Origin of the sequence: Rhizobacter terrae, assembly GCF_003852895.1 — a bacterium.
GTDB lineage: Bacteria > Pseudomonadota > Gammaproteobacteria > Burkholderiales > Burkholderiaceae_C > Albitalea > Albitalea terrae.
In genome coordinates this window covers 842,149-1,068,752 of record NZ_QUSW01000001.1, presented here as the reverse complement: position 1 = coordinate 1,068,752, position 226,604 = coordinate 842,149, and the positions used below count along the sequence as shown (strand labels likewise).

Annotated in this window: 209 protein-coding genes, 2 tRNA genes and 2 pseudogenes (2 of these 213 only partly in view); 115 read left to right on the top strand and 98 right to left on the bottom strand. The window is 67.0% G+C overall.

Annotated features, from left to right (window positions below; translation table 11 throughout):
* The 3 genes in view from DZC73_RS04920 to DZC73_RS04910 are tightly spaced (at most 14 nt apart) and all read left to right on the top strand, a layout consistent with a single transcriptional unit that may run on beyond the window.
* Nucleotides 1–333, top strand: partial view of a molybdopterin-containing oxidoreductase family protein gene (locus tag DZC73_RS04920; protein WP_124539047.1) — the final stretch only. Its footprint begins 1,716 nt before the window's first position; only the last 333 of its 2,049 coding nucleotides appear in the window; its start codon lies off the left edge, out of view; it ends in the stop codon at nt 331–333.
* Nucleotides 334–347: 14 nt separating this feature from the next.
* A complete protein-coding gene (locus tag DZC73_RS04915) occupies nt 348–1,418 on the top strand; it encodes an aminopeptidase (RefSeq protein ID WP_124539046.1) in 1,071 nt (356 codons plus the stop codon).
* Nucleotides 1,419–1,421: 3 nt separating this feature from the next.
* Nucleotides 1,422–1,754 (top strand): polyhydroxyalkanoic acid system family protein, encoded by a 333-nt coding sequence (locus DZC73_RS04910; RefSeq protein WP_124539045.1) that lies wholly within the window; start codon nt 1,422–1,424, stop codon nt 1,752–1,754.
* Nucleotides 1,755–1,870: 116 nt separating this feature from the next.
* Here the strand turns inward: DZC73_RS04910 and DZC73_RS04905 are convergent, their stop codons facing one another.
* Nucleotides 1,871–2,125, bottom strand: a complete 255-nt coding sequence (locus DZC73_RS04905) for an acyl-CoA-binding protein (RefSeq protein WP_124539044.1) — start codon at nt 2,123–2,125, stop codon at nt 1,871–1,873.
* 97 nt (nt 2,126–2,222) lie between these two features.
* On the opposite strand from DZC73_RS04905, the gene DZC73_RS04900 reads away from it, so the two are divergent.
* Nucleotides 2,223–3,656: a wax ester/triacylglycerol synthase family O-acyltransferase gene (locus tag DZC73_RS04900; protein ID WP_235834983.1), complete on the top strand. Its 1,434-nt coding sequence runs from the start codon at nt 2,223–2,225 to the stop codon at nt 3,654–3,656.
* 651 nt (nt 3,657–4,307) lie between these two features.
* Here DZC73_RS04900 and DZC73_RS04895 read toward each other — a convergent pair.
* Both DZC73_RS04895 and DZC73_RS04890 read right to left on the bottom strand, forming a co-directional pair.
* Nucleotides 4,308–5,081 (bottom strand): tetratricopeptide repeat protein, encoded by a 774-nt coding sequence (locus tag DZC73_RS04895; protein ID WP_124539043.1) that lies wholly within the window; start codon nt 5,079–5,081, stop codon nt 4,308–4,310.
* Between the two features lie 17 nt (nt 5,082–5,098).
* Nucleotides 5,099–5,761 (bottom strand): TetR/AcrR family transcriptional regulator, encoded by a 663-nt coding sequence (locus DZC73_RS04890; RefSeq protein WP_124539042.1) that lies wholly within the window; start codon nt 5,759–5,761, stop codon nt 5,099–5,101.
* Nucleotides 5,762–5,883: 122 nt separating this feature from the next.
* Between DZC73_RS04890 and DZC73_RS04885 the strand changes: the two genes are divergently transcribed.
* Nucleotides 5,884–6,849: an ABC transporter ATP-binding protein gene (locus DZC73_RS04885; RefSeq protein WP_124539041.1), complete on the top strand. Its 966-nt coding sequence runs from the start codon at nt 5,884–5,886 to the stop codon at nt 6,847–6,849.
* A gap of 40 nt (nt 6,850–6,889) precedes the next feature.
* Nucleotides 6,890–7,669 carry an ABC transporter permease gene (locus tag DZC73_RS04880; protein WP_124539040.1) on the top strand — a complete coding sequence of 260 codons (780 nt, stop codon included), beginning with the start codon at nt 6,890–6,892 and terminating at the stop codon, nt 7,667–7,669.
* Between the two features lie 15 nt (nt 7,670–7,684).
* Here DZC73_RS04880 and DZC73_RS04875 read toward each other — a convergent pair whose 3' ends face one another.
* Complete coding sequence (locus DZC73_RS04875; RefSeq protein ID WP_124539039.1) at nt 7,685–8,668, bottom strand: Bug family tripartite tricarboxylate transporter substrate binding protein; 984 nt, start codon at nt 8,666–8,668, stop codon at nt 7,685–7,687.
* Nucleotides 8,669–8,778: 110 nt separating this feature from the next.
* Between DZC73_RS04875 and DZC73_RS04870 the strand changes: the two genes are divergently transcribed.
* From DZC73_RS04870 to DZC73_RS04785, 18 genes are all read left to right on the top strand, one after another.
* Nucleotides 8,779–9,243, top strand: coding sequence for an HIT family protein (locus tag DZC73_RS04870; RefSeq protein ID WP_235834982.1), 465 nt, complete (start codon nt 8,779–8,781; stop codon nt 9,241–9,243).
* 64 nt (nt 9,244–9,307) lie between these two features.
* A complete protein-coding gene (locus tag DZC73_RS04865; RefSeq protein WP_124539038.1) occupies nt 9,308–9,724 on the top strand; it encodes a gamma-butyrobetaine hydroxylase-like domain-containing protein in 417 nt (138 codons plus the stop codon).
* A gap of 13 nt (nt 9,725–9,737) precedes the next feature.
* Nucleotides 9,738–10,469, top strand: a complete 732-nt coding sequence (ubiE, locus tag DZC73_RS04860; RefSeq protein ID WP_124539037.1) for a bifunctional demethylmenaquinone methyltransferase/2-methoxy-6-polyprenyl-1,4-benzoquinol methylase UbiE — start codon at nt 9,738–9,740, stop codon at nt 10,467–10,469.
* A gap of 328 nt (nt 10,470–10,797) precedes the next feature.
* Nucleotides 10,798–11,823 (top strand): EpsD family peptidyl-prolyl cis-trans isomerase, encoded by a 1,026-nt coding sequence (locus tag DZC73_RS04855; protein ID WP_124539036.1) that lies wholly within the window; start codon nt 10,798–10,800, stop codon nt 11,821–11,823.
* A gap of 76 nt (nt 11,824–11,899) precedes the next feature.
* On the top strand, nt 11,900–12,712 hold the full coding sequence (gene epsE / locus DZC73_RS04850) for a polysaccharide export protein EpsE (RefSeq protein ID WP_124539035.1): 813 nt from the start codon (nt 11,900–11,902) through the stop codon (nt 12,710–12,712).
* Between the two features lie 8 nt (nt 12,713–12,720).
* Nucleotides 12,721–14,136 (top strand): chain length determinant protein EpsF, encoded by a 1,416-nt coding sequence (epsF, locus tag DZC73_RS04845; RefSeq protein ID WP_124539034.1) that lies wholly within the window; start codon nt 12,721–12,723, stop codon nt 14,134–14,136.
* Between the two features lies 1 nt (nt 14,137).
* Complete coding sequence (epsG, locus tag DZC73_RS04840) at nt 14,138–15,043, top strand: chain length determinant protein tyrosine kinase EpsG (RefSeq protein WP_124539033.1); 906 nt, start codon at nt 14,138–14,140, stop codon at nt 15,041–15,043.
* Nucleotides 15,044–15,050: 7 nt separating this feature from the next.
* On the top strand, nt 15,051–15,950 hold the full coding sequence (gene xrtB, locus DZC73_RS04835; RefSeq protein ID WP_198414779.1) for an exosortase B: 900 nt from the start codon (nt 15,051–15,053) through the stop codon (nt 15,948–15,950).
* Nucleotides 15,951–15,980: 30 nt separating this feature from the next.
* On the top strand, nt 15,981–17,552 hold the full coding sequence (locus DZC73_RS04830) for an O-antigen ligase family protein (protein WP_124539032.1): 1,572 nt from the start codon (nt 15,981–15,983) through the stop codon (nt 17,550–17,552).
* Nucleotides 17,534–19,546 carry a glycoside hydrolase 5 family protein gene (locus tag DZC73_RS04825; protein WP_124539031.1) on the top strand — a complete coding sequence of 671 codons (2,013 nt, stop codon included), beginning with the start codon at nt 17,534–17,536 and terminating at the stop codon, nt 19,544–19,546. Before DZC73_RS04830 ends, DZC73_RS04825 begins: the two co-directional genes overlap by 19 nt.
* Nucleotides 19,507–20,889, top strand: coding sequence for an oligosaccharide flippase family protein (locus DZC73_RS04820; protein WP_124539030.1), 1,383 nt, complete (start codon nt 19,507–19,509; stop codon nt 20,887–20,889). The genes DZC73_RS04825 and DZC73_RS04820 overlap by 40 nt, the downstream gene beginning before the upstream one ends.
* Entirely contained in the window at nt 20,886–21,857 is a 972-nt protein-coding gene (locus DZC73_RS04815) for a glycosyltransferase family 2 protein (RefSeq protein ID WP_124539029.1), read from the top strand. Before DZC73_RS04820 ends, DZC73_RS04815 begins: the two co-directional genes overlap by 4 nt.
* A 23-nt stretch (nt 21,858–21,880) precedes the next feature.
* A complete protein-coding gene (locus DZC73_RS04810) occupies nt 21,881–22,972 on the top strand; it encodes a glycosyltransferase family 4 protein (RefSeq protein ID WP_124539028.1) in 1,092 nt (363 codons plus the stop codon).
* A gap of 2 nt (nt 22,973–22,974) precedes the next feature.
* Nucleotides 22,975–23,943, top strand: a complete 969-nt coding sequence (locus tag DZC73_RS04805) for a VirK/YbjX family protein (RefSeq protein WP_161974455.1) — start codon at nt 22,975–22,977, stop codon at nt 23,941–23,943.
* A complete protein-coding gene (locus tag DZC73_RS04800; RefSeq protein ID WP_124539026.1) occupies nt 23,940–24,908 on the top strand; it encodes a glycosyltransferase family 2 protein in 969 nt (322 codons plus the stop codon). The genes DZC73_RS04805 and DZC73_RS04800 overlap by 4 nt, the downstream gene beginning before the upstream one ends.
* Before the next feature lie 25 nt (nt 24,909–24,933).
* Complete coding sequence (locus DZC73_RS04795) at nt 24,934–25,968, top strand: polysaccharide deacetylase family protein (RefSeq protein WP_161974454.1); 1,035 nt, start codon at nt 24,934–24,936, stop codon at nt 25,966–25,968.
* Nucleotides 25,965–26,942: a glycosyltransferase family 2 protein gene (locus tag DZC73_RS04790; protein ID WP_124539024.1), complete on the top strand. Its 978-nt coding sequence runs from the start codon at nt 25,965–25,967 to the stop codon at nt 26,940–26,942. Before DZC73_RS04795 ends, DZC73_RS04790 begins: the two co-directional genes overlap by 4 nt.
* An 18-nt stretch (nt 26,943–26,960) precedes the next feature.
* Nucleotides 26,961–28,160: a glycosyltransferase gene (locus DZC73_RS04785; RefSeq protein WP_124539023.1), complete on the top strand. Its 1,200-nt coding sequence runs from the start codon at nt 26,961–26,963 to the stop codon at nt 28,158–28,160.
* Here DZC73_RS04785 and DZC73_RS04780 read toward each other — a convergent pair whose 3' ends face one another.
* From DZC73_RS04780 to DZC73_RS04770, 3 genes are all read right to left on the bottom strand, one after another.
* A complete protein-coding gene (locus DZC73_RS04780) occupies nt 28,161–29,297 on the bottom strand; it encodes a hypothetical protein (protein WP_124539022.1) in 1,137 nt (378 codons plus the stop codon).
* A 71-nt stretch (nt 29,298–29,368) separates the two neighbouring features.
* Complete coding sequence (locus tag DZC73_RS04775; RefSeq protein WP_124539021.1) at nt 29,369–29,887, bottom strand: serine O-acetyltransferase; 519 nt, start codon at nt 29,885–29,887, stop codon at nt 29,369–29,371.
* 2 nt (nt 29,888–29,889) lie between these two features.
* Nucleotides 29,890–30,081, bottom strand: coding sequence for a hypothetical protein (locus DZC73_RS04770; protein WP_124539020.1), 192 nt, complete (start codon nt 30,079–30,081; stop codon nt 29,890–29,892).
* 304 nt (nt 30,082–30,385) lie between these two features.
* Here DZC73_RS04770 and DZC73_RS04765 point away from each other — a divergent pair, with 304 nt between their 5' ends.
* The 3 genes from DZC73_RS04765 to DZC73_RS04755 are packed head-to-tail and all read left to right on the top strand — an operon-like array spanning nt 30,386 to nt 35,333.
* Nucleotides 30,386–33,952, top strand: coding sequence for an amino acid adenylation domain-containing protein (locus tag DZC73_RS04765; RefSeq protein WP_124539019.1), 3,567 nt, complete (start codon nt 30,386–30,388; stop codon nt 33,950–33,952).
* On the top strand, nt 33,949–34,674 hold the full coding sequence (gene cuyB / locus DZC73_RS04760; protein WP_124539018.1) for a cysteate racemase: 726 nt from the start codon (nt 33,949–33,951) through the stop codon (nt 34,672–34,674). The genes DZC73_RS04765 and cuyB overlap by 4 nt, the downstream gene beginning before the upstream one ends.
* Complete coding sequence (locus DZC73_RS04755) at nt 34,671–35,333, top strand: 4'-phosphopantetheinyl transferase family protein (protein WP_124539017.1); 663 nt, start codon at nt 34,671–34,673, stop codon at nt 35,331–35,333. The genes cuyB and DZC73_RS04755 overlap by 4 nt, the downstream gene beginning before the upstream one ends.
* A 49-nt stretch (nt 35,334–35,382) precedes the next feature.
* Here the strand turns inward: DZC73_RS04755 and DZC73_RS04750 are convergent, their stop codons facing one another.
* The gene (locus tag DZC73_RS04750) at nt 35,383–36,984 is read right to left on the bottom strand and encodes a right-handed parallel beta-helix repeat-containing protein (protein ID WP_161974453.1); all 1,602 of its coding nucleotides are present in this window, start codon (nt 36,982–36,984) and stop codon (nt 35,383–35,385) included.
* Nucleotides 36,985–37,128: 144 nt separating this feature from the next.
* The gene (locus DZC73_RS04745; RefSeq protein ID WP_161974452.1) at nt 37,129–37,653 is read right to left on the bottom strand and encodes a fibronectin type III domain-containing protein; all 525 of its coding nucleotides are present in this window, start codon (nt 37,651–37,653) and stop codon (nt 37,129–37,131) included.
* Nucleotides 37,654–38,221: 568 nt separating this feature from the next.
* Between DZC73_RS04745 and DZC73_RS04740 the strand changes: the two genes are divergently transcribed.
* The 7 genes from DZC73_RS04740 to DZC73_RS04710 all read left to right on the top strand — a co-directional run bounded on the left by DZC73_RS04740 (nt 38,222) and on the right by DZC73_RS04710 (nt 45,618).
* Complete coding sequence (locus DZC73_RS04740) at nt 38,222–39,229, top strand: glycosyltransferase (protein ID WP_124539014.1); 1,008 nt, start codon at nt 38,222–38,224, stop codon at nt 39,227–39,229.
* Between the two features lie 76 nt (nt 39,230–39,305).
* On the top strand, nt 39,306–39,992 hold the full coding sequence (epsI, locus tag DZC73_RS04735; RefSeq protein WP_124539013.1) for an exosortase-associated protein EpsI, B-type: 687 nt from the start codon (nt 39,306–39,308) through the stop codon (nt 39,990–39,992).
* A 78-nt stretch (nt 39,993–40,070) separates the two neighbouring features.
* Nucleotides 40,071–40,991 carry a glycosyltransferase family 2 protein gene (locus DZC73_RS04730; RefSeq protein WP_235834981.1) on the top strand — a complete coding sequence of 307 codons (921 nt, stop codon included), beginning with the start codon at nt 40,071–40,073 and terminating at the stop codon, nt 40,989–40,991.
* Nucleotides 40,969–42,117, top strand: coding sequence for a WecB/TagA/CpsF family glycosyltransferase (locus tag DZC73_RS04725; RefSeq protein WP_124539012.1), 1,149 nt, complete (start codon nt 40,969–40,971; stop codon nt 42,115–42,117). Before DZC73_RS04730 ends, DZC73_RS04725 begins: the two co-directional genes overlap by 23 nt.
* Complete coding sequence (gene gmd / locus DZC73_RS04720) at nt 42,114–43,154, top strand: GDP-mannose 4,6-dehydratase (RefSeq protein ID WP_124539011.1); 1,041 nt, start codon at nt 42,114–42,116, stop codon at nt 43,152–43,154. Before DZC73_RS04725 ends, gmd begins: the two co-directional genes overlap by 4 nt.
* A gap of 1 nt (nt 43,155) precedes the next feature.
* A complete protein-coding gene (locus DZC73_RS04715) occupies nt 43,156–44,052 on the top strand; it encodes an NAD-dependent epimerase/dehydratase family protein (RefSeq protein ID WP_124539010.1) in 897 nt (298 codons plus the stop codon).
* 285 nt (nt 44,053–44,337) lie between these two features.
* The gene (locus DZC73_RS04710; protein ID WP_124539009.1) at nt 44,338–45,618 is read left to right on the top strand and encodes a nucleotide sugar dehydrogenase; all 1,281 of its coding nucleotides are present in this window, start codon (nt 44,338–44,340) and stop codon (nt 45,616–45,618) included.
* Nucleotides 45,619–45,632: 14 nt separating this feature from the next.
* Here DZC73_RS04710 and DZC73_RS04705 read toward each other — a convergent pair whose 3' ends face one another.
* The 7 genes from DZC73_RS04705 to DZC73_RS04675 form a co-directional block, all read right to left on the bottom strand.
* Nucleotides 45,633–47,246, bottom strand: coding sequence for a right-handed parallel beta-helix repeat-containing protein (locus tag DZC73_RS04705; RefSeq protein WP_124539008.1), 1,614 nt, complete (start codon nt 47,244–47,246; stop codon nt 45,633–45,635).
* Entirely contained in the window at nt 47,243–47,653 is a 411-nt protein-coding gene (locus DZC73_RS04700) for a fibronectin type III domain-containing protein (protein WP_161974451.1), read from the bottom strand. The genes DZC73_RS04705 and DZC73_RS04700 overlap by 4 nt, the downstream gene beginning before the upstream one ends.
* A 387-nt stretch (nt 47,654–48,040) precedes the next feature.
* Entirely contained in the window at nt 48,041–49,378 is a 1,338-nt protein-coding gene (locus tag DZC73_RS04695) for a UDP-glucose dehydrogenase family protein (RefSeq protein WP_124539006.1), read from the bottom strand.
* A gap of 38 nt (nt 49,379–49,416) precedes the next feature.
* Nucleotides 49,417–50,868, bottom strand: coding sequence for a mannose-1-phosphate guanylyltransferase/mannose-6-phosphate isomerase (locus DZC73_RS04690; RefSeq protein WP_198414778.1), 1,452 nt, complete (start codon nt 50,866–50,868; stop codon nt 49,417–49,419).
* A gap of 20 nt (nt 50,869–50,888) precedes the next feature.
* Nucleotides 50,889–51,920: a UDP-glucose 4-epimerase GalE gene (gene galE, locus DZC73_RS04685; protein ID WP_124539005.1), complete on the bottom strand. Its 1,032-nt coding sequence runs from the start codon at nt 51,918–51,920 to the stop codon at nt 50,889–50,891.
* Nucleotides 51,917–53,158 carry a porin family protein gene (locus DZC73_RS04680; protein ID WP_124539004.1) on the bottom strand — a complete coding sequence of 414 codons (1,242 nt, stop codon included), beginning with the start codon at nt 53,156–53,158 and terminating at the stop codon, nt 51,917–51,919. Before DZC73_RS04680 ends, galE begins: the two co-directional genes overlap by 4 nt.
* 76 nt (nt 53,159–53,234) lie before the next feature.
* Nucleotides 53,235–54,629, bottom strand: coding sequence for an undecaprenyl-phosphate glucose phosphotransferase (locus DZC73_RS04675; RefSeq protein WP_161974450.1), 1,395 nt, complete (start codon nt 54,627–54,629; stop codon nt 53,235–53,237).
* A gap of 228 nt (nt 54,630–54,857) precedes the next feature.
* On the opposite strand from DZC73_RS04675, the gene DZC73_RS04670 reads away from it, so the two are divergent.
* The 12 genes from DZC73_RS04670 (at nt 54,858) to DZC73_RS04615 (ending at nt 69,740) form a co-directional block, all read left to right on the top strand.
* Nucleotides 54,858–55,385, top strand: a complete 528-nt coding sequence (locus DZC73_RS04670; RefSeq protein WP_124539003.1) for a hypothetical protein — start codon at nt 54,858–54,860, stop codon at nt 55,383–55,385.
* Nucleotides 55,385–56,935 (top strand): ubiquinone biosynthesis regulatory protein kinase UbiB, encoded by a 1,551-nt coding sequence (gene ubiB / locus DZC73_RS04665; RefSeq protein WP_124539002.1) that lies wholly within the window; start codon nt 55,385–55,387, stop codon nt 56,933–56,935. Before DZC73_RS04670 ends, ubiB begins: the two co-directional genes overlap by 1 nt.
* A gap of 78 nt (nt 56,936–57,013) precedes the next feature.
* Nucleotides 57,014–58,480, top strand: coding sequence for a sodium:solute symporter family protein (locus tag DZC73_RS04660; RefSeq protein WP_124539001.1), 1,467 nt, complete (start codon nt 57,014–57,016; stop codon nt 58,478–58,480).
* Between the two features lie 85 nt (nt 58,481–58,565).
* On the top strand, nt 58,566–58,916 hold the full coding sequence (locus DZC73_RS04655; protein WP_124539000.1) for an FmdB family zinc ribbon protein: 351 nt from the start codon (nt 58,566–58,568) through the stop codon (nt 58,914–58,916).
* Nucleotides 58,917–58,926: 10 nt separating this feature from the next.
* On the top strand, nt 58,927–59,595 hold the full coding sequence (locus DZC73_RS04650) for a DUF502 domain-containing protein (protein ID WP_124538999.1): 669 nt from the start codon (nt 58,927–58,929) through the stop codon (nt 59,593–59,595).
* 125 nt (nt 59,596–59,720) lie between these two features.
* On the top strand, nt 59,721–61,511 hold the full coding sequence (gene aspS / locus DZC73_RS04645; RefSeq protein ID WP_124538998.1) for an aspartate--tRNA ligase: 1,791 nt from the start codon (nt 59,721–59,723) through the stop codon (nt 61,509–61,511).
* A 515-nt stretch (nt 61,512–62,026) separates the two neighbouring features.
* Nucleotides 62,027–62,491 (top strand): dihydroneopterin triphosphate diphosphatase, encoded by a 465-nt coding sequence (gene nudB, locus DZC73_RS04640; protein WP_124538997.1) that lies wholly within the window; start codon nt 62,027–62,029, stop codon nt 62,489–62,491.
* Nucleotides 62,488–63,294, top strand: coding sequence for an endonuclease/exonuclease/phosphatase family protein (locus tag DZC73_RS04635; RefSeq protein WP_407924086.1), 807 nt, complete (start codon nt 62,488–62,490; stop codon nt 63,292–63,294). The genes nudB and DZC73_RS04635 overlap by 4 nt, the downstream gene beginning before the upstream one ends.
* On the top strand, nt 63,291–64,634 hold the full coding sequence (gene clsB, locus DZC73_RS04630) for a cardiolipin synthase ClsB (RefSeq protein ID WP_235834980.1): 1,344 nt from the start codon (nt 63,291–63,293) through the stop codon (nt 64,632–64,634). Before DZC73_RS04635 ends, clsB begins: the two co-directional genes overlap by 4 nt.
* A gap of 103 nt (nt 64,635–64,737) precedes the next feature.
* Nucleotides 64,738–65,808: a ligase-associated DNA damage response exonuclease gene (locus DZC73_RS04625; protein ID WP_124538995.1), complete on the top strand. Its 1,071-nt coding sequence runs from the start codon at nt 64,738–64,740 to the stop codon at nt 65,806–65,808.
* Nucleotides 65,805–67,502, top strand: a complete 1,698-nt coding sequence (locus tag DZC73_RS04620; protein WP_124538994.1) for an ATP-dependent DNA ligase — start codon at nt 65,805–65,807, stop codon at nt 67,500–67,502. The genes DZC73_RS04625 and DZC73_RS04620 overlap by 4 nt, the downstream gene beginning before the upstream one ends.
* 45 nt (nt 67,503–67,547) lie before the next feature.
* A complete protein-coding gene (locus DZC73_RS04615; RefSeq protein ID WP_124538993.1) occupies nt 67,548–69,740 on the top strand; it encodes a patatin-like phospholipase family protein in 2,193 nt (730 codons plus the stop codon).
* Here DZC73_RS04615 and DZC73_RS04610 read toward each other — a convergent pair.
* A complete protein-coding gene (locus tag DZC73_RS04610; RefSeq protein WP_124538992.1) occupies nt 69,713–70,495 on the bottom strand; it encodes a helix-turn-helix domain-containing protein in 783 nt (260 codons plus the stop codon). The genes DZC73_RS04615 and DZC73_RS04610 overlap by 28 nt on opposite strands.
* Nucleotides 70,496–70,647: 152 nt before the next feature.
* Here DZC73_RS04610 and DZC73_RS04605 point away from each other — a divergent pair, with 152 nt between their 5' ends.
* The 3 genes from DZC73_RS04605 (at nt 70,648) to DZC73_RS04595 (ending at nt 72,807) form a co-directional block, all read left to right on the top strand.
* Nucleotides 70,648–71,223 carry an outer membrane beta-barrel protein gene (locus tag DZC73_RS04605; protein WP_124538991.1) on the top strand — a complete coding sequence of 192 codons (576 nt, stop codon included), beginning with the start codon at nt 70,648–70,650 and terminating at the stop codon, nt 71,221–71,223.
* An 80-nt stretch (nt 71,224–71,303) separates the two neighbouring features.
* Nucleotides 71,304–72,113: an alpha/beta fold hydrolase gene (locus tag DZC73_RS04600; RefSeq protein WP_124538990.1), complete on the top strand. Its 810-nt coding sequence runs from the start codon at nt 71,304–71,306 to the stop codon at nt 72,111–72,113.
* A gap of 184 nt (nt 72,114–72,297) precedes the next feature.
* A complete protein-coding gene (locus DZC73_RS04595; RefSeq protein ID WP_124538989.1) occupies nt 72,298–72,807 on the top strand; it encodes a hypothetical protein in 510 nt (169 codons plus the stop codon).
* 3 nt (nt 72,808–72,810) lie between these two features.
* On the opposite strand, the gene DZC73_RS04590 is transcribed toward DZC73_RS04595, so the two are convergent.
* Nucleotides 72,811–73,860, bottom strand: coding sequence for an asparaginase (locus DZC73_RS04590; RefSeq protein WP_124538988.1), 1,050 nt, complete (start codon nt 73,858–73,860; stop codon nt 72,811–72,813).
* Between the two features lie 77 nt (nt 73,861–73,937).
* Here DZC73_RS04590 and DZC73_RS04585 point away from each other — a divergent pair, with 77 nt between their 5' ends.
* The gene (locus DZC73_RS04585) at nt 73,938–74,822 is read left to right on the top strand and encodes an EamA family transporter (protein ID WP_124538987.1); all 885 of its coding nucleotides are present in this window, start codon (nt 73,938–73,940) and stop codon (nt 74,820–74,822) included.
* Nucleotides 74,823–74,826: 4 nt separating this feature from the next.
* Here DZC73_RS04585 and DZC73_RS04580 read toward each other — a convergent pair whose 3' ends face one another.
* Complete coding sequence (locus tag DZC73_RS04580; protein ID WP_124538986.1) at nt 74,827–75,348, bottom strand: GNAT family N-acetyltransferase; 522 nt, start codon at nt 75,346–75,348, stop codon at nt 74,827–74,829.
* A gap of 169 nt (nt 75,349–75,517) precedes the next feature.
* Between DZC73_RS04580 and DZC73_RS04575 the strand changes: the two genes are divergently transcribed.
* Nucleotides 75,518–75,850 carry a TM2 domain-containing protein gene (locus DZC73_RS04575; protein WP_124538985.1) on the top strand — a complete coding sequence of 111 codons (333 nt, stop codon included), beginning with the start codon at nt 75,518–75,520 and terminating at the stop codon, nt 75,848–75,850.
* On the opposite strand, the gene DZC73_RS04570 is transcribed toward DZC73_RS04575, so the two are convergent.
* Nucleotides 75,834–77,318, bottom strand: a complete 1,485-nt coding sequence (locus tag DZC73_RS04570; RefSeq protein WP_124538984.1) for a S10 family peptidase — start codon at nt 77,316–77,318, stop codon at nt 75,834–75,836. The genes DZC73_RS04575 and DZC73_RS04570 overlap by 17 nt on opposite strands.
* A 45-nt stretch (nt 77,319–77,363) precedes the next feature.
* On the opposite strand from DZC73_RS04570, the gene DZC73_RS04565 reads away from it, so the two are divergent.
* The 9 genes from DZC73_RS04565 (at nt 77,364) to DZC73_RS04525 (ending at nt 86,651) form a co-directional block, all read left to right on the top strand.
* The gene (locus DZC73_RS04565; protein WP_124538983.1) at nt 77,364–78,209 is read left to right on the top strand and encodes a DUF429 domain-containing protein; all 846 of its coding nucleotides are present in this window, start codon (nt 77,364–77,366) and stop codon (nt 78,207–78,209) included.
* A gap of 43 nt (nt 78,210–78,252) precedes the next feature.
* Nucleotides 78,253–78,837 carry a GbsR/MarR family transcriptional regulator gene (locus DZC73_RS04560; protein WP_124538982.1) on the top strand — a complete coding sequence of 195 codons (585 nt, stop codon included), beginning with the start codon at nt 78,253–78,255 and terminating at the stop codon, nt 78,835–78,837.
* 58 nt (nt 78,838–78,895) lie between these two features.
* The gene (locus DZC73_RS04555) at nt 78,896–79,369 is read left to right on the top strand and encodes a thiol-disulfide oxidoreductase DCC family protein (RefSeq protein ID WP_161974449.1); all 474 of its coding nucleotides are present in this window, start codon (nt 78,896–78,898) and stop codon (nt 79,367–79,369) included.
* Nucleotides 79,366–80,730, top strand: a complete 1,365-nt coding sequence (locus tag DZC73_RS04550; protein WP_124538980.1) for an SDR family oxidoreductase — start codon at nt 79,366–79,368, stop codon at nt 80,728–80,730. The genes DZC73_RS04555 and DZC73_RS04550 overlap by 4 nt, the downstream gene beginning before the upstream one ends.
* Complete coding sequence (locus tag DZC73_RS04545) at nt 80,727–81,758, top strand: SRPBCC family protein (protein WP_124538979.1); 1,032 nt, start codon at nt 80,727–80,729, stop codon at nt 81,756–81,758. The genes DZC73_RS04550 and DZC73_RS04545 overlap by 4 nt, the downstream gene beginning before the upstream one ends.
* A gap of 56 nt (nt 81,759–81,814) precedes the next feature.
* Entirely contained in the window at nt 81,815–83,260 is a 1,446-nt protein-coding gene (locus DZC73_RS04540; RefSeq protein ID WP_161974448.1) for a potassium/proton antiporter, read from the top strand.
* Nucleotides 83,257–85,725 carry a ligase-associated DNA damage response DEXH box helicase gene (locus DZC73_RS04535; RefSeq protein WP_124538977.1) on the top strand — a complete coding sequence of 823 codons (2,469 nt, stop codon included), beginning with the start codon at nt 83,257–83,259 and terminating at the stop codon, nt 85,723–85,725. The genes DZC73_RS04540 and DZC73_RS04535 overlap by 4 nt, the downstream gene beginning before the upstream one ends.
* Nucleotides 85,722–86,099, top strand: coding sequence for a YkvA family protein (locus tag DZC73_RS04530; RefSeq protein WP_124538976.1), 378 nt, complete (start codon nt 85,722–85,724; stop codon nt 86,097–86,099). Before DZC73_RS04535 ends, DZC73_RS04530 begins: the two co-directional genes overlap by 4 nt.
* A gap of 192 nt (nt 86,100–86,291) precedes the next feature.
* Nucleotides 86,292–86,651, top strand: a complete 360-nt coding sequence (locus tag DZC73_RS04525; RefSeq protein WP_124538975.1) for a hypothetical protein — start codon at nt 86,292–86,294, stop codon at nt 86,649–86,651.
* Between the two features lie 277 nt (nt 86,652–86,928).
* Here the strand turns inward: DZC73_RS04525 and rocF are convergent, their stop codons facing one another.
* The 3 genes from rocF to DZC73_RS04510 are packed head-to-tail and all read right to left on the bottom strand — an operon-like array spanning nt 86,929 to nt 89,580.
* Entirely contained in the window at nt 86,929–87,843 is a 915-nt protein-coding gene (rocF, locus tag DZC73_RS04520; RefSeq protein WP_124538974.1) for an arginase, read from the bottom strand.
* Between the two features lie 24 nt (nt 87,844–87,867).
* On the bottom strand, nt 87,868–88,794 hold the full coding sequence (locus DZC73_RS04515) for an LOG family protein (RefSeq protein ID WP_124538973.1): 927 nt from the start codon (nt 88,792–88,794) through the stop codon (nt 87,868–87,870).
* Nucleotides 88,795–88,803: 9 nt separating this feature from the next.
* The gene (locus DZC73_RS04510; RefSeq protein WP_124538972.1) at nt 88,804–89,580 is read right to left on the bottom strand and encodes a HesA/MoeB/ThiF family protein; all 777 of its coding nucleotides are present in this window, start codon (nt 89,578–89,580) and stop codon (nt 88,804–88,806) included.
* Between the two features lie 99 nt (nt 89,581–89,679).
* On the opposite strand from DZC73_RS04510, the gene DZC73_RS04505 reads away from it, so the two are divergent.
* A complete protein-coding gene (locus DZC73_RS04505; protein ID WP_235834979.1) occupies nt 89,680–90,006 on the top strand; it encodes a hypothetical protein in 327 nt (108 codons plus the stop codon).
* A gap of 85 nt (nt 90,007–90,091) precedes the next feature.
* On the opposite strand, the gene DZC73_RS04500 is transcribed toward DZC73_RS04505, so the two are convergent.
* Nucleotides 90,092–91,564 carry a S41 family peptidase gene (locus DZC73_RS04500; RefSeq protein WP_124538971.1) on the bottom strand — a complete coding sequence of 491 codons (1,473 nt, stop codon included), beginning with the start codon at nt 91,562–91,564 and terminating at the stop codon, nt 90,092–90,094.
* Nucleotides 91,565–91,902: 338 nt separating this feature from the next.
* On the opposite strand from DZC73_RS04500, the gene DZC73_RS04495 reads away from it, so the two are divergent.
* The 3 genes from DZC73_RS04495 (at nt 91,903) to DZC73_RS04485 (ending at nt 93,866) form a co-directional block, all read left to right on the top strand.
* Complete coding sequence (locus DZC73_RS04495) at nt 91,903–92,538, top strand: PEP-CTERM sorting domain-containing protein (protein WP_198414777.1); 636 nt, start codon at nt 91,903–91,905, stop codon at nt 92,536–92,538.
* 12 nt (nt 92,539–92,550) lie between these two features.
* Nucleotides 92,551–93,063 (top strand): hypothetical protein, encoded by a 513-nt coding sequence (locus DZC73_RS04490; protein WP_124538970.1) that lies wholly within the window; start codon nt 92,551–92,553, stop codon nt 93,061–93,063.
* Nucleotides 93,064–93,338: 275 nt separating this feature from the next.
* Complete coding sequence (locus tag DZC73_RS04485; protein WP_124538969.1) at nt 93,339–93,866, top strand: porin family protein; 528 nt, start codon at nt 93,339–93,341, stop codon at nt 93,864–93,866.
* Between the two features lie 76 nt (nt 93,867–93,942).
* Here the strand turns inward: DZC73_RS04485 and DZC73_RS04480 are convergent, their stop codons facing one another.
* The gene (locus tag DZC73_RS04480; RefSeq protein ID WP_161974447.1) at nt 93,943–94,587 is read right to left on the bottom strand and encodes a response regulator transcription factor; all 645 of its coding nucleotides are present in this window, start codon (nt 94,585–94,587) and stop codon (nt 93,943–93,945) included.
* Between the two features lie 368 nt (nt 94,588–94,955).
* Nucleotides 94,956–95,918: a porin gene (locus tag DZC73_RS04475; protein ID WP_161974446.1), complete on the bottom strand. Its 963-nt coding sequence runs from the start codon at nt 95,916–95,918 to the stop codon at nt 94,956–94,958.
* Nucleotides 95,919–96,130: 212 nt separating this feature from the next.
* Here DZC73_RS04475 and DZC73_RS04470 point away from each other — a divergent pair, with 212 nt between their 5' ends.
* A complete protein-coding gene (locus tag DZC73_RS04470) occupies nt 96,131–98,068 on the top strand; it encodes a methyl-accepting chemotaxis protein (RefSeq protein ID WP_124538966.1) in 1,938 nt (645 codons plus the stop codon).
* 9 nt (nt 98,069–98,077) lie between these two features.
* Here DZC73_RS04470 and dhaK (DZC73_RS04465) read toward each other — a convergent pair whose 3' ends face one another.
* Both dhaK (DZC73_RS04465) and DZC73_RS04460 read right to left on the bottom strand, forming a co-directional pair.
* Nucleotides 98,078–99,061, bottom strand: a complete 984-nt coding sequence (gene dhaK / locus DZC73_RS04465) for a dihydroxyacetone kinase subunit DhaK (RefSeq protein WP_124538965.1) — start codon at nt 99,059–99,061, stop codon at nt 98,078–98,080.
* 49 nt (nt 99,062–99,110) lie between these two features.
* A complete protein-coding gene (locus DZC73_RS04460) occupies nt 99,111–100,145 on the bottom strand; it encodes a LacI family DNA-binding transcriptional regulator (RefSeq protein WP_124538964.1) in 1,035 nt (344 codons plus the stop codon).
* 241 nt (nt 100,146–100,386) lie between these two features.
* Here DZC73_RS04460 and DZC73_RS04455 point away from each other — a divergent pair, with 241 nt between their 5' ends.
* From DZC73_RS04455 to DZC73_RS04410, 11 genes are all read left to right on the top strand, one after another.
* Nucleotides 100,387–101,709: an ABC transporter substrate-binding protein gene (locus DZC73_RS04455; protein ID WP_407924089.1), complete on the top strand. Its 1,323-nt coding sequence runs from the start codon at nt 100,387–100,389 to the stop codon at nt 101,707–101,709.
* A 49-nt stretch (nt 101,710–101,758) separates the two neighbouring features.
* On the top strand, nt 101,759–102,718 hold the full coding sequence (locus DZC73_RS04450; RefSeq protein ID WP_235834978.1) for a carbohydrate ABC transporter permease: 960 nt from the start codon (nt 101,759–101,761) through the stop codon (nt 102,716–102,718).
* Nucleotides 102,715–103,662: a carbohydrate ABC transporter permease gene (locus DZC73_RS04445; RefSeq protein WP_124538961.1), complete on the top strand. Its 948-nt coding sequence runs from the start codon at nt 102,715–102,717 to the stop codon at nt 103,660–103,662. Before DZC73_RS04450 ends, DZC73_RS04445 begins: the two co-directional genes overlap by 4 nt.
* Nucleotides 103,659–103,826, top strand: a complete 168-nt coding sequence (locus DZC73_RS29955) for a hypothetical protein (RefSeq protein WP_198414776.1) — start codon at nt 103,659–103,661, stop codon at nt 103,824–103,826. The genes DZC73_RS04445 and DZC73_RS29955 overlap by 4 nt, the downstream gene beginning before the upstream one ends.
* A gap of 325 nt (nt 103,827–104,151) precedes the next feature.
* Nucleotides 104,152–105,258: an ABC transporter ATP-binding protein gene (locus DZC73_RS04440; protein WP_124538960.1), complete on the top strand. Its 1,107-nt coding sequence runs from the start codon at nt 104,152–104,154 to the stop codon at nt 105,256–105,258.
* Nucleotides 105,251–106,261: an ABC transporter ATP-binding protein gene (locus DZC73_RS04435; protein ID WP_124538959.1), complete on the top strand. Its 1,011-nt coding sequence runs from the start codon at nt 105,251–105,253 to the stop codon at nt 106,259–106,261. The genes DZC73_RS04440 and DZC73_RS04435 overlap by 8 nt, the downstream gene beginning before the upstream one ends.
* Before the next feature lie 13 nt (nt 106,262–106,274).
* Complete coding sequence (dhaL, locus tag DZC73_RS04430; protein WP_124538958.1) at nt 106,275–106,913, top strand: dihydroxyacetone kinase subunit DhaL; 639 nt, start codon at nt 106,275–106,277, stop codon at nt 106,911–106,913.
* On the top strand, nt 106,910–107,893 hold the full coding sequence (dhaK, locus tag DZC73_RS04425) for a dihydroxyacetone kinase subunit DhaK (RefSeq protein WP_124538957.1): 984 nt from the start codon (nt 106,910–106,912) through the stop codon (nt 107,891–107,893). The genes dhaL and dhaK (DZC73_RS04425) overlap by 4 nt, the downstream gene beginning before the upstream one ends.
* 10 nt (nt 107,894–107,903) lie before the next feature.
* Nucleotides 107,904–109,052 (top strand): ABC transporter substrate-binding protein, encoded by a 1,149-nt coding sequence (locus DZC73_RS04420; protein ID WP_124538956.1) that lies wholly within the window; start codon nt 107,904–107,906, stop codon nt 109,050–109,052.
* 2 nt (nt 109,053–109,054) lie between these two features.
* On the top strand, nt 109,055–109,834 hold the full coding sequence (gene tpiA, locus DZC73_RS04415) for a triose-phosphate isomerase (protein WP_124538955.1): 780 nt from the start codon (nt 109,055–109,057) through the stop codon (nt 109,832–109,834).
* A 46-nt stretch (nt 109,835–109,880) separates the two neighbouring features.
* A complete protein-coding gene (locus DZC73_RS04410; protein WP_124538954.1) occupies nt 109,881–111,518 on the top strand; it encodes a sensor histidine kinase in 1,638 nt (545 codons plus the stop codon).
* 16 nt (nt 111,519–111,534) lie between these two features.
* Here DZC73_RS04410 and DZC73_RS04405 read toward each other — a convergent pair.
* Nucleotides 111,535–111,609, bottom strand: a tRNA-Arg gene (locus tag DZC73_RS04405).
* Nucleotides 111,610–112,101: 492 nt separating this feature from the next.
* On the opposite strand from DZC73_RS04405, the gene tcmP reads away from it, so the two are divergent.
* From tcmP to DZC73_RS04390, 3 genes are all read left to right on the top strand, one after another.
* A complete protein-coding gene (tcmP, locus tag DZC73_RS04400; RefSeq protein WP_198414775.1) occupies nt 112,102–112,950 on the top strand; it encodes a three-Cys-motif partner protein TcmP in 849 nt (282 codons plus the stop codon).
* Nucleotides 112,951–113,121: 171 nt separating this feature from the next.
* Entirely contained in the window at nt 113,122–113,880 is a 759-nt protein-coding gene (locus tag DZC73_RS04395; RefSeq protein ID WP_124538953.1) for a DUF5131 family protein, read from the top strand.
* A gap of 87 nt (nt 113,881–113,967) precedes the next feature.
* Nucleotides 113,968–115,227, top strand: coding sequence for a three-Cys-motif partner protein TcmP (locus tag DZC73_RS04390; protein ID WP_124538952.1), 1,260 nt, complete (start codon nt 113,968–113,970; stop codon nt 115,225–115,227).
* Between the two features lie 54 nt (nt 115,228–115,281).
* Here DZC73_RS04390 and DZC73_RS04385 read toward each other — a convergent pair whose 3' ends face one another.
* From DZC73_RS04385 to DZC73_RS04355, 7 genes are all read right to left on the bottom strand, one after another.
* The gene (locus DZC73_RS04385) at nt 115,282–116,148 is read right to left on the bottom strand and encodes a hypothetical protein (protein WP_124538951.1); all 867 of its coding nucleotides are present in this window, start codon (nt 116,146–116,148) and stop codon (nt 115,282–115,284) included.
* Nucleotides 116,149–116,281: 133 nt separating this feature from the next.
* Nucleotides 116,282–116,815, bottom strand: coding sequence for an ATP-binding protein (locus tag DZC73_RS04380; RefSeq protein WP_161974444.1), 534 nt, complete (start codon nt 116,813–116,815; stop codon nt 116,282–116,284).
* Complete coding sequence (locus tag DZC73_RS04375; RefSeq protein ID WP_124538949.1) at nt 116,812–117,279, bottom strand: ASCH domain-containing protein; 468 nt, start codon at nt 117,277–117,279, stop codon at nt 116,812–116,814. The genes DZC73_RS04380 and DZC73_RS04375 overlap by 4 nt, the downstream gene beginning before the upstream one ends.
* On the bottom strand, nt 117,239–118,732 hold the full coding sequence (locus DZC73_RS04370; protein ID WP_198414774.1) for a PIN domain-containing protein: 1,494 nt from the start codon (nt 118,730–118,732) through the stop codon (nt 117,239–117,241). Before DZC73_RS04370 ends, DZC73_RS04375 begins: the two co-directional genes overlap by 41 nt.
* Before the next feature lie 224 nt (nt 118,733–118,956).
* Nucleotides 118,957–123,216, bottom strand: coding sequence for a translocation/assembly module TamB domain-containing protein (locus DZC73_RS04365; protein ID WP_124538948.1), 4,260 nt, complete (start codon nt 123,214–123,216; stop codon nt 118,957–118,959).
* Nucleotides 123,217–123,223: 7 nt separating this feature from the next.
* A complete protein-coding gene (locus tag DZC73_RS04360; protein ID WP_124538947.1) occupies nt 123,224–125,089 on the bottom strand; it encodes an autotransporter assembly complex protein TamA in 1,866 nt (621 codons plus the stop codon).
* Nucleotides 125,086–126,270: a vWA domain-containing protein gene (locus DZC73_RS04355; RefSeq protein WP_124538946.1), complete on the bottom strand. Its 1,185-nt coding sequence runs from the start codon at nt 126,268–126,270 to the stop codon at nt 125,086–125,088. The genes DZC73_RS04360 and DZC73_RS04355 overlap by 4 nt, the downstream gene beginning before the upstream one ends.
* A 79-nt stretch (nt 126,271–126,349) precedes the next feature.
* Here DZC73_RS04355 and DZC73_RS04350 point away from each other — a divergent pair, with 79 nt between their 5' ends.
* A complete protein-coding gene (locus tag DZC73_RS04350) occupies nt 126,350–127,540 on the top strand; it encodes a GGDEF domain-containing protein (RefSeq protein WP_161974443.1) in 1,191 nt (396 codons plus the stop codon).
* Between the two features lie 13 nt (nt 127,541–127,553).
* Here the strand turns inward: DZC73_RS04350 and DZC73_RS04345 are convergent, their stop codons facing one another.
* The 4 genes from DZC73_RS04345 to DZC73_RS04330 are packed head-to-tail and all read right to left on the bottom strand — an operon-like array spanning nt 127,554 to nt 131,951.
* Nucleotides 127,554–129,536 carry a dipeptidyl-peptidase 5 gene (locus DZC73_RS04345; protein WP_124538944.1) on the bottom strand — a complete coding sequence of 661 codons (1,983 nt, stop codon included), beginning with the start codon at nt 129,534–129,536 and terminating at the stop codon, nt 127,554–127,556.
* Nucleotides 129,537–129,582: 46 nt separating this feature from the next.
* On the bottom strand, nt 129,583–130,176 hold the full coding sequence (locus tag DZC73_RS04340) for a GNAT family N-acetyltransferase (protein ID WP_124538943.1): 594 nt from the start codon (nt 130,174–130,176) through the stop codon (nt 129,583–129,585).
* Nucleotides 130,163–131,101, bottom strand: coding sequence for a hypothetical protein (locus DZC73_RS04335; protein ID WP_124538942.1), 939 nt, complete (start codon nt 131,099–131,101; stop codon nt 130,163–130,165). The genes DZC73_RS04340 and DZC73_RS04335 overlap by 14 nt, the downstream gene beginning before the upstream one ends.
* A 7-nt stretch (nt 131,102–131,108) precedes the next feature.
* Complete coding sequence (locus DZC73_RS04330) at nt 131,109–131,951, bottom strand: AAA family ATPase (RefSeq protein WP_124538941.1); 843 nt, start codon at nt 131,949–131,951, stop codon at nt 131,109–131,111.
* An 87-nt stretch (nt 131,952–132,038) separates the two neighbouring features.
* Between DZC73_RS04330 and DZC73_RS04325 the strand changes: the two genes are divergently transcribed.
* From DZC73_RS04325 to DZC73_RS04315, 3 genes are all read left to right on the top strand, one after another.
* On the top strand, nt 132,039–132,728 hold the full coding sequence (locus DZC73_RS04325) for a c-type cytochrome (RefSeq protein WP_124538940.1): 690 nt from the start codon (nt 132,039–132,041) through the stop codon (nt 132,726–132,728).
* Between the two features lie 127 nt (nt 132,729–132,855).
* Nucleotides 132,856–133,047, top strand: a complete 192-nt coding sequence (locus DZC73_RS04320; protein WP_124538939.1) for a heavy-metal-associated domain-containing protein — start codon at nt 132,856–132,858, stop codon at nt 133,045–133,047.
* A gap of 122 nt (nt 133,048–133,169) precedes the next feature.
* The gene (locus DZC73_RS04315) at nt 133,170–134,738 is read left to right on the top strand and encodes an ABC transporter substrate-binding protein (protein ID WP_161974489.1); all 1,569 of its coding nucleotides are present in this window, start codon (nt 133,170–133,172) and stop codon (nt 134,736–134,738) included.
* A 626-nt stretch (nt 134,739–135,364) separates the two neighbouring features.
* On the opposite strand, the gene DZC73_RS04310 is transcribed toward DZC73_RS04315, so the two are convergent.
* The 4 genes from DZC73_RS04310 to DZC73_RS04295 form a co-directional block, all read right to left on the bottom strand.
* Nucleotides 135,365–137,194, bottom strand: a complete 1,830-nt coding sequence (locus DZC73_RS04310) for an ATP-binding response regulator (protein WP_124538937.1) — start codon at nt 137,192–137,194, stop codon at nt 135,365–135,367.
* Entirely contained in the window at nt 137,191–137,916 is a 726-nt protein-coding gene (locus tag DZC73_RS04305; RefSeq protein WP_124538936.1) for a response regulator, read from the bottom strand. The genes DZC73_RS04310 and DZC73_RS04305 overlap by 4 nt, the downstream gene beginning before the upstream one ends.
* A gap of 73 nt (nt 137,917–137,989) precedes the next feature.
* Nucleotides 137,990–138,442 (bottom strand): MaoC family dehydratase, encoded by a 453-nt coding sequence (locus DZC73_RS04300; protein WP_124538935.1) that lies wholly within the window; start codon nt 138,440–138,442, stop codon nt 137,990–137,992.
* 86 nt (nt 138,443–138,528) lie between these two features.
* Complete coding sequence (locus tag DZC73_RS04295) at nt 138,529–139,143, bottom strand: ParA family protein (RefSeq protein WP_124538934.1); 615 nt, start codon at nt 139,141–139,143, stop codon at nt 138,529–138,531.
* A gap of 75 nt (nt 139,144–139,218) precedes the next feature.
* Between DZC73_RS04295 and kefF the strand changes: the two genes are divergently transcribed.
* The 4 genes from kefF (at nt 139,219) to DZC73_RS04275 (ending at nt 143,265) form a co-directional block, all read left to right on the top strand.
* On the top strand, nt 139,219–139,902 hold the full coding sequence (kefF, locus tag DZC73_RS04290; RefSeq protein ID WP_124538933.1) for a glutathione-regulated potassium-efflux system oxidoreductase KefF: 684 nt from the start codon (nt 139,219–139,221) through the stop codon (nt 139,900–139,902).
* 3 nt (nt 139,903–139,905) lie between these two features.
* Entirely contained in the window at nt 139,906–141,741 is a 1,836-nt protein-coding gene (gene kefC / locus DZC73_RS04285; RefSeq protein ID WP_124538932.1) for a glutathione-regulated potassium-efflux system protein KefC, read from the top strand.
* Between the two features lie 277 nt (nt 141,742–142,018).
* The gene (locus DZC73_RS04280) at nt 142,019–142,954 is read left to right on the top strand and encodes a hypothetical protein (protein WP_124538931.1); all 936 of its coding nucleotides are present in this window, start codon (nt 142,019–142,021) and stop codon (nt 142,952–142,954) included.
* On the top strand, nt 142,954–143,265 hold the full coding sequence (locus tag DZC73_RS04275) for a hypothetical protein (protein WP_124538930.1): 312 nt from the start codon (nt 142,954–142,956) through the stop codon (nt 143,263–143,265). Before DZC73_RS04280 ends, DZC73_RS04275 begins: the two co-directional genes overlap by 1 nt.
* Before the next feature lie 49 nt (nt 143,266–143,314).
* Here DZC73_RS04275 and DZC73_RS04270 read toward each other — a convergent pair whose 3' ends face one another.
* A complete protein-coding gene (locus tag DZC73_RS04270; RefSeq protein WP_124538929.1) occupies nt 143,315–144,070 on the bottom strand; it encodes a sulfite exporter TauE/SafE family protein in 756 nt (251 codons plus the stop codon).
* A gap of 10 nt (nt 144,071–144,080) precedes the next feature.
* The gene (locus DZC73_RS04265; RefSeq protein ID WP_124538928.1) at nt 144,081–144,656 is read right to left on the bottom strand and encodes a malonic semialdehyde reductase; all 576 of its coding nucleotides are present in this window, start codon (nt 144,654–144,656) and stop codon (nt 144,081–144,083) included.
* Nucleotides 144,657–144,709: 53 nt separating this feature from the next.
* On the opposite strand from DZC73_RS04265, the gene DZC73_RS04260 reads away from it, so the two are divergent.
* A complete protein-coding gene (locus tag DZC73_RS04260; RefSeq protein WP_124538927.1) occupies nt 144,710–145,141 on the top strand; it encodes a DUF1841 family protein in 432 nt (143 codons plus the stop codon).
* 11 nt (nt 145,142–145,152) lie between these two features.
* Here DZC73_RS04260 and DZC73_RS04255 read toward each other — a convergent pair whose 3' ends face one another.
* From DZC73_RS04255 to DZC73_RS04230, 6 genes are all read right to left on the bottom strand, one after another.
* On the bottom strand, nt 145,153–145,980 hold the full coding sequence (locus DZC73_RS04255) for a BKACE family enzyme (protein WP_124538926.1): 828 nt from the start codon (nt 145,978–145,980) through the stop codon (nt 145,153–145,155).
* Nucleotides 145,981–145,991: 11 nt separating this feature from the next.
* Nucleotides 145,992–146,426, bottom strand: a complete 435-nt coding sequence (aroQ, locus tag DZC73_RS04250) for a type II 3-dehydroquinate dehydratase (protein WP_124538925.1) — start codon at nt 146,424–146,426, stop codon at nt 145,992–145,994.
* Nucleotides 146,423–147,313, bottom strand: a complete 891-nt coding sequence (locus tag DZC73_RS04245; RefSeq protein ID WP_124538924.1) for a sugar phosphate isomerase/epimerase family protein — start codon at nt 147,311–147,313, stop codon at nt 146,423–146,425. Before DZC73_RS04245 ends, aroQ begins: the two co-directional genes overlap by 4 nt.
* Nucleotides 147,310–148,155: a VOC family protein gene (locus tag DZC73_RS04240; protein ID WP_124538923.1), complete on the bottom strand. Its 846-nt coding sequence runs from the start codon at nt 148,153–148,155 to the stop codon at nt 147,310–147,312. The genes DZC73_RS04245 and DZC73_RS04240 overlap by 4 nt, the downstream gene beginning before the upstream one ends.
* A 17-nt stretch (nt 148,156–148,172) precedes the next feature.
* Entirely contained in the window at nt 148,173–149,051 is an 879-nt protein-coding gene (locus tag DZC73_RS04235; RefSeq protein WP_124538922.1) for a shikimate dehydrogenase, read from the bottom strand.
* 103 nt (nt 149,052–149,154) lie between these two features.
* Nucleotides 149,155–149,835, bottom strand: coding sequence for a TetR/AcrR family transcriptional regulator (locus DZC73_RS04230; protein ID WP_198414773.1), 681 nt, complete (start codon nt 149,833–149,835; stop codon nt 149,155–149,157).
* 144 nt (nt 149,836–149,979) lie between these two features.
* Here DZC73_RS04230 and DZC73_RS04225 point away from each other — a divergent pair, with 144 nt between their 5' ends.
* A complete protein-coding gene (locus tag DZC73_RS04225; protein ID WP_124538921.1) occupies nt 149,980–151,341 on the top strand; it encodes an MFS transporter in 1,362 nt (453 codons plus the stop codon).
* 230 nt (nt 151,342–151,571) lie between these two features.
* Nucleotides 151,572–151,937: a VOC family protein gene (locus tag DZC73_RS04220; RefSeq protein WP_124538920.1), complete on the top strand. Its 366-nt coding sequence runs from the start codon at nt 151,572–151,574 to the stop codon at nt 151,935–151,937.
* 12 nt (nt 151,938–151,949) lie between these two features.
* Here the strand turns inward: DZC73_RS04220 and DZC73_RS04215 are convergent, their stop codons facing one another.
* The 8 genes from DZC73_RS04215 to DZC73_RS04180 form a co-directional block, all read right to left on the bottom strand.
* Nucleotides 151,950–152,753, bottom strand: coding sequence for a hypothetical protein (locus DZC73_RS04215; RefSeq protein WP_124538919.1), 804 nt, complete (start codon nt 152,751–152,753; stop codon nt 151,950–151,952).
* A 25-nt stretch (nt 152,754–152,778) separates the two neighbouring features.
* Nucleotides 152,779–153,606 carry a pantoate--beta-alanine ligase gene (gene panC, locus DZC73_RS04210; RefSeq protein ID WP_124538918.1) on the bottom strand — a complete coding sequence of 276 codons (828 nt, stop codon included), beginning with the start codon at nt 153,604–153,606 and terminating at the stop codon, nt 152,779–152,781.
* A gap of 12 nt (nt 153,607–153,618) precedes the next feature.
* On the bottom strand, nt 153,619–154,467 hold the full coding sequence (gene panB / locus DZC73_RS04205) for a 3-methyl-2-oxobutanoate hydroxymethyltransferase (protein WP_124538917.1): 849 nt from the start codon (nt 154,465–154,467) through the stop codon (nt 153,619–153,621).
* A gap of 10 nt (nt 154,468–154,477) precedes the next feature.
* A complete protein-coding gene (gene bioB / locus DZC73_RS04200) occupies nt 154,478–155,458 on the bottom strand; it encodes a biotin synthase BioB (RefSeq protein ID WP_124538916.1) in 981 nt (326 codons plus the stop codon).
* A 100-nt stretch (nt 155,459–155,558) separates the two neighbouring features.
* Nucleotides 155,559–156,380, bottom strand: coding sequence for a segregation and condensation protein A (locus tag DZC73_RS04195; protein ID WP_124539501.1), 822 nt, complete (start codon nt 156,378–156,380; stop codon nt 155,559–155,561).
* A 91-nt stretch (nt 156,381–156,471) separates the two neighbouring features.
* On the bottom strand, nt 156,472–156,672 hold the full coding sequence (locus DZC73_RS04190; protein ID WP_124538915.1) for a DUF3460 family protein: 201 nt from the start codon (nt 156,670–156,672) through the stop codon (nt 156,472–156,474).
* 71 nt (nt 156,673–156,743) lie between these two features.
* Nucleotides 156,744–157,400 (bottom strand): CPBP family intramembrane glutamic endopeptidase, encoded by a 657-nt coding sequence (locus DZC73_RS04185; protein WP_124538914.1) that lies wholly within the window; start codon nt 157,398–157,400, stop codon nt 156,744–156,746.
* A 16-nt stretch (nt 157,401–157,416) separates the two neighbouring features.
* Nucleotides 157,417–158,088 carry a hypothetical protein gene (locus tag DZC73_RS04180; protein WP_124538913.1) on the bottom strand — a complete coding sequence of 224 codons (672 nt, stop codon included), beginning with the start codon at nt 158,086–158,088 and terminating at the stop codon, nt 157,417–157,419.
* 106 nt (nt 158,089–158,194) lie between these two features.
* Between DZC73_RS04180 and DZC73_RS04175 the strand changes: the two genes are divergently transcribed.
* Entirely contained in the window at nt 158,195–159,652 is a 1,458-nt protein-coding gene (locus DZC73_RS04175; protein WP_124538912.1) for a CYTH and CHAD domain-containing protein, read from the top strand.
* Here the strand turns inward: DZC73_RS04175 and DZC73_RS04170 are convergent.
* A complete protein-coding gene (locus DZC73_RS04170; RefSeq protein ID WP_124538911.1) occupies nt 159,649–161,310 on the bottom strand; it encodes a SulP family inorganic anion transporter in 1,662 nt (553 codons plus the stop codon). The genes DZC73_RS04175 and DZC73_RS04170 overlap by 4 nt on opposite strands.
* A gap of 133 nt (nt 161,311–161,443) precedes the next feature.
* Nucleotides 161,444–161,623: pseudogene (locus DZC73_RS30560) on the bottom strand (ribbon-helix-helix protein, CopG family); the annotation flags it as partial.
* A 143-nt stretch (nt 161,624–161,766) separates the two neighbouring features.
* Here DZC73_RS30560 and DZC73_RS04160 point away from each other — a divergent pair.
* Both DZC73_RS04160 and DZC73_RS04155 read left to right on the top strand, forming a co-directional pair.
* Entirely contained in the window at nt 161,767–162,534 is a 768-nt protein-coding gene (locus DZC73_RS04160; RefSeq protein WP_124538909.1) for a YoaK family protein, read from the top strand.
* Between the two features lie 153 nt (nt 162,535–162,687).
* Nucleotides 162,688–163,371 (top strand): fused MFS/spermidine synthase, encoded by a 684-nt coding sequence (locus DZC73_RS04155; protein WP_124538908.1) that lies wholly within the window; start codon nt 162,688–162,690, stop codon nt 163,369–163,371.
* 22 nt (nt 163,372–163,393) lie between these two features.
* On the opposite strand, the gene DZC73_RS04150 is transcribed toward DZC73_RS04155, so the two are convergent.
* Nucleotides 163,394–164,281, bottom strand: coding sequence for a Kdo hydroxylase family protein (locus DZC73_RS04150; RefSeq protein ID WP_124538907.1), 888 nt, complete (start codon nt 164,279–164,281; stop codon nt 163,394–163,396).
* 18 nt (nt 164,282–164,299) lie between these two features.
* On the bottom strand, nt 164,300–166,390 hold the full coding sequence (gene metG / locus DZC73_RS04145; RefSeq protein ID WP_124538906.1) for a methionine--tRNA ligase: 2,091 nt from the start codon (nt 166,388–166,390) through the stop codon (nt 164,300–164,302).
* 160 nt (nt 166,391–166,550) lie between these two features.
* Here metG and apbC point away from each other — a divergent pair, with 160 nt between their 5' ends.
* A complete protein-coding gene (gene apbC, locus DZC73_RS04140; protein ID WP_124538905.1) occupies nt 166,551–167,642 on the top strand; it encodes an iron-sulfur cluster carrier protein ApbC in 1,092 nt (363 codons plus the stop codon).
* Nucleotides 167,643–167,678: 36 nt separating this feature from the next.
* Here the strand turns inward: apbC and DZC73_RS04135 are convergent, their stop codons facing one another.
* Nucleotides 167,679–168,506, bottom strand: a complete 828-nt coding sequence (locus tag DZC73_RS04135) for a hypothetical protein (protein ID WP_124538904.1) — start codon at nt 168,504–168,506, stop codon at nt 167,679–167,681.
* Between the two features lie 159 nt (nt 168,507–168,665).
* Here DZC73_RS04135 and DZC73_RS04130 point away from each other — a divergent pair, with 159 nt between their 5' ends.
* Nucleotides 168,666–171,707, top strand: a complete 3,042-nt coding sequence (locus DZC73_RS04130; RefSeq protein ID WP_124538903.1) for a VIT domain-containing protein — start codon at nt 168,666–168,668, stop codon at nt 171,705–171,707.
* Between the two features lie 130 nt (nt 171,708–171,837).
* Nucleotides 171,838–174,843 carry a PAS domain-containing protein gene (locus DZC73_RS04125; RefSeq protein ID WP_161974442.1) on the top strand — a complete coding sequence of 1,002 codons (3,006 nt, stop codon included), beginning with the start codon at nt 171,838–171,840 and terminating at the stop codon, nt 174,841–174,843.
* Here DZC73_RS04125 and DZC73_RS04120 read toward each other — a convergent pair.
* A complete protein-coding gene (locus tag DZC73_RS04120) occupies nt 174,813–175,721 on the bottom strand; it encodes a LysR family transcriptional regulator (protein ID WP_124538901.1) in 909 nt (302 codons plus the stop codon). The genes DZC73_RS04125 and DZC73_RS04120 overlap by 31 nt on opposite strands.
* 97 nt (nt 175,722–175,818) lie before the next feature.
* Between DZC73_RS04120 and DZC73_RS04115 the strand changes: the two genes are divergently transcribed.
* Nucleotides 175,819–176,784 (top strand): NAD-dependent epimerase/dehydratase family protein, encoded by a 966-nt coding sequence (locus DZC73_RS04115; protein ID WP_124538900.1) that lies wholly within the window; start codon nt 175,819–175,821, stop codon nt 176,782–176,784.
* A 7-nt stretch (nt 176,785–176,791) separates the two neighbouring features.
* Here the strand turns inward: DZC73_RS04115 and DZC73_RS04110 are convergent, their stop codons facing one another.
* On the bottom strand, nt 176,792–177,568 hold the full coding sequence (locus DZC73_RS04110; RefSeq protein ID WP_124538899.1) for a maleate cis-trans isomerase family protein: 777 nt from the start codon (nt 177,566–177,568) through the stop codon (nt 176,792–176,794).
* A gap of 64 nt (nt 177,569–177,632) precedes the next feature.
* On the bottom strand, nt 177,633–179,030 hold the full coding sequence (locus DZC73_RS04105) for an RtcB family protein (protein ID WP_124538898.1): 1,398 nt from the start codon (nt 179,028–179,030) through the stop codon (nt 177,633–177,635).
* A gap of 200 nt (nt 179,031–179,230) precedes the next feature.
* Here DZC73_RS04105 and DZC73_RS04100 point away from each other — a divergent pair, with 200 nt between their 5' ends.
* Nucleotides 179,231–182,596 carry a transporter substrate-binding domain-containing protein gene (locus DZC73_RS04100; protein ID WP_161974441.1) on the top strand — a complete coding sequence of 1,122 codons (3,366 nt, stop codon included), beginning with the start codon at nt 179,231–179,233 and terminating at the stop codon, nt 182,594–182,596.
* Nucleotides 182,597–182,603: 7 nt separating this feature from the next.
* Here DZC73_RS04100 and DZC73_RS04095 read toward each other — a convergent pair whose 3' ends face one another.
* The 6 genes from DZC73_RS04095 to DZC73_RS04070 form a co-directional block, all read right to left on the bottom strand.
* Nucleotides 182,604–184,532, bottom strand: coding sequence for a methyl-accepting chemotaxis protein (locus DZC73_RS04095; RefSeq protein ID WP_124538896.1), 1,929 nt, complete (start codon nt 184,530–184,532; stop codon nt 182,604–182,606).
* A gap of 140 nt (nt 184,533–184,672) precedes the next feature.
* Nucleotides 184,673–186,601, bottom strand: a complete 1,929-nt coding sequence (locus DZC73_RS04090) for a methyl-accepting chemotaxis protein (protein WP_124538895.1) — start codon at nt 186,599–186,601, stop codon at nt 184,673–184,675.
* A 144-nt stretch (nt 186,602–186,745) separates the two neighbouring features.
* Complete coding sequence (locus tag DZC73_RS04085) at nt 186,746–187,348, bottom strand: response regulator (protein ID WP_124538894.1); 603 nt, start codon at nt 187,346–187,348, stop codon at nt 186,746–186,748.
* 47 nt (nt 187,349–187,395) lie between these two features.
* Complete coding sequence (locus tag DZC73_RS04080) at nt 187,396–190,539, bottom strand: hybrid sensor histidine kinase/response regulator (protein WP_124538893.1); 3,144 nt, start codon at nt 190,537–190,539, stop codon at nt 187,396–187,398.
* Nucleotides 190,540–190,694: 155 nt separating this feature from the next.
* Complete coding sequence (locus DZC73_RS04075) at nt 190,695–191,693, bottom strand: MBL fold metallo-hydrolase (protein WP_124538892.1); 999 nt, start codon at nt 191,691–191,693, stop codon at nt 190,695–190,697.
* Nucleotides 191,693–192,223, bottom strand: a complete 531-nt coding sequence (locus tag DZC73_RS04070) for an Mpo1 family 2-hydroxy fatty acid dioxygenase (RefSeq protein WP_124538891.1) — start codon at nt 192,221–192,223, stop codon at nt 191,693–191,695. The genes DZC73_RS04075 and DZC73_RS04070 overlap by 1 nt, the downstream gene beginning before the upstream one ends.
* Before the next feature lie 98 nt (nt 192,224–192,321).
* Here DZC73_RS04070 and DZC73_RS04065 point away from each other — a divergent pair, with 98 nt between their 5' ends.
* The 4 genes from DZC73_RS04065 (at nt 192,322) to DZC73_RS04050 (ending at nt 195,008) form a co-directional block, all read left to right on the top strand.
* Nucleotides 192,322–193,029 carry a Crp/Fnr family transcriptional regulator gene (locus DZC73_RS04065; protein ID WP_124538890.1) on the top strand — a complete coding sequence of 236 codons (708 nt, stop codon included), beginning with the start codon at nt 192,322–192,324 and terminating at the stop codon, nt 193,027–193,029.
* Nucleotides 193,030–193,057: 28 nt separating this feature from the next.
* Nucleotides 193,058–193,627, top strand: coding sequence for a dCTP deaminase (gene dcd, locus DZC73_RS04060; RefSeq protein WP_124538889.1), 570 nt, complete (start codon nt 193,058–193,060; stop codon nt 193,625–193,627).
* 88 nt (nt 193,628–193,715) lie between these two features.
* Nucleotides 193,716–194,588, top strand: coding sequence for a KPN_02809 family neutral zinc metallopeptidase (gene ypfJ / locus DZC73_RS04055; RefSeq protein ID WP_124538888.1), 873 nt, complete (start codon nt 193,716–193,718; stop codon nt 194,586–194,588).
* Between the two features lie 15 nt (nt 194,589–194,603).
* The gene (locus tag DZC73_RS04050) at nt 194,604–195,008 is read left to right on the top strand and encodes a DUF1801 domain-containing protein (RefSeq protein WP_124538887.1); all 405 of its coding nucleotides are present in this window, start codon (nt 194,604–194,606) and stop codon (nt 195,006–195,008) included.
* Here DZC73_RS04050 and DZC73_RS04045 read toward each other — a convergent pair.
* The gene (locus DZC73_RS04045) at nt 194,992–195,258 is read right to left on the bottom strand and encodes a hypothetical protein (protein WP_124538886.1); all 267 of its coding nucleotides are present in this window, start codon (nt 195,256–195,258) and stop codon (nt 194,992–194,994) included. The two genes, DZC73_RS04050 and DZC73_RS04045, sit on opposite strands and share 17 nt — an antisense overlap.
* Before the next feature lie 103 nt (nt 195,259–195,361).
* Nucleotides 195,362–196,003, bottom strand: coding sequence for an NAD(P)-dependent oxidoreductase (locus tag DZC73_RS04040; protein ID WP_124538885.1), 642 nt, complete (start codon nt 196,001–196,003; stop codon nt 195,362–195,364).
* Between the two features lie 120 nt (nt 196,004–196,123).
* Here DZC73_RS04040 and DZC73_RS04035 point away from each other — a divergent pair, with 120 nt between their 5' ends.
* Nucleotides 196,124–197,026, top strand: a complete 903-nt coding sequence (locus DZC73_RS04035; protein WP_124538884.1) for a LysR family transcriptional regulator — start codon at nt 196,124–196,126, stop codon at nt 197,024–197,026.
* A 36-nt stretch (nt 197,027–197,062) separates the two neighbouring features.
* Nucleotides 197,063–198,190, top strand: coding sequence for a hypothetical protein (locus tag DZC73_RS04030; RefSeq protein WP_124538883.1), 1,128 nt, complete (start codon nt 197,063–197,065; stop codon nt 198,188–198,190).
* Nucleotides 198,191–198,193: 3 nt separating this feature from the next.
* On the opposite strand, the gene DZC73_RS04025 is transcribed toward DZC73_RS04030, so the two are convergent.
* The 8 genes from DZC73_RS04025 to radC form a co-directional block, all read right to left on the bottom strand.
* Nucleotides 198,194–199,345: an alpha-hydroxy acid oxidase gene (locus tag DZC73_RS04025; RefSeq protein ID WP_124538882.1), complete on the bottom strand. Its 1,152-nt coding sequence runs from the start codon at nt 199,343–199,345 to the stop codon at nt 198,194–198,196.
* A 66-nt stretch (nt 199,346–199,411) separates the two neighbouring features.
* Entirely contained in the window at nt 199,412–200,314 is a 903-nt protein-coding gene (locus DZC73_RS04020; protein ID WP_124538881.1) for a LysR family transcriptional regulator, read from the bottom strand.
* A gap of 30 nt (nt 200,315–200,344) precedes the next feature.
* The gene (locus tag DZC73_RS04015) at nt 200,345–201,061 is read right to left on the bottom strand and encodes a cupredoxin domain-containing protein (protein ID WP_124538880.1); all 717 of its coding nucleotides are present in this window, start codon (nt 201,059–201,061) and stop codon (nt 200,345–200,347) included.
* 72 nt (nt 201,062–201,133) lie between these two features.
* Entirely contained in the window at nt 201,134–201,592 is a 459-nt protein-coding gene (locus DZC73_RS04010) for a group I truncated hemoglobin (protein WP_124538879.1), read from the bottom strand.
* Between the two features lie 15 nt (nt 201,593–201,607).
* The gene (locus tag DZC73_RS04005; protein WP_124538878.1) at nt 201,608–202,531 is read right to left on the bottom strand and encodes a DUF3034 family protein; all 924 of its coding nucleotides are present in this window, start codon (nt 202,529–202,531) and stop codon (nt 201,608–201,610) included.
* A 104-nt stretch (nt 202,532–202,635) separates the two neighbouring features.
* Nucleotides 202,636–203,865: a DNA polymerase IV gene (dinB, locus tag DZC73_RS04000; RefSeq protein ID WP_124538877.1), complete on the bottom strand. Its 1,230-nt coding sequence runs from the start codon at nt 203,863–203,865 to the stop codon at nt 202,636–202,638.
* Between the two features lie 42 nt (nt 203,866–203,907).
* Nucleotides 203,908–204,549, bottom strand: a complete 642-nt coding sequence (locus tag DZC73_RS03995; protein ID WP_124538876.1) for a Smr/MutS family protein — start codon at nt 204,547–204,549, stop codon at nt 203,908–203,910.
* Nucleotides 204,546–205,220, bottom strand: coding sequence for a RadC family protein (gene radC, locus DZC73_RS03990; RefSeq protein WP_124538875.1), 675 nt, complete (start codon nt 205,218–205,220; stop codon nt 204,546–204,548). The genes DZC73_RS03995 and radC overlap by 4 nt, the downstream gene beginning before the upstream one ends.
* A 71-nt stretch (nt 205,221–205,291) precedes the next feature.
* Between radC and DZC73_RS03985 the strand changes: the two genes are divergently transcribed.
* Together DZC73_RS03985 and ispH are read left to right on the top strand one after the other, a co-directional pair.
* Nucleotides 205,292–205,735: an FKBP-type peptidyl-prolyl cis-trans isomerase gene (locus DZC73_RS03985; protein ID WP_124538874.1), complete on the top strand. Its 444-nt coding sequence runs from the start codon at nt 205,292–205,294 to the stop codon at nt 205,733–205,735.
* Nucleotides 205,735–206,670 carry a 4-hydroxy-3-methylbut-2-enyl diphosphate reductase gene (ispH, locus tag DZC73_RS03980; protein ID WP_124538873.1) on the top strand — a complete coding sequence of 312 codons (936 nt, stop codon included), beginning with the start codon at nt 205,735–205,737 and terminating at the stop codon, nt 206,668–206,670. Before DZC73_RS03985 ends, ispH begins: the two co-directional genes overlap by 1 nt.
* Here the strand turns inward: ispH and DZC73_RS03975 are convergent, their stop codons facing one another.
* The 8 genes from DZC73_RS03975 to DZC73_RS03940 form a co-directional block, all read right to left on the bottom strand.
* The gene (locus DZC73_RS03975) at nt 206,671–206,931 is read right to left on the bottom strand and encodes a DUF6587 family protein (RefSeq protein WP_124538872.1); all 261 of its coding nucleotides are present in this window, start codon (nt 206,929–206,931) and stop codon (nt 206,671–206,673) included.
* 1 nt (nt 206,932) lies between these two features.
* Nucleotides 206,933–208,822, bottom strand: coding sequence for a ferrous iron transporter B (feoB, locus tag DZC73_RS03970; protein ID WP_124538871.1), 1,890 nt, complete (start codon nt 208,820–208,822; stop codon nt 206,933–206,935).
* 4 nt (nt 208,823–208,826) lie between these two features.
* On the bottom strand, nt 208,827–209,114 hold the full coding sequence (locus DZC73_RS03965) for a FeoA family protein (protein WP_235834977.1): 288 nt from the start codon (nt 209,112–209,114) through the stop codon (nt 208,827–208,829).
* Nucleotides 209,115–209,202: 88 nt separating this feature from the next.
* Nucleotides 209,203–209,676, bottom strand: a complete 474-nt coding sequence (locus tag DZC73_RS03960; protein ID WP_124538870.1) for a DUF4405 domain-containing protein — start codon at nt 209,674–209,676, stop codon at nt 209,203–209,205.
* 9 nt (nt 209,677–209,685) lie between these two features.
* Entirely contained in the window at nt 209,686–210,420 is a 735-nt protein-coding gene (locus tag DZC73_RS03955) for an FAD:protein FMN transferase (RefSeq protein ID WP_124538869.1), read from the bottom strand.
* Nucleotides 210,417–210,959, bottom strand: a complete 543-nt coding sequence (locus DZC73_RS03950; RefSeq protein ID WP_124538868.1) for an FMN-binding protein — start codon at nt 210,957–210,959, stop codon at nt 210,417–210,419. Before DZC73_RS03950 ends, DZC73_RS03955 begins: the two co-directional genes overlap by 4 nt.
* Nucleotides 210,959–212,278, bottom strand: coding sequence for a hypothetical protein (locus tag DZC73_RS03945; RefSeq protein ID WP_235834976.1), 1,320 nt, complete (start codon nt 212,276–212,278; stop codon nt 210,959–210,961). Before DZC73_RS03945 ends, DZC73_RS03950 begins: the two co-directional genes overlap by 1 nt.
* A gap of 39 nt (nt 212,279–212,317) precedes the next feature.
* Nucleotides 212,318–213,532, bottom strand: coding sequence for a cytochrome-c peroxidase (locus tag DZC73_RS03940; protein WP_235834975.1), 1,215 nt, complete (start codon nt 213,530–213,532; stop codon nt 212,318–212,320).
* Between the two features lie 193 nt (nt 213,533–213,725).
* On the opposite strand from DZC73_RS03940, the gene bfr reads away from it, so the two are divergent.
* From bfr to DZC73_RS03920, 4 genes are all read left to right on the top strand, one after another.
* The gene (gene bfr / locus DZC73_RS03935; protein WP_124538867.1) at nt 213,726–214,202 is read left to right on the top strand and encodes a bacterioferritin; all 477 of its coding nucleotides are present in this window, start codon (nt 213,726–213,728) and stop codon (nt 214,200–214,202) included.
* Between the two features lie 33 nt (nt 214,203–214,235).
* Complete coding sequence (locus DZC73_RS03930; protein WP_124539497.1) at nt 214,236–214,457, top strand: (2Fe-2S)-binding protein; 222 nt, start codon at nt 214,236–214,238, stop codon at nt 214,455–214,457.
* An 85-nt stretch (nt 214,458–214,542) separates the two neighbouring features.
* Nucleotides 214,543–215,859, top strand: coding sequence for a serine--tRNA ligase (serS, locus tag DZC73_RS03925; protein ID WP_124538866.1), 1,317 nt, complete (start codon nt 214,543–214,545; stop codon nt 215,857–215,859).
* Nucleotides 215,860–215,929: 70 nt separating this feature from the next.
* A tRNA-Ser gene (locus DZC73_RS03920) sits at nt 215,930–216,020 on the top strand.
* Between the two features lie 119 nt (nt 216,021–216,139).
* Here the strand turns inward: DZC73_RS03920 and DZC73_RS30650 are convergent.
* Nucleotides 216,140–216,232, bottom strand: a pseudogene (locus DZC73_RS30650) (PEP-CTERM sorting domain-containing protein); the annotation flags it as partial.
* A 1,111-nt stretch (nt 216,233–217,343) separates the two neighbouring features.
* Between DZC73_RS30650 and DZC73_RS03910 the strand changes: the two are divergent.
* The 4 genes from DZC73_RS03910 (at nt 217,344) to DZC73_RS03895 (ending at nt 221,470) form a co-directional block, all read left to right on the top strand.
* Nucleotides 217,344–217,889 carry a Spy/CpxP family protein refolding chaperone gene (locus tag DZC73_RS03910; RefSeq protein WP_124538865.1) on the top strand — a complete coding sequence of 182 codons (546 nt, stop codon included), beginning with the start codon at nt 217,344–217,346 and terminating at the stop codon, nt 217,887–217,889.
* A gap of 83 nt (nt 217,890–217,972) precedes the next feature.
* Nucleotides 217,973–218,686 (top strand): response regulator, encoded by a 714-nt coding sequence (locus DZC73_RS03905; protein ID WP_124538864.1) that lies wholly within the window; start codon nt 217,973–217,975, stop codon nt 218,684–218,686.
* Nucleotides 218,687–218,692: 6 nt separating this feature from the next.
* Nucleotides 218,693–220,075: a sensor histidine kinase gene (locus DZC73_RS03900; RefSeq protein WP_124538863.1), complete on the top strand. Its 1,383-nt coding sequence runs from the start codon at nt 218,693–218,695 to the stop codon at nt 220,073–220,075.
* Between the two features lie 87 nt (nt 220,076–220,162).
* The gene (locus tag DZC73_RS03895; RefSeq protein WP_124538862.1) at nt 220,163–221,470 is read left to right on the top strand and encodes a saccharopine dehydrogenase family protein; all 1,308 of its coding nucleotides are present in this window, start codon (nt 220,163–220,165) and stop codon (nt 221,468–221,470) included.
* On the opposite strand, the gene DZC73_RS03890 is transcribed toward DZC73_RS03895, so the two are convergent.
* The 4 genes from DZC73_RS03890 to DZC73_RS03875 form a co-directional block, all read right to left on the bottom strand.
* Nucleotides 221,467–222,870, bottom strand: coding sequence for an MATE family efflux transporter (locus DZC73_RS03890; protein ID WP_235834973.1), 1,404 nt, complete (start codon nt 222,868–222,870; stop codon nt 221,467–221,469). The genes DZC73_RS03895 and DZC73_RS03890 overlap by 4 nt on opposite strands.
* Entirely contained in the window at nt 222,867–223,340 is a 474-nt protein-coding gene (locus tag DZC73_RS03885; protein ID WP_124538860.1) for a DUF3717 domain-containing protein, read from the bottom strand. Before DZC73_RS03885 ends, DZC73_RS03890 begins: the two co-directional genes overlap by 4 nt.
* Nucleotides 223,341–223,420: 80 nt before the next feature.
* Entirely contained in the window at nt 223,421–224,296 is an 876-nt protein-coding gene (locus DZC73_RS03880; protein ID WP_124538859.1) for a pirin family protein, read from the bottom strand.
* 47 nt (nt 224,297–224,343) lie between these two features.
* Nucleotides 224,344–224,946 carry an FMN-dependent NADH-azoreductase gene (locus DZC73_RS03875; protein ID WP_124538858.1) on the bottom strand — a complete coding sequence of 201 codons (603 nt, stop codon included), beginning with the start codon at nt 224,944–224,946 and terminating at the stop codon, nt 224,344–224,346.
* A 97-nt stretch (nt 224,947–225,043) separates the two neighbouring features.
* Between DZC73_RS03875 and DZC73_RS03870 the strand changes: the two genes are divergently transcribed.
* Entirely contained in the window at nt 225,044–226,024 is a 981-nt protein-coding gene (locus tag DZC73_RS03870) for a LysR family transcriptional regulator (protein WP_328589473.1), read from the top strand.
* A 17-nt stretch (nt 226,025–226,041) separates the two neighbouring features.
* Here DZC73_RS03870 and DZC73_RS03865 read toward each other — a convergent pair whose 3' ends face one another.
* Nucleotides 226,042–226,604, bottom strand: partial view of a tryptophan--tRNA ligase gene (locus DZC73_RS03865; RefSeq protein WP_124538857.1) — the end only. The gene runs 646 nt beyond the window's last position; the window shows 563 of its 1,209 coding nt (coding positions 647–1,209); its start codon lies beyond the right edge, outside the window; the stop codon is at nt 226,042–226,044.

Below are 226,604 nucleotides of genomic sequence, written 5' to 3'. Positions count from 1 at the left end.
AACTCCAGTTTCGTCAACGTGCAGAGCCTGCGCGACATCGAAGGCGAGCCGGTGCTGGAGATGCACGAGGCGGACGCGCGTGCGCGCGGCATCGCCGATGGCCAGCAGGTGCGCGTGTTCAACGACCGCGGCGAGTATGTCTGCAAGGCGGTGCACAGCAAGCGCGCACGGCCGGGCGTGGTCAACGGGCTGGGCATCTGGTGGCGCAAGCTGGGCGCGCGAGGCACCAACGTGAACGAGGTGACGCACCAGCGCCTGACCGACATCGGCCGTGCGCCGTCCTTCTACGACTGCCTGGTCGAGGTCCGGCCGGCAGCTGCTGCTGCAACGTGAGACGCTGGCTGCTGATGGCAGGACTCGGAATCGTCGGCACGCTGGCCCTGGCTGCGGGCACGGTGTGCCTCACGGCAGGCTGCAGCACGCTGGGCTACTACGCGCATTCGGTCGGCGGCCACCTCGACCTGCTGCGCAGCGCCAAGCCGGTGCCGGAATGGCTGAGCGACGAGGAGGCCAAGCCTGAGCTCAAGGAACGGCTGGCGCTGACGCAACGCATCCGCGACTACGCCGTGACCGAGCTGAAGCTGCCCGACAACGCGAGCTACCGCCGCTATGCCGACCTGCACCGGCCTGCAGCGGTTTGGAACGTGGTGGCCGCGCGGGAGCTGAGCCTCACGCTGAAGACCTGGTGCTTCCCCGTCGTGGGTTGCGTCGGCTACCGGGGCTACTTCGATCGGCAGAGGGCCGATGCCTTTGCCGAGGAACTGCGGGCCGAGAAGCTGGAAGTCAGCGTCTATGGCGTGCCTGCTTATTCGACGCTGGGCACCTTGCCCGGCGACTTCTTCTCCGACCCGCTGCTCAGCACCTTCATCCACTACCCCGAAGGCGAGCTGGCGCGGCTGATCTTCCATGAACTCGCGCACCAGGTGGCGTATGCCGCGGGCGACACCGAGTTCAATGAATCGTTCGCCACCGCGGTGGAGCGCATCGGCGGCACGCGCTGGCTGGAGCAGAAGTCCACCGCGCAGGCCCGGCAGGAGTACGCCGAGTACGACGCCCGGCGGCAGGACTTCCGCGTCATCACGCAGAAGTACCGTGACAAGCTCGACGCGCTCTACAAGAGCTCCACCACCGACGACGAGAAGCGTGCCCGCAAGGCGGCCATCATGGTCGAGCTGCGTGACGAATACGCTGCCATGAAGGCCCAGCGCTGGGGCGGGTTTTCAGGGTATGACGGCTGGTTCTCGCGCGCCAACAATGCGGCCTTCGGCGTGCTGGCCGCCTACAACGAACTGGTGCCCGACTTCGAGCGTCTGTTCGAGCGCGAGGGGCGCGACTTTCCCCGCTTCTATGCGGAGGTCAAGCGCCTGGCCAAGCTGCCCAAGAACGAACGCCGCGCCGCGCTGCGCCAAGGAGACTGATCCATGCCCGACATCCGCATCCACCGCAACCACAAGCTGGGCCTGGCCAAGGCACGCGAAGTCGCCTGGCAGTGGGCCGAGGAGGTGGAGAAGAAGTTCGACATGGAATGCACCGTCATCGAGGGCGATGAGACGGACACGGTCGAATTCACCCGACCCGGGGTAAAGGGCCAGCTGCTGGTGGCCGCCGACCGCTTCGAACTCGACGCGAAGCTGGGCTTCCTGCTCGGGGCCTTCAGCAAGACCATCGAGTCGGAGATCGAACGCAACCTGGACGAGCTGCTGGTGAGCAACAAGCCCAAGAAGGCGCCGGCGAAAAAGGCCGCAAAAAAGTAGGGCAAAGCAAAAGCGAGCGCAGCGACGCGCTCATCCAGCAACGCCCGCGGGACTGGCTTTGCCAGCCCGCTGGGTGGCGCCCCTCGGGGGCAGGAGCGCCAGCGACTGGGGGGCCGTTATTTCAGGGATTCGATGAGGTCGACGTATTCCTGCATGGCTTCGTCGCCAGTCTTGCCTTTGAGCTCCGCCCAGGCGTCGAACTTGGCGCGGCCCACCATGTCGGTGAACCCGGGACGCTTGCCTTCCACGTCGCCTGCGCTGGCTTGCTTGTAGAGGGCGTAGATTTTCAGAAGCGTCATGTTGTCGGGCTTTTCCGACAGCTTCTTCGAATCAGCCACTGCTTGTTCGAATTGGGCCTTCAAGTCAGCCATGCTGCGTCTCCAGTAGGTAAAAATCGGCGATAGACCGGGCCGGATGTTACCCAGCAACGCGGCCCGCCACACACCAATGCCTTAGAGGAGACTCCCCATGCCTGCAGCCGCCACCGAGCGCATGTCACGTGTGGACACCGCCTGGTTGCGGATGGACAACGACGTCAACCTGATGATGATCGTGGGCGTGTGGCTGCTTCAGCCGGGCATCACCTACGAGGCGCTGGCCGAGCGCGTGAGCGACAAGCTGCTCAAGTACGGCCGCTTCAAGCAGAAGGTGGTTGAGGATTCCATGGGTGCGAGCTGGGTCGATGACGAGGACTTCGACGTCGGCCACCACATCGTGAAGCACACCCTCAAGCGCCGCCGCGGGCAGAGCGAGCGTGCCGCCTTGCAGGAGTTCGTGGGCGACTTGTCGATGCAGCCGCTGGACCCGGCACGGCCGTTGTGGCAGTTCCACCTCATCGACGGCTACGAGGGCGGCAGCGCGCTCATCGCCCGTGTGCATCACTGCATCGCCGACGGCATCGCGCTGATCTCGGTGATGCTTTCGATCACTGACGGCGGCATGGACCCGCCCGAGCGTCGCGCCCGCAAGGCCGACGAAGACACCGACCGCGACTGGCTCACCGATGCCGTGGTCAAACCCTTCACCGACCTCACGACCAAGGCCATTGGCATGTATGGCAGCGGCGTGGCCAAGTCCATGGAGGTGCTGGCCAATCCGTACCAGCCGCTCTTCGGCTCGATGGACATGGCGCGCACCGGCTACCAGGTGGTGAGCGACGTGGCCTCCATGGCGCTGATGCCCGACGACTCGGCCACGCAGCTCAAGGGAAAGCCCATCGGCAAGAAGACCGTGGCCTGGGGCGAGCCCCTCGCGCTGGACCATGTGAAGGCCGTGGGCAAGGCGCTGAACTGCTCCGTCAACGACGTGCTGCTGGCCTGCGTGGCCGGTGCCATCGGCGAGTACCTGCGTGACCGGGGCGAGGACCCCGACGGCAAGGAAATCCGCGCGATGGTGCCGGTGAACCTTCGGCCGCTGGAGAAGGCCTACCAGCTCGGCAACCGCTTCGGCCTGGTGCCGCTGGTGCTGCCCATCGGCATCAGCAACCCCATCGAGCGCGTCTACGCCGTCCGGGCCCGCATGAACGAACTCAAGGGCAGCTACCAGCCGGTGCTGGCCTTCGCCGTTCTGTCAGTGGCAGGGCTGCTGATCAAGCCGGTGCAGGATGCGCTGCTCAACATGTTCGCCAAGAAGGCCACGGCGGTGATGACCAACGTGCCGGGTCCGGCCAAGCCGCTGAAGTTCTGCGGCTCGACCCTTCGCCAGACGATGTTCTGGGTGCCGCAATCGGGCGACATCGGCATGGGTGTGAGCATCCTCTCGTACGGCGGCGGCGTGCAGTTCGGGTTGATCACCGACGAAAAGCTGTGCCCGAAGCCTCAGCAGATCATCGACCGGTTCGAACCGGAGTTCGAGAAGCTGCTGATGGTCACGCTGATGCTGCCTTGGGGCGAGGCGGCTTAGCGCTGCTTTTCTTTCGCCTCTGTTGGGTGGGGCCGCGGCAGGCGGCATGGGCCAGGGGCTGCGGCTGTGGCGGTCGGCCTGCGGCCGACTGCGCTGTGCTGCTCGCACCGAGGGGTGTGCCTCGGAACTCCCTACGCGCCCCTGCGGTGCGCTGCGGTCAAACAGCCGAGGCAAGTATGAGGACGAAGCGTGCTGCGCACGCCACCCCTCGGTGCTGCGCTGCTCGCCGCCACAGACGCAGCCCCTGGCCCATGCCGCCTGCCGCTCAACAACCGGTGGGGGTGCTCGACGAGAAAACCAAGTGCTGCAACAGCAAAGGCGTGGGTGGGCTGGCTGGGGCGCGCATCAGGAAGCGGCGAGGAGGTGAGCACGGACACAAGAGGTCCAGTGGACCTCTTGTGCCTTGCGAACGGCCGGGCCTTGGCCCGGCGCGGCCTGCAAGGCCAGGGCTTGTGGTCGCGCGCGAAGCGCGCTTCGTCCTCATGCTCGGCGAGACTGTTTGAGCGCAAGGCACCGCAGGGGCCTGAAGCGAGTTTCTCGCCGGACCACAAGCCCGAGCACCGCAGCGGAGTCGGCCAACGGCCGACCGCTTCCGCCGCGCGCCCCAGCCAGCCCACCCACGCCTTTGCACCACCCGATCGAGGCGTCAGCTCATTCCTCGAGTTCAGCCTTCGCCATCTCCACATCGAGCCGCTCCATGGCATCCTTGGCCTCGCATTCAGCAGCCTGTGCGTAGAGCTTCTCAGCTTCCTTCATCTTCTTGTCGCCTTCAAGCATGACAAGCCCATTCGCGTACTCGACCATCGCGATGGCCGATGAAGGATTCAGCTTCAAGGCCTGCTTGTACATCGACAGGCCCGTGTCCTTGCTGGCGCCCTGGGTGCGTCCCAGCAGCGAGCCGACCTTGTCGATCACCTCTGCATGGAAGGCGCCCAGCGCGATGTGCGCATCCGCATGCTTAGGCTGCAGCTTGATGGCGGTTTCCAGCGCGCCCTTGACCTTGCCGCCGAGTCCCTGGGCCAGTGCCTTGGCCACGCTGATGCCCTGGCTGTAGCGGCCCAGCGCATAGGCCATGAAGTAGTGCGCGTTGGCGTTCTTGGGGTCTTCCGCAGCCTGCGCTTCAGCACGCTCGGCGACTTCCATGAACATCGCGAGCTTGGTCTTCTCGCTCTTTTCCAGGTAGTTGGCGTAGATGGACTGGGCCTTGTTCGCGACCGTGATGCCTGCGCCACCCGCCTTCAGGCCTGCCTCGGTCGCCTTCTGGAAGTCGCCCGCATGGAACAGCGCCCAGGCGGCCAGCACCTTCTCGTCCTTGGGCAGGGGCTCGGCGTCACCGGCGTGCAGCCGCGCCCAGTTCTTCTTCAGCGCGGCGGCGTCATAGGTGTAGTCGTCCGCGTCGTAGGGGAAGGCAGTCCATTTGGCCATGACAGGTTCTCCGGGGTTCAGGTTCTGTTGTAGTTGCCGACCAAGCCGAGCAGGTGCTCCTTCTGGGCCGGTTCAAGGTAAGGCATGAGCAGGCTCAGCACGTGGAAGGCACCGCGCAGCAAGGCGGCGCCGGCGCTCTCGGGTTCCAGCGCCTTGCGCGGATCTCGCACGTATTCGTAGCTCAGCCAGTAGGTCAGCACCACCACCATCGAGGTGGCCACCGGTTCGGCCTCGCGCGAATCCATGCGCATCGCGCTGCCTCGGGCCAGGCCGTCGAGCACGCTTTGCACTGCGCGCGACTTGTTCTTCAGCACGAACTGGAAGTGCGTCTCCAGGCGACGGTTCTTCGACAGCAGGTCGTTCAGGTCGCGGTACAGGAAGCGGTATTGCCAGATCAGCTCGAACATCATGTGGAAGAACAGCCACGCGTCCTCCACGTTGCGCACGTTGTCCGCCGCGTGCAGCAGCTCGTTGAGCGAGCGCTCGTAGCGGTCGAACAGGCTGTTGATCAGCTCGTCCTTGGCCGGGTAGTGGTAGTACAGGTTGCCCGGGCTGATGTTGAGCTCGGCGGAAATCAGGGTCGTGGAGACGTTGGGCTCGCCGAACCGGTTGAAGAGGTCCAGCGTGACCTCGAGGATGCGCTCAGCGGTACGCCGCGGTTTCTTGGCCTGCGTTGCCATGGATTTGTCTCGGGAGCCCTTTATGGTTTGCCGGGCAATCTAGCACCATCCGCCGGCCAGACCAATGCGAAGCGCCCCTTGCGCTGCACGATTCGATACGGCTGCCTACAATTCGCGCCCTCATGTCGAGCATTTCCACCGGCGCCTCCACGCCTGCCATTTCCTTCCAGGACGTCAGCAAGACCTACGTCGGGGCCCGTGGCAGCGTCCACGCTCTGGACAACGTGGCCTTCGACATCCAGCCCGGCGAGTTCTTCGGGCTGCTGGGTCCCAATGGGGCGGGCAAGACCACGTTGATCAGCATCCTGGCCGGCCTGGCGCGGGCCTCGGGCGGCGCGGTCAAGGTCCACGGCCACGACGTGGTCGCCGACTATGCCGCCGCCCGCCGCAGCCTGGGCATCGTGCCGCAGGAACTGGTCTTCGACCCGTTCTTCAGCGTGCGCGAGGCGCTGCGCATCCAGAGCGGCTACTTCGGCGTCTACGACAACGACGCCTGGATCGACGAATTGCTGGAGAACCTGGGACTGTCCGACAAGGCCAACGCCAACATGCGCCAGCTCTCGGGCGGCATGAAGCGCCGGGTGCTGGTGGCCCAGGCGCTGGTGCACCGGCCACCTGTGATCGTGCTGGACGAGCCCACCGCCGGTGTGGACGTGGAGCTGCGCCAGACCCTGTGGCAGTTCGTCGCGCGGCTCAACAAGCAGGGGCACACGGTGCTGCTGACCACGCACTACCTCGAGGAAGCCGAGGCGCTGTGCGGGCGCATCGCCATGCTCAAGCAGGGCAAGGTGGTGGCGCTGGATCGCACCTCGGCGCTGCTGGCCGGCACCGCCAGCACGATGATGCGGTTCAAGCTCGACGCCGTGCTGCCGCCTGACCTGGCCTCCAAGGCGCGGGTGACGGGGCGCATCGTGCAGATCAAGGCCCATGACGCCAAGGAGGTCGAGGCGGTGCTCGCCCGGTTGCACGCGGCCGGCTGCCAACCCGAAGACCTGGAGATCGGCCGTGCGGATCTCGAAAATGTGTTCCTCGAAATCATGCAGGGCGAATCCAAACCCTTGCCATTGAAGGTGGAGGCTGCGGCATGAGCGCCGCTCGCACCGCAGCGCGCAGCGCGGAGGTTTCCGAATGACCCAGGTGTCCACCAGCCGCCTCGCCGGCACGCAGACGCTGCTCTACAAGGAAGTGCTGCGCTTCTGGAAGGTGGCCTTCCAGACCGTGGCCGCGCCCGTGCTCACCGCGGTGCTGTACCTGCTCATCTTCGGCCACGTGCTGTCCAACCGGGTCCAGGTGTTCGAGGGCGTGGGCTACACGAGCTTCCTCATTCCTGGCCTGGTGATGATGAGCGTGCTGCAGAACGCCTTCGCCAACAGCAGCTCTTCGCTCATCCAGAGCAAGATCACCGGCAACCTGGTGTTCCTGCTCGTGGCGCCGTTGTCGCACTGGGCCTGGTTCATCGCCTACGTGGGCGCGGCTGTGGTGCGCGGGCTGGCGGTGGGCCTGGGCGTGATGCTGGTGACGCTGTGGTTCGCGCCGCTGCGTGCCGCCGAGCCCTGGTGGATCGTCGTCTTCGCCCTGCTGGGCGCGGGCATGCTGGGGTCGCTGGGCTTGATTGCCGGGCTGTGGGCCGAGAAGTTCGACCAGATGGCCGCCTTCCAGAACTTCATCATCATGCCCATGACCTTCCTGTCAGGGGTCTTCTACTCGGTGCATTCGCTGCCGGCGTTCTGGCTGGGCGTGAGCCACCTGAACCCGTTCTTCTACATGATCGATGGCTTTCGCCGTGGCTTCTTCGGCGTGAGCGACGTCTCGCCCTGGGTCAGCCTGGGCGTGGTGGGCGTGAGCTTCGCGGTGGTGGCGGGCATCGCGCTGAACCTGCTGCGCATCGGCTACAAGATCAGGCACTGAGCCCGCCGGGCCGGATCATTCGGCAGAGAGTCCGCGCTCCTTGATGAGCGCATGCCAGAAGGCCGTTTCCTTCTGCAGGAAGGCTGCCAGCGCCGGACCATCGGAAGGCGTCACTTCCAGGCCGAAGTCCTCCAGCCGCGCCTTCACCTCGGGATTGGTGATGGCCTTGTTCATCTCCATGCTCAGCTTGGAGACGATGTCGGCCGGCGTCCCCTTGGGCACGAACAGCGCCTGCCACGCGGTCACGTCGAAATCCTTGATGCCCAGCTCGTCCAGCGTGGGCACGTCGGGCAGCGAGGGGATGCGCTTCTTCGACATCACCGCCAGCGCCTTGACCTTGCCGGTGCGGATCTGCGGCAGTCCGGCCGCGGTGTCCAGCACCATCATCGGCACCTGGCCGCCGATCACGTCCTGCACCGCCGGTGCCGTGCCGCGGTAGGGCACGTGCACGATGAATGCCTTGGCGCGATCCTTCAGCAGCTCCATCGCCAGGTGGTGCGGGCTGCCCACGCCGGGCGAGGCGTAGCTGTACTTGCCGGGGTTCTTCTTCACCTCTTCGAGCAACTGCTTGCCGCTGGTGAAGCCGGCGTTCGGGTTCACCGCGAGGATCAGCGGGAAGCGTGCCATGAAGCCCACCGGCGTCAGGTCCTTCGGGTCGTAGGGCAGCTTCTTGTACATCGCGCTGTGGAACACCATCGCGCCGTTGTCGCCGGTGACGATGGTGTAGCCGTCGGGCGGCGACTTCGCGGCATTGTCGGTGCCGATGATGCCGGCCGCGCCCGGCTTGTTCTCGATGACCAAGGTCTGGCCCAGCTGCTTGCCCAGCTGCGGTGCGAGCTGGCGGGCGAGGAAGTCCGAGCCGCCGCCGGCCGGGTAGGCCACCACCCAGCGGACGGGCCGGGCGGGCCAGGCCTGCGCCAGGGCGTGCAGGGGTGAGGAGAGGGCGGCGGATGCCGCGGCGAAAGCGAGCGCGCCGCGGCGCGTGATGATCTGCGTCATTGGAGGCTTTCCGCGTGGAAGGGTGGGCGGCATCTTAGGGGCTGTTCCGGGGCCGCGCTCGCGCCGTGGTTCATCCAGGGGCGTTTGTCCGCGGCGACCATAATCGGCCGATGAGCATGTCCCCCGTCTTCACGCCACCTGCCCAGCCCCAGGCGGGCTGCGACCTCTGCACCAACCCCGGCGGCCTCCTGCTGTGGTCCGAGGGCGATTGGCGGGCGGTGCGGGTGGAGGATGCAGCCCATCCGGCCTTCTACCGGGTGATCTGCAACCGGCACGTGCGCGAGTTCTCGGACCTGTCCGGCGTGCAGCGCTCACGCTGCATGGACCTGGTGTGCGCCATCGAGCAGGTGCTGATCGCGCAACTCAACCCGACCAAGATCAACCTGGCGGCGTTCGGCAACATGGTGCCCCACCTGCATTGGCACGTGATGGCCCGGTTCGACTGGGATGACCACTTTCCCAACCCGATCTGGGGTGCCCGGACCCGCGAACCGGCCCAGCCTGCGGCTGAGCGGCTGGCGGTCGGCCTCGATGTGCTGGACGCCGCCGTGCTGCAGGCGCTGGCAAACGCCTGACGGCCGCGGGCCTCCGATAAACTGCGGCACGACTACTCCTCCTCCCAGCAGCACCCCGCAAGCCATGGCCGGCCTGACCGCGAACACCCCGCAACCCACCTCCATCACCGTGCACCAGCAGTCACGCGTGCTGGAGATCGGCTTTTCCGATGGCCGCGAGTTCCGCATTCCCTTCGAGCTGATGCGCGTGTACTCGCCCTCCGCCGAGGTGCAGGGCCATGGCCCGGGGCAGGAGGTGCTGCAGACGGGCAAGCGCGAGATCGGCATCAGCGCCATCGCGCCGGTGGGCAACTACGCCGTGCAGCCTACGTTCTCCGATGGCCACGACACCGGCATCTTCTCGTGGGACTACCTCTACCACCTGGGCGCCGACCAGGAGACGCTGTGGCGCCAGTACGAGGAGCGCCTGGCCCAGGCCGGCATGTCGCGCGACGAACCCATGCCGGAAAAGTCCGGCGCGGCCTGCGGCCATCACCACTGAATCGAGCGCCACCATGAGCGAAACCCACTTCGGCTTCGAAAAAGTCGACGACTCCCAGAAGGCCGGCCGCGTGCGCGGCGTGTTCGATTCCGTCGCGTCCAACTACGACGTGATGAACGACCTCATGTCCATGGGCCTGCACCGGGCCTGGAAGGCGTACACCGTGGCCGTGGCCAACCTGCGCCCCGGCGACAAGGTGCTGGACATCGCCGGCGGCACGGGCGACCTGTCGCGCGCCTTTGCCAAGAAGGTGGGCGCCCAGGGCCTGGTCGTGCACACCGACATCAACGAGGCCATGCTGCGCCAGGGCCGCAACCGCCTGCTCGACGAAGGGCTGGCCCTGCCGACGTCCATCTGCGATGCGGAGTCGCTGCCCTTTCCGACGGCCAGCTTCGACCTCGTGAGCGTGGCCTTCGGCCTGCGCAACATGACGCACAAGGACCGTGCGCTGGCCGAGATGAACCGCGTGCTGCGCGTGGGTGGCCGGCTGCTGGTGCTGGAGTTCTCCAAGGTGGCGGCGCCCCTGCAGAAACCGTACGACTGGTACTCGTTCAAGATCCTCCCGCGCCTGGGCCAGCTCGTGGCTGGCGACGCCGACAGCTACCGCTACCTGGCGGAGTCCATCCGCATGCATCCCGGCCAGGCCGAGCTGAAGGAGATGATGAAGACCGCCGGCTTCGGGCACGTGGACGTGCACAACCTCAGTGCCGGCGTCGTCGCCCTGCACGTGGGCATCAAGTGCTGAGCTGTTACAGGTCCCGTTGAACCCGTTGAAAGCGGGCCGACCCCCCGAATCCGATGCCCGGGTTCCCCCTTACTCACGGGGGGATGAGGCCTGAACTTGGGGTACAGGTCACGTTCTAATCGGCCTCGCGTGAGCGTGGGGCTGGGAGGTCCGTCTTGTAGCCATCTATCGCCGGTACACTCGGCGATTGCCCGGAACTGGGCGGGGTTTCCCATTGTTTTATGCCTCGATGCGGCGTGAATGCTGCATCCCATGCCCGCCGTTCGCCACCGTTCAGCCATTCGCCACCAGCAAAGCCTGACAAAAAAGCCCTGGAGACCGAACCACAATGACTTCCACGTTCACCTTGTCCCGTTCGATCACGACCTCGGTCCGGGTCGCAGCCGTAGCCGTTGCAGCCGTGTCGGTGCTCCTCGCGGGTTGCGGCAAGAAGGACGAGAAGAAGGCCGCTTCGCAGACCGCGGCGCGCGTCAACAAGGAAGAGATCACCGTCCACCAGATCAACCACGTGCTGGCTTCACAGCGCGGCCTGGCGCCTGAGCAGGCTGCTTCCGCCAGCCGCCAGGTGCTGGAAAAGCTGATCGACCAGGAGTTGGCCGTGCAGAAGGCCGGCGAACAGAAGATCGACCGCGATCCGCGCGTGGTGGCGCAGGTCGATGCGGCCCGCCGTGAAATCATCGCACGGGCCTACATCGAGAAGATCGGCGCCGGCGCACCCAAGCCTTCGCCGGAAGAAATCAAGAAGTACTACGACGAGAACCCCGCGCTGTTCCGCGAGCGTCGCGTCTACAACCTGCAGGAAATCGTCATCGAGGCCAAGCCCGAGCAACTCGACGATCTGCGCACCCGGCTGCAGAGCTCCAAGGACATCAATGACTTCGTGGCCTACCTGAAGGCCAACAGCGTCAAGTTCGGTGCCAACCAGGCCGTTCGCGCTGCCGAGCAGCTGCCCCTGGCCCGCCTGGAAAGCATCGCCCAGATGAAGGATGGCCAGGCCCAGTTCGTGCCGACCTCGCGCGGCGCCCAAGTGCTGGTACTGGTCAGTTCCCGCAGCCAGCCGGTCGACGAAGACCGCGCCAAGGGCCCGATCGAGACCTACCTCATCAACGAACGCAAGCGCAAGGTGATCGAAGACGACCTGAAGTCGCTGCGCTCGGCCGCCAAGATCGAATACGTGGGCGACTTCGTCCCGACCGCCAAGCCGGCCACCGCGGCGTCGGCCACCGAGGTCAAGCTCACCAAGTCGCCGCTGACGTCCACTCCGGCGTCAGCGCCCGAGCCGATTCTGCCCGTGCAGCCCGCGTCCATGCCCACCGGCACGACGCTGGAGCAGGGCATCAAGGGATTGAAATAACGAGAACTCTGGCAACGGGAGTGCCGATGCAGTGCCGGGGGCACGCTTGACACCCACCTTCAACCGAGGAACCAAGATGCGATTTTTCCTGAAGACCCTGCTGATGTTCTGGTTCGGCATCAGCGCTGCGTTCGCGCAGAACGCGCCAGCCGCCGCACCCAAGCCCGAGCACCTGCTCGGCCCGGGCGACGTGATCCGGATTTCGGTCTACCAGAACCCTGACCTGGGCGTCGAGACCCGCCTGTCGGAGAACGGCCAGATCACCATGCCTTTGGTGGGCGCCGTTTCGCTGGACGGCCTGTCCAGTGCCGCCGCCGAGCAGAAGATCGCCAAGGCGCTGAAGGACGGCAACTTCGTGCTCAAGCCCCAGGTGGCCGTGACGCTGATGCAGGTGCGCAGCGCCCAGATCTCCATCCTGGGCCAGGTGGCCAAGCCGGGCCGCTACCCGATCGAGCAGGTCAACATGAAGGTGTCCGAGATGATCGCGGCCGCCGGCGGCGTGATCCAGGGCGGCTCGGACGTGATCACGCTCGTGGGCACGCGCAACGGCAAGCCGGTCCGGCTGGACATCGACCTGCCCGCCATCCTGCAGGCCGGCAAGAGCGAGCTGGACATCTCGGTGGCCAACAACGACATCATCTATGTCGACCGTGCGCCGCTCCTGTACATCTACGGCGAGGTGCAGCACCCCGGCGTGGCGCGCCTGGAGCGCGGCATGACGGTGCTTCAGGCGCTGGCCCAGGCCGGCGGCCTCACCCAGCGCGGCACCGACCGCGGCCTGCGCATCCATCGCCGTGACGCCAGCGGCCAGACCCGCGTCATCCAGCCGAACATGAATGACCTCGTCGAGCGCGACGACGTCATTTACGTGCGCGAGTCGATTTTCTAAGGTAGCCCATGAGTCCCCTGCAGTTGTTCCGGGCCATCTGGTCCAAGAAGTGGCTGGTGCTGGTGATCGCCGTCATCGTGGCGTGCGCCGGTACCGCGGTCACGCTGACGCTTCCCAAGCAGTTCATCGCTGAAGCGTCCATGATCGTGGACGTGCGCAACGACCCGATCCTCGGCGCCCTGGCGCCGGGCCTGGCCTCGCCCGCCTACATGGCAACGCAGGTGGAAGTGCTCAAGAGCGACCGCGTGGCATCCCGCGTGGTGAAGATGCTGGGCGTGGAACGCTCGCCGGAGGCGGTTCGCCAGTGGCGTGAATCCACCGAGGCCAAGGTGCCGCTGGAGCGCTACTTCGCCGGGCTGCTGCAGCGCGGCCTGACGGTGGAGCCCGCACACGGCAGCAACGTCATCAGCATCAGCTTCGCCTCGCAGGATGCCGCCTTCGCGTCCAGCGCGGCCAACGCCTTTGCGCAGGCCTACATGGACGTGTCGGTGGAGCTGCGCATCGAGCCGGCCCGCCAGTCGGCCACCTTCCTCGACGAGCAGGTGAAGCTGCTGCGCAGCAACCTGGAAGCGGCGCAGGCCAAGCTGTCCAAGTTCCAGCAGGACAAGGGCATCGTCGTTTCCGACGAACGCCTGGACCAGGAGAACTCCCGCCTGGGCGCGCTGCTGGCCCAGCTGGGCACGGCCGAGGCCGAGTCCGTCGATGCGCAGACCCGCCAGCGCATCACCGGCACTGACACCTCGCCCGACGTGCTGAACAACGCAGCTGTGCAGAGCCTGAAGAGCCAGCTGGCCACGGCCCAGCAGCGCTTGAGCGAGATCAGCAGCGTGGTGGGCAAGAGCCATCCGCAGCGTTTGGCCCTGGAAGCCCAGATCGCTGAACTCAACCAGCAGATCGCCAGTGAGATTCGCCGGGTTTCCGGCGGCAGCTCGGTGATCGTGCGCGGCACAGGCCAGAAGATTGCCGAACTGCGAGCACTGGTCGAGGCGCAGAAGAAGACGGTGCTGTCGCTGCGTTCGCAGAAGGACCAGATCTCGGTGCTGCTGCGCGACGTGGAAACTGCCCAGCGGGCCTACGAAGGCGTGAGCCAGAAGGTGAGCATGCTCAACCTGGAAGGCCAGAACACGCAGGCCAACACCCGGCTGCTGAGCCCCGCAGTAGAACCCATCTTCCCGGCGCGTCCGCGCGTGCTGGTGAACATCATCGGCTCCATCGTCGGCGGCCTGCTGCTGGGCGTGGGTGCCGCCTTGCTGTGGGAAGTGCTGGACCGCCGCGTGCGCGGCCCGCAGGACCTGCTCGCGACGCCTGGAGTGCCGGTCATCGGCGTCCTGCGTCCTGCTGATTCCAAGCGGCCGATCTTCCGCCAGCTGACCTCCGGCCAGCGGCCTGCACGGCCCATGCTGAACGCCCCGGGAGCGCGCTGACATGAAGATGACCGTTTCAGTGGCCACCGGCGCGCCGAGGGCCAACCGCTCGATCGGCGCGATCCTGATGGACAGCGGCGTGCTCACGCCGGAAGACGCAGAGCGCATCATCCAGTTCCAGAAGGAACACGACATCCGCTTTGGCGAGGCGGCCATCCGCCTGGGCCTGCTGACCGAAGCCGACATCCAGTACGCGCTGTCGCGGCAGTTCTCCTATGCCTACCTGCGCGCCAGCGCCGAGAAGAAGACGCTGTCGGACGAGCTGGTCGCGGCCTACCAGCCCTTCAGCCCGCGCGTGGAGCAGCTTCGCGCCATCCGCTCGCAGCTGATGCTGCGCTGGTTCGACAAGACCGAGCAGCGCCAGGTGCTGACCGTCGTGGGCACGGACCCCGGCGTGGGCCGCACCTACCTGGCGGCCAACCTCGCGATCATCTTCTCGCAGCTGGGCGAGCGCACGCTGCTGATCGACGCCGACATGCGCAACCCGCGCCAGCACGAGCTCTTCCTGCTGCAGAACAAGGTGGGCCTGTCCACCGTGCTCGCAGGCCGCTCGCGCGACGAGGCCATCATCCGCATCACCGACCTGGCCGGCCTGTACGTGCTGCCCTCGGGCCCCATCCCGCCCAACCCGCTCGAACTGCTGAGCAAGATGAACCTGGACGAGTTCCTGATTCATGCGCGCGCCAGCTTCGACGTCGTCATCATCGACACGCCCTCGCTGTCGGTGGGCGAGGATGCCGCCATGATCGCCGCGCGCACGGGCTCCGTGCTGGCCGTGGCCCGCACCGGCGCCACCCGCGTCCATGCCTTCAACGACATGGTGCAGGGCTTGACCGAATCCGGCGTGGCGGTGGTGGGCTCGGTGCTCAACGACGTGCCGCCGCCCAAGAAGGCCAAGAAGAAGTGAGCCTGACGTGAGCAGTACCGCCCCCGTTCCAAATGGCACCAACCGCTGGCTGGCCGATTCCGATCGCGTCACGCCGTGGCTCATCGTGCTGGCCGGCTTCGCGGTCATGTACGTGCCGGTGTACTGGTGGGCGGCTCACGTCATCTGGCAGTCCGACGACCATGCGCACGGCCCCATCATCCTGGCGGTGATCGGCTGGCTGTTCTGGACGCTGCACAAGGACCTGCTCGAGTCGCCGACGGAACCTTCTCCGGCACTGGGTTGGCCGATCTTCGTGTTCGGCCTGCTGGTGTACTTCGCCGGGCGGATGTTCAACGTGTCCATCCTGGAGTTCGGTTCGCAGATGCCGGTCAGCGCCGGCCTGCTGCTGCTGCTCAAGGGCCGGCGGGCGCTGCGCCTGGCCTGGTTCCCGGTCATCTACTTCGTCTTCATGATCCCGTTGCCGGGCGTGCTGGTGGACGCCATCACCGGCCCGCTCAAGCAGTGGATCTCCAGCATCGTCGAGACCGTCCTGTACGCGGTGGGCTACCCGATCGCGCGCTCGGGCGTGATCATCAGCATCGGGCAGTACCAGCTCCAGGTGGCCGACGCCTGCTCCGGGCTGCATTCGATGTTCAGCCTGTCCGCACTGGGAACGCTGTTCATGTACATCATGGACCGCAAGAGCCGCGTGCACAACGCGATCATGCTGCTGTCGCTGCTGCCCATCGCGTTCTGCGCCAACATCGTGCGCGTGATGGTGCTGGTGCTCATCACCTACTACCTCGGCGACGAGGCGGGCCAGGGCTTCCTGCACGGCACGGCCGGCATGGTGCTGATGGTGATCGCGCTCTTGATCTGCTTCCTGCTGGATGCCGTCCTGGTGCGCGTTCTTGGCGAGCGCAAGCCGCCGGCCGCGGCCGCCTGATTCCACAGACGCAGCCGCCTCGCTTCGGTCATGCCGGTCCATCTTCGTGCCCTGATCGTCCTGCTGGCATTCGCCGGCATCGTGTTCGCGCTGTCCAAGCGCGCGGCCACGGAATGGTGCATCGACGAGGCTGACTTCAACCGGCGGCGCAACCTGTGGTTCATCATCACCTGCATCGCCTTCATCGCGCACAACTTCTGGCTGTTCATCATCCTCAGCGCGATGGTGATCCTGATGGTGCGGCGCGAGGAGCACAACCCGCTGGCGATGTTCGCGGTGGTGATGTTCGCCGTGCCGCCCATCTCGTCGAAGGTGCCGGGCTTCGGCCTGTTCAACCAGCTGCTGGACTTCGACTACACCCGGCTGACCTCGCTGACGCTGCTGCTGCCGGCCTACTTCCTCTTCCGCCGCGACGCCAAGGCGCATGGCGAGGGCTGGAACTACGCCGACCTGTGCCTGCTCGTCTACATCCTCGTGCAGCTGGGCATCCGGCTGTCGGTGGACACGGTCACCAACACGCTGCGCTACACGCTGTACGCCATCGTGGACGTGGGCTTGCCGTACTACGTGGCCAGCCGCTCGCTGCGCAGCGCCAAGTCGTACCGCGACGTGTTCATGAGCTTCACGCTGTCGGCGCTGCTGCTGGGCCTGGTGGCGATCTTCGAGGCAGTGAAGTACTGGCTGCTGTACGGTGACGTGATCCATGCGCTGGGCCTGAAGTGGGGCTACAGCAACTACCTCGCACGCAGTGCCTTGCTGCGTGCGCAGGGCCCCACCGGCCAGCCGCTCGTGCTGGGCTGCATCTTCGTCGTGGCGATCGGCCTGTACCTGGGCGTGCAACGCTACGTGGTCGAGAACAGGCGCATCTGGTGGCTGGGCCTGCTGCTGCTGGTCGGCGGCCTGATCGCCACCGTTTCGCGCGGCCCCTGGGTCGGCGCCTTCCTCGCGCTCATCGTGTTCCGCCTGTCCGGCCCCAAGGCGCTGGGCGGCCTGTTCAAATCGGCCATCGTGCTCGGGCTGATCGCCGGCCTGGTGATGGTGTCGCCCCTGCGCGATTCGGTGGTGGAACTCCTGCCGTTCGTGGGCACGGTGGAGGCCGAGAACGTGGTGTACCGCCAGCGCATGCTGGAGTCGTCCATCCAGATCATCCTGCAGAACCCCTGGTTCGGTTCCAGCGACTACGTCTACCAGCTGGTGGACATGGACCTGGTGATCGGCGGCATGGTGGACATCGTGAACTCCTACGTCGCCATCGGCCTGGCCAACGGGCTGGTGGGCCTGGGCGCCTTCATGGGCGTCTTCCTGCTGGCAGGCCTGTCGATCTTCTGGTCCATGCGCAAGCTGCCCAACCCGGACTGCGAGGAACGCACCATCGGCCAGGCGCTGCTCGCGGCCCTGGTGGGCATCGCCTTCACCATCGGCACGGTGAGCAGCATCTCGTTCATTCCGCTGCTGTACTGGTTCCTCGCAGGGTTGTGCGTGGGCTATTCGAACATGGTCAAGCGCACGCTCGAGAGCGCGCCGGCGCCCGAGCCCGTGTCCGAGCCGTTCCGCGGGCCACGCGCCTTCCGCGGCGCCGCGTCGTGGTCGCGCACGACATGATGGCCTCGGGCGCCATCGGTCGTTCCTTCCTCCCCCGCATCGCTAGCTTCATCGTCGGCTGCTGCGCGGCTGGATGGGCGCTGTCGGCGCCGCTGCCTGACACCATCGACTGGACGGCCGCCCAGCCTGACCTCTCCTTCCTCAACCAGCCCGAGCGCCCGGCCGGCAAGCGCGGCTTCGTGCACGCCAAGGGCGATGCGCTGGTGTTCGACGACGGCAGCACGGCCCGCTTCTGGGGCGCGAACATCACCGCCGCCAGCCTGTTCCAGACGGACCGCGAGGCCGTGAAGGAGCAGGCCCGGCGCCTGTCGCGCCTGGGCTTCAACCTCGTGCGGCTGCACCACCACGACTCCTACTGGGTGCAGCCCAACATCTTCGGCACCCGTTCGCCGAGCACGCGCCGCATCGACCCCGCCATGCTCGACAAGCTCGACTGGTGGGTGCATTGCCTGAAGGAAGAGGGCATCTACGTGTGGGTGGACCTGCACGTGCAGCGAAAGCTCACCGCCGATGACGGCATCCCCGGCTTCGCCGACATGGCCAAGGGCCAGTCTGCCGTGGACCTCAAGGGCTTCAACTACATCGATGCGGACATCGAGCGGGCGATGCAGGCCTTCAACGAGGCCTACCTCACCCACACCAACCCCTACACCCACCTGGCGCTCAAGGACGACCCGGCGGTCGCCGCCGTCCTCATCACCAATGAGAACGACCTGACGCACCACTACGGCAATGCGCTGCTGCCCAACCAGAAGGTCGGGCGGCACGGGCAGCGCTACATGGACGAGGCGAAGGCCTTCGCCAAGGCGCACGACCTGCCCGAGGACAAGGTGTGGAAGGCCTGGGAGTACGGCCCGTCCAAGCTGTTCCTGAACGACCTCGAGCAGCGCTTCAACGCCCGCATGATCAGCCACCTGCATGCGATCGGCGTGAAGGTGCCCATCGCCACCACCAGCCTGTGGGGCTGGCAGGCGGTGTCGCTGCCGGCGCTGACCGTGGGCGATGTGGTCGACGTGCATGCCTACGAGGAGCCAGGGTTCCTCGGGCGCGACCCCCGCAAGCAGGGCAACGCCATGCACATGGCCGCCACCGCGCAGGTGGTGGGCAAGCCGGTGACGGTCACCGAATGGAACATGGGCAAGCTGGACGTGCCCGACCGGCATGAGCTGCCGCTGTACGTCGCCGCCACGGCCAGCCACCAGGGCTGGGACGCGCTGATGCACTACGCCTATGCGCAGACGCCGTTGCAGTCCGCCGGCTTCGCTTCCATCTGGCATGCGTTCAACGATCCATCGCGCCTGGCCGTGCTGCCCGCCGCGGCGCTGCTGTACCGCCGGCACGACGTGCGCGAAGCCACCACGGACTATGAATGGTCGCCCACCGCCGCTGAACTGTTCGACGCGCCCATCGCTCCTGCGACCTCCATGCCCTTGCGCCTGGCGGCCGAGCATGGCCGGCTCGTGACCCGCATGCCCGCCATCGTGGCGCTGCCGTGGCTGAAGAGCGCTTCGGCGCCGCAGGCCCTGTCACCCGCCAAGGCCGCCAGCGCAGCGAACGACGCACTGGCCTCCGACACCGCAGAACTCAAGCGCGACTGGAAGCGCGCCACTTTCACCGTCGACACCGCCCGCACCCAGCTGGCCTCCGGCGCCATCGGCGGGCGCGAGATCAAGCTGGGCGACATCAGCGTCCGCCTGCAGACGCCGCGCGCGAGCGTGGTGGTGCAGTCGCTGGACGACAAGCCCATCCGCGAGTCCGGCCGCCTGCTGGTGTCCATCGCCACCGACGCGTCGCCCGCCGGCGAGAAGGACCTGCCTTATTCGAGCGAGCCGGTCCGCGGCGACATCGAGATCGCTGCGACGGGCCTCGCGGTCGACGCCCAGCAACCCGGCGTCCAGGTCCGCGAGCAGCAGGGCCGCACGCTCATCGTTCTCAACGGAAAGGAAGTGGTGCATTGGCTGAGCTTGCAGCGAAAGACGGCGGTGAAACGATGAGCGAGGGCGCACCCAAGGAAAGCCTGCGCCAGCGCGTCATCCGTGCCGGCGGCTGGACCATCTTCGGCCTTGCCACGAGCCAGGTGCTGCGCTTCGGCAGCAACCTCATCCTCACGCGGCTGCTGTTCCCCGAAGCCTTCGGACTGATGGCGCTGGTGCAGTCGGTGCTGGCCGGCGTGGCGCTGCTGTCGGACGTGGGCATCAGCCAGAGCATCGTCATCAGCGCCAAGGGCGCGGACCAGCGCTACGTGCACACCGCCTGGACCGTCCAGATCTGCAAGGGTGCGCTCATCGCGCTGGTGCTGCTGGGGCTGGCGCACCCGGTGGCCGCCTACTACAAGCAGCCCCTGCTGGCCCAGCTGCTGCCGATGGTCGCCCTGGTCGCGTTCTTCGACGGCTTCGTGTCCATCAAGGTGGCGCTGTCCAACCGCAACGTGGACGCCAAGCGTGTCACGCTGATCGAGGTGGGGGCGCTGTTCATCAACATCGTCGTGGCGACCCTGCTGGCCCTGCGCGACCCGACCCCCTGGGCGCTGGCCTGGGGCTACATGACGGGCGAGCTGGTGAAGATGCTGTCCAGCCACCTCATCCTGAAGGGCCCGCGCGACCGCTTCGCCTGGGACCCGGCCGTGGTGCGCGGCATTTTCTCCTTCGGCATGTGGGTGATGCTCAGCTCCAGCCTGACCTTCCTGGGCGGCGAAGGCAACCGCCTCATCTGGGGCTCGGTGCTCGACATCCGTTTGCTGGGCCTGCTGGGCCTGGCCACGACCATCAACATCGTGGTGTGGAACCTGCTCAAGCAGGTGGCCGGGCGCGTGTTGCTGCCGGCGTATTCCGAGGTGCTGCGCACCAGCCCCGAACGCTTCTCACGGGCGGTCGAGCGTGCCCGCTTCGTGCAAGTGGCGCCGGCATGGTGCTTCGCCTTCGTGCTCGTCTTCGGGGGGCCGAGCCTGTTCCACTTCCTCTACGACGCGCGCTACCAGCAGGCGGGGACCATCGTGCAGATCCTGGCCATGGGCCTGATGGTGGACATGCTCAACGGCTCCTTCTCCGGCGTGCTGTGGGCGATGAAACGCATCGGCATCAGCACCGTGATGCAAGTCGCACTTTTGGCCTGCCAGATCGGCGGCATGCTGCTGGGCTACTGGCTGCACGGGAAGCCGGGTGCCATCATCGGCTTTGCCGCGGCCGGCTGGGTGCTCTACCCCCTGCACGCCACCGTCTACGCCAGGCTGGGCCTGTGGCACCCGCGCATCGACATCCCGGTGCTGGTGGCATCGACGGCCGTGGTGGTCACTGTCGCGCTGACCAATGACTGGAGCGCCCTCGAGGCCATCAAATGAGTGCCGCCGCCGACCCGTCCGCCATTGCCGTGAGCATCATCGTGCCGATGCTCAACGCGCAGGACTACGTCGAGGCAGCCCTGCACTCCATCCTGCGCGAGACCGTGGTGGCGCTGGAAACCATCGTCGTGGACGACGGCTCCACCGACCGCTCCCGCGAGATCGTCGAATCCATCGGCGACCCGCGCATCCGCGTGGTCGAAGGCCCCCGCCGCGGCATCTCGGCGTCGCTGAACACCGGTCTCTCGCATGTCCGCGGCGAGATCGTCATGCGCTGCGACGCGGACGACCTCTACCCCGAGGGGCGCATCCGCCGCCAGGTGGCCTGGCTGGAGGCGCACCCTGACCAGGACGCGGTGTGCGGCGCATTCAGCACCATCGACACCGAGGGCCGGCTGGTCGCCGAGGTGGGCAAGCGCGGCGGCCCCGTGTTCGAGCGCATCGAGGCCGAGCTCTGCAAGGGCGTGACCCGCACGCACCTGTGCACATTCGCCATCCGCCGGCGCGTGTTCGACCGCATCGGCGGCTTCCGCGAATACTTCGAGACCGCCGAGGACCTGGATTTCCAGCTGCGCATGGGCGAAGCCTGCCGCGTGGGCTACGTGCCGGTGGACGAGTACTTCTACCGCCTGCACGGCGCGTCCATCACGCACTCGCGCAGCAGCGGCCGCCGGCAGTTCTTCGACCGCGTGGCCGTGCAGTTCCAGCAGCAGCGCCTGCTGGCCGGCGACGATGCGCTGACGCTGGGCCAGGCGCCGGCAGCGCCCGCGGCCTCGGAATCGCCCAGCGGCAGCGTCAACATGCACATGCACGGCCTGCTGGTGGGCCAGTCCTGGCGCGACCTCGGTGAGGGCCGCGTGCGCTCGGGCGTGTCGCGCGCATGGCGCGCGGTGACCAGCCATCCCCTCTATCTCAGGGGGTGGATCAACTTCGCCAAGATTCTGTATCGTGCGGCCTTCCCGAAATGACGATGCCGCGTCCGACGAGTCCCATGAAGATCACCTTCCTCCTGCCGCCGGTGAACATGAGCGGTGGCATCCGGGTCATCACGATCCATGCGAAGAGGCTCGCCGAGCGCGGGCATGAGGTGACGCTCGTCTCCACGCCCAAGCCCAAGACGCGCAAGCTTCATCACATCAAGGCGGCGCTGGGCCTGTGGCCGACGCCCAAGTCGCACCTGGACGGGCTGGGCCTGGACCATCGCGTGCTGGAGACGGCGCGCCCCATCGTCGATGCCGACGTGCCCGATGCCGACGTGGTGGTGGCAACCTGGTGGGAGACCGCCGAGTGGGCCGCGAAGCTGTCGCCGCGCAAGGGCCGCAAGGTCTACTTCGTGCAGGGCTACGAGATCTTCCACAAGGCCGGCGCCGACCGCTGCCGCGCCACCTACCGCATGCCGTTCAAGAAGATCGTCGTCGCGCGCTGGCTGGCCCGCGTGATGGCCGAGGAATACGGCGACCCGGATTCGACCATCGTCCACAACAGCGTGGACCATGCCCAGTTCCATGCGCCCGTGCGCGGCAAGCAGCTGCGGCCGACGGTGGGCTTCCTGTACTCCGACGCCGAGGTGAAGGGCGTGGACGTGGCCATCCGCGCCATCGACATGCTGCGCGAGCGCATCCCCGGCCTGCGCGTCGTCAGCTTCGGTTCATCGCAGCCGGAGTCGGGTGCCGACAAGCTCGGCGAGTTCCATTTCGATCCGCCTCAGCACACACTCAAGGATCTGTACGCCGCCTGCGACGTGTGGATCGCCGCCAGCCGCAGCGAGGGCTTCAACCTCACCGCGATGGAGGCCATGGCCTGCCGCACGCCGGTGGTCTCCACCAAGACCGGCTGGCCTGAAGAGGCGATCACCGACGGCATCAACGGCGCGCTCGTGGAGATCGACGATGCCCAAGGCCTGGCCGACCATGCCCAGGCGATTCTTTCCCTGCCCGACGAGCGCTGGCGCGCGATGTCGCAGGCAGCCTTCGACACCGTGCGCGACAGCTCCTGGGAGCGTTGCGCGGACCAATTCGAGTCGGCGCTTGAAGACGCCGTCCGCCAACACCATGGCAGCAGTGCTGCCGTGCCAAGAGGATGACAGTGAGCAAGACCGCCAGTGAGGCAGCACCGAACGACACCACGAACACGGGCCAGGGATTGATGGCGGCTGTCCGCCGCTTCTGGGCCTGGTCCGGCAAGGTGTGCGAGCAGACCGGCCTGCGCCGGCTGCGCGCACGCGTGGGCTTCGTCGTGAAGGCGCTGGCCTTGCGCGAAGACCTGGACGCATTCGCCGGCGCGCGGCCCGGCAGTCCGCTGGCGCGTGCCTTCGAGCAGCGCCCCGAGATGGTGGGGGCCGCTGTGTGGCCGTACATCTGCGCGCGCTGGGACGGCCAGCGCCGCCTCGCGCAGATCCGATCCCACTACGACGCAGTCGATGCGATCGGCGGCGTTGTCGACTTTCCCATCGACCAGTCGCGGCAGCTCCTGGACCTGGCCGCAGAGCATGAAGGCCTGAAGGTGGTGCTGGACCAGCCGCGCTGGTTCATGCGCGAAGGCCAGCTCGTGCTCAACCTCTTCGCCGGCGACGTGCGCATCTATTCCATCGCCTTCTCGCTGGGCCGCGAGAACGGCGCCACCGTGGCCTGGATCGGCGCGATCCAGGGCGGCAACAGCGAAGGCGTGATGGCCGACTACAAGGACCTCACCAAGGCCCTGCACGGCATGCGCCCGCGCGACTTCCTGGTGGAGCTCGTGCGCAGCCTGTGCCGCTCGCTGGGCGTGAGCAAGATCATGGCCGTGGCCGACGCCAGCCGGCAGCATCGCGCGGCCTACTTCGGTGCCGCCAAGTCCGAGACGCTCTCGCTGAACTACGACGAGATCTGGACCGAGCGCGGTGCGCAGAAGGTCACCGACGACTTCTTCTCGCTGGCCATCGAGGCGCCGCTGAAGTCGCTCGATGACGTGCCCTCGAAGAAGCGCGCCATGTACCGCCGCCGCTATGAACTGCTCGAATCGCTGGATTCGCGCATCGCCGAGGCGGTGGCCGCGGGCAAGGAAAGCGCTGCATGATCCAGCTCGCCAGCCCTGGTCCGGTGGACGTGTCGGTGATCGTGGTGAACTACAACACCGCGCACCTGCTGCACGAGATGCGCGATGCGCTCATGCGCTCCGCGCGCGGGCTGGCGATCGAGCTCATCATCATCGACAACGCCTCGCGCGACGACTCCGCCGAGGTGCTGCGCCGCGACTTCGCCGACGCCACGCTCATCTTCAACAACAAGAACGTGGGCTTCGGCCGGGCCAACAACCAGGGCCTGGCGCATGCGCGGGGCCGGCACATCCTGCTGCTCAACACCGATGCCTTCGTGGCCGAGGACACGCTGCGCAAGACGGTGAAGTACATGGACGAGCACCCTGATTGCGGCGTGCTGGGCGTGCGCCTGGAAGGCCGCGACGGCGTGCTGCAGCCGTGCTGCCGCTACTTCCCGACGCCCTGGAACGTGTTCCTCAAGCGCACCGGCTGGCATTCCATCTTCCGCGGCACGCGGCTGGTGGACGACATGGGCTGGGACCACGCCTCCATCCGCGAATGCGACTGGGTCATCGGCTGCTACTTCCTGATCCGCCGCGAGGTGGTGCAGAAGGTGGGCCTGTTCGACGACCGCTTCTTCCTCTACAGCGAAGAGGTGGACCTGTGCTGGTCCACCAAGGCCGCCGGCTGGAAGGTGGTGTTCTTCCCCGAGACGACGGTGGTCCACCTGGGCGGCGAGAGCGCCAAGTCGGACGCGCAGCTCACCGCGGGACGGCAGATCTCGGCCTTGCAGGTCGAGAGCGAGCTGCTGTTCTTCCGCAAGCGCTTCGGCCTGGGCGGCGCGCTGGCGGCCCTGTTCCTCTCCACCATTGCGGACGTGCTGGACGTCCTCAAGAGCAGCATCAGGCGGCGTTGGCCGCGGGTGGCTGAAGCACGCAAGCACCTGGGCTTGTACTGGACCAGCGTTGGGCAGACGCGGCTGGGCTCACGGGCCACACGCTGAAGAGAAGAAGCAGAAAGCAGGCACCTTGAAGTTAAGACGAATCGCCCGCGTGAGTTTCGACCGGATGGCTGCGGCCACCGGCCTGCTCGCGCTCGCCGAGTCCCGCATGCGAGGCCGGATGACCATCCTGACCTTCCATCGCGTGCTGCCCGACGAACTCTTCAAGGACTACCTGTTCCCCTCGCTGGCCGTGTCCGAGTCCATGTTCCGCGGGCAGATGGAATCCATCGCCCGCCGCTGCCAGGTGGTGACGCTGGAGGAGGGGCTGCAGGCGCTGAAATCCGGCCAGGCCGAGGGCGACAAACCCATGGTCGCCGTGACCTTCGACGACGGCTACGCCGACAATGTGCGGGTGGCCGCGCCCATCATGAATGCCCATGGCGTGCGGGCCACGTTTTTTGTCGTGACCGGTTTCATCGGGACGGACGCAGAACTCTGGTATGACGTCGCCGCGCGGCGCTGGCAGATCGCGACGCTGGAACAACTGGCGGCGGCCTGCCGTGCCTGCGGCATCGATGCCTCGTGGATGAAGAAGGCCAAGCCCGACATTGGACATTGGATGAGCTTTCTCAAGAGACTTGAACCGGCCCAGCGCGCCAACGTGGTGGCGGAGCTGGCCGACCCCGGCCCGCTGGAGTCGCGCCGGCACCTGGACCGCCTGATGACGGCCGAGGAGCTGCGCGAGCTCGTGGACGCGGGTCACGTGATCGGCTCGCACACCATGAGCCACCCGCTGCTGCCCCAGCTGGATGCCGCCTCGCTCAAGGCGGAGCTGGAGACCTCGCTCAGCCAGCTGCAGAAGTGGCTCGGCCAGCCGGTGCGCGGCTTCTCCTATCCGAACGGCGACCATGACGACCGCGTGCGCCAGGCGGTGGCCGATGCCGGCTGCACCCATGCCTGCACCACCCGCACCGGCCGCAACGGGCCTGAGGCCGACCCGATGCGGCTGAGCCGCATCGACATGCATCCGTCGCGCGCCAGCGGCCTGCACGGCGAATTCGACGAGCCGTCGTTCCGCGCGTCCATCTCCTTGATCCACCCCTACCCCTGGTCCAGATGAAGCAGCTTGGCGTGGTGGTCATCGGACGCAACGAAGGCGAACGCCTGCGTCGCTGCCTCGAATCGATGAGCGGCATGGGGCCGGTCGTCGTCTACGTGGACTCCGGCTCGACGGATGGCTCGGTCGAGATGGCGCGCTCGCGCGGCGTCGAGGTGGTGGCGCTGGACATGTCGGTCCCGTTCACCGCGGCGCGTGCGCGCAATGCCGGCTTTGCCCGGCTGCGGCAGGTCTCGCCCGACATCGAGTTCGTGCAGTTCGTCGACGGCGACTGCGAGGTCATCGACGGCTGGCTCCAGGACGCCATGTCCTTCCTGCAGGACCGCGCCGACGTCTCCTGCGTGTGCGGCCGCCTGCGCGAGCGCTTCCCCGAACGCTCGGTCTACAACCGCCTGTGCGACTTCGAATGGGACCGCGCTCCCGGCGAGACCGAGGCCTGCGGTGGCATCGCGATGATGCGAGCCGCGGTGTTCCAGGAGATGGGCGCCTTCCGCGAGGACATGGTGGCCGGCGAAGAGCCCGAGCTGTGCCAGCGCATGCGTGCCAAGGGTTGGAAGATCTGGCGCCTGCCTTCGGCCATGGCCTGGCACGACGCGGCCATGCTGCGCTTCGGCCAGTGGTGGAAGCGCTCCAAGCGCACCGGCTTCGGCAACGCGCAACGCCTGTGGCTCACGGGGCGCGACACCGATGCGAGCATCGTCAAGCAGAGCCTGCGCACCTGGCTGTGGGCGGTGCTGCTGCCGCTGGTGTCGCTGGCAGGCGTGATCCGATTCGGCCGGCTGGGCCTGCTCCTGCTGCTGCTGTACCCCTTGCAGGTGCTGCGCATCGCCGTCGCGATGGACCGCGGCTGGCGTTTCAACCTGGAACGCGGCTTCTTCCTCGTGCTGGGCAAGTTCCCCGAGCTGGTGGGACAGATCCAGTTCTGGATGGGCCACAAGAAGCGCCAGGGCTCCACCACCTTCGACTACAAGTCCTGATCTCTGGAGCACGCCTTCGTGCGAGTCGCCTACCTCGTCAACCAGTATCCCGCCGTCAGCCACACCTTCATCCGCCGCGAGATCCACGCGCTGGAACGGTTGGGTGTGCAGGTGGACCGCATTGCCCTGCGAGGCTGGGAGCTGACGCTGGTCGATCCGCTGGACATCGAGGAGCGCGGCAAGACGCGCTACGTGCTGCAAGGTGGTCCGCTGAGGCTGCTGGGCACGATGTTCAAGGCGGCGGTGAGCACGCCGGGCGCGTTCCTGCGCGGCTGGAAGCTGGCCTGGGCCATGTCGCGCGGGGCGGAGAAGTCCTGGCCCGTGCACCTGGCCTACCTGGCCGAAGCCTGCGTGATCCGGCAGTGGCTCGCGCACAGCGGCGCCACCCACCTGCACGCGCACTTCGCGACCAATCCTGCCGAGGTGGCCATGCTGGTCCGCGCGATCGGCGGGCCGGCCTACAGCTTCACCGCGCACGGCTCGGACATCATGGACCGCCCGGCGCAGGTCGGCCTCCAGCAGACGGTGGGCCGTGCTGCCTTCGCCATCGCGGTCTGCTCCTATGGACGCAGCCAGATCTTCAAGTGGATCGCCCAGCCGCTGTGGGACCGGGTGCACGTGGTGCGCTGCGGCCTGGAGCGCGGCTATGGCGACGCGGCGGCTGCCGTGCAGGGCGCCACGCGGCGGCTGGTGTGCGTGGGCCGGCTGTCCAAGGAGAAGGGCCAGTTGCTGCTGCTGAAGGCGGCTGCGCAGGCGCGATCCTTGTCGACACAGCCGTTCGAGATCGTCCTGGCCGGCGACGGTCCGCAGCGTGCGGAGGTGGAGGCACTCGTGGAGTCGCTGGACCTGCGCGACTGCGTGCGCATCACCGGCTGGCTCGACGCCGCCGGTGTGCAGAAGGAGCTCGCCCAGGCGTCGGCGCTGGTCGTGCCCAGCCTGTCGGAGGGCCTGCCGGTGGTGATCATGGAAGCCATGGCCAGCAGCCGGCCGGTCATCGCGCCCTATCTGGCGGGCATCCCTGAGCTCGTGCTGCACGAACGCACCGGCTGGCTGTTCCCGGCCAGCGACGTGCAGGCGCTCGCGCAGGCGATCGCCTCATGCCTGGCCACTGACGTGAGCACCCTGGCCGATCTGGGCCGGGCCGGACGCGAGCGCGTCTGGCAGATGCACGACGTGGACACGGAGGCCCGCCGCCTCAAGGACCTGATGGCCGCCTGATCAGGCGGCGTGCAGCTTCTGGACGATGCGCGGGGCAGGGCCGGCCTGGCCGAGGAGCTGGCCGAGGCCGGCGAGCAGCTCGGCCGACAGCGGCTTGTTGGCGTGCACGACCACCTTGTGCAGCCCGCCGAAGCTCATCTCGCGGTAGCGCGCCAGCACGTCCTCGTCTGACCGTTCTGCCGGCACCCCCAGGTGCAAGGTGAGGCGGCGCCCGCGCAGGCCGGCGCTGAACAGCGGGGTGTTCCACAGGAACTGAGTCGTACCACGCCGGGGCAGGCGCACGTAGAACCATTCCTGGCACTGCGATGCGTCGAGTTCGCCGCCGCGGCGGCGCTTCCAGTGCAGCAGGCCGTCATCCGGCCGTGCGACGCAGTCGCCCAGGCCGTAGTAGTCGAAGCCGTTCTCCTTGGCGAAGCGTGTCGCGATGAACACGTTCACCGAGTTGATCTCGTGCAGCCGCTTGGTGTTGCCGAACACCGACTCTGCGAAACCGAAGCGGATGGCGTTCCAGTAGCGCTTGCCGCGGCGCACGCGCTCGAAGCCGAGGTGGCAGGCCACGGGGGTCTCGCCGGCGTAGACGATGTCCAGCCGCCCGTCGTGCCGCGAGGCGATGTCGTTCACGATGTCGCTGGAGAGCTGGTCGGCCCCGCCGCCGTGGCGGGCGAGGGCGTACGGGCGCAGCATGGTGTCGTCGGCGAAGCGGATCATCTCGGCGCTCTCGGCGCGGCGCACCGTGACCTTGGCGAGCTGCTGGCGCACGATGCGGCGCAGCTTGTCGCCGTAGCCTTCGAGCACCTTGTCGATGGAGCCGTCCAGCGGCACCACCGGCTGGATGTAGCGCGGCACGCGCAACGCGCCGGGCAGCATCAGCTCACTCACTGCCACCGGGTCCCAGCCGGCAGCCGGCGGGCCGCCATTGCCCGACAGGTGCAGGTCCACGGCTTCGCGGTGCGCGGCGGTGCCCGAGTAGATGACGCGGTGCGTGCAGCCCGGTGGCGTGGTCTCGATGCGGACCCAGTTCCAGATGCGGGCCTTGCGCGCGAGCTCGCGCAAGGCGGCGAGGGTCCATTTGAGCTCGGCGCGCAGCGACGGCGAAAGCGGCTGGTACAGCCGATAGAGCACGTCGCGAAATGCCATGGAGCCCGATGTTTCCCTGAGTACTGCACGCATCATCGCCCGATGTTCGGGCCAAACCGATGACGTGCAGCTTACTTGGGCTCAGGCGACGGCGCTTCGTGTGACTTACGGACGATGATTCGTGCCGGAATTCCGACGGCGGTGGCACCGGCCGGCACGTCCGAGAGCACGACCGCGTTGGCGCCGATGCGGGCATCGTCGCCGATGGACACGTGGCCCAGCACCTTGGCGCCCGTGCCGATGTACACGCGCGAGCCGATGGTGGGCACGCGGTGGTCGGCCAGGATGCCGATGGTGACCTGCTGCATGAACATGCAGTCGTCGCCGATGACGGCGCGTTCATGCACGACCACGCCCACGGGGTGCGGCAGTCGGAAGTTGGTGCCGAACTTCGCGGTGATGCCCACGTCCGAGCCCGTGAGAACGCTCAGGACCTCGTAGCGCAGGCGCGCCAGCTTGCGCATCACCAGGGCGATCGCGCCGCGCCGGGTCTTGTGGTGCTGGTAGCTGCGGATGCTGTTGAGCAGCGCACGGACGAGCCTGCGCTGGGGATTGCTGTCTTCCGCACTGGGCTGTCTGGGCGGCGTCATGGTCAGCGCGCGAGGGCGGCCGCCGTCACGCCGCCAACGGCCAGGGCGGACAGCACGACGGCCATCACGGGGACGCCGGCACGAACGGCCAGCCAGCCCAGCACGAGGCTGAATGCGGCCACGCCGGCCGCAGCAAAGTAGGGGAACCGGGGCCGGGTGTCGGCCGGGGCGTCAAGGGTGGTGGGATGCTGCATGGAAGCGATCGGGGAGCGGGCGGACCCGGTGACTGCAGGAAAAAACGCCGGGTCAGGCAAGGGTCAGAAGCATACCGCCGCCAGCGCGCCGAGACTTTGCCAAGGTGTAAAGCGTGATGGATTCGACCTAGGGGGATGTCCCCCGTGGACAAGGGGATCGGGCGATGCTTGAAGCGCAAAGGCGCCGTTTCCAGGGGGTGATGCGACAGAATAAGCGTCCTGCGTGGGCCCGGGTTGTCCGGGGAGGCGGCGTCCGGGGCAACCCGGCCGCGCACGGGCAGGCGACGGCATCCCGGAGACAGAATTGCAAAGCCCCAACCAGGGCCGCGGCGCGCAAGCCCGCGACGCCCATCCATCCCATCCTTCGACGTCCGAGATTGCCTGGTTCGAGCTGCCGGCCGACCTTGGCCGCTGCGACGACCAGGCCGCACGCATCGAGGCTGAGACTCGCCTGAATGCGGGGCCGCAGGGCTGGAAGCATGGGGTCGTGGCCTGCTTCGCCACGCTGCTGCATCGGCACACCAACCAGTCATCGCTGGCGCTGGCGGTGGTCGATGCACAAGAGCCGCTGCGCGTGGTTGGCATCGAGTTCGAGGACGGCACCTTGTTGTCACAGGTGATCGGTGCCTGCCAGGCCGCCGCTCCCGCACCCGCCGCGGCAACGCCCAGCACCGTCTGCCTGCTGGATGCCGAGGCGAATCCCCTGGCCGGTTCGGCCCCCTTGGCCCTGGCGTGCTCGGCCGATGGCGACGCGCTGCGCGTGCGCCTGTCCTTCGATGGCCGGCTCTTCAGGGCCGAGCGCATGTCCGAGCTGCTGGCGCAGCTGGGGGTGTTGTGGGACCAGGCCTGTCGGGACGCGAACCGGCCCGTGCTCACGTATTCGCTGATGACCGACCTGGGCCGCCGCCTGCTGCCCGATCCGTCGCAGCCCATCGAGGTGCCACGCTATCCGCTGATGCCCGAGGCCTTCGCCGCGATGGCGGCATCGCGTCCGGATGACGTCGCGATACGCAAGGCCGGACGCACCTGGTCCTACCGGGAGGTCGACCGCAGCTCTTCGGCGCTGGCGGCCACGCTGTGCGGCCTGGGCGTCACGCCGTCGGACGTGGTGGTGGTCACCGGCCCGCGCAGCTTCGGTACGGTCAGTTCGGTGCTGGGCACCTTCCGCAGCGGTGCCACCTTGCTGACCATCGATCCGAAGCTGCCGCTGGACCGGCAGCGGGTGATGGTGCAGCAGGCCTCGGCGCGGTTCATGGTGCGCATCGGGCCATCGAGCGCGCTCGATGGCGACGGGCTGCAGGTGATCGAGATCGATCCGGACAGCGGTCTCGTCAAAGGCGCGGCGCCGGGTGCCGTGTCGCAGTCGGCATTGCCCGACCTCGTGCCCTCGGCACCCGCCTACATCTTCTTCACCTCCGGCAGCACCGGCGTGCCCAAGGGCGTGGTGGGCTGCCACCAGGGCCTCGCGCACTTCCTCGACTGGCAGCGCAAGACCTTCGAGATCGGCCCGGGCGACCGTGCGGCGCAGATCACGACGCTGTCCTTCGACATGGTGCTGCGCGACATGTTCCTCGCGCTCACCAGCGGGGCCACGCTGAGCATCCCCGAAGAGGCCGACGTGCTCGACCCCGGCGCCATCCTGTCGTGGATGGCCTCCGAACGCATCAGCGTGCTGCACGTGGTGCCCTCGCTGCTGCGCGCCTGGATCAACAACGCGCCCGAAGGCCTGAAGCTGCCGGCGCTGCGGCGCGTGTTCCTGGCTGGCGAGCCGCTGACCGATTCGCTCATCAAGAGTTTCCGCGCGAGCTTCGGCGAGAAGGATGCGCTGGTCACCAACTTCTACGGGCCGACCGAGACGACGCTCATCAAGTGCTTCCACCCGGTGCTGCAGCCCGAGCCGGGCGTGCAGCCGGTGGGGCGGCCACAGCCGCAGACGCAGATCGTCATCCTCAACCGCGCGAAGCAGGTCTGCGGTGTGCACGAGCTGGGCGAGATCGCGATCCGCACGCCCTTCCGCACGCTGGGCTACCTGAACGCGCCGGAGACGACGGCCAAGGTCTTCGTGCCCAATCCGTTCAGCGACCAGGCCGGTGACCTGCTCTACATGACGGGCGACAGCGGCTGCTACCGCGCGGACGGGCTCATCGTCATGCGCGGCCGCATGGACAACCAAGTCAAGATCCGCGGCGTGCGCGTCGAGCCGGGAGAGATCGAGGCGGCCATCGGCCACTGCCCCGGCGTGAAGGAGGCCGCGGTCGTGGCGCACGAGGGCGAGCAGGGCAAGTACCTGGTGGCCTATGTGGTGTTCAGCGCCAGCCAGCCGACTTCCTCGGTGCGCGACTTCCTGCGCGCGCGGCTGCCGGAGAACATGGTGCCGTCGGCCTTCGTCGTCCTCGATGCCTTGCCGCTGCTGCCCAACGGGAAGGTGAACCGCAAGGCGCTGACGCCGCCGGCTGCGTCGCCGGAACCCGCAACTGCACCGCTGGATGCGGCCGATGCGCCGCGCAATGCCCGCGAGGCCGAGCTCATCGCGATCTGGCAAAGCGTGCTGGGCCATGGCCGCGTTGGCGTGAACGACAGCTTCGTCGAACTGGGCGGCGATTCGCTCACCGCCATCACGGCGCTCGTGCGCATGCAGCGGCTTGGCATCCCGGACGGGTATGCACGGGGCATCTTCCAGGGCTGGTCCATCCGCCAGATCGTGCAGATGGCCGAAGGCAAGGCGCCCGTCGAAGACATGGGCATGCCGCCCAAAGTGCGCACCAACCTCTTCGTGAACGTGATGCGCGGCGTCCTCGTGGCCATCCTCGTGGCGGGGCACTGGTTCGAAGGGCTGCTCAACCGGCTGCCGGATGCGTGGCATGGCGTGGGCAGCACGTTGATGCCGCTGTTCAACGCGGCCACGCCGGGCTTTGCACTGATGTTCGGCCTGAGCCTGGGGTACATCTTCCTGCCGCGCTATGCCAGCGAGCCGCAGGCTGCCACCAAGACCTTGCGACAGGCGATGTGGCTGGTGATCGGCGGCGTGTTCGTGCGTGCGGCCTTCGACATCGGCATGCTCGTGAGCAACGGCGTCGCGCTGGACTCGACGCTCTTCTTCACGAGTTTCTACAGCGCGCTGCTGTACTACGCCATCGCGCTGGCCACGGCGCCGTGGTGGTTCAGGCTCATCACCCGCAGCTCCAACGTGTACCGCACGGTGTTCCTGATGGCGGTGGCGGCGCACTTCATCTACCAGGGCTTCCAGTGGCTGTTCCTGGAGCAGCAGCGAACCGGCTTCGTGGAGCTGATGCGACTGATGGTGGTGGCCAAGTTCAACTACTTCAACATGTCGGCGGGCGCCCTGTGCGGGCTGGCCGGCGGCTACTACCTGCATGAGTGGTCGCAAGGCAAGCATGCGCTGTCGGACCTGTCGCAGCGCCTGGGCCTCGCGGGCCTGGCGGCCACGGTGTTCGGACTGGGGCTGCTGTACCAGTCCACCGGCAGTTTCGAGCAGATCCAGAACGCGGCCATCATGCCTTTGTGGAAGTGGATCTTCTACGGCGGCACCGTGCTGCTGATGGCCTCGCTGCTGTCGGTCGCGCTCAATGCCCATGAGCGCCTGCCTGCGCCGGCACGGGTTGGCTTCAATCTGCTGGGCGTGCTGGGCCAGCTGTCGCTGCCCATCTTCGTGTGCCACAACCTCGTGCTTCGCATCAAGGGATTGCTGGTGCATTGGGGCATGCCCGGCGGCCCGGCGCTCATCATTCCGCTGGCGATGTTCTTCGGCGGCTTCGGGTGGGTGATGGCCAAGCTGTACGCGCTGTACTACGGCTCGGTGAGCGGTGCCGCTTCCAAGGCGCAGGAACAACCGGCGGGCGCTTCCGCATGAGCACGGCTGCGCACGGGTTTCTCGGCGTGCTGGGCGGCATGGGGCCGCTCGCGACGGCGGACTTCATGAGCAAGCTCGCGCGCAACTGCACCGCACGTTGCGACCAGGAGCACATCCCCGTGCTGCTGTACGGCGACTGCACCACGCCCGACCGCACCGCCAGCATCGTCGGCCATGGGCCATCGCCGTTGCCGCAGCTGCTGTCGGGCATTGAGTTCCTCAACCGCGCCGGCGTGTCGGCCATCTGCATTCCCTGCAACAGCGCGCACCACTGGTATGCGCAGATGGCGCAGGCCTCAGCGGTGCCCATCCTGCACATCGCCGAGGCCAGCGTGTCGCAGGTGCGTGTGCACAACCCGAAGGCCCAGGTGGTGGGCGTGATGTCCACGCTGGGCACCCACAGCACCGGCATCTACGAACAGGCGCTGCGCGACCGCGGCTTCGATGTGCTGTCGGCGACGCCCCTGCAATTCGAGACGCTGGTGTCGCCGGGCATCGCCCACGTGAAGGCCAACGAGATCGACCAGGCACAGGCGGCCTTCGAGCAGGTGGCACTCAGCCTGTTCGACCGCGGCGCGGACGTCATCATCCTCGGCTGCACCGAGATTCCCATCGGGCTGCAGCGGGAGTGCGCGGCGCATCCGGCGCGGTACGTGGATTCGACCGATGCGCTGACGCTCGCGGCCATCGATCACTTCCGGCGTGCCACTGCCGTTCGATGAGCGAAGGCCTGCCGTTCAAGCTCGGTGCGGCGGTCCTGCAGCGCATCGAACCGCTGGTGCCGGCCAACGAGCCTGGCGGCGGTGACGCCCAGATCCTTGCGTCACGGCGCCTGGCGCGCCAGCGGCAGTTCCAGACGGGCCGGCGCTGTGCTGCCGAGCTGCTGTCGGCGCTGGGCAGCAGCGTCACGGAAGTCGGCGTGGCAGCCGATCGCTCGCCGGTGTGGCCGCCCGGTTTCGTCGGCTCGATCACCCACAAGGACACGATCCTCGGCGTGGCCGTCGCGAAGGCGAGCGCGGTCGGGGCGGTGGGCATCGACATCGAGCGGGTGCTGTCGCCGAAGCTTGCCGACGATGTGGAGAGCGTCTGCCTGATCGCCAGGGAGCGTGAACTCGGGCGGCGCCTGGGCATCGAGCGCTGCCTGTTCGCGACCTTGTGCTTCTCCGCCAAGGAGAGCCTGTACAAGTGCCTGTACCCGTCGGTGCGGCGCTTCTTCGATCACTTCGCTGCGGAAGTGATCGAACTCGACGTTGCCGAAGGCACGATGCGGCTGCGGCTGAACGAGCACCTGTCTTCGGCAGCCCCGCTGGGTCGGGTGCTGGCCGGCAGCTTCAGGCTCAGGGACGATCACGCCTTCACGTCCTTCGAGCTGCCGCCATGAAAAAAGCGCGGCGCCCGAAGGCGCCGCGCTTGTCTTCAAGTGGGCTGACTTACTTGATGCTCACCGTCGGCGGGGGCGACGGCGGGGTGCGGTCATAGGCGCCGATGTTCGACGTACCGGAGATGACGCTGTACAGCGTGTTGCCCGTATTCAGCAGGGGCGAGGTGGCCGTTGCCTTCATCGAGTAGCCGTTGGCCGCCGAGGGCACCGCCACCAGCAGCGGATCCTTGAACTGGCCGTTGCGGTCGAAGCCGGCGGCTTGTGCATCGGCCAGCTTGCTGTAGGTGGCGCTGTAGGCGACGCCGCCGGTGGAGTAGCACAGGTTGTTGTCGAAGGCCGTGAAGCTGGCCAGCGTCAGGCCCTTGGTGCTGAAGCACGAGGTGCCCGAGGCTGCGGAGCCGAAGACCACCATGTTCGACACCACCTTGTGCCCGGTGCCGTAGGTCTCCGTGCGGATGCCCTGGCTGCCATAAGTCGGCGAGGTGACGTAGATCGAGTTGTTGCGCACCGTCAGGTTGGTGTCCGCGGCGTCGACGCCGACCTCGATGTTCTCCGATGGCATGGCGATGCCGACGAACAGGCCCGAGGTTTCCTTGACGATGAAGTTGTTCTCGATCACGCAGCTCGGGCAGGAGCCGACGGCGATGCCGATGGTGCCCGGGTTGATGACCTTGTTGCCGCGGATGATCGCGCCGGTGAACGACTCGGCGATGCTGCCGTAGCCGGGGTTCACCTGGATGCCATAGCAGCCGGGGCCGGCGCCGGTGGTCTCGTCGATGACGTTGTTCTCGATCACCAGGCCCACTTGCTTGCCGTGCGCCACGATGGGCACGCCGCCGCAGACGCCGCCGCTCACCGCGCTGCGCGTCAGCGTGTTGCCGCGCACGACGACGTTGGTGCCCTCGGTGCTGATGTAGATGTTGTGGTTGCGGTTGATCATCGTGCCGCCGCCGAAACCGTTGTTGTCGAAACGGTTGTTCTCCACCAGCACGTTGGCGCAGCCACCGAGGTAGCCGATGTCCTTGTTGTCGTGGATGTTGGAGTTGCGCAGCGTGATGTAGTCGTTGCGGGCGTTGCTGCCGGCATTGGCCGCGTTGGACTCCGAGCAGTTCACACCGATGGCGAAGCCGCTGATGTCCAGGTTCTCGAGGGTGATGTAGTCGGCATCGTTGTAGATGAACACGCCGATGCTGGAGCCCGAACCACGCAGGTCCAGGTTGCGCACCACGTAGCCTTCGTCGTGGTCGGCGTTGCCGGAGTCCTCGAACTGCACGGCCTGAGCGCCGGTGGGGGCCATCAGGATGGGCTTTTGCGTGCCCGTGCCCCAGCTGGGCTTGTAGCTGTCGAAGACCAGCGGCGTCGCGGCGCGGCTGCGGGTGTTGTAGATCTGCAGGCGGGCGGCGCTGAACGATGCGCCGCGGGCGAAGCGGACTTCGTCGCCGGCCAGCAGGCTGCCGATCATCGACGAGGCCTTGCTGACCGTCTTCCAGGGGGTGGCGGGGCTGGTGCCGTTGTTGGCGTCATTGCCAGCCACGCAGCCGGCCGCTGCGCCAGCTTGGCAGTCCGACACGTAGTAGACCGTGGCCGACGCGGATGCGCTCATCAGCGCGATGGCGGCGGCGGACAAACCGGCTTTCAAAATCGAATTCATCTTCATTGCTCCAATCGGACCCCGCTTGAACCCGACCTCCCGGGCCTTGCGGAATCTAACCTCAAATCGTCACGTCAACCTGACGCAGATTCCTCATTTCGCCGATCCGCGCAATGCTCATGGTGCGGACCGGTGCGGTGCTCATCAGCGGACGGCCAAGCTGGCTTCGGAGGAAGCGCTGCTTTCGTTGTTGGACGAGTCGTAGGCCTTGACCACGACGAAGTACGTGGCGGTGGGCAGGCCGTTGATCGTGGCGCTCAGGGTCGTGGCGCTGGGCACGTCGACCGCCGCGGTGTAGCTGCCGCTGGTGGTGCCGTAGTAGACGCGGTAGCCCGTCAGGTCGCCCAGGCGCAGGCCGTCCGCGCTGGTGGTGGGCGCTGCCCAGGACACGGTCATGGTGCCGGTGGCGACCGGCTGCTGGTTGACGGGTTGCTGCGTGATCGGCTGCTGGCCGATGGCCTGCCCCGGTTGCTGCTGCTTGGGCAGCGCAGTGGGAATCGTGCGTTGGGCCAGCGCCTGGGCGTTGGCCGTGCCGTCCTCGGCCTGCGCGGCGGAGGTGTCGGAGGAAGCGTCGGTACCGCCGCCGCAGGCCGTCAGCGCGGCTGCGAAGCAAACAGACAGGGACATCAAGACGCGGGCACGAACAGCGCGGCCCAGATTGGTTCTCATGAATCGCTCCATCAATCACAACGGTGCAAGCGATGGCGGTCGAGCCAGCCACTTGCGGTACGGAGAGCGAAGGAACCGACTGGGGTCGGTGTGACGCTGGGCGTGGAAGTCGCTCGAACAGTGCTCCTGACGTTGTCCAACTGGGGGTTGAAGCGTGGGTCGCCGGGTGCTTACGTTTTTTCGGTGGGTGGCTGCCGCGGTTGATCACCGACCTGTAAGCGGGGTCAATGATTTGTAACCTTCTGCAAGCCTGATGGGCGCCGGACTGGCAAACGCGGACTGCCTTCGCAGTGGTGCGGTGTCGATCCAGTGAACCCATCACGATTCAGCTTTCACTTGTGCGTGTCCCCCACCGGGGACGCCAACCCATTCGCAGCTTCCGGACCAGGGGGTTTCCCGGGGACTTGCCAAGGTCCAGGTGCCGGTTTTTTTCCCTTTGCGCCGCGTTCGGACGAGTCGGAGTTGCCCGTCGTTACAAAGCCGACGCGTGCCGGCTTGCGTGTTTGTGAATGTTCGTTTCGATCATTCGTGGCCAGGTTGCCAGGGGCCGCTGTGGTCTACTGCCCGCATGTCGGACAGACCGTTACGAATCAACATCATTGGCCTGGACAACGGCGCCGGGCTGAGCGTGGATGCGCGGCTGCTGCAGTCGCTGCTGGCGGATGCGGGCTTCGAGGTGAGCTGGTTCAAGGGCGTGCGGCCCGCCAAATGGAAGATGCGGCTGGGCAGGCTGGCGCCACTGCGCTGGCTGGTGGGGCGCTACGACCTCAACCTGTTCCTTGAGCGCATGCACCCGGGCTGGTATCCGTTCGCCAGGCTGAACGTGCTGGTTCCCAATCCCGAATGGTTCCGCGAGGACCTGCATGCGCACCTGCCAGGCCTGGACGTGGTGCTGTGCAAGACGCAGGACGCGCAGCGTGCCTTCCAGGCCCTGGGCTGCCGCACGCAGTGGATCGGCTTCACCGCGGAAGACCGCGGGAACGGGCAGCTGGCCGCCGAGTCGGGGCGGCTGGAGGCGCTTCACGTGGCCGGCCGCAGCGAACACAAGGGCACGCGGGCCGTCATCGACGCCTGGGCGCGCCACCCCGAATGGCCGCGGCTGACGGTGGTGCAGCGCGTGCTGGACGAAGGCACGCCGCTGTACGCGCCGCCGCTGCCCAACGTGCGCTACTTCAGCGAGCGGCTGTCCGACGAGGCCTTGCTGGCACTCCAGCGCGAGCATGCGATCTACATCCTGCCCAGCGAGGTGGAAGGCTACGGCCAGGCGCTGGTGGAAGGCCTGGCGCTCGCAGCGGTGGTGGTCACGACCGATGCGCCGCCGATGAACGAACTCGTGGACGGCCAGCGCGGCGTGCTGGTGCCTTCGGTGTCGGCCGAACCGTTTCGGCTCGGCCACCGCTACAAGGTGTCTGCGCAAGGCGTCGAGGCGGCGGTGGCCGCCATCCTGGCCGATTCACCCGCACAGCGGGTGGCCAGGGGGCAGGCGGCGCGGGCGTGGTTCCTCGCCAACGACCGCCGTTTCCGCAGCGAATTTCCCCGGGTGATTGAGACTTTGCTCACAAGTTCCAGCCGCTGAGCCCCCCGAAACCGTGGGGCGTCCGCCGGGTGGGTGCCACATACAATCGCCTCTCTCAGCAGGGGTTCACAAACACATGGGCATGGTTCGCAGGGCGATCGTCCTCACCGGATTGATGGCAGTGACGGCGGTCGGCGGCATCGCGGCACGTCCATCGTCCAAGTCCGGGCCGGGCCAGCCGCGCTACGTGCTGGAAAACGTGGTCCCCCGGCAATTCGGCGACTGGAAGGAACTGCCGGCCGAGACCGCCCAGGTCGTGAACCCGCAGACCAAGGAGCTGCTCGACAAGCTCTACAGCCAGATCCTGTCGCGCACCTATGTCAATTCCCAGGGCTACCGCATCATGCTGTCCATCGCCTACGGCGACGACCAGCGCGGTGACCTGCAGGCCCACAAGCCGGAGGTGTGCTACCCGGCCCAGGGCTTCACCCTGAACAGCAAGGTCGACACGCTGCTGTCCACGCCCTTCGGTCCCATCGACGCACGCCGGCTGGACACGAACATGGGGCGCCGCCGCGAGCCGGTGACCTATTGGTTCACCATGGGCGACCAGGCGGTGAAAAGCACCTGGCAACGCCGCCTGGTGGAAGTCCGCCTGGGCCTGACCGGCCAGGTGCCCGATGGCCTGCTGTTCCGCGTGTCGTCCATCGATCCTGAAGTACCGCGTGCCTTCACGCAGCATGACGCATTCGTCGCCGACCTGCTGAAGGCCTTGCCCCCCGTCGACCGCAAACGCCTGAGCGGGCTGGAATCTCCAGCCTGACGCCTGTTCTGACAACTGGAGGCGACCCAGCGTCGCTCGGGCCGAGTTCTCGGCCTTTGCTTTTTTGGTGAGTTCTTCTTGAGCCAACGATACGTCCTGATTTCGCCGTGCCGCAACGAGTCCGAGTACATGCGCCAGACGCTGGACACGGTCGTGGCGCAGTCGGTGCGGCCCGCCAAGTGGGTCATCGTCGACGATGGTTCGACCGATGACACGCCGCGCATCCTGGCCGAGTACGCGGCCAGGCACGACTGGATCACCATCGTCACCCGAAAGGACCGCGGCAAGCGCGCAGTCGGCCCCGGCGTGATCGAGGCCTTCTACGAGGGCTACGCCGCCATCGAGCCGAAGGACTATGAGTTCCTGTGCAAGCTCGACCTGGACCTGAACCTGCCGCCGCGCTACTTCGAGATCCTCATCCAGCGCATGCAGGCGAACCCGCTGATCGCCACCTGCAGCGGCAAGGCCTACGTGCACCGCGACGGCCAGCTCGTGGCCGAGAACCATGGCGACGAGACCTCGCTGGGCATGACCAAGTTCTACCGCGTGACCTGCTTCCAGGGCATCGGCGGCTTCGTGCGCGAGGTGATGTGGGACGGCATCGACAACCACAAGTGCCGCATGATGGGCTGGGTGGCCTGCAGCTGGGACGAACCCGAGCTGCGCTTCGTGCACCTGCGGCCCATGGGCTCCAGCCAGACGGGCATCCTCACCGGCCGCATGCGCCACGGCTTCGGCCAGTACTTCATGGGCACGGGCTTCTGGTACATGCTGGCCAGCGCCATCTTCCGCATCGGCGACAAGCCGGCGGTCATCGGCAGCGCGGCGATGATGTGGGGCTGGATCAAGAGCGCGCTGCAGCGCCAGCCGCGCTACGGCGACGACGAGTTCCGCCGCTTCCTGCGCCGCTACCAGTGGCGCTCGCTGTTCGTCGGCAAGAAGCGCGCGACCGAAGAGATCGACCGAAGGAATCGTGTTGAAGCCCGACTTCCATCGTAAGGTCCACTGCGTTCTCGGCCTGCCCTTCGACCTGCTTGACGAGGAGGAGGCGATCGAGCGCGTACGCGAGTCGGCGCGCTCGGGCCGGCCGTGCTTCTTCTCCACGCCCAACCTGAGCTTCGCGACCGCGGTGCAACGCGACGCCGCGCTGCGCGACTCCGTCATCCGCAGCGACATGAGCGTGCCCGACGGCATGCCGCTGATCTGGGCGGCGCGCATCATGGGTGTGCCCACCAAGGGCCGCGTGGCCGGATCCAGCATGTTCGAGCGGCTGTGGCATCGGCCGAAGCCGGCGACACAGCCGCTGAAGGTCTTCTTCTTCGGCGGGGCGGATGGCGTGGCGGCGCGCGCCAGCGAGGCCATCAACGGCAACCTCAAGGGCGTGCGTTGCGTGGGCTTCGAGTCGCCGGGCTTCGGCAGCGTCGAGGCCATGAGCGGCGACGACCTCATCGGTCGCATCAACGCCAGCGGCGCGGACTTCATCGTCGTGTCCATCGGTGTGGCCAAGGGGCAGGCCTGGATCGAACGCAACCGTGAACGCCTGGGTGCGCCGGTCATCAGCTACCTCGGCGCGGTGGTGAACTTCGTGGCCGGCAACGTGCAGCGGGCGCCTCGCGCCTTCCAGCGCCTGGGCCTGGAATGGCTGTGGCGCATCAAGGAAGAGCCCACGCTGTGGCGCCGCTATGCCAATGACGGCCGCAGCTACCTCGGTCTCCTGGCTGGCAGCGTGATCCCCTACCGATGGAACGCCATGTGGCATACACCGGCGCAGTCGCAACTGGCGTCGGCCTCGGTGCAACTGGTGCAGGAGGGCAGCCGCTGGACCCTTCGCATCGGCGGCTGCTGGGATGCACGCAACGTCGACAAGCTCAGGCCTTGGCTGGGCCAGGCCGCCGACGTGCAAGGCCCGCTGCACATCGATCTTTCCGAATGCCGCTGGGCCGACAGCGAGGTGATCGCACTGATCAGCCTGCTGTGGGCCTTCCGCCAGACCCTGTCGTGGGAGTGCCGCGTGAGTGCGGTACAACCCCGGCTGTTGCGCATGATCCGCTGCTGCCGCGCCGACTATCTTCTGAATCCCGTGCCGCCCACTGCGGCCCACACCTTGGTGCTCGAGAAAAAATGACCCAACCTACCGCACTCATCACCGGCGTGACCGGCCAGGACGGCGCCTACCTCACCGAACTCCTGCTCTCCAAGGGCTACAAGGTCTATGGCACCTACCGGCGCACCAGCTCCGTCAACTTCTGGCGCCTGCAGGAGCTGGGCGTGGCAGAGCATCCGAACCTGCACCTGGTTGAATACGACCTGACCGACCTGGGCTCCAGCATCCGCCTGCTCATCAAGTCGGGTGCCACCGAGGTGTACAACCTTGCGGCGCAAAGCTTCGTGGGCGTGTCCTTCGACCAGCCCATGACCACGGCCGACATCACCGGCATGGGCTGCCTGCACCTGCTCGAAGCCATCCGCACGGTCAACACCGACATCCGCTTCTACCAGGCGAGCACATCCGAGATGTTTGGCCACGTGCAGGCGGTGCCGCAGGTGGAGACGACGCCGTTCTATCCGCGCAGCCCCTACGGCGTGGCCAAGCTCTTCGCGCACTGGCTGACGGTGAACTACCGCGAGAGCTACGGCATCTTCGGCTGCAGCGGCATCCTCTTCAATCACGAGTCGCCGCTGCGCGGCCGCGAGTTCGTCACGCGCAAGATCACCGACAGCTTCGCCAAGATCCTGCTGGGCAAGCTGGACGTGCTGGAGCTGGGTAACCTTGACGCGCGCCGCGACTGGGGCTTTGCCCGCGAGTACGTGGACGGCATGTGGCGCATGCTCAAGGCCGACGTGGCCGACACCTATGTGCTGGCCACCAACCGGACGGTGCCGGTGCGTGAGTTCGTCGCCATGGCTGCCAAGGGCGCGGGCTTCGACCTCGTGTTCGAAGGCAGCGGCGAGAACGAGGTGGGCATCGACCGCAAGAGCGGCAAGACCATCGTGCGCGTGAACCCGAAGTTCTACCGGCCGGCGGAAGTTGACCTGCTCATCGGCGATGCGTCCAAGGCCAAGCGCGACCTGGGCTGGGAAGCCACCACGACACTGGAGCAGTTGTGCCAGATGATGGTCGAGGCCGACATCCGTCGCAACCAGAGCGGGTTCTCGTTCTGACATGGCGCGTGCGCTGATCACGGGCATTGCCGGATTCACCGGGCGGCACCTGCAGCACGAGCTGGAACGCGCCGGGCACGAGGTCTTCGGCCTCACGCATGCAGGTGGCGCGGCATCAGACCGCGTCGTGGCCTGCGACCTGCTGGATGCCGCCGGCCTGCGCGCTGCGATCGAGCGTGTGCAGCCGGACTGGGTGGCCCACCTCGCGGCAGTGGCCTTCGTCGGGCATGGCGACGTGGATGCGATCTACCGCACCAATGTCGTCGGCACGCGCAACCTGCTCGCCGCACTGGCGGCTCAGCAGCGCAAGCCGCAGGCGGTGCTGCTGGCCAGCAGCGCAAACATCTACGGCAATGCCACGGCGGGTGTCATCGACGAGTCGGTTCCGCCGGCCCCGGCCAATGACTACGCGGTGAGCAAGCTGGCGATGGAACACATGGCCCGGCTGTGGACTGCGCAGCTGCCCATCACCTTCGTGCGGCCGTTCAACTACACCGGCGTGGGGCAGACCACGGACTTCCTGCTGCCCAAGATCGTGGATCACCTGCGCCGGCGTGCGCCGGTGATCGAACTCGGCAACCTCGATGTCGAGCGCGACTTCTCGGACGTGCGCATGGTGGTAAGTGCCTATCGGCGTCTGCTCGATCGGCAGGCGGGGCTGCAAGCCGGTGGTGAGGTTTTCAATGTCTGCTCCGGCCGTGGCTATACCCTGCGGCAGGTGTTGGCCATGAGTTCGGCCATCGCCGGATTCGCTCCGCAGGTCCAGGTCAATCCAAAATTCGTTCGGGCCAATGAAGTGAAGATGCTCGTCGGCAATGGTGGCGCACTGGAACAGGCCATCGGCCCGTTGGCACACATCGACTTGACTGACACCCTCCGGTGGATGATTCAATCGTGAACTTGCTCTTTCGCCCCGCTTCATGTGCGGGCGGTTGCCAGCATTTGCTACGATATTGAGTTATCGCGCGGCTGCCGGCTCCTCGAAATCGACAACAGGCCAATCAAGTACGCGATGTCTCCGTTTTGCGGGGAACGACGTTCTGCGATGAATGGCCCGTTGAATGCTGAAACGGGCGACCAATCGGCAGTGCGTGAGTGCCTCTACGGCTTTGCGCATAGCGAACCTCTCGACCCTTTCGCCAGGTCTTTTCCCTAGCCCAATTCGCAATCACAGGTTATTCATATGTCAGTCATCGCAGTCGTCGGTCTAGGATATGTGGGCCTGCCCCTGGTGGTGGAGTTCGGAAAGAAGAGCCGCACGATCGGCTTCGACATCGCGTCGGAGAAGGTGGCGAAATGCCGTGCGGGTACCGATCCCTCCCGGGAAATTCCTGACGCCGACATGGTCCAGGCGGTGTACGCCGAATACAGCGATGACGCTGCATCGCTCAAAGAAGCAGACTTCATCATCGTGGCTGTGCCGACCCCGGTCGACGAAGCCCGCATCCCCGACTTTGGCCCCTTGATCGGTGCGAGCAAGGCCATCGGCGCGAACATGAAGCCAGGCGCGACCGTCATTTATGAATCAACGGTTTACCCCGGAGCGACGGAAGAGGTCTGCATTCCCGTTCTGGAGTCCGTTTCAGGCGGCATCTGGAAGAAGGACTTCTTTGTCGGCTACAGCCCCGAGCGAATCAACCCCGGCGATCGCGAGCATATGCTCACGAATGTGGTGAAAGTTGTCTCCGGCGATACGCCCGAGACCCTGGAGAAGGTCGCCGCGCTGTACGAGTCCATCGTGCGTCCCGGAGTCCATCGGGCCAGCTCCATCAAGGCCGCGGAGGCTTGCAAGGTCATCGAGAACACGCAGCGCGACCTGAACATCGCTCTCATGAATGAGCTGGCCATCATCTTCGACAAGGTGGGCATCGACACTATGGAAGTGCTGGAGGCTGCTGGCACGAAGTGGAATTTCCTCAAGTTCCGTCCTGGCCTTGTCGGTGGGCATTGCATCGGTGTGGATCCGTACTACCTCACGCACAAGGCTGAGACGCTGGGATACCACCCGCAGGTGATCCTCGCCGGCCGCCGCATCAACGACGGCATGGGCAAGTTCATCGCCGAGCAGACGATCAAACAGATGATTGCGGCGGGCAGCTACATCAAAGGAGCGAAGGTCAATATTTTGGGCCTGACCTTCAAGGAAGACTGCGCTGACCTGCGCAACAGCAAGGTCGTCGACATCATCCATGAGCTGCAATCATTTGGCGTGGAAGTGTTTGTGCACGACCCCGATGCCGACCCCGAAGAAGCGATGCATGAATATGGTGTGCGTCTGCTTTCTTGGTCGGATCTGCCGCGTGCGGAGGCGGTGGTTGCTGCGGTGGCTCATCGGAGCTACAAGAAGCTGGGCACAGAGGACATCTGCCGCAAGCTGACCAAAGGCGGATGCTTCATCGATGTCAAGTCTGCATTCGATGCCAATGATCTGCGTGGTTCAGGCGTGCGGGTATGGCGTCTTTGATTGGATGATTTGCGTCAGCGCCTGGCGCCCGACGGATCGAAGGCGCCGATGTCGATGCGGATGCTCGACCGAGGATGCGCTGCCTTGTGAGCCGGCGATTGGGCGCTGATGCCGATCCACCAGTCGTTGGCTGCCGAAGGCGCCGCGAGGAGTTGCGGATCGACCGCCAGGCTGCCCAGGTCCCAGCCCTCGGACTGCGCCGCCGACAGGCTCTTGTACCTGTCGCTCCAGCGGCCCGCGCCGCCTTCTCGGAAACACAGGTTGTGCCCGAAAGCCGCGTAGCGCGACAGCGCATGCTTGTCGGTCACGAAGCAGGTGGCCTTGTCTGAGGACGCTGCGTCGAACACGATGAGGTTGGACACCACGCTGTGCCCGTTGCCGTCGTCGTTGGACTTGATGCCGCTGGTGTGCGCCGTGGCCGATGCGATGTAGATCGAGTTGTTGCGGATGGCGATCTGGTCGCTCTTCAAGTCCTTGTCCGCAGGCGCTGCCGCGTTCGGCCTGTTGGGCACGGCGATGGCCACGCGGTCCATCTTGGACTTCATGGTCCACATGATGTGGTTGTTCTCGATCGCACAGCGCTGGCAGCCCACCATGCCGATGCCCAGACCGCCCACGTTGACGATGCGGTTGCCGCGGATCACCACGTCCTCGAAGCCATCGGTGGAATCGTTGTCGTTCACCACATCGACCGTCAGCCCCCAGCATCCGTCCGTGGCGTTGGATTCACCGATGAAGTTGTTCTCGATCAGCAGGTCGCGAACGCGGCCATGCACCACCAGCGGCACCGACTGGCACTTCAGCGCGACGCGGTCGTGCCGGCCGTTGTTGATGATTGCGTTGCCGCGGAACACCACATGCTCCCCGCCCTCGATGTAGACGTTGTGGTCCAGCATCGCCCGCTCGAAGCCGTTGTCGTCGAACACGTTGTTCTCGACGGTGACGTGGTGGCACAGCGTCAGGATGCCCTGCGCCCCGTTGCCGGCGATGCGTGAATTGCGCAGGGTGATGAAGTCGTTCCAGCCCTTGGCGCCCGGTTCGGGTGTGTTGGCAGCGCTGCATTGCACTCCCAGCGCGAAGCCGGTGATGGACAGGTCCTCCAGGGTGATGTAGTCCACATCGTTGAAGATGAAGATGCCCGTGCCGCTGGCGGCCGTGCCGCGCAAGTCCAGTCCTCGCACGACATAGCCTTCGTCGTGGTCGGCATTGCCGCTGTCGGCGAAGGAGAACACGCCGTTGTCCTTGGTGGCCATGAGGATGGGCTTGGCCGCGGCAGGCCCCCAGGCGGGCGCATAGCTTTCGAAGACCACCGGCTTGTGGCGATTGCTCTTCGGAACGAACACCGCAATCGTGGCGTCCTTGAACGACGCGCCGCGGGCGAAGTAGACGTGGTCGCCTGCGCCCATGCCCTCGACCCGCGTGTTCAGCTTGGCGATGCTGCGCCACGGCGATGCCGGCGAGGTTCCTGGGTTGTCGTCGTCGCCCGGCACGCAGCCGCTGGCCGCGCCGGCTTGGCAGTCGGAGAGGTAGTAGTTCGCTGCCGGCGAGAGAAGGGGAAAGGCCAGGCCAAAAACGAAAAGGCTGGCATGCAGCCAGCCTGTCCATCGGCGCGCTCGGCCGCCGGTCACTTGATGGTCTTGCTCACTTCGACGGACGCCAGGCTCTCGGAGTTCACGCTGTTGAAGGCGCGAACGATCACGTAGTACGTGTCGGCCGGCAGGTTCGAGATGGTGGCGGTCAACGTCGACGGGTTGTCGATGGTCACGTTGTCCGTGTAGAAGCCGCTGGCGGTGCCGTAGTACACGCGGTAGCCGGCGAGGTCCGAAATGGCGCTGCCATCGGAATTGGTGGTGGGCGCCGTCCAGCTGAGCGTGATGCTGCCGGTCGTGGGGGCGGGCGTGGGCGGCGTCGGGGTCGAAGGCGTGGGCGTCGAGGGGGTGGGGACTTCAGACGGCGTCGAGGTGCTGTCCGAAGCGCCGTTGCCGCCACCGCAGGCGGACAGCATCGCGGCAACCAGCACGGCTGTCAGAGACATCCTGGCTCGGGTGGCACGCTCGAACAGAACTCGCATTCATCACTCCCAACGACTGCTTGCAGCCAACCGGCGTGAAGAACACAAGCGCACCCATGCACGAACATCGCACAACGCTTGAAAACCGACTCAACAGCCGACGGCTTTGTTTTCTTCAGCCGGCCAGCAGTGCTGACCAACTTGTCGTCCCTAGTGCAGGGACCGGGCCAAGGGTTTTTCTGGGCCCGTTCGACCAATTCCTGTCGCTTCTTACGAGTTTCAGGCCGCCGCCGATGCGTCGCGGATGCAATCTGTTGCAACCTTGACCAGCCTCGGCCGAAATGCATCGGCGCCAGGTGACCGGTTACCACGCCGGTCGGGCGGCAGTCTAGCCGCCCGACCGGCGGGCGCTCAGCTCTTGGGCTTGGCGGAGCGGCCGATGCCGGTGTACTCGATGCCCAGTGTGCTCATGAGCTGCGGGTCATAGAGATTGCGGCCATCGATCACCACCGGCTGCTTGAGCGAGGACTTGATGAGGTCGAAGTCCGGGCTCTTGAACTCCTTCCATTCGGTGATGACCACCAGCGCATCCGCGCCTTCCAGGGCCTGCGCCTGGCCATCGACGAACGTGAGATTCTTCACGTCGGACATCACGCGCTGTGCCTCGGGCATGGCCACCGGGTCGTAGGCACGCAGCTTCGCGCCGCGGCGGACCAGCTCGCCGATGATCACGCGGCTCGGGGCCTCGCGCATGTCGTCGGTGTTGGGCTTGAAGGCCAGGCCCCAGATGGCGAAGGTGCGACCGGTGAGGTCCTCGCCGAAGCGGGCCACGACCTTGTCCACCAGCACGTGCTTCTGGCGCTCGTTGGCGGCTTCCACCGCCTGCAGCACCTGCAGCTCGACGCCGTTCTGGCTGGCGGTCTTGACCAGGGCCTTCACGTCCTTGGGGAAGCAGGAGCCGCCGTAGCCGGCACCGGCATAGAGGAAGTGGTAGCCGATGCGCGGATCGCTGCCGATGCCCTTGCGCACGAGCTCGATGTCGGCACCGACCTTCTCCGACAGCAGTGCCAGCTCGTTCATGAAGCTGATCCGCGTGGCGAGCATCGAGTTCGCCGCGTACTTGGTGAACTCGGCGCTCTTGATGTCCATGACCAGCAGGCGGTCGTGGTTGCGGATGAAGGGCGAGTACAGGGCACGCATGAGCAGGATCGCGCGCTCGTCGTCGCCGCCCACCACGATGCGGTCGGGACGCATGAAGTCCTCGACGGCCGCGCCTTCCTTCAGGAATTCAGGGTTGGAGACGACCGCGAACTCGACGTCGGAGCCGCGCTTCTTCAGCTCTTCGGCCACGGCGGCGCGCACCTTGTCGCCCGTGCCCACCGGCACCGTGCTCTTGTTGATGACGACCTTGTAGTCGGTCATGTGCTTGCCCACGTTGCGGGCTGCGGCCAGCACGTACTGGAGGTCAGCGGAGCCGTCCTCGTCGGGCGGCGTGCCCACGCCGATGAACTGCAGCGTGCCGTGGTTGACGGCCTTGATCACGTCGGTGGTGAACTGCAGGCGGCCAGCCGCGCGGTTGCGCGTCACCATCTCCAGCAGGCCGGGCTCATGGATGGGAATGCCGCCCTCTTCGAGGATGCGGATCTTCTTCTCGTCCACGTCCAGGCACATGACGTGGTTGCCCATTTCCGCGAGGCAGGTGCCGGTGACCAGGCCCACGTAGCCGGTGCCGATGACGGTGATCTTCATTCGTAGCTTGCTTTCACTTCAGGTCTTGGGGGCCGGGCTCACTTCGGAGCGCGGCCGTAGGTGTCTTCGTAGCGGACGATGTCATCTTCGCCCAGGTAGCTGCCGGACTGCACCTCGATGATTTCCAGCGGCACCTTGCCCGGGTTGGCCAGGCGGTGCACCGTGCCCAGCGGGATGTAGGTGCTCTGGTTCTCGGTGAGCAGGATCACCTGGTCGCCGTTGGTGACCTCGGCCGTGCCGCTCACCACGATCCAGTGTTCGGCACGGTGGTGGTGCTTTTGCAGGCTGAGCGATGCACCCGGCTTGACCATGATGCGCTTGACCTGGAAGCGCGCACCGGCATCGATGCTGTCATACCAGCCCCAGGGGCGGTGCACCTGCCGGTGCAGGTTCTGCTCGGTGCGGCCCGAGCCGCTCAGGTGGCCGACGATGTGCTTGACCTCCTGGCTGCGGCTGCGCTCGGTGACGAGCACCGCGTCGGGCGTTTCCACCACCACCACGTTGTCCAGCCCCACCACGCCCACCAGGCGGCTGGTGGCGTGCACCAGCGTGCCGTGGCTGTCGCGAACGAAGGTGTCGCCCACGGCGGCATTGCCGTCGCCGTCCTTGGCGCTCACCTGCCACACCGCATCCCAGGCGCCGAGGTCGGACCAGCCGGCGTTCAGCGGCACCATGCGGATGTCGAAGTCTTTTCCTCCAGGGCACTTCTCCATCACGGCGTAGTCGATGGATTCGCTCGGGATGGCCTGGAACTCCGCCTTGCCGGGGCGGATGAAGGTGGCATCGGTGGACTTGGCGGCCCAGGCGGTGCGGGTGGCGCCGGCGATGTCGGGCCGGAACAGGTCCAGCGCCTTCAGCCATACGGAGGCGCGCACGACGAAGATGCCGCTGTTCCAGTAGTAGCCGCCTTCGGCCAGGTAACGCTCCGCCGTTTCCAGCTTGGGCTTCTCGACGAACTGCGCGACCGACAGCACGGAACCTTCACCCTTGCCCGAACGGATGTAGCCGAAGCCCGTTTCCGGACGATCGGGCGTCACGCCCAGGATGACGATCGCACCAGTCGCGGCCGTGCGCACGGCATCCTGCAGCGCGGCCTTGAATGCCGGCTCATCGGTCACCGTCTGGTCCGCGGGGGTCACGATCAGCACCGGATCGGCGCCTGATTCGGCGCTGTGCAGGGCGGCGATGGTCATGGCCGGTGCAGTGTTGCGGCCCATGGGCTCCAGCAGCACGCTGGACTTTTCCAGGCCCAGCTCGCGCAGCTGGTCCACCACCAGGAAGCGATGGTCCTCGTTGCCCACGACCTGCGGTGCGCTCACCTCGATGTCGGCCGTGGCCAGTCCCTGCAGGCGCGTCACCGCCTGCTGGAACAGGCTGCGGTTGCCCTGCAGCACCAGGAACTGCTTGGGGTACTGCGCACGCGACAGCGGCCACAGCCGCGTGCCGCTGCCGCCGGCCATGATGACGGGGTGAACGACGATGTTGGACATGGAAGACTCGAAGTCGGAAATCAGGAAGAGGCTGAGCCGAACCCCTGTGGGTTCTTGCTCTGCCAGCGCCAGCTGTCGGCGCACATGGCGTCGATATCGCGAGTTGCGTGCCAGCTCAGTGCTGAATGGGCGAGTGTCGGATCGGCGTAGCAGGCGTCGATGTCACCGGGCCGGCGCGGTGCGATCTCATACGGAATCGGGCGGCCGCTGGCCTTCTCGAAGGCGCGCACCAGTTCGAGCACGCTGTACCCGCGTCCGGTACCCAGGTTCGCCGTGATGGAGCGCTTCTCGTTGAGCAGGTAGCGCAAGGCGGCCACGTGGCCTTCGGCGAGGTCGACCACGTGGATGTAGTCGCGCACGCCGGTGCCGTCGGGGGTGTCGTAGTCGTTGCCGAACACGTTGAGCTTGGGACGCTTTCCCACAGCCACCTGCGTGATGAACGGCATCACGTTGTTGGGAATGCCACGCGGGTCCTCGCCGATCAGGCCGCTTTCATGGGCGCCCACCGGGTTGAAGTAGCGCAGCAGTGCGATGTTCCAGCGCGGGTCGGCCTTCTCCAGGTCGCGCAGGATGTTCTCGCCGATGACCTTGGTGGCACCGTAGGGGTTGGTGCTGCCCAGCGGCGCGCTTTCGGGAATGGGCAGAGTCTCGGGCTTGCCGTAGACGGTCGCGCTGGAGCTGAAGACCAGGGCGCGGCAACCATGCCGGTCCATGGCCTGCGCCAGCGTGATGAGGCCGCCGATGTTGTTGCCGTAGTAGCGCAGCGGCTGCTGCGTGCTTTCGCCCACGGCCTTGTGTGCGGCGAAGTGCACGGCGGCATCGATGCGGTGCTTGCTGAACAGCTCTTCCATGGCCTGCGCATCGCAGACGTTCACCTGCTCGAAAACCGGTGCCTTTCCGCTGAGCGTGGCCAGGCGCTTGAGCACCTCGGGCGAGCTGTTGGAGAAGTCGTCCAGGCCCACCACGTCGTAGCCCGCGGCCAGCAGCGCCAGCCAGGTGTGCGAGCCGATGTAGCCGGTGGCGCCGGTGAGCAGGATGCAGGGATTGCTCATTGGAAGGTCAGTTGGGCATTGCAGCCGTAGGTGTTGTCGGAGTAGACACCCGAGCGGGTCTCGCGGTTGGTGCTGCAGCCCAGCTTCAGCGTGCGCGTGGGCTGGTAGCTCACGCCGAAGCCGTAGGCGGTGAGCGTGTCGTCGCCCGAACTGCCCGTGGACGAGCTCAGGCGGCGCAGGTTGGCGGTCAGGCCGATCTTGCTGGTGACTTCATAGCCGGCGTCCAGCATGGCGGTGGTACTCAGGCGGTTGGCATCGATGCGCAGCGTTTCCGGCGACCCGAGGACCGGCCCCACCGGCGTGATCACGATGGGCGTGTACTGCAGGAAGGTGGTGGCCGTGCCGGTGTCGCGGTTGAGCGCGGCGCGCAGATTGATCTTGCCGGTGAGGTGGTAGTCCCAGGTCACGGCACCGGTGAACCCGCTGAAGTTCTGGCGGCCGGCCAGCGAGTGGGTTTCGTGCGTCCCGCGCAGGGTGGCGGTGAGCACGCTCAGGCCGGTGGGCGCGTAGGTGACCGTGGCATCGATGTCGCGGCGGTCGACCGTGTCGGAATCGAAGGTGGTGGCCGAGGTCGCGACCGTGGGGTACTTGGCCTGGCTGGTGCGCACGCCCACCAGCACGCTCAGGGCGCGTCCGCCGCCCCAACGCACGCCGACGTTGGCGCCGTTCTGGCGCACGGTGCGCAGGTCGTCGGCCAGGGAGTAGTCGATGGCGTTGTGGTTCACCCCGCCCTCGATGCCCAGCGACGACTCCACGCCGTAGCGCACCGTGGCTGCGACGTCGCGCGACTTCTGAAGGTTCTTCTCGGTGGTGGAGGTGGCGTTCACGTCGCCGTAGTTGGCCAGGCTTTGCCGGGCCCCGAAGGTCACGCTGCCCGACAGGCGCTCGATGGAGGACCAGTCCAGCCCGAGGTTCAGTCCGTAGCTCGTGTTGTCGAGCTGGTCCTGGTTCTTGTGGCGGTTCATCGCCGCGGTGCCGTTGGCGTAGAAGCGCTGCCTGCCGAAGGGCTGGTCGATGCCGCCCAGAAGGCCGGTGCTGGACGTCGTGTCCGACACCACGGGCAGGGTGCCGCCGTAGGCCCGGCGGAACACGTTGTTGTCATGGTTGAAGGCCTGGCTCGCGCCGATGTACCAGGGGCTGCCGCCGTCTTCGGCCACGGCCACCTGTGCGAAGACCAGGCCGGCCGCCAGGGCCAGGGGATTCAACATCCACTGTGCAGCGCGCATCTTCTGGGGCATACGAGTTCTCCTGTCATTCATGTGATTTGGAATCGACCAATGCATGCCGCGTACCAGCGGCATGCACTCAGGCGTCTCAATACGCATTGCGGTCGAAGAACACCAGCCGGATGGTACGCACAATGATTTGCAGATCGAGGCCCAGCGACCAGTTGCGCAAGTACTCGAGGTCGTACTCGACACGGGCCTGCATCTTCTCGATGGTGTCGGTCTCCCCCCGGTGACCGTTCACCTGCGCCCAGCCGGTGATGCCCGGCTTGACCTTGTGGCGCACCATGTACGCCTTGATCAGGCGCCGGTACTCCTCATTGTGTGCGACGGCATGGGGCCTCGGGCCCACGATGCTCATGCGGCCTTGCAACACATTGAAAAACTGTGGCAGTTCATCGAGCGAGGTGCGCCGGATGAATGCACCAAAACGCGTGATGCGGGGGTCGCCCTTGGTGGCCTGGCGCACCACCGGGCCGTTGTCCTGCGCCCGCATGGAGCGGAACTTGTAAACAACGATCTCGTCGCCATCCAGCCCGTTGCGCCGCTGCTTGAAGATGACGGGCCCCGGCGAACTCAGCTTCACGCCGATGGCCAGCACCAGCAGGATGGGCGAGATCAGCACGATGATGATGCTGGCCAGCACGATGTCGCTGACCCGCTTGACGAGGTCGTTGGTGCCGGTGAACGGCGTCTCGCAGATGCCCACCACCGGCACGCCATTCATGTCCTGCAGGCGGCCCTGGATGATGCTGATGCCGAACACGTCGGGCACGAAGAACAGGGACGCGGTGGTGCCCTGCACCTGCTCCAGCAGCTCCTGGATGCGCGGCTGCGAGCCCAGCGGCAAGGTGATGAACACCTCGCGGATGCCGTGGTTGCGGATGTAGTCGGCCACGTCCTTCAGGCTGCCCAGGCGCTGCTGCGAGGCAGTCTCGTGCACGCGGTCGTCGGTGCGGTCATCGAAATAGCCGATGAAGTCGATGCCCTGGTCGCGGCTTTCGGTGAGCGCGCGCGCCACCTTCACCCCCAGCGGACCAGCCCCCACCACGATGGCCGAGCGGCGGTTCTCGGACTTGCCCGCCTGCCGCCGCACGATCTTCTGGCCCACCCAGACCGCGGCCCACTGCAACACGGGTGTCGCGAAGAACCAGGCGATCAGCGCCTGTTCCTCGAAGTAGTTGATGCTGCGCGTCGCATAGCCGCACAGGGCGAGGATGCCGATCAGCATCACCCATGACGAGACGATGTCGACGCCGGCGGCGATGAGGTTGTCGCGGAAGCGGTTGCGGCCCGGGAAGGTGAGCGCGAACACGAGCAGGCACAGCGTGAGCTCGGGTCGGGTGATGGGTTCGTCGATCCACCAGTTGGCGAAGACGAAGGTGAGCACCGTGATCGCGGGCTCGAGGAACGCCGCCACCAGCGACGTCACGGACTGTGGCGCGCTGTAGAACGTCCTCTTGTAGCTGCGGTCTTCAAACATTCGATCGTGATCTTCTCGCCGGCCTGGCATGGGGCCTGGCCGGAGGTGACAGTAGGTGTGTTCTTTTGGTTGCAGGACGCGGGACTGCTGTGCGCGAACTGGTAGCAGCCGCTCCCCTGGCGGGCGGTCCGTCCCTTGTTTTAAGGCGTGGATTCTCCCTCAAAAACCAAGGGCCTCAGCACCCATGTCCAAGGGGGGAGGGCGTGGCGCCGTGCCTACAATCCCCCTATGTTCGATACCCTGCAGCAGCTGGCGGCGTCGGCGTTCGTGCAACGCTTCACGCTTTGGCTCAACCACGTCCTGGCCAGCGAGGAAGCCGCCATGGCGAGGTTGCGCCCGCATGCCGGCCGCAGCGTGCGGGTGGAGCTGTCGGGCTGGCCGTCCCTGCTGCCGGCGCCGCCTGCGCTGGCATTCGTGGTGACCCGCGCGGGCCTGCTGGAATGGACCGGCGACCAGCCGGCCAGCGAGCCTGACCTGCGGTTGACGGTCGACGCTTCCAACCCGGCGCTCATGGTGGCGCAAGGGCTGGCCGGCCAGCGCCCCGGCGTGGCCATCGCCGGCGATTCGGCCTTCGCCACCGACCTCAACTGGCTCATGGACAACCTGCGTTGGGACGTGGAAGACGACCTGGCGCGCTTCATCGGCGACGCACCGGCGCACGAGCTCATGCGCATCGGCCGCCCGGTGGGGCAGGCCATACGCTCGGCCGTCGCCCTGCTGGCGGGCCTGGCCGTGCGCCAAGGGCCGCCCGTGTGATGAGGCACCTCGCGCGCCTCATCCTCATCGTCTTCACGGTTCTGCGCTTCGGGCTGGACGAGCTCGCGCTGTCGGGCTTCCGGACCCGGCGCGTGCGGCTGCTGGTCCGCCTGATCACCATCGGCCGCAAGCTGGACATGCCGCGCGGCATGCGCCTGCGCCTGGCCTTCGAGCGGCTGGGCCCGATCTTCGTCAAGTTCGGCCAGGTGCTGTCCACCCGCCGCGACCTGCTGCCCCCGGACGTGGCCGACGAACTGGCCCGCCTGCAGGACCGCGTGCCGCCGTTCCCCGCCAAAGAGGCGCGCATGCTGGTGGAGCGCGCCTTCGGCAAGCCCATCGAGGCCATCTTCGCCAGTTTCGAGGCCGAGCCGGTGGCCAGCGCCTCCATCGCCCAGGTGCACTTCGCCACCTTGAAGGACGGCCGCGAGGTGGCGGTCAAGGTGTTGCGGCCGGGCATGCTGGCGGTCATCGACGACGATCTCTCGCTCATGCGCACCCTGGCGCGCTGGGTCGAGCGCTTCAGCGAGGACGGCCGGCGCCTGAAGCCCCGCGAGGTGGTGGGCGAATTCGACAAGTACCTGCACGACGAGCTGGACCTCGTGCGCGAGGCCGCCAACGCCGCCCAGCTGCGCCGCAACATGGCCGGCCTCAACCTGGTGCTGGTGCCCGAGATGTTCTGGGACCTGTGCACCTCCACCGTGATCGTGATGGAGCGCATGTACGGCGTGCCCATCAGCCAGACACAGCGGCTGGCCGAGGCGGGCGTGGACATCAGGAAGCTCGCGCGCGACGGGGTCACCATCTTCTTCACCCAGGTGTTCCGCGACGGCTTCTTCCACGCCGACATGCACCCGGGGAACATCCAGGTCAGCATTGCGCCGGCCACCTTCGGGCGCTACATCGCGCTGGACTTCGGCATCGTGGGCACGCTGACCGAGTTCGACAAGGAATACCTGTCGCAGAACTTCCTGGCCTTCTTCCGGCGCGACTACAAGCGGGTCGCCGAGCTGCACGTGGAGAGCGGCTGGGTGCCGCCCACCACCCGGGTGGACGAGCTGGAAGGCGCCATCCGTGCGGTGTGCGAGCCGCACTTCGACCGGCCGCTGAAGGACATTTCCCTCGGCCAGGTGCTGCTGCGGCTGTTCCAGGCGTCGCGCCGCTTCAACGTGGAGATCCAGCCCCAGCTGGTGCTGCTGCAGAAGACCCTGCTGAACGTGGAGGGCCTGGGGCGGCAGCTCGACCCTGAGCTGGACCTGTGGAACACCGCCAAGCCCTTCCTGGAACGCTGGATGCACGAGCAGATCGGCTGGCGCGGCTTCATGGAGCGGCTCAAGAACGAGGCGCCGCGCTACGTGCAACTGCTGCCGGAGCTGCCGCGCCTGCTGCACCAGGCCCTGCAGCCCAGGCCTGCTGCCGAGCAGAGGCTGGTCGAAGCGCTGCTGATCGAGCAGCGGCGAACCAACCGGCTGCTGAACGTTCTCATCTACGTGGGCCTGGGCTTCATCGTGGGTTTGGTGGGCACCCAGCTGGTCACCCACTTTCTGTGGTGAATTCCGACGCGGCGCAGGGATAATGCGCGACTGCCGAACAGGCGTCACAAGTCATCTTCTCGGGTTGGGGCTGGTTCAATGAACGTCACGTTGATCGTATTCGTCGTGCTGTATCTGGTGGGGACGCTGGGCATCGGCGTCTGGGCGGGCACGCGCATCAAGAACACGAGCGACTTCGCCATCGCCGGGCGAAGCCTGCCGCTGATCATGGTGGTGACGACCACCTTCGCCACCTGGTTCGGCGCTGAAACCGTGATGGGCATTCCGGCCAAGTTCGTGCAGGGCGGCCTGAACTCCATCGTGGAAGACCCCTTCGGCGCCGGCACCTGCCTGATCCTCGTGGGCTTGTTCTTTGCCGCCCGGCTCTACAAGCTCAACCTGCTGACCATCGGCGACTTCTACCGCCAGCGCTTCGGCAAGGGCGTGGAGGTGTTCTGCTCGGTGGCCATCATCCTGAGCTACCTGGGCTGGGTGGCCGCGCAGATCACCGCGCTGGGCGTGGTGTTCTCGGTGCTGACGCAAGGCGCCATGAGCGAGACGGCCGGCATGATCGTCGGCACGCTGGCGGTGCTGATCTACGTGGTGGTCGGCGGCTTCCTGGCGGTGGCCTGGACCGACTTCATCCAGATGATCGTGCTGGTGGTGGGCCTGTCCATCATCGCCATCTTCTCGGCCAGCCTGGCCGGCGGCGCCGACAAGGTGTTCGCCATGGCCAGCCAGAAGGAGCTGTGGAAGTTCCTGCCGCCGCCCAGCTTCACCGAGATCGCGATGTTCGTGGGTGCCGGGCTGACCATGATGCTGGGCTCCGTCCCGCAGCAGGACGTGTTCCAGCGCGTGATGTCAGCCAAGGATGCCCACACCGCGCGCAACGGCGCGGCCATCGGCGGCGCGAGCTACATCCTGTTCGCCTTCGTGCCGATGTTCATCGTCTCGTGCGCGGTCATCGTGCTGGGTGCCAATGGCCTGGAGATGGCCAAGAACGACTACCAGCGGCTGCTGCCCACGTTCGTGCTGACGAAGATGCCGCTGGTGATGCAGATCCTCTTCTTCGGGGCGCTGCTGTCGGCCATCAAGAGCACGTCCTCGGCCACGCTGCTGGCGCCCAGCACCAGCTTCGTGGAGAACATCCTCAAGAACCTGCGCCCGCAGATGAAGGACAAGGAGCAGCTGTTCGCCATGCGCTGCACCATCGTCATCTTCGCCGCGCTGGTGCTGGGCTATGCCATCAAGATGAAAGGCACGTCCATCTACGACCTGGTGTCAACGGCCTACCAGGTGACCCTGGTCGGCGCCTTCGTGCCGCTGGTCACCGGCCTGTACTGGAGCCGTTCCACCACGCAGGGCGCCATCGTGTCCCTCGCGCTGGGCGTGGGCGTGTGGATTGCCAGCTTCCTGCCGCCGGTGGCTGCGGCCACCAACAACTTCCCGGGGCAGCTTGCCGGCCTGATCGCCGCTCTCCTGGGCATGGTCGTCGGCTCCCTGGCGCCCCAGGTGCTGGTGAACCGCCACGACCGCACCCACCACCTGCAGGGCTTGAACGCCTAGAACTTCGCCACCATTTGGCACTTCGGCGCCGGGACCGCCCGGCGCCGTTCCTTATAATTTCACGTTTTTAATCAAGGGCTTAGCCATGCCGATCTACGCATACCGCTGTGAGTCGTGCGGCCACGCGAAAGATGTGCTGCAAAAGGTCTCCGATCCGCTTCTCACCGTCTGCCCGGCGTGCAACGCCCAGACGTTCAAGAAGCAGCTGACCGCGGCCGGCTTCCAGCTCAAGGGTTCCGGCTGGTACGTCACCGATTTCCGCGGTGGCAACAGCGGCAGCAACGGCGCTGCGTCCACCGGCGCCAAGACCGAATCCGCCCCGGCGGCGTCGGGCTCGTCCGAAGCTTCGTCCACCTCGACGGCTTCGACCTCCTCATCGTCCGACAGCGGCAGCACGCCGGCTGCCGGTTGCGGCGGCTCCTGCGCCTGCCATTGAAAAGGCCCCAGTGAGAAAGTACCTGATTGCCGGCCTCCTGGTCTGGTTGCCGCTGGCAATCACGATCTGGGTGCTGCACGCCGTCCTCAACACGCTGGACGGCGTCTTCGAAGCCCTGCTCAGCGCCTCGCAGGCGGTGCTGCCGGAGGCTGCCTACGCGCCGCTGCAGATGCTCAAGCAGGTGCCCGGCCTGGGCGTGATCGTGATGGTCGCCGGCCTGTTGCTCACCGGCGTGTTCGCGGCCAACTTCGCCGGCCAGTGGGCGTTGCGCCAGGCCAACCACCTGCTCACGCACATCCCCATCGTCAAGTCGATCTACAGCTCGGTGAAGCAGGTCTCGGACACCTTGTTTTCCAGCAGCGGCAATGCCTTTCGCGAAGCGGTGCTGGTGCAGTACCCGCGCGAGGGCTCCTGGACCATCGCCTTCGTGACCGGCAAGCCCGGCGGCGAGGCGGCCGACCACCTGCACGACGACTACCTGAGCCTGTACGTCCCGACCACGCCGAACCCGACCTCGGGCTTCTTCCTCATGGTGCCGCGCAAGGACGTGATCGTGCTGTCCATGTCGGTGGACGAGGCCTTGAAGTACATCATTTCCATGGGCGTGGTGGCCCCGCCGCCGCATGCGCCGCGCGCCGAGCCCCAGGCCCTGAGGGACGCACGAAATCAACACGGTTGAGCGCCTCGGCAAGCGCTCAACCGTCAGGGCTTGAGACAAAGCCTTTCAGCGCCTCACACACATCGGGCCCGGCCGTCCTACGATAGAGGGCTGCGCCCAAGAAGACCCCGAATATTGGAGTGACCATGAGAACAACATACTGCGGCCTCGTCAGCGAAGCACTGATGGGCCAGACCGTGACCCTGATGGGCTGGGCCCATCGCCGCCGCGACCATGGCGGCGTGATCTTCATCGACTTGCGTGACCGTGCCGGCCTCGTGCAGGTGGTGTGCGACCCCGATCGCCCCGACATGTTCAAGACCGCGGAAATCGTGCGCAACGAGTTCTGCCTGAAGATCGTCGGGAAGGTCCGCGCGCGTCCGTCGGGCACCGAGAACGCCAACCTCACCAGCGGCAAGATCGAAGTGCTGGCGCATGAGGTCGAGGTGCTGAACGCCAGCGTCACGCCGCCGTTCCAGCTCGACGACGAGAACCTGTCGGAGACCACGCGCCTCACGCACCGCGTGCTGGACCTGCGCCGCCCGACCATGCAGAAAAACATGATGCTGCGCTACCGCGTGGCCATGGAAACGCGCAAGTTCCTGGACGAGAACGGCTTCATCGACATCGAGACGCCGATGCTCACCAAGAGCACGCCTGAAGGCGCGCGCGACTACCTCGTGCCCAGCCGCGTGAACGAGGGCATGTTCTTCGCGCTGCCGCAGTCGCCGCAGCTGTTCAAGCAGCTCTTGATGGTGGCCGGTTTCGACCGCTACTACCAGATCACCAAGTGCTTCCGCGACGAAGACCTTCGCGCCGACCGGCAGCCGGAGTTCACGCAGATCGATATCGAGACGAGCTTCCTCACCGAGGAAGAGATCCGCACGATGTTCGAGGGCATGATCCGCTCGGTCTTCAAGAAGACCATCGGCGTGGAACTGGGCGACTACCCGGTGATGAAGTATTCCGAGGCCATGCACCGCTTCGGCAGCGACAAGCCCGACCTGCGCGTGAACCTGGAGTTCACCGAGCTCACCGACGTGATGGCCAGCGTGGACTTCAAGGTGTTCAGCACGCCGGCCACGACCAAGGGCGGCCGCGTGGTGGCGCTGCGCGTGCCCAAGGGCGGCGACATGAGCCGCGGCGAGATCGACGGCTACACCGAGTTCGTGAAGATCTACGGCGCCAAGGGTCTGGCCTGGATCAAGGTCAACGACTTGGCCAAGGGCCGCGAGGGCCTGCAGTCGCCCATCGTGAAGAACCTGCACGACGCCGCGCTGGAGGAGATCCTCAAGCGCACGGGCGCGCAGACGGGCGACCTGATCTTCTTCGGTGCAGACAAGGAAAAGATCGTCAACGACGCGATCGGCGCGCTGCGCATCAAGATCGGCCACAGCGATTTCGGCCGCGCCAACGGCCTGTTCACCGACAAGTGGGCGCCGCTGTGGGTCGTGGACTTCCCGATGTTCGAATACGACGAGGAAGGCCAGCGCTGGAACGCGGTGCACCACCCGTTCACGGCCCCCAAGGACGGCCACGAGGACCTCATGGACACGGACCCGGGCGCCTGCATCGCCAAGGCCTACGACATGGTGCTCAATGGTTGGGAACTGGGCGGCGGCTCGGTCCGTATCCATCGGGCCGAGGTGCAGAGCAAGGTGTTCAGCGCGCTGAAGATCGGGCCGGAGGAAGCGCAGCTGAAGTTCGGCTTCCTGCTGGATGCACTGCAGTACGGTGCACCTCCGCACGGTGGCCTGGCGTTTGGCCTGGATCGCATCGTCACGATGATGACCGGCGCCGAGAGCATCCGCGACGTGATCGCCTTCCCGAAGACGCAGCGTGCACAGTGCCTGCTGACGCATGCGCCGAGTCCGGTGGATGAGAAGCAGCTGCGTGAACTGCACATCCGGTTGAGGAATCCGCAACCGGCGGGTTGATCTCTCCTCTTGCTACATGGGAAGGGCGTCTTTCGGGACGCCCTTTTCTTTTGCGTGTGTCGCATTGACCGGGTGGATCCGCGGCAGGCGGCATGGGCCAGGGGCTGCGGCTGTGGCGGTCGGCCTGCGGCCGACTGCGCTGTGCTGCTCGCACCGAGGGGTGTGCCGCAGAACTCGCTACGCGCCCCTGCGGTGCGCTGCGCTCAAACAGCCGCGGCAAGCTAGAAGACGAAGCGTGCTGCGCACGCCACCCCTCGGTGCTGCGCTGCTCGCCGCCACAGACGCAGCCCCTGGCCCATGCCGCCTGCCGCTCAAGTGGCGTGGGGCTGGCTCGACGAGAAGACCCGAAGCCACAACAGCAAAGGCGTGGGTGGGCTGGCTGGGGCGCGCCCCAGCCAGCCCACTCACGCCTTTGCCCACCCCGACCAAGGCGAAAGAGCCCCCACAGCCACAACAAAGCGATATCGTTCCGTCACCAGAGACCAAAGAAGCCAGGAACGACACTTGCCCCTCCCATGAACCGTCCGTACAAGATCCCGGAGTCCGTTCTCGTCGTGATCCACACTGCCGATCTGCAGGTGCTGCTCATCGAGCGTGCCGAGCGTCCGGGGTTCTGGCAAAGTGTCACGGGGTCAAAGGACACTGTCGAAGAAGAACTGGAGCTGACTGCAGTGCGCGAAGTGGCCGAGGAAACAGGAATCGTGGTCGGGACGGCCGCCGTCCCGCCGCAGGCGCTGCGCGACTGGAACCTGCGCAACATCTACCTCATCTACCCCGAGTGGCATCATCGTTATGAACCGCATGTCACGCACAACACCGAGCATGTGTTCAGCCTGCAGGTGCCGCGGGACATTGCCGTGACGCTCTCGCCCCGCGAGCACTGCGCCTTGCAGTGGCTGCCGCACCAGGAGGCCGCCGACCGCTGCTTCTCGTCCTCCAACGCCGAAGCCATCCTCATGCTTCCGAGGTTCATCGCATGACGCCCCCCGCCTCGCGTCCGATGAAGTTCTCCAACACCACGATGCACCCCAGCCACGTGCTGCGGGTGGCCACGTACAACATCCACAAGGGCGTGCGCGGCATGGGCCCGCGCAAGCGGCTGGAGATCCACAACCTGGGCCTGGGCATCGAGGCGCTGGACGCCGACCTCGTGTACCTGCAGGAGGTGCGGCTGTTCAACCACAGCGAGGCGATGCGCTTCCCCGACACGCACATCGGCTGGCCCAAGATGCCGCAGGCCGACTACCTCGCGCCCGATGGCTACGACGTGGCCTACCGCACCAACGCCGTGACGAAGGAAGGCGAGCATGGCAATGCCTTGCTCTCGCGCTGGCCCATCGGCGACATCGGGCATCGTGACGTCTCCGACCACCGCTTCGAGCAGCGCGGCCTGCTGCATGTGCCGGTGAACTGGAATGGCATTCCGGTGCACTGCATCGTCGCGCACCTGGGGCTCATGCACTCCAGCCGGGTGCGGCAGGTCGAGCGCATCGCCGAGTTCATTGCCGCCGAAGTGCCGAAGAACGAGCGGCTCATCCTCGCGGGCGATTTCAACGACTGGGGCGAGAAGCTGGACGAGCCCATGCGCGCCACCGGTCTCAAGCGCGCCACGCCGCCCGGCGTGGCGGCGCTTCGCACCTTTCCTTCGCTGGTGCCGGTGTTCGCGCTGGACCGCATCTACACCCGGGGATTCCGCTGCACCTCGGCTTTCGTTCCGCGCGGCAACTCCTGGGCGCGGATGTCGGACCACCTCCCATGCGTCGCCGAACTCGAGATCGATTGAACCTCGACGAGCAGCAGGGCGTGCCCGAGCCCTCGGGCGATTCGCCCGCGCCGCCACAGGCCGCCGAAGGTGTCTCGCTGGACCCGCTGGCCCGCGTGGTGCCGCGGGCCATGTTCACCGGCGGCAACGACGTGCGGCTCAAGCGCGGCGGCGACGAGCTCTTCCCGGCGATGCTGGAAGCCATCGAGGCGGCACGCCACGAGATCTGGCTGGCGACCTACATCTTCAACGACGACCCCGCGGCCATGCGCATCGCCAAGGCCTTGTGCGATGCCGCGGCACGCGGAGTCCAGGTGAAGGTGGTGGCCGACGGCTTCGGCAGCCGCACCAAGATCGCCGGGCTGCGCGAGCTGTTTCGCGCGACCAACGTGGGCATCAGCGTGTTCCGGCCCATTCACCGCTGGTGGAACTGGTTGCAGCCCGGGCAGTTGCGGCGCCTGCACCAGAAGCTGTGCGTGGTCGATGGCGAGGTGGCCTTCGTCGGCGGCATCAACATCATCGACGACAAGCTGGACCAGAACCACGGCTGGTCCGAGGAGCCGCGGCTGGACTTCGCGGTGCAGGTGCGCGGGCCGGTGGTCAAGCCCATCGAGCAGGCCTGCAAGGCGGTGTGGACGCGGGCGCAGCTGGGTGAGGACTTCAAGGAAGAGATGATGGCCCTGGCCCGTGCGGCCGAGCCAGTGGCGCGTGCGAAGCGGCTGCTGAAGCGCTTGCGCATGCCAACGCTGAAGGCGGCCAAGACCAAGCTCACTGACCTGGCCCCGGTGCGCGCCGCCTTCGTGCTGCGCGACAACCTGAGGCGGCGCCGCACCATCGAGCGCAGCTACATCGCGGCCATCCGCAAGGCGACCACGCGCATCGACCTGGCGTCACCGTACTTCTATCCGGGCGGCGGTTTCCGCACGGCCTTGCGGCAGGCGGCGCGGCGCGGCGTGCAGGTGCGGCTGCTGCTGCAAGGCAAGCTGGACTACCGCATCGCGGGGCTGGCGGCACGCACGCTCTACAACGAGCTGCTGGCCGCGGGCGTCCACATCTACGAGTACACGCCCGCCTTCTTGCATGCCAAGGTGGCGCTCACCGATCATGAATGGGCGACAGTGGGCAGCTCCAACATCGACCCGCTCTCGTTGCTGCTGAACCTCGAAGCCAACATCGTCGTGCGCGACCCGCAGTTCAATGCCCAGCTGCGCGAGGAGTTCGACCGGGCGTTCGCGGCGTCGATGGAAGTGGTGCCGGCGCAGGCGAAGCGGCGGTTGGTGGAGGGGGCGCTGACGCGCGGGTTCATCGCGTGGATCGCGCACGTGTACCTGCGCATCGCCGGTGCCACCGGAAAGTACTAGTGCCCCCCAGTCGCTTCGCTCCTGCCCCCGAGGGGCGCCACCCAGCGGACCGGCGCAGCCGGATCCGCGGGCGTTGCTTGATGCGCTCTTCTCGAGAACCGTGATGCATGCCGATGACCTCATCGTCGAGCGCCCCGAAGGGTTGTACTGCCCACCCGGCGACTTCTACATCGACCCGTGGCGGCCGGTGGCGCGTGCGGTCATCACGCATGCCCATGGCGACCATGCGCGCACAGGCAACCAGCACTACCTCGCCACCGCCATCTCCGAGGGCGTGCTTCGCGCTCGGCTCGGCGCGGACATCACGCTGCAGACGCTGGCCTACGGCGAGACCATCGACCACCACGGCGTGAAGCTCAGCCTGCACCCGGCCGGCCATGTGCTGGGTTCGGCCCAGGTCAGGGTTGAACACGCCGGCCGCGTGTGGGTGGCTTCGGGCGACTACTTCGTCAGCGGGCCGGGCGACGACAACGCCACCTGTGCGCCCTTCGAGCCGGTGCGCTGCGACTGCTTCATCACCGAGTCCACCTTCGGCCTGCCCATCTACCGCTGGCGGCCGCAGCGCGACGTGTTCGACGACATCAATGCCTGGTGGCGAGCCAACGCACAGGAAGGCCGTGCGAGCCTGCTCATGGGCTACAGCTTCGGCAAGGCCCAGCGCATCCTGGCGGGCGTGGACGCGGGCATCGGGCCCATCGTCGTGCACGGTGCCGTACAGACGCTGAACCGTGCCTACCGCGAGGCCGGCGTGCCGCTGCCAGACACGCTCAACGTCAACGACGTGTCCGACAAGAACCTGCTGAAGCGTGCGCTGGTCGTCGCGCCGCCCTCGGTGCATGGCAGCGCCTGGGTTCGCCGCTTCGGCGACCCGGGCGATGCATTCGCCAGCGGCTGGATGCAGTTGCGCGGCGCCCGCCGCCGCCGCGGCGTGGACCGCGGCTTCGTGCTGTCCGACCATGCCGATTGGCCGGGCCTGCAGCGGGCCATCATGGCCACCGGTGCCGAGCGGGTGATCGTCACCCACGGCTATGAAGCGGTGATGGTGCGCTGGCTGCAGGAGCAGGGTCTGCAGGCCGGCTCCTTCCACACCGAGTACGACGACGAGCGCCACGACGCGCAGGAGCCGCAGGCCACCGAACCCGCCACCGTGCAGGCCGAGGAGGGCGGCGAGTGAAGCGCTTCTCGCAGCTCTTCAACGAGCTCGATGCGAGCACGGCCACCACGGCCAAGGTGCAGGCGCTCAAGCGCTACTTCGCCCAGGCCAGCGACGCGGATGCGGCCTGGGCGGTCTACTTCCTCGCTGGCGGCAAGCCCCGGCAGGTCGTGCCCACCGGCGTGCTGCGAACGCTGGCCTGCGCGCGCGCCGGCATTGCCGACTGGCTGTTCGAGGAGTGCTACCAGGCCGTGGGCGACCTGGCCGAAACCATCGCCCACGTGCTGCCGCCGGCCACGTCGCCCAGCGACATCAGCCTGGCCGTGTGGGTGGAAGAGCGCCTGCTGAACCTGCGCGAGCTGTCGCCCGAGGAGCAGGCGGCGCGCATCGCCGGCTACTGGGATGAGCTCGACCCCTCCGGCCGCTTCCTGCTCACCAAGCTCATCGGCGGCGGCTTCCGCGTGGGCGTGAGCAAGCTGCTGGTGCAGCGTGCGCTGGCCGAGCATGCGGGCATGGACGCCAAGCTCGTCGCGCAGCGCATGATGGGTTTCACCGACAAGACCGCACGGCCCAGTGGCGATGCCTTCCGGCAACTGCTGTCGAAGGAGGCCACGGCGAACACGGACTCCGGCCAGCCGTATCCGTTCTTCCTCGCCCATGCCGTCGAAGGCGTGCATGACAGCTTCCACGCTCGCCTCGGCCCGCCGGACGACTGGATCGTCGAATGGAAGTACGACGGCATCCGCGCGCAGATCGTCAAGCGCGCGGGCCAGGTGTGGATCTGGTCACGCGGCGAAGAGCTGATGACCGAACGCTTCCCCGAGGTGGTGGCGCTCGCCGAGCCCTTGCCCGACGGCACGGTGCTCGATGGCGAGATCCTCGTCTGGAAAGGCGATGCGCCCGCGCCCTTCGCGCTGCTGCAGCAGCGCATCGGCCGCAAGCTGCTTACCAAGAAGGTGCTTGCCGACGCGCCCGTGACCTTCATGGCCTACGACCTGCTCGAATGGCAGGGCGACGATGTGCGGTCCTGGCCGCAATCGAAGCGCCGCGAACAGCTGGAGGCGATCGTGCAGGCCACCGGCATCGAGCCCATGCTGCTCTCGCCGATGGTCAGCGGGCCGACGTGGTCCGACCTCGCCACGCTGCGCGAGCAGTCGCGCGAGCGCGGCGTCGAGGGCTTCATGCTCAAGCACCGCGAAGCACGCTACGGCACCGGCCGCACCAAGGCCGAAGGCACGTGGTGGAAGTGGAAGATCGATCCGCTGAGCGTGGACGCCATCCTCATCTACGCGCAGGCCGGCCACGGGCGGCGTGCGAGCGTCTACACCGACTACACCTTCGCGGTGTGGAACCGCACACCGCGGGATGCGGCGGAGGCGCATGCCGTGGTCGAGGCCATCGCGGCCAAGCGCCCGGCCGACCCCGAGGGGCTGCAACTCGTGCCCTTCGCCAAGGCCTACTCCGGCCTCACCGATGAAGAGTTTCGCGAGATCGATCGCGTGATCCGCCAGACCACGCTGGAGAAGTTCGGTCCGGTGCGCAGCGTCAAGCCCTCGCTCGTGTTCGAACTGGGCTTCGAGGGCATCAACCGCAGCACGCGGCACAAGAGCGGCATCGCGGTGCGTTTTCCGCGCATGTTGCGAATCAGACATGACAAGCCGCTGCACGAGGCAGACACGCTGCAAACGCTGGAGCTCCTGCTGGGCGGGCGCTGAAGGCGTCTGCGGGACCCATCACCGTTCTCTGCAATGATCGCGGCCATGCGCCGAATCGTCCTCGCCCTTCTCCTTGCCCTGCTGCTCGCCAACCTGCTTCCTGCCCATGCGGCCGATGTCGCGGAGCGCCCGAAGATTGCCCTCGTGCTGTCGGGCGGCGGCGCACGCGGCTTCGCGCACATCGGCGTGCTCAAGACCCTCAAGGAGATGCGCGTGCCGGTGGACATGGTGGTGGGCGTGAGCATGGGCGCCGTGATCGGCGGCGCCTATGCGGCGGGCCGCACGCCGAAGGAACTCGCCGACTTCGTCAAGCGCACCGACTGGCCCACCATCGTGGCCGACCGCCCGCCGCGAGACGACCTGGCCTTTCGCCGCCGCGAGGAGGACCTGATCATTCCCTCGCGCATCGAGTTCGGCATCGACAAGAACGGCGCCACGCTGCCGCCGGGTGCGGCCGGCAACGTGGCCCTGGAGGCCGCGCTCACGCGCCTGTTCCCGATCGGCGCGGGCGACCTGCCCGTGGACAAGCTCGCGTTGCCTTTCCGCTCGGTGGCCTCCGACCTCCTCACCGGCGAACTGGTGGAGCTGCGCGACACGCCGCTGTTCATGTCGGTGCGTGCATCGCTGGCGGTGCCTGGCGTGTTCACGCCGGTGCGAGTGAACAACCGCCTCGTGGTCGACGGCGGCCTGGTGCGCAACCTGCCGGTGGACTTCGCCCGCGAGATGGGTGCGCAGGTCATCATCGCGGTGAACGTGGGCACGCCGCTGTCGGGCGAATCGGAGCTGACCAGTGCGTTCGGCGTGGCGCAGCAGATGCTCAACATCCTCACCGAACAGAATGTGCAGCGTTCGCTGCGCGAGCTCGGGCCCAACGACATCCTCATCTCACCCGACCTCACAGGCGTGGGCTTCCTCAACTTCACGCAGAACCAGCGCGCCATCGCCGCGGGCGAGAAGGCGGCCAAGTCCCTGGCGGACCAGCTCAGGCACTACGCCGTCTCGCCCGAGCAATACGCGGAATTCGAACTCAACCGATCGGCCACGGCCAACGCGCCGGGACGCGAACTCACCATCGCGAAGCTGGAAGTGAAGGGCACCAGGCACGCCAGCCCGGAAGCGCTGAAGGAGCACGTCGGCCTCAAGGAAGGCGACAAGGCCACGCGCATGGAGATCCGCCGCGCCGCGGCGGCGCTCTATGGCCGCGGCGATTTCTCGCGCGTGGACGTGGACATCAAGGACCGCGACGACGACCAGCGCGAAGTGACCATCCAGCCCACCGAGGCGGGCTGGGCCCACAGCCGCCTGCGCCTGGGGCTGGAGCTGTCCAGCGACTTCGCCGACGACAACCGCTTCACCTTCAGTGCCATGCACGTGCTGTCGTGGGTCAACTCCTGGGGTGCGGAGCTGCGCACGCTGGCGCGCATCGGCTCGGAACGGTCGCTCGGCACGCAGTGGTGGCAGCCGATCGCGCCGGGGTCGGACTGGTTCGTGGCCCCCAGCCTCAGCTACCAGGCCTCGTCGGCGGATGTGTACACCAACGGCCAGCGCACGGCGCGGCTGGGCTTCGGCTACTGGGAGGGGGCACTGCAGTTCGGACGCCAGCTCGGCAACTGGGGCAACGTGGCGATCGGACTGACGCGGCGTGTGGGCAGTGGCCGCGAGCTCATCTCGCCCACCGGCAATCCGCTGAGCGGCCACTTCGCCAACACCAACAAGTTCGTGCAGTTCGACGTCGACACGCTGGACACGCTGGCGTTTCCCACACGCGGCACGCTGGTGACCATGCGCCTGGAGCAGGACGCCGGCAATGAGAACAGCGCCCGTTCGGCGCTCATCGCCTTGCAGGCCTTCCGTGCCGGCGAGTGGGCGGGGCATGTGTACGGCGAGTTGTCACGGGCGAAGCTGGGCACGGCACCCTCGCCGCTGGGTGGCTTCCTGCGGCTGTCGGGAACGCCACGCGAGTCCGTCGAAGGGCAGACGGTGGCCTTCGGCCGCGTGGTGCTGGCCAAGCGCATCGGCGAGCTGCCCATCGCGGTGGGTGGGCCGGTGCGCGCTGGTTTCTCGCTGGAGCTGGGCGGTGGCTTCGACCATGGCCAGACGGTGCGCCTGCGCGACCTGAAGGAGGCCGGCAGCCTCTTCCTGTCGGTGGACACGCGCTTCGGGCCGCTCTCCTTCGCGGCAGGCTCCACGCGTGGCATCGGCGGCACGCTCTACCTCTTCCTCGGCCCGTTCTGGTGATGGGTTGAGGCCACCTCGGCCCCGTCGCGGCGCATGGCGGTGAAGGCGGCGAACTCCCAGGAGCGCAGGCCCAGCATCAAGGTGTAGCCGTCGCGTTCGCCGGGGGTGAGCCGCTGGTCGGACTGGTGCATGCGCGCGAGTTCGCCGGCCAGTTGCTGGATCTTCTGCACCAGCTCGACGGCGCTGGGCTGCGAAAGCCGTCCATGCACGCACAGCAGCGTCTCGCCCTGGCCGTCGAAGCGACCGGCGAAGTAGTCGTCCACGATGTATTCGCGGAAGTAGTGCTGCACCGGGCCATCTGCGCGCCAGCGGAAGGCGCGCGACACCTTCATGCGGTAGCGGTTCAGTGGCTTGAGCTCGATGAGGCCGAGCTTGTCGAGCTTCACCAGGCAGCGGATGCATTCCGCCTCGGTCATGTGGTAGGTCTCCACGATCTGCTCCAGGCTCCATTGCCCCACGCAGCAGATGCCCACCAGCAGCAGCTTGGGCTCGGCCACCAGTGCGCGTTCCTGTGCGAGCGTGAGCGTGTCGGCATGCGGCGCGGCATCGGCCGCGCGGCGCAGCACTTCTTCCATCGAAATGCCCGAGGCCTTGCAGATTCGCGCCAGCCGCGTCAGCGACATGTCGCCGCTGGCGAACACGCGCTTGATGCTGGATTCGCTCATGCCGATGCGGTCGGCCAGCACGCGGTAGGTGATGCCCGCCGAGCGCATTTCCGCGCGCAGCACCTGCAGGATGGTTTCCGGTGAGCTCATGGAATCTCCAGTTGGTACCGGATTCCGGTACGTTCCAGCGCGCATTGTGCCTCTTCGTACAGAAGGCTGGTACGAACGTTCGAACGCCAAGACACTGCGGTCCGCGTCGTGACCACGGCGCCACCCATCCAACCAACTCAAAGGGAAGAACCATGAAAGCCAACATCCTCCTCGCCGCTCTCCTTGCCACTGCCTCTGTGGCCGCGCAGGCCGCTCCCAAGGACGAGTCCATCGGACCCTATGCCGGTGCTGAAATCGGCCGCAGCAACTTCAGCCTGTCCAGCTCGCTGCCGGTGACGGCCAGCGACCGCAGCGGCAATGCGCTGAAGATCTTCGGCGGCTACAACTTCGACCAGAACTTCGGTGCCGAGCTCGGCTACACCCGCTTCGGCTCGTTCAGCGAGACGGCCACCGTCGGCGCCGTCGCCACCAAGCAGGACGGCAGCGCCCGCAGCTTCTACGGCGTGGGCACGGCACGCGCCAACCTCACCGAGTCCTTCGGCGTCCATGGCCGCGCCGGTATCTCGTTCGGCAAGGTCAGCGGCACTAACGTGCTGCCGGCGGCCAACGACCTGACGGGCACCAAGCGCTCGCTGCTCGTGGGCTTCGGTGCGGATTTCCGCGTCGCGCCGAACATCACGCTGACCGCCGACTACGACCACTACGGCAAGCTCTCCAACAACGTCAAGGCCAACACGTTCATGGTGGGTGCGCGGGTGAATTTCTAAGAAGCTCTTCTTCTTGGCCCGTGTTGGGCCCGAAGCTGCAGTTAAGCTTCGGGCCCTTTTTGTCGATGGCACTCAAGCGCATGAACGAACCCGCAAGCACGGCACGCATCCAGATGGACGGCATCGACATCCACGTCGAAGGCGAAGGTCCGCAGACCGTGGTGATGATCCATGGCTGGCCCGACACCTGGCGGCTGTGGGATGCGCAGGTGGCCACGCTCAAGCCGCATTTCCGCTGCGTGCGCTTCACCCTGCCGGGCTTCGACATTCGCGGTCCGCGGCGCGCACATTCGCTGGCCGAGCTGGTCGAGTTCTTCCGCAAGGTCGTGCAGGCGACTTGCGCGGACGGCAAGGCCATCCTGATGGTCCACGACTGGGGCGCGGTGTTCGGCTACCAGTTCGCGATGAAGCATCCCGAGCTCGTCTCGAAGATCGTGGGCGTGGACATCGGCGACACGGTGGAGCCTGCCTTCCTGCGCTCGTTGAGCGGCTCCGCCAAGCTGGCCATCTTCGTGTACCAGTCCTGGCTGGCCGTGGCTTGGCGCATCGGCGGTTCGCTGGGCGACCGGATGACGCGCTGGATGATGCGGTCGCTGGAGGTGCCCTCCGATCCGGCGCTGGCAGGCTCGTGCATGAACTACCCCTACTACATCCAGTGGACAAGGACGCACGGCTCCTACGCGAACCTCTCGGCGGTGCGGCCCGCTTGCCCGATGCTGTTCATCTACGGCCGGCGCAAGCCATTCCTTTTCCACTCGCCGGCGTGGGCGCAGATGCTCGCCCGCGACCCGCGGAACAAGGTCGTGCCGCTGGACACGCGGCATTGGGTGATGGTCGAGCAACCCGAGGCCTTCAACGCCGCCGTGCTCGACTGGCTTCGCCCGGCCTGATGCCGCGCGCTGCCACAAGCGTTTGACGTCCTGCCGAATTCCCCTACTGCGAGTTCTAGGGGGTGGTGTGCGATCCGCAGCTTCCTACGATCTGCGTTTTCACACATCCACGGAGCGCGTCACGATGCTGTCGGCACGATGGCGCGCGGTGAATGGAGACAAGCCATCCAGGGAAGGATTCACCATGAGCCACGTAGCATCACCCACGAGCGACTTCGTCGAACGCGTCCTCGGCCACAGCAAGCTGGACGCCGGCGCCATCGAGCAGTCGCAACGCAGCTTCAAGAAGCACCTTGAACAGAAGGAGAAGGGCGCCTCGCCCGCCGGCTGGCATGGCGCCAGCGACATCGTCACCCTCGAAGGACTGGGCGGCGACTATCTGTGGACGGCCGATCCGCTGCATCCGGCGCAGATGCGCTTCCAGTTCGATGCGGGCCATGTGGGCAGCCAGGGCACCTACCGCCTGGTCAAGGGACTCAGCATCGAGGAAGGCGTCTTCCACAGCGTGCCCAACAACCCGGCCATCGGCTGGGCCGCGGTCGTGCTGTCGCCCAACGGCGGGGCACAGCCGCAGGTCTTCACCGTGTCGGGCATGCTGACCGATGCGACCTGGAAGATCTGGATCCTCATGCTCAACAAGGTGGGCCAAAGCGGTCCGATCGAGCCGGCGTTCTCCTCGGTGCGGTTCTTCTGACCTTCACGCGCGCAAGCTCGACCGCAAGGCCTGGCTTGCGCGCAGCGAGCCCACCTCGATGCCGTTCCAGTTCTTCAGCGTGACCTCGCTGTAGCGGCGCATGAAGGCGCGCTCCTCGTCATCCAGGCGGACCAGCGCTTCGATCACCGCTGCCATCACCACCTCTGCGGCTCGGGCGTTGTTGCCGTCGCTGCTCTTGATGGCCACGCCCAAGCCGCGCTCGGGCAGTGCCGCGCAGTAGACGCCTTCTGCGCCCACCTTGCAGAACACACGCTCGCCCAGGCGCTGCATCACGGCGGTGTCGAAGCGGTTGCTGCCCGCGACCATGAAGGGCGAGGCCGCGACGGCCTGGCGCAGTCGGCGGGCCGCGCGCGCCTGTCCATCCCTCAGGCCGATGCCGCTGCCGAACTTGGCGAACGCATGGGCCAGGTGCCGCAAGGGAATGCCGTAGGTCGGAATCGAGCAGCCATCGGTGCCGCGCGGTGCACGCGAGAGGTCGAAGCCCGTGGTGGACTGCAAGGCGTCGGTCACCTCCTGCATCACCGGATGCTCGGGCCTCACATAGCCTTTCACGTACTGCCGCAGGTCCAGCCCCGCATCGTTCCAGCCCATGAGGCCGCAGGCCAGGCAGACGAAGCCGGCGTGCTTGCCCGAGCAGTTGTTGTTCAGAGCGGTCGGCGTCTCGCCGCGGGTGGCCAGGGCGCGCGAGATGGCGTCCTGGTAGGGCCAGTGCACGCCGCATTCCAGCACCTCGGCATCGACGCCAGCCTTGGCCAGCATGCCGGCCGCGGTGCGCACATGCTCGGGCTCGCCGTTGTGCGAGGCGCAGGCGATCGCGAGTTCATCGTCGTTCAATTGCAGCCGCTCGGCGGCGCCGCTCTCGACCAGCGGCAGGGCCTGCAGCGCCTTCACGGCCGAGCGCGGAAAGATGGGCCGCTCGATGTCGCCCACCTGATGCGCCACCGTGCCGCCGGCGTCCACGACGGCGATCGCGCCTGCGTGCTCCGATTCGATCGCATTGCCTCGCCACACTTCCACGAGCACCGGGTTCATCGCGCTTCCTTCAGGTTCGCTGGCCGTCAACGCCACGACTGTAGCCACGCAGGCCGCAGGCACAATCCCGGGCAAACATGACCCCACTCGCGCTTGCACTGGTCCTCGCGGCCGCTCTGTCCCATGCCACCTGGAACCTCGTCGCCAAGAAATCGGGCGGCGGCGGCAATTTCTTCGTCCTCATGGGCTCCATCCTCGTGGGCGTGCTCTGGTTGCCCGTCGTCATCTGGACCGGCTACCAGGAGATGCGCGGTTGGGGCTGGCTGGCCTGGCTCATGATCTCGGCCAGCGCCGTCGTCCACGTGGTGTATTTCCGCTCGCTGCTGCACGGCTACGCGGTGTCGGACCTGACGGTGGTGTACCCGGTGGCGCGCGGCAGCGGTCCGCTGCTGAGTTCGATCGGTGCGCTGCTGCTGATGGGCGAGCACATGTCGGTGCTCAGTGCCATCGGCGCGTTGCTGGTGGTGTCGGGTGTGTTCCTCATCGCCGGCGGGCCGGGGCTGTGGCGCGAGGCGCACGACCCGAGCAAGCGCGAGCGTGTGAGGCGCGGGCTGCTGTGGGGCGCCATCACCGGCGGCTTCATCGCGGGCTACACCGTCATCGACGGCTATGCGGTGAAGGTGCTGCTCATCTCGCCCATCCTCGTGGACTACGTGGGCAACGTGCTGCGCATTCCGGTGATGCTGCCGTTCGCGCTGCGCAACCCGTCGGGCTTCATGCAGGCCTTCAGGCAGCAGTGGAAGGCGGCGATGGTCATCGCCATCCTCGGGCCGCTGAGCTACATCATGGTGCTGTATGCCATCCGCCTGGCGCCGCTGAGCCACGTGGCGCCGGCGCGCGAGGTCTCGATGCTGTTCGCGGCCCTGCTGGGCGGGCAGTTGCTGGGCGAGGGCGACCGCACGGTGCGCCTGCTGGGCGCGGCCTGCATCGCGCTGGGCGTGGTGGGGCTGGCCTTCGGCTGAGCCCTCAGCCATCCACCGGTGCGGCCGGCGTTTGCAGGATGAGCTGGTAGAAGGCGAGGTCCAGCCAGCGGCCGAACTTGAAGCCGGCCTGCCGCACGGTGCCGGCGTGCTCGAAGCCCAGGCGCCGGTGCAGCTCGATGCTCGCGCCGTTGGCCGCATCGATGCCGCCCACCAGCACGTGCACGTCGCGTTCGCCGGCCAGCGCCACGATGCGTTCCAGCAGCACGCGGCCCAGGCCCTTGCCGCGGTGGTCGCGGTGCACGTACACCGAGTGCTCCACCGTGTACTTGTAGGCCGGGAAGGCGCGGAACGTGCCCCAGTTCGCGAAGCCGATCAGGCGGCCGTCGCCGTCCACGGCGCCGATCACCGGGAAGCCGTTCTGCCGCTTGGTGGCGAACCACGCTGCCATCGCCTCGGGCGGCCGTGGCTTGTAGTCGTACAGCGCGGTGGAGGTGAGGATGGCGTCGTTCAGAATGTCGAGGATGGCGGGGCCATGCTCGGGCTCGGTGCAGTCGATGAGGTGCATGGTGAACGTTCCGTCATTGGCTTCCATCCAGTTTAGTGGATTTTTGCATCCATAAAAATGGACGGATCGAACCTTCCATCCACGATGCCGGCCCAGGAAGCCCCGCTTGACACCGGGACTTCGGCCGCTAACCTTGCCGCTCTTTGACCAACCCGGAGGGAGAACAACGATGAGTGCCAACATCGAGAGCAGCCAGATGATGTATTGCCGCGGCTGCGGCAAACAGCTTCACATCTCGGCCATTGCGTGCCCGTCCTGCGGCGCGACGCAGCCCGGCAGCAATGCCGGCGGATCGAGCAAGCGGCTGCTGCCGGCGTTCCTGCTGTGCTTCCTCTTCGGCGTGTTCGGGGTCCACCGGTTCTACGTCGGCAAGATCGGCACCGGGATTGTCCAGCTGCTGACCCTGGGAGGCCTGGGCATCTGGGCGCTGGTCGATCTCATCCTGATCCTGTGCAGCGCCTTCACCGACGGCGAAGGGCACAAGATCACGCAGTGGACCTGACGCTGACGAATTCCCGAAGCTCCTGCGCCATTCGCGCCAGCGAGGGCTGGTGGATGTACATCATGTGCCCCGCCTCGAAATAGCTCACGCGGATGTTGCCCTGCAGCGATTCGCGGATGCCCAGGTGGCTGAGCGTGTAGTCGCCCGCCGCATGCGGCGTGGCCAGGTCGTAGTAGCCGCTGGCCACGTACACGCGCATGTGCGGGTTGGCGTGCATGGCGCGGCGCAGGCTGGCGCCCACGTTGGCGTAGCGGTTGGCGAAGTCCTTCCACGACCACTTCTGCCACAGCGGCGCATGCACGACGTAGGGCGCGTCCTTCTCGAACTGGTAGTGCGTCTTCAGCAGGCGGTTGATGCCCGCTGCGTACGCGCCGATGAGGTTGGCCATGGCGGCGTCGGTCTCGGGCTTCTCGCCGGCGTCGTCGCGGTCGAAGCCGAGGAAGCGCGAGTCCAGCCGGCCCACGGTCTGGCCGCGGTGGCGCAACAGTTCCTTGAAGTAGCGGAACTCGGTGGGACGCAGGTCGCAGCGCAGCACGTACTCGACGGACAAGCCCGACCAGCGTGCCACCTGCTCGGCGATGCGCTGGCGGGTGGCGGCATCGAGGCGTGAACCGCGCATCAGCGCCACGGTGTAGTCGCCCAGCGCGAAGGCCTCGGCCTGCGCGATCACCTCGCCCAGCGGCAAGGCCTGCAGGTCCGCGGCCAAGGCCTTGTGGTACCAGGCGGTGGCTGCGTAGGTGGGCAGGAACAGCGGGAAGGGCAGCTCGTTGCCGTGGTCGAACTCCAGCGTCTGCAGGTCGATGGCCAGCGACACCAGCATCACGCCGTTGAGGAACACGTCGTGCTTGTCCTGCAGGTGGTGCGTGAGCCCTGCGGCGCGCGTGGTGCCGTAGCTTTCTCCGATGAGGTACTTGGGCGACTCCCAGCGCCCGAAGCGGGTGAGGTACAGGCGGATGAACTCGCCCACCGAGTCGAGGTCGCGCTGGTACTCGTGGAATTCCGCCACCTTCTCGCCCTCGGCCATGCGCGAATGGCCGGTGCCGATGGGGTCGATGAACACCAGGTCGCTGTCGGTGAGCAGGGTGTGCTCGTTGTCCTGCAGCGCGTAGGGCGGTGGGGGCACGTTGCCCATGTCGTCGGTGCTCACGCGCTGCGGCCCGAGGATGCCCAGGTGCAGCCACACGCTGCTGGAGCCCGGCCCGCCGTTGAAGCTGAAGGTGATGGGCCGCGGACTGTCGCTGGGGTTCTTCAGCGTGTAGGCGATGAAGAAGAGGGCGGCGCGGGGCTTGTCGGCGCTGCGCTGGCCATCGGCATCGTGCTCGTCCTCGCGCAACACCAGGGTGCCGCAGGTGACGCTGTAGTCCAGCGCGCGGTTGCCCAGCGTGAGCCGGTGTTCGGTGACGACCAGTTCGTCCTGGAGCGGCGGGTTGGTGGGTGCGGGAGCGGCGGTGTCCTTCGCGTCGGCCATCGTTGTTCTCTGTAGAGTGCGGTGCACCGACTGTATCGTTCACCCGTGAGCCCATCTTCTCCTGATTTGTACGCTGTCGCCGGCGTCGACTTCACCAGCCGCCCCACGCGGCGCAAGCCCATCACCGTCGCCCTGGGCCACGTGTCTCGCCACGTGGTGAAGCTCGACCGGCTGGATTCGCACGACACCTTCGAGAGCTTCGCGCGCTGGCTGCGCACGCCCGGCCCCTGGGTGGCGGCGCTGGACATGCCCTTCGGCTTGCCGCGCGAACTCGTGGCCACGCTGGGCTGGCCCACCGACTGGCTGCCGCTGATGAACCACTACGCGGCCTTGACCCGCGACGAGATCCGCACGCACTTCAGTGCGTTCTGCGATGCGCGGCCGGTGGGCGGCAAGTTCGCCCATCGCGCCTGCGACAAGCCCGCGGGTTCGTCGCCGTCGATGAAATGGGTGAACCCACCAGTCGCCTACATGCTGCATGCCGGCGTGCCGCTGCTGATCGAGGCGGGCGTGCACCTGCCGCCGCTGTACCCGGGCGACGAAAGCCGCGTCGCGCTGGAGGGCTACCCCGGCCTGCTGGCCCGCGAGCTGATCGGCAAGCGCTCGTACAAGAGCGACGAGGCGGCCAAGCACACGCCCGAGCGGCTCATTGCCCGCAAGGACTTGCTCGATGCGCTGGAGCAAGGCCGCAGCCGCCTGGGCCTGCGCCTGCGCGCCACGCACGCCCAGCGCGACGACCTGGCCGCCGACGGTTCCGGCGACCGGCTGGACGCCGTGCTGTGCATGATGCAGGCGGCCTGGGCAGCCCAGCAGCCCGGCCACGGCATCCCCGAAGGCGTGGACGCGCTGGAAGGCTGGATCACGTCCGCGCCGTTCATCAGGATTCCGTAATTTCTGTCTTGACAGAAATTTCAGACGCCACCAAGATGGCGCCATGGAACTTTCGCCGACCCTCTCCCGATTCGTCCTGCACTGGGGCGAAATGGGCACCCGCTGGGGCGTGAACCGCACGGTCGCCCAGATCCACGCCCTGCTGTACATCACCGGCCGGCCCATGCATGCCGAGGAGATCGCCGACACGCTGTCGGTGGCGCGCTCGAACGTGAGCACCAGCATCCGTGAACTGCAAGGCTGGAACCTGATCCGCCTCGTCCACCTGGCTGGCGACCGGCGCGACCATTTCGAGACGTCCACCGACGTGTGGGAGCTGTTCCGCACCGTCATCCGCGAGCGCCAGCGCCGCGAGATCGCGCCCACCATCGACGTGCTGGCCGAGCTGCTGGCCGATCCGGCGATCAGCAAGGACCCGGCCGAAGCCAAGGTGCGCATCCGCGAGACGCTGGAACTGCTGCAGACGCTCACCGCCTGGAGCGACGAGATGCTGCGCCTGGACACCGACACGCTGACCAAGGTGCTCAAGCTGGGCGCTCGCATCAAGAAGCTGCTGGGGCGCGAGATCGGCGAAGCCAAGGCCAAGGCAGAAGAAGACCTGAACCCGGCGCATCTGCTCGGACCCTGAAGCGCCGAAATTTTTTTGACTAACGATTTCTGTTTTGACTGAAATGACTGGAGGGACTGTGAACCGCACCATCTATCCGCTGACCCTGTTCTACGACGCGGCCTGCCCGGTGTGTTCCCTCGAGATGGACCACCTGCGCGAACGTAATCGCGATGAGCGCCTGGTCTTCGTCAACATCGCCGCGCCCGGCTTCGACCCTGCGATCTACGGCGTGAGCTACGCCGACATGGACGCCGAGATCCACGGCCTGTGCGCCGACGGCACCATGCTGCGCGGGGTCGAGGTGCTGCGGCTGGCCTACGACGCAGCCGACCTCGGCTGGGTGCTGCGCCCCACGGGCTGGACGCCCCTCAAGCCGCTGTTCGATGCGGGCTACCGGGTGTTCGCCCGCCACCGCCGCGAAATCTCGCGTGCCGCGGCGCCGCTCATCCACGCCATCCGCGCCGCGCGTGCCCGCCGCAAGGCCGCCGAGATGCGAGCCTGCCGCAATGGCGCGTGCGACATCCATGGCCACGACAGGAGCACATCATGAGAGTCCTGGTCTGCGGCGCCTCGGGTTGCGTCGGACGCGCGGTCGCCCATGCGCTGCGTTCGCGTGGGCACCAGGTGGTGGACGGCACGCGCAGCGCGGCCGACGGCCGCCATGGCATGCATGTCGACTACATGGTGCCGACCGCGCCGGAGGAATGGGCCGCGAAGCTGCGCGGCGCACGCATCGAGGCGGTGGTGAATTGCGTGGGCATCCTCATGCCGTCGCGCGGGCAGACCTTCGAGCGCGTGCACACCGACGGTCCGGTCGAGCTGTTCCGCGGCGCCGCGATGGCCGGCGTGCATCGCATCGTGCAGGTCTCGGCGCTGGGTGTGCGCGGCGATGCCGACACGCTGTCCACGCCCTACCTGCGCAGCAAGCTGCTGGCCGACGACGCACTCGCCTCGCTGCCGGTGGACTGGGTGGTGCTGCGGCCTTCGCTCATCTACGGTCCGGGCAGCCAGAGCGGCGCGCTGTTCGCGACGCTGGCGAGCCTCCCGGTCATCAGCCTGCCGGGGCATGGCGTGCAGCCTGTGCAACCGCTGCATGTGTACGAGCTGGCCGAGTGCATCGTGCGCCTCGTCGAACGCGCTGGCGCGCTGCATGAGGTGCACGAGCTGGGCGGCCCCGAGGCGCTGAGCTACCGCGACATGCTGGCGCGCTACCGCCACGCGCTGGGCCTGGGCGGCGCGGTGTGGCTGCCCATGCCGCTGGTGCTGATGCGCACGATGGCCTGGTTGGCCGAGCTCATCCCGCAGAAGGTGTTCTGCCGCGACACGATCCGCCTGCTGGAGAAGGGAAGCGTGCCCTCGGTGAACGCCATGCCGGCGCTGCTGGGCCGCGCGCCGACCGCCATGGCGCACGGGCTGGAAATCTCCGACCCCGAGCCGATGCTGGACCTGCGCGTCAACCTGAGCCCCGCGGCCGAGATGCTGGCGCGCGTGGCGCTGGCCTTCATGTGGCTGTACACGGCGCTCATCAGCGCGGCCATGCCGCACCAGTCGGGCGTGTTGAACCTGCTGGCACGCTGTGGCTTCGAGGGCCGGTGGGGCCTGGCGGCGTTGTTGTTCTCCTGCACGCTCAATGCGGGCATGGGCCTGCTCAGCCTGCGCCGCATGACGCCCTGGCTGGGCGCGGTCCAAGTGGGCGCGGTGCTGGGCTACACCATCACCGCCGCGCTGAACATGCCCGAGTTGACGATCGACCACTGCGGCCCGCTCGTGAAGAACCTGCCGGTGCTCGCGCTCATCGTGCTGCTGTGGCTGGCGTCGCCGCTGCCTGAACGCAGCGCCGCCCGCCCCGGTTCGCGCAAGGCCCGCCGCGCGGGCACGGCCACCTTGCAATCGACGGTGCACGCATCATGAGCAGGCCCGACCGTTTCTCCGCGCCCGGTGCGTCGCTGCTGGACGACAACACGCCGGAACCCGAACGCCATCTGCCGTTCCTCACGCGCTATCCCATCATCGCCGGCGCCGTCTTCGGCGTGCTGCTGCGACTGATGTTCTCGGGCCAGCACCAGTTCGAAGCGATGGCCGCCGGCTTCATCTACTTCGCGCCGGTGGCGGTGGGAGCAGTCACGGTCTACCTCGCAGAACGCATCAAGCGGCGCAGCTGGCTGTACTACCTCGGTGCACCCTTCCTCGCCACGTCGCTCTTCGTCGCGGGCACCTTGCTCATCATGATCGAGGGCATCATCTGTGCGATCGTCATCGTGCCGATGTTCGCGGTGATGGGCGCCATCGGCGGACTGGTGATGGGCATCGTCTGCCGCGTCACGGACTGGCCGAAGCCCGCGGTGTATTGCCTGAGCGTCATCCCGCTGGTGCTGGGCCTGGTGGGCGACCTCATCCCCACGCCCGATGATCGCGGCACGGTCGAACGCACGCTGCACATCGCCGCACCGCCGGAGGCGATCTGGAAGCACCTCAACGCCGCCACCGACATCCGCGCCGATGAAGTCGGCGACGCCTGGGCCTTCCGCATCGGCGCGCCCATGCCGCTGTCGGGCCTGACGCGCGAGACGCCCCAAGGCCACGTGCGCTCCACCACCTGGGGCCGCAAGGTGCACTTCGACGAGGTCGTCGCCACGGGCGACTGGGAACCCGGCCGCCGCATCCGCTGGACCTACCGCTTCGCACCCGACTCCTTCCCGCCCGGCTCGCTGGACGACCACGTGATGATCGGCGGGCGCTACTTCGACCTGCTGGACACCACCTACACCCTCACGCCGCAGGGCAACGGCACGCTGCTGCACTACCGCGTGAGCTACCGCATCTCCACGCAATTCAACCCGTATGCCGACTGGGTGGCGCGCACGCTGCTGGGCGACTTCGGCGACGTGATGCTGAAGTTCTACAAGTCGCGCAGCGAGGTGCCGTCGAAGGCGGCATAAGGCACAGCCGCGCCCGGGCACGCGGCCTCTGCTAAGGTGCTTGCCCCATGGAAGCGATGAACCTGCTTCTGCTCGCGGGAGGCCTGCTGGTCTTCGTGAGCCTGCTGGCCGGCGTGTATTCCGCGCGGCTGGGCTTGTCCTTCCTGCTCGTGTTCCTGCTGGCGGGCATGCTGGCGGGCGTGGATGGACCGGGTGGCGTCAACTTCGACAGCCCGCTTCTCAGCGCCTGGGTGGGCAACGTGGCGCTGGCCATGATCCTGCTCGAAGGCGGGCTCAACACGCGCATGTCCACGTTCAAGCGGGGCTTCCGGCCCGCCGTGCTGCTGGCCACGGTGGGCGTGGCGATCACGGCGGGCATCGTGGGCGCAGTGGCGGTGTGGGCACTGAAGGTGGAGTGGAAGCACGGCCTGCTGCTGGGAGCCATCGTCGCGTCGACCGACGCGGCGGCGGTGTTCTCGCTGCTGAGGCAAGCAGGCATCCGGCTGAATGAGCGCGTGTCGGCCACGCTGGAGATGGAGTCCGGCCTGAACGATCCAATGGCCGTCTTCCTGGTGCTCGCGCTCATTGCCATGATCAAGACCGATGCGGGGCTGTCGCACGGGCTCATGCTGTTGGCCAAGCAGGCGGCCTTCGGCGTGGCGGTGGGCTGGCTGGGCGGCGCGGCCATCGCCTGGCTTCTGCGCAAGATGCCGCTGGGCACCTCGCATGGCGGGCTGATCTCGCTGCTCATCCTTTCCGGCGGCCTGACCCTGTTTGCAATCGCCGGACTGGCCCAAGGCTCGGGCTTTCTCGCGATGTATCTCTATGGCCTTCGGGTTCGCGCGCGTGCGGAGGAAGCGGCCCATGCCGCGGCCACGGCGCTCGATGGTTTCGCCTGGGCCGCGCAGGCCACGATGTTCCTGCTGCTGGGACTGCTGGTGACACCGCACGACATGCTGCGCGCCGCGTCGCAGACCGTCACCATCGCCGCGGCCCTGATGTTCGTGGCTCGTCCGCTGGCGGTGGTGCTGTGTCTCGCACCGTTGCGCTTTCCGTGGCGGCAAAGCCTCTTCATCGGCTGGGTGGGCCTGCGCGGAGCCGTGCCCATCGTGCTGGCCCTGTTCCCGCTGCTGGAGCGGGTGCCGGGCACCGCGAGGTTTTTCGACGTGGCCTTCGCGGTGGTGCTGGCCTCCTTGCTGCTGCAAGGGTCGACGCTCTCGTGGCTCGCCCGCAAGCTCGGCATGGTCGAGCCCCCCGATGAACCGCCGCCCGGCGAGGGCAGCATGCAAGGCCGGCTCGTCCTCGACGGCGATCTGCCGCTGGCCGAGGTGCTGACCTTCTTCCAGCTCCCGCTGCCTGAGCACGATGGCGTGACGCTGGCCGAATGGCTCGTGGCCGAACTGGCGCGTGACGTGGCCGAAGGCGACGGCTTCGACTGGCATGGCGCGAGGTTCACGGTGAAGGAGTTCCAGGACGACCGGATCGCGCGCGTGGGCATCACGCTGGCGCCGCGCAAGCGATGAGCGCCACCCGGCGCAGGCAGGCCGCGGAGCACGAGGCCATCGAGTCCTGGTTCCAGTCGCAGGGCTGGGCGCCTTTTGATTTCCAGCGCGACGTGTGGCGCGCCATGGCATCGGGCCGCAGTGGACTGCTGCATGCCACCACCGGCTCCGGCAAGACCTACGCCGTTTGGATGGGCGCCTTGCTGCATGCGATGCGCCAAGGCGTGCCGATGCAAGGCCGCACGGCGCCTGCGTTGAGCGTCCTGTGGATCACCCCCATGCGCGCTCTGGCTGCCGACACCACCCGCGCACTGACCCTGCCGCTGCCCCAGCTCGCGCCTGCCTGGACCATCGGCATGCGCAGCGGCGACACGTCCAGCGCCGAGCGGCAGCGGCAGGACCGCCGCATGCCTACCGCGCTCGTGACCACGCCCGAGAGCCTGAGCCTGATGCTGTCGCGCGAGACCGCACGCGACGAGTTGGCCGGCGTGCAGGCCGTGGTGGTCGATGAGTGGCACGAGCTCATGGGCAACAAGCGCGGCGTCCAGGTGCAGCTCGCCCTCGCGCGGCTCAAGCGCTGGAATCCGAGGCTCATCGTGTGGGGCCTGAGCGCGACCCTGGGCAACCTCGCCGACGCCATGCACGTGCTGCTCGGCCACGAAGACGGCGCGCTGGTGCAGGGCCGGGTGGACAAGACACTGGTCATCGACACGCTGATCCCGGCCGAGCCGGGTCGCTTCTCATGGGGCGGGCACCTCGGCGCGCAGATGCAGAAGCCGGTGGTGGAGGAGATCGCGCGGTCGAGCACCACGCTGGTCTTCGTCAACGTGCGCTCGCAGGCGGAGATCTGGTACCAGCTGCTGCTGCAGGAGCGTCCCGACTGGGCCGGCAGCGTCGCGCTGCACCACGGTTCGCTGGACCAGGAAACGCGCGAGTGGGTGGAGCAGGGCCTGAAGGCCGGGGAGCTGAAGGCGGTGGTGGCCACTTCGTCGCTGGACCTGGGCGTGGATTTCCTTCCGGTCGAGCGCGTGCTGCAGATCGGCTCGCCCAAGGGCATCGCGCGGCTGCTGCAGCGCGCGGGCCGCAGCGGGCATGCGCCGGGACGTCCGAGCCGCGTGACCATCGTGCCCACCAACACGCTGGAGTTGATCGAGGCCGTGGCCGCGCGCCGGGCCGCACGCGCAGGCTGCATCGAGAAGCGCGCCACACCGGAGAAGCCGCTGGACGTGCTGGTGCAGCACCTCGTCACCGTGGCACTCGGCGGCGGCTTCACGCCCGACGAGCTGTTCGACGAAGTGCGCACGGCCCGCGCCTACCGCCATCTCACGCGCGACGAATTCCAGTGGGCGCTCGATTTCGTGGAGAAGGGCGGCGCGAGCCTCGCGGCCTACCCCGAATACCACCGCGTGCAGCTCGTCGATGGCCTCTACCGTGTGCCCGATCGCGCCATCGCGCGGCGCCACAAGCTGCAGATCGGCACCATCGTGTCGGACTCGTCCATGCAGGTGAAGTACCTCTCGGGCGGGCGCATCGGCGTGGTGGAAGAGGGCTTCATCTCGCGCCTGAAACCCGGCGACTGCTTCGTCTTCGCCGGCCGCACGCTCGAGTACGTGCGCACCCGCGAGATGACGGCCTACGTGAAGAAGGCCGAGCGACCCAGGGGCCTCATCACGACCTGGGCGGGCGCGAAGATGCCCTTGTCCAGCGAGCTGGCCGAGGCCTCGCTCGAAGTGATGGCCGACGTCGAGCGCGGCCATGCCGACGAGCCCGAGCTGCGCGCCGCGCAGCCCATGCTCGACACGCAGATGCGCCTGTCCAAGCTGCCCACGCCATCCACGCTGCTCATCGAGCAGTTCGATTCACGCGAAGGGCACCACGTGTTCCTCTATCCCTTCGCCGGCCGCTACGTGCACATCGGCCTGGCCAGCCTGCTCGCCTGGCGGCTCGCGAAAGAAGCGCCCAACACCTTCAGCCTGTCCATCAACGACTACGGACTGGAGATGCTCAGTGCCCAGCCAGTGGACCTGGCACCGCTGCTGGACAAGCGTGCATTCGACGAAGGCGACCTGCTGCACGACGTGCTGGCCAGCCTCAACTCCAGCGAGCTGGCGCGCCGGCGCTTCCGCGAGATCGCGCGGGTGGCCGGCCTCATCTTCACCGGCTACCCTGGTGCGCCCAAGAGCACGCGGCAGCTCCAGGCCTCCAGCTCGCTCTTCTACGAGGTCTTCAGCAAGTACGACGCCGGCAACCTGCTGCTGTCGCAGGCGCAGGGCGAAGTGCTGAGCCAGGAACTGGACATCCGCCGCCTGGCCGCGAGCCTGGCGCGCATGCGCTCGCAGCGCGTCGAGGCCGTGAACCTCGCAGCCCCCAGCCCCTTCGCCTTGCCGCTGATGGTCGAGCGCTTCCGCGAGAAGCTCACCACCGAGAAGCTCAAGGACCGCCTGGCCCGCATCATCCGCGACGCGGAAAAGGCGGCGCAACCATGACGCTCAAATCCACGTCCATCCGCGCAAGGCTCAGCGTATACCTCTACGCACTGTGGACCCTGTTCCGACACCCGCAGACCCCGCGGCTGGCGAAGTGGGTCGCGATTGCGGTGATCGCCTACGCGCTCAGTCCCATCGACCTCATTCCGGATTTCATCCCGGTGCTCGGTCTGCTGGACGACATCGTGATCGTGCCGCTGGGCATTGCCCTGGCGGTGAAGCTGACGCCCCGCCCGCTGTGGGACGAGGTGTTCCGCCAGGCGCAGGCCAGCGCGACACGGCTTCCACGCATGTGGGCCGGTGCGGTGTTCGTCGCGCTCGTGTGGCTCGCAGTAATGGGCGGCGCGGCCTGGCTGGTCTGGCGGCACCTGTGATGCATCCATCTGCCACCTGACTCCGTAGGTCAGGACGCGACTGGTCACAAAAAGAGACCAGGCCGCATCGGAATGGGCGCTCATGCGCCTGCGTACACACGAGTGCGAACGGTTTGTCCAGACGGGTCGTTGGCGTTCGCACGTGACCACGACACATCGCAACGGCCCGCGGGCCACGAGGAGCAAGTCGACATGAGCATGACACGCAAGCGTTTCCTGGAATCCCTGGCCGGCAGCACGGTGGTGCTGGTCATTCAAGGCTGCGGAGGCGGCGGCAGCTACAGCAACGCCCCTGCACCGGCTCCTGCGCCGTCCACGACCTGCTCGGGGACCACCATCACCAACAACCACGGGCATTCGATCACCATCCAGAAGACTGACCTGGATTCAACCACCGACAAGACCTACAGCATCATGGGGTCGGCTTCGCACGACCACTCGATCACCTTGACGGTGGCGCAGCTGGCGATGCTGAAGGCGGGGTCGATGGTCACCGTCACTTCGACGACAACCTTGTCGCACAACCATGATGTGACGGTGAGTTGTGCTTGACCTTTGTTGACCATGGGGTGGGCTCGCGGCAGGCGGCATGGGCCAGGGGCTGTGGCGGTCGGCGCGTAGCGCCGACTGCGCTGTGCTGCTCGCACCGAGGGGCTGGCGCGACGAGGAAGCCCGATGCCACTTGCAAAGGTGCGGGTGGGCTGGGGGCGTTGCGTAGCGAAGTAAAGGAGGAGGGCCGGGCGAAGCCCGGACCGGGGGACATGAGCGGAGCAGCGCCCCCAGCCCGCCCGTGCCTTTGCCCAAACGGAAAGACGCGAAGGCCCGAGGCCTACTTCCGCATCAAGGTGCTCTTGCCAAACAAGCTCTCGATAAGATCCACCGCCACCTCAGCCGTCGCATTGCGCACATCCAGCGCCGGATTCAGCTCCATGACATCGAGTGAAGCCAGCCGACCAGTGTCGGCAATCATCTCCATGCACAGCTGTGCTTCGCGATAGGTCGGCCCACCCTTCACCGTCGTGCCCACACCCGGAGCAACGTCGGGATCAAGGAAGTCCACGTCGAAGCTGACGTGCAGGTGCGTGTTGATGTCCAGCGTCGCCAAGGCCAGCTCCATCGCATGCCGCATGCCCATCTCGTCGATGTAGCGCATGTCGAAGACTTCCAGGTCCATCTCGTGCACGAAGCGCTTTTCGCCTGCGTCCACGCTGCGAATGCCGATCTGGCGGATCCACTTCGGGCTGATGGCCGGCACCTGACCGCCGATCTCGATCAGCTCCTGCGGACCGTGCCCACACAGGCAGGCCACCGGCATGCCGTGCAGGTTGCCGCTGGGCGTGAGGATGTTGGTGTTGAAGTCGGCGTGCGCGTCCAGCCAGAGGATGCGCAGCTTCTTGTTCGTCTCGCGGCAGTGGCGTGCCACGGCGCTGATGGAGCCCAGGCCCAGGCAATGGTCACCGCCCAGCAGGATCGGCAGCCGGCCCAGTGCCAGCTCCGCATGCACCGCCTCGTGCACGGCCTTGTTCCAGGCCACCACTTCGTTCAGGTGGCGGTAGCCGTCCTTCGGAGGTTGCCAGGGGTTGGCCGGGCCGTTCAGGTTGCCGCGGTCCAGCACCTCCAGCCCGTGGCCTTCCAGCACCGGCACGATGTTGGCCACACGCAGTGCCTCGGGGCCCATGCTGGCTCCGCGAACACCCGCGCCGATGTCGGTGGGCGCGCCGATGATGCTGATTCGATGATTCATGTCCACTGCGTCCGAGGAAGGGAGTCAGAGCTGGCCTGCGAGATCGCCCTTCGCATCTTCCCGCAGGCTGAAGCCGTAGTGCGCTTCCAGCACGTCCCATGCCTCCTGCGCGGTCTCCACGAATCGGAAGAGTTCCACGTCCATCGGGCTGATCATGCCGGTCTCGACCAGCAGATCGAAATTGATCAGGCGGGTCCAGAAATCGCGCCCGAACAGTAGCACCGGTCGACGCCTACATTTGCCGGTTTGGATGAGGGTCAACGCCTCAAACAGTTCGTCCAGGGTGCCGAATCCGCCCGGAAAACACACCAGCCCGATGCTGCGCATGAGGAAGTGCATCTTGCGCAGGCCGAAGTAGTGGAACTGGAAGCACAGCTCCGGCGTGATGTACGGGTTGGGCGCCTGCTCGTGCGGCAGCACGATGTTTAGCCCGATGCTCTTGCCGCCCACTTCATAGGCACCGCGGTTGCCCGCTTCCATGATGCCTGGGCCGCCGCCGGTGACGACGTAGATCGGCGTGGCCAGCTCGCGCGACTTCTGCGTCACGAGCTGCGCGAAATGGCGCGCCTCGTCGTAGTAGCGCGCCATCGACAGGTGCGTCTGCGCCATGCGCAACGCGGTCTCGTTGTTCGCCGAGGCGGCATCGGCCACCAGGCGCTGGGCCACGTCGGTCGGCACGATGCGCGCGCTGCCGAAGATGACGATGGTCGACTCGATGTGCTGCTCCTGCTGGACCAGCTCCGGCTTGAGCAGCTCCAGCTGCATGCGCACCGGGCGCAGGTCTTCGCGCAGGAGGAAATCGGTGTCGGTGAAGGCCAGGCGGTAGGAGCTTTCCGGGCCGTCGTAGCGGGTGGGCGGTGCGCCCTTGACCGCCTCTTGCTGCGCCGAGGGAAAGTTGCGTGCCTTCAGTTCGCCGCGCTTGTCGGCGGCCCCGTTGATTGTTGGCTTCATGCGCGCAGCTTACCCCCTCGAAGTGTCGTCAGGTGAATGGTCGTGGCCGCACACCGGGCAAGCCTGCTGCCGGGTGATGCGGATCTCGTTCCACTCCATGGTGCGGGCGTCCAGCATCTGCAGCCGGCCTGCCAGCGAGCTGCCCACGCCGGCCAGCAGCTTGAGCGCCTCGGCTGCCTGCATCGCGCCGATGATGCCCACCAGCGGCGCGAACACGCCCATGGTGGCGCAGCGCACTTCCTCGAACGCGGCATCGGGCGGGAAGATGCAGGCGTAGCAGGGGGCGTTCTCCTGCCGGCGGTCGTAGACGGAGATCTGTGCGTCGAAGCCGACCGCGGCGCCGGACACCAGCGGCTTTCGATGCGCCACGCAGGCGGCGTTCACGGCGTGGCGGGTCTTGAAGTTGTCGCTGCAGTCGATGACCACGTCGGCCGACTGCACGAGCACGTCCAGCCGGGCGGCGTCCGCACGTTCCTGCAGCGCCAGCACCTTCACTTCCGGGTTGATGGCCACGATGCTCTGGGCCGCCGAGGCCGCCTTGGGCTGCCCGACGCGCGACAGGTTGTGCGCGATCTGCCGCTGCAAGTTGGTGAGGTCCACCGTGTCGTGGTCCACCAGCGTGATGGTGCCCACGCCCGCCGTGCCCAGGTACAGCGCCACCGGCGAGCCGAGGCCGCCGGCACCGATCACCAGCGCATGCGAGGCCATCAGGCGGGTCTGGCCCTCCACGCCCAGTTCATCGAGCAGGATGTGCCGCGAGTAGCGCAGGAGCTGGTCGTCGTTCATTGCGGCAGCATACCCAAGCAGGAAGCCTTGCAAGGCAGCCGGGTGGCCCCAGATTCAGGCCAGAGGGGCGATCGCCCCGGATGCGATTCGAGGAGTGTCATGAACGCAACCCAACCCCGTGTGCTTCCCGAGCGGCTGGCCGTGGCCTTCACCCTGGCCCACCTGCTGCAACGCCTGGAAGGCAGCGCCACGCCGGTGGCGCCCGAGCAGTACAAGTCGGTGGCCGCCCGCCTGTCCGACGAACTGGGCCGGCTCACCATGGACGACGACCTGCGCGCCGTGCTGAACACCTTCCCGGTGGCGGCCGAGCTGTACGAGAACATCAACTACCAGCATGCGGGCCTGGTTCGTGCGCCGCTGGAGGTGTCGTTGAACTCCGAGCTGAAGGCCAAGGACGTGCTGGCGAAGATGCGTCTGCCCAGGTAGGGGGCTCCTCGCTCGACCCACCCTACGCCTCCCACCAACAAAAACGCCCGCGACTTGCGGGCGTTTTGCATGGGGCGCGAAGGCCTCAGTTCGTCGTGGTGCTGGCTTCCGCCTTGCGCTCGACGATGGTCTTGCTGACCAGCACCGGGCGGCCCTTCAGGCGGTTCAGCGCCTGCACCAGCTGGAAGTCCTCGGCGCTGCCGAACTCGGGCAGCGGCTTGGGCGGCTGGTTGTTGTTCTTGGCCAGATCCTCTTCCAGCTTCTTGCGGGCTTCCTCGCGAGCCTTGTCGCGGGCGGCGTCCTTCTGCTCGGGCGTGCCCTGGCCGGCGCTCAGGTGCTTGTCCAGGTCGGCTTCGCGGGTGCGCAGCGCGGCGAAGACGTTGCCCTCGGCGGTCTCGTCCAGCATCACGTCGGGCACGATGCCCTTGGCCTGGATGGAGTTGCCATTGGGCGTGTAGTAGCGCGCCGTCGTGAGCTTCAGGCCGCGGCCCGGGCAGTCCTCGATGCTGTAGCGGCCGGCCAGGCAGGTGAAGGTCTGCACCGACGCCTTGCCGAAGGTCTGCGCGCCCATGATGGTGGCGCGATGATGGTCTTGCAGCGCGCCCGCGACGATCTCGCTGGCGGACGCCGAGCCTTCGTTGACCAGCACCACCAGCGGCACCGACTTCACGGCCGGGGGCAGGCGCCTGACGGGATCCTCGATGCCGGGGCGACGCAGGTAGTCGGACGGGTTGGTCTTGAAGATCTGCTTGGCGTCGTGCACCTGGCCGTTGGTGGACACCACGGTCACGTCCGTCGGCAGGAAGGCCGCGGACACGGCGATGGCGCCATCGAGCAGGCCGCCCGGGTCATTGCGCAGGTCCAGCACCAGGCCCTTCATGTTGGGGTCGGCCTTGTAGAGGTCTTCCAGCTTGCGGCTGAAGTCTTCCACCGAACGTTCCTGGAACTGGCGGATGCGGATCCAGCCGTAGCCCGGCTCGATGACCTTGGCCACGATGCTCTGGACCTTGATTTCCTCGCGCACGATGGTGACCGGGAACACGCGGTTCTCGGCCTTGCGGAAGATGTTCAGCACGACCTTGGTGCCAGCCTGCCCGCGCATGCGCTTGACGGCCTGGTCCATGGTGAGGCCCTTGACCGGCGTGTCGTCGATCTTGGTGATGAGGTCGCCGGACTTCAGGCCGGCCTTGAAAGCGGGAGAACCTTCGATGGGCGTGGCGACCTTCACGAGGCCTTCTTCCATCTGGATCTCGATGCCCACGCCGACGAACTTGCCGGTGGTGCTTTCCTTGAATTCGGTGAAATTCTGCTTCTCGAGATAGGCAGAGTGCGGATCCAGCCCGTTGACCATGCCGGCGATGGCATCGTTGATGAGCTTCTTCTCGTCGACCGGGTCCACGTAGGTGTTCTTGACCATCGAGAACACCGAGGCGAGCTGGTTCAGTTCTTCAAGCGGAAGGCTGGTACTTCGCGCTGTGGCCTGCCACGACATCGTCGCCATGGCCCCGGCAACTGTTCCGAGTGCAACCCAACCAGCAACCTTCAGTTTCGCACCCATGACATTCACGCTTCCTGCTTGAGACAAAGACATATCGCCCGGTCCAGTATAAAACCACGAGGCTCGATTGGAGCCGTGAATCAGGGTTGAAGTTCACGGCATTTACGCGGTATTTGAGACGGTTTTTCGCGCTTTGGCGCGATAGGAACTGCACACATCCAAACATTTGCGGGTTTCCACGAAGCATCACGCAGGCGGGAAACGCAAGCTGTGACGTAGTGCCGCATTTTCACTGGTATCGAACTGGTACCCCCTCATTCCCGGGGTCCTTGAAACCGTATGTCACGGACACACTCCGCGTCGCCGGCTCCCGGCAGAACACCAACCTGCAGACACGAATGAAACTGAACCAGTTCGCCATGGCCATCGCGGCCTTCACCCTGGGCGTCGCGCAGGCGGCCACGCTCAAGACGACGGACTTCATCGCCGCACCGGCGCACTTCAACGGCTTCGAGGATCTTCCGGAGTCCAGCACCTACGGCCCGGCCTACACGGAAGACGGCATCACGGTGACCCAGGTCAACGGCGAGGCCAATGACATCTGGACCACCTACACCTTCTGGGGCGCGCAGGGCGACCGGGCCTGGTACCCCAACGGGGGCGACACCGGCTACACCGCCATCACCCTGCAAGGCGGCGGTCAGTTCGGCGACGTGAGCTTCCTCGCGGGCAGCGGCTACTTTGCCGACAACCTGGTCCTGTACTACGAACTCGCCCTGGGCGGCAGCGTGGTGCAAAGCGGCGCGCTCGATCACACCCGCCTGGGCCACTGGGTGGGCTTCTCCGGCGGCGGTTTCGATGAGATCCGCCTGCGCGACAACAGCGAGCCCATCTCCTCGCTGACCGGCGGCTTCAATGCCTTCGCGCTGGACAGCATCAAGGTCGCGAGCCCGGTGCCGGAACCCGAGACCTATGCGCTCATGCTCGCCGGCCTCGGCGTGATGGGCTTCGTGGCGCGTCGTCGCCGCAGCTGATCGCTTGCACACATGAAACTGCTGCCTCGTCTGCTCGTCCCGAGCTTGCTGTGCCTGCTTCATTCGGTGTCGCTGGCCGGTGCAGCGGGCAACCCCGAGGTGTTCATCGAGGGCCTCACCTGCAGCGCCGGTGCACACGGCCTGCGCATGCCCGCGACGCTGCCCGAGCTGATGCGCCTGGGGCGCGTGCAGCAGGAGAGCGTGCAGGGCGTGGAGCAGTGGGAGGGCTACACCGCCACCCGCAAGACGGTGAGTTTTCCGGGCCTGGTGCTGGGCATCGTCACCTTCTCCAACCAGGCGGACCGCTACATGCTGAGCTCGGCGGAGATCTCGGCCGCGACGTGGCAGAAGCTGTCGCCGTATGCCGTGGGCCAGCCGGTGAAAGCGGTGCGATCCGTCCTCGGAGCCGCATCGGCCGATGACACGGAACTGCGCTCCACCTACACGGGCGAGAACGATTCCATCCGCTTCGAGACAGTGGGCGGCAAGGTGAGCAAGATCGTCTACCAGTGCTACACGGGCTGATAGGAACTTCCCTATAGGCCCCTGCCCAGAGGTGCCCCCACAGAGGCAGCGGCCGGGATGCGCCGGTCGCGCCGCTGCGCTTCAATCCCCCTGCGTCGCGACGTGGTCCTTGCGGACCCTGTCCTGCGACGCCACGCAGTTCGGGGGAGGGCGCCAAGACGCATCCGCGCTGCGTGCTGCGGCCGGGGGCGGCGTGTCCGGGGGTACTTGAGTGATCGAGCAACTCACGGTGTGGCTGTGCCCGGTGTCATCACCATTGCCAGCAACACATCCACATGAAGCTCATCACCACCCAGCGGCTCCTCGCGAGCCTTCTCATGTCCCTGGCCGCCGCGTCTGCATCCGCGGCTGAACCAGGCCCCTACGCCTTCCTCAACGGCGGTATCTCGTCGTGGTCGTCCGACAGCGCCACCGACGACAGCGGCTTCGGCTTCAAGGGCGGCATCGGCTACCGGCTGAACCGCAACTTCAGTGTCGAAGGCGGCTATGCCTACCTCGGCAAGACCGACCTCAAGGGCGGCGGCGACGCCAAGAGTTCGGGCTTCATCGCAGACGTGGTGGGCCAGTACCCGCTGAACAGCCAGTTCGACGCCTACGGGCGCCTGGGCATGTACTTCGGCAACAACAAGGCCACGGGCGTGGACGCCAAGACCAAGATGACGATCAAGTTCGGCCTGGGCGCCGAGTACAAGGTGCACGGCAACGCGACCATCGTCGGCGAGTGGGACCACTACGACGTGAAGTACCCGGGCGAGACCGCCACGGTGAACCTCTTCACCGCCGGCGTGCGCTACTCGTTCTGATCCGGCGCGGCTGACGACTCTCCTGGTGCAAACGGGGCGGGCCTGAGGGGGCCCGCCCCGTTCTTGCATCCGGCATCTACAGCGCGAGTCCCGTGCTCATCATGCGGATGAGCTGCGTGACGTTCTGTGCCTGCATCTTCTTCATGAGCTTGGAGCGGTACAGCTCCACCGTCTTGGGGCTGAGCGACAGTTCGCGCGCCATGATCTTGTTGCTCTTGCCGTCCTTCAGGCCTTCCATCACGTCGGCTTCGCGCGGCGAGAGCGAGGCCACGCGTTGCTCGAACTCGCGCTGCGCCCACGAGGACTGCATGATCTCGTGCGCATGGCAGAAGGCTTCATCCACCGCCTGGCGCAGCAGGTCCGGCAGCGTGGGTTTTTCCAGGAAGTCGATGGCCTGGTGCTTCTTCATCGCCTCGACCACGGTGGGCACGTCACCCTCGTGCGAGACGTAGACCACCGGCAGGCGCAGGCCCTGCGCCGTGAGCGACTCATACAGGCGCAGGCCGGACATGGCCGCCATCTGCACCTCGATCATGAGGCAGGCCAGGTCGTGCGGTGCGCCGGGGCGCATGCGTGCTTCCTGCCAGTCGCCCAGCACCTGCAGCGCATCGTGCGGACCGTCGAGGCCGACGATGCGGTAGCCCGCCGCATCCAGCCACTGCGCCGCGGTGTCGCGAAACGCCTGGCTCTCGTCGATGATGAACAAGGTCCGCCGGCTCATCGCATGTACCTCGCTGCGATGAAGCGGTCCAATGGGGTTGAAGTGAATGAGGCAACGCGGGCGATGACGCGCCCGCAGGTGAGGCCCGTGCCGGCCCACCCGTTCGGTGATGACATGTTTTTTCTCCCTTGTGTCGTTCGCGCTATGTTTTGTGATCGCGAACGGCGGGATTTGAAACTGTCGGTGCCTGCGCTGTCCAGGGCGCGTTGCAGTTCGTTGCGAAAGGCCCCCATTGCTCGCACAGCACGCATCCATCAAGCAACGCCCGCGGGACTGGCTTTGCCAGCCCGCAGGGTGGCGCCCAAGGGCCACGAAGGGGCCCCTGCGTGACCCCTGGGGCAGGAGCGCAGCGACTGGGGGGCCTTTTTTCAGAAGCTGTGGAACACGCCGAGCGCGTAGCCGGATTTGTTGGTGCCCGTCGGTGCCTTGCTGTCGCTGGCCACGACCGCGAAGACGTTGGTGCGCTTGGACAGGAAGTACTTGTAGCCCAGCGACAGCAGCTGCTCCACCTTCACGCCGCCCTGGTCCTGCGTGTTGTACGAGCCGATGACCTGCCCCGCGCCCACCGGGGCGGTGAAGCCGACGATGAGGTTCTTGCGCTTGACCTGCGCCGCATCCTGGCCCGAGCCGTAGCCGCCGTACAGCTTGACCGCGCCGAAGTCGTAGGTGGCGGCCAGCGAGGTCCAGCGCTCGTCGCTGCTGCCGTCGTTGGAGGCCTCGTAGCCCGCGCCCAGGTACAGCGGGCCGTCGCCGTAGCTCACGCCGAAGTTGACCGGGTGCTTGCCGCCCGTGCCCACGGCTTCCACCGAGTACTGCGCGCCGAAGCTCACCGGCCCGAAGCTGTTCTCGTAGCTCACCGAGTTGTTGACCCAGAACGCTCCCAGGCAGCCGCCGGAGAAGGCCGGGCCGCAGCCCACCGTGGGATAGCTGCCTTCACCCAGCGTGCCCATGCCGAAGGGGTCGGAGGCGTACTGGGACTTCAGGAAGGCCTGCGACCACCAGCGGCCCAGCTTCACCGAGCCCATGCCCTCGCTGCTCAGGCCCACCCATGAGCCACCCTTCCAGAACGTGGCGCCGCCGCCGACGGTGCCGTCGTCCGGGTTCAGCCGGTGCTCCAGGTAGAACGAGGCCTTCAGGCCGCCGCCCAGGTCTTCGTCGCCCTTGAAGCCCAGCCGGCTTCCGCCCATGTCGTAGAGCTGGGTGCCCGGGGCGTTCTGGGTCTGCCGACCCACCTGTGCCTCCAGGAAGCCGAACACCGTCACCGACGGCTCGGCCCAGGCGCCCGTGCAGGCCGCCAGCGCGGCCAATCCCGACAAGACTCGCTTGTTCATGAAAAATGTCTCCAGATTGATTGATTTACGAGTGAGAGATGTCATCAGGAAAGCTTCTGCAACCCATTGTCCCGACGGAAACTTCCTGTGACGTGTAAATAATAAATCAATCGTAATAGATCAACTAAAGAAATTTCACATCAATCCGAAGATGGTGCTTAGAGGCGACACCAGCGCGGGGCTGGCCCGCCGCCTGAAGCAGGAGACATCCCATGAAGTTCCAGGTGAAGGTCGGGTCGGGCGGCAGCGTCGCTGGTCGGATCACGCTCATCGGCGCAGCCGTGTTGCTGGCGGTGATCGGCGCGATCAGCGCAGTGATGACGGTGATGCTGGCCAAGCGGGCGCAGGAGCGCACGGTGTCCTGGGTGGACGCCAAGGTGGAAGCGGTGGCCCAGGCCATGGACGCCCACGACCAGACCTCCAAGCTGATGGTCGAGCGCTTCTTCAAGGTCTTCGGCGACCAGTTCGGCAAGCACTTCGCGCTGGACGAGGCCAACGGCCGCCTGACTCAGCTGGGCATCGCGCTCAACGAGTACCACAACCCCTGCGACAAGTTCACCGACTTCACCGGCGGCGCGGCCGCGGTCTTGATGAAGCGCGGCAACGACTTCGTGGCCATCAGCACCTCGTTGAAGGACGCGAAGCAGGAGCGTGCGATGGGCATGGTGGTCGGCACGAACCACCCGGCGCATGCGGCGCTGCTGCGTGGCCAGCCCTACGTGGCCCGCACGACGCTGTACGGGCGGCCCTACGTCACGCGGCTGCAGCCGGTGCGTGACCTGCAGGAGCGCATCGTCGGCGCGCTGTTCGTCGCCTTCGACCTGACGGAGTTCGACCGCGCGCTCGATCAGGCGGTGGCGGCGGCCCGCTTCTTCGATTCAGGCGGCGTGGTGGTGATCGATCCGCGCAGCGGCACAGACGCGGTGCTGGCCTGGCCGGCGAGCCTGCGTGGCCGAACGCTCGCCGAGGTCGGCGGCGCAGGCCGCGGCGTGCTCGCGGCGGTGCGCGATGGCCAACCCGGCACAGCGATCACCGGCTTCCAACCCCTGCTGCAGCCGCGCGCCACCGACCGCTTCGCCGTCGCACGCCAGAGCACCTCCACCGGCTGGTGGGCGGTCGGCGAGGTCTCCAGCAGCGAGGCGATGCGCACCCAGTGGCAGACGCTGGCGCCCTTCCTCGCGCTCTTCGCCGTGGCCGCGCTCGCGTTGTGTGCTGGCCTGTACGTGCTGATGCGGCGCTGGATCGCCCGCCCGCTGCACACCGTCACCACTGCGCTCGGCGCGGTGGCCGACGGCGATCTCGCCACGGCGGTGCAGACCAACCGCCGCGACGAGATCGGCCAGATGATGCGCGGCGTCGAGACCATGCGCCTGCGCTTCGTCGACATGCTGGGTGCGGTGCGCTCCTCGGCCGATGCCATCTCGGTCGCATCCAGCGAGATCGCCAGCGGCAACCACGACCTGAGTCGCCGCACAGAGGAAGCCGCGGCCCGCCTCCAGGAGACGACGGCGGCGATGGAGCAGATCCACGGCCAGGTGCAGCAGGCGGCCGATGCGGCGCGCGCGGCCGACGACCTGGCCAGCGGTGCATCCGAGGCCGCGCAACGCGGCGGCGATGCGGTGAGCCAGGTGGTGCGCAAGATGGCCGGCATCTCCACCAGCAGCCAGCGCATCAGCGAGATCACGGGGGTGATCGACGCCATCGCCTTCCAGACCAACCTGCTGGCGCTCAACGCGGCGGTGGAGGCGGCGCGCGCCGGCGAGAGCGGGCGCGGCTTCGCGGTGGTGGCCAACGAAGTGCGCAGCCTCGCGCACCGCGCGGCGGATGCAGCCAAGGAGATCAAGCAGCTCATCAACACCAGCACGGACGAGATCCGCAGCGGCTCTGCGCTGGCCGATGCAGCCAACGATCGCATGCATGAAATCGTGGGCAGCGTGCAGCGCGTCAACGAGGCGCTGGTCACCATCACCGCGAGCACGAGGAAGCAGTCCGACAGCCTGGGCGAGGTGCATGGCTCGGTGAACACGCTGGACCACATGACCCAGCAGAACGCCGCGCTGGTGGAGCAGTCGGCCGCGGCGGCCAGCAGCCTGGAATCTCAGGCGGGCAAGTTGGTGGATGCGATGAGCCTGTTCAGGCTCACGGCGTGACTGCGTAGATCACCAACGCAGCGAGGGCGTGATGACCGATGCGTCCCACATGGACACCATCTCGTCGTCCAGCGCGGTGAGGGTCAGCGAGGCGCCGGCCATCTCCAGCGAGGTGGTGTGGTTGCCGACCAGCCAGCGTTGCACTTGCAGGCCGTGCTCGCGCAGCTGGTCCGTCGCGAGCTTGTTCAGCAGGTGCAGCTCGATGAGTGGGGTGCCACCAAAGCCGTTGACGTGCAGCAGCACCTGGCGCCCGCGCTCGAGGCGCAGGTCCTGCAGGATGGGTTCGAGCAGCATGGCCACGATCTTGTCGGCCGGCATCATCGAACGCCGGTGGCGCCCCGGCTCGCCATGGATGCCCACGCCGACTTCCATCTCGCCCTCGCCGATGTCGAAGGTGGGTGCGGCGGCATCGGGGACGATGCAGCTGGAAAAGGCGATGCCCATCGAGGTGGTGCTCGCGTTGACGCGGTCGCCCAGTGCCTTGCATTCGTACAAATCTGCTCCGGCCTCTGCAGCAGCGCCGACCATCTTCTCGACGATGACCGTGCCGGCCACGCCGCGCCGGCCGGTGGTGTGCGTGGAGTTCTCCACGGCCACGTCGTCGTTCACGAGCAGGGTGAGGTGGTCGATGTCCAGCATGTCGCTGGCCATCTGGAAGCTGGTGCAGTCGCCGGCGTAGTTCTTCACGATGAGCAGCACGCCCTGGCCGGCATCCACACGCTGCGCAGCGGCGACGATCTGGTCGGGCACCGGCGCAGTGAAGACCAAGCCGGGGCAGGCCGCGTCGAGCATGCCGTGCCCGACGTAGCCGCTGTGCAAGGGCTCGTGGCCGGAGCCGCCGCCCGAGACCAGCGCCACCAAGCCCCGCTTGGGCACGCGGCGATGGATGAACAGCGGGTCTTCGTTGAGGGCCAGCAGGTCGGCATGGGCCATGACCAGCCCGGCGGCACTGTCAGGAACGAGATCGTCGACCGAGTTGATGAATTTCTTCACGGCGCTGGGGGTCCTCCATCGAGGATTCTGGACCTCGCGTCAGACCGTGTCACGCGAGGTTTTCCGCGGTCAGGATCTCCACGCGCGGGTTGCTCGCCACCAGCGCGCCGCGCACGCCGTCGCACAACGCGCGCAGCACGCGGGCCGCGGCCGTCACGGCGTAGTGCACGTCCTGGTGGAGCACGTAGCCCAGGCTGCCCGAGATGAGCATCGAGCGGTGCACTTCGAGCAGGTCGTGCGCGACGAACATCGTCGCCTCGTGGCTGATGCCCAGCTCCGTCATCGCGCGGGCGATGCCGAAGCTGGACGGCCCCACGTTGTAGACGCCACCCAGGGGCGGACCGTCCTTGGCGGCGAGCACGCCGCGGGCGTAGTCGAAGGCCTCGTCTTCCGACTCGGGCAGGTCGAAGAAGCGCGCCGGCTGGATGTGGGAGAAGCGCTCCTCCAGCACCTGCTGGAAGCCGATGCGCCGGTCGATCTCCGCCGCGTAGCGCGTGGCCGGCGAGAAGAGGGCGCAGGTGCCCGCCTGATCGCGCGGCATCGACCGCCCCACCAGCAACCCGGCCGTGCGGCCCGCCGCGCGGTTGTCGGCGCCGATGGCGGTCTCGCGCATGGAGCCCGGCACGTCGGAAAACAAGGTCACCACATGCACGCCGGCGCGCACCAGTTCGTTGATGGCGAGCTTCACCTGCGGCACGTCCGGCGCGAGCAGCGCGATGCCGTCCAGGTCGCTGAGCTTCATCAGCTCGGCCGCGCAGGCGTTCGGGTCGCCCACCGGCACGCGGTGCGTGATCTCGGTGATGTGCTGGTGCCGGAACTCGCCGGCCGCCTGGGCCACGACGCGGTCCACCAGGTCGAAGAAGCCGCGGCGCGTGCCCGGCAGCACGAAAGCGAAGCGGTAGTTCGACGTCGACCGCGGCCGCCCCCGCACCGGGGCGCCGCCGCCCAGCGTGGCCAGCGCCTCCCTGACCTTGTGCACGGTGGTCGGGTTCACGCCCGGCCGGTTGTTCAGCACCCGATCCACGGTCGCGGTGCTGACCCCGGCGGCTTCGGCGATCTGGGTGATGGTGACTGGATTCGGCATGAAAGCGGCGCCTGGGCGCGCCGGAAAGTAAATCCATCGGAGTGTCGCCGAAGTCGGGGTGATCGACCAGCGGGGCCACCCCTGCCTGCACACGGCCGCGCGAACTGTGATGTGCTTATCGGCAAAGAAGATGTGTTTAGGGTTTTTATTGAGTGATTTATTTTTTGATCGACATAAAGTTCATCCCAGCGGCCCTTCCGCCGCCTTCACCGCTCAAACAGGAGACACGTAGATGACCAAGATGACCAAGGTGGCGATCGCGGCCGGCGCGTTCGTGACCGCCACGCTCATGAGCACCGGCGCTCAGGCCCAGCAAAAGCAGCTCACGCTGTGCTGGGCGGCCTGGGACCCGGCCAACGCGCTGGTCGAGTTGTCGAAGGACTTCACCGCCAAGACGGGCATCGCGATGAAGTACGAGTTCGTGCCCTGGCCGAACTTCGCGCAGCGCATGCTCAACGAGCTCAACAGCAAGGGCAAGCTGTGCGACCTGCTCATCGGCGACAGCCAGTGGATCGGCTCGGCCGCCACCGAAGGCCACTACGTCAAGCTCAACGAGTTCTTTGACAAGAACGGCATCAAGATGAGCGACTTCATGCCCGCCACCGTGACGGGCTACTCGGAGTGGCCCAAGAACACGCCCAACTACTGGGCCCTGCCCGCGATGGGCGACGCCGTCGCCTTCACCTACCGCAAGGACTGGTTCGCCCGTCCTGAGCTGCAGGCCGAGTTCAAGAAGAAGTACGGCCGCGCGCTCGAAGCCCCCAAGACCTGGGACGAGTTCAAGCAGGTCGGCGAGTTCTTCCAGAACCGCATGATCGACGGCAAGAAGGTCTACGGCGCGGCTCTGTATACCGAGCGCGGCTCCGAAGGCATCACCATGGGCGTGACGAACACCATGTACGCCTACGGCTTCGACTACGAGAACCCGAAGAAGCCGTACGAGATGAAAGGCTTCGTCAACAGCGCCGGCGCCGCCAAGGGCCTGAAGCTCTACAAGGACCTGTACGACTGCTGCACGCCGCCCGGGCATTCCAACGCCTACATGACCGAAGACCTCGACGCCTACAAGTCGGGCCAGGTCGCGATGCAGATGAACTTCATCGCCTTCTTCCCGGGCATCTCCAAGGACCCGAACGTCGGCGGCGAGAAGACCGGCTTCTTCGCGATCCCCAAGGGTGACAAGCACTTCGCGCAGCTCGGCGGCCAGGGCATCTCTGTCGTCAAGTACTCCGACAAGAAGGACATGGCGCTGGACTACCTCAAGTGGTTCGCGCAGCCCAGCGTCCAGAAGAAGTGGTGGGACAGCGGCGGCTTCACCTGCCACACCGCCATCCTCAATGCGCCGGGCTTCGACAAGAGCACGTCGTACGCCAAGGTGTTCCTCGACTCCATGAAGATCGTCAAGGACTTCTGGGCCGAGCCGACCTATGCGCAGCTGCTGCTGGCCATGCAGAACCGCGTGCACGACTACGTGGTCGCCGGCAAGGGCACCCCTCAGGCCGCGCTCGACTCGCTCGAGAAGGACTGGGAAGAAGTGTTCAAGGAAGACGGGAAGCTGAAGTAACCAAAACCGGGAAGATGAAGTGAAACCAATGGTGTTCGCACGGTGGGGGGTGAGGCCAGACCCACTGTCTTCGCGGGGCGCCGGGAGCGAAAGCTCCCGGGCACCCGCCCTTTTCGGCCGGGGCCGGGGCCAGGGCCTGTCCGACAAGACGCTGGCCTGGCTGTTCGTGGGGCCGACGGTGCTGCTGCTGCTGGCCTTCAACATCTTCCCGCTGCTTTGGACGATCTGGCTCTCGTTCACCAACTACCGGGCCAACCGGCCCGGCGCGGACAGCGTGTGGATGGGCATCGCCAACTACAAGCGCGTGCTCAACGACGAAGCGCTGTGGGAGCACATGCAGGTCACCGCGCACTTCCTGTGCTGGTCGATCTCGCTGCAGCTGCTGCTGGGCTTCGGCCTCGCGCTGATGCTCAACCGCAAGTTCCGCTCGCACAGCTTCTGGAGCACGGCCATCTTGCTGCCGATGATGCTGGCGCCTGCGGTGGTGGGCACCTTCTGGAAGTACTTCTTCGAGCCGCAGTACGGCATCTTCAACCAGATCGTGGGCTTCTTCGGCGGGCCGACCACCTTCACCATGCTGGGCGACACGCAGCTCTCGCCCTGGGCGATCGTGCTCGTGGACACCTGGATGTGGACGCCCTACGTGATGCTGCTGCTGCTCGCTGGCCTGCGCTCCATTCCGCCTTACCTCTACGAAGCGGCCGAGATCGACCGGGCCTCGGAGTGGACGAAGTTCTGGCGCGTGACGCTGCCGATGGTGATGCCCTTCATCCTGCTGGCGCTGCTGTTTCGCACCATCGAGAACTTCAAGATGTTCGACCTGGTGGACAACCTCACCAACGGCGGCCCTGGGTCGGTGACGGAGCTCGCGTCGATCTCGCTCAAGCGCGAGGCCTTCGAGAAGTGGCGTACCGGCTACGCCTCGGCCTTCGCGATCATCCTCTTCGTGGCGATCTATGGCCTGTCGCTGGTGGCAGTGCGCTTCCTTGAGAAGGTGAAGCAGCGATGAAAACCATTCCTCACTCGCCGTTGGAGCCGACGGCACGCGCCAAGTGGTTCGCCGGCACCACCGTCATCGCCTACGCGTTGATCTCGCTGATCCCGCTGGTGTGGATCTTCATGACGAGCTTTCGCACGCCCGAAGACGCCATCGCGTACCCGCCCAAGGTCATCGCGCAGCCGTCGCTGATCGGCTACGTGAACCTGTTCACCACCCGCTCTCGCGTCGGTGCGGATGAACTGGCCGCGCTGCCGCCGCCCAAGACCTGGTACGAGAGCCTGGTGCGCGATCAGCAGATGATCCTCGCGGGCCCCTCGCGCTTCACGGACCGCTACGCCAACTCACTGTTGATCGGCTTCGGCTCCACGCTGCTGTCGGTCGCCCTGGGCACGCTGGCCGCCTATGCGTTCTCGCGCTTTCGGGTCCCCGCCAAGGAAGACCTGCTGTTCTTCATCCTGTCCACGCGGATGATGCCGCCCATCGCGATCGCGATTCCCGTGTACCTGATGTTCCGCCAGGTCGGGCTGAACGACACGCACCTGGGCCTCATCCTGCTGTACACGGTGGTGAACCTGTCGCTGTCGGTGTGGCTGCTGCAAGGCTTCATGGACGAGATCCCGCGCGAGTACGAAGAGGCCGCGATGGTCGACGGCTACACGCGCTGGCAAGCTTTCGTGAAGGTGGTGCTGCCGCAGGCCGCGACGGGCATTGCGACCACCGCGATCTTCTGCCTGATCTTCGCGTGGAACGAATACGCCTTCGCCCTGCTGCTGACCAGCGGCACGGCGCAGACCTCACCCCCGTTCATCCCGACCATCATCGGCGAGGGCGGCCTGGACTGGCCTGCGATGGCAGCGGGCACCACGCTGTTCCTGCTGCCGGTGCTGTTCTTCACCGTGCTGTTGCGCAAGCACTTGCTGCGCGGCATCACTTTCGGAGCGATCCGCAAATGAAGTTCTTCCGCCGGACTCCCTGGGAGCGCGTCACCACTGGGCTCATCGGGCTTGGGCTGGTGATGCTGATGCAGCCCTGGTCCATCGATGTCTTCAGCTATGCCTTCACTGTGCTGTTGGCTGGTGTCGTCGGGTATTCGATCGCTGGCAAGTTGCCTCACTGATGTCATGAACTACTTCGCTGTACCGAGCTTTCGTTTTTCGCGGGAACGGGCGGGCGGGGCGTGCTGCTCCGCTCATGTCCCCCGAGTCCGGCCTGCGGCCGGCCTCTCCTCCTTTACTTCGCTACGCAGCACGCCCCGCCCACCCGTTCCTGCACCAGGTGTTCGCGGCGATGGTGCGGCACGGGGGTGTTTGCAAAGAGCGGCTGGTGGCCGACGTAGCGAAGTAAAGGAGGAGGACTGGGCGCAGCCCAGTCCGGGGGACATGAGCGGAGTCGGCCGCCAGCCGCTCTCTGCACCCACCAATCGTCCAGGAGGCCAATGAACCATGGCCGAGATCCGAATCCAAAACCTGCAGAAGCGATTCGCGGACTTCACCGCGGTGAAGAACTCGTCGCTGCTGCTTGAAGACGGCAAGTTCGTCGTGCTGCTGGGGCCCTCGGGCTGCGGCAAGACCACGACGCTTCGCATGGTGGCCGGACTGGAGTTTCCGACCGATGGGCAGATCCTGCTCGATGGTGAGGATGTGACCTACCGTCGGCCTCGCGAGCGGGACATCGCGATGGTGTTCCAGTTGTTTGCGTTGTACCCGCACATGGGCGTTCGGGACAACCTGGAGTTTCCGCTTCGCAATGAGCGGTTGCCTCGGGTGGAGATTGATCGGCGCATCAAGGAAGTGGCGGGCATTCTGCGGATTGAGCATCTGCTCGGGTCTCGCGTGGGTGGCCTGGCAGGTGGCGATCGGCAACGTGTGGCGCTGGGTCGTGCCATCGTTCGGCAGCCCAAGGCGTTCCTCATGGATGAGCCGCTGGGCACGCTCGATGCCGAGTTTCGCGAGCTGATGTGCGTGGAGCTGCGCAAGCTGCACGAGAAGCTCAAGACGACCACCGTGTTCGTCACGCATGACCAGAACGAGGCGATGGCGCTGGCTGACCACATCGTCGTCATGAACCAGGGCGAGATCCTTCAGGCGGACGATCCGCAGGGCATCTACAACTTTCCGAGTTGCGTGTTCGTGGCGCGCTTCATCGGGCGGCCGCCGATGAACCTGCTTAAGGTCAACGGGGCGGTGTCCGCGGGCATGAAGCGCGTGGCGCTGGATGGGCAGTCGGTGGATGTGCCGATGATCGAAGCCGCGGCCGGCAGTGCGCTGCTGGGCGTGCGGCCGGAGCACGTCCACCTCGGAGCGCCGGGCTCCGGGCTCGATGCGCAGGTCCAGCACGTCGAGTACTTCGGCTCGCACTGGATCGCCGAGCTCACGAGTTCGGCCGGTTCCTTGAAGGCGGTCGTCGACAAGAGCATGAAACCCAAGGCAGGCGATGCCGTGGGCCTGGGCTTCGACACGCAGCGCGTCGTGCTGTTCGACGCCACCACCGAACGCCTGCTGCCCAGCATCACCACCTCCACCCACAAGCCGAGCATGTGCCATGGCTAGCATTTCATTGTCAGGCGTCACCAAGCGCTTCGGCCCGGTCACCGCGGTCGACGACCTCCAGCTGGATGTGCAAGACGGCGAGTTCTTCGTGCTGCTGGGCCCGAGCGGCGCAGGCAAGACCACCACGCTGCGGCTGGTGGCCGGCATCGAGCGGCCCGACGAGGGGCGGGTGCTGATGAACGGTGAAGACATCACCGACATGCCGCCCGCGCAGCGCGATTGCGCCTTCGTGTTCCAGCAGTACTCGCTGTACCCGCACCTCACGGTGTTCGACAACATCGCCTTTCCGCTGCGCTCGCCGATGCGTCGCACGCCCCCCGCTGAGATCAAGCAGCGCGTGGAGCGCGTCGCGCAGACGCTGCACATCGAGAACAAGCTGCACCGCAAGGCGACGGCGCTGTCCGGCGGGGAGATGCAGCGTGTGGCCATCGGCCGGGCGCTGGTGCGCGAGCCGCGGGTGTTCCTCATGGACGAGCCGCTGTCTTCGCTGGATGCCCAACTGCGCGAGGAGTTGCGCGTCGAGCTCAAGCGCCTGCAGCGCCAGAGCGGCGCCACCGTCCTGTACGTGACGCACGACCAGGTCGAGGCCACCACGCTCGCCGACCGCATCGCCATCCTCGAGCACGGCCGCATCCAGCAGGTGGGCACGCCGCTGCAGGTCTACGAAGACCCGCAGTCGCTGCACGTCGCGCAGCGGCTGGGTGCGCCGGCCATCAATGTGCTGCCGGCCGAATGGTTCGAGGGCAGCGGGCCGCCGCGGGCCACGCACGTGGCCATCCGTCCCGAAGACGTGGCGGTGGGCGCGGGCAACGGCCCCTCGCACTTCGACGTCATCGAGTGCTCGCTGGTCAAGCACCTGGTGGTGGCCGAGCGCTCCGGCGTGGAGGTCCGCGCCCACACGCGCATGGACCAGGCACTGCATCCCGGCGCGCCGGTGCGCCTTTCCTTTCCGCCCGATCGTTGCCTGTTCTTCGACGCATCGGGCCAGCGCTTGCCTGTTTGATGGGAGTTACTGAATGAACACTGCCTTGATCCTCGCGTCGATCGCTGCCGTGCAGCACGACATCCTCAGTCACGAATCCGAGATCGAATCGCTGGACCGCGCGATCGGCGACGGCGACCACTTCATCAACGTGCGCCGCGGCTGCGAGGTGCTGGTCGCGCTGAGCCCATCCCTGCAGGACGCGCCGCCCTCGATCGCGCTGCAGAAGATCGGCCTGAAGCTGCTGGGCACCATCGGCGGCGCTTCCGGGCCGCTGATCTCCAGCTTCTTCCTCGCCATGGGCAAGAGCTTCGAGGGCATCGACGAGCCCGACCGCCGCCAGTTCGCCACGGCCTTCGCCGCCGGCGTGGAGGCCATCAAGAGCCGCGGCAAGGCCGACGTGGGCGAGAAGACGATGCTCGACGTGCTGATTCCCGCCTCGCGCCTGCTCTCTCGCATGACGGACGAAGGCGCCGGGCTGCCCGAGCTGTGCGCGCAGATGCACGAGGAGGCGCAACGCAACATGCTCGCCACGAAAGACATGATCGCCACCAAGGGCCGCGCGTACTTCCTCGGCGAGCGCGCGCTGGGCCACATCGACCCGGGTTGCAAGACCTGCGAGGTCGCCATCGGGGCTGTGTGCAAGACCGTTCTGCAGGAGGTCACGGTATGAAGAAGTTCATCAACGAGATCGATGCCGTCATGCGTGAATCGCTGGGCGGCATGGTGGCGGCCCACCCGGAGCTGCTGCGCGTCGAGTTCGAGCCCACGTTCATCGCGCGGGTCCAGCGCGCCAGCAAGAAGGTGGCGCTGCTGTCGGGCGGCGGCTCGGGGCATGAGCCGCTGCACGCCGGCTTCGTCGGCCGGGGCATGCTGGACGCCGCCTGCCCGGGCCAGGTCTTCACCTCGCCCACGCCCGACCAGATGCTGGCCGCGGCCGAGGCGGTGCATGCGGACCGTGGCGTGCTATTCATCGTGAAGAACTACGCCGGCGATTCCATGAACTTCCAGATGGCCAGCGAGATGCTGGAGATCGAGAACGCCACCGTGCTCGTCAACGACGACGTGGCGGTGGAGAACTCCACGCACACCACCGGCCGCCGCGGCGTGGCCGGCACGCTGATGGTGGAGAAGATGGTGGGCGCCGCCGCGGAGCGCGGCGCGACGCTGATGGAATGCAAGGCGGTGGGCGACCGCGTCAACGCGGCCACGGCATCGATGGGCGTGGCCTTCACCAGCTGCACCGTGCCGGCGGCCGGCCGTGCCACCTTCGACATCGGCGACGATGAGATCGAAGTCGGCGTGGGCATCCACGGCGAGCCCGGCCGCCGCCGCGAGAAGATCAAGCCCGCCTCGCGCATCGTCGAGGACCTGCTGGGCGCCATCGTCGGCGACCTGAAGCCCGAGCGCGGCAGCGAAGTGCTGCTGCACGTCAACGGCTTCGGCGGCACGCCGCAGATGGAGCTGTACCTGCTGTACCACTGCGCCGCCGAGCAGCTGCGTGCGCAGGGCTTCAAGCCGGTGCGCTCGCTGGTGGGCAACTACACGACGTCGTTGGAGATGGCCGGGGCCTCGCTCACGGTCACGGTGCTCGATGAAGAGCTGAAGTCGTTGTGGGACGCGCCGGTGCACACCGCGGCGCTGCATTGGTAGGAGCCGGGCCATGGACCGTCGCAATGTGTTGTTTGGCATGGGGTTGGCGGCGGTGCCGCCGGCCCTGTGGCCGGTGGCCTGCCAGGCCATCAGCAGTGACAGGTCGCCGATCCGCCTCGGGCAATCGGCGCCCATCAGCGGGTCCCTCGCGCAGGTGGGCATTGCCTTCCGCGACACGGCGCTGGCCGTGTTCGCTGAAGTCAATGCGCAAGGCGGCATCAACGGACGCGACATCGAGCTGACCACGCTCGATGATGAAGACCGGCCGGAGCGCACGGCGGTCAACGTCAAGCTGCTCGCGGCCGAGCATCGCGTGGTCGCGCTGTTCGGCTTCGTGGGGGCGGGGGCCCACCGGGCCGGGGCGAGAGGGGCGGCAGAGGAGGGTCTGCCGTACATCGCCCCGGTCAGCGGCTCGCAGGAGCTGCGCTCCGGCGCATTGCCGTGGGTCTACAACCTGCGCGCCGGGCATGTGGACGAGATCGACTACATCGCGCGGCACACGCGGCAGATCGGCATCCAGCGCGTGTCGCTGGTGTCCGAATACAACTCGCAGGGCTGGGAGCTGCGCGATGCGCTCATCGCTGCCTTCGAGGCGCGCGGCAGCCAGGTCGCGTCCATCAGCAGCGTGGACCATGAAGGCAGCCGCTACAGCCTGCCGGGCGCGGTGTCGTCGGTGCTGGTGCGCGACCCGCAGGCCATCGTGCTGGGGTCGGACTACGTGGCCAGCGCACGCTTCGTGGAAGCCGTGCGGCGCGTGGGCTACACCGGTCTCTTCTACACGCTGTCGACAGTCGGTGGCGGACCCTTGATGCAACAGCTCGGCCCCTTGGCCACGGGCATCTCGGTGACGCAGGTCGTGCCCTTCCCATGGACGGCCTCGGCGCAGGTCGGCCGCCACTACCAGGCCTTCTGCGCACGCCGCAAGATCGACCCATCCTTCGCGGGCATGGAGGCGTGGCTGGCCGCGAACCTGCTGGTGGATGCCTTGCGCCGCGCCCACGAGATCACGCCGGCCCGGCTCGCCGAGGCGCTGGATGCCAGCGCGCCGCGCGACTTCGGCGGCTTCGTCGCCGGCTTCTACTCGAACGCACGCACCCGCCGCACGCCGGCCCAGGTGGACCTCACGGTGTTCTCGCGCAACGGAAAGTTCATCAAGTGAGCATGAACAAGCTCGTCATCGGCAACTGGAAGATGCACGGCAGCCCGGCCGACCTGTGGGACCTGGCGCACGCCGTGCAGCGCGACGGCCTGGCCTGCGATGCGGCCGTGTGCGTGCCCTTCCCGCTGCTGCCGGCGGCCCATTCGGCACTGCAGGCCTCGCCCCTGCGCTGGGGCGCGCAGGACTGCTCGGTGCATGCCGGCGGCGCGCACACCGGCGAGGTCTCGGCCGAGTTGATCGCACGGCTGGGGGCGCGCTACGTGATCGTCGGTCACTCCGAGCGGCGCGTGGCGCTGGGCGAGTCCGACGCGCTGGTGGCCGAGAAGGCGCACCGTGTGCTGGCCGCGGGCATGACGCCGGTGGTGTGCATCGGCGAGACCTCGGCCGAGCGCGATGCGAACGAGACGGCGACCGTGCTCAAGCGCCAGCTCGCGCCGCTGGCACGGGTGCTGGGCCGCGCACTGAGCGCGGTGGTGCTGGCCTACGAGCCGGTGTGGTCCATCGGCAGCGGCGACGCCGCAGCACCGGGTGTCATCGCCGACACGCTGGGGCTCATCGAACGCACGCTGCACTTCCAGGCCGGCATGCACCAGGGCGCGATGCGCGTGCTCTACGGCGGCAGCGTGAACCCGCGCAATGCGGCGGCGATCATGGCCTGCCCGGGGGTGGATGGCGTGCTGGTGGGCGGGGCGTCCTTGCATCCTGCGGACTTCCTCGACATCTGCCGAGCCGCGAGACGAATGGCCAACGACAGGGAGATGGTGGTGATCCAGGGTTCGTGAACAGCGAGCCAGGCCTCCACCCGAGGTTCGGGTGAGGAGACTTTCGATGTGCATCAAGGTCAGCCGCGACGAGCAGTTGCAAGCGCGCAGCTGCGCGAGAGTCCAACGCAGCGAGCCCACGTGGCGCGAAGGTCGCGCCCTGCTGCTGGACGCGCTGGTGAGCATGGCGCGGGCCGGCGGCGGCCTGCTCATCGTGCCCGGCGACGAGACCGTGCTGCTGAGCGGCCGCATGCCGCAGCACCTGGTGCCTACGCTGCGCCACCGCGCGGCGCGTGCAGCCGACGAGGGGACGGACGGCGTGGACATCCGCTTCGAGCCGGACGGATTGCGCCAGGGCCTGCGGCTGCGCCACCTGATGCTGCTGGTGCTGCGAGAGCACGGCGTGGTGATGGGCACCGTGGTGATGATCGACCTGCCGGCGATGGACGACGCCGCGCACCGAGCGCTGCACGCCATGGGCCTGGCGCTGGCGAACCAACTGCGCATGGAACGCCAGGCCCAGGCCGCCGCGCTGCAGGCCCAGCGTGTGGAGGACGTGGCCTATGCCAGCGGCGACTGGCTGTGGGAAACCGATGCGGCGGGTGTCTACACCTGGATTCTTCGCGACCAGTCGCGCGGCCTGGCCGGCGACGCGCAGCCCGAGGTCGGCCAGGCCATGCAGCACGCACAGGTGGTGGACTGGGTGGGCGAGCCCGTCTCGCCACCGCTGTCGCTGCAAGACGTGCTCGACAAGCGCCACCCCGTGGTGCGGCTGGTCAGCGCCGAGCGCGACGGCGAGCGTGTGCGCTTCGTGTCGCGCAGCGCGGTGCCGGTGCTGGCGGCCGATGGCGTGTTCCTCGGCTACCGCGGCTCCGCGCGCGACGTCACCGAGAGCGTGCAGGCCAAGGCCGAGCTGTGGCGGCGCGAGCACCAGCTCTTGCAGATGACGCTGGCCAAGGAAGAGGCCGAGGCTGCGAACCGCGCGAAGTCGGTGCTGGTGTCCAAGGTGGGCCATGAGCTGCGCACGCCGCTGAACGCCATCGTCGGGCTGGCCCAGCTCATCCGCATGAGGCAGCGCCCGGGCCACGACGGCGGGCCGGTGGACCGGTGGGTCGATCAGATCGCACGCACCGGCGGGCACATGGCCGACACCATCGAGGTGCTGATGGAACTGGGCCGCTCGGCCTCGGGCTGCCTGCGCGTGGGCGGCAGAAGCTTCGAGGTGGAGGATGTGCTCAATGAGGCCATCCGCATCGTCGAGCCGGAGGCTTGGCGACGCGGCATCGTCATCGCGCTGGGCGGCGACACGCGGGCGATGGTGCATGCCGACCGGCGCGCGGTGCGGCAGGTGTTCGTGAACCTGCTGAGCAATGCGGTGAAGTACAACGCCGAGCACGGCGGCGTGTCGCTGGTCGTTCGGTCGCAGGGGGAGGGCGTGAGCATCAAGGTGCGCGACACGGGGCCAGGGCTGACGCCGGAGCAGCGGGCCAGGCTGTTCCAGCCGTTCGATCGGCTGGGTGCGGAGAAGAGCAACGTGCAGGGGCACGGGCTGGGGCTGTTGATCAGCCGGGATTTGCTGGCGGCGATGGATGGGTCCATCGCGGTGGACAGCAGCGTGGGGGGAGGGTGCACGTTCACCGTGACGCTGCCGGCGGCGGTGGTGCGGTGCGAGGGGCTGGTGGGGGTGACGTCGGGGACGACGTGATGGCCAGCCTGTGGGATGGTCCCGCCGACAGGAATCGAACCTGTATTTGCCGCTTAGGAGGCGGCCGTTCTATCCATTGAACTACGGCGAGCGGGGTGGATGAAGGCGAGATTCTAGGGGTGTTCGGTGGGCTCGGTCTGTGGAGCGACTGTCAAGGTGCTCTGGTTATGCAGCCTCAACTCTAGGTAAATGGATTTGCCCCAGGGCCGCATCCAATGATTGAATTGGTAAGAAGGCTTCCGACTGATTGATGGTTCCTTGCGACCAACTGGCAGGGGGCAATGGCGCTTGTCGGGCCAGAAGCGGCGCTCCAGTGTCGCGGAGAAATTGTTCGCTTCAGACTGGATCCGGACGTCAAGCTTGGGTACCGGGCCGATGGCGGCCGTCGTCAGCGGGCACTCGAGCGCCAGCTTCTGAAGGAGCCGCAGAGCCTCCCGGAACGGGCCTCGGGTGGCAAGACAGTGGCACCCCTAGTACGCGCGCATTCAGATCCGAGGCTAGACTCAATCCAAGGCCAGACTTGTGAACTCAGCCGTCGGAGCGGTGGTCTGGACAGTCGTTCGAAACGCATCAGGGAGCGCACTTGATTGCAGAAGCCGTAGACGTCTGGGAGCCCGACACCCATCCTGATCTTCCGATCGAACGAGGCAAGCATGGGCGCGGCGTGGGCGAATGGGTGCCATTTGAGAAGCACCGCTACCTTTGCCTCTACCTGAACGCCACAAGAGAAGCCTGGAAGGGCTTCAAGAACAGGGTTCTCCTCGATCCATTCTGCGGTCCCGGTCGGGTCCAGGTTTTGGGCGAGACGATCTCCCGTGATGGCGGTACCGTAGTCGCTTACCGCCAGTCTGTGCTGTCTGGCGCTCCATTCACGCGGGTGCTGGTGGGAGATATTGATCCAGACCGCGCGGCCGCGAACGAACTGCGGCTTATGGCGCATGGTGCACCGGTCCAAAAATTTGTAGGTGCTGCCTACGAAACGGTCGATTCGATGATCAAGGCCGTGCCGTTCGGTGCCCTCGTGCTGGCATACATCGACCCGTACAACCTCGAGTACCTGTCGTTCTCGATCATCGAGCGGCTGGCTAAGCTGCAGCACGTAGATTTCGCGGTGCATTTCAGCATCATGGACCTCCACCGCAACATCGACATGGAGATGAATCCCTGCCGCGACAGGTTCAGGGATGCGCTGCCGGGTTGGCGCACCCGTCTCCCCGCCGACGAACTATCCAAACAGAGTCTGCCGAACTGGTTTTTCGAGGAGTGGTGCTCCAGGGTAAAGGATCTAGGCTTCATCGTCAGTTCGCGGATGCCGCGCATCACCGACGGCGAGGGGCGCGCCATCTACCGACTCGTGTTCTTCTCCCGGCACCCGCTGCCGAACCGCATCTGGGGCGACATTGCCCGAGACCAGAACCGCGAACTCTTCTAGGCCACCTCAGGGTTTCGGTGGCCCAGACGTCCTAGCGTCCCATGGGGATCGGCCGGGCTAGATTACGCCCTGTCAGGCTCTGGACATCATTGACGTTGCCAGGGGCATCGTCCGCACCTATGGCCGAGAGGCGAATGTCCCGACTAAGCTTGCAAGGTAGGGAGTATTGCGATGACAACCACCAGCAAAATTGAATGGACCGAGCAAACTTGGAACCCCACGGTGGGTTGCACCAAGATCTCACCGGGCTGCAAGCACTGCTACGCCGAGACCATGGCCAAGCGCCTGAATGCGATGGGCACGCCGGGCTATGCAAATGGGTTCGCACTGACGCTACTGCCGGAGCGACTGGGCGACCCTTACAAGCGTAAGAAGTCCACCGTCTACTTCGTTAACTCGATGTCAGATTTGTTCCACGACCGCGTACCGGAGTCCTTCATCGAAAAGGTTTTCGAGGTGATCGAGCACACACCGCATCACACGTACCAGATCCTGACAAAACGCGGGGCTCGAATGGTGCGCTTCTTCCGCAACCGTTCTGTACCGGCCAATGCGTGGCTGGGCGTCTCAGTTGAGGACCGGAGGTATGGCGTGCCGCGCATTGACTACCTGCGCACGGTGCCGGCGCGCATCCGATTCCTGTCGGTGGAGCCCCTGCTGGCAGATGTCGGAGAGCTAGACTTGACCGACATTCACTGGGTGATCGTAGGTGGCGAGTCTGGCCCGAAGGCCAGACCGATGAAGACGGAATGGGTGGAGTCCATACGGACGCAATGCCAGCAGCAGGACGTTGCGTTCTTCTTCAAGCAGTGGGGCGGCTGGGGTGCGGACGGGAAAAAGCGTGCCAAGGCGGCCAATGGCCGTGAGCTTAACGGGCGCACTTGGGACGAGATGCCGGCCGAGGCTGTCATACAGATCCATGCTGTCTGAGCGGTACCACAGCGATCTTGCTGTGCCTGCCCGACACAGGCACATTCCCAGGTAGGGAAGACAAGAGCGCGTCCAGCGTGCCGGTCAATGTCACACTACGCCTGGAAGTGGGGGAGTCCACCCCCGCCGGTCAAACGGCACAGCGAGGTCAAGCATGCGCTCCTGCGCAACTACTTGATCGATTACTTCCTGACGCTGGTAGCGATGCCGCACCAGGACAGGATCAAGCTCACCATCGTCGACGGCTTCTGCGGAGGCGGCCTGTACATCAGTGAGTCCGGGCACGAAGTGCCCGGCTCTCCGCTGGTGATACTGAACGCGATTCGCGAGGCCACTCTGCTCATAGAGACGCGCCAGGAACGGCGTAAGCCAATCGATCTCGACGTCGAGCTAATCTGCATCGACAAGAGCAAGACAACGTTGGACTACCTTGAGCGGCTACTCAAGGATCGCAACTATGGCGCTGCGCTGGCGGCCGGCAAGATCCAACTCGTCAAGGGGCAGTTCGACCAGCACTGCGCGGCCACCATCCAGCGCGCCAAGGGACGTAGCCGCATCTCCGGCCGGGCGATCTTCGTGCTGGACCAATACGGCTACTCCCGTGTGCCTATGCATTGCCTACGAGACATCTTCGCGACGCTCCCGCATGCAGAGGTCATTCTCACCTTCTACATCGACGCACTGATCAGCTACCTAAACGAGGTCAACCTAGCCGGCTTCGAGCAGGCCACAGGCATTCGCGGTGGCATGACGGCGGCTGAAATCGACGAGATGAAAAAGTCGCCCAAGTGGCGCGTGCACCTGCAGTCGTCCCTCTACCAGAGCCTGACCAGCCAGTGCTCAGCCAAGTTCTACACACCCTTCTTCGTTCGGCCGCAGCGTGGGCATGGGGACTTCTGGCTGCTGCACTTGTCCCAGCACTGGAAGGCTCGCGACGTGATGGCCACCACTCACTGGAACCACTCGAACCACTTCTCTCACTACGGTCGCGCCGGATTCCACATGTTCAGCACTGGCTATATCACCAAGATCGACAGTAAGGACCAGCTGCAAGGTGGGTTCGATTTCAGCGAGGTCGCCGCCTCAGTCAGTCAGGACACGATGCTGGAGCAGATCCCGGTGATGCTGTTCGATATCGCGGAAGACATCAGCTTTGAGCAGTTCTTTCTGCAGTTGATCAACACGACGCCCGCCACACGGATGATGGTCGAATCGACGCTGCTGAAGCTGAGCCAGCTGAACGAGATCCAGGTGCTCGGCGAAGACGGCGACGAGTCCCGTGCCCGTGTGCACCTGAAGCCGGACCACGTGCTGCGTCTGAACAGGCAGATCCGGCTGATGTTCTAGGCGAAAGACAGGTTGAGAGTCAGGTCGACCACTAGGCGGCGGGAGCCTAAGGCGCTACCAGTTCAAGCGCATCACCCAGAAGCCAGTGGTTCCTCGGGGATCGAAGACCATTAAGACCTTCTTGAGGCGGCATCGCGAATCGCCAAGCCACGAGGTGATGACATTAGTCTTCGGACTGAATTGACCGTGGAATTCCACCGCAATCCCCGTTGGAATACTGCCTGCGTGCCTCGCCAGTTCAGTGAGCATGTCCGCCGCGGCTCCCGCTGCAAGGTCGGTGATCGTCACGTGGTCTTCCTCATACCGGTCGCCCTCATCGATTGCCGTGGTACCCAATCCAACCTGCTTCAAGGGGTGCGTCACGTAGGCGCTGGAAAAGAGGGACAAGAAGCTGCCAACGTCTTTAGAGGCTTTCTGATTGGCGAGCAGCTCATCCTCATCAGAGAACCAATAAATCTCCTGGCCAGAAGTGGATAGGCCCCCCACCATCAGGCCGACGAGGTGCGCGACAGAGAGAGCCCGCTCGAATGCGCGAGGGCTCCACCTGTGGTGGAGGGTCTTTGTGTTAGGCCAACTCGTGCGAAGTTCGTTGCCCCAACACAAGTTCTTTACCGACTTGTGCACGGCAACGACGAGAAGGACGCCCGGGATCGCATCCGTGGCCTCGAGAAACGGAATCAAGGCCTGCTGCTTCATCACGTCGTTCAGCCCCTTAAAGGACATGCGCCTACCGTCCGGCAGGTAGCGCTGCCGGACCCGAAGCCGATCAGCCTGCCAAGACGCGGAGTTGTTGACGTCCATATAGAGCACGGCCGTCGTCTCGTACAGGCTTGCCTTGTGCCTGCCACCGTAGTCCGAAAACATGTGAATAAGAGGGCCGGGCATGTCCTCCAGACGCTCATGCTGCATGATTCTGTCCATGCTTTCGACCCACGGGTAGAGCGGTTGGCTGATGGGTTTCCACCGGCTCGCAGTGACAAGGAATGGTCGCGGCTTCAAGAGGTTTCGGTGCGATGTGGTGCGGCGGACCGATCCTTCTTTGACTAGCTGATCATCAGCCGCGGTCTCTGGCCAGTGAGGCAATGGCGAATGCGAAGTCGGCGTCGCTCGGAGAGTTGAGGACAGTGAGCGGCAGGTTCAGCTCTGCGCAAACCAGTTCTGCTTGAGTGCGCTCCTTGGCCATGAAATCGGTAAGCCAAGCGGAATCTCGATGAAGCTCATCACGCTGGGTGACACGTCCCGCCACGACATCCGGCGGTGCTTCGATCAGCACGATCGCGCTTAGATTCAGCGCTTTGAAGACATCAGCACCCAGAGGGACGAACAGTCCGTTCTGCCCCACCAGAACGAAATGGCCATCTAGGAGTAACGCTGTCCCCTCAGCGTTGTAGCGAGCGACTGCTTTGGCCAGGGCGACCTGGTTCCCGTCCACGTCGGCGACGCGCTTGTCAGTGTTCCACTCCGGCAAGGCGCGTTCTTCCTTGATGAGCACGCTCGCCGATTTGTGCATCAACCCACTCGCCGGCGGTAGGCGCTTTGCCAAATAGGTCTTGCCCACGCCGTGGATGCCGGCAACAAAGATGTTCATAGGTCGATACCTCCCGGAAACATGGCGATGATGACCCGTTGGTAGTCCGGTGGGGGCAGATATAAAAAGCCTTGTGGCGGCGTGAAGTTTGGAAACAGGTCTTTGGGATCGACCAGCACTTCGGCGGGCACGACGCGCCCCAGCATGACGCCATAGGCGAGCCTCTTCTTGCCGATGTATTCTTTTAACTCTTCTTCCGTGACGCCTCCACCATGGGATTGCGCGACCTCCCATAGGGTGTCCGGGTCGCACTCTCGAATCTCCTTGATTAGCGCAATCCCGGTCAGGCGCTGCACCGGCGCAGATGAGTAGATGACCATCACCCCAACGTCGTTGGACGGCCAGCTACGCCGGAGCTCGACGGTCTTGGTACCCGCGAGGATCAAATCCGCATACCTCGGTTTGATCGATAGCAGGACCGCCCTACCGGACGGCTGCTGCGAGGATTCTGGAAAAAGATTCATCGGAAATGTGAGTGATGGACTGGATGGGGCCGCTGACAACACGCAATGGCCGCTGCAATTGTTGGTAGGTGACGGGGCTGTCGAAGTGTTTGATGTGTCTGAATAGCATCACTTTGGTTTCGCCTCTTGCATTCTTTTGAGTCATTTCTGCGATCTGGGCATCCGTGTAGACCGTTCGCCGGCTCACTAAGCGAGCGATTTCGTCTGCCTGTCCCATCGTTTCGTAGCGCTCGATGACACCTAGAGTGGTGATCGCCTTCTGGTCCCGGCTGCGGTAGAAAAGAACTACGTCGCCCGGCTGGGGAAGCTTGCTCAGCGAGTTTGACAAGTAGGCGAGTTTGATCGCGTTGCCCACATGCCGTTGAGGGTGACCAGCGTGCAATGCCCTACCCGGAACTAGCCAGTCCGGGAAAAGGATGCTGTGAAACTCTGGGAGGATTGGGATGATGAACTTCTGGACATCGACACCCCCGATGTAGTGCGGGTAGTAGCGCCGGACGTAGTCGAGCGCATTTATCTGGACGGCGGGTGGCCGCACTGGGTGGTCCTTTACGAAAACTGCGTCACCCTGGTAGTTGCCGATCTCTCCGAAGCCGAAGTCCTCGATGAGACTGGTCAGATGATCTTGCTGGCGAGTGTTGGCGTGCAGGAAGATGTGTTCGCAAAGGTGCTGCGTGGCGTACTGGAAGGCCGCTCGCAAGAACAGCTCACCGATCTTGCGGCCACGGACAGCTTCTCCTACCTTGAAAGTACATAGCTTCAGCGCAGGGCCATGCAGGACTTGACCATCGGTAGTGACCTGCTCGTTCGTTTGGACGACGAAGATGCAGATTGCATGGATTTCCCCTTGACCCGGTTCACGGTAAACCCACGCCCGACGCCCCTCCATGGCGATGCGGCGGAACCAGTCGTTGAAGCCTGCATAGTCGCCGCGAATGCTGGTAAAGAAGTCGCTATCAAGCTGCGGCGTGAGCGTGTGGAGATCAACTTCTTCGATGTTCGGAAGCGTGACGGTGCCCGGCTCATGCAGGCGCTTAAGCCAGTCGTCGGCTGCTTGGATGTAGTAGACCCGGTCGCTCAGGCCGTGCGCTCGCGCCTTTTTGTGCAGGCCTTGGTCCTCGGTGACGAGCGCGTGGGCGGCGTTTTGTTTAAGCGCCCACAGAATGCGGTTATCACATGCCTCATTGGGCGACAAGTCGGGCGTATTCCATTCGCAGGTAGGACCTTCGGGTAGCAGTGTGTACTGTGGCAGCCGTGCCAGCGTGCGTGCACGGCGATCTTCGCTTGGATCACGCTGGATATCGTCGACCGACGCCGGGTGATACAGCAGTTGATGGCCGTTGGCGTTACACAGTCGCATGAAGTCGGCGAGGCTGGGGCGCAGCACCGCCATGGAATCCTGCAACGGGATCAGGATATTGGTGTCAAGCAGGAAGCGCAGACGAATCGGCACGCAGATCTCCTCCCGGCGCGGCTTCTCATATCTGACCGATCCAGATGCCGCTCAATGACGGCCTTGGTGGCATGGTGATTTGACGCCACGACGCTACCCGGCGTGGTCGCAAGTATCGTAAGCCAACACCAGTTTTGATGGGCTGGCATTTTGGCTGAAGCCGCCAGTTGGCCAACCAGAAGGCCACTTGCTTGTGCAGGTGGGGTCCTTCCAGGCGTTCAGACTCACTGCCACCGCCAAGTCCAAATCAAATCCAACGAACTATCCGCCCCCGTCTGCGCCCGCAACGTGAACCGCTGCGCAATCCGATAAATCAACTGCCAGGTCCCAGTCGTCGCATTCAAGCTCCGCTCATACCCCACATACCACCGCCGCGACAGCTGCTTGCCCAGCGTCACCACCGTCTCCTTCACTTCACCTTCCGTCTGCCGCAGCGACACCTCATCCAGCCCGATGGCCTTGGTGAGCTGATCACTCACACCACCACCCTCGCCAGCCAGCAGCGCCAGCGCCGCCCGCTGCAGCAAGGCCGTGTCGGTGCGCCCCAGCCCATCGCTCGCCCGCCCCAGCACCAGCCATGACAGCTTGTCGATCTCCGACATCTCCGGCTCCGAGAACAGGCGGATGCGCGGGTTCAGCGCCGTGCCGCTCACTTGCACCCCCACGCGCACGTCGGTGTTCGGCCGCGTGGCCTCGATGTCCAGCCGCGGGTTGCCCGGCACGCCGGTGAAGGTGATGAGCCCGCGGTCGATGGTGAGCTTCTGCCCGTACGCGGCATAGGTCCCGTCCACCGCCTGCACCGTGCCGGTGATGGCCAGGCGGTTGTTCGGCGAGCTGATGTGCAGGTCGCCGCGCAAGCCGGTGTCGATGCCGCGCCCGCGCAGCCGCAGCTGCTCGCCCAGGCCGACGTCGATGCTCAGTTTCAGCTCATGCTCGGGCGCGGGGTTGGCGGTGGATGCCGGCGCTTCGTCCTCCTGCTTGCGCACCACCTGCACGTCTTCCGACAGGCTGGGCGCGTCGGAACGCGTGAAGTCGAACAAGCCTTCGTCGATGCCGAACTTGCCGTTGAGCGCGAGCTTGCGCTTGTCCAGTTCGAGCTGCGCCTCGCCGCTGGTCACGATGCGCCGGTCCACCCGCCCCAGCAGCTGGAACTTGTCGGCCTTGAGCTTGAGCACCGCCTTGGGCTCCGCACCCAGAGAAGCATTGCCCTCCAGCGCCACCGTGCCGCTGCCGGCCTTGGCGGTGAACTTGTCGATGCGCGCCGTGGGCCCCTGCAGCGCGATGGCCACCTCGCCATCGCTCACGTTCACGCCTTCGAGGAAGTTGCGCACGCCCAGGCCGTTGCCGCGCATCTCGCCGGTGTACTCGGGCGAACCGAACTTGCCGCCGATGCCCGCGCTGATGCGCAACGCACCATTCAGCCGCCACCCCGCCGGCACCCACGGGCCCCAGGTGCCGAGGTTGGCCACCTGCACTTCCAGCACGCCTTGCACCGGCGCATCGGCCGATGGCCAGGTGGCCTGCGGCGCCGTGCGGGCGATGAAGGCGCCCGCGGCCACGCCCAGCGTCTTGCCGGCCAGGCCTTGGGTGAAGCTCCACACGCCGTCGTGCACGTCCAGGCCCAGGCGCATGTCGGTCAGGCCCAGCAGCTGGGTCTTGCCGCTTTCATCGGTCACCGTGAGGTCGCCGGCCTGCCGCTCCAGCACGATGTCGGCGGTGAACACCGGCGCGCTCTTGAGGTTGAGGTGGCCGACCACGGTGAGGTCACCGCCCCAGCCGAAATCAGGCTGCGCGCGCTGCAGGAAGGGCGCGAGCGGCAACGGGTCCAGCTCGGCCTGCGCATCGATCTGCGCGGGCCGGCCATCCACACCGGCCTGCCACGCGATGCGCTGCCAGCGCAGGTTGGCGCCGGCCAGCGTGGCACGGCCGGGCTGCACCACCACGCGCATGGGGCCGTTGGCGAACTGCACCTCGCCGCTCACGTCGCGCGTGCGCAGCAGGGGCCGAAGGTCGGTGTCGGCGCTGCGCACTTCGAGCAGCTGCACGCTGCCGCGCCAGCCGGCCCAGTGGCCCTTGGCGATGCCGCCCTTGGGGGCCGCCGCCTCGAACAGGCCGCCTTGCGCGACGAAGTTGGCCAGCGTGCGGTTCCTGTCCGCCTTCGAAGGCGCGGATGCCGACGGCGCCGGCGCATTCGTGCGGCGCGATTGCAGGGCCTCGGTCCACGCCGGAGGGAGCGCATGCGTGTCGCCATGCAGCTCGATGTGATGCGAGCGCATGGTGCCCTTGAGCTGCAACTGCGCGGTGTCGATGGGCGGCGTGCCCTTGAACAGCGCCTGCGAGAAGGACACCTGTTCCACCGAGGCGGTCACGTCCACCACCGCATCGGCGCTGCTGTCGCTCTTGCTGTCCACCTGCCAGCGGGCCTGCGCGGCCTTCACCTGGGTGCGGCCGACGTGCAGGTCCTTCGCATCGAGCTGGCCCTGCGTGGTGACGAGCGGCCAGCGGCCCTTGACCTGGGCCTTGCCATTGAGCGTGCCGGACAAGGCAGTCTCGCCCGACGGCGCCGCGCCCAGCTTCCACAGGGGCGCGAGCTGGGCGAGGGCCGGGGCAGCGATGTTCACGTCCCACTGGTCGCCTGCGCCGTTGCGGCTGGCGACGAGGCGGCCTTCCACGTCGATGTGGTTGGCGCCGGCCTCCAGTTTCACCGTGGCCGCGGCCGTGCCGCCCTCGGTGTTGCGCAGGCCGATGCTGCCTGCCAGCGGCACGCCGGCCAGCAGGCTGTTGCCGATGCTGGCGTTGGCCCGGCCGCGCAGCAGGGACAGGCGGTCGGCCAGCGTGGGCGCCGATTGCAGGGGCACCGAGAGGTCGACGTCCAGCGTGGCGTTCAGGCGGTTCGGGCCCTTGCGCAGGGGCGAGTCGTCCATGCCCGGCCACCAGGGTGCGGGGTCGAAGTCTTTCAGCGCGCCCTGGGCCTTGATCTGCCAGGGTGCGCGGTCCGCCGCCTGCGAGGCCACGCCCGCGAACTCGGCCGTCGCGCCGGCCACGCCGGCCTTGGCGGCGCGCACGTCGATGCGGCGCAGCGTCCAGCTGCCATCCACGGCGAGCGTGGCCAGGCGCGTGGCGCCCTTGCCGGGGAGCTGGCCAGTGAGCTGCGCCTTGAGGTCCACCTTTGCCTGGTCGATGGGGCCGTTGAAGCCCGTGCCCACCGCAGTGACGGGGCCAGAGAGCACCATGCTCGCGGCGCGCGCATCGAGCTGCGACGGTTGCAGGCCGTCGAGCTTTGCCTCCACCGCCCAGCGCCTGGGCGTCCACTGGCCCTTGCCTTCGATGCGTCCGCCCGGCTGCTGCTTGGTGCCCAGTTCCGCGCTGAGGCGATGGATGTCGATGATGCTCACGTCCTTGGGCTGGCCGTGCACTTCCACCTTCACGCTGCGTACCGGCAGGCGCGCTTCGTTCCAGCGGCCGGCCTCGGCATTGGACAAGTCCGCCACGATGGAGGCCGGCTGGTCCAGCCCCGTGACCTTCGCGTGGGCTTCGCCGCTGAGCGAGGTGACGGGCAGACCGCTCGCGAGCGCGGACAGGTCCAGCGCCTTGGTGCGGGCCTGCAGGTCGCCCAGCGGCCAGGCCTCGAAGGGCTTGAGCGCGGCGGTGAGGTCCAGCGATTGCTCGGGCCGCGATGCCACCGGTGCCGCACGCACCGAGGCCTGCAGCGTAGGCTGGGCCAGCGGCCCTGCGAGGCTGGCGCTGGCCTTCCAGGCGGGCACGGCGGTCTTGCCGTCGGCGTTGGTCACCGCGTCCTGGGCGAGGTCGAGCTTCACCTCCAGCGCAAACGGAGACTCCGTGCCGATGCGCGCGCTGCCCGAGGCCTTCAGGCGGTCCCACGTGATCGAGAGTTGGTCGATGCGATGCAGCGCCCCGTGCTCGTCGCCCAGGTGCAGCCGCGCCTGGATGTCGCGCAGCGGCTTGTCGCCCAGCGCCGCCATGTGGAACTCGCCGGCATGCAGCGAGCCCACGTCCAGCTCCACAGACAGCTTCAGGCGCTGCGGCGGCTTGGCCGGCTCCTTCTTGTCGCTGGCGGGCAGGAACAGGTCCACCCGCTGCGCGTGCAGCTCCTGCATCACCACCTTGGTCTTGAAGTCGGTCCAGGGCGCGCGCTCGATCCGCAGCCCGCGCCAGCCGGCTTTCAGCAGCACGACCTTGCCGCCGCCGGGAATCTCGAACTCGATGCGGTCGGCCTCGTAGTCGCCCCACAGCGTGCCCTTGCCGCCTTCGAGCTTGAGGCCGGGCAGTTGCGAAAGCACCCAGGCCGAGCCGGAATCGGTGCGCACCGACCACCACAGCCCGCTGGCACCGGCGATCACCAGCACCAGCAGCAGCGCGAACAAGCCGCCGATCAGCCAGGCGATGCGCCGCCGCCAGCGGCGTTCCTGGACCTTGGGCGGCACCTCGGGCGGCACCTCGGGCGTTGCAGTCTCGTCGCTCATCGTCGCCTCAGAACGCCACGCCAACGCTCATGTGCACCCGGGTCTTGTGCACCTCCTGCCCATAGGCGAGGTCGACGCGCAAGGGGCCCACCGGGCTGCGCCAGCGCAGGCCCACGCCGTAGCCCAGGGCAGGGTGCAGGTCACTCCATCGGTCCGCGGCCTGACCGGCATCGATGAAGGCCGCCCACCAGAAGGCCGGCCGCTGTGGCGAGATGGGCCGCGCGATCTCGGCGCTGCCGGTCCACAGCATGCGTCCGCTGGTGACCACGCCATCCACCATCGGACCGAGCGTGCGGTAGGCATAGCCGCGCACGGACTCATCGCCGCCGGCACGGAAGAGCAGGGTGTCGGGCACGCCCACGCGGTCGCGCACGAACACGTGGCCGACCTCGCTGCGCAAGGTGGCGTACCAGGTGCCCACCGGCTGGTACCAGGTGACGCGGCCCCAGGCGCGCGTGAACGGGCCGCGGCCTTCCAGCGGGCCGTCGACGGTGATGTCGCGGCCCTTGGCAAAGCCCACCGCGCCTTGCAGCGAGAGCGTGATGCCCTTGGTGGGCAGCAGCACGCTGTCCACGCGCCGCCAGATCCAGTTGTAGTTGAGCGATGCCGCATCACTGCTCGCCGCGCCCGCGGCCGTCTCCAGGTTGGAGTGCGTGAGTTCGGCGTAGTACAGCCGCTCGATCGTCGGCGTGTCCTGCGCCCGGCCCACGCGCGCGCTCCAGGACTTGCGGATTTCATCGGCCGACTCCAGCCGCTCCGCGCTGCCCGACACCAGGTTGCGGTACAGACCCTCCAGCGGATGCGAGGTCAGCTCGCCCTGCCACGACGTGAGCTTGGGGCCGAGCTCGACCTTGTTCTTTGCGATCCACGAGCTGCCGAACACGCGCCGGTGCAGGTGCTCCAGCGTGAGCCGCGGGCCGGTGTTGGCGCTGTAGCCCACGCCCACCGTGGACGCCTGCAGCGGCAGTTCCTTCACACGGATGAGCACCGGCGCTGCGGCGGCCTTGTCGGGGTTGGGGTCGATCTCGATCACCGCGCCTTCGAACAGGCCCACCTTGACGAGGCGGTCCTGGTAGTCGAGCAGCAGCTGCTCGCTGTAGGGCTGGCCGGGGTAGAAGGTGGACAGGCGCCGCACGTCTTCTTCCTGGTAGCGCTTCAGGCCTTCGATGCTGATGGGCCCCATGTGGAAGAGCGGCCCGCTGTCGGCCAGCACGGAGATGGTGACGGTGTTGTTCTGTGCATCCACCTTCGCGGTGGTGCTGACCCAGGTGGCGGCCGGGTAGCCCTCGGCGCGCAGCTGGGCGATGGTGATGTTCTTCGCGTCGTTCCACGCGCCTTGCCGGAAGGGCTCGCCCGCCTTCAGGCCCCAGCGCCGGCGCAGCGCGGCGAGTTCGACGACGGCGTCTTCCTCATCGGTGCGCACGCGGTTCTGCAGGTCGCCCTGCACGTTCACCGTCCACTTCTCGATGGTGGCGCGCGGCCCCGGCTCCACGTGCACCTTGAAGTGCGGCGTGTCGGTGGACGTCGTCTCGCGGGTGATGTGCACCTCGGCGTTGAAGTAGCCCTCGGTCTCCAGCAGCGAGCGCGCTTGCGCGGGGGCGGCGGCGGCCAGGCGGTCCAGTTCCACGCCGCTGATGCTGTCGGTGGCCGGCGCGTTCTGGAAGCGCGAGAGGTCCAGGTAGGTCAGCAGCAGCTTGCGCAGCTCGCTGTTGGGCGCGTCCACTTCGAGCGAGTAGACCGCGCGGTCGCTGCCGGCTTGCGTCGCGGCCGGGGCCTCGTCTTTCTTGCCGAAGAAGGGCAGGCTCGCGCAGCCGCTGAGCAGCAGGGCAAGCGCCAGGGCGCAAACGGTGGTGATGGACGCGCGCCAGCTCATTTGCTGAGCAAGCGCATCGCCCCTTCCAGCCCTTGCAGCGTGAGCGGGAACATGCGCTGGTTCATCAGCTGCTGGATGACGGCAATGCTCTGCCGGTAGCCCCACACGCCTTGCGGCTCGGGGTTGATCCACGCGAACTTCGGGAACGCATGCGTGAGCCGCTGCAGCCATTCGGCGCCGGCTTCTTCGTTGTTGTATTCCACGCTGCCGCCGGGCTGCAGGATCTCGTACGGGCTCATCGTGGCGTCGCCCACGAAGATGAGCTTGTAGTCCTTGTTGTACTTGCGGATGACGTCCCAGGTCGGGAACTTCTCGCTGTAGCGGCGTCGGTTGTTCTTCCACATGAAGTCGTAGACGCAGTTGTGGAAGTAATAGAACTCCAGGTGCTTGAACTCGCTCTTGGCGGCCGAGAACACTTCCTCCACGCGATGGATGTGCTCGTCCATCGTGCCGCCCACGTCCATCAGCAGCAGCACCTTCACCTTGTTGTGCCGCTCGGGCACCATCTTGATGTCCAGGTAGCCGGCGTTGGCCGCGGTGCTGCGGATGGTGTCGTCCAGGTCGAGTTCTTCTTCGGAGCCTTCGCGGGCGAAGCGGCGAAGCCGGCGCAGCGCGACCTTGATGTTGCGCGTGCCCAGCTCCAGCGTGTCGTCGTAGTCCTTGTAGGCGCGCTGGTCCCAGACCTTCACCGCGCTCTTGTTGCGGCCCTTGTCCTGCCCGATGCGGATGCCCTGCGGGTTGTAGCCGTAGGCGCCGAAGGGCGAGGTGCCGCCGGTGCCGATCATGCGGTTGCCGCCTTCGTGGCGTTCCTTCTGTTCCTCGAAGCGCTTCTTCAGCGTCTCCATCAGCTCGTCCCAGCCCATCTTCTCGATCTGGGCCTTTTCCTCGGGGCTGAGCTCGAGTTCGAGCTTTTTCTGCAGCCATTCGAGGGGGATGTCCTGGGTGAAGTCGGTCAGCATCTCCACGCCCTTGAAGTAGGCGGCGAAGGCGCGGTCGAACTTGTCGAAGTTGGCTTCGTCCTTCACCAGCGAGGTGCGGGCGAGGTAGTAGAACTTGTCCACCGTCGGGCCGTCGCCGTCGTCGATGACGCCGGCCTTGATGGCCTCCAGCAGCGTGAGGTATTCCTTGACGGATACCTTGAGCTTGGCCGCTCGCAGGGTGAAGAAGAAATTGGTCAGCATGGGGTCACCGGTCGCAGGAGGATACACGCCTCTCGCATTCCCTGGCGTCGCGGTCGTTACGAGGGGCGACAATCCGGCCGTGCCCCAGTTTTCAGCCACCGAAATCGCCTACCTGATGGTTGGATGCCAGCAGGCTGTGCTGGCCTTTGGGTGGCTCGCGGCGGCCGGGCTGCTGCCGCAGTCGCGCAAGTCCATGTTGGCGTGGGCCTTGCACGCGACGCTCAGCGCCGTCGCGCTGTGCGGCTTCGTGGTGGCGACCCGCCCGGGCAACGAGCCGCTGCGGGCGGCGGCCAACCTGTCCATCGTCGGTTCGATGATCGCGCTGCAGTGGGGCGTGCGGGTGTTCGTGCACCGCGAGAGTGCCTGGCGCTGGCACGCCGGGGCGGCCGCCCTGGCGGCACTGGTGAGCTGGTACGGCCTGGACCCGGCGCACGGCGCGGTGCGGGTGGCGGTGATTTCCGGCTTGCTGGCGGTGCTGACCCTGGCCACCGCCTGGGATTTGCAGCGCGCCGCCCGCTGGAAGCTGGACTGGCGCTGGCGGCTGCTGCTGTCGGTGCCGGTGGGCCTGGCCGGCCTGGTGTTCGCGGCGCGTTCGCTGCGCGCCGCGCTGGACCCGGAGCATGTGGTGGCCTACGTCACCGCCAACAGCACGCTCAACACCAGCTCGGCGGTGATCTACCTCGTGGTGGCCCTGGCCTTCCAGCTGACCTTGGTGGCGCTGGTGGTGTCGCAGTTCGTGACCGAGCTGAAGGAGGCATCGCGTTTCGATTCGCTGACCGGCGCGCTCAACCGCCGCGCCATCGACGAGGTGCTGAATGCCGAGGTCATGCGCTCGCGTCGGCTGAAGGACCGGTTCAGCGTGCTGATGATCGACGTCGACCACTTCAAGGACATCAACGACCGCCATGGCCATGCGGCCGGCGACCGCGCCTTGCAGCACCTGGGCACGGTGTTCACCACCCACATGCGCGAGATCGACCGCGTGGGTCGCTACGGCGGCGAGGAGTTCGTGGTGGTGCTGCCGGGCGCGTCGATCGCGGAAGCGCGGCAGATGGCCGATCGCCTGCGCGAGCGGGTGGAGGCCTCGCCCCTGCGCTGGCAGGAGCGGGCCGTGCCGCTGACGATCAGCGTGGGGCTGTCGCATTGGCAGGGAGATGAGGACCAGCTCGCGACCATGATGGCGCGGGCGGATGCGGCGCTCTATCGTGCCAAGCAGGGTGGGCGCAATCGGGTGATGACGTCGGAGCTGATGGCCGTCGACGTGGCTTGACCCACCGTGCGAGTCAGCGGTGTGCCTTCAGCCAGTCGAAGAACTCGCGGTACCACAGCCGTGAATTGCGCGGCTTCAAGATCCAGTGGTTCTCATCCGGGAACCAGATGAGCTTGGCCTCCACGCCCTTGGCCTTGAGCGTGTTGTAGTACGCCAGCCCCTGCTGGTCCGGAACTCGGTAGTCGAGCGCGCCGTGGATCACCAGCGTGGGCGTCTGCATGGCGCGCGCGAACGCATGCGGGCTTTGCGAGTGAACCTTCACCGGATCGTCCCAGTAGTTCGCGCCCAGCTCCTGCGCGTGCCAGGCATAGGCGTCGTCGCTGAACATCGCCACCCAGTCGAAGCAGCCGGCGTGGCAGATGTAGGCGTTGTAGCGGCCCTCGGGCACGTGGCCGTTCATCCACGCCACCATGTAGCCGCCATAGCTGCCGCCGGTGGCATAGACGCGCTTCCTGTCGCACCACGACTGCTTGAGCAGCCAGTCGGTGCCGGCTTCCACGTCCTGCAGTTCCAGCTCGCCCCAGCGGTGGGTGATGCTGTCCAGGAACTGGTAGCCAAAGCCGCTGGAGCCGTGGTAGTTCACGCAGGCCACGACGTAGCCCTGCGCGGCGAAGACCTGGTTGTTCCAGCGGTAGTGGAAGGTGTCGCCGCTGGCCGCGTGCGGGCCGCCATGGATGGAGTGCAGCACCGGGTACTTCTTCTTGCGGTCGAAGCCGGGCGGGTACACCACCCACATCTGCACTAGGTCGCCCTGGCCGCCCTTGACGCTGACATCCTCGACCTCGGCCGTGCGGAAGCCCGCGAGGAATTCGTCGTTGAAGCTCTCGATGCGGCGAGGCTCGTGCGCGCCCTGGCGGACCGTGATGCGCACCGGGTGGTTCATCGCGTCGGCTGCGCTCAGCACCACGTCGCCGGCCACGTCGAAGCCCTGCACCCAGCCGCCCTGCACGGCGATCTCGGCCTTGCGCGTGGCGAGCGAGAAACGCCACAGGTGATGGCGGGCCCGTTCCTCGGCGGTGAAGTAGACGGACTCGCCGTCCTTGGCCCACTTCAGCGGCGCATGCACCTGGTGGTCCCAGTCCTGGCTCACCACCTGCCAGGCCTCGCCCGGTTGCACCGTGGCCAGCCACTCCGGCATCGTGTGCTTGAGCCCGCGGTGGCAGGCCGTGAAGGCGATCGTGCCGCCATTGGGGCTGTAGCGGGGCGCTTCGAAGTCCCAGTCGTCATCGGACGCCAGCGTGGTGAACTTGCCGCTGCGCAGGTGCAGCTCGGCCAGCGCCTTGTTGTGGGTGTTCTGCTTCTCCTTCTGCGGATCGAAGGCGAAGACGATGCGCCCGCCGTCTGGCGAGACGTCGAAGCCGTGGGCATCGGGGTCGGCGCGCGGAAGCTCGAAATCGGTGCCCTCGAACAGGTCGCGCACGCGGCCGGTGGACACGTCCATCACGTGCAAGTGCGGCACGCGGCCCATGGGCAGGTTGCGGTCCCAGTGGCGGTACTGCCCCTCGCTGGTGACGTAGGCGGTTTCCTTGCGCTCGGTGAATTCCTTGTGCGCCTTGGCCTGCGCCTTGCTGCCCTTCAGGCCGGGCCACACCCAGCTGATGAAGGCGATGCGCTTGCCATCGGGGAACCACTTGAAGGCATCGATGCCGGTGGCGACGCTGCCCACGCGCTGAGCCTCGCCGCCATCGGCTGCGATGACGTACAGCTGCGGCGTCTCGTCCTTGCTGCCTTCCTGCTCGCGGCGTGCGACGAAGGCGATGCGCTCGCCGGTGGGCGACCACTGCGCAGCGCCGTCCTTTTCGCCGCAGCTGGTGAGTCGGCGCGGCTTGCCGCCGAAGGTGGAGAGCAGCCACAGGCTGGACGCGCCCTTGTTCGTGTCCATGTCGTAGCGCGTCACCGCGCACACCGCCTGGGCGCCATCGGGCGACAGCGACACCCCGCCCACCCGCTCGATCTGCCACAGGTCGTCGACGGTCAACAGTTTCTTCTTGGCCATGTCAGTCAAAGAGAGAGAAGGCCGCGCGTGCGGCCCGTGGATCGGATCAGCGCGGCCTTGTGAGCTGCCACTGGAGATGCGCCTTCACCTCGGGCCATTCGCCCGCGGTCAGGCTGTACATGACGGTGTCGCGCACCGTGCCGTCGCGGCGCGGGTGGTGATGGCGGATCACGCCGTCGCGCCGGGCCCCCAGCCGCTCGATGGCGCGCTGGCTGGCGTGGTTGAAGTTGTCGGTGCGCCAGCCCACGACCTCCGCACCCAGGGTGTCGAAGGCATGGCTGAGCAGCAGGAACTTGGCGCAGGTGTTCACGTGGGTGCGCTGCGTGCGCTTGGCGTACCAGGTCCAGCCGATCTCGACGCGGCTGATGGCGGGCACGATGTCATGGTAGCTGGTGCTGCCGATCACCTCGCCGCTGGCCAGGTCGACCACCGCGAAAGGCAGGCGGTTGCCGTCGGCCTGCTGCTTGAGCGCGCGTTCGATGTAGCCGGCGGTGTCCGAGGGCTCCGGCACGCTGGTGTAGCGCAGGTTCCACAGCTCGCCGTCGGCGGCCGCGCGCAGCAGGCCGTCCAGGTGGTCCAGGGTCAGCGGTTCGAGTCGGATGCGCTGGTCAGCGAGGATGACGGGTTCAACGGCTTGCATTGCTGGATGTGCTGGCTGGGGCGCTGGCAGCCTGGGCGGCCGCCGGACGCAGGGTGACCTTGAACGCGGCGCCGCTCCATCCGTCGGCGGTGAAGCGCACTTCGGCGGGCACCTTCGTTCCACAGGCGGCGAAGGTCCACTGCTCGGTCCAGGTGCCGCGCAAGAGGTAGGTGTTGACCAGGGGTTGGTTCGTCAGCGGCAGGTACTCGGCGCCGGCGATGTCGCCGGCCGCGGTCTGCGACAGCTGCACGTCGTTGCACGGTGGCTTCCCGCCGGCGGCCGCGGTGCTCGCCGCGACAGCGGAGCCGGCGGCGTTCAGGGCATCGGTGAAGGCCTTGGGCGATGCGTGCGTCGGGCCGTAGGTGGTGGCCTGGACGGCGGCCAGGCCGTAGCGCTGCAGCTGCGGCGTGTCGACGCCGGCGTGCTGCAGCCGCCCGAGCAGGTTGCGCAGGCGCACCGCATTGCCCGGCGCGGAACTCTCCATCAGGTAGGCGGCCACCGCGACGGCGGCGCTCACGTTGCCCTTGTTCATGCCCAGGGCCAGCGCATCCAGCGCCTCGATCTGCGGTCCGCGCTCGGACACCGGCAAGGCCGCCAGCCGGTCGTACTGTGCGGCGTCGACGTTGCCGTTGCGGATGTAGGTGTAGGCCGGATCGGCCGAGTAGACCGCATACATCAGGAACCCTGCGACGGCACTGCCCGATTGCAGCGCCGGCCGAAGCAACTCGCGCGAGCGCTGGATGGGGTTGTCGCTGGGTTCCACGCCGGCCAGCAGGCATCGCACACGGCCGGCCAATGCCTCGGGGGCGGATGGATCCGCCGAGGCCTTGGCCTTCGCGCATTCCTGGGGCGTGGGCTGGGCGTTCGACGCGGGTGCGACGGCGGCCAGGCACGCAGCGGCGGCGAGGCTCCAGGACGCCTTCATCGGCCGCTCAGCGGTTGTGCCGCTGCATGAACACCAGCTTCTCGAACAGCGACACGTCCTGCTCGTTCTTCAGGAGCGCGCCCACCAGCGGCGGCACGGCCACCTTCTCGTCCTTGCTCTGCAGGGCCTCGAGCGGGATGTCCTCGGCCACGAGCAGCTTGAGCCAGTCGAGCAGCTCGGAGGTGGAGGGCTTCTTCTTCAGGCCCGGCAGGTTGCGCACCTCGTAGAAGTTCCTGAGCGCGGCGCCCAGCAGTTCCTTCTTCAGGTTCGGGAAGTGCACGCCCACGATGCTCTTCATCGTGTCGGCGTCGGGGAACTTGATGTAGTGGAAGAAGCAGCGGCGCAGGAAGGCGTCGGGCAGCTCCTTCTCGTTGTTGGACGTGATGAACACCAGCGGGCGGTGCCTGGCCTTGATGAGCTCGCGCGTCTCGTAGACGTAGAACTCCATGCGGTCGATCTCGCGCAGCAGGTCGTTCGGGAACTCGATGTCGGCCTTGTCGATCTCGTCGATCAGCAGCACGACGGGCTGGTCGGCGGTGAAGGCCTGCCACAGCACGCCCTTGACGATGTAGTTGTGGATGTCCTTGACCCGCTCGTCGCCCAGCTGGCTGTCGCGCAGGCGACTCACCGCGTCGTATTCGTACAACCCCTGCTGCGCCTTGGTGGTGCTCTTGATGTGCCACTGCAGCAGCGGCATGTTCAAGGCCGTGGCGACCTCCTCGGCGAGCATGGTCTTGCCGGTGCCCGGCTCGCCCTTGATGAGCAGCGGACGCTTGAGGGTGGCCGCGGCGTTGACCGCCAGCATGAGGTCGTCGGTGGCGACGTAGTTCTTGGAGCCGGTGAACTTCATGGAGAAGCCTGGGGTTCAGGAGGGGTCGGGGCAGTATATAGGGGCCATCTATAATCCGGGGTTGCACTTGAAACTGCCTGCCGGATCATGAGAAAACTGATTGCTTCCGTTGCTGCCTTTGTCGCCTTTGCAGGCATTGCTTCCAGCGCCTTGGCGCAGACCGCCGTCACCGGCAGCGCGCCCGCCGGCGAGAAGAAGGCGGCCATGTGCATCGGCTGCCACAGCATTCCCGGCTACCAGGCCAGCTTCCCTGAAGTCCACAAGGTGCCGATGATCGCCGGCCAGGGCGCCAAGTACATCCAGAGTGCGCTGAACGCCTACAAGACGGGCGACCGCAAGCACCCGACCATGAAGGCCATCGCCGGTTCGCTGACCGACCAGGACATCGCCGACCTGGCCGCCTACTACGAGACCCTGCCGGCCGAGAAGTCCGCGCTGGGCGACAAGCCCAGCCACGAGCCCTCCACCGAGGTGGCCGAGCTGCTGAAGAAGGGCAATTGCGTGTCCTGCCACGGCAACAACTTCAGCAAGCCCATCGACGGCACCTACCCCAAGCTGGCCGGCCAGCATGCCGACTACCTCTACGTGGCCTTGAAGGCCTACCAGACCAAGGACAACCCGCAGGTCGGCCGCGCCAACCCGGTGATGGGCGGCATGGCCACGCAGTTCTCGCACGCCCAGCTCAAGGAAATCGCCAAGTACATCGGCTCGCTGGACACCGAGCTGCACGTGGTGCCGCAGGCGCGCTTCAAGTCGAACGAGACGCACGTGAAGTGACCGGCCGCGGCGCACCGCGCCGTACCGCACCTGAAAAGGCCGCTGACCCCAGCGGCCTTTTTGCTGGGCGCTTGACCTTCCCATGACGGCAGCTTCGATACTCGAAGCTCACCGAACGAGGTTCTCCATGATCGAACTGACGCTTCCCACCATGACCTGCGGCCACTGTGTGCGCACGGTGACCAACGCGGTGCACCAGGTCGACGCCCACGCCAAGGTGGACATCGACCTGCCCACGCACAAGGTGCGCATCGAGTCCGCGCATGCACCGCAGGAGTTCGAACGTGCGCTCATCGACGAGGGTTATGCGCCCGCGTGATTTGCTCATGACGAGCCGATGACCCCAGCCCGCCTGGGGCCTCGTTTCCCCGGGCACGCAATGGGCGGACGCCTCCTACACTCGCCGCACTTTTCAACTTCGCGGGGTTGTACGAGATGAAGATCAAGCATTCGCTGTCGGTCTTGTGCGTGGCGCTGGGTTGCGCGCTGTCGGCCCAGGCCCAGACCTTCAGGTGGGCCAGCGCCGGCGACATCCAGACGCTGGACCCGGTGTCGCAGAACGAGTCGTTCACCAACGCGATGAACGGCCAGGTCTACGAATTCCTCGTGGCGCGCGACAAGCAGCTCAACATCGTTCCGCAGCTGGCCACCGAGTGGAAGCAGGACAGCCCGCTGAAGTGGACTTTCAAGCTGCGAAAGGGCGTGAAGTTCCACGACGGCCGCCCCTTCACCGCCGACGACGTGGTGTTCTCGGTGAACCGCTCGAAGGAAAAGACCTCGCAGATCGCCAACTACGCGAACGCGCTGGGCGAGCCCAGGAAGATCGACGACTACACGGTCGAGTTCAACCTCGCGCAGGTGGACCCGATCTTCCTGGAGCACCTGAACACGGTGTACATCCTGAGCAAGTCGTGGTGCGAGGAGCACAAGGCCACCAAGCCGCAGGACTTCACCAACAAGGAAGAGACCTACGCCGCGCACAACGCCAACGGCACCGGCCCGTACATCCTGGTGACGCGCCAGCCGGACGTGAAGACGGTGTTCAAGCGCAACCCCAACTACTGGGGCAAGATCGACGGCAACGTGCAGGACGTGATCTACACGCCGATCAAGTCCGACGCGACGCGCCTGGCGGCCCTCATCTCCGGTGAGGTGGACTTCATCCTCGACCCGCCGCCGCGCGACCTGGAGCGGCTGCGCAGCACGCAGGGCGTGAAGGTGATCGAAGGCTTGGAGAACCGGGTGATCTTCATCGGCATGGACCAGGCGCGCGACGAGCTGCTGTACTCCAGCGTGAAGGGCAAGAACCCGTTCAAGGACGTGCGGGTGCGCAAGGCCTTCTACCAGGCGGTGGACATCGAGACCATCAAGACCAAGCTGATGAACGGCCAGGCGATTCCCACCGGCGCCGTGGTGCCCTCGCCGCTGGGCAGCTTCAACGACCCCGAGATCGAGAAGCGCCTGCCGTATGACGTGAATGCCGCGAGGAAGCTGATGGCCGAGGCCGGCTACCCCGACGGCTTCGAGGTGACGCTGGACTGCCCGAACAACCGCTACATCAACGACGAGCGCATCTGCATCGCGCTGGCCAGCATGTGGGCGCAGATCAAGGTGAAGGTGAAGGTCAACGCCATGCCCAAGGCGAACTACTTCCCCAAGCAGGAGAAGCTGGACGTCTCGATGTACATGCTGGGCTGGGGCGGCTCGATCACCGATGCGGAGACGACCTTCACGCCGATCTACCGCAACCGCGGCGAGAAGGGCGTGGGCGAATACAACCGCGGCAACTTCAAGGACGACGAGCTGGATGCGCTGGCGGCGGCCTCAAGCAAGGAAGCCGATCCGGAGAAGCGCAAGGCCTTGATCAAGAAGGTCTTCCTGCGGCACAACGAGATGGTTCACCACATTCCGCTGCACCGGCAGTTCATTCCCTGGGCGGCTCGGTCGAATGTGACGGTGGTGCATCGGGCCGACAACTGGCTGGAGACGCAGTGGGTGACGGTGAAGTGATCCTGCGCTGAGGGGATTTCGCCTCTGTCCGGTGGGGCCGCGGCAGGCGGCATGGGCCAGGGGCTGCGGCTGTGGCGGTCGGCGCGAAGCGCCGACTTCGCTGTGCTGCTCGCACCGAGGGGTGCACGGGGAAACTCCCGCCGCGCCCCTGCGGTGCGCTGTGGTCAGACAGTCCCCGTGAGTCAGAAGACGAAGCGCGCTGCGCGCGCCACCCCTCGGTGCTGCGCTGCTCGCCGCCACAGACGCAGCCCCTGGCCCATGCCGCCTGCCGCTCAACAACCGATGGGTGTGCTCGACGAGAAAACCCAGTGCCGCAACAGCAAAGGCGTGGGTGGGCTGGCTGGGGCGCGCATCAGGAAGCGGCGAGGAGCGCAGGGCTTGTGGTCGCGCGCGTCAGCGCGCTTCGTCTTCATACTCGGCGAGACTGTTTGAGCGTAAGGCACCGCAGGGGCCTGAAGCGAGTTTCTCGCCGGACCACAAGCCCGAGCACCGCAGCGAAGTCGGCGCAACGCGCCGACCGCTTCCGCCGCGCGCCCCAGCCAGCCCACCCACGCCTTTGCCACCCCGAACAAGGGCGAAAGCACCACGGGCCCGCCAACCCCAACCCCGCGAACCAGCAAGAAAGCTCAGCGCCCCTTCACACCCAGCTTGAAGGCAATCATCGCCCGCAGCTTGTTCGGCACCACCGGCTTGATCAGCAGGTGGAAGTTCTTCTCCTGTGCCTCGCGGTCATGCCCAGTCATCGTGCTGCCGGTGACCACGATGGCCGGGATGTCCGGCCCGAAGCGCTGGCGCATCAGGGTGATGGCCTCGACCCCGTTGCGGCCGTTCTCCAGCCGGTAGTCGACGATCAGCAGGTCGGGCTTCTGTGCATCGGTGGGCGCCATGTTGGCCCACTGCGTGCTGCCGTCCACGCTGTCGAAGGAGGCGATGGTGGCGCCCCAGCCGCGCAGCAGGGCCTCCAGGCCGCTGCGCACTGCCGGCTCGTCTTCCACGATCACGATCAGGCGGCCTTCCAGCGTGAGACCCAGCGGACCCTTGGAGGAGATGGCCGGTGCGGTGGCGGGCACCGCCTTGCCGGGTGCCAGCTCGAAGGTGAACACCGTGCCGCGGCCCAGCTTGGAGCGGATGGTGAGCGGCGCATCCATCAGGGCCGACAGGCGCTTCACGATGGACAACCCCAGCCCCAGGCCCTTGCGCTCATGCGTGTTGGCCTCGTTCGAGCCTGGCACCTGGTAGAACTCGTCGAAGATGCGTGTCTGCTCCTGCTCGCTGATGCCTGGGCCCGTGTCCCAGACCTGCAGCAGCACGCGTTCGCCGCGGCGGCGGCAGCCCACCAGCACCGTGCCGTCCTGCGTGTAGCGGATGGCGTTGGACACCAGGTTGCGCAGCACCCGCTCCACCAGCAGCGGGTCGGCATGCACCATGTGCTTGCCGCCGCGCAGGCGCAGCGCCAGGCCCTTCTCGAAAGCGGTGGGTTCGAAGTGCAGCCGCAGCTTGCGGAAGATGTCGCCGATCTCGAAATGCTGCGGGTTCACCGCCACGCCGCCGCTGTCGATGCGCGTGATGTCCAGCAGCTCGGAGAACAGTTCCTCCAGCGCATCCACCGAGGCGTTGATGCTGTTGACCAGGTGCGCCACCTCGTCATCGTGGCTCTTGTTGCGCAGCGCCTCGGCGAACAGGCCCATGGCATGCAGCGGCTGGCGCAGGTCGTGGCTGGCGGCGGTGAAGAACTGGGTCTTGGAACGGTTGGCTACTTCGGCCTCGCGGCGGGCGGTGTCGGCGGCCTGCTTCTCCACGCGCAGCTGCGCCAGCAGTTCGTCGGCATGCAGCTTCAGGTCGATCACCCGCTGCAGGGCTTGCCGGTAGCGCCGGGCCAGCACGGTCGTCAGGCTCATGATGAGCAGCAGCACGCCCGCCAGCTGGTAGGCGTAGACCGTGCCCTCGCTGGCGATGCGCACCGCCAGCGGCACGAAGGACAGGGCCGCGAAGGTGAGGTAGACGCGCGGCTGCGTTGACAACACCGGCACTGCCGCCACGCAGAAGGTGTAGACCAGGATGATCAAACCCACCTGCTGGATGCTGTCGCCATGCGGGTAGAAGATCCACGCCGTCGTGCCCCACAGGATGCCGGAGGCGAAGGTCCCCAGGTTGGCGTAGATGCGCCAGCGCTGCCAGTCCTCCTGCGTCTGCGGTTTGGCGCGGTTGAACTGCCGGGACATGAACAGCCGGGCGATCCAGATCACGAAGAACAAGCCCAGCCACGAGGCCATCACCGGCATGGGCGTGATGGCCCAGTACAGCAAGGCGATGACGCCGATGCCCGCCATGTAGCCCGCCAGCGTGGCAGGCATGTAGTCGAAGATGCTCTGGACGATCTCGGCCAGGGCCGGGTCACGCCCGCCCGGTTTCGTGCCTGCGGCCGGCGCCGGCAGCGGGTTGGCGACGCTGTTCATTCCGGCTTGCGCCAGCCGGCCACCGTGCCCGGCTGCTGCGACATCTGGCCGACCGCCAGCACGGCCTGCGTGCGCGAGCTGACGTTCAGCGCGCGCAGCACGGCGGCCACGTGGTCCTTCACGGTTTCCACCGACAGGCCCAGCTCGCGGGCAATGAGCTTGTTGGGATGACCCTTGAGCAGCAGGCCCAGCACGTCGCGCTGGCGAGGCGTGAGGCCCAGCGACTCGACGCTCTGCGCGGTCTGGAAATCGCTCTCGACCGCGTTGCGGCGCACGTTGTGCAGGTTGCCCCGGCCGGCATCCGGGACCGGCGGCAGGGGATCGGACGAGCCCATGCTCATGGACGGCACGTAGATGCCGCCGGACATCACCATGCGCAGCGCCTCGAACAGCGTCTCGTTGGTGGAGCGCTTGGGCACGAAGCCCATGGCGCCCAGGTCGATGGAGCGGATGACGTCGCTGGCACGGTCGCTGGCCGAGACGATGACCACCGGCAAGGCGGGGTAGGCGGTGCGGAATTCGCTGAGGACGTCGAAGCCGTCGGCGTCGCCCAGTTGCAGGTCCAGCAGCACCAGGTCGAAATCGCTCTGGGCCGCGAGGGTCTCACGCGCGGCGCGGGCGCTGCCGGCACCCACCACCGTCACGTCGTCGCCCAGGCCCTGGATCACCGACTGCAACGCCGACAGGATCAGCGGATGGTCGTCGATCAGCAGCACTTTCATGGTTCTCGTCCCCGTGTTGTCCAAGGGCGAAATGCTACGCGAGCGCCGGGGGCCATAACCCTACAAAAAAAGTTCAGACGAATCGCCGCACGATGGACTCGGCCACGCACGCCGGCTTGGTGGCGCCTTCCAGCTCCATGGTCACCTCCACCACCATCTGCGCGCCGCCGGCGATGGGCTCGAAGCTCTGCAGCTTGAAATGCCCGCGCAGCCGGCTGCCGGCAGGCACCGGGGACATGAAGCGCACGCGGTTCAGCCCATAGTTCACACCCATCTTCGACTCGTCCACGTCGAAGGCCGAGGCCGACATCTCCGGCAGCAGGCTCAGGGTGAGGAAGCCGTGGGCGACGGTGGTGCCGAAGGGGCCGGCCTTGGCGCGCTCGGGGTCGACGTGGATCCACTGGTGGTCGCCCGTGGCGTCGGCGAAGAGGTTGATGCGCTGCTGGTCGACGGTGATCCACTCGCTCACGCCCAGTTCCTGGCCGACGAGGGATTGCAGTTCAGCGAGCGTGGCGAAGCGTTTCATGGAGGCGGTCAAGGGGTTGTGACAGGACGAAGCATCGCCGAAAGACCCCTTGGCGCGCATTCACCGGGGTGACACCCCGGGTGACTTCAGGCCAGCCACTTCACCAGCGGCGCCCACTGCTCCAGGTCGCGCTGCACCCTGCTGGGCGCCACGTCCCAGATCGTGAGGCCGCGGGCGGCCAGCTGCACGTAGTTCTGGGTGTCGCGCAGGTAGGCCACCACCGGGATGTCCAGCGTGCCCAGGAAGGCCTTGAGCTGGTCGGCCGACAGCGTCGTTTCCTTCATCCGCATGCCCACGATGCCGATCTCGACCTTGCCGTGGCGCTTGCCGGCATGGATTTCCTGCAGGAAGGCATGGGTGGCATGGATGTCGAAGATGCTCGGCTGCAGCGGCACCACCACCTTGTCGGCGATCTTCATCACGTCTGCGAGCCGCTTGTCGTGCAGGCCGGCGGGCGTGTCCAGCACCACGTGGGTCGTGCCCTTGGGTGGGCGCACGACCTCGTCATGGGCCACCTCCCAGGACCGGATCTCCGGCAGCCCGGCCGGCCGCAGGCCCAGCCAGATCTTCGACGACTGCTGGCGGTCGACATCGCCCAGCATCACGGCATGCCCCTGCGATGCGTACAAACCCGCAATCTGCGTGGACAGCGTGCTCTTGCCGACGCCGCCCTTGGGGTTGGCCACCACGATCACCGGCATGTGCGCTCCTCGATGGTTCTTTCGGGTTATGTTAGCGGCGCCCGACATCTGCCTGACATTCGAACTAACCACAGCATGAATCCGCCTCCTGGCCAGCCCGATCCTGCCACGCCTGACAAGGTGCTGGTCATCGTCGCCCACCCCTCGATGGAACATTCGCGGGTCAACCGCAAGCTGCTGCGCGCGGCGAATTCGCTGCTCGCACAACCGGCGGGCGCCAGGCTGGAGGTGCGCGACCTGTACCGGCTGTACCCGGACTATCACATCGACGTGGCCGCCGAGCAGGCGGCGCTTTCCAGCGCCCGGCTGGTGGTCTGGCAGCACCCCATCCACTGGTACAGCATGCCCCCGCTCATGAAGCTGTGGGTGGACGAGGTGCTGGCCTTCGGCTGGGCCTACGGGCCCGAAGGCAATGCCCTGCGCGGCAAGGACCTGTGGCTGGTGGCCTCCACCGGCGGCCCGCAGGATTCCTACCGCCCCGACAGCTACAACCGTTACTTCTTCGATGCCTTCCTGCCGCCCTACGAGCAGACGGCCGCCCTGTGCGGCATGCGCTTCCTGCACCCCATGATGCTGCACGGCGCCCACCGGGTCACCAAGGAGGACGTGGTCGAGCATGCCCGCGTCTACGCCGAGCGGCTGGCAAGCTACCCCGACTGGCCGGAGCTGGACGAACTGCCCGAGTGCGTGGCCTGCGAGGTGCCGCAGCACGCCCGCCCCGCTGACGAAGAGAACAAGTCCCAGACCGAGGCCGCCTGAGATATGGAACACAGCTCCTGGATTCATGGCGCGCTCGTCTACCTGGCCGCCGCCGTCGTCGCCGTGCCCCTGGCCAAGCTGCTGGGTCTCGGCTCCATCATCGGCTACCTGGGCGCGGGCATCCTCATCGGGCCCTGGGGCCTGAAGCTGGTGACCGACCCGGCCGACATGCTGCACTTCGCCGAATTCGGCGTGGTGCTGATGCTCTTCCTCGTCGGCCTGGAGCTGGAGCCGCGCCGGCTGTGGGCCTTGCGCAAGCCCATCTTCGGCTGGGGCAGCGTGCAGCTCGTGGGCTCGGCGCTGGTGATGATGGGCGTGGGCATGGCCTTCGGCGTGGACTGGCGGCTGTCGCTGGTGGCGGGGCTGGGGCTGGCGATGTCGTCCACCGCCATCGGACTGGGCGTGCTGGCCGAGCGCAACCTCATGGCGACGACCTCCGGGCAGAGCATCCTGAGCGTGGCCTTGCTGCAGGACGTGGCAGCGATTCCCATCCTCGCGCTGATCCCGGCGATCGCCATCGGCGGCGCGCATGCGCAGGACGCCGGCGGCTGGCAGGGTGCGGTCAAGGCCATCGGCGTGATCGCGATCATTGTGTTGGGCGGGCGGCTGCTGCTGCGGCCTGCATTCCGGTGGATCGCGAGCAGCCGCACGCCGGAGATCTTCACCGCCGCGTCGCTGCTGCTGGTGGTGGCCACCGCGGCGCTGATGCAGGCGGTGGGCCTGTCCATGGCGCTGGGTGCCTTCCTCGCCGGCGTGCTGCTGGCCGAGAGCGAATACCGGCGCGAGCTGGAGACCGACCTGGAGCCGTTCAAGGGACTGCTGCTGGGGCTGTTCTTCATCGCGGTGGGCATGAGCATCGACTTCCAGGTCGTGCTCGCGCGGCCGGTGCTCATCGCCTTGCTGGTGCTGGGCTTCCTGCTGGTGAAGGCCGTGGTGCTGTGGGCCATGGGGCGCGTGATGAAGTTGCCCATTCCCGAGCGGCCGGTGTTCATCATCCTGCTGGCGCAAGGCGGCGAGTTCGGTTTCGTGGTGTTCCAGACCGCGGCGCAGGCCGGGGTGATTGCGGCGCCCATGAGCTCGCTGCTGGTGGCCGTGGTAGCCATCTCCATGCTGGCCACGCCCTTGCTGCTGGTGGCGGCCGACCGCTGGTGGATTCCGCGCCTGGCTGGGCAGAGGAAGACGGACGTGAAGGAAATCGACGAGCAGCAGCACGAGGCGGTGATCATTGCCGGCTTCGGGCGCTACGGGCAGATCGTGGGCCGCCTGCTGTATGCCAATGGCGTGGTGCCCACCGTGCTGGACCACGACGCGGAGCAGATCGAGGCGATGCGGCGTTTCGGCTGGCCGGTGTTCTATGGCGACGCGACGCGACTGGACCTTTTGCGCACCGCGGGCGCGGAGACCGCGAAGGTGCTGGTGCTGGCCGTGGACGACGTGGACCAGAGCATCGAGATCGCGAAGATGGCCAAGGAGCACTTCCCGCATCTGCAGGTGGTGGCCCGGGCCCGCAACGTGCGGCATTTCTATGCGCTGCTCGATGCAGGGGTGAAGCACATCGAGCGCGAAACTTTGGATTCAGCCTTGCTCACCGGCCGCAGTGCGCTGGAGATGCTGGGTTGGGAGCCGCACCATGCGCGCAACCTGGCGATGCGCTTCCGGCGGCACAACGTCGATCAGGTGCATTCGATGGCGCCGCATTGGAAAGATCAGGCGCGGTTGATCACGGCGGCCAAGCAAGGCCGGCAGCAGCTGGAAGAGCAGTTCGCCGCGGAGCGGGAGCTGGCGAAGCAGCGGCAGAGGCGGTCGGGATGGGGCGGGGAGACGGAGGCCGAGTCTTGAACATGGCCGGCATGTCCCGGGCTGGGTGCAGTCCTGGACATCAATCTTGGAGCTTCACGTACATTGGCAACAAGCCAGGCTGCAGCAACGAGTTGGCCAAGCAGCAGGTTGGATTGAGACAAATCCAACGGTCGCGCTATTCCTCATAAATGGGTTGGGGTTTTCTGCACCTCTCATGCATGCCACCAAAGAGGGGAAGGCAGCGCATGCCGTTGCCGTGTAGATTCCCGCTGCCGCAAATGTGCGGCAACTCTAAAAACTCTAAGAGGAAAATCGAATGTTCGCTTTTAGTCATGTTCGCCTTGCTCTCGCTGTCGTGCTGACCAGCGCTGCACCCATGGCGTTCGCTGCGCCGTACACGGCCTCCACGGTGCCCGACGCAGCTGGTCGTGCCGTTCTGTCCGAAGCGCTCAGCAACTACGCCCAAGGCGCACCGGCCAACATGGACCCGGCGCCGACGATCCACAAGAACTTCCCGCAGATCATCGAGCAGAACTTCGCGAGGCTCAACTCGACCACCAGCGTGACCCTGGTCAACAACCTGACCGACAAGGAGCTGGCCTCCCTGGCGCGAAACTACGACAACGCAGTCAACGACCTGGGGCGCGCCCCCAGACTTCATGCGGTACTCGCGTATCGACTGGATGCGCCCCACCTTGCGCGCCTGGCCAACTACTTCGGCTATGCGCCGATCTACGCGGCCATCGTCACGGTCGCGCCCGAGAAGGCGGTGCAGTTTGATAGCCTGGCCAACAGGTCTGCTCAGGCGCTGGGCGGCACTCGAACTGCCCAAGGTCTCGGTCAGTATCTCTTCTTCACCCCGGAGGAGATTTACCTCGACTTCCGCACGATGCCTGTGGGTTCTCTGGGCGCCACCGGCGCAGCGTTTGAGACAGGGGTAACTCTGTCAAACGGGGTCGGTGCTGCCTTCTTCGTTGGTTGGACGGGCGGGTCTGCGCTGGGCTGGGTTCTTCAGGAGTACTGCCCGGATACCTACGACGCGATTGGCGGGACGGTTTCCAACATGTTGGATCGCCTCAAAGACGCGAACGACGACCTGAAGAAGGGGCAAATCGAGAAATCCGTCGGTGACCTGTTTGGCTTCCAGTCGTATGTGTATGACAGTCTGGGCATGGGCGGCGATGATGGGGTCACCAACAGCTGGCATGTCTACAACAATTATCTGCTCAGCATTAACAGATCGAAGAAGTGATGAGCACCTTGAAGCCTTCACCCTATCCCCACTGGCTGCGCGCAGTGCACATCTGCCTTCTGGCCGTATGTCTGCTGCTGATACTGGTGCCGTCCGCTCGGACAGGCCCATGGCTGTGGGTGGGAATTGCCTTGCATGCTGTTGCCAGCATGTCCCTGTTGCGTCGATTGGCGCAACGGTCAGGCATGAAAGCCACGGCAGAGGATATCTACAAGGACAACCTCGCACGGGGCAGCATCTTCTTGGGCACGCTTGAGCGGATCGTCATGCCTCTGTGCCTGGTGACGGCTGGGGTGCTGGTTTTCGGGTAAGTCCGAAGGGAGTCTGACATCTGCGTCAGGCTCCCTCAGTCGCATGCATTCAGCGCAACCCGTCCCACAACAGCTTCAAACCCGTCAACCCCATCCCGCTGTACGCCACCCGATAGAACCACGTCGACGGAATCCGCTTCGTCAGCCACACTCCCAGCCACACACCAATCGGTGCCAGCGGCATCAGCACCACCGAGGTCGACATGTTGCGCACGTCGATCAAGCCCAGCCAGGCATACGGAATCCACTTCGACAGGTTCACCGCCGCGAAGAACACCGCCATGGTGGCGGCGAAGGTGATGGGCGGCAGCCGCATCGGCAGCACGTAGGCGCTGATGGGTGGGCTGCCGGCGTGGGCGACGAAGCTGGTGAAGCCCGACGCAATGCCCAGCAGAACGCCCAGCGGCTTGGAGCGCACGTGCCCATCGGCCTTGGGCGGGAACAGCAGGCGCTGCGCCAAGAAGGCCAGCGTCAGCCCGCCCACGATGGCCGCGACGGTCTTGCCTGACAGCAGACCAAAGAGCACCGTCCCGACGACGGTGCCTCCCAGGCCCGCCGGCAGCAGCAATCGCAACAAGGCCGAATCGCGCTGCTTCCACATCTGCTGCAAGCCCACGGCATCCATGATGAACAGCAAGGGCAGCATGATGGCCGCTGCCTGCGGCACTGGAACCGCCAGCGCCATCAGCGGCACGGCGAGCGAGCCGAAGCCGCCCAGGAAGCCGCTCTTGGCCAGGCCCATGAGCAGCACCGCAGGCACCGCCACGGCATAGAACGCCGGGTCGGCAATGAGCTGGAACGCCAAGGCCGTGTGCTCAGGCGAAGGAGCAGGCTTCCTCGAACGACAGCCGCGGGCTGCGTCCGAAGATCTTGCTGGGGTCGCCCTTGCCGAGGTTGCACACGAAGTTGGTCTTCACGGTGGTGCCGGCCCAGAAGGTGGCGTCCATCAGCTCGCCGTCGAAGCCGCTCATCGGCCCGCAGTCCAGGCCCAGCGAGCGGGCGGCCATCATGAAGTAGGCGCCTTGCAGGCTGGAGTTGCGGAAGGCCGTCGCTTCGATCACCGCCGGCTTGCCCGCGAACCACGGGCGCGCATCGGTGTGCGGGAAGAGCTGCGGCAGCTTGTCGTAGAAGGCCATGTCCATGCCGATGATGACGGTGACGGGCGCCGCCAGCGTCTTGGCGCGGTTGCCTTCGGACATGCATGGCCCCAGCTTGGCCTTGCCCTCGGGCGTGTTGACGAAGATGAACCGTGCGGGACTGCAGTTGGCTGAGGTCGGCCCCCACTTCATCAGTTCGTAGATCGCACGCAGGGTGCTTTCGGGCACGGGTTCCGGGAAGAAGCCGTTGTGCGTGCGGGCTTCGGTGAAGAGTTGTTCGGTGGTGACGTTCATGGGGCCAGGCCTCGTGCGATAGCGGGGGAAGAGAACAAGGCGACAATTCTGCGATGTTTGCTCCATCCCAGAACGACGTGAGGCGATTCTTTTGCGACGCCTTCAAGAAGCGCCGCGACGGCAGCGTGATGACGCCGCTGGAGACCCTGGCCGCCGACTGGGTCGACCAGCACCCCGAATACCACGACGACTTGGCCGACGTGGACGCCGCCCTGGCCGCGGTCTTCGACGTGGACGCCGGCCGCACCAATCCCTTCCTGCACCTGTCCATGCACCTGAGCATCAGCGAGCAGGTGAGCATCGACCAGCCCAGGGGCATCAAGCAGGCCTTCGGGCTGCTGGCGGCCAAGCTGGGTTCCGCGCACGAGGCCCAGCACGAGGTGATGGAATGCCTCGGGCAGATGATGTGGGAGTCGCAGCGCAGCGGGCTGCCGCCGGACGGCGAGAAGTACATCGATTGCGTGAGGCGCAGAGCGACACGCTGAGGGACGTCAGCTCACGACGGCAAGCGCAGCAACCTGCGCGCCTCGGCCACGGTGGCGGGACGCCGCCCGTGTTCGAGGCACAGGTCCGCCACCTGCCGCACCAGCGCCGCATTCGACGGCGCCAGCGTGTGCTTGTCCAGCCGCACGTTGTCTTCCAGCCCGGTGCGGCAATGGCCGCCCAGTTCCAGCGACCACTTCGCCAAGGTGAGCTGCTCGCGGCCGATGCCGGCGCCGGTCCACGTCGCGTCGGGCGCAAGCCGCTTCAAGGTCTTCACGTAGAACTCGAACACCTCGCGGTCCACCGGCATCGCGTTCTTGATGCCCATCACGAACTGGATGTGCAGCGGCCCGACGATCTTGCCCGCCTGCTGCAGGGCCACGGCCTGGAAGATCATCGACAGGTCGAAGGCCTCGATCTCCGGCTTCACGCCGTGGGCCTTCATTTCTTCGGCAAGCCAGTCGATGAGTTCCGGCGAGTTCTCGTACACGCGGGTCGGAAAATTCACCGAGCCGCTGGCCAGCGAGGCCATGTCCGGCCGCAGGTGCAGCATGCCGCCGCGCTCGCGGCCGGCGCCTGAACGGCCGCCGGTGGAGACCTGGGTGATCATGCCCGGCGCATGGCGGCGGATGCCGTCCAGCACGGCCTGGAAACGCTCGGGCGCGGAGCTGGGCGACTCATCGTCGTTGCGCACGTGCAGGTGCACGAGCGTGGCGCCGGCTTCGTAGGCGGCATGGGTCGATTCGACCTGCTCGCTCACGCTGATGGGAACGGCCGGGTTGTCCTTCTTGCGCGGCAGGGAGCCGGTGATGGCCACGGAGATGATGCACGGATCGGACATGTCGCGTTTCCTCAGTGTTGACGGGCGCCGGTGGCCATCAGCGCGAGCCGGTAGCCGTCGATGCCCAACCCGACGATCACGCCCTCGGCGATGTCGGACAGGTAGGAGTGGTGGCGGAAAGGTTCGCGCCGGTGCACGTTGCTGATGTGCACTTCGATGAACGGAATGGCCACGCCTGCCAGCGCGTCTCGCAAGGCGATGCTGGTGTGCGTGAACGCGCCCGGGTTGATCACGATGAACCCCACGCCTTCGCCGCGCGCGGCGTGGATGCGGTCGAGGAGCGCGCCTTCGTGGTTGCTCTGGAAGGCGGTGAGCGACAGGCCCAGCCGCTCGGCCTCGTGGTGGCACATCGCCTCCACGTCGGCCAGCGTGGCATGTCCGTAGGTGGCCGGCTCGCGCGTGCCCAGCAGGTTCAGGTTGGGGCCATTGATGAGCAGGACCTTCATGCGGCCGTCTCCTTCAACCGCAGCCCGCGCGGCAGCGGCACCGAACGGCGCAACACGTCCTCCGCCAGCCACAGGGCCGAGCGCCGCGCACGGGAGGCCACGGTGCCGGGCGGCATCTGCTGGTAGTCGTCGTTGAAGACCTCGAAGCTGTAGTCGCCGCGGTAGCCCATGGCGTCGAGCCGGCGCACCAGGTCGGCCAGCAGCTCGCTGTGCACTCCTTCGCCGGGGAAGACTCGGAAGGTGCGTGCGGTGGTGATGCGCTCCTCCACCGTCGGCACTTCGTTCCACATGAAGTCCGACAGCTGCACGAGGAAGATCCTGGCCGGGTCGACCTCTGCCAGCGGCGCCAGCGGCGTGCGCGTGGCGAAGATGTGGTACGAGTCGATACCAATGCCGAGGTTCGGCATGTCCGCGCGGCGCACGGCTTCCCACGCCGTGGTGTATTCGTTGATGTGGCGGCCCCAGGAGAGGCCTTCGTAGGCCACCTTGATGTTCAGGGGCAGAGCCAGCATCGCCAGCTTGCGCAGGTCGCGGGCCACGGCATCGATGTCGCCGCTGGCGTGCGAGGAGGTGGACGAACAGGCCAGCAGCACCCGGCTGCCCAGCGCGGCGCCCATCTCCAGCATCGAGCGCGCCACGTCCACCTTGTAGCCGTGCAGGTGGCCCGACAGGCCCTCGAAGTCGCGCAGCACCTGGAAGCCGGTGACGCGAACGCCGCTGGACCGCACCGCGGCAATGGCCGCGTCCACGCCCTCGGCATGGCTGGTGATGTCGCGCGCCGAGAGCATGACCTGCCCGAAGCCGGCCTCGCGCACGGCGGCCAGCTTCTGCGGCAGGCCGCCCGCGAGGGTGATGGTGTCCATCCCGAAATCGGCGATGTTCTTCATTGCGGCCACTGCACGAGTTCGAAGGCGACGTTGCCGAGCACCGTGCGCGTGAGGGCGCCGCGGGCCTGGGCGTGCAGGCGGTCGGTGTCCACGAACTCCACGCCGTTCTCACGCAGGCGACGCACGGCGGCCATCACGTCGGGCACGCCGAAGCCGATGCGTTCCAGCATTTCGTCCTGCTCGGGCGCATCGGCGGGCGGTTCGATGAGCTGCACCATGAGCCCGCCTGGACTGCGCAGCAGCCGGCCGCTGGGCAGGATGCCGAAGCGCTCGTCGTCGCGCAGGGTGGTCCAGCCGAAGAGCTCGGCATAGAAGGCCGTCCAGTCGGCGGTGCGGCCGGCGGCGATGTACTGCACCACGCCGAACCAGCCCATGCCGGCGACGGCAGGCGGATGACGCTCGACGGTGGGGATGGGCACGAAGTCCACGTCCCAGATGGAGAAGTCGCGCCAGCGGTCGACGAAGTAGATGCGCGTCGCGCCCACGCCGTGGATGGCGGGGATGTGCAGCTCCATCGGGCGCACGTCCACAGGCACCGTCCAGGCGCCGAGTTCGACGGCGCGTGCGTGGGCCGCGGCCGCGTCGCGCACGCGCAGGGCGAACGCGGAGATGGCCGGTGCCGCCCCCGCATCCGCATGGTGGGCGTTGATGACGATGTTCATGTCGCCCTGCCGGTACAGCAGCACCTCGCGCGAGCGGTGGCGTGCCACCGGCTTGAAGCCCAGGCCTTCGAGGACCTGGCCCAGCGCCTGCGGCTTGGCGGTGCTGAACTCGATGAATTCCACGCCTTCGATGCCCATGGGGTTCGGGGCTTCGCCGATGTGTTCGCGGTCGGTGGTCATGCGATGTCTCCTTGCGCTCAGGCAGCCGCTTGCAGGGCCGGCGCGCGGTGTGTGATCAGCTCCCGGAAGTGCTGCTCCATGCGGACGGCGTCGGGCTCGCGCCCGGTGAACAGGCGGAACGCACCCACGGCCTGGCCCACCGCCATGCCGCCGCCATCGGCCGTCGGGCAACCCGCGGCTCGGGCGGCGCGCAGCAGCGCGGTGTCCAGCGGGAAATAGACGATCTCGCTGACCCACAGGCTCGGGCGCAGCAGCGATGCCGGCAGCGGCATGCCGGGCAGCTTGTCCATGCCGGTGGGCGTGCAATGCACGAGGCCGCTGGCGCCCTGCAGCGCGGCTTCGAGGTCGGTGGACACCTGGGCGCGCTGTCCGTCATGGTTGGCGTTGAGCCGATCGGCCAGTGCTTGCGCGCGCTCGGGTTCGCGGTCCACCACCACCAGCTCGCTCGCGCCCATGCGCAAGCTCGCATCGGCCACGGCAGCGCCTGCGCCGCCGGCGCCCAGTTGCACCACGCGATCCAGCCGCGCCGAGGGCAGGGCGCGGCGAAAGCCCCAGGCCCAGCCGGAGCCATCGGTGTTGTGGCCGATGAGGCGGGAACCGCGCCGCACGACGGTGTTCACCGCGCCCAGCGCCCGCGCCTCGTCCGACAGTTCGTCCAGCAGCGGAAGGATGGCCTGCTTGCACGGGTAGGTGACGTTCAGGCCGGCGAAGCCGATGGTGCGCACCGCGCCCAGCAGCGCGGGCAGGTCGTCCGCGCTGCTGCCCGTGGTGTCCAGGTCGATGAGCTGGTAGTGAAGCCGCAGGCCGTGCCGCCGCGCTTCTTCTTCATGCAGGGCCGGCGTCAGTGAGCGCTGGATGCCGGCGCCGATGAGGCCGATGAGGAGCTTGTCGTTCATGCCGCCGGACGAGCGGCGTCAATGCCGCCAGGTCCGTGCAGGCAGTATAAATGTACGAACTAGTTAGTTGCAAGCATCTTTGCAGACCTTGCTGCCGGCAGCACTACTTCCGCACGAAGCGCACGATGGTCTCCACGATGCTGTCGCGCCGGTCGCGAAGCGCCTTGGGCGACTGCATGTCGCGCTTGAAGATGAGCCCGAAGGTGTGGCGGTTGGCCACGCTGAAGAAGCACAGCGCCGAGATGGTCATGTGCAGGTCGATGGGGTCGATGTCCTTGCGGAAGACACGGGCCTTGACGCCACGCTCGTACACCTGCTGCACCGCAGTGACCGCGGGGGCATTCAGCGTCTGGATGGTCTTGCTCTGCGCGAGGAACTCGCCGCGGTGGATGTTCTCGTTCATCACCAGGCGGATGAAGTCCTCGTGCTCGTGCTGGTAATCGAAGGTGAAGGCCACCAGCTTGCGCAGCGCGTCCTCGGGCGGCAGGTCTTCCAGGTGCAGGCCCGTCTCGATCTCGCGGATGCGGCGGTAGGCGTCTTCCAGCACTGCGAGGTACAGGCCTTCCTTGCTGCCGAAGTAGTAGTACAGCATGCGCTTGCTGGTGCGCGTGGCCTCGGCGATCTCGTCGATGCGCGCGCCGCTCAGGCCCTTGTCGGCGAATTCCGCGGTGGCCACGGTGAGGATGTCGGCCATGGTGCGCTCGGGGTCATTGGTGCGCGTAGGCTCGCCGCGGGGCTTGCGGGTGGTGTTCTTGGCAGCAGGTTTCTGTACTGTCTCGTTCATGGACAAAGCCTAACACGCAGGGGGTCCACGAGGACAAAACTGCTAAGGGAAAACACGGATCGTTAAAAACGAACTAGTTCGTACATTTGTGAGGCTGCATCAATGCAGTGCACGTCCACCCTCTCCGCTACACCGAGGTCATCGATGACGAACGCTTCCTCTCCCACTTCCGCCGCCCCGGCGCGCTCCCCCCGCAAGGCCGCCCTGGCGAGCTGGATCGGCAGTGCGGTCGAGTACTACGACTTCTTCATCTATGGCACCGCTGCGGCGCTGGTGTTCGGCAAGATCTTCTTCCCGTCCTTCGACCCGGCCGTGGCCACGGTCGCGGCCTTCGCCACCTTCGGCGTGGGCTACGTCACCCGCCCCATCGGCGCGGTCATCCTCGGCCACGTGGGCGACAAGTTCGGCCGCAAGAAGGTGCTCACCTTCACCTTGCTGCTGATGGGCATCTCCACCTTCCTCGTCGGTGCCTTGCCGACGTATTCGCAGGTGGGCATCGCTGCGCCCATCATGCTGGTCGTCCTGCGGCTGCTGCAAGGGCTGTCGGCTGCCGGCGAACAGGCCGGCGCGAACTCCATGACGCTGGAGCACGCGCCTGAGCATCGCCGCGCCTTCTTCACCAGCTTCACGCTCAGCGGCACGCAGGCCGGACTCATCCTCGCGACCCTGGCGTTCCTGCCGGTGTCTGCATTGCCCGAAGCGGACCTGCTGGCATGGGGGTGGCGCATTCCGTTCTTCCTCAGCGCCATCGTGGTGGTGGTGGGCATGTGGGTGCGTCGCACGCTGCCGGAGACGCCGGCCTTCACCGAGGAAGAGAAGGCCCGCACGACCGAGGCCCTGCCCGTGGCCACGCTGTTCCGCGAGCAGGCATCCGACGTGATGCGCGTGGTGTTCTGCGCCCTGGTGTCGGTGGTCAGCACCATCTTCAGCGTGTTCACGCTGTCGTACGCGGTGAACACCATGCACATCCCGAAGGCGACGATGCTGACGGTGCTGATCCTGGCCAACATCGTGGCGCTGATGGCCATCCCGAGCTGGGCGTCGCTGGCCGACCGCATTGGCCGCAAGCCGGTGTTCATCCTCGGCGCGCTGGGCTCCGCGGCGCTGATCTGGCCGTACATGTGGGCCATCTCGCAGGTCGACACCACGATGATCTTCGTCTTCGGCCTGCTGTTGTCGGGCGTGGTCTACAGCGCCGCCAACGGCGTGTGGCCGGCTTTCTACGGCGAGATGTTCGACACCCGCGTGCGACTGTCAGGCATGGCCATCGGCACGCAGGTGGGCTTCGCGCTGGGCGGCTTCGCGCCGACCATCAGCGCGGCCATCCTGCAGCCCGGCGCGACGGGTTGGGTGCCGGTGGCAGGCTTCGTGACGGTGGTGACGCTGGTGGCCGCCATCGCGGCGCTCACGGCCCGCGAGACCTTCCGCACGCCGATGGAGCAGCTGGGCCACAAGCAGGCGGCCAACGATGATCGTGCGGTGGATGCGCGCGTGCGGCACGCCTGACGAACGTTTCTGAGCCGGCCCCGGCAGTACACTGCCGGGGTCGAAAAAGGCAGGGTCGGTTTTGGTAAGCCCGACCCCTTCCTGTTCCAGGAAGCTCTGTTCCATGCACTGCATGAGTACCCGCGACGAACCCCGCGCCGTCAGGCGCTTCGGGCTCGTCCGCGCGCGTGCAAGAGCTGCCTGCTCGTCATTGCATTCGGCCGGGTCCGGTCATCCTCCTGGAGAATGCAATGCAACTCAATCATCTCGACCTCCCCGTTCCCGATGTCCGCGCCACGGCGGACTTCTTCATCCGCTTCTTCGGCTTCCGCCTCGATGCCGTGAAAGGCAACGATGGCATGGCCATCCTCCAGGGCGATGGTGGCGTGGTGCTCGTGCTCACGCGGCGCGGCGACGACTCGCCGGCGTTTGCGAAGACGTTCCACGTCGGTTTCCTGGTGCCGTCGCCCGAGACGGTGCATGAAGTCCATCGGCAGCTCAGCGAAGCAGGCTGCGCGGATCTGTCGCCGGTCAGCACCATGCGGGGCAGCACGCTGCTGTACTGCCATGCGCCTGGAGGCGTGCTGGTGGAAGTCGGATTCCGGCCCGACGCGTAGCGGGCGGCAGGCTCAGCGCGGAGGCGACAGCGGCTCGGCGTACTCGAGCCCCTTGAAGCGGGCCGCGAACTCCGCACGGATGTCCTGGCGCACCGCATCGGCCCGCTGGAAACCGGAACTGCCCACGAAGATGGCACCCGGAAAGGCACTGACCTCGATCGACACGGCCTTGGGTCCGACGAATCGGTAGATCAGCCACATGCCCCGGCCTTCGAGCCGTTGCTCCTCGGTCGGGCGGTCGCACGCCTGGCGGCAGGCCAGAGAGTGCTTCGCTGCCACGGCCAGGATCGCCGCCACGACATCCTCTCTTCGCATGGCTTCGCTCGAAGAGACGTCCCTGATCTCGTAGGTCTGGCGGGTGGGAATGGCCGACGTGCCCACGAGCCCGAGCAAGGTCAGCCCGGTGGCAGGCACGGCAAGCAGGCGGCGCCACAGGGGCCATGACATGGGTTCGGCCGTCTTCTCGCGCGCGAGCCTGTCGCACCAGGGGAGGATGGCGAGCGCCACGAGGTCCGTGTAGTCCACCACGCGGCCGAATTCCACCCAGTGCTGGGCGTTGACCCATTCGATGAAAGGGCTGGAAGCGGGACTCTTCCACCAGAGAAAGCCCATGCCGATCGCCGTGAAGCGCAGGAAGCGACGCGATGGCGCCAGCGCGGTGGACAACATGCCCACCATGGCGATGCCCGCCACGTCGGACAGCTTGCCGGTGATCCATCCGGGAAAGGCGGCCTTCAGGATCAGGTCGTTGACCATCAGGACGGCCAGGCTCGCCAAGAACGGAAGGCTGCAGACGACGGACAAGGTCCTGAGCATTGGCGTTCCCCCTTGGGCGAGCTGTTCAGAACTCGAGGTTGTCGATCAGGCGCGTGTTGCCCAGCTTGGCCGCGCCCAGGGCAACCAGGGCCGTGTCGCCGGCCTGAGGTGCCAGCAAATCAGCGCGCCGCCGCACGGTGAGGTAGTCCACCGCCCAGCCCATGCCATTCAACGAGGCGACGGCCTGCTGCTCCAGCGCAGTCAGGTCGGCGCCTGCGGACTTCGAGGCATCGGCCAGGGCGCTCAGGGCTGCAGCGAGTTCGGTGGCCTTGGCCTTCTGCGCATCGCTCAGATACCCGTTGCGCGACGACAGCGCCAACCCGCTCTCCGCGCGGCAGGTCTCTCCCGCCTCGATCGTCAAGGGCAGCGCGAACTGCTCGGCCATGCGGCGGATGACCATCAGCTGCTGGTAGTCCTTCTTGCCGAACACCGCCACCTTCGGCCGCACCACGCTGAACAGCTTCATCACCACCGTGCACACGCCGGTGAAGAAGCCGGGCCGGAAGTGGCCTTCGAGGATGTCGGCGACGGCCGCGTCCGGCACGACCTTGAAGGTCTGCGGCTGCGGGTACAGCTCTTTCTCGTCGGGCGCGAAGACGATGTCGCAGCCAGCCGATTGCAGCAGTTCGGCGTCGCGTGCCAGCGTCCGCGGGTAGCGGTCGAAGTCTTCATGCGGCGCGAACTGCAGGCGGTTCACGAAGATGCTGGCGACCACCGGCAGCCCATGGGCCTTGGCCTGGCGCACGAGGCTCAGGTGGCCTTCATGCAGGTTGCCCATGGTGGGCACGAAGGCGCAGGCCTGCGGCACGGGCAGGGCGGCGCGCAGGTCGGCGATGGTGTGCAGGATCTGCATGGGACGTCCCCTTCAATATCCGTGGATGGCGTCGTCGGGGAAGCGGCGGGCCTTCACGTCGCTCACGTACTGGCGCAGCGCGGCTTCGATGGAGGGCGCGCCGTCCATGAAGTTGCGCACGAAGCGCGGAAGCTTGCCTTGGGTGATGCCCAGCATGTCGTGCATCACCAGCACCTGCCCGGAGCAGCCCTTGCCCGCGCCGATGCCGATCACGGGGATCGGCAACGACTGCGTGACGTCATTGGCCACGCTGCTGGGCAGCAGCTCCAGCACCAGCATGGCGGCCCCGGCCTCGGCCACTTCGCAGGCATGCTGCTTCAGTGTCGCAGCCGCCTCGTCGTTGCGGCCCTGCACGCGGTAGCCGCCCAGCGCATGCACCGACTGCGGCGTGAGCCCCAGGTGCGCGCACACCGGAATGCCGCGCTGCGTGAGGAAGCGGATGGTCTCGTTGGTCCAGCCGCCGCCTTCGAGCTTCACCATCTGCGCGCCGGCCTGCATCAGCGCCACGGCGCTTTCCAGCGCCTGCGCAGGCGATTGCTGGTACGAGCCGAAGGGCAGGTCGCCGATGAGCCATGCGTTCTTGTTGCCGCGCGCCACGCAACGGATGTGATACGCCGTCTCCTCCAGCGTCACCGGCAGCGTGCTCGTCTGTCCCTGCACCACCATGCCCAGCGAATCGCCCACCAGCAGGCAGTCGACGCCGGCGGCATCCATCACCTTGGCGAAGGACGCGTCGTAGCAGGTCACCATCGCGATCGGCTCGCCCTGCGCATGCATCTCGCGGATGCGATGCAGGGTCACCGCCTTGCGCGGCGCCGCGGCGGCGGGCGTGCCGCCGCCATACACAGCTTGGTCGCTCATCGCAGGCTCCTCAGCCGGCTTGCAGGCCGAGCTTGGCGAACAGTTCCTGGTCGGCCGTCACGTCGGGGTTGCCGGTGGTCAGGAGCTTCTCGCCGTAGAAGATGGAGTTGGCACCGGCCATGAAGCACAGCGCCTGCACCGCTTCGCCCATCTGCTGGCGGCCGGCGGACAGGCGCACCATGGCTTCGGGCATGGTGATGCGCGCCGCGGCGATGGTGCGCACGAACTCGAAATGGTCGAGCTTGTCGATGCCGTGCAGCGGCGTGCCTTCCACCTGCACGAGGTGGTTGATGGGTACCGACTCGGGGTACGGGTCCATGTTGGCCAGCTCGGCGATGAGCGCCGCGCGCTGCTGGCGCGACTCACCCATGCCGACGATGCCGCCGCAGCACACGTGCACGCCGGCGTTGCGCACCTTCTGCAGGGTGTCCAGCCGGTCTTCGAACTGGCGGGTGGTGATGATGTCGGCGTACTTGTCCGGCGCGCTGTCGATGTTGTGGTTGTAGTAGTCCAGGCCTGCGTCGCGCAGCTGCTCGGCATGGCCGTCGCCCAGCATGCCCAGCGTCACGCAGGTCTCCAGGCCCAGCGACTTCACGCCGCTGATCAGCTCGGCCACCTTCTCGACGTCGCGGTCCTTGGGGCCGCGCCAGGCGGCGCCCATGCAAAAGCGCGTGGCGCCGGCTTCCTTGGCCAGGCGCGCGGCATCCATCACGGCATCGAGCTTCATCAGCGGCGTGGCTTCCACGGGGGTGTCGAAGTGCACCGACTGGGGGCAGTAGCCGCAGTTCTCCGGACAACCGCCGGTCTTGATGGACAACAGGGTCGAGAGCTGCACCTTGCGCGGGTCGAAGTGCTGGCGGTGCACCGTCTGCGCACGGAACAGCAGGTCGTTGAAGGGCAGCTCGAAGAGGGCGGCCACATCGTCGACCGACCAGCGGCTGGCGGGCTTGCGGGCAACAGGGCGGTGGATGGCGACAGGAGCTTCTTGCATGGTCTTGCCGCCGAAGCGGCTCCTCTGTGTTGTTGTGGGGGTCTCGCAGGCGTCCAGTCTCGGCGACCTGCGCGGGTGGCGCAGGGCCTGCATTGAAAACCTACGACGGCTGGTAGGCCAGTCTCACGTAAATCGGCGCGAACGCCTCGGCCTGCGTGATTTCCAGCAGGCGCTCCCTCGCCAGCTCCAGCATGGCGATGAAGGTGACGACCAGCACGGGGGTGCCGCGCGTGGTGTCGAACAACTCCTCGAATTCCACGAACTTGCGGCCCTGGAGCGTGCGCAGCACGATGCTCATGTGCTCGCGCACCGACAGCTGTTCGCGGGTGATGGTGTGGTGCTGGGTGAGCTTCGCGCGGCGCAGGATGTCCTGCCAGGCGGCGCGCAGCTCGTCGGAGTCCACGTCGGGGAAGCGCGGCGTCAGCGACTGCTCGATGACCACCTGCGCTCGCAGGAAGTCGCGGCCGATGACGGGCAGCGCGTCCAGCCGCGCGGCGGCCAGCTTGATCTGTTCGTACTCGATGAGCCGGCGCACGAGTTCGGCGCGCGGGTCTTCCGGTTCCTTGCCGTCCTCGGTCTTCTTGGGCGGCAGCAGCATGCGCGACTTGATCTCGATCAGCATGGCGGCCATCAGCAGGTATTCGCTGGCCAGTTCGAGATTGGTCTTGCGGATCTGCTCGACATACGCGAGGTACTGCCGCGTCACGTCGGCCAGCGGAATGTCGAGGATGTTGAAGTTCTGCTTGCGGATGAGGTACAGCAGCAGGTCCAGCGGGCCTTCGAAGGCTTCGAGGAAGACTTCGAGCGCGTCCGGCGGGATGTACAGGTCCTGCGGCAGCGCGAACAGCGGCTCGCCGTACAGGCGCGCCATGGCCACGCGGTCCACGGCCTCGGGCAGCACCTCGGCAGGCGGCGGGGGCATGTCGGTCACCGGAGGCTCGGCAGCCTCCAGGGCTTTCGCGGCGTCGCTCACGGGGGAGGTCTCTGGCAGCGCAGGGGCTGGGGGACGCCGTTCAGACCTTGGTCTGGTAGACGTAGGGCTGCTGGGCCACGCGGGCCTGCCGGTACTCGGCCTGCGCCTGGGCGTCGATGGGCTTGTCCCACAGCAGGGCGCGGCCGGCGCGCTGTTCTTCCTCGAGGCTGGGCTTCTTCGCCTTGAGCTCGTCGATGAAGTTCGTGACGTCGGACTTGTAAGGCTTCCAGAACAGAGGCATGGCGGCAGCGCCCGACGAGCCGGGCGGCAAAAAGTGACTGGCGCGGATTTTAGCGGGCGTGCGAGTGGCGCTCAGGTGAGGGCCACGAGGTCGGCCAGGACATGGGCGAATGCCACCGGCCACAGCCAGCGGGTGCGCCAGTAGAAGCCCGCCATGATCACCCCGTACAGCACGATGGACACCGAGCCCATCGGCCCCTGGTACACGTGGTAGAGCAGCCTCACCAAAGTGCTCACGCCGATGGCCACGGAGGCGCCGTGCCCACGGAAGGCGTCCACCAGGAAGCACAGGAAGGTCTCCTCGTAGATGCCGTTGACCAGCGACAGCGCCAGCACCATGGTGAAGGACACCCGGGTGTTGGCCATGATCTCGGCGATCGGCTGGCTGGCCATGTTCCGCGTGTCGAACATCGCCAAGGTGACCCACCAGGTGGCGATGCCCACCGCATAGAGCACCACGCCCACCATGCCGCCGGCCACGTTCGGTCGCGGCAGCAGCGCCAGCACCGAATGGCCGCGCATTCGCAGGAAGACCAGGGCCAGCCCGCCCAGCACCAGCTCGGTGACGATGGTGCTGGCCAGCCCGCTGTCGGTGAACCCTTGGCCGGTCGGATAGTTGGCGCCGACTGCGGCGATCGAGCCCAGGATGAACCAGCCGAAGCACAGGATCGTGACGGCCAGCGCGTCCAGCGGTGCCGGCGCGCGGGTGGTGGGTTCAGGGGCGGACATGAAGGTGCCGAGGCCCTCAGGCTTCGACGCGGCGGACGTTCAGTGCATCCTTGAAGAAGGCGTGCGGATGCCCGGTGAGCCACTTGGCCAGCTCATCCAGCCGTGCGCCGCTGACTTCCAGTGCGGGCAGTTCCAGCGTCACCGTCTCGAAGCCGTCCACGTTCTGCACCTGGAAGTGCAGCTTGGCCGATTCGTGCTGGGCGGTGACGCGCACCAGCCCGACGAAATCGGCCACGAAGGTGTAGCGGCGGCACTGCAGCTTGCCGTTCTCGGCGTGGCGCACGGCCTCGTTCTCGAACTTCATGCCGCTCTGGTGCAGCTTGGCTTCGAGCTTTTCCATGTCGGGCAGGAAGTCCTTCGTCAGCTGGAACTCGCGGCCGGTCTTGAGCTGCCAGTGCATGACGAGGAAGTCGAAGACGTCCTCATTGCCCAGCTTCTTGCGGCGTGAATCGACGCGGAATTCGGTGAGCGGCAGCCGCTCGAGCACGTTTTGCCGGTCCAGCGTGTAGCGGGCATGGCTGGGCGGACGCAACACCTCCAGCTGCGGGGCGAGCGTGGTGAAGTAGGTGAAGACGGTCTTGCAGGCCGATTCCGTCAGCGCGAGGTTGCGTGCGATGGATGCGGCGTCGCCGTCCTTCTGCGCCTTCAGGGCCTCCGCCTGGCGCTTGAGATCGTCGAGAAAGCTCACGGGTGGCTTCTTGGGTTGGAGCGAGAGGGGCAAAGAATAGCGCAGCGCCGGGGGGTGGAAGCGGTGTTTCATCACTTTTCAGGCCCGGGCCGGGCATGATTCGCGGATGCGGGAGATCGAGCTGAAATTCCAGGTGCCGCCCCAGGCGCGTGCCGCGGTGGACGCGGCGGTGGCAGGTGCGGCCAGGCCGCCGCGCGTGCGGCTGCAGGCGGCGTACTTCGACACGGCGGACCGGGCGCTGGCGCGCGTCGGGCTGGCCTTGCGCGTGCGCCGCGAAGGCCGGCGGCTGGTGCAGACGCTCAAGGGCCTGGAGGGCGACGGCATCACGCGCTCCGAGCACAACGTGAACCTGTCCACGGCGGCGGTTAATGCGGCCGATCCGTCGCTGCACGCGGACACACCGGTGGGGCAACGCCTGGCCGTGGTGCTGCGCGATTCCTCGCCCCTGGTGATGACCTTCCGCACCGACATCCGCCGCCGCACCCGTGCCGTGCGCACGCGCCACGGCATGGTGGAAATCGCCTTCGACGATGGCGTTATCACCGCCGGCGAGGAACAGCTGGCGGTGTGCGAGCTGGAAATCGAACTCCTGAGCGGATCGCCCCTGGCCGTGCTGGCGGCCGCACGCACCTGGGTCAAGCGCCACGGCCTGTGGCTGGACACCCGTGGCAAGGCAGAACGCGGCGACATGCTGTCGCGCGGCGAACCGGTGGCACCGCCGCGCAAGGCGTCCGGCATCGAGCTCGACAAGGACGCCGGCATGGACGACGCCATGCGCCGCGTCGTGCTCTCGTGCCTGGAACAGATCAGCGTGAACGCCAGCCAGATCAGCAGCGGCGAGCATTCGGATGAGCACGTGCATCAACTGCGCGTGGGCCTGCGCCGGTTGCGCACGGCCTGGCGGCTGTTCGGATTGGAAGAGCCTGCTCCGCAGATCGACGATGCGGCGACGCAGTGCTTCCGCGCCCTGGGTGCATCGCGTGACAGTGCGGTGGTGGCCGGGTTCATCGCCGATGAGCTCCACCAGGCGATGGCGGCGATCGGACTGAGCTGGGACCTGCCCCGCGTTGCAGCCGACCAGGGCGCGGCGCCGGTGGACATCGTTCGCGATTTCTCTTGCCAGGCACTGATGCTGTCCCTGTTCGAATGGACGCAAGGGCTGGGCACCGTGGCCTCGCCGTCACTGCAGGTGCTGGAGAAAGAACTGGCGCGTGATCACAAGAAGGTCGTTGCCGGCCTGGCCGAGTTCACCACCCTGGACCACCTGGCCCGCCACAAGCTGCGCAAGCGTGCCAAGCGCTTGCGCTACGGCCTGGAGTTCCTCGCTCCGCTGCTCGATGGCGATGATGTGCGCCGCACGCTCAAGGCCCTGAAGAAGACGCTGGACGAGTTGGGCCGCTACATGGACCTGAGCGTCGCCATCGACGCCTGCAAGCCGCAGGCCGACGATGCCACCACGCGTTTTGCCATCGGCTGGCTGGCGGCGCGGCGCGAGGCGCTCATCGCGGAGATTCCCGCGCTGGCCGGGCCGTTGAAGAAGAGGCGGCCGGTGCGAAAACCTTAGGCGCCGCGCTGCGTCATTCTCTCCACGGTGTCCAGGTCGGGCACCATGTTCTCGCCGCCAAGCAGCACCTCGAAGCCGGACCGGTGGATCAGGCTGCGTGGCTGCTCGTTGAAGTCGCACAGCATGAGCCGCACGCCTTGCCGGGTCAGCGTGCGATGCAACTGCGCCAGCGCGTCCAGGCCGGAGGTGTCCATCGAGATCAGGCGGTGTCCTTCGAGCACCAGCACCTGCGTGCCCGGCGGCAGGTCGCGGGCCAGCGGTTCCAGGCCATCCACCGCGCCGAAGAACAGCGAGCCGTAGAGCCGCACGATCTTCACCTCTGCCGTCGAGCGCGGATGCGGCTCCAGCCGGAACAGCGTGCCCATGCGGTAGATGAAGAACACGCAGGCCAGCACCAGGCCGACTTCCACCGCCACCGTCAGGTCGAGGATCACCGTCAGCAAGAAGGTACCGACCAGTATCGTCCGGTACTGCGGGCTGAAGTGCCGCAGCCGCGCGAACTCATGCCACTCGCCCATGTTCCAGGCGACGAAGAGCAGAATGCCGGCGAGTGCGGCGAGGGGCACGTACTCGGCCAACGGTGCGGCCACCAGCACGATGCCCAGCAGCGTGAGTGCATGCACGATGCCCGCGACGGGCGTCCTCGCGCCGGCGCGCACGTTGGTGACGGTGCGGGCGATGGTGCCGGTGGCGGGCAGCCCGCCGAACACCGGCGACACGATGTTGGCGATGCCTTGCGCCATCAGCTCCTGGTTGGGATCGTGGCGCGGCGAGTCGATGAGGTTGTCGGCCACGCGTGCGCACAACAGCGACTCCACTGCGCCCAGCAACGCGATGGTCAGCGTGGGAATGAAGAGCTGCTTGGCACTGTCCCAACTGAAGGGCGGCAGCGCCAGCGACGGCAGGCCTTGCGGAATGCCGCCGAAGCGCGAGCCGATGGTTTCCACCGGCAGGTGCAGCCAGTGCACGGCGGCCGTCAAGGTGATGAGCGCGACGATGGGCCCCGGCATGCGCGACGCGGTGCGCAGCGTCACGCCTTCGAGCACCTGGGCCGGCAACGGCCCGCCCGGCTGGAAGATGCGCGGCCACAGGAAGAGGCCGCCCAGGCACACCAGGCCCACGGCCAGGGCGTAAGGATTGAAGCTGTCGAGGTGGCTGCCCAGCATGTGCAACTGCGAGAAGAAGTCGCCCGGCATCTTGGTGATCTGCAGCCCGAGCAGGTCACGCAGCTGCGACACCGCGATCAGCACCGCGATCCCGTTGGTGAAGCCGATGACGATGGTCACCGGCATGTAGCGCACCAGCGCCCCCAGCCGCAGCGCGCCCATCGCGAACAGCAGCACCCCAGCCAGCACGGTGGCGATGAGCAGGTTGGTGAGCCCGTAGCGCTCGACGATGCCGTACACGATGACGATGAACGCGCCCGCCGGCCCGCCGATCTGCACGCTGGACCCGCCCAGCGCCGAGATGAGGAAGCCCGCCACGATGGCCGTGATGAGCCCCTGCTCGGGCTTCACGCCCGACGCGATCGCGAAAGCCATGGCCAGCGGCAGCGCGACCACGCCGACGGTGAGGCCGGCACCGAGGTCGTGGAAAAAATCTTGCCGGCTGTAGTGAGGCAGCGAGTCGACCAACCGGGGGTGGAATCGCAGGCGCATGGGTCAGGAGGAACACCGCGGCGCCGAAACTTCAGCGCCGCTTTGTCGCCGAGGCCACCATGGACCCCGCGGATTTGACAGGCCGTGCACGGCCTGCCGGGGCAGCTGTGCGCCGCGACGACCCATCGACCGCTGTGGGTGGCGCGGGTGATCCGCTGGGCACGTAGTTCACGCCATGCGCGGCAAGGTATTCGCGAATGAGCTGGCGCACCACTTGCGACGGGGTGAGGTCCTGCTGCGCGCACAGACGCTCAAAGGCGACCTTCTTCGCGGGGTCGATCAGCAGGGTCAGGCGTGCCGTCTTCAGTTCCATTGCTCGGGTTCTTGCTGCTCAGGCGTCGTCACTCGGGATTCGGAACAGCCATGGCCCACGAATCAACGATATGTTAATGCGATGTGCGTTCAGTAAACATGCTACGCGCATAAAATGGGTGTAGCAAGTATTCGCGGTCCGCCATGCCAACTTTCTTCCATCGCTTGAGCGCACGGGATCGCACTCGACATGCGAACCGGCAACTCGGCAGCGTGCTGGCCTTCGTGGCCGGCGCCGTCAACGCTGGAGGATTCCTCGCTGTGCAGCGCTACACGTCGCACATGACGGGCGTCGTGTCAGCCATTGCCGACGACCTCGTGCTCGGCCAGGCGGTGCTCGCGATGGCCGGCGTGTCGGCCTTGCTTGCCTTCGTCTTCGGCGCAGCCACGACGGCAGTACTCATCCACTGGGCCCGGCGTCGCCAGATGCACGGCGAATTCGCGCTGTCGCTCATGCTGGAGGCTGCGTTGCTGCTGATCTTCGGCATGCTGGGAGCCCATCTCGCGCTCTTCGTGGACGTGTTCGTGCCGTCCACCGTGCTGCTGCTGTGCTTCATCATGGGCTTGCAGAACGCAATCGTCACCAAGATCTCGCGGGCGGAGATCCGCACCACCCACATGACGGGTGTGATCACGGACCTCGGCATCGAACTCGGCAGGCTCGTCTACTGGAATCGCACCGAAAACGCAGACCCCCAGCACTTCGTGCGTGCCAACCGGGACAAGCTGCGCATTCATGCGCTCATCCTCGCCATGTTCTTCATTGGCGGGCTGGTCGGTGCAATCGCCTTCAAGCGCGCGGGCTTCCTGGCCACCGTGCCGATCGCTGCCTTGCTGATGGCCATCGCCGCGCCGCCACTGTGGCGCGACTTGCAGTCACTGCGTGCGGGCCTGTCCCATCCATCCGCCTGACCTGGCAGTGCCTGGCCAGCCGCCGTTTTCCATCCCGCCCGAATCGCCCACCTCGCAGGACATGCATTGCTGAACGACTTTCTTCCCGCCGATGCCGACGCCGTTCGGCCCTACATCTACGAAGACGAACGCACGCTGTCGATGCACTTCGACATGTCTGCCACGCAAAGCCGCATGCGGCGTGCCGACCCCTGCGCACTTGACCTCGCCTACACACGCACGATGATGGCCTGCCTGATGCTGCAGCCGCGCCCCGCATCCATGCTGATGATCGGCCTGGGTGGCGGTTCGCTCGCGAAGTACTGGCACCGATGGCTGCGGCACGCCGATGTCAGCGTGGTCGAAATCAATCCCCACGTGATCGCCATGCGTGAAGATTTCTTCGTGCCACCGGACGGGGAGCGTTTTCGCGTCTTGCAGGGCGACGGTGCCGCGGTGATGGAGGAGAACACGAGGCCACACGACGTGGTGTTCGTGGATGGCTTCAACTACGACGGACAGCCCGAGGGGCTGTGCACGCCGGCGTTCTATGCCGATTGCCGACGTGCCATCGGCGATACCGGTGTGCTGGTGGTGAACCTGCATGACGAGGAGCCGCAGTGCACCGAACTGACCGCGCGCTTGCGCGATGTACTGGGTGATGGTCTCGTCCATGTCGACCAAGAGTCTGGCGGAAACCGCATCGTCTTCGGTGCCGCGCCGGCCTTGCTGCGCGCGGCGGCCGAGCAGTGGGACGAGCGCTGGTCCGCGCTTGACGAGGTGCATCGCCACACCTTGGCCCGCTGCGCAGAACGCGTGCGGCGAAGCCTCGGGCGCTGGCTGGTTTCAGCAGGCTGATGCATGGGCCTGAGCGGGGCTGTCAGCGCAAGGTCCGATGCAGCAGTCGCTCCAGTGTCCTGAGCGGCGAGGTCTCGGGCCGCTGCAGGTCCTCTACATCGAGATAGAACGTCTGCTCCATCATGTGCTGCCCCCCCATCGCCGCATGCAGCACCTGGTCGCTGAACACCACCCAGGTCGTCCCCGGCGCGAAGTCCACGCGTGCCTGCGGCCCGGTCTTCTGGAAGTCCAGGTCGGCCTTGGCGTGGTCGTGCAACTGCAGCATCACGTGGTCGTATTCGGTGCGGCGGCGCTTGGTGATGCCGATGTTCTGCATCAGCCAGGCCGAGCCCGGCAGCGGCCGGGTGATGGACGGCAGGTAGCGCCGCGCGTGTGCCACGAAGGGCTCGCCGACGCGCCACTCGCGCGGCCGGCCGTTCTCGTTCACGTTGCAGAACACGCGCAGCAGCCGCGTGCCTTGCATGGGGTTGGACGGGAACGCATCCACGTGCAGCCGCGTGTCGTCCTTGCGCCAGCTGGTCTCGCGGCCGGCGATGTCGGCCGGCCGGAACGAGGTGTTGCCGCGGCGCAGCTTGCCGCGGTAGTGAGGGAACAGGCGCAGGGCAAAGGCTTCGCTCTGCTCGGCGTAACGCACGATCATCGTGCGCAGGTCGGCAAGATCGGCCGCTGAACCGGCCGCGCCGCGCAGCTCGCCGCCCGGCCATCGCACCGAGATGTTCTTGGCCTTGCCGTCGGCCCAGCGCTCATCGAGGAAGCGCCGCTCGGCCTCGGACAGCACGAAGGGCAGGGTCGGAAAGCTCAGCACCTGCCCGTCTTCCACCACCGCCTCGACACCCCGCGTGGGCCCGTCGTCGGCCCAGGTGGTGTCGGGGAACTCTCGGACGATGTCGACGGTGGTGGGCGCGGTCATCGGCACTCAACGCATGAATCAGCGAATCCGCAGACCGGGAGTCGCGCCCGGCCAGGGTTCGAGGATGTACAGGCCCGGGTTGGCCTTCTCGTCAGCGTGGCTCGCGGCCAGCACCATGCCCTCGCTCACGCCGAACTTCATCTTGCGCGGTGCGAGGTTCGCCACCAGCACGGTGAACTTGCCGGCCAGTTCTTCGGGCTTGTAGGCGCTCTTGATGCCGCTGAAGACGTTGCGCGTGCGGCCTTCGCCCACGTCCAGCGTCAGGCGCAGCAGCTTGTCGGAGCCGTCCACATGCTCGGCGCTGACGATCTTGGCGATGCGCAGGTCGATCTTCGTGAAGTCGCCGAGGGCGATGGTCTCGGCGATTTCTTCGCCGCCCGGCGACGGGGCGGCAGCCGTTGCACCTTCAGCCGCTTTGGGGTCGGGAGCGGCCGTGGCCGGTGCGCCGGGCAGCTCGAACAGCTTGTCGAGCATGGCTGGATCCACACGCTGCATCAGGTGTGCATAGTTGCCGACGGTGTGGCTGCCGAGCAGCTTGTCCGCGTCCGCGAAGTTCAACGGCTGGATGTTCAGGTACGCCTCGACCCTGTTCGCCAGCGCCGGCAGTACCGGCTTGAGGTAGACAGTGAGCAGGCGGAAGGCTTCGATGCACACCGAGCACACCTCGTGCAGCCGGGCATCCATGCCCTCCTGCTTGGCCAGCTCCCAGGGCTTGTTCTGGTCGACGTATTCGTTCACCCGGTCGGCCAGCAGCATGATCTCGCGCAGCGCCTTGCCGAACTCGCGCTCCTCGTAGAGCGCACTCACGGCACCGGCCTGTGAGATCAGCACATCCAGCAGCTTGGCGCCGTCGGCCGCATGCTCGGCCGCCAGCTTGCCGTCGAAACGCTTGCTGAGGAAGCCTGCCACGCGACTGGCGATGTTGATGTACTTGCCCACCAGGTCGCTGTCCACGCGGGCCTTGAAATCATCCGGCGTGAACTCGATGTCCTCCACCCGGCTGTTGAGCTTGGCCGCGATGTAGTAGCGCAGCCACTCGGCGTTCATGCCCAGCTCCAGGTACTTCAAGGGCGAGATGCCGGTGCCACGGCTCTTGCTCATCTTGTCGCCGCCCAGCGTGATGAAGCCGTGCACGTAGATGTGGTCGGGCACCTTGCGGCCGCTGAAGTGCAGCATGGCCGGCCAGAACAGCGTGTGGAAGGTGATGATGTCCTTGCCGATGATGTGCACCTGCTCGACCTGCGGGTCGGCGAGGAAGGCGTCGAAGTCCTTCCCGATCTTGGCGAAGTAGTTCTTCAGCGAGGCGAGGTAGCCCACCGGTGCATCGAGCCAGACGTAGAAGTACTTGCCCGGTGCATCGGGAATCTCGATGCCGAAGTACGGCGCGTCGCGCGAGATGTCCCAGTCGCTCAGCGCCACGCGGCCGTCGTCGTCGGGCGTGAACCACTCCTTGATCTTGTTGAGCACCTCCGGCTGCAGCCGGCCGGCCTTGCCCGTCCACTCGCGCAGGAACTCGATGCAGCGCGGCGACGAGAGCTGGAAGAAGTAGTGGTCGCTGGTCTTGAGCACCGGCGTGGCGCCGGTGAGGGTGGAGTAGGGGTTCTTGAGGTCCGTGGGCGAGTACACCGAGCCGCAGACCTCGCAGTTGTCGCCGTACTGGTCCTTCGCGCCGCACTTGGGGCATTCGCCCTTGATGTAGCGGTCGGGCAGAAACATCGACTTCACCGGGTCGAAGAACTGCTCGATGTTGCGTTCGGTGATCAAGCCCTGCTTGCGCAGCGCGCGGTAGATGTCCTGCGCCAGCTCGTGGTTCTCCGCGCCATCGGTGGAGTGCCAGTTGTCGAAGCCGATGTGGAAGCCGTCCAGGTACTGCTTGCGCCCCGCGGCGATCTCGGCCACGAAGGCCTGCGGCGACTTGCCCGCCTTCTCGGCCGCGATCATGATCGGCGCGCCGTGGGCGTCGTCCGCGCAGACGAAGTGCACCTCGCTGCCGACCATGCGCTGGAAGCGTACCCAGATGTCGGCCTGGATGTACTCCATCATGTGGCCGATGTGGAAGGGCGCGTTGGCGTAGGGCAGGGCGGTGGTGACGAAGAGCTTGCGCGTCATGGGCAGTGGCAGCTTGTGGCCGCGGGTGACGAGGGGGAAAGGGCGGATTTTAGGCTCCGGCCGCTCCCCGGGCACCAACGTTGGGTATCCCCGTGCCGGCCGGGCTGAATGCCCCGGGAGTTAGACTGGCCGGCCTCCCTCCCGCCATCCCCGCTTTTCCATGTCCGCCTCCGAATCCGCGCTGCTTCAGGCGCTCCAGACTGTCAACGACCCCAACACCGGCCGCGACTTCGTGTCGGGCAAGCAGATGAAGAACCTGCGTGTCGACGGGGGCAAGGTGAGTTTCGGCGTGGAGCTGGGCTACCCAGCCAGGAGCCAGGTGGCGGCGCTGCAGCAGGCGCTGGCCACTGCCGCCAAGACGGTGCCGGGCGTCGAGTCGGTCGAGATCGACATCACCACCAAGATCATCCCCCACGCCGTCCAGCGCGGCGTGCAGCTCCTGCCCAAGGTCAAGAACATCGTCGCCGTCGCCTCGGGCAAGGGCGGCGTGGGCAAGAGCACCACCGCCGTGAACCTCGCGCTGGCGCTCAAGGCCGAGGGCGCTACCGTGGGCATCCTGGACGCCGACATCTACGGCCCCAGCCAGCCGATGATGATGGGCATCGAGGGCCGCCCCGAATCCAAGGACGGCAAGACCATGGAGCCGCTGGTCAACCATGGCGTGGAGGTCATCTCCATCGGCTTCCTGGTCGAGCAGGACAACCCCATGATCTGGCGCGGCCCCATGGCCACGCAGGCGCTGGAACAGCTGCTGCGGCAGACCAACTGGGGCGAGCTGGACTACCTCATCGTCGACATGCCCCCGGGCACCGGCGACATCCAGCTCACGCTGTCGCAGCGGGTGCCGCTGACGGGCGCGGTCATCGTCACCACGCCCCAGGACATCGCGCTCCTGGACGCGAAGAAGGGCATCAAGATGTTCGAGAAGGTGGGCGTGCCCATCCTCGGCATCGTGGAGAACATGGCCGTCCACGTGTGCTCCAACTGCGGCCACGTGGAGCACATCTTCGGCGCCGACGGCGGCAAGAAGCTGGCCGAGCAGTACGAGATGGACTACCTCGGCGCGCTGCCGCTGAGCCTGTCCATCCGCGAGCAGGCCGACAGCGGGCGCCCGACGGTGGTGGCCGAGCCTGAGGGCGAGATCGCCAACCTGTACAAGGCGGTGGCGCGACAGGTGGCCGTGAAGATCGCCCAGCGGGCCAAGGACTTTTCGGCCAAATTCCCGACCATCAGCATCTCCAAGAACACCTGACGCGGCGCACTGCTGCACCACCCACCGCTGCACCACTCACTGCTGCGCCAGGTAGCTCAGTGGCATCGACTGCTTCGTCACGCCCACGATGCTGCTGGAAGGGTGCATGCCGGCCGGCGTGGTGCCGTAGGCCTCGCTGCGCCACTGCAGGGTGAGCTCGCAACGATCCACCGCGCTCAGGTTGCCGGGCTGGGCCTGCTGGTTCTCGAAGGCGATCTCGCTGTCCAGCAACGACACGCTGATGCGGTACAGGTGGCCCGTGGGCTGCGCCGACTGGTAGGCCGGGGTGAGGGTGGTGTTGATGGGGAACTGGGTGCCATCAGCGCGCCGGCAGTTGCCGTTCACCTGCGTGACCAAGTGGTCGGACGCCAAGGTGGTGAGCGTCGCCAGCAACTGCCCGTCGGAATGCTTGAGCACCACCGCGCCCGTGGGGCTGACGATGCTGAACACCTTGGGCAGGGTCACCGTGCCGCGTTCCACCTGCGTGCCGCGCTTGAAATCCACCGACACCGTGGGGGACTCGCCCAGGCCGTCCAGCGAGGCACTGGCGTGCCACCAGCTCGCGTCGGTGGGATGCATCTCGCGCGACTGCACACCGCTGGACAGCGTGAGGGTGTCGCCGCCGGTCACGCGCACCACGGTCAACAGGTTGTACCGGTAGCCCACGGAGGACACGGCGGTGACGCGCGTGCCTTCCTGCGTCACCTCGTATCGGGCGCTGAGGTCCGAGACCTGGATGTCCTGCGAGTTCTTGCAGTTGGCGAAAAGGCAGTCGAAGCCGGTGTCAGGCCCGTCGTCGCCACCCCCGCACGCGCTGGCGACTGCACAGGCCGCCAGCATGGTGGTCAGCGTCATCGGTCTCATGGTGTCCTCCCGAATGGTTGAAGTCGGGGCGGACGATAGGCGGGCGCGGCCGGGGAGGGAATGAGCCTTTGGGATACAGCAGCCCGGTGGTGAAAAACTTTCACCCCGTTCGCGAAGCTGGGCCGTAGCAGTTCTTGTCCCAACGACTTCAAGCCCATCATGCGCAGACTCACGACCCTTGCCGCGGCGCTGGCCCTTGCGGCCGTCATGATCCCCGGCCACGCCCTCACGCCGCCGGTGCCGCCGGCCAAGGGCGTCATGCCGATCGCGCCACTCCTGCCGCCGCAGGTGCGCATCTGGTCGCCGCAGGCGCGCCTGGCCATCCAGCTGGAGAAGGCCGATGTCTTCACCGAGGTGGTCGGCCACGCGGCCCGCACCCGGGTGGAACTGGTGCTGCGCAATCCGAACGACCAGGTGCTCGAAGGTGAGCTGCAGTTCCCGCTGCGCGAAGGACAGGTCGCCACCGGCTTCGCGCTGGACATGGGCCACGAGATGCGCCCCGCCGTGCCGGTGGAGAAGGCCAAGGGCCAGCAGGTCTTCGAGGACGTGACCCGCACCCGCGTCGACCCGGCGCTGCTGGAGGTCACGCAGGGCAACAACTACAAGCTGCGCGTGTACCCCATTCCCGGCCGCGGCACGCGGCGCGTGGTGCTCGACATCAGCGAGAACCTGGGTCGCTCGGGCCGGGGCAAGGTGATGGGCGCGAGCTTCGAGCTGCCGCTGGAGTTCGCCGGCGAGGTCGGCCAGCTCGACGTCGACCTGCGCCTGGCCGATGTGCCGCTGTCGAGCATCCACCTCGAAGCCAGCGGCCTGCCGGCCAACGACGTGCAGACCCAGCAGCGCACCGGCTGGTCGCAGGTGCAGATCCACCGCAGCCATCACCGCGGGGCGGCATTGCTGAAGGTGGACCTGCCGGCGCGCTCGGACACCGTGGTGGCTGCCAGCACCGTTGATTCGCGTTCGATGTTCTATGCCGAAGTGCCCATGGTCCAGCGCGCCATGCCGCGGCCGGCGCCGCGCAGCATCGCCTTGCAGTGGGACGCATCAGGCTCCGGCGCCACGCGGGACCATGACCGCGAGCTCGCCCTGCTGGATGCGTACTTCAAGGCCGTGCGCAACGTGGACGTGCAGCTCAACGTCGTGCGCGATGCCGCCGAGCCGGCGCGGCGCTTTGCCGTGAAGGACGGACGCTGGGACGAGTTGCGCCGCGCGCTGAACGGCGTCGCCTACGACGGCGCCACCAACTTCGCTGCACTGGTCGCGGTGCCCAAGGTCGACCTGGCCTTCGTCTTCAGCGACGGCCTGGGCAACTGGGGCGCTCACGCACAACCCGGCGACAAGGTGCCGACCTACGCCGTCAGTGCCGCATCGAGCGTGGACGCGCGCCGCCTGGCCGGCCTGTCGCAGCGCAGCGGCGGCGAGTGGCTGGACCTGCTGCACGTGGATGCTGCTGCTGCGGTGAAATCGCTCACGTCACAGCGCGTGCGCCTGGCCGGCATCCGCGGCGCCGGCGCCTCGCAACTGGTGGCGCGCATGCCGCAGGTGGGTGAATCCTTCGTGGCTGTTGCCGGCCAGGTGGCGCGCTGGCCGGCGCGGGTGACGCTGGACTTCGTGCTGCCCGATGGCCAGGCCAGCTCGCAGGTGGTGGACATCCAGGCGCCGCGCGAGACATCGCCCGCCCGTGCCGACCTCGTGCCCATCCAGTGGGCCAGCATGCGCATCGCGGAGCTGGAGGAGGACTACGATGCCCACCGCGCGGAGATCCGCCGTGTCGGCAAGCAGTTCGGGCTGGTGACGCGCGAGACCTCGCTCATCGTGCTCGATGCGATCAACGACTACGTGCGCTACGAGATCGAGCCGCCGATGGCGATGCGCGCCGAGTACGAACGCCTGATGGCCTACGGCAACCGCCAGGTGCAGGACCAGCGCACGGCCCACCTCGAAGGCGTGGTGAGCCGCTTCAAGGAACAGGTGGCCTGGTGGCAGCGCGACTACCCCAAGGGCGGACTGCCACGCGAGGAAGCGGCCGATCGCAAGGAAGCCCTCGGCCGCCTGCAGGAGCGCGATGCGCGCAGCCGTCGATCGGATGACGTGGCCGATGCAACGGCTCGCGCGGCCGTGCCGATGCCGCCGCCGCCGCCGGTGATGGCCCCCGCGCCCGCCGTGGCGCCGGCGATGGCCGAGGCAGCGCAGATGCGCACCCGTGCCGCCGGCAATGCCGCCCCGGCGGATCTTGCGAAGAAGGAAGCCGCCGCGGACAAGCCCGACACCACCACCTCGAGCATCCAGCTCACCAAGTGGGCGCCGGACTCCGCCTATGCCCGCCGCCTGCGCGAGGCCCCGCGCGACCAGGTCTACCAGCGCTACCTCGACGAGCGGCCGGACTTCGTCAACAGCACCGCCTTCTTCCTCGATGCCGCCGACGTGCTGTTCGACAAGGGCCTGCCGGAACTGGGCCTGCGCGTGCTGTCGAACCTGGCCGAGATGAACCTGGAGAACCGCCACATCCTGCGCGTGCTGGGCTACCGCCTGCTGCAGGCCCGTCAGGCCGAGCTCGCGATTCCCGTGTTCCAGGAGGTGAAGCGGCTGAGCCCGAACGAGCCGCAGTCCTGGCGCGACCTGGGCCTGGCCCATGCCGATGCGAAGCAATGGCAGGATGCGGTGGACCAGCTCTGGGAGGTGGTCTCCCGCCCCTGGGACGGACGCTTTCCCGACATCGACCTGACCGCGCTCGCCGAGCTGAACTCGGTGGCCGCGCGTGCCCAGTTGCTGGGCCAGCCGGTGCGCACGCAGGGCTTCGACCAGCGCCTCATGCGCAACCTGCCGCTGGACCTGCGCATCGTGCTGTCCTGGGATGCGGACAACACCGACATCGACCTGTGGGTGGTGGACCCCAACGGCGAGAAGGCGTTCTACGGCCACCGCTTCACCCGCCAGGGCGGCCGCGTCTCGCAGGACGTGACCGGCGGCTACGGGCCCGAGGAGTTCTCATTGCGCCGTGCCAAGCCCGGCCACTACACGGTGCAGGCGCAGTTCTACGGGCACCGCCAGCAGATCGTCTCGCCGGCCACCAATCTCATGATGCGGCTGACCACCGGCTTCGGCACGGCGCAGCAGAAGGAGGAGCTGACGACGGTGCGCCTGGACGGCCCGAGCGCGATGGTGACGGTGGGCGGCTTCGATGTCGCGCCGCAACCGTGACAAATTCATACAAGCGCTGGAGGAGTGGGCTTGGGCCGATGGCATAGTGTGCAAGACCGGGGAGCGGGAACGGGGCGAAGTGCCCCCAAGGGCGCGCAGGCAGGGCTTGCGCGCGGGATGCGACCAGCACATGGACAGTCAGCACGCTGCCCGCCGCCAGCGCCGCCGCTACGGCCTCGAATGGCTGTTGTTCGGCGCCGTGACGGTCCTCGTGTTCGGGCTGGCCGCCATGGCGCTGTTGCAGACCCACCGCGACATCGGGCGCACTGAAAGCAGCCGCCTGGCCACGCAGGCCAAGGTCATCCACGACAACCTGTTGCAGCAGTTCGACGGCGCCGACCAGGGTCTCCTGGGCGTGCGCCGCGATTTCTTTCCCGGCCGCGGCGTGCCGCCCGCCGGCGGCACCACCGAGCGCCGGCTGAGCGCCCTGACCGATGCACTGCCCGGCGTGCGGGCCATGTTCGTGCTGGACGTGAACGGCGTGGTCGTGGCCACCAGCCTGGCGGAACTGCAGGGCCACGGCATGGTGGGCCGCGAGTTCTTCACCACGCTGCGCGACAGCTTCGAGGGCGACCTGCTGTACATGTCGCGTCCGTACAAGTCGGCCGAGGGCGTGTGGACCATCAACCTCAGCCGCCGCCTGCTCGACAGCAACGGCCACTTCGCGGGCATCGTCTCGGCGGTGGTGGAGCCGCGCTACTTCGAGGTGGTGCAGTCGTCGGTGCTCTATGCGCCGGACATGCGCACGACGCTCGTTCACGGCAGCGGCATCGTGTTCGGCAACATGCCGGTGAATGCCGCCACGCTGGGCATGAACATCGACCGGCCGGGCTCGATGTTCGCGCGGCACCACGAGTCGGGCGCCAGCGCCACGCAGTTCAGCGGACGCATCGCAGCCACCGGCGAAGACCGCATGATCGCCAACCGGACCATCGGCGCCGGCAGTTCGCGCATCGAGCCGCCGATGGTGATCCACGTGAGCCGGCTGAACGAGTTCATCTTCGCCGCCTGGCGGCAGCAGGCGGCGATCATGATGGGCACGCTGGCGGTGGTGACGCTGGGTGCCGCGGCGGCGCTGTGGCTGCAGCAGCGACGGCGCCGCGAGTACGAAGCGGTGGTCACCCAGGCGCGCGCCGAGCGTGAGGAGCATGAGCGCCGCATGCGCGACGTGGTCGACAACATCCCCGCGCTGGTGGGTTACATCGACAGCGAAGGCCGCTACACCTTCGGCAATGCCAAGCACGAAACCTGGCTGGGCGTGGACCCGGCCGGCATGGACGGACGCCCGGTGGAGGAAGTCACCGGTCGCAAGGCCTACGAGGCGATGCGCCCCGCCATCGAGCGAGCCCTGGCCGGCGACCGGTCGAGCTGGGAGGGGCCTGCGCCGCGCGTGGGCCGCTACTTCCACATCGACTACATCCCCGACCGCGGCCCCGACGGCCTGGTGCGCGGCTGCTATGCGATGGTGACCGACATCAGCGACCGCAAGGACGAGGAGATGCGGCGCGAAGCGGTGGAAAAGCGCCTGCGCGACATCACCGACAGCATTCCCGCGGCCATCGCCTACTGCGACCTGCAGCAGCGCTGCCACTTCTTCAACAGCGGCGCCATCCGCGCGCTGAGCCTGGACCGCACGCGGCTGGACCGCTACACCCTGCGCGAGGCGCTGGGCGAGGAAAGCTATGCCCTGCATGCCCCGCACCTGGCGGCGGTGATGTCGGGCAAGCGCGTGGCCTTCGAAGCCAACTGGCTGCACCACGACCGCAGCCGCTTCTTCCTGGCCAACCTCGTGCCCGAGTGGTCCGCCGACAGCCAGGTCACCGGTTTCTACGTGATGAGCTTCGACATCACGCCGCTCAAGCAAGCCGAATTGCAGCATGCCGAAAGCGAGCGGCGCCTTCGTGCCATCACCGACAGCGTGCCGGTGATGATCTCTCACTTCGACCGCGAGGAGCGCTGCGACTTCGCCAACCGGCATTGCGGTGAGGTCTACCACTGCGACCCGTCCGCCCTGGTGGGCAAGGCCATCCGCGAGGTGCGTGGCGACCTGGTGTACGAGCAGACCAAGCCCCACATCGACGCGGTGCTCAACGGAGAGCCGGCCAGCTTCGAGGTCTACGCGACGATCCGCGGCAAGGCGCACTGGTTCCAGCAGAACTACGTGCCCGACATCGCGCCCGAAGGCTGGGTGCGCGGCTTCTACTCCGTGAGCTTCGACATCACCGACCGCAAGCGCGACGAGGAGACGCTCGCTGCCAACGAGCGGCTGCTGCGCGCCGTCACCGACAACCTGCCGGTGATGATCTCGTACATCGACTCGGACCAGCGGCTGCGCTTCATCAACGAGACCATCAACACCTGGATGGGCGTGGACATCGAGGCGGCCATCGGCCGGCCCTTGCGCGAGGTGCTGGGCGAGCGGGAATTCGGGCCGCGCCGCGAGCACCTGGAGCGCGCCCTGGCCGGCGAGCGCGTGGAGTTCGAACTGGACAGCGATGCGAAAGGCCTGCACCGGAACATGCAGACCATCTACGTGCCTGACGTGCGCGCCGACGGCAGCGTGGCCGGCGTCTACGGCATGAGCACCGACGTGTCGGCACTCAAGCGCGTGGAGCGGCAGCTCCAGGCCCTGGCGCGCTTCGATGCGCTGACCGGCCTTCCCAACCGCCACCAGTTCAACGAGCGGCTGGAGGACGCCCTGGCGCGTGCGGCCCGCACCGGCGACTGCCTGGCCGTCATGTTCCTCGACGTGGACCATTTCAAGTCCGTCAACGACACGCTGGGCCACGCCATGGGCGACGCCGTGCTGCGCGAGTTCGGCCGCCGGCTGCAGGACGCGGTGCGCAGCACCGACTGCGTGGCGCGGCTGGCCGGCGACGAGTTCGTCATCATCCTCGAAGGCCTGCGCGGCGAGTCCGAGCCGCAGTTCGTGGCGCGCAAGATCTTGGCGCAGATCGGCCACGTGTTCGACATCGACGGACGCCACCTCAACGTGTCCACCAGCATGGGCATCGCCGTGCATCGCCAGGGCGTGATCAGCGGGTCGGACCTGCTCGCGCGCGCCGACAAGGCCTTGTACGAAGCCAAGGCCGCCGGCCGCAACACCTACCGCGTCACCGAGTCGCTGGGCGCGTAGCGGCCGAGGCCCTCCACCAGCGCATCGAAGACGGCCTTGCAGCGTGCGCTGTGGCGCAGGTCTTCGTGCATGGTGACCCAGGTGTCCAGCGTCCACGAATAGCGGCGCGGCATCACGCGCACGAGCTGCTTGTCGCGCCTGGCGATGCCCACCTGGCAGATGCCGATGCCGTGCCCCGCGCGGATGGCCGCTAGCTGGGCGAGGTCGCTGTCGGTGCGCAGCGAGAAGCGGTCGCGCCGCATCGGCCCGAGGGACTTGCTCATCGCGCGGATGTAGGCCGTTTCCTTGTCGTAGCCGATGATGCGATGCTGCTGCAGCTCGTCGTCCGTGCGTGGCGTGCCGTGCCGGTCGAGGTAGCCGCGGTGCGCATGCAGGCCCACGACGATGCCCGCCACGCGGCGCGCGATCAGCGATTCCTGCCTGGGCGTCGTCATGCGCACGGCGATGTCCGCTTCACGGCGCAGCAGGTCCTGCACCTGGTTGCTGAGCACCAGCTCGACGGCCAGGCCCGGGTGGTTTTCCGCCAGCCGCGCGAGGATGGGCGGCAGCACTTCCACGCCCACCACCTCGCTGGCGGTGATGCGCACGGTGCCGGCCACGGCGTCACGAGTGCCCGACGATGCGCGCTTGATGGCCGCGGCGGTGGCCGAGAGCGTCTGCAGGTGCGGCCGCAACTCCAACGCCGCCTCGGTGGGCGTGAGCCCCGCCTGCGAACGGGTGAAGAGCGCCTGCCCCAGGGCCTTTTCCAGGGCCGCGACGTGGCGGCCGACGGTGGGCTGCGCGATGCCCAGTGCCCGCGCGGCACCGGAGAGCGAGCCCTCGTCCAGCACGCCGAGCAATGACCGGTACAGCTCCCAGCCGGGTTCATTCGTGTCCATGCAAAAATGTATAGCGTCTGGCACATGTTCGGCAATTCCATTTGAGACTGCCGACGGCCACACTGCTCCCATTCGTTCATTGACACAGGAGCAGATCATGCAAGGCAAGAAGACGGTTCTGGTGCTGGGTGCCACTGGCGGCATCGGCGGCGAAGTGGCGCGGCAGCTGTGCGATGCGGGCTGGACGGTGCGTGCACTCAAGCGCGGCGCGGCGCCCGCCGATGGCCACGGCATCGAGTGGATGAGCGGCGACGCGATGAGCGCAGGCGACGTGCTGGCGGCGGCGCAGGGCGTGAGCGCAATCGTGCATGCCGTGAACCCGCCGGGCTACCGCCGCTGGAGCGAGCTGGTGCTGCCCATGCTTGCCAACACCATCGCCGCTGCCCAGGCGGTCGGTGCGCGCATCGTCCTGCCGGGCACCGTCTACAACTTCGGGCCCGATGCCTTTCCGGTGCTGCGTGAAGACTCGCCGCAGCGCCCGCTGACCCGCAAGGGCGCCATCCGCGTCGAGATGGAGCGCCGGCTGCAGGCCGCCTCGCAGGACGGCGTGCCCGTCATCATCGTGCGGGCCGGCGACTTCTTCGGCCCGAGAGTCGGCAACAACTGGTTCTCGCAGGGCCTGGTCAAGCCGGGGCAGGCCGTGTCCGCCGTGAGCAACCCGGCACGTGCCGGCGTCGGCCACCAGTGGTCCTACCTGCCGGACGTGGCGCGGACCATGGTGCGCCTGCTCGACCGCGCCGACACCCTGCCCACCTTCGCCAGCTTCCACATGGCCGGCCACTGGGACGCTGACGGCCAGCAGATGGCCGCGTCCATCCAGCGCGTCGTCCAGCGCCGCACCGGCAAGGCGCCTGCCCTCAAGGCCTTCCCGTGGTGGCTGCTGATGCTCGCCTCCCCGTTCGTGCCGCTGTTCCGCGAGATGCGCGAGATGCGCTACCTGTGGACCCGCGAACTGCGCATGGACAACACCGCGTTGGTCCGCGTGCTGGGCGAGGAACCGCACACGCCGCTGGACCAGGCGGTGGAGACCACGCTGCGCGGTCTGGGGTGCCTGCCGGCTTGAGCCTGGTTCACAGGACCACGGCCTGCCGGCGCGCCGCCGACCGCGGCCGCAGCAGGCAACCCGCACCGTGGATCGCCGGCTCGATGTCCAGGCAGTTCAGCAGCTCGAAGGCCGTGGCCGTCGCGGCGCTGATCACCGGCAACCCCAGCATCTGCTCCGCTTCGTCGATGACGTCCAGCGAAGGCATTTGCACGCAGGCGGAGATGACCAGCGCCTGCGAGCCGGAATAGTCGAGCTGCGAGGCGATGGCCAGCAGCTTGGCCTGGTCGAGCCGACCGACCAGTGCGGGCGCCACGATCTCCAGCGAGCGCGACTGCACGGCCTCGATGCCGTACTCGCCCAAGGTCTTGCACACCTGCTGCGTCGCGGCCTTGAGGTAGGGCGCGATCAGCGTGATGCGGCCGGCGTTCAGCGCCTTCAGCGCGGACACCAGCGCGCCTGCACTGGTGATCACCGAGGGGTGGCGTCCGCTCTCGGCGGCCTGCTGCGACAACTGCGCGTGCATGTCGCAGATGCGGCGCCGCCCACGCAGCATCAAGCCCGACACGTCGGCGTGGATGAGCGCTTCGACCTGCGCATCGCTCAAGGCATCCACCGCGTCCATCACCGCGTCCTGCTCGTCCGGGCCGGCCATCGGGCGCAGCCTGGCCGAATGCAGGCTCAGGCGCGGCGAGCCGGACTGCTGCTGCCTTCGCAGCAGTTCCGGCAATTCCGCTTCCATGGTCGTGTTCCAGCTCGGAACGATCATTCCGACGCGGGTCGGCCTGACTGGCGTTGGCGTCATGGTGCTCCCCTTGGGTCCCGGCGTGTCCAAGGGGATGGACGGATTGGTGAGACAAAACCGGACATCAGGCCTTGAAAGTTACCCACGGACGCAGCCGGACGACGGCGTGGATCAACCCGGCGCTTTCCTGTGCCTCGATCACGGGTCCGATCGGTTTGTAGGCCCGCGGAGCTTCCTCGATGCGGCGCTCCTCGCGCAGCGTGACGCAGGTCCACGGTGCGTCCGCTGGGCGGCCTGACGCCTTCAATGCCCGCGTCTCCTGCCGACGCATGCGGCGTCCCGCACCGTGGCTGCATGACCAGAGCCAGTCCGCATGACCCAGCCCGCGGGCCACGAAGGAGTGGTCGCCCATGGAGCCGGGGATCAGTGCCAGGTCGCCGCTCCTGGCCGGGGTGGCGCCCTTGCGGTGGATGTTCATGCCGTTCTCCGCCAGGACGACGTTGTGCGGCACGTCCACCACCAGGCGCGAGCCGTCGGTGCCCAGCACGCGGCGCAATTCCTGTCGCACCATTTCGCCGATCACCACGCGATTGAGCCACGCATAGCGCGCGGCGACGCCCATGGCCTGGAGATATTCCGCGGCCAGCGGGCCTTCCAGCGCATACAGCTTGCTCTCGGGATGTTTGACGCCCCGAGGCCATTGATCACGGGCACGGTCCATCCAGCGCGCACCGACGTGGAATCCCATGTCGCGCGAGCCGCTGTGGATCATCACGACCACCTCGCCGTTCTTCAGTCCTGCTTCATAGGCCGCGTGGCGGTCGAGCACCTCGTCCACCACCTGCAGCTCGACGAAGTGGTTGCCGGATCCGGGCGTGCCCAGGCAAGGGTCGCGAAAGACCTCGCGCCCGCGGACGAAGGCGTCCGGTGCGTGGCGGGAGTGCGCCTGCAGTTCGTCCAGGCCGATGCAGCGACCGATCTCGGCCACCAGCCGGTCGCGGTCCACCTGGGCCCACAGGCCATCCGCGCCCAGCGCGTCCACGAGGGCCATGGGGCCGGTGTCGAACAGCGCGCGAAACGCCTGGGTGGCCAAGGGCACGTTGCGTTCGTTGTCCAGCAACGCTGCCTTCAGTCGCGCCACCAGCGCTTCCTTGTGAGGTGCCGCCTGTCCGAGCGTGAGGCCGGTGGTCTGCAGCCGCATGCCGCAATTGATGTCCGTGCCGATCGCCGCTGGAATGACGACGTCGCTTCCTGTGGCGACGACGGACCCCACCGGCGCGATGGCACCCGGATGGAAGTCCGGCGTGGCGCAGGCGGTGCACACGGCAGAGTCACCCTGCGGGGTCTTTACCGCAGCGAAGGCGAGCAGTTGCTTCACCGCCTTTTCTTCGAGAGGCAGCGAGGCGGGCAGAAGAATGCTGGCGTCAGCCGCGTCGTCGCGGACGCGGTAGATACCGTCTTCGTAGCGAAGATCGATGTTCGAGCGTGCGAACGCCCGTTGGAGACGGTTCAGTTGGGACACGATGCTGTGCTTTCCTGGGCGAGTTGCCCGAGAGGTCTGGAGCAGTCCAGACGACAAGGTATGGCCGCGCGCACCCAGTGCCGAGGCCAAGACCTTTTCCGCAGCAGCAGTCGGAAAAAGAAGAGGGCGCGATTGTAGGCATGGGAGCGCCCTGGCCACAAGTCATCACCGTTGCTCGGGTCCCCACACTAGAATTTCCCATGGCCTTCGTCCGCCTTCATCTGCGCGCCTTCGCATCGTTGCCGGCGTGGGGCGTGTTGCTGCTGGCGCTGTGCCTGGCCTGGCCGCGCGGCAGTGCGGCGGCGGAGGCCAAGTTGCCGCTCAGCCCGGCGGAGCAGGCGTGGATCGCGGTGCATCCGGTGGTCACGCTGGCCATCGACGAGGTGAATCCGCCGCTGAACTACAAGCGCGGCGACTCGCAGGGCCAGCCGTCTTTCGCCGGTGCGAACATCGACTACATGGACCTCATCGCCCAGAAGGCGGGGTTCAAGCTGCACTACGAAGGCTCGACCTGGGCGGTGGCGCTGGACAAGGCCATGGCACACCAGGTGGACGGCGTGCCGGGCGCGCGGGTGCTGGAGGAGCGCAAGAAGCGCCTGAACTTCACCGAGCCTTACCTCGAGATCCCGATTGCGATGGTCACCAAGAGCAGCCACGCGCAGGCGCGGCAGCTCGCATCGTTCGCGGGCCAGCGCATCGCGGTGCGGCGCAACTCCGTGCGCATCCCCGTCATCCATGCGCAGTGCGCGAGCTGCGTGGTCGTGGAGGTCGACTCGCCACGGGACGGCGTGGCCCGCGTCTCGCTGGGCGCGGCCGAAGGCTTCTTCGACGACCTGCCGGTGGTGCAGCAGGCGATGCAGCAGGACGGCGGCGCGCTGAAGGTGGCGCTGCTGTACTACTACTCCGAGGCCGGCACCAACCGGGTCGCGCTGCGCAACACCGCGCCGGAGCTGCTGTCCATCTTCAACAAGGCCATCGCATCGATCACGCCCGAAGAGCATGACGTCATCCGCCGCCGCTGGCTGCGCGGTGCCGACGGCGCCAGCGTGCAGCGCGACCTGCCGCTGACCGAGGCGCAGCGCTCGTGGCTGGCGGCGCATCCGGTGATTCGCGTGGGCATGGACACGGCACGGGCGCCCATCGAATCCCTCGGCGCCGATGGCAAGTACCAGGGCATCACCGTCGAGTTCCTCAACCGCGTCGAGGAGATGCTGGGCGTGCGCTTCGAGTACCTGCCGCCGCAGGACTTGTCGACCTTGCTGGAGAAGGCAGGCCGGCGCGAAGTGGACATGTTCGGCTCGCTGGTCATCACGCCTGAGCGGCGCGAGTCGCTCCTCTTCACCGAGCCGTTCATCACCACGCCCGTGGTCATCTTCGCGCCCTTGCAGTCCAAGCTCAGCGGCGGACTGTCTTCACTGGCGGGCAAGCGGGTGGCGGTGGTGAAGGGTTTCGGCGCGGCGGAGGTCCTGCGGCGCGAAGGGCAGGGCGTGCAGCTGCTGGAGGTGCGTTCGCCGCTCGAAGGCTTGCAGGCGGTGCGCCGGGGCGATGCGGCGGCCTATGTGGGCGCGCTGCTGACCACGACCTACCAGCTCATGGAGGCCGGCATCAATGACGTGCGGGTGGCGGGCGACATCGACACGTCTTTCCAGTTCGGCATGGCGGTGCGCAAGGATTGGCCGGAACTGGCCGAGATCCTGGCCAAGGCGCTGGAGGCGATCCCGAAGAACGACCGCGACCGCTTCCGCCAGAAGTGGACGCTGATCGCCTACGAGCGCGACTTCGACTACCGTCCCATCGTCGTGCTGGTGGCGGTGCTGGTGCTGGCGGCAGCCTTCATCATCCAGCTGCGCGTGATGGTGCGCGGCCGTACCGCGGAGCTGCGCAACGAGGTGATCGCCCGCCGCGAGAAGGAGGCCGAACTCGACCGCCTCAACGCCGACCTCGAAAGGCGCGTGCAGCTGCGCACTGCCGAGCTGATCGAGGCGCGCGACGTGGCCGAGGCGGCCACGCAGGCCAAGAGCGAGTTCCTGGCCAACATGAGCCACGAGATCCGCACGCCGATGAACGCCATCCTGGGCATGTCGCACCTGGCGCTGCGTACCGACCTGTCTCGCCAGCAGCGCGACTACGTCGGCAAGATCCGCACCGCCGCCGAGGCGCTGCTGGGCGTGCTCAACGACATCCTGGACGTGTCCAAGATCGAGGCCGGCAAGCTCGACCTGGAGGCACGCAGCTTCCACCTCGACGAGGTGGTGCACCGCGTGCGGACCATCGTCGGCCACAAGGCCCAGGAGAAGCGCCTGCCGCTGCGCATCCTCGTGGGCGAGGGCGTGCCTCGTTCGCTGGTGGGTGATCCGCTGCGTCTCGCTCAAGTGCTGGTGAACCTGTGCAACAACGCGGTCAAGTTCACCGACGCAGGTGAGATCGTGGTGAACTGTTCGCTGGTGGAGCGCAGCGCCGACGAACACGTGCTGCTGCGCTTTTCGGTGCGCGACACCGGCATCGGCATGAACAGCGAGGAGGCTGGCAAGCTCTTCCAGCCCTTCGTGCAGGCCGACACCTCGACCACGCGCCGCTACGGTGGCACGGGCCTGGGCCTGGCCGTCAGCCGGCAACTGGCGCAGCTCATGGGCGGCGAGATCGGCGTGGCCAGCGAGCCCGGCCGCGGCAGCGAGTTCTGGTTCACGGCGCGCTTCGGCATCGCGGGCGAGATTCCCGACGAGGCCAGCGAGATCGTGGTGCCCTCCAGTGTCACGCCGCGCGCGGTGGAAACACTCGTGGCCCTGCGCGGTCGGCGCCTGCTGCTGGTGGAAGACAACGACATCAACCAGCAGGTGGCAACCGAGCTGCTCTCGGCCGTGGCCGGTGTGGACGTGGAGGTGGCGAACAACGGCGCGGAAGCGGTGAAGCGCCTGGTGGAGGAGAGCGCAGCCTGCGACGTCGTGCTCATGGACATCCAGATGCCCGGCATGGACGGCTACGAGGCCACGCGCCGCATCCGCGCGGCAGGCCTGGCATTGCCCATCATCGCGATGACGGCGCATGCGATGGTCAAGGACCGCGAGCTGTGCATCGCCGCCGGCATGAACGACTTCGTCACCAAGCCCTTCGAGCTGGAAGAGTTGCTGGCGGTGCTGCGCCGCTGGATGCCGCAGGCGCCCGCCGTCGCCGATGAGGTGCCCGAGGACGAAGACTTCCTCGCCACGGCGCCCCACGTCGATGACGACGACGTGCTCGACGTGGAGGAGGGCCTGCGCCACTGCCACGGCCGCGCGTCGCTGTACCTGCGCCTGCTCAAGACCTTCGAGGACACGATGTCCCAGGTGGCCCGCGATGCGCGCACCGCCTTCGACGGCGGCGACAAGGTGCAAGCCGCGAGACTCGTGCACGCGATGAGTTCAGCGGCGGGCACGATCGGGGCGAAGTCCCTGGCCGCGGCGGCGCGCGAGCTGGAGCAACTGCTTCCCACCGACCAGTTCGAGCGCACCAATCGCCGGCTGGACCGTTTCTCCGGCCTGCTCGACCGCACGCTGGCGGCCGTGGCCATGCAGCGCGTGGCGAGCTGAGAGGCGCTCAGGCCGCGGTCTTGAACGAGGCCACCGTTTCGGCGAGCTGAGTTGCCTGCTGGCTGAGGCTTTCCGCGGCGGCGGCCGATTCTTCGACGAGTGCGGCGTTCTGCTGCGTCACCGTGTCGAGCTGAGCCACCGCATCGCTGATCTGGCCGATGCCGCTGGACTGCTGCATGCTGGCCCGACTGATCTCCTCGATGAGCTGGCTGACGCGTTTCACCTGGGCGACGATGTCGTTCATCGTGCGGCCTGCGTCGCCCACCAGCCTGGAGCCGGCCTCGACCTTCTCCACGCTCTGGCCGATCAGCGCCTTGATCTCCTTGGCCGCCTCGGCGGAGCGCTGCGCGAGGCTGCGTACCTCGGAGGCCACCACCGCGAAGCCGCGGCCATGCTCGCCGGCCCGGGCGGCTTCCACCGCCGCGTTCAACGCGAGGATGTTGGTCTGGAAGGCAATGCCGTCGATGACGCCGATGATGTCGCCGATGCGCTGCGAACTGGCGGAGATGTCCTGCATGTTCGACACCACGCGGCTGACCACCTCGCCGCCTTGCACGGCCACTTGCGATGCGGTGCTGGCCAGTGTGGTCGCCTGCTGCGCGGTGTCGCAGTTCTGGCGCACGGTGGCGGTGATCTGCTCCATCGACGCGGCGGTGTTCTGCAGCTGCGACGACTGCTCTTCCGTGCGCTGGCTCAGGTCATGGTTGCCCTGCGAGATCTGCACGGCCGCGGTACTGACCGATTCCGTCGACGACTTGATCACGCCGACGACACGGGCGAGGTTGTCCATCGACACGCCCAGTGCCTTCACGAGCTGGCCCATCTCGTCGCGGCTGGGCGCGCTCATCACGTGGGTGAGGTCGCCCGCGGCCAGTGCCTGGGCGGCCCGCAGCGCCTGGTCCACCGAGCGGGTGGTGGTGCGCGTCACGGCGACGATGAGCCAGGTGGCCAGCGAGCCGAACAGCACGATGATGGCGACCACCGTCCACAGCTCGCGCTGCTTGCTGGCCGCGCGTTCGGTGAGGATGCCGTCCAGCACCTTGAAGGCCTGCGTGGTCAGATCGAACTGCGTGTCGATGACCCGCGTGGTCCCGGCGATGTATTCGTGCGCCGGCATGGAAAGCTTCTCCGCGCGGACGATCTGTTCCTCGCCCAGCTTGAGTCCTTCATCCACCGCGGCCGTGGCGGCAGCCAGGGGCTTGTCGAGTGCGGCGACCAGCGAGGCATCGGCCTCCAGCGCCTTCTCGAAGCTGCCGCGGGTGGACTGTGCATAAGACCGCACGGCATCGGCGATCGTCACGATGGCGGCGCGTTCCTCGGGCGAGGCTTCGCCCTTGGCCAGCATGGGCGCGCCACGGGCACGCAGCTGGCCGAGCTTCTCGCTGAGCTTGGGCAGGTCGCCCAGCACGGCGGTGATGAGGTAGTAGGTGCCGGCCTCGGGGTCCAGCGCCAGGGTGGATGCGTCCGTCACGCCTTCGAGCAGCCGAAGCTCCTGGGCCACGAGGGCGGTATGCCGCTGGTAGCTTTCCGGCACGGCCACGCTGCCCGATGCGATGCCCGAGGACAGCGACTGCCATTCCTGCTGGATCTCGCCGGCCAGCTTGTCGATCTTCGGCTTGCGGTAGATGGCGACCGACGCCAGGGCGTTTCGCAAGGCTTCGTCGGTCTCGGCCTGCTTGGCGCCGCGCTGCTCGCGCGCCTTCTCGTTGCCGGCCAGCGCCCCGGCGCTCAGCCCGCGGTGCTGCTGCGTGCGCTGGATCAGCTTGAGCACGTTGCCGGCCGGGACCATGCCCGAGGCCTCGTCGCGTGCCGCCTGCATGAGCGACAGGTGTTCCTTCACCATCAGCACCGTGGGGCCCGACACCATGCACAGGGTCAGCGCGCCCATCAGCGCGAATTTCTGCCACATCCGCAGATTGGCAATCCAGCTTTTCATGTCCTGAGTCCTTCAGCCACTGCGTGCTTTTGCGCCGACTCCCTGGCGAGACTATTTCGCAGAAGGGGCGGACACGATGAAGTGAATAAAACGAATAAACCAGCCTTGTTTGCGCGCTATTCGATTGCTGTGATCAACGCTCAGGCTTCGGTCTTGAACATCGCCACCGTCTGCGCCAGGTGAGCCGCCTGCTGGCTCAGGCTTTCGGCGGCCGCGGCGGACTCTTCCACCAAGGCGGCGTTCTGCTGGGTCACCGCGTCGAGCTGGCTCACCGCACCGCTGATCTGGTTGATGCCGGCGGACTGCTGGCCGCTGGCGGCGCTGATCTCCTCGATCAGCTCGCTCACGCGCTTCACCTGGGTGACGATGTCGCTCATCGTGCGGCCTGCGTCGCCCACCAGCCTGGAGCCGGCCTCGACCTTCTCCACGCTCTGGCCGATGAGGGCCTTGATCTCCTTGGCCGCCTCGGCGGAGCGCTGCGCGAGGCTGCGTACTTCGGAGGCCACCACCGCGAAGCCGCGGCCATGCTCGCCGGCCCGGGCGGCTTCCACCGCCGCGTTCAACGCGAGGATGTTGGTCTGGAAGGCAATGCCGTCGATGACGCCGATGATGTCGCCGATGCGCTGCGAACTGGCGGAGATGTCCTGCATGTTCGACACCACGCGGCTGACCACCTCGCCGCCTTGCACGGCCACCTGCGATGCGGTGCTGGCCAGTGTGGTCGCCTGCTGCGCGGTGTCGCAGTTCTGGCGCACGGTGGCGGTGATCTCCTCCATCGACGACGCCGTGTTCTGCAGCTGCGACGACTGCTCTTCGGTGCGCTGGCTCAGGTCATGGTTGCCCTGCGAGATCTGCACGGCCGCGGTACTGACCGATTCCGTGGTCGTCTTGATCACGCCCACCACCTGCGCGAGCTTCTCCATCGATTCGCCCAGCGCGTGCACCAGCTCGCCCATCTCGTCGCGGCTGTCGGCGCGCATGGGGTGGGTGAGGTCGCCGGCGGCCAGTGCCCGCGCCGCATTCAGCGCCTGCGTCACGGACTGCATGCTGGTGCGCGTCACCATCACGACGATCCACGTGGCGGCGCCGCCCAGCACAGCGATGCTCGCCGTGAGCAGCCACAGCTCGTGCTGGGCGCGTGCAGAACGCTCGGCGAGGACGCCGTCCAGCGACCTGAACGCCTGCGCACTGAGTTCGAACTGTGTGTCGATCACCCGCGTCATGGCCGCGAAGAAGTCGGACGAGGCCATGGTCGGCTTGTCCGCACGAAGGACCTGCTCGTCGGTGAGCTTCAGGCCCTCGTCCACGGCGGCCGATGCGCTGGCGAGCGTGGCCTCCAGCGCCTCGCGGAGCACCGGGTCCGCCTCCAGCGAGCGGTCCATGCGCGCACGGGTGCTTCGGGCGAGGCTGCGGGTGGATTCCACCAGTGCCACCAGGGTGGCCCGTTCGTCGGCCGTGGCCTCGCCCTTGGCGAGCACCGCCGCGCCGCGGGCGCGGGTCTGGCCCAACGTTTCGGTGAGCTTGGGCAGCTCGCCCAGCACGGCATCGATGAGGTAGCTGGAGCCGGCCTCGCGGTCCAGCGCGAGGGTGGACACGTCGGTGATGCCTTCGAGCAGGCCGAGCTCGCGCGCGATCAGCGCGGTGTGCCGCTTGAAGCTGTCCGGTGCCGGGAGGCTGCCGCCGGCCACCGCGGAGGAAAGTTCCTGCCATTCACGCTGGATGTCTGCCAGTTGCGCATCCAGCCCGGTGTTCCTGAACGCCGCGATCGAGGCCTGGGCTGCACGCAGCACCTCGTCGACTTCGCCTTGCTTGCCCTTGCGTGAATCGCGGGCCTTGTCGTTGCCGGCCAGCGCGGCGGCGCTCAGGCCGCGGTGCTGCTGCGTGCGCTGGAGCAGCCGGATCACGTCGCCCGCCGGTCCCATGCCGGCGGCTTCGTGCCGTGCGGCCTCCATGTCCTCCAGGTGGCCCTTGACCGTCATGGCGGTGGGGCCGGCCACCATGCCGGCTGCCAACGCGCCGACGAGGGCGAACTTCTGCCACATCCTCAGATTGGCGATCCAGCGTTTCATGATGTTGTCCCACCCTGCGGGTACTGCTTCACACCGACGGCTTATCGGAAGCAGGGCGCGCGACTTGACCGGCAAGTGCGCGATGGCCGAACAAGGGCGACGACGGTGCGATGCCGCGCGGCGTATTCCCGCCGGCGCACCGGCTCAGGGCAGGTTGTCGGCGGATGCAACCGCACCCTGCAGCATCTGGATGAAGGCGTCTGGTTCGATGGGCTTGGCCACGAAGGTCACGTCGTCGGGCAAGGTGCCCAGCGGGGCGAACTGCCGTGGCAGCTGGCTGGACACGGCGAAGATGTGGCGCGGCCGCACGACGCACTGGGTGGCGAGCTGACGCAGCATCTCCACCCCATTCATGTGGGGCATCACGATGTCGGTGATGAGCACGTCCGGTGCACGGTGGCCGATGGAGACGAGCGCCTGGAAGGCGTTCTCAGCCGTGCTCAGCCGTGCGGCCGGCAGGGCGGCTTCGACCAGGGCCGTGAGCAGGTCGCGGTCGTCGGGGTTGTCGTCCACGATCATCACCGACAGTGGTGCGGCCGGGGCCGAGGTGCCCACGGCCCCCTGGGAGCGGAACATGCGTTCGGCACTGGCCGCCTCGATGCGGCGGTGGCCGCCGACGGTCTTCCAGGCCTTGAGGTGCCCGAGGTCCACCCAGCGCTGCACGGTCGGGATGGAGACACCGAGCCGGCGGGCGACTTCCGCGGTGGAGTAGGAGGCGGGGCTGGCAGGGGTGGTGGTGTCAGTCACGTGTTCAGTTTACGTATTTTGACAGCGGCTGGGACTGCGGTTCGCACCTATGCACTTCGCTGGTGCTCGAAGAACGAGCGCAGCTCCTCGGTGACCTGGGCGTGCCGCTGCGAGAACACCTCCACCAGTGCAGGCAGGCGGTTCAGCTCGCCCGCATCGATGGCCAGTTGCAGCGCCCGGGCTGCATCGGACAGCGCCTCGGCGCCGATGGTGCCGGCGGTGGAGATGATGGAGTGCGCGATACCCGCCGCGCGGTCCAGGTCGTGCGCGACCAGCGCGGCGCGGATGTCGCGCGCGTCGTCCAGCCGCGAGGCGAGGAAGCGGCTGAGGATGCGCTCGTAGAGTTCGTGGCGGCCGAGGCAGCGGTGCAGGCCCAGCTCGAACGACACGCCGTGCCCGGTGTCGCGGCTGGTGTCGCCCGTCACCGGTGCAGCCCGTTCCAGCCCGCGGTCGATGGCGATCCACTTCGCCAGCACAGAGAACAGCTCGGCCGGGTCGAAGGGCTTGGTGACGTAGTCGTTCATGCCCACGGCCAGGCATTTCTCGCGGTCGCGGGCCATGGCGTGGGCCGTCATCGCGATGATGGGCAGCGAGCGCCGGGCCGCATCGTGGCGGATGAGCGCGGTGGCCTGGTAGCCGTCCATGACGGGCATCTGCACGTCCATCAGCACGGCATCGAAGTGGCGCGAGCGCACGTACTGCACGGCATCCTGGCCGTTGGCGGCGACCACCACCTCCATGCCGGCCACGTCGGTGAGCAGCTCGCTGGCGACGATCTGGTTGAACTCGTTGTCTTCCACCAGCAGCACCTGCCGGCCGCGCAGCGAGGCCGGTGCGCGCGAGCCGTCGGAGGGCGTCTCCGTCGAGGCCGCCTGGGCCAGCGCTGCACCGAAGGCGCTGTTGATGGAGTCCAACAGCGCCGCGGCATTCACGGGCTTGGTGAGGCAGCCGTCCAGCTTGTCGGCGGCGGCACGCCGCATGAGCGCGTCGTCGCCGTACGCGGTGACCATGATGATGCGCGGCTGCCGGATGTTCGCCATCGCCCGCACGCGGTGGGCGAACTCGAAGCCGTCGATCTCGGGCATCTTCCAGTCCAGCAGCACGAGGTCGTAGGGCCGCTCGGGCGCGGCGCGCTCGATCTCCGCCAGCCCGTCGCCCGCCACGCTGGCCATGGTGGGTCGGTAGCCCAGGCCGCGCAGCAGGCTCTGGAAGATGTCGCGCGAGTTGGCGCTGTCGTCCACCACGAGGATGCGCAGGTCGCGAAGGCCCTGCACGGGCTGCACCGCTTCGGCGGTGTCGGCATCATCCTTCACGAGCGCGAAGGTCGCGGTGAAGAAGAAGTCGCTGCCCTTGCCGAGCTGGCTCTTCACGCCGATCTCGCCGCCCATCAGCCCCACCAGCTTCTTGCTGATGGCCAGGCCCAGGCCGGTGCCGCCATAGCGCCGCGTGGTGGAAGCGTCGAGCTGGTTGAAGGGCTGGAACAGGCCCTTCATCTGTTCCTCGCCCATGCCCACGCCGGTGTCGCGCACCGAGAAGCGCAAGGTGATGTGCTCGTCGTCGGTCATCACCGACTTCACCGTCACCACCACGATCTCGCCTTGCGCGGTGAACTTCACCGCGTTGCTGCACAGGTTGATCAGCACCTGCTCCAGCCGCAGCGGGTCGCCCACCAGCGCGCGCGGCACCTCGGGCGAGGTGTTGAGCAAGAGCTCCAGGCCTTTCTCCTGCGCCTTCATGCCCACGATGGCGGTGACGCGGTCGAGCACGCCCTGCAGCTGGAAGGCACTGGCCTCCATGTCCAGCTTGCCGGCCTCGATCTTGGAGAAGTCCAGGATGTCATTGATGATGACCAGCAGCGACTCCGCCGCCGCACGCGCCTTGGTGAGGTAACCGCGCTGCTTGGGGGCCATCTCGCCGCGCAGCGCCAGGTCGGTCATGCCGAGGATGGCGTTCATCGGCGTGCGGATCTCGTGGCTCATGTTGGCCAGGAATTCGCTCTTGGCGCGCGTGGCGGACTCTGCGTCGTCGCGTGCGTTGGCGAGCTGGTTCATGGCCGCTTCGAGCTGAGCGGTGCGCTCGCTCACGCGCTGCTCCAGTTGCGCATTGAGGGCGATCACCTCCTGCTGCGCTCGCTTGCGGTCGGTGATGTCGTAGTTCACGCCCACCATGCGCAGCGCTTTGCCATGGTCGTCACGGATCGTGATGGCCGCCGCCTGGATGATGCGCGACTCGCCGTCGGGCCGGCGGATGACGAACTCGGTGGCGAAGGGCCGGTCGCCGCGCAGTGCGGCCTTCACGGCAGCCGTGGCGTGCTCGAACTGGTCGGGCGCGAGCGCCGCCGACCAGGCTTCGTACGCGCCGCTGAAGGTGTCGGGTTTGATGCCGTACTGCCGGTACATCTGCTCGTCCCAGACCAGGTCGTTCTTCACGACGTCCCAGTCCCAGATGCCGATGTTGGCCGAACCCGTGGCGAGCTTGAGCCGCTCCTCGCTGTCGTGCAGCGCGCGGTAGCGGGCATCGAGCATGTCGATCATCCCGCGGATGGAGTCGCGCAGCGTGGCCAGCTCGCCGACGAAGAGCATCTGCGGCGGCTCGGCCGCTTCGCTGCCGTCGTCGCGCACCGAGGCCGCGAATTGCTCCAGGCCCTTCACCGGCTTGAGCAGCAGCTGCCACAGCAGCAGGTAGAGGCTGGCCACCAGCGCGGCGTCCAGCACGAGGATGAAGGCGATGATGGAGCGCCGCCGCGCGGCCAGATCGGCTTCGAGGAACCTGGCGGAGCCGGCCAGGCGAAGGTGCCCGATCACCTGGCCGCGGTAGCTGATGTCACGCTCTTCGAGCAGGCCCGGCGCAGCCACAGGCGGTGCCACCGGCGAGGCCAGCTGCCATTGGGCATCGCGGCCTTGCGCGTAGGTCTTGCCGTCGGTGCCGGCGACGATGCTCTCCACCTCGCGCGGCCGCATGCCGCTCCTGATGACCGCCATGATGTGCGGCGCGTCGAGGTTCCACATGGGCAAGGCCAGCGCGGCCGCCTGCTGGTCGGCGCTGACACTCAAGGCGCTGCGCAGTTCTTCCCACTGCCGGTCGCGCTCTGAGGCGTAGTAGACGGTGGCAAAGGCTCCAAGGAGCACGGTGACGACGGTCACCAGCGCCACGCTGAGCATGGCGGCGATCGACAGCTTGCGATTCTTCATCGCCCTTCCTGCGTGTGTTCATGCCCGGCGGGCACCCCCCACACTCCCTTGGCGCCGAATATACGTCCGGCGTCGATGCCGTGGCATCACCGCAAACCAGCGGAAGATGTGACAGTGGGGCGAGCCGCGTGCACGGCATCACGCCATGCCGGCTCTCAGGGCTTGAACGGCGTGAACGGCGTGAAGGCCGGTGCCATGCGCAGCTCCACGCCGTCGCGCTGGGCGAAGCGGGCCAGGTCGGCCATGGTGGCGCTGAAGTCGTCGGCCAGGATGGACATGGGTACGAGCGGCTCGTCCAGCGGGAGGAAGAAGTCGTCCCAGTGGATGGGAATGACGCGCCTGGCGCCGACCTGCTTGACCACTTCGTTCCAGTACTGCGAGCGGTACTCCGGCGTCTTCTTGCCCAGCGTGCCCACGCCGAGGAACACGGTGTCGGCATGCCGGCCAGCCAGGGCGCCGGGTTCGAAGCCGGCACTGCCTTGCACCAGGATGGTCCGCCCGGAGTTGTGCTCCGCGAGGATGGACCAGACCGTGCCTTCCTTCCAGGCGGTGGCGCGGGCGGGGGTGACCAGCGGCGTCAGGACCGTTTCCGAGGTCTTGCCGTCGCTGAACGGCGTGGGGCTGTGGCGCGATGGAATGAAGGTCAGCTTCCAGGCACCGAATTCGACCACGCTGCCGGCGGTCACGACCGACATGCGGTCCTCTGCAGTACCAAGCCCGCGGCCGATGTTGATGGTGGAAGCCGAGCCCACCAGCAGGGCACCGGTGCGTTGCGCGACCAGCGGGGAGTCCATGGCGTGGTCGTAGTGCGAGTGCACGGGGACCACCGCGGCGAGCCTGGTGATGTTGAGGTGCTTCAGTTCGCGGTTGATGGCGTCTTCATCAGGCCTGATCTTGCTGAAGAAGACCTTGGAGACACCGGGCCGAGAGAAGAATCCGTCGGTCATCCATGCGGTGTCGCCGTCGTCGAAGACCAAGGTGGCGACGCCAGCGAAGCGCACGCGGATCGGCGAGCCTTCGGGCGCTGCCGGCAGCGTAAGGGATTGGTAGGGTTCGAGCGATGGGCGCTTTTGCCACAGGAGCATCAGCGCCGCGATGGCAACCGCCACCAGCGCCAGCAGTGCAAGGCCGGCGCGGATGAGCCAACGGCGCATCAAGTGAGCGGATGCGCGAGGTCGCGGATCATGGTCGGGCCGACCCGTTGCTCGATTTCTTCGAGCAGCGGCTTGCACAGGCCCATGGCGAACAGCACTTCGCCGGTCACGAACATCGGGCCCACCAGCAGGCCGATGAGGTCATCGACGAACGCCGGCTTGCGGCCTTCGTAGTAGTGGCCGATGAACTGCAGCACCCAGCCCACCACGAAGGAGCCGATGCCCCAGGTGAGCCATGCGGCCGTGGTGCCCGCACCCAGCGGCTGGCCCAGCGCCATCAGCACGCCGGTGGCGAAGGTGACGGCCGCGCCAAGCACGAGGTTGCCGCGCGTGAGGTACCAGATGGCGGTCACGCCCCACAGCACCCAGGCGGGCGTGAGGGCCACCTGGTTGACGGAGAAGCCAGGCCGCGACAGCAGCACACCGACGGCGAAGACGATCAGGGGAATCCCGAGGAAGTGGGTCGTGATGTTGCGGCGGTCGCGGTGATACGCCGCGTACTGGACCATCAGCTCGGTGGCTTTGCGCATGAAATGTCTCCTTCGATGCACTGATGCTAGTGCAGCACACCGACACGCGACTGTCAAAATGCCGACACTCCCCACATCGGCGATTTTCCGCACACCCGATGCTGCAGCCCGTCACCTCCCTCACGCACTTGCGCGCAGCGCTGGCCACCGACCCGTGGTTTGCTGCCTGCCCTGATGCGCTGCAGCAAGCGCTGCTCGACCGCGCGCGGCCGGTGCAGCTCGCGCCCGGCCAGCCCCTCTTCGGCCGGGGCGACGATGCCGACGGACTGTGCTGCGTCATCGCCGGCGCCCTGCGCGTGGGCGCCCTGCAGTCCGATGGCAGCGAGTCGCTGCTGGCCTACATCGAGCCCTACCAGTGGTTCGGCGAGATCTCCATGCTCGACGGCCAGCCACGAACGCATGATGCGGTCGCCGACGGCGAGACGCGCGTGCTGCTGGTGGAGCAGCCGCGGCTGTACGAATGGCTGGACGCGAACCCCGCCCACTGGCGCGACCTGGGCCGCCTCGCCTGCGCCAAGCTGCGGCTGGCGTTCTCGGTGTTGGAGGACATCGCGCACCTGTCGCTGGAGCAGCGGCTGGCCAAGCGGTTGTGGCTGGTGGCGCATGGCTACGGTGCGCGCACCGAGGGGCCGCGCCGGCAGATCCGCCTGCCGCAGGAACAACTGGCGCTGATGCTGGGCGTGAGCCGCCAGAGCATGAACAAGGCGCTGAAATCGCTGGAAACGCAAGGCATGCTGGCCCTGCGCTATGGCGTCATCGAGCTGCTGGATCTGCCCGCGCTCGGGGCGGCGGCCGGCGGTGCCTAGAATCGCTGCAATTCCGCAGGAACAATCAATGAGCATCAAGAGCGACAAGTGGATCCGCCGCATGGCCGAGCAGCACGGCATGATCGAGCCGTACGAGCCGGGCCAGGTCCGCCACGCGGCCGACGGGCACCGCATCGTGAGCTACGGCACCTCCAGCTACGGCTACGACATTCGCTGCGCGCCGGAGTTCAAGGTCTTCACCAACATCTACAGCACGGTGGTGGACCCCAAGGCCTTCGACGAGAAGAGCTTCGTGGACATCGAGTCCGATGTCTGCATCATCCCGCCCAACAGCTTCGCGCTTGCCCGAACGGTCGAGTACTTCCGCATCCCGCGCAACGTGCTCACCATCTGCCTGGGCAAGAGCACCTATGCGCGCTGCGGGATCATCGTCAACGTGACGCCCTTCGAGCCCGAATGGGAAGGTTACGTGACGCTGGAGTTCTCCAACACCACGCCGCTGCCCGCCAAGATCTACGCGGGCGAAGGCTGCGCGCAGGTCCTGTTCTTCGAGAGCGACGAGGTCTGCGAGACCTCGTACAAGGACCGCGGCGGCAAGTACCAGGGCCAGCGCGGCGTGACACTGCCCAAGACCTGAGGCCCGCCTTCCCGGGCACACGATTTGCCCCAGCATCCCGAAGGGCAGGCGCGTACGATGCGCCCATGACCACTCCGAGGGATCTGGCATGAAATGGGAAGGCAATCGGGAGAGTGACAACGTCGAGGACGGCCGCGACAGTGGCGGTGGTGGCGGATTCCGTCTCGGCGGTGGCGGCATCGGGTTGGGCTCCGTGGCGATCGCGCTCGTGGCCGGCTGGATCTTCGGGATCAATCCGTTGACCATCCTCGGACTCATGAGCGGCGGCGGAGGCGGCGGCACGGTGCAGCAGGCACCCGCCCACAAGCCGCCCACGGACGACAAGATGGCGAAGTTCGTGTCGGTCGTCCTTGCCGACACCGAGGACGTCTGGCGTGAAAAGTTTCGCGCCGCCGGTGGGACTTACCGGGAACCCAAGCTGCATCTGTTCCGCGGTGCGACGCAGACCGCCTGCGGCCAGGGGCAATCCGCGATGGGGCCGTTCTACTGCCCGGCCGACGAGAAGGTCTACATCGACCTCGGCTTCTACGAGACCATGCGCACCCGCCTGGGCGCGCCCGGCGACTTCGCCCAGGCCTACGTCATCGCCCACGAGGTGGGCCACCACGTGCAGAAGCTCATGGGCGTCACCGACAAGACGGACAACATGCGCCGGCGCATGAGCGAGACGCAATACAACGCCGTGAGCGTGCGCGTCGAGCTGCAGGCGGACTGCTTCGCAGGCGTTTGGGCGCACGACGCACAGGCGGCACGCCAAGTGCTGGAGCAAGGTGACGTGGAAGAAGCGCTCAATGCCGCAACGCAGATCGGCGACGACACCTTGCAGCGAAAGGCGCGCGGCACGATCCAGCCGGAAACCTTCACCCATGGCACGAGCGCACAGCGCGTGGCCTGGTTCAAGAAAGGTCTTCAAAGCGGCCGGGTCAACGACTGCGACACCCTGCAATCCCGGGAGCTTTGAGAAGGTTCATTCCTGATGCGATCCATCCTGAGACCTGCTGCCCTGATCGAGACCTGGTTCGACAACCTGCGTCCCGAGCAGCGCGACCTCGCCCGCATCCTGCGAGCGCTGGTGCAGGATGCGTCCAGCGAACTCGTGCAGACGGTGAAGTGGGGCAACCTCATGTTCACCCACGAAGGCACGCACGCCGTGGCCATCGTGATGCACAAGGACCACGCCAACCTGCAGATCTTCAATGGCGCGTCGCTGTCGGACCAGTTCCCCGAGCTGGAAGGCACTGGGCGCGGCATGCGGCACATCCGCTTTCGCTACCGCTATCCGGTGGATGAAGACCTGGTCCGCGAGGTCGTGCAGGCCTGCGTGGACCTGATGGCGCTGAGCCCGCGCACGGGCCCGGGCGCGCTCACCGAAGAGCACTGATCCAGTCGCAGCGCAGGCGGCCTGCGCGGTGCAGCTTCGCGCGCCAGGCCACGTAGGTGCCCGGCAGGAACAGCAGCGAGATGCACAGGATTTCCGCGAGCGGGGCGCCCAGGATGAGCGCCACCGCACCGCCGACCCAGCCGCTCACCCACAGCGTGACGACGATGTCCCAGGTGTTCTTTTCCATGGGCCGCTCGCGCGAGTGGCTGGTATGCCAAAGCTTGAGCGCATGGAACTGACTGAGCGTCATGGCGGGCTCCCGAGCGACAACGGATGAGGCCCACTGTAAGTCTCGTGTCAGCCTTTTTGAACCCCCAAATTGCAGGAAATGGGCAAGCTTTGTCAGTGGCGTTTCAGTAGGCGAGCGTGAAGCGTTGGCGCACGTGGGCGGACTTCTCCAGCTCGTCGACGATGGCCACCGCGAGGTCGTCCACCGAGATGCTGCCGGGCTTGTCACCGTCCATGAGCACCTGGTCGCCCCCCAGGCGGAAGCTGCCGGTGCGTTGGCCCGGCACCAGCAGCGGCGCCGGGGAGACGAAGCTCCAGGCCAGCTGCGTTTCGTCGCGGAAGATGTTGAGCGCGTCGCGTGCGGTGCGTGCTTCGACGCGGTATTCCTCGGGGAACTGCGGCGTGTCCACCAGCTGCACGCCCGGCGCGACGAACAGGCTGCCGGCGCCGCCCACCCACAGCACGCGGCTCACGCCCGACTGCTTGGCTGCGGCGATGACTGCGCGGGTGCCGGCGATGTAGCGCTGGGCGAACTCGGGTGTGCCGCGCGGACCGTTGTAGGCGCTGACGATGGCGTCGTGGCCCTTGGTCACGGCGGCGAGCTTGTCGGCATCGGCAGCGTCGCCGGCGACCGTGGTCAGGCCGTCCTGCGCTTGCAGCTTGGAGGCGTCGCGCACGACGGCGGTGACCTGATGGCCGCGCGACAGCGCTTCGGCCAGGACCTTGGAACCGACGAAACCGGTGGCGCCGATGAGGACGATGTTCATGGATGTGCTCCTGGGTGAACGGGTTGGAAGTGCATGTCCGTAACGATAGAGACTTCACAATCGCTGCACTAGCTGGTCGATTCAGAGAATTCTGTGAAGCCATGCTTCACAATCCAAGGCATGGACGACCTTCGACGCATGGCCGTGTACGCCACGGTGGTGGAGCAGCGCTCGATGAGCGGCGCGGCACGCCTGCTGGGCATGAGCACTTCCGCCGTGAGCCAGCAGATCCGCCAGCTCGAACGCGACAACGGCGTGACGCTGATGCACCGCTCCACCCGCAAGCTCACGCTCACGCCGGCCGGCGAGCAGTTCTACGAGGGCTGTGCCGCCATGCTGGCCGCTGCCAAGCGGGCGCAGCAACAACTGGCCCATTCGCGCGACGCGCCCTCCGGCGAGCTGCGCCTGTCCGCGCCGGTCGGGTTCGCGCGGCACATCGCGCCGGCGCTCGGCCACACGCTGGCGGAGCATCCCGGCCTCACGCTCACGCTGCTGGTGGATGACGCGCGCATCGACCTCATCGAGGCCCGCATCGACCTGGCCATCCGCTTCGGCCGCCTGCCGGATTCGAACTGGGTTGCGCGCCGGTTGTGCGGCTTCGAGATCATGCTGTGCGCGTCGCCGGCCTTCCTCGCCGCGCAGGCGCCCATCACGCGACCGGAGGACCTGCACTCGCGGCAGTGGCTGTCCTTCGCGCGGCCGGGCCAGGGCTTGAGCATGCAGCTGAGCGGGCCCGAGCGCGAGTCGCGGGCCTTCCGCGTCGAGGCACGCATCCAGAGCAACAACCAGTTCTCCCTGCAGCAGATGTGTGTGGCCGGCCTGGGCCTGGCCATGATGGCCCGCGTGGACGTGGCCGACGACCTCGCGGCCGGCCGCCTCCAGGCCGTGCTGCCGCAGTGGCAGATCGAGCCGCTGGACGTCTGGGCCGTCACGCCGCAGCGCGATGCGCAACCCGCGAAGGTGAGAGTGGCGATCGAGGCCCTGGATCAATACCTGTCAGCCGTTCCTGGGGCGCGGCGTTAGAGACGCCATCAACCACGACAACCCCCTGGAGGAGCCATGAGGAGTTTCGGACACACCCTTCGTCCCATCGCCGCGGCGGTGGCCCTCGTCCTTGCGACCGGCCTGGCCGTCGCCGCTGGCGGCTCGGCCGCTCCGGTGCTCAAGGGCGACCACTTCGTTTACTCCGATGGCACCCGCGTGCGCGCTGCCGACCCGAGCGGGCGCACCGGCACCGCGTCCAAGGACGGCACCATCCGCTACTCCGACGGCACCTCGGTGACGCACGACGTGAGCACGGGTGAATCCAAGATCACGCGCCCGGATGGGACGGTCGATGTGTCCGGCGGCCGCGGCCCCACGCGCGGCACGGACGGCAACTTCCACTACTCCGATGGCGCCACGCTGCGTGGCACCGATCCCTCGGGCAACGCCGGCAAGATCAACCCCGACGGCACCGTCTCCTACTCCGACGGCACTCGCGCCAGCCATGACCCGGTGTCGGGCGACACGAAGTTCGTCGGACCCGACGGCTCGGTGCGCTTGATCAATCCGGCCACCGGCACCGACAAGACGACCCCGGGCACCGGCACCCAGGGCATCGGCGTGCCTGGCCAGCGCGGCCCGGGCGAATCGACCGGCAAGGGTCTGGGCAAGGACTTCGACAAGGGTTTCGGCAAAGGCACCGACAGCGGCAGCCGCCAGAACAGCGGCACGGGAACCGGCAAGGGCACGGCGGCGCCCGCCAACAACAACAACGCGCCCAAGGACAACAGCAGCAAGGACACCAAGGATTCCTCCAAGGACAACTCCGGCAAGGGCGACAAGCAGACGGAGAAGGGCGAGAAGCCCGCCAAGGAAGGCGGTGGCGGCAAGGACAAGGGCCGCACCGTGCAAGACGATCAACCCACGACCAGCCACAACGGCCAGCGGGTGAACAAGGTGGGCGGCACCACGGAGAACAAGACGGGTGACGAATCCACCGGCAGCGGCGGCACCGTCATGCTCAAGCCCGGCCAGCGCTTCGGGCCTGGCGGTCGCACCAACGGCGAAGGCGGCGGGACGGCCGCCACCGGCGGCCACATGCTGTCGTTGCCCGCGGGCACGCTGGTGACCAACCCCAACCCGGTGGATGGCGGCAGCAAGGGCACGCCGAAGGTGATCGACGCCTTCGGTGGCCGCCGCTGATCCTCACGCCGGGTAGGTGCCCGGCAGCAGGATGCTCTTGTCGACTTGATGGATGTCCGTTCTGCCGCAGAACGCCATCGTCAGGTCGAGTTCATTGCGGATGATCTCCAGCACGCGGCTCACGCCCGCTTCACCGTCCGCGCCCAGGCCGTAGAGGAAGGCGCGGCCGATCAGCGTGCCGCGTGCGCCCAGGGCCACGGCCTTGAGCACGTCCTGGCCCGAGCGGATGCCGCCGTCCATCCACACCTCCATGCGCGAGCCCACGGTGTCGACGATGGCGGGCAGCGCTTCGATGGACGAGGGCGCACCGTCGAGCTGGCGCCCGCCGTGGTTGGAGACGATGAGCGCGTCCGCGCCGCTGTCGACGGCCAGCTTCGCATCCTCCGCGTCCATGATGCCCTTGAGGATGAGCTTGCCGCCCCATCGCTTCTTGATCCATTCCACGTCGCCCCAGTTGAGCTTGGGGTCGAACTGCTGGGCGGTCCAGGCGCTGAGCGAGCTCATGTTCTCCACGCCTTTCACATGGCCCACGATGTTGCCGAACTGCCGCCGTTTCGTGCCCAGCATGCCCAGGCACCAGCGCGGCTTGGTGGCAAGGTTGATGAGGTTGGCGAGGGTGGGCTTGGGCGGGGCCGACAAGCCGTTCTTGATGTCCTTGTGCCGCTGGCCGAGGATCTGCAAGTCCAGCGTGAGCATCAGCGCGCCGCACTTCGCGGCCTTGGCGCGGTCGATGAGCCCTTCGATGAAGTCGCGGTCGCGCATCACGTAGAGCTGGAACCAGAACGGCGCCTTGGTGTGCGCCGCCACGTCCTCGATGGAGCAGATGCTCATGGTCGAGAGCGTGAAGGGCACGCCGAATTTCTCGGCAGCGCGCGCGGCAAGGATCTCGCCGTCTGCATGCTGCATGCCGGTGAGACCCGTGGGCGCGATCGCCACCGGCATGGCGGTGGGCACGCCGACCATGGTCGTGGCCGTGCTGCGGTTCTCCATGTTCACCGCCACGCGCTGGCGCAGCTTGATCTTCTGGAAGTCGCTCTCGTTCGCACGATAGGTGCTTTCCGTCCAGGAGCCGCTGTCGGCGTAGTCGTAGAACATGCGCGGCACGCGGCGCTTGGCGATGTGGCGGAATTCCTCGATGTGCGTGATGACGGTCATGGCGTTCGGCAAGGTCAGCGTGTGCGCATGCTAGCGGCGCACGCCGGATCGCAGGCCGAAAGATTTTCAGGCGTTGCCGGAAAGCGCGGCGAGTGCTTCTTCCGACAGCTTCGCGCACAGCGGCCGCAGCCAGTCGGCGAAGGCCTGTGCCGCATCCGACGGTGCGTGCGGCACGAGGTGGTAGAGGCCCGCGGGCCGCGTGGTGATGCCCAGCAACGGCACCAGCACGCCTGCCTTGAGCCATGACGCGGCCAGCGTCGGACGGGCCAGTGCCACGCCCTGGCCGCTCACGGCGGCTTCCAGCGTGAGCCCGAGGTCGACGAACCTGGGGCCTTGGGAGGGCTCGGGCCAGTCGAGTCCGGCGGCGCGGAACCAGGGCGTCCAGGGTTCCAGCGGCGTGCGCAGCAAGGGCGCATGAGACAGGTCAGCGGGCTCGCGCATCGGCGGCAGGCGCGACAGCAGGGCGGGGGAGGCCACCGGCAGCACCACGTCGTGCATCAGCGGGTCATTCGTCTCGCCGTTGCGCACCTCGACGTCGGCGTCGACAGTGCCTGCATCGAGGTAGGGAATCGACAGGACGATCTCCAGCTCGACCCCGGGGTGTGCCAAGGTGAAGCTTTCCAGGTGCGGCACGAGGATCTGTCGCGCGAACGTGGGTGGCGTCCTCACGCGCAGCCGCTGAGTCTTCTGCGCGGCACGGCTGTGCAGAGGGATCGCCGCGAGCATCGCCAGCGCGTTGCTGGTCTGTGCGAGGTACTCCTTGCCCGCCGCGGTCAGCGACAGCACCCGGCCACTGCGCGTGAACAGTGCGGTGCCGAGCAGTTCCTCCAGTGTCGCGACCCGCTTGCTCACCGCGCTGGCGGTGATGTCCAGCTCATCGGCCGCACGCTCGAAGCTGCCCAGGCGTGCCGTGCATTCGAAGGCGCGCAGGCCGTCGATGGACGGAAATCTGACGTCGGAGCCGGGCATGGGCGGATTGTCGCCGCCCGCGGGCTTCCCTCAACCCTTGCGCTTGCGCGGCGTGAAGTTGAGCTGGCCCACCGCCTTCACCGGCGCCGCGGTCACCGTCACGCGCACCGGCGTCTGCTCGGCGAGCTGGTCCGGATGCCAGATGGCGACTTCCGCCGCGCCGTCTGGCACGCCATCGATGCTGGCCTGCCCGTTGGCATCGGTCTTGGCGAAGAAGGGCGTGCCGCTCACGTAGACCTGGCCGCGCATCGACGAATGCAGGTGGCAGCCCAGCCCGATGGGCCCGGCCTGGTCGACCTTCACATCCTGCCAGGAGGTGCCGGACTTCTTGCCCTTGGGGGCGGCGGTCTTGTACTCGTCGGCGGATGCCGACGCCTCCTGCGCGGCATCCAGCCGCAGCTCGAAGTTCTTCACCGACGGCATGCTGCCCAGCGGGCCGCTGGGGGTGGAGCGCACGTGGTGGTCGTAGCTGTCCTTGTTGATGAAGCGCAGCGTGGTGCCCACCGGCACCACCGTCAGGAAGGGCGAGAACTTCAGGTCCTGCTGCACCACCTGCACCGGTGCCGCGGGTGCCTTGGGCGCGACCTTGGTGGCCGGCTCGACCAGCACCACCACGTCCTGCGCGGGCTTGCCGTCCTTGTCGGTCACGCTGATCTGCAGGGTGCCTGCGTTGGCGACGCCTGCGACGCCTGCGACGGCTGCCAGCAGGGCGAGGAGGGAGGGGCGGAGGAGGTGATGTCGACTCATGATTTGATGATAGTGATGATGGTGCCAGGCGCAGGTGGGGTTCCCACCGAGCGTCACGTCAGGGTCTCGGGTTCAGGGCACGTTGATGATGTCCCGGTGCATGGGCGCCAGTTGCGCCAGCATCCTGTTCTGCGCACTGAACGGGATGCCCTGCGCATCCATCGCCTGCTGCAGCACTTCCACCAACGCATTGAAGGCACTGCGGTCGATGTCGAAACCGGCGTGCACCTTCTTCATGTCCGGGCCCTTGAGCTTGCAGGGACCGCCTGACAGCTCGCAGAACTGCGCGACGAGTTGTTCCTTCACGTGCTGCTGGTTCACATCCTTGAAGAACGGGTTCATGCGCGGGTCGGCCAGCAGTCGCGTCATGAAGTCGTCCATCAGCTTGACCAGGCCGGGCTGGCCGCCGAACTGCTGGTAGAGCGAATCGTCGGCGGGAATGACCGGCTTGGCAGACTGCGCGAAGGCGGGCGTCGCAAGGACGATGAAGGCCGCAACGACGGCGAGCGCAAGGCGTTGGATGAAGCGCATGGTGCGTGGTCCCGATCAGAAGGCGAACTGGGCCGAGAGGTAGGTGCCGGTCTGGCGGCGGGCGATCACGGCGGGGACGATGTGCCCGAGGTCCACGTAGGCCAGCGTGAGCGAGAAGTGTTTGGACGGCGCCCAGGCCACGAAGAGGTCGGCCCAATCGTCTTCCTTCAATCCTTCGCCGAGCGCGGACGGGTTCAGGTTGTCGGGCTTGGCGCGGTATTCGGCGCCGATGGCGATGTCCTTGCGCAGCAGCCAGGCCACGGAGATTTCCGGCTGCAGGGAGTAGCCCCCGTGGTTCGTGCCGCCAAAACCGAGCAGCCCATTCTGGTTCGCCTTGGTCGCGCGCAGCGTGCCGTTGACGAGGATACCCTGCGCGAGGAAGAGCTTGGTCGCGCTCACGTACAGGTCGGTGCCGCTGGTGCTGGCGCCCAGTGACGTGAGCGTGGATTCGAGGCCGCCGGCGTGCACCTTCTTGTGCTCCAGGCCGATGGCGACCTGTGGCATCAGCGTGTCGCTGTCGAGCACCGCATCGCCCAGCACGCGTAGCTTGGCGCCCAGGATGTCCTGCTTCAGGTGCAGGCCCGGCAGGCCCAGCGCGGTGCCGGTGTCGCCGGTGTCGAAGTCCTGCCGCGCGATGGAGAACTCGAAGCGGTCCTTGATGCCGATGGCCGCGCCATAGGCGTTCATCGAATAGTCCTGCGTCTTCACGTGCGTCAGGTGCGCCGTGCCGCCGGCCTGGTAGTCGGTGGCGTAGCTGGCGGTCACGGCCCAGGGGGTGAGGCCGCCGCCGGCTGCGCCGTCGATGGTGCTCACGCCGCCGGTCAGCAGCAGCTTGCCGCTGCCCCATCCGAGCTTGGGGGCGTCCTGGGCGAAGGCAGTCGCGCACAGGCAAAACGGCACGGCGGCGGCGCACAGGGCGCGCCCGAGGCGATTCGGCATGGAGTCTCCCAAGGACGTGGGTTCAATGATCATTGCGTTGTGCCCTCTCTTACGCAGGGCAAGCGCCAATGGATGCATGCCCCGCGCCGGAAGCGGTCAATAAATCACGAACCGGAATCGCCGGGCAAGTCGAAGAGGGGAAGCCCGTGGGGTGATGGTGGCTCGCGCACCACAGGCGGCGGTGCGGGTTCGGCGGTCGCATAGGGCGACAGGGGCGCGACCAGGTCACTGAGCTTGGCCAGGGTGCCGGCGCGCACACCCAGCAGGCGCAGTCGGCGCGAAAGGTCCACCCGCTTGAGGCACTCGCCGGCGGCGCGGCGGATGGTGCGGGCGTCCATGGTGTGCGCGCTGAGGGTGAGGTCGCGCGTCACGATCTTGAAATCATCGAAGCGCAGCTTGATGCCGATGGTCTTGCTCGCGTAGCCCTTGCGCGCGAGGTCGCCCGCCAGCTCGATGCACAGCTCGGTGAAGATGCCCGTCAAGGTGCTTCGGTCGCGCACCGCATGCAGGTCTCGGTCGAAGGTGGTCTCGCGGCTGATGGACTTGGGTTCGCTGTAGGTCACCACCGCGCGCTCGTCGCGACCATGCGAGGCCTCGTGCATCCAGGCGCCGTAGCTCTTGCCGAAATGCGTGATGAGAAAGGCCGGATCTGCCGCCGCCAGCTCGCCGATGGTGTGGATGTTCAGGCCCGCCAGCTTCTCGGTGGCCTTGGGGCCGATGCCGTTGATCTTCTTGGCCGGCAGCGGCCAGATGCGGGTCGGGATGTCTTCCTCGGCCAGCAGGGTTAGCCCGTTGGGCTTTTCCAGGTCGGAGCAGATCTTGGACAGCAGCTTGTTGGGCGTCACGCCGATGGAGCAGCTCAGGCCCGTGGCATCGCGCACCGCCTGCTTGAGCCGCCGCGCGGCGTCCAGGCCGGCGTCGTCCTGCGCGCCGGGGATGTCGGTGAGGTCGATGTAGATCTCGTCGACGCCGCGGTCTTCCACCAGCGGCGCGACCTGCCGCACGGCGGCCTTGAACAGGCGCGAATACTTGCGGTACTCGTCGAAGTCGATGGGCAGCAGGATGGCATCGGGCGCGAGCTGGGCCGCCTTCATCACGCCCATGCCGGAGTGCGCGCCCAGGGCACGGGCTTCATAGGTGGCGGTGGTGATGACGCCGCGGCCGGCGTAGTCGCGCAGCCTGGCGTAGCGCCGGGTGCCGTCGGGCATCTGCCGAGGCGTGGAATCGCGTCCGCCGCCGATGATCACCGGCTGGCCCTTCAGGTCCGGGTAGCGAAGAAGCTCGACGGACGCGTAGAAGGCGTCCATGTCGAGGTGGGCGATCAGGCGGCGCATGGCACTACTGGATGGATACCCAGTATTGTAGGCCGTGAATGCTCAAGTGGGACGCAGCAGTACCACCAACGCACCATGTCCGCCGTCGGACCCTCGGGCCTGGGTGAAGGCCAGCACCTGGTTCTTCTGCACCAGCCAGCTCTTCACCTTGGCCTTGAGCACGCCTTGCCGGCCCGGCGAGCCGTTGCCCTTGCCATGGATGACGCGCACGCAGCGCAGCCCCTGCTTCTGCGCCTCGCGAAGGAAGGCCGAGAGCTGCTCGCGGGCTTCATCGCGCCGCAAGCCATGCAGGTCGATCTGCGCCTGGATGGACCACGCGCCGCGGCGCAGCTTGCGCACGATCTCGGGGCTGATGTCGGGCCGGCGGAATGACATCGCATCGTCGGTGTCCAGCAGCGACTCGACATCGAACTCGTCGGAGATGGCTTCGTGCAGCACGGCGGCATCGTCGCGCTCGCGCTGGATCGGCAGCGGGCTGGGGCGCGGCTTGTCCAGCACCACGCGCACCGCGTTGCGGATCGGCGTGACCTTGCCCACCGTGTGGGCGAACAGTTCGCGCTCGCGCTTGTCACGGGCCGCCTTCTCGCGCGCCTGGGCTTCGCGCAGGGCCTTCTCGCGCGCGGCGTCGTGCAGGGCGCGGCGGATGTCGCCCAGGTCCTGCAGGCTTTGCGCGCGGCGGGTCACAGCAGGCCCCGCTCCGCGAAGGACATGACGTGCGTGCTGGAGACGACGAAGTGGTCCAGCACGCGCACGTCCACCAGCTGCAGGGCGCGGCGCAGGGTGTCGGTGAGCAGCTCGTCGGCGCGCGAGGGCTCGGTGCTGTTGGACGGGTGGTTGTGCGCCAGGATCACCGCGCCTGCGCCCAGTTCCAGCGCCCGCTTGAGGACCTCCCGCGGGTACACGCTGGTGTGCGTGAGCGTGCCGCGGAACATCTCCTCGAAGCGGATGAGCTGGTGCTGCGCGTCGAGGAACAGCACGGCGAACACCTCGTGCGCGAGGTGGCCGAGCTGCAGGCGCACGAAGTCCTTGGCCTGCTGTGGCGACTCGAACACCGGCCGCTGCCGCATCTCCTGCGCGAGCGAGCGGCGCGCGAGTTCCATCACGGCGGAGATCTCGGCGCGTTTGGCCGGCCCCAGGCCTTTCACCCGGCGCAGGTCGTCGGGGCTGGCCTGCAGCAAGCCGCGCAGGCCGTCGAAATCGTCCAGCAGCGACTGCGACAACTGCAGCACCGATCGCCCCTTGACGCCGGTGCGCAGCAAGAGCGCGACCAGCTCCGCATCGGCCAGCGCCGCCGGTCCTTGCGACATCAGTCGTTCGCGGGGCCGGGCGCTGGCGGGAATGTCCTTCAAATCCATGATTGCTGCCGCGCAGGCACTTGGCAGGCGGCTCGTAAAATTGCGGCCAGTCTATCCAACCGGCACCTGTCGTGAACCCAGTCCAAAGGGGGTCCTTCCTGACCCTGCACTACCGTCTCGCGGGGCCCGATGGCGCCGACATCATCAACACCTTTGCCGAGAAGCCCGCCACGCTGTCGCTGGGCACGGGCGAGCTGGCCCCGGCGATGGAAGCGCGGCTCATCGGCCTGGAAGAAGGCACCCGCACCACCTTCGAGCTGCCGGCGGGCGAAGCGTTCGGCCAGCGCAACCCCGACCTCGTGCAGCGCGTGAAACGAGGCCTGCTCGACGAGCTGGGCGACCCTGACGAGACCTACCACGTGGGGGATGTCGTGCAATTTCCCACACCCGATGGAGCGGGCTCCTATGCGGGGGTGGTGCGCGAGGTGGGCGACGAGTCCGTGCTGTTCGACTTCAACCACCCGCTGGCTGGCCAGCCGGTGATCTTCGAAGTCCATGTGATCGGGGTGCTGTGATGAGTGGACCGGTGGATGAAGTTCTCCTGGCCGCGCCGCGCGGCTTCTGCGCGGGCGTGGACCGTGCGATCGAGATCGTCGAGCGGGCGCTGGCCAAGTTCGGCGCGCCCATCTACGTGCGCCACGAGATCGTGCACAACACCTACGTGGTGAACGACCTCAAGGGCAAGGGCGCGATCTTCATCGAGGACCTGGCCGAGGTGCCGCCCGGCGCGACCCTGGTGTTCAGCGCGCACGGCGTGTCGCAGGCGGTGCGCCGCGAGGCGGCCGAGCGCGGCTTCAGCGTGTTCGATGCGACCTGCCCGCTCGTGACCAAGGTGCACGTGGAAGTGGCCAAGCTGCACAAGGAAGGCTACGACTTCATCATGATCGGCCACAAGGGCCACCCCGAGGTCGAAGGAACCATGGGCCAGCTCACCGAGGGCATCTACCTCGTGGAGGACGTGGCCGACGTGGAGAAGCTTCAACCTGTGCAGAGCGACAAGCTCGCGGTGGTGACGCAGACCACGCTGTCGGTGGACGATGCGGCGGAGATTCTCGGCGCGGTGAAGCAGCGCTTCCCCAGCATCCGGGAGCCCAAGCAGCAGGACATCTGCTACGCCACGCAGAACCGCCAGGATGCGGTGAAGGTGCTGGCGCCGCAGGTGGACGTGCTCATCGTGGTGGGCAGCCCGACGAGCTCCAACAGCAACCGGTTGCGTGAACTGGCCGAGCGGCTGGGCACGGATGCCTACATGGTCGATGCGCCGGATGACCTGAAGGCCGAGTGGTTCGAGAACAAGCGGCGTGTTGGCTTGACGGCGGGCGCGTCGGCGCCGGACATCCTCGTGCAGCACGTGATCGAGCGGCTGCGGGCGCTGGGTGCGGTGTCGGTGAGGAAGATGCCGGGGGTCGAGGAAACCATCCAGTTCCCTCTGCCCAAGGGATTGAAATGATCAGTGCTTGACCATCCGATGGATGCGGATCGGCTTGACCCCCGCATCCGTCGTCTTCTTCTCATCCCCACAGCTGTCGCAGCCGCCACAAGCCCCGGCCGGCTTCATCGCCCGCTGCAGCGGCTTGCGCGCAAACTCCGGCAGCGACAGCTTCAAGGCATGCGTGGCCAGCACGCGGCGTGCGCCCGCAGGCATCAGCGTCCAGGCGGCATAGACGCCGCAGCCGATCACGACCAGGCCCACGATCATCTGCTGGACCATTTCAGCCTCCCAACCACAAGGTGACGCGGTAGGTGACGAACGCCGCGACATAGGCGAGCACGAAGAGATACGCCGCCATCAGCACCGGGTACCGCCACGAGTTGGTCTCGCGCCGCACCACCGCGAGCGTGGAGATGCATTGCGGCGCGAAGACGTACCAGGCCAGCAGTGCATAGGCCGTGGCCAGGGACCAGCCCTGCGCGATGACAGGTGCCAGGGTGTCGGCCACCGATTCACCCGCAGCCGACAGCGAATACACCGTGCCCAGCGCACCCACCGCCACCTCACGCGCGGCCAGCCCAGGCACCAGCGCCACGGAGATCTGCCAGTTGAAGCCCAGCGGTGCAAACACGTGCTGCAGCGCCTGGCCCAGCAGGCCGGCGATGCTGTACTGGATGGCCGGGCCCGTGGCGCCTGCCGGCGGGGCCGGGTAGGTGGACAGGAACCACAGGATCACCATCAGCGAAAAGATGATCGTGCCCACGCGGCGCAGGAAGATGCGCGCGCGCTCCCACAAGCCCAGCACCAGGTTGCGCAGGCCCGGCACCCGGTAGGGCGGCAGCTCCAGCATCAGCGGCTGGTAGCTGCTCTTCATCCACACCCGCTTGAAGATCCAGGCCACGGCCATTGCCGACACCACGCCGGCCACGTACAGCGCGAACAGCGTGAGGCCGCGCAGGTTGAACGGGCCCACCGCGCGGTCGGGCACGAAGGCGCCGATGAGCAGCGCATACACCGGCAGCCGCGCGGAGCAGGTCATCAGCGGCGCGATCATGATGGTCGCGAGCCGGTCGCGCCAGTTGGCGATGGTGCGCGTGGCCATGATGCCGGGGATCGCGCAGGCGAAGCTCGACAGCAGCGGGATGAAGGCGCGGCCCGACAGCCCCACCTTGCCCATGATGTTGTCCAGCAGGAAGGCCGCGCGCGGCAGGTAGCCCGAGTCTTCCAGCAGCAGGATGAACAGGAAGAGGATGAGGATCTGCGGCAGGAAGACGATCACGCTGCCGGCGCCGGCGATGACGCCATCCACCAGCAGGCTGCGCAGCGGCCCTTCGGCCATGTGCGCGGTCGTCCATGCGCCCAGGTTCGCCATGCCCGCCTTGATCGCGTCCATGGGCACGTTGGCCCAGGAGAACACGGCCTGGAAGATGAGGAACAGCATGGCGGCCAGTAGCGCGAGGCCCCACACGGGGTGCATCACCACGCCGTCCAGCCGGTGGTGGAAGCGCTGCACCTTCATCGCGTTGGGCGCGACGCTGGCGAGGATGCGCCGCACCTCGCGCTGGAGGTCGGCCGACGAGGGCGCGTCGCCCACCAGCTTCTCTTCGTGCGTGGGCGGCAGGCCGGCGGCGAACTCGCGTTCGAGTTCGGCCAGCAACTGCGCGTGGCCGTCGTGCTTGACGGCCACCGTCTCTACCACCGCGCAGCCCAGCTCCTGCGACAGCTTCTTCACGTCGATGACCAGGCCTTCCGCGCGCGCCACGTCGGCCATGTTCAGCGCCACGATCATCGGGCGGCCCAGGCGCTTGAGCTCCAGCACCAGGCGCAGGTTCATGCGCAGGTTGGTGGCGTCGACCACGGCGACGATGGCGTCCGGCGCGGCTTCGCCATGGCGGCGGCCTTCGATGACCTCCAGCGTGACCTGCTCGTCGGGCGTGGCCGGCGTGAGGCTGTAGGCGCCGGGCAGGTCGACCACCGACAGGGCCTGGCCGCTGCGCAGCCGCGCCGTGCCGACCTTGCGCTCCACCGTCACGCCGGCGTAGTTGGCGACCTTCTGGCGTGCGCCGGTCAGCAGGTTGAACAGCGCCGTCTTGCCGCAGTTCGGGTTGCCCACCAGGGCGACGATCCAGGAAGGAGCGTGAGGGTCAGCGTGGGCGTGCGAGGCGGACATGGGTTCAGGCCTGCAAGGGCCGCACTTCGATGCACTGGGCTTCCAGCAGCCTTAGCGCGAACATGGTTTCGCCGATCAGCACCGCCAGGGGCTCTCGTCCGCCCGGCCCGCGCCGCAGCAGCTGCAGGGGCTCTCCAGGGATGAAGCCCAGCTCACCCAGCCGGCGCAGGGTGACGGCATCCACCTCCGCTGACGCGGCCACCACGCCTTCGACGGTGGCATGGGCACCATCGGGCAGGTCGGTCAGGAGCATCGTGGGCGTGGACATCGGACGGGCGTTTCGGGCATTCATGCGGCTTCGCGACCATCGCGAATGCATCCGCAAATGAGATTGTCTCTCATTTCGGTTGAGAGTTCCCTGATCGAAAGCCCTTGACCTTTCAGTCGCGCGGATGTCGTGATCTTGTTCTTCGGTGGACGAGGATCGCGGCCGTCATGGCGATGCCGACGGCGGCATGGATCCAGCCCAGCGCAGGCCGGACGGATTCCGGTGCGAAGTAGTACAGCAGGTAGCCGGTCAGCGCGAGCGTGCCGCCCGCCGCAGCCAGCGCGATGCCCGTGCCGCGCTGCTGCGCCCAGCGGTGCCGCCCGCTCATGCGCCAGCCCTGGGGGATGTGGGCGCCGGCGAGTGCGCCCAGCAGGAAGAGCCCGAAGAAGGCGGCCAGGCCGTGCAGCTTCATGCTCCAGGCCTCCAGCGGGTGCGGCAGCTCACCCGCGCCTGCCCCGACCGTGTAGTGCAGCCACAACCACGCCACCCCGGTGGCCAGCAGCACCAGGCCGCTCGCGTAAAGCAGTGCGCGCTGCCACCGAGGCAGGCCGTGATGGCGATGGGATCGGGGGACGTGACGGGTCATCGGAATCGCTCAATGCAGCCAGCCCTGGGCGCCATGGCGCGCGAGCAGGGGATGGGCAGTATCGCCGGTGATGGCCAGGACCTTGGTGAGGGCGTCGGCCCACAGGCATGACGCAGCGGCGACGCTGGCATGGGCATGGACGGCCAAGGAGCCGGCCAGCGGGCGTGAACCCGGGGCGAAGTGGCTCGTGGCAAAGGCGCCGTCGCGCAGGAGGCCGAAGTCGCGCACGCCGCCGGTGGCCTCGTCGCGAAGCTGCAGCGGAAGGTCGATGTCGCCGAATGCGCGCAGGTCGCCGCCGGCGTTGACCCATCCCGCCGGGGAGCCCGCGGCGATGAGGACGGTGACGGCGCAATCGACGGCGTGTCCCTTGGCGATGCCGCCCAGGTCCAGCTGCACGCCGGCGCTCAGTTTGTGAAGGCGGTCTGCGTCGATCCGCCATGCGTGGGTGCCGCTGCCCAGTGAGATGTCGAAACGCCCGTCCGTCTCGGCACGCAAGACGTCGGCCGCTGCGAGGACCGATTGCGCATGGGTTCCGATGCCGATGACATCGCCTTCGTTGGCCGCATTGAACCGGCCGACATCGCTGCTCGCCTCGAAGCGCGAGAGAGCGGCCTGCACTTCGCTGATCGCGGCAAACGCGACGTCGTGCATGGCAGCGCCCTCAGGCAGTCCCACCTCCACCAGCGTTCCCAGCAGAGGCTTCGCGCGACGCACCCAGGCGTTGCCGCGAGCGGCGATGTTCACCCCAACGCCCCGCTGCGGCGCGCCAGGTCGACGATGCTCACGATGCGCTTGATGCCATCGGTCACGTGCTTGCAGCTCAGCGTGGCGCCGCTGATGTTGGCGATGTCCTCGCCGACCTGGATGGGCGACGCCACCGTCTTGCCCACGAACTGGCGGCGCCAGGCGGGCAGGCGGATTTCCTGGCCGTGGCTCTCGCGGTACGAGAGGATCTCCACCTGCTTCACGGTGCCATCGGCGGCGAGGCCCACGGCGTAGGTGATGAGCTCGAACTTGCCGACCACGTCGTCCACCACCACGGTGCCCAGCACGGTGGTGCCGTGGTGCGCGACCTTGATCGTCCACTTCGCCGAACGGGCCTGCACGCCCTGCGCGGCAAGCTTCTGCATCTGCGTGGCGTCGAGCACGACGTCGCGCGACTCGAAGCGGTCGGCATCGGGGAACATGAGCTTGGCCGCCTGTTCCGCGCTCATGTAGTCGACGGCGAAAGCACTCGCCGGCGCCAGCGCGGCGGCCGAGACGGCGGCGAGCGTCAGGCGCATCAGAAGCTCCAGCCCAGGCCCAGGTTCAGGCGGTTGTTGTCGCTGTTCTCGCGGAAGCGCTGCACATCGGCCTTCACCACGATGCCGGGCGTGAGCTGGAAGTTCGCGCCCAGGGTCACGACCTGCTCGGTGGGCAAGGCGCTGGGCGTGAGGCCGGGGCCGAGCTCGGCGAAGCTGCGTGCGGTGTTGAAGCGCTCCAGGCGCGCGAAGGGCGACAGCACGTAGTCGCCGCTGCTCCACAGGCGGTAGGCGGCCTGCGCGTACCAGCCGTCGAAGGACTTCGGGATCAGCGTCGCGCTGCCCACCAGCGGTGTGTTGAGGGCGGCGGTGTTGCTGATGCTGCCACGTGCGTAGACGGCGGCGAGATCCCAGCGGCCGGGGTTCCAGCGCACGTGGGCGTCCCACAGGGTGACGCGCGCGCTGGCGGCCGCCTGGCCGTGCGTGGCGCCGCCGGTGAACAGCGATCCGCCCAACAGCAGGCCGGGAATGCCGCGCCAGTTCACGGCGCCGAAGACTGCGAGGTCGCGTGCCTTGGCCAGGGCCATTTCCTGGTGGATCGCGCCCAACGGCGATTCCGTGCCCTCGGTGGAGGTGGCATCCCACTTGGTCAGGTCGAAGCTGGTGCTCAGGCCGCCTTGCACGGTCAGGCCATTGTCGAGGTTGGCCACGAGCTGCACACCGCCTTCGCGCCAGGTGCTGGGGATGATGGCGGTCTCGACGAAGTTGCGCTCCACGCCGTAGAAGGCGGTCGGCTCGTGGTTCTCGTTCAGCAGGCCTGACGGAATCAGGAAGAGGCCCGCACGAACCGCCAGGCCGGGCTGGAATTCATGTTCGACATAGGCCTGCTCGACTTCGACTTCGCCGGGGTCTTCGGCCGAGGCCACTGCGTGTTCGACTTCCAGCTCCGTCACCACCTTCGTCTTCTTGTCGAAGCGGTGCTGGTAGCCCAGCACGAAGCGGCGCACGTCCGCCTGGGCGTTCTGGCTGGCCTTGTTCGGGCGGTTGTAGTTGAGCTCGCCGTAGCTGGTCAGCACGGTGGCGGGCTCAACGGGAGCAGCAGCGGCGGCAGCGGCCACCGGTGCTGCGGCCGGGGCGGCAGCCGTCGTCGCGGGCTTTGGAGCGTCTGCGGCAGCAGCATTGCGCTGGGCCTGGATCTGAGCGAGCTGGGCCTTCACGGCGGCGAGTTCCGCGGCGAGCTGGTCCAGCTTGCGGGCGAGTTCGGCTTCCGTGGCGGTCTGCGCGAAGGCCTGGGTGCCGCCCAGGGCGAGCGCTGCGGCCAGCGCGATCTTCGAGGCGGGCAGGAATCGGCGGTTGTTCATGTCGTTGGCGTCGATGAGGGGGTTCGGAACTGGTGCGGCTCAATGGGCGTAGCCGTCGGTCAGCGTCTGCAGGAAGGCGATGAGGTCGTCGATCTCCGCGTCGCTGAGCGCGGGCGCGTCGCCGGGCTTGCGGTTGTAGGGCACCTCGGTCACGTTCACGTTGGCCTTGTATGGCGCGGGCAGGTCGTCGAACTTGTTGATGCTGCCGTCGGCGTTGCGCGAGTAGAACTTCTCCGGGTTGGTGTCGCGCTGCACGTAGAAGGTGAGCGCGTCCTTGAGCGTCTTGAATCGGCCGTTGTGGAAGAAGCTCTTGCGCAATGCCACGTTGCGCAGCGAGGGCACCTTGAAGGCGCCGCACAGGTCCGCGCGCGTCAGCAGGTCGCCGTTCTCGCGGGCGCACAGGCCCAGGTCGAAGAAGGCGGGGTTGGCGTTGTGCAGCAGGTCCGGGTTGCGGGGGATGCCCAGGTTGTCGTAGGTAAAGTCGGTGAACAGCGGGTGGCTGCCGTCCGCGCTCTTGGTGGCCGGATGGCAGGCGGCGCAGTTGCCTTTGGCCGGGTTGTTGAAGAGCGCGAAGCCGCGCAGTTCCTGCTCGGTGAAGGTGGCCTTGCCGCGCAGCATGTCGTCGAACTTGCTGGTGAACGGGTGGAAGGCGGGGTCTTCCTGTTCGAACTTCTGCAGCGCGAGCGTCATGCGGGCGAAGGCGTCGTCGGGGCGGCTGAAGATGTCCTCGCCGAAGGCCTTCTTGAAGTCCGCGGCGTAGGTGGCCTTGGAGAGCTTGTCGACCACCGAGGCCACGTCGGTGTTGGCCATTTCCACCGGGTTGGTGAACGGGCGGCCGGCCTGGTCCTGCAGCGAGCTGGCGCGGCCGTCCCAGAAGAAGCCGCCGGTGGGGGTGCCTTCGGCGTCGAAGAAAAACGCGGTGTTGGTCGACAGGTAGCGGATGGACGGCGAGCTGCGGTGGCCCTGGAGTTCCAGCATCACGCCGCCCATCTGGGCAGGCAGGTCGTTGTCCGCGGCATGGCCGTTGGCGGCCACGTGGCAGGTGGCGCAGGCCTGGCGGCCCGAAGCGGACAGGGAGGTGTCGTTGAAGATCTTTTCGCCCAGTGCTGCCTGGGCGGACAAGGCCGCAGCGGTGCTGGTGCTGACGCCGCTGCTGCTGGCGGCCGTTCCGCCGCCGCCGCACGCCGACAAGGCCCAGGCGGCCATCAGGGCCAGGGCCATCCCGGCGCGGCCGCGGCTGTCGAAATCCTTCACCTCAGACTCCCTCGTGAAAAAGCGCCCGAAAGAGCGCTGTATTCAGTATTGCAAATGAGAACGGTTTTCAATAATAATAGCATCTGTCTTCACTGATGCCTACCCCAGGGCGCGCAGTGGCGGCACCTCGATGGCCCTGACTTCACCCACAATGGCCGTTTGTCCATTGCAGAAGCAGCCCAGAGGAGGCCCCATGAAAGGCGACCCGCAAGTCATCGCGCACCTGAACGCACAGCTGAAGAACGAGCTCACGGCGACGAACCAGTACTTCCTGCATTACCGAATGCTCAAGCACTGGGGTTTCGACAAGCTCGCGAAGAAGGAGTACGAGGAGTCGATCGGCGAGATGAAACACGCCGACCGGCTCATGGAACGGATCTTCACGCTCGACGGCCTGCCCAACCTGCAAGACCTGGGCAAGCTGCTGATCGGGGAGAACGTGCCCGAGATGCTGGCCTGCGACCTGCAGTTGGAGACCGGCGCCCAGGGCACGATCAAGGATGGGATTGCGTACTGCGAGTCGGTGCGCGACTACGTCTCGCGGGACATCCTGCAAGACATCCTTGATGACACCGAGGAACACATCGATTTCCTCGAGACGCAGATCGATCTGGTCGGCAAGGTGGGTTTGGAAAACTACCTGCAGTCCCAGATGGGTGAGGCGAGCTAGACGGGTCTTGCTGCAGCAGTACAGAGGTTGACGATGATTGTTTGCGTGTGCCGCCGGATTTCCGACCACCAGATTCGCCAGGCTGCGGCCGATGGCGCCGTCAGCCTTGAGTGCCTGCAGTTCGACCTCGGCGTGGCCACCCAATGCGGACGCTGTGCCGACTGTGCCTCCAAGGTGCTGTGTGACGCGCGGGCTGCGCAGGCGCCCGTCGCCGCGCACGCCAATGTGCAGGTGATGCGGCCGCAGATGGCCTGATTCCTCCGCCGGCGGGCTGCGCCTGCCTACAATCCCGGGCTTCACGGTTACTTCATCCGGCGCCACTCGCAGTGGCCGCAAGCCCATGCTCGACATCAACCTGCTGCGCAAGGACCTTCCCGGCGTCATCGCACGCCTGGAAAAGCGCAAGTCGCCCCAGCCATTCCTCGACGTGGACCGCTTCACGTCGCTGGAATCCGAGCGCAAGACCATCCAGACGCGCACCGAAGAGCTCCAGGCGCTGCGCAACTCCCTGTCCAAGCAGATCGGCCAGCTCAAGTCCAAGGGCGAGGACACCGCGCCGGTGATGGCTCAAGTGGGCGGCATCGGTGATGAACTCAAGGCCTCGGTCGAGCGGCTGGAGGTGATCCAGGCCGAGCTGTCGAACCTGCTGATGGCCGTGCCCAACCTGCCGCACGACAGCGTGCCCGCGGGTGCGGACGAGAACGCGAACGTCGAGGTGCGCCGCTGGGGCACGCCGCGTGAACTGGGCTTCGAACCCAAGGACCACGTGGACCTTGGCGCCCCGCTGGGCCTGGATTTCGACACCGGCACCAAGCTGTCGGGCTCGCGCTTCAGCTTCCTGCGTGGCCCGGTCGCCAAGCTGCACCGGGCGCTGGCGCAGTTCATGCTCGACACGCAGACCGGCGAGCACGGCTACACCGAGTGCTACACGCCCTACATCGTCAACCGCGAGATCCTCGAAGGCACGGGCCAACTGCCCAAGTTCAAGGACCAGATGTTCTGGGTTTACCGCGGCGAGGAAAGCGAAGGCGGCGAAGCGGTGGCTGCCGGCTCGGAGCAGTACCTCATCTCCACCTCGGAAATCTCCCTGACCAACACCGTGCGCGAGTCGGTGCTGGCGGCCGACGCGTTGCCCATCAAGCTCACTGCGCACAGCCCCTGCTTCCGAAGCGAAGCGGGCAGCGCTGGGCGCGACACCCGCGGCATGATCCGCCAGCACCAGTTCGACAAGGTCGAGATGGTGCAGGTGGTGAACCCGGAGACCAGCTACGACGCTCTGGAGGAGATGACCCGCCACGCAGAGGCCATCCTGCAGAAGTTGGGGCTGCCCTACCGCGTGGTGGCCCTGTGCACCGGCGACCTGGGTTTCGGTTCCACCAAGACCTACGACCTCGAGGTGTGGCTGCCGGCGCAGAAGATGTACCGCGAGATCAGCTCATGCTCGAACTGCGAGGCCTTCCAGGCGCGGCGCATGCAGGCACGCTTCAAGAATGCGCAGGGCAAGAACGAACTGGTCCACACGCTGAACGGCTCTGGACTGGCGGTGGGTCGCGCGCTGGTGGCCGTGCTGGAGAACTACCAGAACGCCGACGGCAGCATCACCATCCCCGAGGTGCTGCGACCCTACTTCGGCGGCAAGGAATTGCTCAAAGCTTGAGTTAGAATCTAAGGCTTGGCTGGACCCGCCAAGCCGCCGCGGCCTTCGTCAGGAGGCGCGGAAGAATTCTGGAGAGGTGGCAGAGTGGTCGAATGCGCCGGACTCGAAATCCGGTATACGGTTATACCGTATCGAGGGTTCGAATCCCTCCTTCTCCGCCAGGAAGAGCAAAGGCCGATTGAGTGATCAATCGGCCTTTTTGTTTGTCCGGCCCGGGCGCATCGCGCCAAAGAAAAACGGGAGCCGAAGCTCCCGTTTGTTCTTGAGGGGTGAACCTCGATCAGGCAGCGCGGCGACGGCGAGCCATGAAGCCGACGATGCCCAGGCCAGCCAGCATCAGGGCATAGGTCTCGGGTTCCGGAACGGCCGGGACGGGGGTGCCGCCCACGCCGGCGAAGCCGAAGATGAAGGTGTCGGGCGTGCCATCGGTCAGGCCGGTGCGCGAGTTCTGGCCCAGCGAGTACACCTCGGCGCCCACAGCGCCCAGGGCGGCGAAGGCAGCGGTTTCGGAGCCAGCGGCACCGTAGAAGATGTCGAAGGACACCGACTCGCCAGCGGCCACGGAGCCGAAGTCGAAGGTGAAGTACGCGCCGTGGTCGGTCGGGCCGGAGTCCACGAAGTTCACGTTGGTCGTGCCGCCGGCCAGTGCGCCGGGGTTGGACAGCGGGTTCGGGGTGGCGAAGCCGTTGTCGTTCGAGAAGATCAGCTTGGTCGCGCCCACGCCGCCGATGGTGACGTATTCATTGAACTCGGTCGGGGGGATGTCCCAGTCCATCGAACGGGAGTAGCGAACCACGGCAGAGGCGCCGCTGTTGTTCGTCAGGGTCACGTGGTCCTTGACCAGCGCGCTGCTGGCGGACATGCCGTATTCCTGCTTGACTTGCAGGCCAGAGGCGCCGCCCACGTTCACGATGGAAGTGGCGCTGGAAGCGGTGGAGCCGAAGCTCACGAGGCCCACGTTCACGTTGCCGCCGTTGGCATTGGCAGACCAGCCCGCCGTGCCGCCCAGCGAAGCACCCCAGCCTTCACAGAGGCAGCCCGGGGTGATGCCATCGCCCACACCGGCCAGTGCGATGCCGACGCCGCCGAAGCCGAGGGCGCCCATGTCCTGGATGCCGAGCGAAGCGCCGCCAGCGGTGGTGATGACTTGGCCGGCCTGGGCCGACAGGGCCAGCACGCTCAGTGCTGCGAAGGATGCGAATTGGAACTTTTTCATGTTGCTCCTCAGGGGTGATCAATGGTCAGGGAAATCCCGTACTGAACGCGTGACTCACCGCGTTTGTGCGAATTAGGCAACTTGTGACCAGACGAAAACATCCCCCGGACGCGGGGGTCAATCGAAATTAGGGGGTATTTGTTGGAACTATTTGTACAGCCCTTGACGGCGGCCAATTCACTGATCTTTACCGGCAGGAAATTTGATCGACACCCCTGCATCCCAAGATGACTGCCATGGGATTCGCCCATTCAACAGGAGTAGTGACATGAATGAATCGGCAACGGTGAACTCGACGGCTGCGGGCAAGGCGCGTGGTCTGAAGCGACTGGCTGCAGGCGTGGTGATCGCCGTGACCGCCAGCATCGGCCTGACGGCCCTGGCTCAGCCCATGCCCGGCGGCCACCACGGCGGTGGCTTCGGTGGTCCGGGGCTGTTCATGGGCTCGCCCGAACACATCGGACGCGCGGTCGATCACGTGCTGGACGGCGTGAACGCCACGGACGCGCAGCGCACCCAGATCAAGCAGATCGTGACCCAGGCCGCGGCCGACCTGAAGGCGCAGCGTGATGCCGGACGTGCCCTGCACGAGCGCAGCATGCAGATCTTCACCGCACCGACGGTGGATGCCGCCGCTGCCGAGTCGGTGCGCCAGCAGATGCTCACGCAGCACGACACCGCCAGCCGCCGTGTGCTGCAGGCCATGTTGGACATCAGCCGCGTGCTGACGCCTGAGCAGCGCGCCAAGCTGGCCGAGCGCATGCAAGAGCGGCACAAGCGCATGCAGGAGCGCATGCAGCGAGACGGCAAATGATCCTGCTGTGAGCTGAGCGCCTGACCAACGCAACCCACGCCCCGCCATTCGCGGGGCGCTCGTTTTGAGTTCCAATGTCTTCCATGACCACCCGCCTCCTGCTGATCGACGATGACGCCCGCCTTTCCGCCATGGTGGGGGACTACCTGCGAAGCGGCGGCTACGAGATCGACTCGGTCGGCTCGCTGGCGGCCGGCCGCGACCGCCTCGCCGCTGGCCAGTACGACGGCCTGGTCCTGGACCTGATGCTCCCCGACGGCGATGGCCTGGACCTGTGCCGGGAACTGCGGTCCAGCCCGCGCACCCGCACGCTGCCGCTGCTGATGCTGACCGCCCGCGGCGAGCCCATGGACCGCATCGTCGGACTGGAACTCGGTGCCGACGACTACCTGCCCAAGCCCTTCGAGCCGCGTGAACTGCTGGCCCGGGTCAAGGCGCTGCTGCGCCGGGCCGCGCCCGCTCCCAGCGAGGAAGAGGTGCTTCGCTTCGGCCGCCTGGAGATCGACCTCGGCGAGCGCGTCGCACGCCTGGACAGCAAGCCCTGCGACCTCACCAGCCATCAGTTCGACCTGCTGGTCGTGCTCGCGCAAAGCCCCGGCCGCGTGCTGTCGCGCGACCAGATCATGGATGCGCTCAAGGGCCATCCGCTGGAAGCCTTCGACCGCTCCATCGACGTCCACATCTCGCGCATCCGCGCGGTGATCGAGGACGACCCCAAGATGCCGCGGCGGGTGCTGACCGTGCGTGGCGCCGGCTACGTCTTCGCCAGAAAGCAGGACGCGGACGACGCACGGTAAGCCGGCTTGAGAACCCTCGCCCTTCGCATCTACCTCACCGTCGTGGCGGTGCTGGCGTTGTTCGCCTTTGCCTCGGGCTGGGTGTTTCAGCATCACATCGAACAGGAGCGCACGCGTGCCAATTCGGCGGTGGCCGAGCGCATGGCCGCCTGGGGCGACCTGATCCAGCGTTCGCTGCCCGGCGTCGACGCGCCACGCCCCGACCAGGCCGCCGCGCTGCTGGATTGGTCATTGCGCCTGCGCATTCCGCTGGCGCTGGACAGTCCCAACGGGGAGCGCATCGGCACGTCCGAGTCTTACCAGCGGCGCCAAACTGAAGGCATGGGCCGGGGTTTCGCGATCAAGCTGGAAGATGGCCGCACGCTGTGGGTGATGCGTCCGGGGCTGCGCGCCAATGTCGGCAACGCCAACCTGCCGCCGCGCATGCAAGGGGGGCCCCCTCCGCCGGGCGGGCCTCATCCGGCGCTGCAAGGCGACGGGCCGTTGATCAGTCTGCCGTTCCTGCCGCCTTCGCTGCAGCCGGGCTTCGGCCTCGTGCTGGTGCTGGTGGTGCTGTTCGTCGCCGTGACCGTCGGCGCGTATCCCGTCGTGCGCGCGCTGACACGACGGTTGCAGGCGCTCAAGAGCGGCATGGAGACTTTCGGCGAAGGCAACCTCGGCCATCGTGTCGAGGTGGTGGGCAAGGACGAAGTGGCCTCGGTGGCCTCCAGCTTCAACGCCGCGGCTTCGCGCATCGAGGCGCTCGTGCGTTCGCACCAGTCGCTGCTGGCCAATGCCAGCCATGAGCTGCGTTCGCCGCTGGCGCGGCTGAAGATGGCGGTATCGATGATCGACGAGGCCGACGAGTCGCAGCGCACGCGGCTCAAGCGCGAGATCAACACCAACGTGGCCGAGCTCGATGAACTCGTCGAGGAGGTGCTGCTGGCGAGCCGGCTGGATTCCCTGCGCGACATCGAGCATCGCGAGCGCATCGACGTGGTGGGCCTGGCCGCGGAAGAAGCCTCCCGCGTGGATGCCGCGGTGGATGCGCCCGCCGATGGCCAGCCACTCACGGTCGTCGCCGACGAGCGCCTGACGCGGCGTGCCCTGCGCAACCTGCTCGAGAACGCGCGCCGCTATGGCGGTGACGATGTGAGCGTGGTCGTTCGCCGCCAAGCCAACCTGGTCGAGATGCAGGTGTGCGACCGCGGCCACGGCGTGCCGGCCGAGCTGCGCGAACGCATCTTCGAGCCGTTCTATCGCCTGCCCGGCCATGCCGAGAAATCCGGCGGCGTGGGCCTGGGCCTGAGCCTGGTCAAGCAGATCGCCGAGCGCCATGGCGGCAGCGTGCGATGCGAGCCGCGCCCTGGCGGCGGCAGCTGCTTCATCCTGGCGCTGCCCGCGGGCTGACACGCCGCGGTTTCAGTCGCACACAGCCTTCCGGTTCGCCGGGCACGCCTTCCGGCGTAAGCTCGCGCACTCTGACGGAGGTGCGAGATGCCCGCGAAACCCTTCGACGTGGTGGTGTTCGGCGCCACCGGCTTCACTGGCCGGCAGGCGGTGCTCGCGATGATCCACCGCTGCGCGACGCAATCGGTGACGTGGGCTGTGGCCGGGCGCAGTGCCGACAAGCTCGCTGCGCTGGTGTCGGAGCTCGTGCCGTCAGCCGCAGAGCCACCGGCCGTGCTGGTGGCCGATGCCGACGACCTCGATGCCGTGCACACCCTGGCGGCGCAGACGCGGGTGCTGATCAACCTGGCCGGGCCTTATGCCAAGCGTGGCGAGGCGGTGGTGCAGGCCTGCATCGCCAACGGCGCCCACTACCTGGACCTGAGCGGCGAGACCTTCTGGGTGCAGCAGATGATCGCGCGGCATCATCGCGCGGCGAAGAGTGCCAAGCTGAAGATCATTCCCTGCTGCGGCTATGAGTCGCTGCCCTTCGACATTGCGACGCTGTGGATGGCCAATCAGGTAAGGGAGCACCATGCCGAACCCTGCCGCGAGGTGAAGGTCGTGGTGAGCTTCACCGGCAAGCGCATCACGAGCGTTGCCGATGCGGTGAGCGGCGGCACGGTGGCGTCCCTGTCGTCCATGCTGGAGCTGGACACCACCGACTGCGTGCGCAATCCGGCTTGCCTGCTGCCCGCTGATGCGAGCGACGCCCACGAGGTGGCCGAGCGCAATGCCTACCGTTTCATCCCACGCTTCGACGAAGACGTGGGTGCGGTGACGGCGCCCAACATCCCCGCGCCTTTCGTCAACCCGCCGATCGTGCTGCGTTCGCAGGCGCTGATGGCTGGCGAGGGGCTGTTCGCGCCGGACTTCCGCTACGCCGAGGCGATGAACATGAAGAGCATGGTGCCCGAGGTGAGCTTCCTGCCCGACGCAGCCTCGCTGCCTTTGCAGTGGGCGGCTGCGGCGTCGCTGGCTGCGCCTCTGGCGAATCTGAGCGCAGCGCTGGCCGGACCGTTGAAGTTCGAGCGCGGTGCCCTGCGCAAGGTGGTGGATTGGCTGGCGCCCAAGCCCGGCAAGGGGCCGAGCGAAGAAGCCTTGTCCGGCACTGGCTATGTCTTCGACCTCTTCGCCGTGTCGCAAAGCGGCAAGAAGCTGCGCGGCCGATTGGAAGCGCAGGGGCACCCGGGCTATCGATCGACGCCGGAGATGCTGGTCACCTCGGCGATCGGCCTGGCCAAGGGCACGCTGGGCCGCACGCCGCATGTGGGCGTGGTGACGCCAGCAGCGGGACTGGGCATCGAAGCCGTCGGCGCCCTGCGCGAGGCGGGCGTGACTTTCAGCCTCGCCTAGCGTGAACTGCGCTGGCGCAGCATCCAGATCAGGAAACTTGCCAGGCACGATGCAGCCAGCGTCAGCCCGGTGGTGGATGCCGCCCAGAAGCCGAGCGCACCTTGCAGCGCGGGCGGCGATTGTCCCGTGAGATTGAAGGCCAGCACGTACCCGCCGCCCAGGCCCACGCCCCACAGCGACCCGGCGTAGATCAACACCGGCACCGTCGCGATCTTGTAGGCACGCAGCGTGAACGCCGTGATGGTCTGCACCGCATCGGCGATGTGAAAGAGCAGCACCCAGGCCAGCAGCGGCATGGCCGCTGCGATGATGACCTCGTCGTGGGTGTAGGCGTGCATCAGGCTTTGCCGCGTGAGGTACACCACTGCGCCCATGGCCGAAGCGATGATCACGCCCACCTGCAGCCCGTGCCAGCCGATGCGGGCGGCGTCGCGCGCGTCGTCGGCGCCGATGCGCTGCGCCACCAGCGTGCTGGTCGCATTGGCCAGGGCCAGCGGCATCATGAACATCACCGACACCATGTTCACCGCGATCTGGTGGCCAGCCACCGGCGTGGGGCCCAGCCGCGCGATGAAGAAGGCCATGAAGGTGAAGCCCGTCACCTCGATGCCGATGGACAGGCCCATGGGCACGCCCAGGTGCAGCAAGCCCATGAGGCTCGCGCGGTCGGGCAATGCCAGCGAGCCTGAGGCCAAGCCGAAGCGGGCATAGAACGGATCGCGCCGCAGCACCTCCCAGGCCGCGAACAACTGGCAGCCCATCACCATGGCGGTGGCGATGCCGCAGCCCTGCGCGCCGAAGGCCGGAACATGCAGCGGGCCCAGGTCCGCGCCGAACACCAGCACGGCGTTCAGCGGCACCTTCAGCACCAGCGCACCGAACTGCAGGGCCATCACGATCTTGGGCCGCGACACCGCGGTGTTGAAGCCGCGGAACGCGGTGAACAGCAGCGCCGATGGCAGCGCGAAGGCCAGCGCATGCAGGTAGCCGCGCACCTTCTCGGCCACCTCGCCTTCGGCATGCGACAGGGCAAGGAAGGGTTGCGGGAAGAGCAGGACCGTGCAGCCCAGCACCGACATGAACAGCGCCAGCCAGATGGCCTGGTGCAATTGCCGCCCGGCCTCCTGCAGCTTGCCCGCACCGAACAACTGCCCGGCGATCGGACCGATCGCGAGGATCACGCCCATGAAGCCGACGAACACCGTGATGTACACCGCGCCGCCCACGGCCAGCGCAGCAAGGTCGACGGCCGAATGGCGCGCGGTCATCACCGTGTCCACCGTGCTGAAGGCCAGCACCGCGAGCTGCCCGAAGAACAGCGGCCACGCGAGGGCGGCGATGCGCCGGGCGTCGTGCAGCAGCCCGCGTCGCGCGGGCGTGCCTGGGACGGCAGCGCTCAAGCGGCCGACTCCGACGGGCGGGAGGATTTCTCCAGGCTGTCAGGCGGCGGGTGATCCACACCGGTCGCTTCGCGCGCCCGTTCAGCGTAGCGATTGAAGCGCCAGGCTGTGCCTTCCATGGTGATGCGCCGCCAGGTGGCGCGTTTCTCGGCCGGCGTCATCACCGGCCAGTGCTGCACTTCGTCGAAGCTGCGGCCGCAGCCCTTGCAGACGTTGTCGCCCTGGCTGGTGGAGCAGATGGCGATGCACGGCGCATCCGGCGTGCTGGCGTACCAGCCCAGCCAGGCGTCCATTGCCTTCTGGGGCATGGAGTCCTCGTCGCACACGTTCTCGTGGTAGTACACCATCAGCGCATACACCTCGGCGAGCGCAAGCACTTCCGGGCAGGCGGTGATGCCGTCCGGCGAAGGATGCTTGTCGCGCCACCAGTTGATGGCGGATTCGATGTCGGTGATGTGGATGCCGGCCATGGGACGTGCGCAGGGCACCGGGAAGGGGCGCCAAGGATAGCGCCCTTTCGCAAACCCGCACCGGCGGCGGGCGAGGAAGGTCAGGCCCCGGTGAACTTGCCAGCCTGGAAGTCCTGCACCGCCTGGAAGATCTCTTCCTTGCTGTTCATCACGAAGGGGCCGTACTGGACGATGGGCTCGTTCAGCGGCGCCCCTGCAATGAGCAGCGCACGCGCCGGAGCATCTGCATGCAGCACCACGCCATCGCCGCCATTGCGCAGGATGGCCATGCGCTGCGACGGCACCGCGGCGTTGCCCACGCGCAGTTCGCCGCGGTAGACGTAGACGAAGGCGTTGTGCGTGGCGGGCAGGGCCTGCGCAAAATGCGAACCGGCGTCGAAGTGCAGGTCCAGGTACAGCGGCTGCGTGCCTTGCCGCTGCAGCGCGCCGTCGATGCCGTGGCTGGCACCGGCGATGACGCGTGCCGTCACGCCTGCATCCGTCGTGAACTCGGGAATCTCGTCGCTCTGGATGTCGCGATACCACGGCGCCTTCATCTTGTCCGCGGCCGGCAGGTTCAGCCACAGCTGGAAGCCTTCCATGCGGCCATCTTCCTGTTCGGGCAGCTCCGAGTGCACGACGCCCCGGCCGGCGGTCATCCATTGCACGCCGCCGTTGCTCAGCAGGCCTTCATGGCCCGCGCTGTCGCGGTGGCGCATGCGCCCGGCGATCATGTAGGTGATGGTCTCGAAGCCGCGGTGTGGATGGTCCGGGAAGCCGCCGATGTAGTCCTCGCGCCGGTCGGTGCCGAAGGCGTCGAGCATGAGGTACGGGTCCAGGCGGCGCTGCAGCGGTTGCGTCAGCACTCGGGTGAGTTTCACGCCCGCGCCATCGGAGGTGGCCTGCCCGGCCACCAACCGCTCGACCTCGCGCGGTTGCGCAATCGTGTCGTGGCGGACAAGGGTGGCGGTGGACATGGCGGTCTCCTTCGATGGCGGGTTGCGAGTGTGAGTCAACGCGTGGTTCAGGCGGGCAGCAGTTCGTCGATCTGGCTCTGAGCCGAAGCCAGGGCCTTCTGTTCCGCGTCGGCGCCCATGGCCATGCCTTCAGCGTAGATGAACTGCACGTCAGTCAGGCCGATGAAGCCGAGGAAGGCCTTGAGGTAGGGCACTTGCGTGTCGGCGGGGGTGTTGCGGTACAGGCCGCCGCGGGTCAGCGCGACGTAGACCTTCTTGCCGGTCACCAGGCCGACGGGGCCCTTCTCGGTGTAGCGGAAGGTGACGCCGGCGCGGGCGATCGCGTCGATCCAGTGCTTGAGCTGGGCGGGCACGCCGAAGTTGTACATCGGCACGCCCAGCACGATCACGTCAGAGTTCTTGAGCTCGGCGATCACCGCATCGTCCAGCTCGACGCGGGCTTGCTGCTCGGGCGTGCGCTGGTCGGCGGGCGTGAAGATGGCGGTGATGGCGGCTTCGTCCAGCGCCGGGTGGGGCGCCAGGCCCAGGTCACGAATGGTCAGTTCGTTGGCGGGGTGGGCAGCCTGCAGGCGCTCCACGATCTGGGCGGCCAGGCGGGACGATTGGGAAGCTTGGGGACGCTGGCTGGAATTGATTTGCAGGATCTTCATGGTGTCTCTCCGGTGGGTTGTCTGAAGCGGTGAAAGTCACTTTAGTTGTCCCACTGGAAGGCCGGAAGATACTGAATTGGATAAGATTGTTCCACTGATGGAACGATTGAGGCCGATCATGGACCTGGAAGCCAACGACCTGATGCTGTTCGCCAAGGTGGTGGACGAAGGCAGCTTCAGCCGCGCGGCAGACAAGGTGGGGCTGCCCAAGTCCACCGTGTCGCGCCGCATCGCCACGCTGGAATCGCATCTGGGCGAGCGGCTGCTGTTGCGCACGACGCGCAAGCTCACCGTCACCGACTTCGGCCACAGCGTGCTGGAGCATGCGCACCAGGTGTCGGCCGAGGTGGCTGCGGCCCAGCAGCTGGCACAGCATCGGCAGGTTGAACCCAGCGGGCGGCTGCGCGTGTCCATGCCGGGCGACTTTGCCAGTGCCGTGCTGGGCGGGATGATGGCGGCGTTCATGCGCAAGTACCCCCAGGTCACGCTGGAGGTAGACCTCACGCCGCGTCGCGTGGACCTGGTCGGCGAGAACTTCGACCTTGCCTTGCGCATGGGTGAACTGGGCGACGACGCCACCCTGGCGGCTCGGCTCGTCGCGCGCTTTTCCGTCGGGCTGTATGCGTCGCCGGGCTACATCGCCGAGCACGGCATGCCCAGCGAGCCGGAAGCACTGATGGAGCACGAGGGCCTTCGCATCCTTACCCGCACCGGCGAGCCGCAACGCTGGACACTGACACGGGGCGAGCAGCGCTGGGAAGGCGTGGTGCCGGGTCGGGCCGTCGCCAATTCACCCGAGCTGCTGATGCGCCTGGCGCGTGCCGGTGCCGGCATCGCGGCGGTGACGGACCATTTCGCGATGCCCCATGTGCGGGACGGTGAACTCGTTCCGGTGCTTCAGGACTGGATGCAGCCGGAGACCGACTGCTGGGCGGTGTTCCCGGGGCGGCGCCTGATGCCGGCGCGCACCCGGGTGTTCCTCGATGCACTTGCCGCGCAGTTCAGCGCGCCGGAGTGCCATGCCGTCAAGCAGAAGCTGCAGGACGAGAAGGAAAAGGCTCGGCCGCGGGCGGCCTGAGCCGGGAGCCTCTTCCCTCAGTACACCAGCCCCATTGCATCGCGCACGTCGCGCATGGTCTCGCGCGCGACGGTGCGGGCGCGCTCGGTGCCGACCTCGACGATCCAGTGCACCTGCTTCGGATTGCTGAGGTAGGCCTCGGCGCGCTCGCGCCAGGGCTGCTGTTCCTTCTTGATCGCGTCGATCACCGGCTGCTTGCAGTCCAGGCAACCAATGCCGGCGGTGGTGCAGCCCTGCTTCGCCCAGGCCTGGGTGGGGGCGTCCGAATACACCTGGTGGAACTGCCACACCGGGCACTTGTCGGGGTTGCCCGGGTCGGTGCGGTGCACGCGCGCCGGGTCGGTGGGCATGCGCTTGATCTTGCGCTCGACCTCGGCAGGCTCCTCGCGCATGGCGATGGTGTTGCCGTAGCTCTTGCTCATCTTGTCGCCGTCCAGGCCCGGCAGCTTGCTGGTCTCGGTGAGCAGCACGGCAGGTTCGGGCAGCACGGTCTTGCCGGTGCCCTTGAGGTGGCCGGTCAGCAACTCGCTGTCCTCCGCCGTCCAGCCGGCGACGTTGGCCGCCGCCTTCTTGATGATGG

Bases quoted from the DNA above. Each gene is read 5' to 3' on its own strand.
- DZC73_RS04915 (WP_124539046.1), top strand. From the start codon at position 348: ATGGCAGGACTCGGAATCGTCGGCACGCTGGCCCTGGCTGCGGGCACG.
- DZC73_RS04910 (WP_124539045.1), top strand. From the start codon at position 1,422: ATGCCCGACATCCGCATCCACCGCAACCACAAGCTGGGCCTGGCCAAG.
- DZC73_RS04905 (WP_124539044.1), bottom strand. From the start codon at position 2,125: ATGGCTGACTTGAAGGCCCAATTCGAACAAGCAGTGGCTGATTCGAAG.
- DZC73_RS04900 (WP_235834983.1), top strand. From the start codon at position 2,223: ATGCCTGCAGCCGCCACCGAGCGCATGTCACGTGTGGACACCGCCTGG.
- DZC73_RS04895 (WP_124539043.1), bottom strand. From the start codon at position 5,081: ATGGCCAAATGGACTGCCTTCCCCTACGACGCGGACGACTACACCTAT.
- DZC73_RS04890 (WP_124539042.1), bottom strand. From the start codon at position 5,761: ATGGCAACGCAGGCCAAGAAACCGCGGCGTACCGCTGAGCGCATCCTC.
- DZC73_RS04885 (WP_124539041.1), top strand. From the start codon at position 5,884: ATGTCGAGCATTTCCACCGGCGCCTCCACGCCTGCCATTTCCTTCCAG.
- DZC73_RS04880 (WP_124539040.1), top strand. From the start codon at position 6,890: ATGACCCAGGTGTCCACCAGCCGCCTCGCCGGCACGCAGACGCTGCTC.
- DZC73_RS04875 (WP_124539039.1), bottom strand. From the start codon at position 8,668: ATGACGCAGATCATCACGCGCCGCGGCGCGCTCGCTTTCGCCGCGGCA.
- DZC73_RS04870 (WP_235834982.1), top strand. From the start codon at position 8,779: ATGAGCATGTCCCCCGTCTTCACGCCACCTGCCCAGCCCCAGGCGGGC.
- DZC73_RS04865 (WP_124539038.1), top strand. From the start codon at position 9,308: ATGGCCGGCCTGACCGCGAACACCCCGCAACCCACCTCCATCACCGTG.
- ubiE (WP_124539037.1), top strand. From the start codon at position 9,738: ATGAGCGAAACCCACTTCGGCTTCGAAAAAGTCGACGACTCCCAGAAG.
- DZC73_RS04855 (WP_124539036.1), top strand. From the start codon at position 10,798: ATGACTTCCACGTTCACCTTGTCCCGTTCGATCACGACCTCGGTCCGG.
- epsE (WP_124539035.1), top strand. From the start codon at position 11,900: ATGCGATTTTTCCTGAAGACCCTGCTGATGTTCTGGTTCGGCATCAGC.
- epsF (WP_124539034.1), top strand. From the start codon at position 12,721: ATGAGTCCCCTGCAGTTGTTCCGGGCCATCTGGTCCAAGAAGTGGCTG.
- epsG (WP_124539033.1), top strand. From the start codon at position 14,138: ATGAAGATGACCGTTTCAGTGGCCACCGGCGCGCCGAGGGCCAACCGC.
- DZC73_RS04830 (WP_124539032.1), top strand. From the start codon at position 15,981: ATGCCGGTCCATCTTCGTGCCCTGATCGTCCTGCTGGCATTCGCCGGC.
- DZC73_RS04815 (WP_124539029.1), top strand. From the start codon at position 20,886: ATGAGTGCCGCCGCCGACCCGTCCGCCATTGCCGTGAGCATCATCGTG.
- DZC73_RS04810 (WP_124539028.1), top strand. From the start codon at position 21,881: ATGAAGATCACCTTCCTCCTGCCGCCGGTGAACATGAGCGGTGGCATC.
- DZC73_RS04800 (WP_124539026.1), top strand. From the start codon at position 23,940: ATGATCCAGCTCGCCAGCCCTGGTCCGGTGGACGTGTCGGTGATCGTG.
- DZC73_RS04790 (WP_124539024.1), top strand. From the start codon at position 25,965: ATGAAGCAGCTTGGCGTGGTGGTCATCGGACGCAACGAAGGCGAACGC.
- DZC73_RS04780 (WP_124539022.1), bottom strand. From the start codon at position 29,297: ATGGCATTTCGCGACGTGCTCTATCGGCTGTACCAGCCGCTTTCGCCG.
- DZC73_RS04775 (WP_124539021.1), bottom strand. From the start codon at position 29,887: ATGACGCCGCCCAGACAGCCCAGTGCGGAAGACAGCAATCCCCAGCGC.
- DZC73_RS04770 (WP_124539020.1), bottom strand. From the start codon at position 30,081: ATGCAGCATCCCACCACCCTTGACGCCCCGGCCGACACCCGGCCCCGG.
- cuyB (WP_124539018.1), top strand. From the start codon at position 33,949: ATGAGCACGGCTGCGCACGGGTTTCTCGGCGTGCTGGGCGGCATGGGG.
- DZC73_RS04755 (WP_124539017.1), top strand. From the start codon at position 34,671: ATGAGCGAAGGCCTGCCGTTCAAGCTCGGTGCGGCGGTCCTGCAGCGC.
- DZC73_RS04750 (WP_161974453.1), bottom strand. From the start codon at position 36,984: ATGAATTCGATTTTGAAAGCCGGTTTGTCCGCCGCCGCCATCGCGCTG.
- DZC73_RS04745 (WP_161974452.1), bottom strand. From the start codon at position 37,653: ATGAGAACCAATCTGGGCCGCGCTGTTCGTGCCCGCGTCTTGATGTCC.
- DZC73_RS04740 (WP_124539014.1), top strand. From the start codon at position 38,222: ATGTCGGACAGACCGTTACGAATCAACATCATTGGCCTGGACAACGGC.
- epsI (WP_124539013.1), top strand. From the start codon at position 39,306: ATGGGCATGGTTCGCAGGGCGATCGTCCTCACCGGATTGATGGCAGTG.
- gmd (WP_124539011.1), top strand. From the start codon at position 42,114: ATGACCCAACCTACCGCACTCATCACCGGCGTGACCGGCCAGGACGGC.
- DZC73_RS04715 (WP_124539010.1), top strand. From the start codon at position 43,156: ATGGCGCGTGCGCTGATCACGGGCATTGCCGGATTCACCGGGCGGCAC.
- DZC73_RS04710 (WP_124539009.1), top strand. From the start codon at position 44,338: ATGTCAGTCATCGCAGTCGTCGGTCTAGGATATGTGGGCCTGCCCCTG.
- DZC73_RS04700 (WP_161974451.1), bottom strand. From the start codon at position 47,653: ATGTCTCTGACAGCCGTGCTGGTTGCCGCGATGCTGTCCGCCTGCGGT.
- DZC73_RS04695 (WP_124539006.1), bottom strand. From the start codon at position 49,378: ATGAAGATCACCGTCATCGGCACCGGCTACGTGGGCCTGGTCACCGGC.
- DZC73_RS04690 (WP_198414778.1), bottom strand. From the start codon at position 50,868: ATGTCCAACATCGTCGTTCACCCCGTCATCATGGCCGGCGGCAGCGGC.
- galE (WP_124539005.1), bottom strand. From the start codon at position 51,920: ATGAGCAATCCCTGCATCCTGCTCACCGGCGCCACCGGCTACATCGGC.
- DZC73_RS04680 (WP_124539004.1), bottom strand. From the start codon at position 53,158: ATGCCCCAGAAGATGCGCGCTGCACAGTGGATGTTGAATCCCCTGGCC.
- DZC73_RS04675 (WP_161974450.1), bottom strand. From the start codon at position 54,629: ATGTTTGAAGACCGCAGCTACAAGAGGACGTTCTACAGCGCGCCACAG.
- DZC73_RS04670 (WP_124539003.1), top strand. From the start codon at position 54,858: ATGTTCGATACCCTGCAGCAGCTGGCGGCGTCGGCGTTCGTGCAACGC.
- ubiB (WP_124539002.1), top strand. From the start codon at position 55,385: ATGAGGCACCTCGCGCGCCTCATCCTCATCGTCTTCACGGTTCTGCGC.
- DZC73_RS04660 (WP_124539001.1), top strand. From the start codon at position 57,014: ATGAACGTCACGTTGATCGTATTCGTCGTGCTGTATCTGGTGGGGACG.
- DZC73_RS04655 (WP_124539000.1), top strand. From the start codon at position 58,566: ATGCCGATCTACGCATACCGCTGTGAGTCGTGCGGCCACGCGAAAGAT.
- aspS (WP_124538998.1), top strand. From the start codon at position 59,721: ATGAGAACAACATACTGCGGCCTCGTCAGCGAAGCACTGATGGGCCAG.
- nudB (WP_124538997.1), top strand. From the start codon at position 62,027: ATGAACCGTCCGTACAAGATCCCGGAGTCCGTTCTCGTCGTGATCCAC.
- DZC73_RS04635 (WP_407924086.1), top strand. From the start codon at position 62,488: ATGACGCCCCCCGCCTCGCGTCCGATGAAGTTCTCCAACACCACGATG.
- DZC73_RS04625 (WP_124538995.1), top strand. From the start codon at position 64,738: ATGCATGCCGATGACCTCATCGTCGAGCGCCCCGAAGGGTTGTACTGC.
- DZC73_RS04615 (WP_124538993.1), top strand. From the start codon at position 67,548: ATGCGCCGAATCGTCCTCGCCCTTCTCCTTGCCCTGCTGCTCGCCAAC.
- DZC73_RS04610 (WP_124538992.1), bottom strand. From the start codon at position 70,495: ATGAGCTCACCGGAAACCATCCTGCAGGTGCTGCGCGCGGAAATGCGC.
- DZC73_RS04605 (WP_124538991.1), top strand. From the start codon at position 70,648: ATGAAAGCCAACATCCTCCTCGCCGCTCTCCTTGCCACTGCCTCTGTG.
- DZC73_RS04600 (WP_124538990.1), top strand. From the start codon at position 71,304: ATGAACGAACCCGCAAGCACGGCACGCATCCAGATGGACGGCATCGAC.
- DZC73_RS04595 (WP_124538989.1), top strand. From the start codon at position 72,298: ATGAGCCACGTAGCATCACCCACGAGCGACTTCGTCGAACGCGTCCTC.
- DZC73_RS04590 (WP_124538988.1), bottom strand. From the start codon at position 73,860: ATGAACCCGGTGCTCGTGGAAGTGTGGCGAGGCAATGCGATCGAATCG.
- DZC73_RS04585 (WP_124538987.1), top strand. From the start codon at position 73,938: ATGACCCCACTCGCGCTTGCACTGGTCCTCGCGGCCGCTCTGTCCCAT.
- DZC73_RS04580 (WP_124538986.1), bottom strand. From the start codon at position 75,348: ATGCACCTCATCGACTGCACCGAGCCCGAGCATGGCCCCGCCATCCTC.
- DZC73_RS04575 (WP_124538985.1), top strand. From the start codon at position 75,518: ATGAGTGCCAACATCGAGAGCAGCCAGATGATGTATTGCCGCGGCTGC.
- DZC73_RS04570 (WP_124538984.1), bottom strand. From the start codon at position 77,318: ATGGCCGACGCGAAGGACACCGCCGCTCCCGCACCCACCAACCCGCCG.
- DZC73_RS04560 (WP_124538982.1), top strand. From the start codon at position 78,253: ATGGAACTTTCGCCGACCCTCTCCCGATTCGTCCTGCACTGGGGCGAA.
- DZC73_RS04550 (WP_124538980.1), top strand. From the start codon at position 79,366: ATGAGAGTCCTGGTCTGCGGCGCCTCGGGTTGCGTCGGACGCGCGGTC.
- DZC73_RS04545 (WP_124538979.1), top strand. From the start codon at position 80,727: ATGAGCAGGCCCGACCGTTTCTCCGCGCCCGGTGCGTCGCTGCTGGAC.
- DZC73_RS04540 (WP_161974448.1), top strand. From the start codon at position 81,815: ATGAACCTGCTTCTGCTCGCGGGAGGCCTGCTGGTCTTCGTGAGCCTG.
- DZC73_RS04535 (WP_124538977.1), top strand. From the start codon at position 83,257: ATGAGCGCCACCCGGCGCAGGCAGGCCGCGGAGCACGAGGCCATCGAG.
- DZC73_RS04530 (WP_124538976.1), top strand. From the start codon at position 85,722: ATGACGCTCAAATCCACGTCCATCCGCGCAAGGCTCAGCGTATACCTC.
- DZC73_RS04525 (WP_124538975.1), top strand. From the start codon at position 86,292: ATGAGCATGACACGCAAGCGTTTCCTGGAATCCCTGGCCGGCAGCACG.
- rocF (WP_124538974.1), bottom strand. From the start codon at position 87,843: ATGAATCATCGAATCAGCATCATCGGCGCGCCCACCGACATCGGCGCG.
- DZC73_RS04515 (WP_124538973.1), bottom strand. From the start codon at position 88,794: ATGAAGCCAACAATCAACGGGGCCGCCGACAAGCGCGGCGAACTGAAG.
- DZC73_RS04510 (WP_124538972.1), bottom strand. From the start codon at position 89,580: ATGAACGACGACCAGCTCCTGCGCTACTCGCGGCACATCCTGCTCGAT.
- DZC73_RS04505 (WP_235834979.1), top strand. From the start codon at position 89,680: ATGAACGCAACCCAACCCCGTGTGCTTCCCGAGCGGCTGGCCGTGGCC.
- DZC73_RS04500 (WP_124538971.1), bottom strand. From the start codon at position 91,564: ATGGGTGCGAAACTGAAGGTTGCTGGTTGGGTTGCACTCGGAACAGTT.
- DZC73_RS04495 (WP_198414777.1), top strand. From the start codon at position 91,903: ATGAAACTGAACCAGTTCGCCATGGCCATCGCGGCCTTCACCCTGGGC.
- DZC73_RS04490 (WP_124538970.1), top strand. From the start codon at position 92,551: ATGAAACTGCTGCCTCGTCTGCTCGTCCCGAGCTTGCTGTGCCTGCTT.
- DZC73_RS04485 (WP_124538969.1), top strand. From the start codon at position 93,339: ATGAAGCTCATCACCACCCAGCGGCTCCTCGCGAGCCTTCTCATGTCC.
- DZC73_RS04480 (WP_161974447.1), bottom strand. From the start codon at position 94,587: ATGAGCCGGCGGACCTTGTTCATCATCGACGAGAGCCAGGCGTTTCGC.
- DZC73_RS04475 (WP_161974446.1), bottom strand. From the start codon at position 95,918: ATGAACAAGCGAGTCTTGTCGGGATTGGCCGCGCTGGCGGCCTGCACG.
- DZC73_RS04470 (WP_124538966.1), top strand. From the start codon at position 96,131: ATGAAGTTCCAGGTGAAGGTCGGGTCGGGCGGCAGCGTCGCTGGTCGG.
- DZC73_RS04460 (WP_124538964.1), bottom strand. From the start codon at position 100,145: ATGCCGAATCCAGTCACCATCACCCAGATCGCCGAAGCCGCCGGGGTC.
- DZC73_RS04455 (WP_407924089.1), top strand. From the start codon at position 100,387: ATGACCAAGGTGGCGATCGCGGCCGGCGCGTTCGTGACCGCCACGCTC.
- DZC73_RS04445 (WP_124538961.1), top strand. From the start codon at position 102,715: ATGAAAACCATTCCTCACTCGCCGTTGGAGCCGACGGCACGCGCCAAG.
- DZC73_RS29955 (WP_198414776.1), top strand. From the start codon at position 103,659: ATGAAGTTCTTCCGCCGGACTCCCTGGGAGCGCGTCACCACTGGGCTC.
- DZC73_RS04440 (WP_124538960.1), top strand. From the start codon at position 104,152: ATGGCCGAGATCCGAATCCAAAACCTGCAGAAGCGATTCGCGGACTTC.
- DZC73_RS04435 (WP_124538959.1), top strand. From the start codon at position 105,251: ATGGCTAGCATTTCATTGTCAGGCGTCACCAAGCGCTTCGGCCCGGTC.
- dhaL (WP_124538958.1), top strand. From the start codon at position 106,275: ATGAACACTGCCTTGATCCTCGCGTCGATCGCTGCCGTGCAGCACGAC.
- dhaK (WP_124538957.1), top strand. From the start codon at position 106,910: ATGAAGAAGTTCATCAACGAGATCGATGCCGTCATGCGTGAATCGCTG.
- DZC73_RS04420 (WP_124538956.1), top strand. From the start codon at position 107,904: ATGGACCGTCGCAATGTGTTGTTTGGCATGGGGTTGGCGGCGGTGCCG.
- tpiA (WP_124538955.1), top strand. From the start codon at position 109,055: ATGAACAAGCTCGTCATCGGCAACTGGAAGATGCACGGCAGCCCGGCC.
- DZC73_RS04410 (WP_124538954.1), top strand. From the start codon at position 109,881: ATGTGCATCAAGGTCAGCCGCGACGAGCAGTTGCAAGCGCGCAGCTGC.
- DZC73_RS04395 (WP_124538953.1), top strand. From the start codon at position 113,122: ATGACAACCACCAGCAAAATTGAATGGACCGAGCAAACTTGGAACCCC.
- DZC73_RS04390 (WP_124538952.1), top strand. From the start codon at position 113,968: ATGTCACACTACGCCTGGAAGTGGGGGAGTCCACCCCCGCCGGTCAAA.
- DZC73_RS04385 (WP_124538951.1), bottom strand. From the start codon at position 116,148: ATGGACAGAATCATGCAGCATGAGCGTCTGGAGGACATGCCCGGCCCT.
- DZC73_RS04380 (WP_161974444.1), bottom strand. From the start codon at position 116,815: ATGAACATCTTTGTTGCCGGCATCCACGGCGTGGGCAAGACCTATTTG.
- DZC73_RS04375 (WP_124538949.1), bottom strand. From the start codon at position 117,279: ATGAATCTTTTTCCAGAATCCTCGCAGCAGCCGTCCGGTAGGGCGGTC.
- DZC73_RS04365 (WP_124538948.1), bottom strand. From the start codon at position 123,216: ATGAGCGACGAGACTGCAACGCCCGAGGTGCCGCCCGAGGTGCCGCCC.
- DZC73_RS04360 (WP_124538947.1), bottom strand. From the start codon at position 125,089: ATGAGCTGGCGCGCGTCCATCACCACCGTTTGCGCCCTGGCGCTTGCC.
- DZC73_RS04355 (WP_124538946.1), bottom strand. From the start codon at position 126,270: ATGCTGACCAATTTCTTCTTCACCCTGCGAGCGGCCAAGCTCAAGGTA.
- DZC73_RS04345 (WP_124538944.1), bottom strand. From the start codon at position 129,536: ATGGCCAAGAAGAAACTGTTGACCGTCGACGACCTGTGGCAGATCGAG.
- DZC73_RS04340 (WP_124538943.1), bottom strand. From the start codon at position 130,176: ATGCAAGCCGTTGAACCCGTCATCCTCGCTGACCAGCGCATCCGACTC.
- DZC73_RS04335 (WP_124538942.1), bottom strand. From the start codon at position 131,101: ATGAAGGCGTCCTGGAGCCTCGCCGCCGCTGCGTGCCTGGCCGCCGTC.
- DZC73_RS04330 (WP_124538941.1), bottom strand. From the start codon at position 131,951: ATGAAGTTCACCGGCTCCAAGAACTACGTCGCCACCGACGACCTCATG.
- DZC73_RS04325 (WP_124538940.1), top strand. From the start codon at position 132,039: ATGAGAAAACTGATTGCTTCCGTTGCTGCCTTTGTCGCCTTTGCAGGC.
- DZC73_RS04320 (WP_124538939.1), top strand. From the start codon at position 132,856: ATGATCGAACTGACGCTTCCCACCATGACCTGCGGCCACTGTGTGCGC.
- DZC73_RS04310 (WP_124538937.1), bottom strand. From the start codon at position 137,194: ATGAACAGCGTCGCCAACCCGCTGCCGGCGCCGGCCGCAGGCACGAAA.
- DZC73_RS04305 (WP_124538936.1), bottom strand. From the start codon at position 137,916: ATGAAAGTGCTGCTGATCGACGACCATCCGCTGATCCTGTCGGCGTTG.
- DZC73_RS04300 (WP_124538935.1), bottom strand. From the start codon at position 138,442: ATGAAACGCTTCGCCACGCTCGCTGAACTGCAATCCCTCGTCGGCCAG.
- DZC73_RS04295 (WP_124538934.1), bottom strand. From the start codon at position 139,143: ATGCCGGTGATCGTGGTGGCCAACCCCAAGGGCGGCGTCGGCAAGAGC.
- kefF (WP_124538933.1), top strand. From the start codon at position 139,219: ATGAATCCGCCTCCTGGCCAGCCCGATCCTGCCACGCCTGACAAGGTG.
- kefC (WP_124538932.1), top strand. From the start codon at position 139,906: ATGGAACACAGCTCCTGGATTCATGGCGCGCTCGTCTACCTGGCCGCC.
- DZC73_RS04280 (WP_124538931.1), top strand. From the start codon at position 142,019: ATGTTCGCTTTTAGTCATGTTCGCCTTGCTCTCGCTGTCGTGCTGACC.
- DZC73_RS04275 (WP_124538930.1), top strand. From the start codon at position 142,954: ATGAGCACCTTGAAGCCTTCACCCTATCCCCACTGGCTGCGCGCAGTG.
- DZC73_RS04265 (WP_124538928.1), bottom strand. From the start codon at position 144,656: ATGAACGTCACCACCGAACAACTCTTCACCGAAGCCCGCACGCACAAC.
- DZC73_RS04260 (WP_124538927.1), top strand. From the start codon at position 144,710: ATGTTTGCTCCATCCCAGAACGACGTGAGGCGATTCTTTTGCGACGCC.
- DZC73_RS04255 (WP_124538926.1), bottom strand. From the start codon at position 145,980: ATGTCCGATCCGTGCATCATCTCCGTGGCCATCACCGGCTCCCTGCCG.
- aroQ (WP_124538925.1), bottom strand. From the start codon at position 146,426: ATGAAGGTCCTGCTCATCAATGGCCCCAACCTGAACCTGCTGGGCACG.
- DZC73_RS04245 (WP_124538924.1), bottom strand. From the start codon at position 147,313: ATGAAGAACATCGCCGATTTCGGGATGGACACCATCACCCTCGCGGGC.
- DZC73_RS04240 (WP_124538923.1), bottom strand. From the start codon at position 148,155: ATGACCACCGACCGCGAACACATCGGCGAAGCCCCGAACCCCATGGGC.
- DZC73_RS04235 (WP_124538922.1), bottom strand. From the start codon at position 149,051: ATGAACGACAAGCTCCTCATCGGCCTCATCGGCGCCGGCATCCAGCGC.
- DZC73_RS04230 (WP_198414773.1), bottom strand. From the start codon at position 149,835: ATGAACGAGACAGTACAGAAACCTGCTGCCAAGAACACCACCCGCAAG.
- DZC73_RS04225 (WP_124538921.1), top strand. From the start codon at position 149,980: ATGACGAACGCTTCCTCTCCCACTTCCGCCGCCCCGGCGCGCTCCCCC.
- DZC73_RS04220 (WP_124538920.1), top strand. From the start codon at position 151,572: ATGCAACTCAATCATCTCGACCTCCCCGTTCCCGATGTCCGCGCCACG.
- DZC73_RS04215 (WP_124538919.1), bottom strand. From the start codon at position 152,753: ATGCTCAGGACCTTGTCCGTCGTCTGCAGCCTTCCGTTCTTGGCGAGC.
- panC (WP_124538918.1), bottom strand. From the start codon at position 153,606: ATGCAGATCCTGCACACCATCGCCGACCTGCGCGCCGCCCTGCCCGTG.
- panB (WP_124538917.1), bottom strand. From the start codon at position 154,467: ATGAGCGACCAAGCTGTGTATGGCGGCGGCACGCCCGCCGCCGCGGCG.
- bioB (WP_124538916.1), bottom strand. From the start codon at position 155,458: ATGCAAGAAGCTCCTGTCGCCATCCACCGCCCTGTTGCCCGCAAGCCC.
- DZC73_RS04195 (WP_124539501.1), bottom strand. From the start codon at position 156,380: ATGCCCCCGCCGCCTGCCGAGGTGCTGCCCGAGGCCGTGGACCGCGTG.
- DZC73_RS04190 (WP_124538915.1), bottom strand. From the start codon at position 156,672: ATGCCTCTGTTCTGGAAGCCTTACAAGTCCGACGTCACGAACTTCATC.
- DZC73_RS04185 (WP_124538914.1), bottom strand. From the start codon at position 157,400: ATGTCCGCCCCTGAACCCACCACCCGCGCGCCGGCACCGCTGGACGCG.
- DZC73_RS04175 (WP_124538912.1), top strand. From the start codon at position 158,195: ATGCGGGAGATCGAGCTGAAATTCCAGGTGCCGCCCCAGGCGCGTGCC.
- DZC73_RS04170 (WP_124538911.1), bottom strand. From the start codon at position 161,310: ATGCGCCTGCGATTCCACCCCCGGTTGGTCGACTCGCTGCCTCACTAC.
- DZC73_RS04160 (WP_124538909.1), top strand. From the start codon at position 161,767: ATGCCAACTTTCTTCCATCGCTTGAGCGCACGGGATCGCACTCGACAT.
- DZC73_RS04155 (WP_124538908.1), top strand. From the start codon at position 162,688: ATGTCTGCCACGCAAAGCCGCATGCGGCGTGCCGACCCCTGCGCACTT.
- DZC73_RS04150 (WP_124538907.1), bottom strand. From the start codon at position 164,281: ATGACCGCGCCCACCACCGTCGACATCGTCCGAGAGTTCCCCGACACC.
- metG (WP_124538906.1), bottom strand. From the start codon at position 166,390: ATGACGCGCAAGCTCTTCGTCACCACCGCCCTGCCCTACGCCAACGCG.
- apbC (WP_124538905.1), top strand. From the start codon at position 166,551: ATGTCCGCCTCCGAATCCGCGCTGCTTCAGGCGCTCCAGACTGTCAAC.
- DZC73_RS04135 (WP_124538904.1), bottom strand. From the start codon at position 168,506: ATGAGACCGATGACGCTGACCACCATGCTGGCGGCCTGTGCAGTCGCC.
- DZC73_RS04130 (WP_124538903.1), top strand. From the start codon at position 168,666: ATGCGCAGACTCACGACCCTTGCCGCGGCGCTGGCCCTTGCGGCCGTC.
- DZC73_RS04125 (WP_161974442.1), top strand. From the start codon at position 171,838: ATGGACAGTCAGCACGCTGCCCGCCGCCAGCGCCGCCGCTACGGCCTC.
- DZC73_RS04120 (WP_124538901.1), bottom strand. From the start codon at position 175,721: ATGGACACGAATGAACCCGGCTGGGAGCTGTACCGGTCATTGCTCGGC.
- DZC73_RS04115 (WP_124538900.1), top strand. From the start codon at position 175,819: ATGCAAGGCAAGAAGACGGTTCTGGTGCTGGGTGCCACTGGCGGCATC.
- DZC73_RS04110 (WP_124538899.1), bottom strand. From the start codon at position 177,568: ATGACGCCAACGCCAGTCAGGCCGACCCGCGTCGGAATGATCGTTCCG.
- DZC73_RS04100 (WP_161974441.1), top strand. From the start codon at position 179,231: ATGGCCTTCGTCCGCCTTCATCTGCGCGCCTTCGCATCGTTGCCGGCG.
- DZC73_RS04095 (WP_124538896.1), bottom strand. From the start codon at position 184,532: ATGAAAAGCTGGATTGCCAATCTGCGGATGTGGCAGAAATTCGCGCTG.
- DZC73_RS04090 (WP_124538895.1), bottom strand. From the start codon at position 186,601: ATGAAACGCTGGATCGCCAATCTGAGGATGTGGCAGAAGTTCGCCCTC.
- DZC73_RS04080 (WP_124538893.1), bottom strand. From the start codon at position 190,539: ATGAAGAATCGCAAGCTGTCGATCGCCGCCATGCTCAGCGTGGCGCTG.
- DZC73_RS04075 (WP_124538892.1), bottom strand. From the start codon at position 191,693: ATGCGCCGTTGGCTCATCCGCGCCGGCCTTGCACTGCTGGCGCTGGTG.
- DZC73_RS04070 (WP_124538891.1), bottom strand. From the start codon at position 192,223: ATGCGCAAAGCCACCGAGCTGATGGTCCAGTACGCGGCGTATCACCGC.
- DZC73_RS04065 (WP_124538890.1), top strand. From the start codon at position 192,322: ATGCTGCAGCCCGTCACCTCCCTCACGCACTTGCGCGCAGCGCTGGCC.
- dcd (WP_124538889.1), top strand. From the start codon at position 193,058: ATGAGCATCAAGAGCGACAAGTGGATCCGCCGCATGGCCGAGCAGCAC.
- ypfJ (WP_124538888.1), top strand. From the start codon at position 193,716: ATGAAATGGGAAGGCAATCGGGAGAGTGACAACGTCGAGGACGGCCGC.
- DZC73_RS04050 (WP_124538887.1), top strand. From the start codon at position 194,604: ATGCGATCCATCCTGAGACCTGCTGCCCTGATCGAGACCTGGTTCGAC.
- DZC73_RS04045 (WP_124538886.1), bottom strand. From the start codon at position 195,258: ATGACGCTCAGTCAGTTCCATGCGCTCAAGCTTTGGCATACCAGCCAC.
- DZC73_RS04040 (WP_124538885.1), bottom strand. From the start codon at position 196,003: ATGAACATCGTCCTCATCGGCGCCACCGGTTTCGTCGGTTCCAAGGTC.
- DZC73_RS04035 (WP_124538884.1), top strand. From the start codon at position 196,124: ATGGACGACCTTCGACGCATGGCCGTGTACGCCACGGTGGTGGAGCAG.
- DZC73_RS04030 (WP_124538883.1), top strand. From the start codon at position 197,063: ATGAGGAGTTTCGGACACACCCTTCGTCCCATCGCCGCGGCGGTGGCC.
- DZC73_RS04025 (WP_124538882.1), bottom strand. From the start codon at position 199,345: ATGACCGTCATCACGCACATCGAGGAATTCCGCCACATCGCCAAGCGC.
- DZC73_RS04020 (WP_124538881.1), bottom strand. From the start codon at position 200,314: ATGCCCGGCTCCGACGTCAGATTTCCGTCCATCGACGGCCTGCGCGCC.
- DZC73_RS04015 (WP_124538880.1), bottom strand. From the start codon at position 201,061: ATGAGTCGACATCACCTCCTCCGCCCCTCCCTCCTCGCCCTGCTGGCA.
- DZC73_RS04010 (WP_124538879.1), bottom strand. From the start codon at position 201,592: ATGCGCTTCATCCAACGCCTTGCGCTCGCCGTCGTTGCGGCCTTCATC.
- DZC73_RS04005 (WP_124538878.1), bottom strand. From the start codon at position 202,531: ATGCCGAATCGCCTCGGGCGCGCCCTGTGCGCCGCCGCCGTGCCGTTT.
- dinB (WP_124538877.1), bottom strand. From the start codon at position 203,865: ATGCGCCGCCTGATCGCCCACCTCGACATGGACGCCTTCTACGCGTCC.
- radC (WP_124538875.1), bottom strand. From the start codon at position 205,220: ATGGATTTGAAGGACATTCCCGCCAGCGCCCGGCCCCGCGAACGACTG.
- ispH (WP_124538873.1), top strand. From the start codon at position 205,735: ATGAGTGGACCGGTGGATGAAGTTCTCCTGGCCGCGCCGCGCGGCTTC.
- DZC73_RS03975 (WP_124538872.1), bottom strand. From the start codon at position 206,931: ATGGTCCAGCAGATGATCGTGGGCCTGGTCGTGATCGGCTGCGGCGTC.
- feoB (WP_124538871.1), bottom strand. From the start codon at position 208,822: ATGTCCGCCTCGCACGCCCACGCTGACCCTCACGCTCCTTCCTGGATC.
- DZC73_RS03965 (WP_235834977.1), bottom strand. From the start codon at position 209,114: ATGAATGCCCGAAACGCCCGTCCGATGTCCACGCCCACGATGCTCCTG.
- DZC73_RS03960 (WP_124538870.1), bottom strand. From the start codon at position 209,676: ATGACCCGTCACGTCCCCCGATCCCATCGCCATCACGGCCTGCCTCGG.
- DZC73_RS03950 (WP_124538868.1), bottom strand. From the start codon at position 210,959: ATGCGCCTGACGCTCGCCGCCGTCTCGGCCGCCGCGCTGGCGCCGGCG.
- DZC73_RS03945 (WP_235834976.1), bottom strand. From the start codon at position 212,278: ATGAACAACCGCCGATTCCTGCCCGCCTCGAAGATCGCGCTGGCCGCA.
- bfr (WP_124538867.1), top strand. From the start codon at position 213,726: ATGAAAGGCGACCCGCAAGTCATCGCGCACCTGAACGCACAGCTGAAG.
- DZC73_RS03930 (WP_124539497.1), top strand. From the start codon at position 214,236: ATGATTGTTTGCGTGTGCCGCCGGATTTCCGACCACCAGATTCGCCAG.
- serS (WP_124538866.1), top strand. From the start codon at position 214,543: ATGCTCGACATCAACCTGCTGCGCAAGGACCTTCCCGGCGTCATCGCA.
- DZC73_RS03910 (WP_124538865.1), top strand. From the start codon at position 217,344: ATGAATGAATCGGCAACGGTGAACTCGACGGCTGCGGGCAAGGCGCGT.
- DZC73_RS03905 (WP_124538864.1), top strand. From the start codon at position 217,973: ATGACCACCCGCCTCCTGCTGATCGACGATGACGCCCGCCTTTCCGCC.
- DZC73_RS03895 (WP_124538862.1), top strand. From the start codon at position 220,163: ATGCCCGCGAAACCCTTCGACGTGGTGGTGTTCGGCGCCACCGGCTTC.
- DZC73_RS03885 (WP_124538860.1), bottom strand. From the start codon at position 223,340: ATGGCCGGCATCCACATCACCGACATCGAATCCGCCATCAACTGGTGG.
- DZC73_RS03880 (WP_124538859.1), bottom strand. From the start codon at position 224,296: ATGTCCACCGCCACCCTTGTCCGCCACGACACGATTGCGCAACCGCGC.
- DZC73_RS03875 (WP_124538858.1), bottom strand. From the start codon at position 224,946: ATGAAGATCCTGCAAATCAATTCCAGCCAGCGTCCCCAAGCTTCCCAA.
- DZC73_RS03870 (WP_328589473.1), top strand. From the start codon at position 225,044: ATGGAACGATTGAGGCCGATCATGGACCTGGAAGCCAACGACCTGATG.